This is a genomic window from Pseudoalteromonas citrea (assembly GCF_000238375.3).
In the GTDB taxonomy this organism is placed as follows: domain Bacteria; phylum Pseudomonadota; class Gammaproteobacteria; order Enterobacterales; family Alteromonadaceae; genus Pseudoalteromonas; species Pseudoalteromonas citrea.
Window position 1 is genome coordinate 288,357 of record NZ_AHBZ03000021.1, and the last position, 230,686, is coordinate 519,042.

The 230,686-nt window shown below is 42.1% G+C and carries 196 protein-coding genes, 1 tRNA gene and 3 rRNA genes (2 of these 200 only partly in view); 53 read left to right on the forward strand and 147 right to left on the reverse strand.

Translation table 11 applies throughout. The features are described 5' to 3' along the window. From PCIT_RS13110 to PCIT_RS13120, 3 genes are all read right to left on the reverse strand, one after another. A protein-coding gene (locus PCIT_RS13110) for a 7TM diverse intracellular signaling domain-containing protein (RefSeq protein ID WP_010364607.1) crosses the window boundary here: on the reverse strand, nucleotides 1–2,674 show its 5' portion. 8 nt of this gene lie to the left of the window's left edge; 2,674 of the gene's 2,682 nt are visible here — the first part of the coding sequence; it begins with the start codon at nucleotides 2,672–2,674; its stop codon lies beyond the left edge, outside the window. A gap of 90 nt (nucleotides 2,675–2,764) precedes the next feature. Beyond that, entirely contained in the window at nucleotides 2,765–5,005 is a 2,241-nt protein-coding gene (locus PCIT_RS13115) for a TonB-dependent receptor (RefSeq protein ID WP_040697191.1), read from the reverse strand. A 344-nt stretch (nucleotides 5,006–5,349) separates the two neighbouring features. After that, entirely contained in the window at nucleotides 5,350–6,261 is a 912-nt protein-coding gene (locus PCIT_RS13120) for a LysR family transcriptional regulator (RefSeq protein ID WP_010364603.1), read from the reverse strand. 154 nt (nucleotides 6,262–6,415) lie between these two features. Here PCIT_RS13120 and PCIT_RS13125 point away from each other — a divergent pair, with 154 nt between their 5' ends. Continuing rightward, entirely contained in the window at nucleotides 6,416–6,943 is a 528-nt protein-coding gene (locus PCIT_RS13125) for an NADPH-dependent FMN reductase (protein ID WP_010364601.1), read from the forward strand. Between the two features lie 391 nt (nucleotides 6,944–7,334). After that, nucleotides 7,335–9,317 carry a methyl-accepting chemotaxis protein gene (locus PCIT_RS13130; protein WP_010364599.1) on the forward strand — a complete coding sequence of 661 codons (1,983 nt, stop codon included), beginning with the start codon at nucleotides 7,335–7,337 and terminating at the stop codon, nucleotides 9,315–9,317. 79 nt (nucleotides 9,318–9,396) lie between these two features. On the opposite strand, the gene arsJ is transcribed toward PCIT_RS13130, so the two are convergent. The 3 genes from arsJ to PCIT_RS13145 are packed head-to-tail and all read right to left on the reverse strand — an operon-like array spanning nucleotide 9,397 to nucleotide 11,976. Then, nucleotides 9,397–10,593 (reverse strand): organoarsenical effux MFS transporter ArsJ, encoded by a 1,197-nt coding sequence (gene arsJ / locus PCIT_RS13135; RefSeq protein ID WP_010364598.1) that lies wholly within the window; start codon nucleotides 10,591–10,593, stop codon nucleotides 9,397–9,399. Between the two features lie 8 nt (nucleotides 10,594–10,601). Then, nucleotides 10,602–11,609 carry an ArsJ-associated glyceraldehyde-3-phosphate dehydrogenase gene (locus tag PCIT_RS13140; RefSeq protein WP_010364595.1) on the reverse strand — a complete coding sequence of 336 codons (1,008 nt, stop codon included), beginning with the start codon at nucleotides 11,607–11,609 and terminating at the stop codon, nucleotides 10,602–10,604. Then, nucleotides 11,599–11,976: a metalloregulator ArsR/SmtB family transcription factor gene (locus tag PCIT_RS13145; protein WP_010364593.1), complete on the reverse strand. Its 378-nt coding sequence runs from the start codon at nucleotides 11,974–11,976 to the stop codon at nucleotides 11,599–11,601. Before PCIT_RS13145 ends, PCIT_RS13140 begins: the two co-directional genes overlap by 11 nt. A 176-nt stretch (nucleotides 11,977–12,152) precedes the next feature. Here PCIT_RS13145 and PCIT_RS13150 point away from each other — a divergent pair, with 176 nt between their 5' ends. From PCIT_RS13150 to PCIT_RS13160, 3 genes are all read left to right on the forward strand, one after another. Continuing rightward, entirely contained in the window at nucleotides 12,153–12,335 is a 183-nt protein-coding gene (locus PCIT_RS13150) for a hypothetical protein (protein ID WP_010364591.1), read from the forward strand. 146 nt (nucleotides 12,336–12,481) lie between these two features. Beyond that, nucleotides 12,482–13,831 carry an N-succinylarginine dihydrolase gene (gene astB, locus PCIT_RS13155; RefSeq protein WP_010364588.1) on the forward strand — a complete coding sequence of 450 codons (1,350 nt, stop codon included), beginning with the start codon at nucleotides 12,482–12,484 and terminating at the stop codon, nucleotides 13,829–13,831. 222 nt (nucleotides 13,832–14,053) lie between these two features. After that, nucleotides 14,054–16,348 carry a hypothetical protein gene (locus PCIT_RS13160; protein WP_157592812.1) on the forward strand — a complete coding sequence of 765 codons (2,295 nt, stop codon included), beginning with the start codon at nucleotides 14,054–14,056 and terminating at the stop codon, nucleotides 16,346–16,348. A 167-nt stretch (nucleotides 16,349–16,515) separates the two neighbouring features. On the opposite strand, the gene PCIT_RS13165 is transcribed toward PCIT_RS13160, so the two are convergent. Together PCIT_RS13165 and PCIT_RS13170 are read right to left on the reverse strand one after the other, a co-directional pair. Continuing rightward, entirely contained in the window at nucleotides 16,516–17,040 is a 525-nt protein-coding gene (locus PCIT_RS13165; protein WP_010364584.1) for a cupin domain-containing protein, read from the reverse strand. 10 nt (nucleotides 17,041–17,050) lie between these two features. Beyond that, entirely contained in the window at nucleotides 17,051–17,554 is a 504-nt protein-coding gene (locus tag PCIT_RS13170) for a DUF2938 domain-containing protein (protein ID WP_010364583.1), read from the reverse strand. 127 nt (nucleotides 17,555–17,681) lie between these two features. Here PCIT_RS13170 and PCIT_RS13175 point away from each other — a divergent pair, with 127 nt between their 5' ends. Next, nucleotides 17,682–18,098 (forward strand): helix-turn-helix domain-containing protein, encoded by a 417-nt coding sequence (locus PCIT_RS13175; RefSeq protein ID WP_010364581.1) that lies wholly within the window; start codon nucleotides 17,682–17,684, stop codon nucleotides 18,096–18,098. 253 nt (nucleotides 18,099–18,351) lie between these two features. Here PCIT_RS13175 and PCIT_RS13180 read toward each other — a convergent pair whose 3' ends face one another. The 3 genes from PCIT_RS13180 to PCIT_RS13190 form a co-directional block, all read right to left on the reverse strand. Beyond that, nucleotides 18,352–18,870, reverse strand: a complete 519-nt coding sequence (locus PCIT_RS13180) for a hypothetical protein (RefSeq protein ID WP_010364579.1) — start codon at nucleotides 18,868–18,870, stop codon at nucleotides 18,352–18,354. A gap of 91 nt (nucleotides 18,871–18,961) precedes the next feature. Further along, nucleotides 18,962–19,624 (reverse strand): DUF2987 domain-containing protein, encoded by a 663-nt coding sequence (locus PCIT_RS13185; protein WP_010364577.1) that lies wholly within the window; start codon nucleotides 19,622–19,624, stop codon nucleotides 18,962–18,964. Continuing rightward, nucleotides 19,614–20,435, reverse strand: coding sequence for a glucosaminidase domain-containing protein (locus PCIT_RS13190; RefSeq protein ID WP_010364575.1), 822 nt, complete (start codon nucleotides 20,433–20,435; stop codon nucleotides 19,614–19,616). The genes PCIT_RS13185 and PCIT_RS13190 overlap by 11 nt, the downstream gene beginning before the upstream one ends. 226 nt (nucleotides 20,436–20,661) lie before the next feature. Here PCIT_RS13190 and PCIT_RS13195 point away from each other — a divergent pair, with 226 nt between their 5' ends. After that, a complete protein-coding gene (locus PCIT_RS13195; protein WP_010364572.1) occupies nucleotides 20,662–21,951 on the forward strand; it encodes an anti-phage deoxyguanosine triphosphatase in 1,290 nt (429 codons plus the stop codon). Between the two features lie 73 nt (nucleotides 21,952–22,024). On the opposite strand, the gene PCIT_RS13200 is transcribed toward PCIT_RS13195, so the two are convergent. After that, nucleotides 22,025–22,459, reverse strand: a complete 435-nt coding sequence (locus PCIT_RS13200; protein WP_040697198.1) for a hypothetical protein — start codon at nucleotides 22,457–22,459, stop codon at nucleotides 22,025–22,027. A 262-nt stretch (nucleotides 22,460–22,721) separates the two neighbouring features. Between PCIT_RS13200 and xthA the strand changes: the two genes are divergently transcribed. Genes xthA through rlmA form a run of 3 tightly spaced genes read left to right on the forward strand, consistent with a single transcriptional unit; the run spans nucleotide 22,722 to nucleotide 24,970 of the window. Beyond that, nucleotides 22,722–23,531 (forward strand): exodeoxyribonuclease III, encoded by an 810-nt coding sequence (xthA, locus tag PCIT_RS13205; RefSeq protein ID WP_010364569.1) that lies wholly within the window; start codon nucleotides 22,722–22,724, stop codon nucleotides 23,529–23,531. A gap of 6 nt (nucleotides 23,532–23,537) precedes the next feature. Beyond that, complete coding sequence (locus PCIT_RS13210; protein WP_010364567.1) at nucleotides 23,538–24,164, forward strand: hypothetical protein; 627 nt, start codon at nucleotides 23,538–23,540, stop codon at nucleotides 24,162–24,164. Next, a complete protein-coding gene (gene rlmA, locus PCIT_RS13215; RefSeq protein ID WP_010364565.1) occupies nucleotides 24,161–24,970 on the forward strand; it encodes a 23S rRNA (guanine(745)-N(1))-methyltransferase in 810 nt (269 codons plus the stop codon). Before PCIT_RS13210 ends, rlmA begins: the two co-directional genes overlap by 4 nt. Nucleotides 24,971–25,029: 59 nt before the next feature. On the opposite strand, the gene yfbV is transcribed toward rlmA, so the two are convergent. After that, the gene (yfbV, locus tag PCIT_RS13220) at nucleotides 25,030–25,476 is read right to left on the reverse strand and encodes a terminus macrodomain insulation protein YfbV (protein WP_010364563.1); all 447 of its coding nucleotides are present in this window, start codon (nucleotides 25,474–25,476) and stop codon (nucleotides 25,030–25,032) included. 154 nt (nucleotides 25,477–25,630) lie between these two features. Here yfbV and PCIT_RS13225 point away from each other — a divergent pair, with 154 nt between their 5' ends. The 7 genes from PCIT_RS13225 (at nucleotide 25,631) to PCIT_RS13255 (ending at nucleotide 32,165) form a co-directional block, all read left to right on the forward strand. Next, nucleotides 25,631–26,827 (forward strand): acetate kinase, encoded by a 1,197-nt coding sequence (locus PCIT_RS13225; RefSeq protein WP_010364561.1) that lies wholly within the window; start codon nucleotides 25,631–25,633, stop codon nucleotides 26,825–26,827. Nucleotide 26,828: 1 nt separating this feature from the next. After that, nucleotides 26,829–28,991 carry a phosphate acetyltransferase gene (gene pta / locus PCIT_RS13230; RefSeq protein ID WP_010364559.1) on the forward strand — a complete coding sequence of 721 codons (2,163 nt, stop codon included), beginning with the start codon at nucleotides 26,829–26,831 and terminating at the stop codon, nucleotides 28,989–28,991. Nucleotides 28,992–29,078: 87 nt separating this feature from the next. Next, complete coding sequence (locus PCIT_RS13235) at nucleotides 29,079–29,459, forward strand: ACT domain-containing protein (protein ID WP_010364557.1); 381 nt, start codon at nucleotides 29,079–29,081, stop codon at nucleotides 29,457–29,459. 2 nt (nucleotides 29,460–29,461) lie between these two features. Then, nucleotides 29,462–29,965 carry a PTS glucose transporter subunit IIA gene (locus PCIT_RS13240; RefSeq protein WP_010364555.1) on the forward strand — a complete coding sequence of 168 codons (504 nt, stop codon included), beginning with the start codon at nucleotides 29,462–29,464 and terminating at the stop codon, nucleotides 29,963–29,965. A 21-nt stretch (nucleotides 29,966–29,986) separates the two neighbouring features. After that, complete coding sequence (locus PCIT_RS13245) at nucleotides 29,987–30,334, forward strand: ArsC family reductase (RefSeq protein ID WP_010364553.1); 348 nt, start codon at nucleotides 29,987–29,989, stop codon at nucleotides 30,332–30,334. Continuing rightward, nucleotides 30,331–31,473 (forward strand): succinyl-diaminopimelate desuccinylase, encoded by a 1,143-nt coding sequence (gene dapE, locus PCIT_RS13250; RefSeq protein ID WP_010364551.1) that lies wholly within the window; start codon nucleotides 30,331–30,333, stop codon nucleotides 31,471–31,473. The genes PCIT_RS13245 and dapE overlap by 4 nt, the downstream gene beginning before the upstream one ends. After that, entirely contained in the window at nucleotides 31,473–32,165 is a 693-nt protein-coding gene (locus tag PCIT_RS13255) for a M15 family metallopeptidase (protein WP_010364549.1), read from the forward strand. Before dapE ends, PCIT_RS13255 begins: the two co-directional genes overlap by 1 nt. Nucleotides 32,166–32,174: 9 nt before the next feature. On the opposite strand, the gene PCIT_RS13260 is transcribed toward PCIT_RS13255, so the two are convergent. From PCIT_RS13260 to PCIT_RS13270, 3 genes are all read right to left on the reverse strand, one after another. Then, on the reverse strand, nucleotides 32,175–33,020 hold the full coding sequence (locus PCIT_RS13260; protein WP_010364548.1) for a DMT family transporter: 846 nt from the start codon (nucleotides 33,018–33,020) through the stop codon (nucleotides 32,175–32,177). 242 nt (nucleotides 33,021–33,262) lie between these two features. Beyond that, nucleotides 33,263–34,480, reverse strand: a complete 1,218-nt coding sequence (locus PCIT_RS13265; RefSeq protein ID WP_010364545.1) for a pyridoxal phosphate-dependent aminotransferase — start codon at nucleotides 34,478–34,480, stop codon at nucleotides 33,263–33,265. A gap of 94 nt (nucleotides 34,481–34,574) precedes the next feature. After that, nucleotides 34,575–34,925 (reverse strand): Hpt domain-containing protein, encoded by a 351-nt coding sequence (locus PCIT_RS13270; RefSeq protein WP_010364544.1) that lies wholly within the window; start codon nucleotides 34,923–34,925, stop codon nucleotides 34,575–34,577. 113 nt (nucleotides 34,926–35,038) lie between these two features. Here PCIT_RS13270 and PCIT_RS13275 point away from each other — a divergent pair, with 113 nt between their 5' ends. Both PCIT_RS13275 and PCIT_RS13280 read left to right on the forward strand, forming a co-directional pair. Beyond that, nucleotides 35,039–35,635 carry a tRNA-uridine aminocarboxypropyltransferase gene (locus PCIT_RS13275; RefSeq protein WP_010364542.1) on the forward strand — a complete coding sequence of 199 codons (597 nt, stop codon included), beginning with the start codon at nucleotides 35,039–35,041 and terminating at the stop codon, nucleotides 35,633–35,635. Next, nucleotides 35,632–36,423, forward strand: coding sequence for a CLCA_X family protein (locus PCIT_RS13280; protein ID WP_010364540.1), 792 nt, complete (start codon nucleotides 35,632–35,634; stop codon nucleotides 36,421–36,423). The genes PCIT_RS13275 and PCIT_RS13280 overlap by 4 nt, the downstream gene beginning before the upstream one ends. Here PCIT_RS13280 and PCIT_RS13285 read toward each other — a convergent pair. The 3 genes from PCIT_RS13285 to PCIT_RS13295 form a co-directional block, all read right to left on the reverse strand. Next, a complete protein-coding gene (locus PCIT_RS13285; RefSeq protein WP_010364538.1) occupies nucleotides 36,383–38,860 on the reverse strand; it encodes a putative bifunctional diguanylate cyclase/phosphodiesterase in 2,478 nt (825 codons plus the stop codon). The two genes, PCIT_RS13280 and PCIT_RS13285, sit on opposite strands and share 41 nt — an antisense overlap. A gap of 269 nt (nucleotides 38,861–39,129) precedes the next feature. Continuing rightward, entirely contained in the window at nucleotides 39,130–39,717 is a 588-nt protein-coding gene (gene dcd, locus PCIT_RS13290) for a dCTP deaminase (protein WP_010364536.1), read from the reverse strand. A gap of 3 nt (nucleotides 39,718–39,720) precedes the next feature. After that, nucleotides 39,721–40,794 (reverse strand): Mrp/NBP35 family ATP-binding protein, encoded by a 1,074-nt coding sequence (locus tag PCIT_RS13295; RefSeq protein WP_010364534.1) that lies wholly within the window; start codon nucleotides 40,792–40,794, stop codon nucleotides 39,721–39,723. Between the two features lie 170 nt (nucleotides 40,795–40,964). Here PCIT_RS13295 and metG point away from each other — a divergent pair, with 170 nt between their 5' ends. After that, entirely contained in the window at nucleotides 40,965–42,992 is a 2,028-nt protein-coding gene (metG, locus tag PCIT_RS13300; RefSeq protein WP_010364532.1) for a methionine--tRNA ligase, read from the forward strand. 44 nt (nucleotides 42,993–43,036) lie between these two features. Here the strand turns inward: metG and PCIT_RS13305 are convergent, their stop codons facing one another. From PCIT_RS13305 to yceD, 15 genes are all read right to left on the reverse strand, one after another. After that, nucleotides 43,037–46,684, reverse strand: coding sequence for a sensor histidine kinase (locus PCIT_RS13305; protein ID WP_010364530.1), 3,648 nt, complete (start codon nucleotides 46,682–46,684; stop codon nucleotides 43,037–43,039). Between the two features lie 63 nt (nucleotides 46,685–46,747). Further along, nucleotides 46,748–48,583, reverse strand: coding sequence for a metallophosphoesterase family protein (locus PCIT_RS13310; protein ID WP_238348025.1), 1,836 nt, complete (start codon nucleotides 48,581–48,583; stop codon nucleotides 46,748–46,750). A gap of 19 nt (nucleotides 48,584–48,602) precedes the next feature. After that, entirely contained in the window at nucleotides 48,603–49,388 is a 786-nt protein-coding gene (locus tag PCIT_RS13315; RefSeq protein ID WP_010364525.1) for a TatD family hydrolase, read from the reverse strand. Nucleotides 49,389–49,396: 8 nt separating this feature from the next. After that, a complete protein-coding gene (locus PCIT_RS13320; RefSeq protein WP_010364524.1) occupies nucleotides 49,397–49,723 on the reverse strand; it encodes a PilZ domain-containing protein in 327 nt (108 codons plus the stop codon). A gap of 11 nt (nucleotides 49,724–49,734) precedes the next feature. Further along, nucleotides 49,735–50,634 (reverse strand): DNA polymerase III subunit delta', encoded by a 900-nt coding sequence (gene holB / locus PCIT_RS13325; protein ID WP_010364522.1) that lies wholly within the window; start codon nucleotides 50,632–50,634, stop codon nucleotides 49,735–49,737. Nucleotide 50,635: 1 nt separating this feature from the next. Further along, a complete protein-coding gene (gene tmk, locus PCIT_RS13330) occupies nucleotides 50,636–51,265 on the reverse strand; it encodes a dTMP kinase (RefSeq protein ID WP_010364521.1) in 630 nt (209 codons plus the stop codon). Further along, nucleotides 51,255–52,241, reverse strand: a complete 987-nt coding sequence (gene mltG, locus PCIT_RS13335; RefSeq protein ID WP_010364520.1) for an endolytic transglycosylase MltG — start codon at nucleotides 52,239–52,241, stop codon at nucleotides 51,255–51,257. Before mltG ends, tmk begins: the two co-directional genes overlap by 11 nt. Continuing rightward, on the reverse strand, nucleotides 52,241–53,026 hold the full coding sequence (gene pabC / locus PCIT_RS13340; RefSeq protein WP_010364519.1) for an aminodeoxychorismate lyase: 786 nt from the start codon (nucleotides 53,024–53,026) through the stop codon (nucleotides 52,241–52,243). Before pabC ends, mltG begins: the two co-directional genes overlap by 1 nt. A 61-nt stretch (nucleotides 53,027–53,087) precedes the next feature. After that, nucleotides 53,088–54,326 (reverse strand): beta-ketoacyl-ACP synthase II, encoded by a 1,239-nt coding sequence (fabF, locus tag PCIT_RS13345; RefSeq protein ID WP_010364518.1) that lies wholly within the window; start codon nucleotides 54,324–54,326, stop codon nucleotides 53,088–53,090. 85 nt (nucleotides 54,327–54,411) lie between these two features. After that, nucleotides 54,412–54,648 carry an acyl carrier protein gene (gene acpP, locus PCIT_RS13350; RefSeq protein WP_010364517.1) on the reverse strand — a complete coding sequence of 79 codons (237 nt, stop codon included), beginning with the start codon at nucleotides 54,646–54,648 and terminating at the stop codon, nucleotides 54,412–54,414. Nucleotides 54,649–54,866: 218 nt separating this feature from the next. After that, the gene (fabG, locus tag PCIT_RS13355) at nucleotides 54,867–55,613 is read right to left on the reverse strand and encodes a 3-oxoacyl-ACP reductase FabG (protein WP_010364516.1); all 747 of its coding nucleotides are present in this window, start codon (nucleotides 55,611–55,613) and stop codon (nucleotides 54,867–54,869) included. A gap of 13 nt (nucleotides 55,614–55,626) precedes the next feature. Beyond that, the gene (gene fabD, locus PCIT_RS13360; protein WP_010364515.1) at nucleotides 55,627–56,553 is read right to left on the reverse strand and encodes an ACP S-malonyltransferase; all 927 of its coding nucleotides are present in this window, start codon (nucleotides 56,551–56,553) and stop codon (nucleotides 55,627–55,629) included. Between the two features lie 55 nt (nucleotides 56,554–56,608). Continuing rightward, a complete protein-coding gene (gene plsX, locus PCIT_RS13365; RefSeq protein ID WP_010364514.1) occupies nucleotides 56,609–57,661 on the reverse strand; it encodes a phosphate acyltransferase PlsX in 1,053 nt (350 codons plus the stop codon). Nucleotides 57,662–57,672: 11 nt separating this feature from the next. Next, entirely contained in the window at nucleotides 57,673–57,843 is a 171-nt protein-coding gene (rpmF, locus tag PCIT_RS13370; protein ID WP_010364512.1) for a 50S ribosomal protein L32, read from the reverse strand. A 10-nt stretch (nucleotides 57,844–57,853) separates the two neighbouring features. Next, entirely contained in the window at nucleotides 57,854–58,378 is a 525-nt protein-coding gene (yceD, locus tag PCIT_RS13375) for a 23S rRNA accumulation protein YceD (RefSeq protein ID WP_010364510.1), read from the reverse strand. Nucleotides 58,379–58,497: 119 nt separating this feature from the next. Between yceD and PCIT_RS13380 the strand changes: the two genes are divergently transcribed. Continuing rightward, a complete protein-coding gene (locus tag PCIT_RS13380) occupies nucleotides 58,498–59,097 on the forward strand; it encodes a Maf family protein (protein WP_010364508.1) in 600 nt (199 codons plus the stop codon). On the opposite strand, the gene PCIT_RS13385 is transcribed toward PCIT_RS13380, so the two are convergent. Together PCIT_RS13385 and rluC are read right to left on the reverse strand one after the other, a co-directional pair. Further along, on the reverse strand, nucleotides 59,074–59,718 hold the full coding sequence (locus PCIT_RS13385) for an HAD-IA family hydrolase (RefSeq protein WP_010364506.1): 645 nt from the start codon (nucleotides 59,716–59,718) through the stop codon (nucleotides 59,074–59,076). The two genes, PCIT_RS13380 and PCIT_RS13385, sit on opposite strands and share 24 nt — an antisense overlap. 4 nt (nucleotides 59,719–59,722) lie before the next feature. Beyond that, on the reverse strand, nucleotides 59,723–60,673 hold the full coding sequence (rluC, locus tag PCIT_RS13390; protein WP_010364504.1) for a 23S rRNA pseudouridine(955/2504/2580) synthase RluC: 951 nt from the start codon (nucleotides 60,671–60,673) through the stop codon (nucleotides 59,723–59,725). Nucleotides 60,674–61,187: 514 nt separating this feature from the next. Here rluC and rne point away from each other — a divergent pair. Continuing rightward, nucleotides 61,188–64,412, forward strand: coding sequence for a ribonuclease E (rne, locus tag PCIT_RS13395; protein WP_021032276.1), 3,225 nt, complete (start codon nucleotides 61,188–61,190; stop codon nucleotides 64,410–64,412). Between the two features lie 414 nt (nucleotides 64,413–64,826). Here rne and PCIT_RS13400 read toward each other — a convergent pair whose 3' ends face one another. Continuing rightward, entirely contained in the window at nucleotides 64,827–66,191 is a 1,365-nt protein-coding gene (locus PCIT_RS13400) for a transglycosylase SLT domain-containing protein (RefSeq protein ID WP_010364500.1), read from the reverse strand. An 82-nt stretch (nucleotides 66,192–66,273) separates the two neighbouring features. Further along, nucleotides 66,274–66,852 (reverse strand): LPP20 family lipoprotein, encoded by a 579-nt coding sequence (locus PCIT_RS13405; RefSeq protein ID WP_010364498.1) that lies wholly within the window; start codon nucleotides 66,850–66,852, stop codon nucleotides 66,274–66,276. A gap of 184 nt (nucleotides 66,853–67,036) precedes the next feature. Between PCIT_RS13405 and PCIT_RS13410 the strand changes: the two genes are divergently transcribed. Genes PCIT_RS13410 through PCIT_RS13420 form a run of 3 tightly spaced genes read left to right on the forward strand, consistent with a single transcriptional unit; the run spans nucleotide 67,037 to nucleotide 70,348 of the window. Beyond that, nucleotides 67,037–68,749 carry a COG3014 family protein gene (locus tag PCIT_RS13410; protein ID WP_010364495.1) on the forward strand — a complete coding sequence of 571 codons (1,713 nt, stop codon included), beginning with the start codon at nucleotides 67,037–67,039 and terminating at the stop codon, nucleotides 68,747–68,749. A gap of 5 nt (nucleotides 68,750–68,754) precedes the next feature. Further along, a complete protein-coding gene (locus PCIT_RS13415; RefSeq protein WP_010364493.1) occupies nucleotides 68,755–69,369 on the forward strand; it encodes a penicillin-binding protein activator LpoB in 615 nt (204 codons plus the stop codon). Continuing rightward, nucleotides 69,359–70,348 (forward strand): LPP20 family lipoprotein, encoded by a 990-nt coding sequence (locus PCIT_RS13420; RefSeq protein ID WP_010364491.1) that lies wholly within the window; start codon nucleotides 69,359–69,361, stop codon nucleotides 70,346–70,348. The genes PCIT_RS13415 and PCIT_RS13420 overlap by 11 nt, the downstream gene beginning before the upstream one ends. 70 nt (nucleotides 70,349–70,418) lie before the next feature. On the opposite strand, the gene yejK is transcribed toward PCIT_RS13420, so the two are convergent. Beyond that, complete coding sequence (gene yejK, locus PCIT_RS13425) at nucleotides 70,419–71,432, reverse strand: nucleoid-associated protein YejK (protein ID WP_010364489.1); 1,014 nt, start codon at nucleotides 71,430–71,432, stop codon at nucleotides 70,419–70,421. 65 nt (nucleotides 71,433–71,497) lie between these two features. Here yejK and PCIT_RS13430 point away from each other — a divergent pair, with 65 nt between their 5' ends. From PCIT_RS13430 to PCIT_RS13450, 5 genes are all read left to right on the forward strand, one after another. After that, nucleotides 71,498–71,710, forward strand: coding sequence for a YejL family protein (locus PCIT_RS13430; RefSeq protein WP_010364487.1), 213 nt, complete (start codon nucleotides 71,498–71,500; stop codon nucleotides 71,708–71,710). A gap of 4 nt (nucleotides 71,711–71,714) precedes the next feature. Next, nucleotides 71,715–73,211: a DUF3413 domain-containing protein gene (locus PCIT_RS13435; RefSeq protein ID WP_010364485.1), complete on the forward strand. Its 1,497-nt coding sequence runs from the start codon at nucleotides 71,715–71,717 to the stop codon at nucleotides 73,209–73,211. A gap of 61 nt (nucleotides 73,212–73,272) precedes the next feature. Further along, nucleotides 73,273–73,746, forward strand: coding sequence for a DUF4124 domain-containing protein (locus PCIT_RS13440; protein WP_010364484.1), 474 nt, complete (start codon nucleotides 73,273–73,275; stop codon nucleotides 73,744–73,746). Nucleotides 73,747–73,820: 74 nt separating this feature from the next. Further along, nucleotides 73,821–75,569 carry a bifunctional isocitrate dehydrogenase kinase/phosphatase gene (aceK, locus tag PCIT_RS13445; RefSeq protein ID WP_010364483.1) on the forward strand — a complete coding sequence of 583 codons (1,749 nt, stop codon included), beginning with the start codon at nucleotides 73,821–73,823 and terminating at the stop codon, nucleotides 75,567–75,569. Then, complete coding sequence (locus tag PCIT_RS13450) at nucleotides 75,556–76,494, forward strand: LysR family transcriptional regulator (protein WP_010364482.1); 939 nt, start codon at nucleotides 75,556–75,558, stop codon at nucleotides 76,492–76,494. The genes aceK and PCIT_RS13450 overlap by 14 nt, the downstream gene beginning before the upstream one ends. Nucleotides 76,495–76,854: 360 nt before the next feature. Here the strand turns inward: PCIT_RS13450 and hrpB are convergent, their stop codons facing one another. Beyond that, nucleotides 76,855–79,281, reverse strand: coding sequence for an ATP-dependent helicase HrpB (gene hrpB, locus PCIT_RS13455; protein WP_010364481.1), 2,427 nt, complete (start codon nucleotides 79,279–79,281; stop codon nucleotides 76,855–76,857). A 327-nt stretch (nucleotides 79,282–79,608) separates the two neighbouring features. On the opposite strand from hrpB, the gene PCIT_RS13460 reads away from it, so the two are divergent. After that, entirely contained in the window at nucleotides 79,609–80,886 is a 1,278-nt protein-coding gene (locus PCIT_RS13460) for an ABC transporter permease (protein ID WP_162144410.1), read from the forward strand. Between the two features lie 10 nt (nucleotides 80,887–80,896). After that, nucleotides 80,897–82,102 (forward strand): ABC transporter permease, encoded by a 1,206-nt coding sequence (locus tag PCIT_RS13465; RefSeq protein ID WP_010364479.1) that lies wholly within the window; start codon nucleotides 80,897–80,899, stop codon nucleotides 82,100–82,102. 45 nt (nucleotides 82,103–82,147) lie between these two features. On the opposite strand, the gene PCIT_RS13470 is transcribed toward PCIT_RS13465, so the two are convergent. The 5 genes from PCIT_RS13470 to PCIT_RS13490 form a co-directional block, all read right to left on the reverse strand. Continuing rightward, entirely contained in the window at nucleotides 82,148–83,914 is a 1,767-nt protein-coding gene (locus PCIT_RS13470) for a sensor domain-containing diguanylate cyclase (protein ID WP_162144411.1), read from the reverse strand. Nucleotides 83,915–83,988: 74 nt separating this feature from the next. After that, nucleotides 83,989–84,870, reverse strand: a complete 882-nt coding sequence (locus PCIT_RS13475) for a hypothetical protein (RefSeq protein ID WP_010364477.1) — start codon at nucleotides 84,868–84,870, stop codon at nucleotides 83,989–83,991. 209 nt (nucleotides 84,871–85,079) lie between these two features. Further along, nucleotides 85,080–87,710, reverse strand: a complete 2,631-nt coding sequence (gene metH / locus PCIT_RS13480; protein WP_010364476.1) for a methionine synthase — start codon at nucleotides 87,708–87,710, stop codon at nucleotides 85,080–85,082. Nucleotides 87,711–87,720: 10 nt separating this feature from the next. Continuing rightward, nucleotides 87,721–88,791, reverse strand: a complete 1,071-nt coding sequence (locus tag PCIT_RS13485) for a homocysteine S-methyltransferase family protein (protein WP_010364475.1) — start codon at nucleotides 88,789–88,791, stop codon at nucleotides 87,721–87,723. Further along, entirely contained in the window at nucleotides 88,781–89,728 is a 948-nt protein-coding gene (locus PCIT_RS13490) for a homoserine O-succinyltransferase (protein ID WP_010364473.1), read from the reverse strand. Before PCIT_RS13490 ends, PCIT_RS13485 begins: the two co-directional genes overlap by 11 nt. A 148-nt stretch (nucleotides 89,729–89,876) precedes the next feature. Between PCIT_RS13490 and PCIT_RS13495 the strand changes: the two genes are divergently transcribed. Next, nucleotides 89,877–90,773 (forward strand): DMT family transporter, encoded by an 897-nt coding sequence (locus PCIT_RS13495; RefSeq protein ID WP_010364470.1) that lies wholly within the window; start codon nucleotides 89,877–89,879, stop codon nucleotides 90,771–90,773. Between the two features lie 352 nt (nucleotides 90,774–91,125). Here the strand turns inward: PCIT_RS13495 and PCIT_RS13500 are convergent, their stop codons facing one another. From PCIT_RS13500 to PCIT_RS13690, 38 genes are all read right to left on the reverse strand, one after another. Next, entirely contained in the window at nucleotides 91,126–92,136 is a 1,011-nt protein-coding gene (locus PCIT_RS13500; RefSeq protein ID WP_010364469.1) for a phage late control D family protein, read from the reverse strand. Nucleotides 92,137–92,144: 8 nt separating this feature from the next. Further along, a complete protein-coding gene (locus PCIT_RS13505; protein WP_010364467.1) occupies nucleotides 92,145–92,360 on the reverse strand; it encodes a tail protein X in 216 nt (71 codons plus the stop codon). A gap of 9 nt (nucleotides 92,361–92,369) precedes the next feature. After that, on the reverse strand, nucleotides 92,370–92,822 hold the full coding sequence (locus PCIT_RS13510; protein ID WP_010364465.1) for a phage tail protein: 453 nt from the start codon (nucleotides 92,820–92,822) through the stop codon (nucleotides 92,370–92,372). Further along, on the reverse strand, nucleotides 92,822–97,000 hold the full coding sequence (locus tag PCIT_RS13515) for a hypothetical protein (protein ID WP_010364463.1): 4,179 nt from the start codon (nucleotides 96,998–97,000) through the stop codon (nucleotides 92,822–92,824). Before PCIT_RS13515 ends, PCIT_RS13510 begins: the two co-directional genes overlap by 1 nt. A gap of 389 nt (nucleotides 97,001–97,389) precedes the next feature. Continuing rightward, nucleotides 97,390–97,647 carry a phage tail assembly protein gene (locus PCIT_RS13520; RefSeq protein WP_010364460.1) on the reverse strand — a complete coding sequence of 86 codons (258 nt, stop codon included), beginning with the start codon at nucleotides 97,645–97,647 and terminating at the stop codon, nucleotides 97,390–97,392. A 6-nt stretch (nucleotides 97,648–97,653) separates the two neighbouring features. Then, nucleotides 97,654–98,163: a phage major tail tube protein gene (locus tag PCIT_RS13525; RefSeq protein ID WP_010364458.1), complete on the reverse strand. Its 510-nt coding sequence runs from the start codon at nucleotides 98,161–98,163 to the stop codon at nucleotides 97,654–97,656. Beyond that, entirely contained in the window at nucleotides 98,163–99,497 is a 1,335-nt protein-coding gene (locus tag PCIT_RS13530) for a phage tail sheath subtilisin-like domain-containing protein (protein ID WP_010364457.1), read from the reverse strand. Before PCIT_RS13530 ends, PCIT_RS13525 begins: the two co-directional genes overlap by 1 nt. A gap of 113 nt (nucleotides 99,498–99,610) precedes the next feature. Continuing rightward, the gene (locus PCIT_RS13540; RefSeq protein ID WP_010364455.1) at nucleotides 99,611–99,946 is read right to left on the reverse strand and encodes a GPW/gp25 family protein; all 336 of its coding nucleotides are present in this window, start codon (nucleotides 99,944–99,946) and stop codon (nucleotides 99,611–99,613) included. Between the two features lie 31 nt (nucleotides 99,947–99,977). Continuing rightward, on the reverse strand, nucleotides 99,978–100,277 hold the full coding sequence (locus tag PCIT_RS13545) for a PAAR domain-containing protein (protein ID WP_010364453.1): 300 nt from the start codon (nucleotides 100,275–100,277) through the stop codon (nucleotides 99,978–99,980). Between the two features lie 2 nt (nucleotides 100,278–100,279). Further along, the gene (locus PCIT_RS13550) at nucleotides 100,280–100,984 is read right to left on the reverse strand and encodes a phage baseplate assembly protein V (RefSeq protein WP_010364451.1); all 705 of its coding nucleotides are present in this window, start codon (nucleotides 100,982–100,984) and stop codon (nucleotides 100,280–100,282) included. A 2-nt stretch (nucleotides 100,985–100,986) separates the two neighbouring features. Beyond that, nucleotides 100,987–101,589 (reverse strand): hypothetical protein, encoded by a 603-nt coding sequence (locus PCIT_RS13555; RefSeq protein WP_010364449.1) that lies wholly within the window; start codon nucleotides 101,587–101,589, stop codon nucleotides 100,987–100,989. A gap of 73 nt (nucleotides 101,590–101,662) precedes the next feature. After that, nucleotides 101,663–101,914, reverse strand: a complete 252-nt coding sequence (locus tag PCIT_RS13560) for a tail fiber assembly protein (RefSeq protein WP_010364447.1) — start codon at nucleotides 101,912–101,914, stop codon at nucleotides 101,663–101,665. Nucleotides 101,915–101,916: 2 nt separating this feature from the next. Beyond that, nucleotides 101,917–102,723: a hypothetical protein gene (locus PCIT_RS13565; protein ID WP_010364445.1), complete on the reverse strand. Its 807-nt coding sequence runs from the start codon at nucleotides 102,721–102,723 to the stop codon at nucleotides 101,917–101,919. A 22-nt stretch (nucleotides 102,724–102,745) separates the two neighbouring features. Beyond that, nucleotides 102,746–103,303, reverse strand: coding sequence for a phage tail-collar fiber domain-containing protein (locus tag PCIT_RS13570; RefSeq protein WP_010364443.1), 558 nt, complete (start codon nucleotides 103,301–103,303; stop codon nucleotides 102,746–102,748). Next, nucleotides 103,304–104,245, reverse strand: a complete 942-nt coding sequence (locus PCIT_RS13575; RefSeq protein WP_010364441.1) for a phage tail protein I — start codon at nucleotides 104,243–104,245, stop codon at nucleotides 103,304–103,306. After that, a complete protein-coding gene (locus tag PCIT_RS13580; protein ID WP_010364439.1) occupies nucleotides 104,242–105,159 on the reverse strand; it encodes a baseplate assembly protein in 918 nt (305 codons plus the stop codon). The genes PCIT_RS13575 and PCIT_RS13580 overlap by 4 nt, the downstream gene beginning before the upstream one ends. A gap of 4,384 nt (nucleotides 105,160–109,543) precedes the next feature. Then, nucleotides 109,544–109,972 carry a hypothetical protein gene (locus tag PCIT_RS13585; protein WP_010367965.1) on the reverse strand — a complete coding sequence of 143 codons (429 nt, stop codon included), beginning with the start codon at nucleotides 109,970–109,972 and terminating at the stop codon, nucleotides 109,544–109,546. 9 nt (nucleotides 109,973–109,981) lie between these two features. Then, entirely contained in the window at nucleotides 109,982–111,460 is a 1,479-nt protein-coding gene (locus tag PCIT_RS13590; protein ID WP_010367966.1) for a hypothetical protein, read from the reverse strand. Nucleotides 111,461–111,469: 9 nt separating this feature from the next. Continuing rightward, nucleotides 111,470–111,787, reverse strand: a complete 318-nt coding sequence (locus tag PCIT_RS13595; RefSeq protein WP_010367967.1) for a hypothetical protein — start codon at nucleotides 111,785–111,787, stop codon at nucleotides 111,470–111,472. Between the two features lie 9 nt (nucleotides 111,788–111,796). Then, nucleotides 111,797–113,002, reverse strand: a complete 1,206-nt coding sequence (locus tag PCIT_RS13600) for a hypothetical protein (protein ID WP_010367968.1) — start codon at nucleotides 113,000–113,002, stop codon at nucleotides 111,797–111,799. Beyond that, nucleotides 112,999–115,032, reverse strand: a complete 2,034-nt coding sequence (locus PCIT_RS13605) for a DUF4815 domain-containing protein (RefSeq protein WP_010367970.1) — start codon at nucleotides 115,030–115,032, stop codon at nucleotides 112,999–113,001. Before PCIT_RS13605 ends, PCIT_RS13600 begins: the two co-directional genes overlap by 4 nt. 9 nt (nucleotides 115,033–115,041) lie before the next feature. Next, entirely contained in the window at nucleotides 115,042–115,524 is a 483-nt protein-coding gene (locus PCIT_RS13610; protein WP_010367972.1) for a hypothetical protein, read from the reverse strand. Nucleotides 115,525–115,807: 283 nt separating this feature from the next. Then, the gene (locus PCIT_RS13615; protein WP_010367974.1) at nucleotides 115,808–116,800 is read right to left on the reverse strand and encodes a DUF4376 domain-containing protein; all 993 of its coding nucleotides are present in this window, start codon (nucleotides 116,798–116,800) and stop codon (nucleotides 115,808–115,810) included. Nucleotides 116,801–116,981: 181 nt separating this feature from the next. Then, nucleotides 116,982–120,419 carry a hypothetical protein gene (locus PCIT_RS13620; RefSeq protein ID WP_040698334.1) on the reverse strand — a complete coding sequence of 1,146 codons (3,438 nt, stop codon included), beginning with the start codon at nucleotides 120,417–120,419 and terminating at the stop codon, nucleotides 116,982–116,984. Between the two features lie 346 nt (nucleotides 120,420–120,765). Then, nucleotides 120,766–121,314 (reverse strand): phage tail-collar fiber domain-containing protein, encoded by a 549-nt coding sequence (locus PCIT_RS13625; RefSeq protein WP_010367977.1) that lies wholly within the window; start codon nucleotides 121,312–121,314, stop codon nucleotides 120,766–120,768. 613 nt (nucleotides 121,315–121,927) lie between these two features. Further along, nucleotides 121,928–122,812, reverse strand: coding sequence for a hypothetical protein (locus PCIT_RS13630; protein ID WP_010367979.1), 885 nt, complete (start codon nucleotides 122,810–122,812; stop codon nucleotides 121,928–121,930). Nucleotides 122,813–122,880: 68 nt separating this feature from the next. Continuing rightward, a complete protein-coding gene (locus PCIT_RS13635) occupies nucleotides 122,881–124,089 on the reverse strand; it encodes an IS256 family transposase (RefSeq protein ID WP_192992771.1) in 1,209 nt (402 codons plus the stop codon). A gap of 62 nt (nucleotides 124,090–124,151) precedes the next feature. Further along, nucleotides 124,152–126,572, reverse strand: coding sequence for a hypothetical protein (locus PCIT_RS13640; RefSeq protein ID WP_010367208.1), 2,421 nt, complete (start codon nucleotides 126,570–126,572; stop codon nucleotides 124,152–124,154). Nucleotides 126,573–127,048: 476 nt separating this feature from the next. Then, nucleotides 127,049–128,053: a phage tail protein gene (locus PCIT_RS13645; protein ID WP_010367209.1), complete on the reverse strand. Its 1,005-nt coding sequence runs from the start codon at nucleotides 128,051–128,053 to the stop codon at nucleotides 127,049–127,051. A gap of 7 nt (nucleotides 128,054–128,060) precedes the next feature. Further along, nucleotides 128,061–128,897, reverse strand: a complete 837-nt coding sequence (locus PCIT_RS13650; protein WP_010367210.1) for a baseplate assembly protein — start codon at nucleotides 128,895–128,897, stop codon at nucleotides 128,061–128,063. A gap of 240 nt (nucleotides 128,898–129,137) precedes the next feature. Further along, nucleotides 129,138–129,572, reverse strand: coding sequence for a hypothetical protein (locus PCIT_RS13655; RefSeq protein ID WP_157592823.1), 435 nt, complete (start codon nucleotides 129,570–129,572; stop codon nucleotides 129,138–129,140). A 5-nt stretch (nucleotides 129,573–129,577) separates the two neighbouring features. Further along, complete coding sequence (locus PCIT_RS13660) at nucleotides 129,578–129,949, reverse strand: hypothetical protein (RefSeq protein ID WP_010367212.1); 372 nt, start codon at nucleotides 129,947–129,949, stop codon at nucleotides 129,578–129,580. Continuing rightward, nucleotides 129,949–132,714 (reverse strand): phage tail protein, encoded by a 2,766-nt coding sequence (locus PCIT_RS13665; RefSeq protein ID WP_010367213.1) that lies wholly within the window; start codon nucleotides 132,712–132,714, stop codon nucleotides 129,949–129,951. Before PCIT_RS13665 ends, PCIT_RS13660 begins: the two co-directional genes overlap by 1 nt. A 12-nt stretch (nucleotides 132,715–132,726) precedes the next feature. Beyond that, nucleotides 132,727–133,299, reverse strand: a complete 573-nt coding sequence (locus PCIT_RS13670; RefSeq protein WP_010367214.1) for a phage tail protein I — start codon at nucleotides 133,297–133,299, stop codon at nucleotides 132,727–132,729. Next, nucleotides 133,296–134,201 (reverse strand): baseplate assembly protein, encoded by a 906-nt coding sequence (locus tag PCIT_RS13675; RefSeq protein WP_040697337.1) that lies wholly within the window; start codon nucleotides 134,199–134,201, stop codon nucleotides 133,296–133,298. Before PCIT_RS13675 ends, PCIT_RS13670 begins: the two co-directional genes overlap by 4 nt. Before the next feature lie 240 nt (nucleotides 134,202–134,441). Then, the gene (locus tag PCIT_RS13680; RefSeq protein ID WP_010367216.1) at nucleotides 134,442–135,218 is read right to left on the reverse strand and encodes a hypothetical protein; all 777 of its coding nucleotides are present in this window, start codon (nucleotides 135,216–135,218) and stop codon (nucleotides 134,442–134,444) included. A gap of 227 nt (nucleotides 135,219–135,445) precedes the next feature. Continuing rightward, on the reverse strand, nucleotides 135,446–147,067 hold the full coding sequence (locus PCIT_RS13685) for a non-ribosomal peptide synthetase (RefSeq protein WP_010367217.1): 11,622 nt from the start codon (nucleotides 147,065–147,067) through the stop codon (nucleotides 135,446–135,448). A 3-nt stretch (nucleotides 147,068–147,070) separates the two neighbouring features. Continuing rightward, a complete protein-coding gene (locus PCIT_RS13690) occupies nucleotides 147,071–163,981 on the reverse strand; it encodes a non-ribosomal peptide synthetase (protein ID WP_010367218.1) in 16,911 nt (5,636 codons plus the stop codon). A 569-nt stretch (nucleotides 163,982–164,550) separates the two neighbouring features. Here PCIT_RS13690 and PCIT_RS13695 point away from each other — a divergent pair. From PCIT_RS13695 to PCIT_RS13720, 6 genes are all read left to right on the forward strand, one after another. Next, complete coding sequence (locus PCIT_RS13695) at nucleotides 164,551–165,102, forward strand: YcjF family protein (protein WP_010367219.1); 552 nt, start codon at nucleotides 164,551–164,553, stop codon at nucleotides 165,100–165,102. A gap of 150 nt (nucleotides 165,103–165,252) precedes the next feature. Then, nucleotides 165,253–166,896 carry a cyclic peptide export ABC transporter gene (locus PCIT_RS13700; protein ID WP_010367221.1) on the forward strand — a complete coding sequence of 548 codons (1,644 nt, stop codon included), beginning with the start codon at nucleotides 165,253–165,255 and terminating at the stop codon, nucleotides 166,894–166,896. Continuing rightward, on the forward strand, nucleotides 166,889–167,977 hold the full coding sequence (locus PCIT_RS13705) for a prohibitin family protein (protein ID WP_010367224.1): 1,089 nt from the start codon (nucleotides 166,889–166,891) through the stop codon (nucleotides 167,975–167,977). Before PCIT_RS13700 ends, PCIT_RS13705 begins: the two co-directional genes overlap by 8 nt. A 39-nt stretch (nucleotides 167,978–168,016) precedes the next feature. Further along, complete coding sequence (locus tag PCIT_RS13710) at nucleotides 168,017–169,855, forward strand: type 1 periplasmic-binding domain-containing protein (protein ID WP_010367226.1); 1,839 nt, start codon at nucleotides 168,017–168,019, stop codon at nucleotides 169,853–169,855. Further along, entirely contained in the window at nucleotides 169,852–170,013 is a 162-nt protein-coding gene (locus PCIT_RS13715; RefSeq protein ID WP_010367227.1) for a hypothetical protein, read from the forward strand. Before PCIT_RS13710 ends, PCIT_RS13715 begins: the two co-directional genes overlap by 4 nt. 41 nt (nucleotides 170,014–170,054) lie before the next feature. After that, nucleotides 170,055–171,122: a DUF481 domain-containing protein gene (locus tag PCIT_RS13720; RefSeq protein ID WP_010367229.1), complete on the forward strand. Its 1,068-nt coding sequence runs from the start codon at nucleotides 170,055–170,057 to the stop codon at nucleotides 171,120–171,122. Nucleotides 171,123–171,224: 102 nt separating this feature from the next. Here PCIT_RS13720 and PCIT_RS13725 read toward each other — a convergent pair whose 3' ends face one another. Beyond that, the gene (locus tag PCIT_RS13725; RefSeq protein ID WP_010367230.1) at nucleotides 171,225–171,416 is read right to left on the reverse strand and encodes a hypothetical protein; all 192 of its coding nucleotides are present in this window, start codon (nucleotides 171,414–171,416) and stop codon (nucleotides 171,225–171,227) included. Nucleotides 171,417–171,674: 258 nt separating this feature from the next. Between PCIT_RS13725 and PCIT_RS13730 the strand changes: the two genes are divergently transcribed. Next, nucleotides 171,675–171,923, forward strand: coding sequence for a hypothetical protein (locus PCIT_RS13730; RefSeq protein WP_157592824.1), 249 nt, complete (start codon nucleotides 171,675–171,677; stop codon nucleotides 171,921–171,923). A 341-nt stretch (nucleotides 171,924–172,264) separates the two neighbouring features. Then, entirely contained in the window at nucleotides 172,265–173,473 is a 1,209-nt protein-coding gene (locus tag PCIT_RS13735) for an IS256 family transposase (RefSeq protein ID WP_192992781.1), read from the forward strand. A 286-nt stretch (nucleotides 173,474–173,759) separates the two neighbouring features. Here the strand turns inward: PCIT_RS13735 and PCIT_RS13740 are convergent, their stop codons facing one another. From PCIT_RS13740 to PCIT_RS13845, 22 genes are all read right to left on the reverse strand, one after another. Beyond that, nucleotides 173,760–174,098: a phage tail assembly chaperone gene (locus tag PCIT_RS13740; RefSeq protein WP_010367860.1), complete on the reverse strand. Its 339-nt coding sequence runs from the start codon at nucleotides 174,096–174,098 to the stop codon at nucleotides 173,760–173,762. 11 nt (nucleotides 174,099–174,109) lie between these two features. Then, nucleotides 174,110–175,063 carry a hypothetical protein gene (locus tag PCIT_RS13745; RefSeq protein ID WP_010367859.1) on the reverse strand — a complete coding sequence of 318 codons (954 nt, stop codon included), beginning with the start codon at nucleotides 175,061–175,063 and terminating at the stop codon, nucleotides 174,110–174,112. Between the two features lie 9 nt (nucleotides 175,064–175,072). Beyond that, nucleotides 175,073–178,483: a hypothetical protein gene (locus PCIT_RS13750; protein WP_010367858.1), complete on the reverse strand. Its 3,411-nt coding sequence runs from the start codon at nucleotides 178,481–178,483 to the stop codon at nucleotides 175,073–175,075. 132 nt (nucleotides 178,484–178,615) lie between these two features. Beyond that, on the reverse strand, nucleotides 178,616–178,930 hold the full coding sequence (locus PCIT_RS13755; RefSeq protein ID WP_010367857.1) for a hypothetical protein: 315 nt from the start codon (nucleotides 178,928–178,930) through the stop codon (nucleotides 178,616–178,618). Next, complete coding sequence (locus PCIT_RS13760; protein WP_010367856.1) at nucleotides 178,923–179,861, reverse strand: hypothetical protein; 939 nt, start codon at nucleotides 179,859–179,861, stop codon at nucleotides 178,923–178,925. Before PCIT_RS13760 ends, PCIT_RS13755 begins: the two co-directional genes overlap by 8 nt. 4 nt (nucleotides 179,862–179,865) lie before the next feature. After that, entirely contained in the window at nucleotides 179,866–180,402 is a 537-nt protein-coding gene (locus tag PCIT_RS13765; protein WP_010367855.1) for a phage tail-collar fiber domain-containing protein, read from the reverse strand. Then, entirely contained in the window at nucleotides 180,399–181,121 is a 723-nt protein-coding gene (locus PCIT_RS13770) for a phage tail protein I (protein WP_010367853.1), read from the reverse strand. The genes PCIT_RS13765 and PCIT_RS13770 overlap by 4 nt, the downstream gene beginning before the upstream one ends. 1 nt (nucleotide 181,122) lies before the next feature. Continuing rightward, nucleotides 181,123–182,085, reverse strand: a complete 963-nt coding sequence (locus PCIT_RS13775; RefSeq protein ID WP_010367851.1) for a baseplate assembly protein — start codon at nucleotides 182,083–182,085, stop codon at nucleotides 181,123–181,125. Nucleotides 182,086–182,167: 82 nt separating this feature from the next. After that, entirely contained in the window at nucleotides 182,168–182,626 is a 459-nt protein-coding gene (locus PCIT_RS13780) for a hypothetical protein (protein ID WP_010367850.1), read from the reverse strand. Nucleotides 182,627–182,638: 12 nt separating this feature from the next. Further along, on the reverse strand, nucleotides 182,639–183,406 hold the full coding sequence (locus PCIT_RS13785) for a hypothetical protein (protein ID WP_010367848.1): 768 nt from the start codon (nucleotides 183,404–183,406) through the stop codon (nucleotides 182,639–182,641). Nucleotides 183,407–183,540: 134 nt separating this feature from the next. Beyond that, the gene (locus PCIT_RS13790) at nucleotides 183,541–183,840 is read right to left on the reverse strand and encodes a hypothetical protein (protein ID WP_010367847.1); all 300 of its coding nucleotides are present in this window, start codon (nucleotides 183,838–183,840) and stop codon (nucleotides 183,541–183,543) included. Nucleotides 183,841–183,842: 2 nt separating this feature from the next. Then, entirely contained in the window at nucleotides 183,843–184,724 is an 882-nt protein-coding gene (locus PCIT_RS13795; RefSeq protein WP_010367844.1) for a hypothetical protein, read from the reverse strand. Between the two features lie 163 nt (nucleotides 184,725–184,887). Beyond that, entirely contained in the window at nucleotides 184,888–185,199 is a 312-nt protein-coding gene (locus PCIT_RS13800) for a hypothetical protein (protein WP_010367842.1), read from the reverse strand. Between the two features lie 110 nt (nucleotides 185,200–185,309). Then, entirely contained in the window at nucleotides 185,310–186,095 is a 786-nt protein-coding gene (locus PCIT_RS13805; RefSeq protein WP_010367840.1) for a hypothetical protein, read from the reverse strand. A gap of 12 nt (nucleotides 186,096–186,107) precedes the next feature. Beyond that, nucleotides 186,108–186,635 carry a phage tail-collar fiber domain-containing protein gene (locus PCIT_RS13810; protein WP_010367839.1) on the reverse strand — a complete coding sequence of 176 codons (528 nt, stop codon included), beginning with the start codon at nucleotides 186,633–186,635 and terminating at the stop codon, nucleotides 186,108–186,110. A gap of 220 nt (nucleotides 186,636–186,855) precedes the next feature. After that, complete coding sequence (locus PCIT_RS13815; RefSeq protein WP_010367838.1) at nucleotides 186,856–187,770, reverse strand: phage tail protein I; 915 nt, start codon at nucleotides 187,768–187,770, stop codon at nucleotides 186,856–186,858. A 9-nt stretch (nucleotides 187,771–187,779) separates the two neighbouring features. Continuing rightward, on the reverse strand, nucleotides 187,780–188,604 hold the full coding sequence (locus tag PCIT_RS13820) for a baseplate assembly protein (RefSeq protein WP_010367837.1): 825 nt from the start codon (nucleotides 188,602–188,604) through the stop codon (nucleotides 187,780–187,782). An 87-nt stretch (nucleotides 188,605–188,691) separates the two neighbouring features. Then, nucleotides 188,692–188,940 (reverse strand): hypothetical protein, encoded by a 249-nt coding sequence (locus tag PCIT_RS13825; protein ID WP_010367836.1) that lies wholly within the window; start codon nucleotides 188,938–188,940, stop codon nucleotides 188,692–188,694. Next, nucleotides 188,937–189,335, reverse strand: coding sequence for a 3TM-type holin (locus PCIT_RS13830; RefSeq protein ID WP_010367835.1), 399 nt, complete (start codon nucleotides 189,333–189,335; stop codon nucleotides 188,937–188,939). Before PCIT_RS13830 ends, PCIT_RS13825 begins: the two co-directional genes overlap by 4 nt. Beyond that, nucleotides 189,335–189,751 (reverse strand): glycoside hydrolase family protein, encoded by a 417-nt coding sequence (locus PCIT_RS13835; RefSeq protein WP_010367834.1) that lies wholly within the window; start codon nucleotides 189,749–189,751, stop codon nucleotides 189,335–189,337. The genes PCIT_RS13830 and PCIT_RS13835 overlap by 1 nt, the downstream gene beginning before the upstream one ends. Nucleotides 189,752–189,774: 23 nt before the next feature. Then, a complete protein-coding gene (locus PCIT_RS13840) occupies nucleotides 189,775–190,134 on the reverse strand; it encodes a hypothetical protein (protein ID WP_040697867.1) in 360 nt (119 codons plus the stop codon). Further along, on the reverse strand, nucleotides 190,109–190,381 hold the full coding sequence (locus PCIT_RS13845) for a helix-turn-helix domain-containing protein (RefSeq protein WP_010367832.1): 273 nt from the start codon (nucleotides 190,379–190,381) through the stop codon (nucleotides 190,109–190,111). The genes PCIT_RS13840 and PCIT_RS13845 overlap by 26 nt, the downstream gene beginning before the upstream one ends. Nucleotides 190,382–190,952: 571 nt before the next feature. On the opposite strand from PCIT_RS13845, the gene ettA reads away from it, so the two are divergent. Both ettA and PCIT_RS13855 read left to right on the forward strand, forming a co-directional pair. Continuing rightward, nucleotides 190,953–192,617, forward strand: a complete 1,665-nt coding sequence (ettA, locus tag PCIT_RS13850; RefSeq protein WP_010367831.1) for an energy-dependent translational throttle protein EttA — start codon at nucleotides 190,953–190,955, stop codon at nucleotides 192,615–192,617. Nucleotides 192,618–192,714: 97 nt separating this feature from the next. Beyond that, complete coding sequence (locus tag PCIT_RS13855) at nucleotides 192,715–193,077, forward strand: PilZ domain-containing protein (RefSeq protein WP_010367830.1); 363 nt, start codon at nucleotides 192,715–192,717, stop codon at nucleotides 193,075–193,077. A gap of 765 nt (nucleotides 193,078–193,842) precedes the next feature. On the opposite strand, the gene PCIT_RS13860 is transcribed toward PCIT_RS13855, so the two are convergent. Continuing rightward, nucleotides 193,843–194,391: a hypothetical protein gene (locus PCIT_RS13860; RefSeq protein WP_010367829.1), complete on the reverse strand. Its 549-nt coding sequence runs from the start codon at nucleotides 194,389–194,391 to the stop codon at nucleotides 193,843–193,845. Nucleotides 194,392–195,740: 1,349 nt separating this feature from the next. On the opposite strand from PCIT_RS13860, the gene PCIT_RS13865 reads away from it, so the two are divergent. Next, nucleotides 195,741–196,707 (forward strand): IS630 family transposase gene (locus PCIT_RS13865; RefSeq protein WP_192992809.1). Its coding sequence is split into 2 segments (ribosomal slippage): nucleotides 195,741–196,133 and nucleotides 196,135–196,707, totalling 966 coding nucleotides; the frame shifts between segments, so codons are not numbered across the junction. Between the two features lie 239 nt (nucleotides 196,708–196,946). Here the strand turns inward: PCIT_RS13865 and rrf are convergent. From rrf to PCIT_RS13880, 3 genes are all read right to left on the reverse strand, one after another. After that, nucleotides 196,947–197,061 (reverse strand): 5S ribosomal RNA (gene rrf / locus PCIT_RS13870). A gap of 137 nt (nucleotides 197,062–197,198) precedes the next feature. Continuing rightward, nucleotides 197,199–200,087: ribosomal RNA gene (locus PCIT_RS13875) — 23S ribosomal RNA — on the reverse strand. Between the two features lie 268 nt (nucleotides 200,088–200,355). After that, nucleotides 200,356–201,895, reverse strand: a 16S ribosomal RNA gene (locus PCIT_RS13880). Together the 16S, 23S and 5S rRNA genes form the textbook arrangement of a ribosomal RNA operon. A gap of 659 nt (nucleotides 201,896–202,554) precedes the next feature. On the opposite strand from PCIT_RS13880, the gene PCIT_RS13885 reads away from it, so the two are divergent. Together PCIT_RS13885 and PCIT_RS13890 are read left to right on the forward strand one after the other, a co-directional pair. Next, entirely contained in the window at nucleotides 202,555–203,973 is a 1,419-nt protein-coding gene (locus PCIT_RS13885) for an alanine/glycine:cation symporter family protein (protein ID WP_010365145.1), read from the forward strand. A gap of 119 nt (nucleotides 203,974–204,092) precedes the next feature. Further along, nucleotides 204,093–204,169 (forward strand) — tRNA-Pro (locus PCIT_RS13890). A 163-nt stretch (nucleotides 204,170–204,332) separates the two neighbouring features. On the opposite strand, the gene PCIT_RS23240 is transcribed toward PCIT_RS13890, so the two are convergent. The 26 genes from PCIT_RS23240 to PCIT_RS14015 form a co-directional block, all read right to left on the reverse strand. Continuing rightward, complete coding sequence (locus PCIT_RS23240) at nucleotides 204,333–204,467, reverse strand: hypothetical protein (protein WP_273542016.1); 135 nt, start codon at nucleotides 204,465–204,467, stop codon at nucleotides 204,333–204,335. A gap of 109 nt (nucleotides 204,468–204,576) precedes the next feature. After that, nucleotides 204,577–204,987: a hypothetical protein gene (locus PCIT_RS13895; RefSeq protein ID WP_010365143.1), complete on the reverse strand. Its 411-nt coding sequence runs from the start codon at nucleotides 204,985–204,987 to the stop codon at nucleotides 204,577–204,579. A 53-nt stretch (nucleotides 204,988–205,040) separates the two neighbouring features. Then, nucleotides 205,041–205,265, reverse strand: coding sequence for a hypothetical protein (locus tag PCIT_RS13900; protein WP_010365141.1), 225 nt, complete (start codon nucleotides 205,263–205,265; stop codon nucleotides 205,041–205,043). A gap of 10 nt (nucleotides 205,266–205,275) precedes the next feature. Further along, nucleotides 205,276–206,082 carry a hypothetical protein gene (locus tag PCIT_RS13905; RefSeq protein WP_010365138.1) on the reverse strand — a complete coding sequence of 269 codons (807 nt, stop codon included), beginning with the start codon at nucleotides 206,080–206,082 and terminating at the stop codon, nucleotides 205,276–205,278. Then, on the reverse strand, nucleotides 206,079–206,399 hold the full coding sequence (locus tag PCIT_RS13910) for a hypothetical protein (protein WP_010365137.1): 321 nt from the start codon (nucleotides 206,397–206,399) through the stop codon (nucleotides 206,079–206,081). Before PCIT_RS13910 ends, PCIT_RS13905 begins: the two co-directional genes overlap by 4 nt. After that, a complete protein-coding gene (locus PCIT_RS13915) occupies nucleotides 206,396–206,992 on the reverse strand; it encodes a hypothetical protein (RefSeq protein WP_010365136.1) in 597 nt (198 codons plus the stop codon). The genes PCIT_RS13910 and PCIT_RS13915 overlap by 4 nt, the downstream gene beginning before the upstream one ends. A gap of 2 nt (nucleotides 206,993–206,994) precedes the next feature. Further along, nucleotides 206,995–207,945 carry a hypothetical protein gene (locus tag PCIT_RS13920; RefSeq protein WP_010365135.1) on the reverse strand — a complete coding sequence of 317 codons (951 nt, stop codon included), beginning with the start codon at nucleotides 207,943–207,945 and terminating at the stop codon, nucleotides 206,995–206,997. After that, entirely contained in the window at nucleotides 207,935–208,309 is a 375-nt protein-coding gene (locus PCIT_RS13925) for a hypothetical protein (RefSeq protein WP_010365134.1), read from the reverse strand. The genes PCIT_RS13920 and PCIT_RS13925 overlap by 11 nt, the downstream gene beginning before the upstream one ends. Continuing rightward, nucleotides 208,296–208,490, reverse strand: coding sequence for a hypothetical protein (locus PCIT_RS13930; protein ID WP_010365133.1), 195 nt, complete (start codon nucleotides 208,488–208,490; stop codon nucleotides 208,296–208,298). Before PCIT_RS13930 ends, PCIT_RS13925 begins: the two co-directional genes overlap by 14 nt. Nucleotides 208,491–208,492: 2 nt before the next feature. Next, nucleotides 208,493–208,636 (reverse strand): hypothetical protein, encoded by a 144-nt coding sequence (locus PCIT_RS13935; RefSeq protein WP_157592784.1) that lies wholly within the window; start codon nucleotides 208,634–208,636, stop codon nucleotides 208,493–208,495. A 2-nt stretch (nucleotides 208,637–208,638) separates the two neighbouring features. After that, nucleotides 208,639–208,899 (reverse strand): hypothetical protein, encoded by a 261-nt coding sequence (locus PCIT_RS13940; protein WP_010365132.1) that lies wholly within the window; start codon nucleotides 208,897–208,899, stop codon nucleotides 208,639–208,641. A gap of 2 nt (nucleotides 208,900–208,901) precedes the next feature. Beyond that, nucleotides 208,902–209,732: a major capsid protein P2 gene (locus PCIT_RS13945; RefSeq protein ID WP_010365131.1), complete on the reverse strand. Its 831-nt coding sequence runs from the start codon at nucleotides 209,730–209,732 to the stop codon at nucleotides 208,902–208,904. A gap of 190 nt (nucleotides 209,733–209,922) precedes the next feature. Beyond that, complete coding sequence (locus tag PCIT_RS13950) at nucleotides 209,923–210,075, reverse strand: hypothetical protein (RefSeq protein WP_157592785.1); 153 nt, start codon at nucleotides 210,073–210,075, stop codon at nucleotides 209,923–209,925. A 140-nt stretch (nucleotides 210,076–210,215) separates the two neighbouring features. Continuing rightward, a complete protein-coding gene (locus PCIT_RS13955; RefSeq protein ID WP_010365130.1) occupies nucleotides 210,216–210,923 on the reverse strand; it encodes a hypothetical protein in 708 nt (235 codons plus the stop codon). Continuing rightward, the gene (locus PCIT_RS13960; protein ID WP_010365129.1) at nucleotides 210,920–211,465 is read right to left on the reverse strand and encodes a hypothetical protein; all 546 of its coding nucleotides are present in this window, start codon (nucleotides 211,463–211,465) and stop codon (nucleotides 210,920–210,922) included. Before PCIT_RS13960 ends, PCIT_RS13955 begins: the two co-directional genes overlap by 4 nt. 9 nt (nucleotides 211,466–211,474) lie before the next feature. Next, a complete protein-coding gene (locus tag PCIT_RS13965; RefSeq protein WP_010365128.1) occupies nucleotides 211,475–212,044 on the reverse strand; it encodes a hypothetical protein in 570 nt (189 codons plus the stop codon). Next, nucleotides 212,041–212,313, reverse strand: a complete 273-nt coding sequence (locus tag PCIT_RS13970; RefSeq protein WP_157592786.1) for a hypothetical protein — start codon at nucleotides 212,311–212,313, stop codon at nucleotides 212,041–212,043. Before PCIT_RS13970 ends, PCIT_RS13965 begins: the two co-directional genes overlap by 4 nt. Next, a complete protein-coding gene (locus PCIT_RS13975) occupies nucleotides 212,310–212,582 on the reverse strand; it encodes a hypothetical protein (RefSeq protein ID WP_010365126.1) in 273 nt (90 codons plus the stop codon). The genes PCIT_RS13970 and PCIT_RS13975 overlap by 4 nt, the downstream gene beginning before the upstream one ends. 155 nt (nucleotides 212,583–212,737) lie before the next feature. Further along, entirely contained in the window at nucleotides 212,738–212,926 is a 189-nt protein-coding gene (locus PCIT_RS13980; RefSeq protein WP_010365125.1) for a hypothetical protein, read from the reverse strand. A gap of 3 nt (nucleotides 212,927–212,929) precedes the next feature. Further along, complete coding sequence (locus PCIT_RS13985) at nucleotides 212,930–215,392, reverse strand: hypothetical protein (RefSeq protein WP_010365124.1); 2,463 nt, start codon at nucleotides 215,390–215,392, stop codon at nucleotides 212,930–212,932. Further along, a complete protein-coding gene (locus tag PCIT_RS13990; protein ID WP_010365123.1) occupies nucleotides 215,382–215,627 on the reverse strand; it encodes a hypothetical protein in 246 nt (81 codons plus the stop codon). The genes PCIT_RS13985 and PCIT_RS13990 overlap by 11 nt, the downstream gene beginning before the upstream one ends. Continuing rightward, nucleotides 215,624–215,821: a hypothetical protein gene (locus tag PCIT_RS13995; RefSeq protein ID WP_010365121.1), complete on the reverse strand. Its 198-nt coding sequence runs from the start codon at nucleotides 215,819–215,821 to the stop codon at nucleotides 215,624–215,626. The genes PCIT_RS13990 and PCIT_RS13995 overlap by 4 nt, the downstream gene beginning before the upstream one ends. Beyond that, on the reverse strand, nucleotides 215,818–216,078 hold the full coding sequence (locus PCIT_RS14000) for a hypothetical protein (RefSeq protein ID WP_010365119.1): 261 nt from the start codon (nucleotides 216,076–216,078) through the stop codon (nucleotides 215,818–215,820). The genes PCIT_RS13995 and PCIT_RS14000 overlap by 4 nt, the downstream gene beginning before the upstream one ends. A gap of 1 nt (nucleotide 216,079) precedes the next feature. Continuing rightward, nucleotides 216,080–216,325, reverse strand: a complete 246-nt coding sequence (locus PCIT_RS14005; protein ID WP_010365118.1) for a hypothetical protein — start codon at nucleotides 216,323–216,325, stop codon at nucleotides 216,080–216,082. Next, nucleotides 216,322–216,525 carry a hypothetical protein gene (locus tag PCIT_RS14010; protein WP_010365116.1) on the reverse strand — a complete coding sequence of 68 codons (204 nt, stop codon included), beginning with the start codon at nucleotides 216,523–216,525 and terminating at the stop codon, nucleotides 216,322–216,324. Before PCIT_RS14010 ends, PCIT_RS14005 begins: the two co-directional genes overlap by 4 nt. Further along, entirely contained in the window at nucleotides 216,522–216,893 is a 372-nt protein-coding gene (locus tag PCIT_RS14015; RefSeq protein WP_010365113.1) for a helix-turn-helix domain-containing protein, read from the reverse strand. Before PCIT_RS14015 ends, PCIT_RS14010 begins: the two co-directional genes overlap by 4 nt. 155 nt (nucleotides 216,894–217,048) lie before the next feature. Between PCIT_RS14015 and PCIT_RS14020 the strand changes: the two genes are divergently transcribed. Continuing rightward, nucleotides 217,049–217,486 carry a helix-turn-helix domain-containing protein gene (locus tag PCIT_RS14020; RefSeq protein ID WP_010365110.1) on the forward strand — a complete coding sequence of 146 codons (438 nt, stop codon included), beginning with the start codon at nucleotides 217,049–217,051 and terminating at the stop codon, nucleotides 217,484–217,486. A gap of 24 nt (nucleotides 217,487–217,510) precedes the next feature. On the opposite strand, the gene PCIT_RS14025 is transcribed toward PCIT_RS14020, so the two are convergent. From PCIT_RS14025 to PCIT_RS14035, 3 genes are read right to left on the reverse strand one after another with little or no spacing between them, the layout of a single operon-like run. Continuing rightward, complete coding sequence (locus PCIT_RS14025) at nucleotides 217,511–217,789, reverse strand: hypothetical protein (RefSeq protein ID WP_010365109.1); 279 nt, start codon at nucleotides 217,787–217,789, stop codon at nucleotides 217,511–217,513. Nucleotides 217,790–217,809: 20 nt separating this feature from the next. Beyond that, the gene (locus PCIT_RS14030; RefSeq protein ID WP_010365107.1) at nucleotides 217,810–218,313 is read right to left on the reverse strand and encodes a hypothetical protein; all 504 of its coding nucleotides are present in this window, start codon (nucleotides 218,311–218,313) and stop codon (nucleotides 217,810–217,812) included. 8 nt (nucleotides 218,314–218,321) lie between these two features. After that, entirely contained in the window at nucleotides 218,322–218,465 is a 144-nt protein-coding gene (locus PCIT_RS14035; RefSeq protein WP_192992807.1) for a hypothetical protein, read from the reverse strand. Between the two features lie 190 nt (nucleotides 218,466–218,655). On the opposite strand from PCIT_RS14035, the gene PCIT_RS14040 reads away from it, so the two are divergent. Both PCIT_RS14040 and PCIT_RS14045 read left to right on the forward strand, forming a co-directional pair. Then, nucleotides 218,656–218,889 carry a hypothetical protein gene (locus tag PCIT_RS14040; protein ID WP_010365106.1) on the forward strand — a complete coding sequence of 78 codons (234 nt, stop codon included), beginning with the start codon at nucleotides 218,656–218,658 and terminating at the stop codon, nucleotides 218,887–218,889. Between the two features lie 3 nt (nucleotides 218,890–218,892). Further along, nucleotides 218,893–220,110, forward strand: coding sequence for a tyrosine-type recombinase/integrase (locus tag PCIT_RS14045; protein WP_010365105.1), 1,218 nt, complete (start codon nucleotides 218,893–218,895; stop codon nucleotides 220,108–220,110). 79 nt (nucleotides 220,111–220,189) lie between these two features. Here PCIT_RS14045 and PCIT_RS14050 read toward each other — a convergent pair whose 3' ends face one another. The 3 genes from PCIT_RS14050 to PCIT_RS14060 all read right to left on the reverse strand — a co-directional run bounded on the left by PCIT_RS14050 (nucleotide 220,190) and on the right by PCIT_RS14060 (nucleotide 222,635). Then, a complete protein-coding gene (locus PCIT_RS14050; RefSeq protein ID WP_010365104.1) occupies nucleotides 220,190–220,795 on the reverse strand; it encodes a hypothetical protein in 606 nt (201 codons plus the stop codon). 440 nt (nucleotides 220,796–221,235) lie between these two features. Further along, a complete protein-coding gene (locus tag PCIT_RS14055) occupies nucleotides 221,236–222,342 on the reverse strand; it encodes a replication initiation protein (RefSeq protein ID WP_010365103.1) in 1,107 nt (368 codons plus the stop codon). 74 nt (nucleotides 222,343–222,416) lie between these two features. Continuing rightward, the gene (locus tag PCIT_RS14060; protein WP_010365101.1) at nucleotides 222,417–222,635 is read right to left on the reverse strand and encodes a helix-turn-helix domain-containing protein; all 219 of its coding nucleotides are present in this window, start codon (nucleotides 222,633–222,635) and stop codon (nucleotides 222,417–222,419) included. A 206-nt stretch (nucleotides 222,636–222,841) separates the two neighbouring features. On the opposite strand from PCIT_RS14060, the gene PCIT_RS14065 reads away from it, so the two are divergent. Then, complete coding sequence (locus PCIT_RS14065) at nucleotides 222,842–223,687, forward strand: TIGR02391 family protein (protein WP_010365099.1); 846 nt, start codon at nucleotides 222,842–222,844, stop codon at nucleotides 223,685–223,687. A gap of 99 nt (nucleotides 223,688–223,786) precedes the next feature. On the opposite strand, the gene PCIT_RS14070 is transcribed toward PCIT_RS14065, so the two are convergent. Further along, complete coding sequence (locus PCIT_RS14070; protein WP_010365097.1) at nucleotides 223,787–223,978, reverse strand: hypothetical protein; 192 nt, start codon at nucleotides 223,976–223,978, stop codon at nucleotides 223,787–223,789. A 95-nt stretch (nucleotides 223,979–224,073) separates the two neighbouring features. Between PCIT_RS14070 and PCIT_RS14075 the strand changes: the two genes are divergently transcribed. From PCIT_RS14075 to PCIT_RS14085, 3 genes are all read left to right on the forward strand, one after another. Further along, nucleotides 224,074–224,343: a helix-turn-helix domain-containing protein gene (locus tag PCIT_RS14075; protein ID WP_010365095.1), complete on the forward strand. Its 270-nt coding sequence runs from the start codon at nucleotides 224,074–224,076 to the stop codon at nucleotides 224,341–224,343. A gap of 851 nt (nucleotides 224,344–225,194) precedes the next feature. Then, nucleotides 225,195–225,416, forward strand: coding sequence for a hypothetical protein (locus tag PCIT_RS14080; protein WP_010365093.1), 222 nt, complete (start codon nucleotides 225,195–225,197; stop codon nucleotides 225,414–225,416). Then, nucleotides 225,409–226,290, forward strand: a complete 882-nt coding sequence (locus tag PCIT_RS14085; RefSeq protein WP_010365092.1) for a site-specific integrase — start codon at nucleotides 225,409–225,411, stop codon at nucleotides 226,288–226,290. Before PCIT_RS14080 ends, PCIT_RS14085 begins: the two co-directional genes overlap by 8 nt. 11 nt (nucleotides 226,291–226,301) lie before the next feature. On the opposite strand, the gene PCIT_RS14090 is transcribed toward PCIT_RS14085, so the two are convergent. The 4 genes from PCIT_RS14090 to PCIT_RS14105 all read right to left on the reverse strand — a co-directional run. Beyond that, the gene (locus PCIT_RS14090; RefSeq protein ID WP_010365090.1) at nucleotides 226,302–227,186 is read right to left on the reverse strand and encodes a DUF6602 domain-containing protein; all 885 of its coding nucleotides are present in this window, start codon (nucleotides 227,184–227,186) and stop codon (nucleotides 226,302–226,304) included. A gap of 1 nt (nucleotide 227,187) precedes the next feature. Beyond that, nucleotides 227,188–228,216 (reverse strand): reverse transcriptase domain-containing protein, encoded by a 1,029-nt coding sequence (locus tag PCIT_RS14095; RefSeq protein WP_010365087.1) that lies wholly within the window; start codon nucleotides 228,214–228,216, stop codon nucleotides 227,188–227,190. A gap of 131 nt (nucleotides 228,217–228,347) precedes the next feature. After that, complete coding sequence (locus tag PCIT_RS14100) at nucleotides 228,348–230,456, reverse strand: retron Eco8 family effector endonuclease (RefSeq protein WP_010365085.1); 2,109 nt, start codon at nucleotides 230,454–230,456, stop codon at nucleotides 228,348–228,350. Between the two features lie 71 nt (nucleotides 230,457–230,527). Continuing rightward, nucleotides 230,528–230,686 carry the final stretch of a tyrosine-type recombinase/integrase gene (locus PCIT_RS14105; RefSeq protein WP_238348029.1) on the reverse strand. The gene runs 1,089 nt beyond the window's last position, so only the last 159 of its 1,248 coding nucleotides appear in the window; its start codon lies beyond the right edge, outside the window; its stop codon occupies nucleotides 230,528–230,530.

Sequence of the window (230,686 nt, forward strand, 5' to 3'; positions counted from 1 at the left end):
CTTTATCGCATTCAGCTTGTGATATCGCCTGTTCCATCGCTGTAATTAAAGTTCGTATTTTGCGCTCGATATTATCTACCTCACCGGTTTTCAAGCTCGCGTCTATATCTGAAGAAATATGGTGGATTTGTTCACAGTCAAACATACCTGCCGTACCCTTTATTGCATGAATAGATTTAGATAATCCATCAAAATCTTGATATTTAATCTGATTTTGTAATTGTACCTTTTGTTCATATAAGCCACTGATATATTGTTGCTTTAAAGCCTCGAACTCTTCATCAGGTAAATCTAGCTCATCATCAACCGCTATATTTAAATAATGACTTACTTTTTGATTGAATTGAGCCCTATCAATTGGCTTTGACAGGTGATCCGTAAAACCTAGCTTCATATAACGCTCAATTTCATGACGCATTGTATTTGCTGTCAATGCGATCACCGGCGTACTGCACCCCGTTGCTTGAATAAAGTTCAGCGCTTGCTCACCATCCATTACTGGCATCTGAATGTCCATCAAAATTAAGTCATATTCATTGTCTAATACAGCCTGTACTGCCAACTGGCCATTTTCTACTGTAGTCACGTTTAGCCCCATTCGCTCAAGAATACGTTTAATCAAACGGCTATTGTCACTATGATCTTCCGCTAATAATACATCGCCATTAAGCTCATCTTGAGTATGAAGAGGTTGTTCTTGTCCTACTTGACTTTGATTGACTTGATCGAAATTAGTTAACCACTTGGTTTTCTCAGTTGTAAATAAACCCAGCTTCAAGGTGAATGCAGTACCTGCCCCCACTTCACTTTCAACAGAAATATCGCCATCTAGTTTACGTGCTAAGCTTTTTGAAATATTGAGTCCAAGACCAGTGCCACCATATTTTCTCGATGTAGATGAATCTGCTTGGTAAAAAGCGCTAAACAACTCTTTTTGTTCGTCTTTTGCCATTCCAATGCCGGTGTCTTTAACACAGATAAGTAATTTTTCGTCTATACACCTTACTTCAATTGAGATTTTACCTACTGTTGTAAACTTCATAGCATTAGATGTCAGATTAAGTAGTATTTGCCGAAGTCTAGTTGGGTCAATTACTACATAATCCGGCAATGGAAAATGATAGTTCAGCTCAAATTCAAGCCCTTTATCTCTAATTTGTTTACCAAGTAATGACTCAACATGCGCAATTGATTGAAATAAGTTAGCTTCTATTAACTCAATTTCTAAGCGGTTCGCCTCTATTTTTGACATGTCTAATATATCGTTAATAAGGCCCAGTACGTGACGTGAGTTTTGTAAAATAACGCTGATAGCATGGTTGCGTTCATGCGGTTTAATGTCACCTAGCATGATGCCGTCTGCATAGCCAATAATTGACGTCATAGGTGTTCTGATCTCATGACTCATATTGGCTAAAAAACGACTTTTTGCTTCACTTGCATCGCGCAACTCAGATGCTAACTGCTCTAGTTCATACGTGCGTTTGAGTACCTTTGATTCAAGGTTTTTATTAAGTTCAATGTTTTCTTCACTGGTTAGCCTAAATTTATCTGCTACCGCAAACGCCAACAACATTGCATCTAAAGCGATGCCGGTTAAACCAAGCAGGTATAAATTAAGTGTAGAGGGAGGTAGTATTCCTAAGTTGGTTAAATTACCAATCATGTTGGGGACCATCATGGCAACATACGCAAGCACAAAGTAGCGTGCTGGCACGAAGCCATCCAGCATGCACCTAACCCCAATGTACATACCCAGACACAATGCAGTCCCTGTCATGACCGTTGCCCACAAAAACCCAAAGCCTGGGAACAAAATACAAAAGGGTAAACCTGTTGCAGAAACAACGCCTACCCATATCGACACTGTTGCTAAATTAGGGTGGGTTTCTTTGAGTTTTAGGAGGCTATTATAGAAAAGGACATTAGCAATTGGTGCCAATGCAAAACCTAACCAATGTAAATGGGCTGAGTAAAACCCAAATAACTGATCAGAGATATGAAAAAAGTGGCTCCAAGCAAAAACCCATACGCCAGTAAAAATAGCGTAGTAAAGATGTGTAGTATCTTTAGAGCCAATGTATATTAATAGATTATATAACCCCAAAACCATGCCTACACCAAAACACAGCACCATAATAAGGTTTTCTCTAACCACCAAGTTTTTAAACTCAGTAACTGGTTTAATAACAAGCTTTGTCGGCGTATAAAAAAAATCGCTTTCAAACATCGTTATTAAGTAGTAACTTTCACCCGGTAATAGCCTAATCGTATTCCCATAGTGAAATGCAAATTCATTTGTGTTCTTTCCTCCAGTGTAATAGCGTTGAACTTCTCCACTGTGGTGATAAATCCTTGTTTCAATACTCGACATAACTGTATTGTATGGATAGAGCACCATTTCTTCTTGCTGTGTATTATTGGTTAGTTCAACGACTAACCAATAACGGCCTGAAAAAAGAGTGGTAGAAGGTAATATTTCAAGGCTATTGGACCAACCTTCTATTGAGTTAAACGAATCGGGAAATAATGTATTGTCTTTCGAAGCAAATAATGCAGCATGATCATGTAGATTAACATCATAGTTTTTTGTGTCATAAGAAAAAGGCTCACCAAAGCTCGGCAAGGTAAGAAATAAACTCATTATCACAATCAATCTAATCAATAAATGCATACAATGCCTTGAACGATTCAACTCTACAGGCAAGCACTAGGCCTTGTTTACTTGCCCATGACACCTTACCGTAAGTATTGGCTATTACTGTCAAAAGCGATAGGTAAAATCAAGACCAACTCGTCTACCCTCACCTTTAAAGTCTTCTAACATGCCAAGAAATTGGCTTAAATCAAACTTAAGATGGCTATATTCTCTATCAAATACATTTTTAGCCCAAATATTTGCTTGCCAATTTTGCGTACGATATTGAGTATTAAAGTGCCACAACGCATAACCGGTTTGCATCGCATATGGGTTTTGGTTTTGATCAAAGTAATACTCGGATTGATAGTCAACTCCGATTGTAGTCACAACATCGGCCTCGTCTAACATATATTCATAACTTAACTGCGCATTCGCATTAATTTCCGACGTAAAAGGTAAACGCTTATTTGAAAGAGTGATGCCCAATGGATCGGTATAATTCTCAAACTCAGCGTGAGGGATAAACCCAATTCCGATATTGAGCATAATCGCGGTGTTTATCTTATACTCTATATCTGCTTCAGCGCCATAAATTGTTGAAGAAGCAACGTTCTCTAGTAATTGAATTGGAGGTAACCCAGGCTCAGATGCGGGTTGATTCATAAACACTTGTTGGTCTTGGTAGTCATAATAAAATAACGCCCCGCTTAGCTTAACCCCCATTCCTGATAAAGTGAGTTTAGTTCCTACTTCATGTGCATTTAACGATTCTGGACCATAATCTGCATTCTTTGCCTGTTCAGGACTCGATAGATAGCCACCATTATATCCCCCGCTCTTATTTCCATTCGAAAAACTATAATAAACCATTCTATCTGCTGAAAAATCATAATTTATGGCAACTTTACCGGATAGCCCATTATCATCACTTTCACCAATGACATGGTAAAAGGGCATAAGTAAACCTTCAGGCTTGGTTTGATCTACCACACTGTTGATCATAGATACTGAATCGTATTCAACAGACTCGTCGCTATAGCGCACACCGGCTGTAATACGCGTTGACGGTAACCATTGCCATTCGTACTGTGTAAATAAAGCCGCCACTTTTGTTTTTATATCATTATCATAAAAAAACATAGCTGATGCAGCACCAAACGGTGTACCGCGTAAGTCTCGGCCTAAGTCATTATAATTGTCTTGATACAGACGCTCTTCGAATAAAAAAATACCCGCCGTGAGGTGATCTTTTCCTATTTTTTTATGGTACCTCAGTTCATTATTAAGCAATTCGGCTTTCAAACCTAAGCTGCCTTCGCATAACTTAGCTGGCGAACCATCACAATTAAACGCATGACTCCTATCTAAGCGGTTGAAGGCATTTAACCAGACTAACGTGCTGTTATCATCAATATCCCAATTAACTTCTGCAGTCCAACCCTTCCCGATACTGTGATGAGGAGAATCATTGTTAACGCTTACAGCCCAGAAATCACCGCTACCATCGTTAAATCCAAACTGATCCACACACCCGCCTTGTGAAGCAACCGCCGCTGAGCAAGTCACTAAATTAACAGGATCGCTATATATGCCAATATTGCCTACCGGTTGTACAATGCCATTCCAGTGGCTGTAATGCGCTTTAAAATAGAGACTTACGCTATCCCACTCACCCAAATAGCTTAATCGTGCATTATTCTGCTCTAACCCAGCTTCAGGTGACGGCTCAAATAAATTGTAACTAGTGTATTCATACTTTGTATGGCTAAAGGCAGCTCTGAACGCAGACTCAGGGCTTAGCTCATGATTATATGCGCCTTGCAGCTTTTGCCAATTATCTGTCCCAATACCTCCGGTGACATATCCATAGCTGCCCGCATCAGGTCTCGCTGAGCGGATCAATATTGCGCCACCAGTACTATTTCGACCAAATAATGTTCCCTGCGGACCCTTTAATACTTCAACTTGCTCAATATCAAACAAATCAACTAACTGGTTATTTGCAGACCCAACCGACGCTCCATCAAGGTACATCGCAACTGGAGACGTATTAGCGGTGTTGTAATCAATTAAACCAACACCTCGAATATTTACCGCTGGGGGGGTACCCTCTGCCGCATTTTGACTAATTTTCATATTCGCAACAAAATGACCAAGTTCAGTGGCATCTTTAATGCCTCTTTTTTCCAACTGAACACCGGTCACATGTGAAACTGCAATACTGACCTCATTAATAGACTGCGCACGTTTTTGTGCGTGAACTTCGATTATTTCAATAGGTTCTTGGCCTGCACGGCAGTCTTCGCTATAGATGCCAACCACAATAGACGATAGGATAAAATTTAAAGCGAGAGATTTTGTCATTTCCATACTCTTATATTGCAAATCATTAAGTTGCTGCACGAGAGTATAGTTCAAATGTAATACCATCCCAAAAATATCAATAGGTACAAAACACATTTATTACCAATAAAATAACTAAATCGAATAAAGAATAAGCACAGGGTTAATAATTTTCAAAATCGGAGGGACTTTATTGTTAATCAGCATATTTCCCTATGCTGAACACATTGTACGCGAAACTTTAAATAAACGATTTTGTATTGCCCTCATTAAATTTCCACAGCCGTCATTCTCACGAATGATGTATGCCATAGCACTAAAGAAGAATAAAATTTGAAGTAAGTAGCCTATTCACATATAGCTTCTCACTTAGCTTCAACTTTCATCAATTCATCACTTAGCATATCGATAAATCGGCGTACTTTAGGTGACAGATGTTTCCTACTAGGATAAATAACGTAAACATTAACAGTTGGTTGAGTGTATTCCGTAAACAGTACTTCAATTTCATCATTAGCTAGTAAATTATCCATATAAAATGCTGGTAATCGACACACACCTAAACCAGCTTTAACCAAAGCAAGTTCCATTTGACCGTTGTTGCATTTTATCCGCTGCTTTACATCTACTGTAAATGCCTTTTCACCCCTTTTTTCAAACTCCCAGCGACCCGGCATTTTTAAATTTGAATAACAAATTGCGTTGTGATTCACCAGCTCTCGAGGATGAAATGGTCTTCCATATTTTAAAATGTATTTTTTTGAAGCAACGATATAGGTCGGGCAAGCGTATACTCGCTTGCAAATTAAACTTGACTCATCAAGCATTGGAGCTGCTCGTACCGCTAAATCATACCCATCAGCAATCACATCAATACGCTTATCACTCAAGTCTAATTCTAGGCTGACATTCGGGTACTGTTCCAAATATCGTGCTATTACCGGCTTTAAATGATCATGACTAAAACCTATTGGGCAACTGATCTTTAATGCCCCTTTTGGGATCGAGTCATTATGAGCTACCAAATCAAATGCTGTTTGAGCATCCGAGACCAACTGCTCACACTGCTGAAAATACGCTTCCCCTTCTGGCGTCAAAGCAACTGACCGCGTAGTACGATTTAATAGCCTCACAGCTAAGCGCGATTCAAGCTTAATCACTTCTTTACTTACGTGTGAATTCGAGTGCCCTAATGCCTTGGCTGCTGCACCAAAGCCTCCACGCTTAACCACTTCAACAAAAATCAGGATCCCATCAAACAAATCATTATTAGCCATATGGAAATAGTTACTCCACTTTTAAAGTATTAACATCTTATAGGACTTAATATACACTTCTTTTCATCGAGTCAAGCGTAGTCACTATCATTTAAGTATTTCAAACCTAACAGCACGCTTACGCTCATTACCATCAATATTATTGGAGAACACCATGAAAGTATTAGCATTTGCAGCAAGCAGTAGCCGTCAGTCAATTAATAAGCAACTTGCAATGCATGTCGCGTCAAAACTAGAAAATGCTGAAGTAGAATTACTTGATCTCAATGACTATGAAATGCCCATTTATAGCTCAGACAGAGAAAATGAATCTGGGATCCCTGAACAAGCACAACGTTTTTTTGCAAAAATAACAGAAGCGGACGCCGTCGTTATTTCTTTTGCCGAACATAATGGAACATACACAGCCGCCTATAAAAATATTTTCGATTGGGCATCTCGAATTAACATGAAGGTCTACCAAGATAAGCCGGCTATTTTACTTGCAACATCACCGGGTCCGGGTGGGGCAAAGAGTGTGTTAAGTGCGGCTACAAGTTCGGCGCCTTATTTTGCTTTGGATGTAAAAGCTTCAATATCAGTACCAAGCTTTTATGACAATTTCGATATGCAAACTGAGCAAATCAGTCACCCTGAGATCATTGACCAAATCCATACTGCGACCAGCGGGTTTGCATCATAATCACTCAAGCATAATCGCCGTCTCACTATAACGACAATGATTGGGGATCATCTGACCCCCAATCAAAACATATGGCCTAATACAAATATAAAAGTGAATTAAACATCATTAAAACGTTAACAGCATCAGTGTTAGACAATACTTATCCCCTTTTTTGTTAAAACAATATCGCTCAATAAGCTGTTTCGTGAAATAGAATATTACATTTCATTATCAGCAAACAATGAAAACACACTACTTTAAATCATAAAAAACATCCATTATAATTAGTATTTTAGTCTTAATTAACCCTTTATCATTGACACTTGTTTACAAATATACGCCGATAATCATTCTCATTCGTTGACGTATCGTGTACATTGCGCCGCTGTTAATAATGAGTGGAGTATGTATGCTAATTAAAACCCGGTTACTATTATCTTTTATGTTAATTGGTCTGGTGCCAGCAGGAATAATCGCGCTATTTTCCTTACTCACGGCAAGCTCTGCGCTAGAAAAGCAAGCATATAACCAACTCACCTCGATTAAACAAATAAAACACACGCAATTGACGGATTACTTTAACGCACGTCAAGCAGATTTAGAGATATTAGTCTCCGAGTGGCAAGCTGCACATTCTAAAAAAGTAAATCAGTCTCTCAAGCAAACAGCGCAGCAACATCACAGTTTTTTTAAAACGTTTATAGAACAAAAAGGCTACTACGATTTATTTGTCATAAACCCTAATGGCTTTGTAGATTACACCGTGGCTAAAGAACCCGATTACCAGACAAGTTTAGTATCAGGTCCTTACCGAAATTCAGGTCTGGCAATACTTTACAACAGTGTACTTATTAAACGCAGTTTTGTACTGCAAGATTTTAGTCGCTATGCACCGAGTAATAATGAACCAGCCGCCTTTATTGGTTTACCTGTCATTGTAAATGGCGAAATTGAAACAATAATCGCGCTACAGCTGTCTATCGACGCAATCAATCGAATTATGCAAACACGTGATGGCATGGGTGAATCAGGTGAATCATACTTAGTGGGCGATGACTTATTAATGCGCTCAGACTCATATCTTGATCCAACAGGCCATTCTGTTATTGCAAGTTTTGCTGGCAACGTTGAACAAAACGGCGTAAATACTGTCGCAGTAAAAAAAGGGCTACAAGGTATTTCTGATACTGAAATTGTTATCGATTACAATGGAAATCCGGTACTCTCAGCATACCTCCCCTTCACTTTTTCAAATCTTAAATGGGTATTGCTCGCAGAAATTGATGAATCAGAAGCATTTGCACCAGTCTATAAAATGTATTGGGCAATTGGGTTAATTGTCATGGTCACTTTAATTGGCGTCGCGGCCATCACCATTATGATCGCAAAGTCAATCATACGCCCGCTTGGCGGAGAGCCGAGCACAATGCAATCAATAAGCGAACGCATAGCGCAAGGCGATCTTCGTCAAACCTTTGAACACGCGGACTCGCAGCAAGGTGTTTATGGCGCCATGGCGCGGATGAATCAATCATTAAATAGTATGATTGGCACTATTGTTGAGTCTACATCGCAATTAGCGAGTACCGCAGCGCAAACCAGTGCTGCCAGCAGTCAGTCTAATGCCAGTTTGCAAGAGCAACACGCAAACATCGAACAAGTTGCATTTGCAATGGAGCAAACCAATCAGTCTATCGAAGAAGTTGCCACCAATGCGCGTGTGGTGGCTGATTTAAGTCATAGTGCCGAGCAAACCTCCAGTTCCGCCAATGAAAACTTGCAAGCAACAGTTATTCAAATGCAAAAGCTAGGTGCAGCCATCGACAATGCAGAAGCGGTGATAAAACGTGTTGAAGGTAATGCACAAAATATTAGCCGCGTATTAGAGGTTATTCAAACAGTCACTGAACAAACCAACCTACTCGCTTTAAATGCAGCGATAGAAGCAGCACGTGCAGGAGAACATGGTCGAGGCTTTGCAGTTGTTGCTGATGAAGTTCGCCAGCTTGCTAAAAAGACCCAAGAGTCAACAGCTGATATTGAAGGAATGATCAATAATTTGCAGTCAGGTACACATCAAGCGGTTGAAGAAATGCACCTTTCTATCGAGGCAACCAAACTGACCATTAATGCTGCAAACGACAGTGCAACGTTGCTTGAAGATAGCGTACAACAAATCAATCAAATTGCACAAAGCGCTGAAATGATTGCCACAGCTGCTCATCAACAAACCATGACCACAGATGAGATTAAGCATAACGTTGAGTCAATTAAACAAGCAGCTGTTGATAATGCAGCTGGCGCAGATCAAGTCTCTTCTGCGAGCTATGAATTAGATAGATTAAGCAAGGATCTTAAAAACGTCACTGAAAGCTTTAAACTGGCTAATTAACTCAGCCCAAAATAAAACGCCAGTGCACTCACTGGCGTTTTTAAACCTAAGTTATATTAACGTGTTACAGTACATCACCTTATAGCTTTCTGGTGATCATCAAAGCGAAAGCCAGTAATAGGCTCGATACCACTAAGCAAGCTTCTAACCCATAACTTTGATAAATCAAGCCTGAAAAAACCGTGCCAAATAAACGACCCATTGCATTAGCCATATAGTAAAATCCAACATCCAACGACACGCCATCGCTATCTGCAAGTTTGACAATTAAATAGCTATGCAATGATGAATTAACCGCAAATAAAGCGCCAAACACCAAAAGTCCAATAACAACAGTAACGAGTGGAGCTATATCTAGTACTAAGCCCGCCGCTATCAATAAAGGCACCAAAGTTAATGGCGTAGCCCAAACCACAGCCGCTCGGTTACTTTGTGCAATGCTGCTCGCTTTACCTGTGATTTTAGGCGCATTCGCTTGAACTAAACCGTATAAAATGACCCAAGTTGCCATAAAGCCGCCTACCCAAGTATGATCCCAGCCAAATTGACTAGATAGGTAGACAGGTAATGCAACAACAAACCAGACGTCTCGAGAGGCAAACAAGCATAACCGCGCCGCAGAAAGTAAATTAATCGCCCGACTTTTAGAGAAAATCTCCGAGAATTTAGGTTTATTTTGCTTTTTACCTAGGTCTTGCTTTAACAAGCATAAGCTCACCAACCAGGTCAAACTCAACACCCCAGCCATTAGCCACAAGGCACCAGAAAAACCGAGCCATGTAAGCAACACTGCACCAAGAAAAAAGCCAACCCCTTTTAAGGCATTTTTTGAGCCAGTTAACAAAGCAACCCACTTATACAATGTGCTATCTGCATCTTTGGGGATCAATAATTTAATGGCACTTTTGGCACTCATTTTATTAAGATCTTTGGCTATTCCTGATAACGCTTGTGCCACCATAACATAAGCAACGGTTAGCCATTGAGGGTCAATGGCTAACATGGCAATAGCGCCGATTTGTAAGAATAACCCCACATTCATCGTTTTATTCAAACCCAAGCGTGCACCAAGCCAACCACCGAGCAAATTGGTAACAACACCAAACATTTCATAAAACAAAAATAGCATGGCAATGCTAAGCGGGCTGTATCCTAACTGATGAAAATATAACACCACCAGCATGCGCAGCGCGCCATCAGTCAACGTAAAAGTCCAATAGTTTGCCGTGATCACTAAGTATTGCTTTAGCGCTTGTGATAAATGTGGAACGGGCATAATATTCTCTAACTATTTTGTGCAATAACATAACGAACAAGGTCGGCCGTACGATTTGCATAACCCCATTCATTGTCATACCACAAGTACATTTTTACTTGGGTATCGTTAATAACCATTGTCGATAATGCATCAACAATACTGCTGCGCGGATCTGTTTTGTAATCAACCGATACTAACGGTCTCGTTTCATATCCTAACACCCCTTGCATATCACCATTTGCGGCTTCTTCCATCCAACGATTGATCTCTTCAGCTGTTGTCGCTCGACTGACTTCAAAAACACAGTCAGTAATAGAGGCATTTGCAAGAGGAACTCGTACCGCATGGCCATTAAGTTTACCTTTTAATTCAGGAAATATATGTGTGATTGCAGTCGCAGAACCTGTCGTTGTTGGGATTAGGCTTGCCCCACATGCTCTCGCTCGACGTAAATCTTTGTGCGGCGCATCTAAAATGGTTTGCGTATTGGTTATATCGTGAATGGTCGTCATTGATCCGTGTACGATACCAATCTTATCTTGTAACACTTTAACAACCGGTGCCAAACAATTGGTCGTACACGATGCTGCAGTCACTATTGGGTGTACTGATTTATCATATAAATCATGATTTACACCCATAACAACATTCAACACGCCCTCTTCTTTAACTGGCGCAGTCACTACCACATGTTTAACACCTTGTTGCAGATATCCTGATAGCTTTTCTGTGGTTTTAATTTTTCCAGATGCTTCGATAACTAAATCACAGTCAGACCAATTCGTCTCTTTAAGCAACGTGTTTTGTGTCACTGCAACCTGCTGCTCATTAATAATGATGTTTTCGCCTTGCGCTACCGCTTCATGCTCCCAACGCCCATGTACAGAGTCAAAATTCATCAAGTGTGCCAATGTATGTGCGTCACCAGCAGGATCATTAATGCGGATGATCGAAATATTGACACTGTTAAATAAAGCGCGCATTGTTAAACGCCCCATTCGGCCAAAACCATTAATACCAACTTTAATCGTCATTTTTTTCTCCTAAGTTCTCTGTATCACAGCATGATAAAACACGCTCAGGCCTAGAGCCCATTGCATTAAGTTTTGTCTGTGCCGCACTATAGTATGCTTCGTTATCTTTATGTGTCTGCGCCAATGTTATTAATGCCCATTGAGGCAACGCATCGTTTACTCTGTAATAAACCCACTGCTTATGTTTTCTATCTAATAACAGTTTTTCTTTACGTAATTGCGCAAGGTGACGAGACACTTTTGGTTGGCTTTCATTCAGCGCGACCATAAGCTCACATACGCATAACTCTTCTTCTTGCTGAATGAGTAATAACGCTTTTAAGCGTGTTTCATCCGCTAAGCATTTGAAGAATTTGACCGGATCCATACTGACTCGCTATCAATTGATTACATATGAAATATCATATATTCGAATTTCCATATGTACAAGTATAAATTTAGTCTGACACATTTTGTAATAAAAAATTCATTGATCATTACTTAAATCGGTATAGGTTAATAATTACCCAAGGAACCTTGGGCATTCAAAATTAAGGAATAGTTATGAAATTAACCTTGAATAAAAAACAAATAAAAACACTTATAAATGAAAAATCAGATTTAAATTTAGATGCCACACCGCAAGTAGCTGGTGGCCGACCTAAAAGTTGGTGGGGTGGCTGCGGCCCTTCTATGGATAGATTTTGCTATGAAGAGTCACTATCTCCTCGCTTTTGTGAAGGCTAACCTAGTAAATCAATAAAGCACTTTTAGGGTGCTTTTTTCTTGCCATCCATTAAAGAACGCATAATCGGCCTCTATTTATTAAATTTGATACTAATCTTTCACCTAAATCGGCATAATAGGACAAAATAGTTCAACAAGGATTTAACATGAGTGAGCAAAGTTCAAGCTTTGAAGTCAACTTTGATGGTTTAGTGGGCCCAACACATAACTACGCAGGTCTATCCTACGGTAACGTCGCATCTTTAAATAATGCTGATGCAATTTCTAACCCCAAAGAAGCTGCACTACAAGGCTTAGTCAAAATGAAAGCCATGCACGATATGGGGTTAAAGCAAGGTATATTCGCTCCTCATGCCCGTCCAGACGTTTCTGCATTGCGCCGACTGGGTTTTACAGGCAATGATGCACAGGTGATCAACAAAGCAGCAAAAGAGTCTCCTGTATTATTGAGAACTTGCTATTCAGCGTCAGCCATGTGGACCGCCAATGCTGCAACTGTATCTCCTTCTCAAGATACCACTGATGGGAAAGTACATTTCACCAGTGCAAACCTAAATAATAAGTTTCACCGTTCATTAGAGCCCAGTACAACCAGTAATTTGCTCAAAGCAATGTTTAATGATGATGAAGCCTTTGCACATCATACTCACCTACCCGACCAACCATTTTTTGGTGACGAAGGCGCAGCAAATCATACTCGCCTATGCGATGAACATGGTGCAAAAGGGTTAGAGGTGTTTGTGTATGGTGCAAGCAGTTTAAATCCACAGATAGTCGGACCAAGTAAATTTCCTGCTAGACAAACATTAGAAGCGAGTGAAGCCGTTGCTCGCTTACACCAAATCCCACAAGAACAACGTATTTTTATTCAACAAAACCCTGATGTTATTGATCAAGGCGTGTTCCATAATGATGTTATCGCTGTTGGCAACGCGAATGTTTTATTTTGCCACGAGCAAGCATTCTTAGATCAAGCACACGCATTAACTAAGATTCGTCAAGCTTACACTGGCGAAAAATTGCACATTGTAGAAGTGCCGACCCATGCGGTCAGTGTGCAAGATGCCGTAACTAGCTACCTGTTCAATAGCCAATTAGTTAGCCTTGCTGATGGCAGTATGATGCTGGTTGCGCCTGAAGAATGTGTTAAAAATCCAAAAGTCGCTGACTATATTGAGTTTATGCTGGGCGCTAATAACCCTATAAATTCAGTGAAATTCTTTGATTTACGTCAAAGCATGCAAAATGGCGGAGGCCCTGCTTGTTTACGTCTACGAGTTGCACTCACTCAGACAGAACTAAGTAAAGTCAATCAAGCGACATTAATGAGTGAAGAAAAATTTAACACGTTAAACCAATGGGTTGAAAAACATTATCGAGACAAATTGAGTGATCATGATTTGGCAGAACCACAATTACTCGTTGAAACTCGCACGGCGCTTGATGACCTTACTGGAATATTAAATCTAGGGAGTGTTTACGAATTTCAAAAGTAAACGCGTACTAAAAGACACCTTCTCTTTAAAGGCTACAAACTCTCTGTAGCCTTTAACAAGCCTGTACTGATGTGTTGCCACTCCTATTTATATTTGTATTCAAAAATATGACATGATAAGTTAAATTGCATACAATATACATAAATAGACATTCCTATGCTACGTACTTTTATTATACTCAGTACACTATTCTTATCAGCCTGTGCCCAAACAGGTATAACCGTGCCTACGAATAATCAGGCTAATTTACCAAACCCAGTTTCTTATCATGATCAACGCGTCGATATTCAAGTCAGTGGCAGAACCTCTAAACTGAACCACATAGACATTGCCTTCCTAGGGAAAACAATTCCCCGCACTTATAGTGACAATAAAATTCATAACAGTAGAGGCTATGACTGGTGGGTGAGTAAACATTTCGCTTTAAAAAGTGATTTACCTGAAGACAAAGTCCGCCTCTATTTAGAGTTACTAGAAATGTCTTATCCCCATTACGTTGAACTGTTTGGAATGGCTCCAAGCAATATAGAAAACCAACGAATTGCAGTCGTTTATGGAAGCTCTAGAGCAAGGGTACGTGAAGCAATGTTAGATGATGGCTTCTTACGAGGTGTGCACAAAACTGCAGGGGGAGAAACCATGTTTTATAACCGAGCAGGGTATAACTTTCCAAGCCACCGAGAGCATCATCAAAGATATATCGTAATACATGAAACCATGCACGCATTTCATATGGCACTCAATGGCCATTCTACGTGGGCACCTAACTGGATCACTGAAGGTCTTGCTGATTCAATTGCCAGTCATGTATATGACCCAGATACAAAAGAGCTCACCGTCATGGTTTTTGATAGAGCGCCAATGAATTACATCACAACGGGCTTAAAACAATTTAAAGCAGGCAATGCCCCTTCAATTGAGGCAATTAATAATGATCCGGCACTAAAACGAGGCCTCAACTTCTTCGTCATACACTTTTTAATGCAAGATCCAATAAGGCAACATTACTTCAAACGTTTTCTTACTAAGCTCATGCACAAAAACCCCCATTCAGACGATACACTACCTACTGCAAATCTATTATTGAAGGAAGTATTCCCCAACTGGGAAAAAGTTGAACGTCAATTTCAAGCGTTTGTAACAAACATTCGGCCTACATTTCAGATAAAAAGTGGCCCATGGGAGCAAAATGGCGGCGCGTATTGGTTACGAAGTGACGACAGCAAAGCATTACACGAGCTCACAATCTCCCCTCATAAACAGGCGCATCACGAAGTTTTAGACTTTCCTAGACCTCAAGCAAGCTCTCTCATAGATACAACGCTTTCAGAAAGCATTGCCTTTAAAATTGATTTTGAAAAGTCACACATTCATCGAGGTCAGATAGGTATTGGGCTACACGCTCTTCGCGTATTACACCAAGATGCACAGGAACAAGTGATCCCGTTAATGCTTACTGAAGGTCAACGACTTTCTCTTGGTTCAATCGCTTCGAGTGATCCTATTAAGTCACTTGCACTCACATCAGGTATAAGCGAAGAGCTTGAAGAAACAGGTCGTTTGGGTATGACCATTACTCAACAAGACGATAAGTTAATCGTTATTGCTGCAACTAAGAACCACAAACAAACGCTGAACTTTAATTTACCTCTGCATGTAGACCTAAACACGCTATCAATACTTGGCCAAGGCATGAACCACAAGCTAACACCTTATTTATCAAGCCATACTCACACCGTTGTGTACCAAGAGGATAACAATACTGACCCTTGGCTCTATGCTCAGCCAAAGCTCATTCTGCGCGCTTTTAATGCATGCGAAAACTATGCGACTATTCTACGTCACTGTCGTTCACAACTCGCTCAGTATATACAAAAACTCCCCGACCCAAGCCAACATTTATCAATTACACAAGCAATTCATGACTTGATTTCAAAGTGGCAACCACAAATACCAACGTATGCAGCCATGACGCTTAATGGGATAGATATCAATACTTATTTCGACGCCCAGCAACCTTACATGACCGTGAAGAACACAAGTAACGCTGATGTTAAGGTCATGATAAGTCCGCTCTCTTTGTCGAGCAAAAAGCACGCAGAAGTCAAAGCGAAAACGACTGCGCATATCAAGCTAGATCCTAAATTGGCGGCCATTAACTACACTCTATATCTAAATAATTTAGTTGCGGGTGGTCAAATTGACCTGCATGACAAATTATTTGATGGTGTGTATTTAAGTGTGTCAAAAAGCGATGGAAGATTGACACTTGAATTAAGTGGCCCTTATTCAGGACAAACGTCAGGGGAAATTTCTGCCACGTTTTTAAGCTACACGCATTCAGACGCAACTAAGACCATATGGCGTCAACCCGTTTCAATAGCTCCTTACGAGCATAAAGTTTGGCGCCCCACTGAACTAAATTTGCAGCACTATAAAATGGGCATACTTGAAATATCAGCGATCTTAGATGTAGATGGAGAACCTCTTAAGCTAACTAAACGAGTGAACTTATGAATCTAAAATCGTTTAAATAAATACGACCCCTAGTACTCTGTCTAGAATCCAGTAGCTGGCACATTCATGTGAGTAATATGTTTGTATGAATGTGCCGCCGTCTATATATAACTGTTCAAGTCGAAAAATTATTCAATTAAATCAATGTCAAAAAACATATTCTCAATTTAATCACTATCTTCAAGATCCAACTTAATATCAGGAAATGGAATAGTTAGATCCTCTATACCAAACTTTTTCGATAACTGTGAACAAGCTTTGTATTGCTTATTGGACGTGCTCGAGTACGGTACAATTAAATGCTCTGTCACACTTTTCCCGTCAAGCTTAATCATATTCTCAATACCTGGAGGGGTATAAAATATCATCATTTTCGCTATGTCGTCTGATTCATTACGAAACGCTCTTTTTACACCAGGAGGGCACATAATAAATGTGCCTACATTTGCAACAACTCGGCGTTCACCTTCATAAAAAATAACTTCCCCCTCTGTGATTAAAAATGATTCATCTTCATGATGGTGAATATGACTTCCTCCTCCTTCACCAGGGTTAACGAAGGCTTCCATAATACTAAAGCGGCCTGCAGTCTCTTCACCTGTCAGTATCATTCGATAGGTATTACCCATAGATGAAATTAGCACCCCCATGTCATCTGTACGCACGATCATTCGATCAAAGTTGGTATCCATATGCTTTCCTTTAAAATAAAAATGAATAAACTAAGCCGCCTAGATATAGCCCAACGCCAAAGATACAATGCGTCTGTATACTTCGTATTCGGGCAACATTAGGCAATGGGGCCTTTGCTGCTGCAATGCCTAACCCCATAGCCGGCTGCATAATTAAAAATGGTAGTAACACGGTCAATAAGCCAAATAATATGGATAAATAGATACTAGGTTCATAAAACCAAAGCTCATCAACAAGGCCGATGAATACAGCTGAAAATATGACGCCAATCAGGTAATGTAGAAGCCAACCCAACATTAACTCTCCTGTCATTTCTTGGCTCACATTAATATTTTTATGGAAGAACTCTCCTTTTATAGCGTGTAACCCCAGCCGCCCTACCAACGCATAATTTAAAGGACGTACACCAAAAACATGCTTTAAAAAAATAGCCCACAAATCCATGAAAGCCGTTGCGACCATACCAACAACGACACACGCAATCATATGCTCAAATACACTTTCAACGTTCAATTTTATCTCCTTGCGACTGTCCAATATTGCGATTACATCCCCCTTGAAAAGCGAGGGAATATATCTTGCCTAACCTGTTACTTGGCTCTATCATGGCACTTCAAGTTAACTTTAAGTCAATAGTTAAATGCATAAAACATTAGATATAAGTGAAGTAGTCAAACGCTCAGGGCTGCCAGCATCAACTTTGCGCTATTATGAAGATAAAGGGCTAATAAAGTCTGTGGGTCGTAATGGGCTTAGAAGGGTATTTAATGAAAAAGTGATCGATATTTTAGCGTCAATATCACTTGGTCAATTGGCAGGGTTAACGTTAGATGACATCGGAACCATGATCATTAATGGTGATCGAGTACAGATAGATCGAAATAAGTTAACGGCAAAGGCAAACGAAATCGAACAAACTATCGCACAGTTAAGTGCTGTATGTGAGGGCTTGCGCCATGCTGCCATTTGCCCAGAAGAAAACCACTTCGATTGCCCAAAATTTTTAAAACTGTTACATAGTGCCAGTCAGCATACTAAAAAAAGAAACAAGCTGTAGCTGTCACTTATAGTGTATTTATAAGGTGCAAGTCGCTCAAATCGAGAGAAATAGAAATTCAAGGTGTATAAAAAATGGAGCAAAACTAGGACCTGTAACAGATTATGTGTAACTTTATAGCACACGCTAAAAAAATCGCGGTAAATTGACCGAGGTTAATTTACCAAAATTATACTCTGTTGCGATAGCAAGCATTTATTATGTTTACTACCTATTATGAAGGCAGTAAACAACTTCATCTGTGCTAGCTTATTTACCATTTATACAAACGGCACTTTTGCTTCACTTTTACGCCATAGTTTGAAACGGTATATGGCCCAATTTGGGCGTCTCTGATAGTTTCGAAGGTAAAGTTATCCATTGACACATCTAATGTACCGTTTGAGTTTAGCTCATATGTGGTTTGGATTTTACTTGAACCAATCTCAAACATACTCACAAATTCATTATCAACTAAATATTGGTCAATAATAATGCCGTTATTCTCATCAATGGCGTAATGACCTTTTGATTCATCTATCGTCAATAAATTATAATTACGAATACTTTGTGACGGTGCGCTACCATAAGTCAGTACCCAAGACACTTCGCCGTTTTCTTGATTGGCAATTTCTAACGACATCGCAAAACTCAAGTAAGCACCGCGTTGCGGGGAGATCAGATCACATTCCCCCTTATATAGCCCAGCCCACCCATCAGGGGTTGTTGAAGAAGCATGAGCTACGCCAGAGCTAAGTGCAATGCTTGAAAGCAATATTGGGAATATTTTCATATATTGAGGTCCTTATCTAACTAATCGTAAATAACAAGGACCCAATATAGCAACAAGGATAAGTTATTCACAAGTGTTATTTTTGTGTAACTTACTTTTCAATCCAAGGCTTTACAGTCACAATTTCAGCCCTATCATTGCTCGATAACAATTTCATTGTGCTATCTTGCCACGCAGAATCAATTGCAAACTTACATACAGTATCCTCACATTTTATCTGTTTATTGCTAAACGAAACAGGCTGAGAAAACTCAATTAAAACACCTTTTTGTTCTGGTAATAAGAAGCTCATCAGCTTGCTCACAAAAAAGCCTGATAAATCTGATAACAGCTCATCAAATTCAGTGTGTAACTGAAACAGGGATGCAGAAGTTAAATGAGACGAGTCAAAATGTTCAGCTTCGATTTGAAACTTCAGTTGGCAACTATGCTGTGGGTTTTTAGGCTCTAACACGACCACTGCTTTATCTTTATCTAACTTTTTATCATACGGTAGAAGCAGTTGTGCCTGCTCAGTATATGCAAGAGGTGCTTCCATCTTCTCCGTCATGATTTTGCCAGATGCGATAGCGCACGGTGCTAGCGTCGCTGTATCGACAACATAAAAGTTCACTCGTGCAAACTCAAACTCTCCTTTTTCTATGACTTTTAATCGATCATAAAAACCATCGTAAGACACCACAAACTCTTTTCCGTGGGCAAGATTAATAAATCCAAATGCTAAGAGAAGCGCAGCCAACCAATTAATCTTCATCAAAATACGCCTTGTTATGTCTGATCATGTCATTTAGTTCATTTACGTATGCTTCACCACGCTCAGAATAAGAGATTAACCCTGCAGTTAGTTGCGTCGCGTCAATCGGCTGCTTATTTGCTCTTAGTTCAGCGCGCTTTGCTCTAAGCTCAGTGTAAGCGTCATGAGTATTAATATTTCTGAAATAAGACTTAACTGCCGCACGGACTGACTTAAACGCTGCAACTTCATGTTCAGCCTCATTATCTCGACGTTTAGGCACCATGCCACAGCCTTTTTTGTAACACCATTGGCCAAAAAAGTTCAATCCAATGCGCGCAAACCTTGAAGTACCCCATGCAGATTCATTCGCGGCTTGCATTAATGCCAACTCTTTCGGGATCACATCGACATGTGCCAATGCATTGGTTAAGCTCGCAACCGAATAACGTTCCCCTTTTATTCGATAATGGGTGTAAATCACATTTAACTTTTGCGTTTGCGCCGGTGTTAAAGCCTCACCAAACTGCAGCATCATCAGCGCAATTTCTATACTCGCACGTTGCTGCATAATGTCTTTGTTTTCAGCAATAATATGCGGTTTAATAAAATCGAAAAATTGTTGCTTCTTTTCCGCGGTGCTTTTTATATCTGAAAACCTCGGCAGAACCACAGTATGTAATGGCTTTTCTACTTTGACGGGAGGTTTTTCAATTACTACTGGGCGAATTTCTTGGGGCTCTATTATTGGCGCCGGCATAAACACAAACGGATAAGCTAATGCCCACAGTGCCACGACCCAAATCACTAATTTTACTAATTTGACTTGCATGTCTTTCCTCATCATTGAGCGTACCAGCCTCTGTCCATAATTTGGCTGTAAGTTACTGATATAACTTGTTACTATCAGTATTTTAGTACACTATTACATCGTTCTTTCATTTTAAATTAACGGCGTATTATACTTAAAGTAGCAATTAAACGCGAGTTTGTGCTCATTCAACTATGTATGAAAATGTACAACCTACGTTACTATGTAATTTGATCATGGAGTCATTATGCATTCTGCTTGGCAGCAAAGGTTATCTGAACAACAAAAGAATCGGCCCAACGACAACCGCTCTGCATGGCAAGTAGATCGCTCTCGTATTATTCATGCAGCAGCGTTTAGACGCCTGCAAGCTAAAACTCAAATAATGAGTATCGGTGTCAATGATTTTTACCGTACCCGGCTTACACATTCGCTTGAAGTCGCACAGATTGGTAGCGGAGTTTTACGACACCTTCGTATTCAAAACCCCGACTTTGCGCACTTCCCCTCCACCAGCTTAATCGAAACACTGTGTTTAGCCCATGACATTGGCCACCCGCCTTTTGGCCACGGCGGAGAAACCGCTCTTAATTATTTAATGCGAGAATATGGTGGGTTTGAAGGCAATGCGCAAACTCTCAGGATTGTTTCAAAACTAGAACCGTATAGTAAAGGCTTTGGAATGAATCTAACCCGACGCACATTACTAGGGTTTATAAAATACCCCGCCATTATCGATACTCTATGGTTTAACATTCCCAAACATGATGCGAGCCGGCCTTTTATAAAAGCCAAAGATTGGTTACCTGCAAAAGGCGTTTATCGCTGTGATTTAGATGTGTTTAATTGGGTGCTTTCGCCATTTTCTGAACCAGACAGGCATTTACTACAAAAAAACAAACCCTTTGATGGGCATAAACGAAAAACGCAATTTAAATCTCTAGACTGCGCGATTATGGAACTAGCAGATGACATTGCCTATGCGGTTCATGATTTAGAAGACGCCATAGCCACCGACACCTTAAGTCTTGCCGATTGGCAGAACTATGCATTACCACAATTAAAAGCCGTTCCTTCGAAATGGCTTACAAACAATTTAGAAAGCTTAACATTACGGTTGTTTTCTTTTGATGAATCACTCCGTAAAGATGCCATTGGCGAGCTTGTAAACCTATTTATCGTTAACAGTCATTTGGTTATACAAAATGCTGAATTTGAATCGCCACTTCTCAAATATTGCGTAGAAATTGACGCTGAATATGCGGCGATTTTACAAGTACTCAAAACCTTTGTGTTTGAACGTTTAATTCGAGAACCTAAAATGCAGCAAATTGAATTCAGTGGGCAAAACTTACTAATTGACTTATTTGAAGCGCTCGCAAGCGACCCTATGCGTTTACTTCCCTACACAACACAAGATCTCTATGTGCAAGCCAGCTCTAAAGCCGAACAAATGCGTGTATTAACGGATTATTTAGCGGGCATGACAGACGAGTATGCCAGAAGAACACATAAACGGTTATTTAGCAGTGAATAAATGACAAAAACGCCAAGCAGTCGCTTGGCGTTTTATACAATAACTTTTCCCCTCATCACATTAAGGAAAACAATTAAATGGCAGTATTTGCGAACTGTCTAACAAACTCTCTTACAGGCACATCATTACAGCGCAGGCTGCGTGCTTTATGACCATACTTTGAAATACTTGATAAACCATTTTTTGCCGCTTTTATGCATAATTCAGTCGCTGATGTTGACGTCTTAGCATACAGTGCAACTTGTTTGGTGCTGGTATTTGTGTCATTTGTAAGTTGCTTTGCAATATCACGAATATCTTCGCCATTACACAAGATGCTTTTTGAAAAGCGAGAAATATGAATACCATGTTGTGATGCAGCCACACGTGCAGCGCTCAACCCTTCTTGTGCAGCAACAACGCATACTTTTGATGCTGCAGATGCGTCACCTTGAGTATATTGTACCGGTGTCGCGTTAACTGACAATGTAGCAGAGAGTGCAACAACTAAAGAGATAGATTTAAACATAATATACTCACAAATAATAAATTTGCGCGCATTATATAGCCAACTGTAAGTTTGTAAATGCTTAAACAAGCTAAAATAGCGCATTTAATAGCCTATTTACATATTACTAAAGTGATCTCTGTGCAACAGTAACAAATGCATACATTTGCCTCATAAACGATCAAATATTAACCTTTATTTTTTATCTTTGCTGATATGTCATAAGCGCATTTCAATGGTAGAATATGAGCACCTTAGCGTATAACAATAAATGTTCCTAAATATGAAAGTCATTTCTTTTAATATCAATGGTTTGAGAGCAAGATTACATCAATTACAGGCAATTATAGATAAACACCAGCCTGATGTTATCGGATTACAAGAAATAAAAGTCCATGATGAAGCTTTCCCAATTGAAGATGTTGAAGCCATGGGCTACAACGTGTATTTTCACGGTCAAAAAGCCCACTACGGCGTAGCCCTCATGTCTAAAAAGCCGGCAAAGTCTATTCAAAAAGGCTTTGCAACAGACACTGAAGAATCACAAAAACGCATGATCAGCGGCACATTTGAAAACGCAGCGGGTGAAGATGTGGTAATAATGAATGGATACTTCCCACAGGGAGATAACATTAGCCACGAAACCAAGTTTCCTTATAAGCGTCAATTTTACGCTGACTTAATGACTCACCTGCAAGAACACTGCGACCCTAAACAGCATCTGATCGTTATGGGTGATATTAATATTTCTCCGACAGATCTAGACATTGGTATTGGTGAACCAAATAAAAAACGCTGGTTAAAAACAGGCAAGTGTTCTTTTCAGCCAGAAGAGCGACAATGGTTAGCCACTTTACTTGATTGGGGTCTAAAAGACACCTTCAGAACCCTCACGCCTGACGCAACCGACCTGTACTCGTGGTTTGACTACCGCTCGAAAGGTTTTGTCGATAATAGAGGCCTACGAATTGACGTTATTCTAGCCACAGAGTCTTTGCTGCCACACTGTACTATCAGTGCCATTGATTATGAATTACGTGGTATTGAAAAGCCATCAGATCATGCGCCTATCTGGGCTGATTTCAACGGCTAAACAAGTATGTTAGAAGCGTTTATCGCAGGCATGTTGCTACTGCTTACTTTCAATAAGGCAGAGTGTTACGCCCTATTAGCAAGCCCTGCTCGCCAAAGTGGGGTTTTTGCTTGCTCATTGATTTTAGCCCTGCTTTGGCAAATCAAAGCAGGAATATTACCCTATCTCAATATTCATATATTGGGGGTAACAGCCATCACATTGGTGATGGGTTGGCGATTAGCCAGTTTGAGTGCCTTGCTCACTGTAGGCCTGCTTGCATACTTTACTCCTCTTTCGACCAGCGAATTTGCTCCTTTTTTACTGTTCACAGCACTGTTTCCTATCTATTTAAGCTATGGGTTATTTGTACTGTGTTACAATTTCTTGCCTAGACACTTTTTTGTGTATATTTTTGTTTGCGCATTTCTATGTGCAGGTCTCGTGGGTGCAGCAAAAATTATGATCAACACTGGCTACTTCTGGTGGTCAGGCGTCTATCCATGGCAAACATTGTACGACAATTATTTGTTTTACTCTGTATTAATGTGGTTTCCAGAGGCTATGCTCAACGGTATGGCGATAACCTTACTTATTACATACCGCCCTGAGTGGGTAAAAACTTTTTATGATCGGGAATATTTAGATAAATGACCTTGATGTATCGCTGTCCATTATGTGACGAACCTTTGCTTCTTAATAACAAAAGCTTGCAGTGTAAGAATCGCCACCAGTTTGATTTTGCCAAAGAAGGTTATGTTAATTTATTACCTGTACAAAATAAAAATTCTAAACAACCCGGTGATAACTTAGAAATGGTGCAAGCACGTCGTGCTTTTTTTGCAACAGAGCACTACGAGTTTTTAAGACAAAAGATTACCGAGCGCATAACTGCAACTGAGCCATCATCCGTCATTGATTTAGGGTGTGGGGAAGGCTTTTATACCCAAGCTTTTGCTAAACAACTACCCGATGAGGCACAAGTTTATGGGGTCGATATTTCTAAGTCTGCGGTAAAATATGCCGCTAAACGCTATAAAAATGTCAATTTTAGCGTCGCGTCAATTAAACAAACTCCCTTTGAAAGTCATTCTGCAGATGTGTTGGTCAGTATTTTTGCCCCCGTATTTGCTGATGAGCTGCACAGGTTATGTCATGAACGTGGCACTGTGATCATTGTTAGCCCAGGGCCAAAACATTTGTTTGAACTCAAATCGCGTATTTACGATGACGTGAATTTACATGAACCTGTGCCCTGTCCAGAAGGGTTTGAACTCAAAAAGCAAACCCATCTTGAGCAATGTCAGTCTCTTCCAACCAGTGTGATTGAAAACCTGATCATGATGACACCGTTTGCGTGGAAGTTTAAAGCCTCTCATTATCGAGACTTAAACGAAGTACCCGAGCACAAAGTTACGCTGTCATTTTATATCAGTGAGTTTGTGCCAAAGAAAGTGTAACTAAACCCGACAATTAATACTAATAGGCTGTTAAAACAGCCTATTAGATCAATCTTCACCTAAAACTGCTCTTTGGTGAAAGCTTTGTCCATTTTATTAAACATGTCATTGAGCAATTTAGCCAATTGTCTATAGTTTGGCTTTCTAGATGCCAGCGGCGTATCATATCCATTAGCAACCATTTTATGGTACAGGTCGTTATACCACGAGCTCAATGACGGGTTTAACGATGTGTCAGCGCGCTTACCCAGCCATAACAGACCTTGCACTGGTAAAGATAAAAAGAATAAAGCAATTGCAATTGCTTGCGGTAAATATTCCATACCTAACTGACTAGTCTGAAAAAACACCGTAAAAATAGCCAGCATCGGCATAACTGTTAAGCCAAACTCTGTGGCTTTTATCACTCTAAACTCGGCAAACATCGGCGCGAGTTCTTTTCGCATAGGCCACTCTTTGGCGTATTGGCGTCCAAGCTGCACTTGTGAAATAAGACTTTTTTGCATCATAACTCCTAGGTGCTAACTTTTAGGTAAATAATCAGGTAAAATTACAGTCTTAATTGAGTCAATTATACCTTGGTCTAACGTGTAACTTTAGTGCAACTTCACTATAAGCTTAATACGCGTTTACTGTTCTTGTCAAAAACGGAAAGTCATTATGTCATCTTCGCATGTTTTGGTCCTAAACTGTGGTAGCTCTAGCCTTAAGTTTGCCATTATCGATATCAACTCTGGCGCTGAAACCCTGTCAGGTTTAGCCGAGCGCCTTGCAGAGCAAGCGCCACTTATAAAATACAAATACAATGGCACCAAACACAACATTGACTTAAGCGCCGGTGATGCCCATCAAGTCGCTATTGAAAAGCTCGTTGAGCTTGTTAAGCAACTAAAATTAGATACTGACCTTATTGCTGTTGGCCACCGCGTAGTACATGGCGGTGAGCACTTCACAAAATCGGTCCTTATCAAGGATAGCGTGATTGATGCTATCAAACAAACTAGTGCTCTGGCGCCACTTCATAACCCTGCTAACTTACTCGGCATTTCGGCGGCACAAAAAGCATTCACACATTTACCACAAGTTGCTGTATTCGATACCGCCTTCCACCAAACGATGGACAAGCAAGCGTTTTTATACGCTATTCCTCATGCATTATATACTGAACACGGCGTGAGACGTTACGGCTTTCATGGTACTAGCCACTATTATGTATCGACTCAAGCACACAAAATTTTAGCGCTACCTGAAAATAACTCTCGCATCATTAGTGCTCATTTAGGCAACGGCTGCTCAGTAACCGCCATCAAAAATGGTCAATCAGTCGATACAAGTATGGGCCTTACCCCACTTGAAGGGCTCGTCATGGGCACTCGCAGTGGTGATGTCGATCCGGGTTTATTTTCATTCTTAGTCAACCAGCTTAATTATTCAGCGCAAGAGGTTGATGAACTGCTTAATAAACAAAGTGGTTTGCTCGGAATAAGTGAATTGTCAAACGACTGCCGAACAATAGAAGAAGCTGCCGCTGATGGCCATGTGCAAGCGACGTTAGCGCTAGATATTTTCTGTTACCGACTAGCCAAACAAATCGCGGCATTTATTGTACCTCTTGGCGGTTTAGACGCGCTCATTTTCACGGGTGGAATAGGGGAAAATTCAGATGTGATCCGTGCAAAAGTCGTTTCTATGCTCGAATTTATAGGCCTGAGCATTGATAACGATAAAAACCTTGCGGCTCGATTTGGCAATCAAGGCATTATTACCAGCCAAAACACGCCATGCGCTATTGTGATCCCAACAAACGAAGAATGGGTAATTGCGTCTGACGCAGCCACCATCGCGCAGGAGCAATAGTATGGGCCGTCGTATTATGCTAATCCCTATCTCTACAGGCGTGGGACTAACCTCCATCTCTGTAGGTTTAGTTCGTGCATTGGAGCAAAAAGCCGTTAAAGTTAATTTCTTTAAGCCGATTGCACAACCACGCAAAGAAGATGAAGGCCCTGAAAAGTCCACCGTTATCGTACAACAGGGTTCGACCATACAGCCACCTACACCATTTGCTCTAAGCTACGCAGAGCAAATGATTGGAGATGGTAAAGGCGACGATTTACTGGAAGAAATAGTCGAACGTTTTGAAAGCGCAATAAATGACGATGAAGTTGCCATTATTGAGGGGATGGTGCCTACCCGCCTGCAACCCTATGCAGGGCGTGTAAACCGGGAAATTGCTCAAACGCTCGGCGCAGATATAGTGTTTGTCCTCACTCCAGGTAACGACAATAACAGTCAGTTAGAAGATAGATTAGAAATTGCTTCAGGGAACTACGGCGGAGTCGACCATAGTCGTGTATTAGGCTGTATTTTTAACAAAGTAAACGCCCCGCTTGATGAAGAGGGCCGTGCACGTGCTGATCTTGTTGATCAACATAAGCCTGAAGAACTTGAGAATGAAATTAACCGTTTAGCTTCATTACCTATTTTCCGTAAGCATCCATTCAAATTACTGGCGACGATCCCTTGGGATTTCGACTTGGTTGCACCACGTGTTGTTGATTTGTGTAATTACCTTAACGCTGAAGTGATGAACGAAGGCGATATGGCACATCGACGCCTACGTCGCGTGACCTTCTGCGCTAGAACAGTGTCAAACATTCTTAATCACTTTACCCCTGGTGCGCTGCTTGTTACACCTGGCGACCGTTCTGACATTTTAGTCGCTGCATGTTTATCAGCAATGAATGGCACAAAACTCGGCGCTATTTTACTCACTGGTGGCTTTAAACCAGAACCACGGATCATGAGTCTTTGCGAACAGGCAATGGAAACCGGTTTACCCATCCTTGCAACAGAAGCTGATACATGGCGTACTTCTTTGTTACTGCATAACTTCAATATGGAAGTGCCCAGTGATGATGAACAACGTATTGATAAAGTAAAGCAGCACAACGCGAATCATATAGATTCAGACTGGTTAGACAGCTTAGCGCAAGGCGTTGCAAAAACACGTAAGCTCTCTCCTCCAGCATTTAGATATCTATTGACTGATTTAGCACGCAAAGCAAATAAAACCATCGTATTACCTGAAGGTAACGAACCTAGAACCATCAAAGCAGCAGCCATATGTGGTGAACGTGGCATCGCAAAAACGGTTTTATTAGGTGAGCGTGAAGAAATAGAGCGTATTGCGTTACAACAAGGGGTTGAATTGAATGAGAATGTGACCATTCTAGAACCTCATCAAGAAATTGAAAATTATATTGCGCCAATGGTTGAACTTAGAAAAAACAAAGGTTTAACAGAAGTTGTTGCCGAAGAGCAATTGCAAGATAATGTGGTACTTGGCACCATGATGTTAGCGCAGTCTCAAGTAGATGGGTTGGTTTCTGGTGCGGTGAACACCACGGCAAATACCATACGCCCTCCCCTACAGCTGATAAAAACAGCACCAGGCTCATCACTTGTCAGTTCAGTATTTTTTATGCTGTTACCAGATCAAGTGCTGGTTTATGGGGATTGTGCCATTAATCCAGATCCAACAGCCGAGCAACTTGCAGACATTGCCATTCAATCAGCAGACTCAGCCGCAGCATTTGGTATTGAACCGCGTGTTGCGATGATTAGTTACAGCACTGGCACGTCAGGTCATGGTGCTGATGTTGAAAAAGTCCGTGAAGCCACAGAGCTTGCTCAGCAAAAGCGTCCTGATTTAGACATCGATGGCCCACTTCAATACGATGCAGCAATTATGGAAAATGTTGCGCAAAAGAAAGCACCAAACAGTAAAGTGGCAGGTAAAGCGACCGTGTTTGTGTTCCCTGACTTAAATACGGGTAATACAACGTATAAAGCCGTACAGCGAAGTGCCGATCTGATCAGTATTGGTCCTATGTTACAAGGTATGCGTAAACCTGTGAACGACTTAAGTCGCGGCGCCTTAGTAGATGATATTGTTTACACTATTGCGTTAACAGCCATTCAAGCACAACAAATTATAGACTCAGCACCTCAAGAGTAATTCAAAATCAGCCAAGCATGAAAAAGGTTTTAATTTTTTACGCTTGGCTATACTATTAACTTAATTAGTTTTTATAGAGCTTACGGGATGTCAAAGCAAACCTTACAATTGCTCAACCAAGACTTCACCATTCACAGCCTTGATTGTGATGACACCATTCCTGCAGCCGTCTTAAACGCTGAGATATTTTTTATTGCCAAAACTGATGAAGAACTCTCGATTGTCTGCCCAAGCCAAATAAAAATGAATAGCTTTGCTGCTGAAAAACACTGGCGCGCCTTAGAAGTTGTCGGTCCTTTAGGATTTTCTCTCACGGGGATCATGGCAGATATTTCTGGTGTACTTGCTAATGCCAATATTTCTATATTCGCTATGTCGACCTACGATACCGATTTTATCTTAGTCAAAGATCAACAAATAGATATCGCGATTCAAGCGCTCAAAAAAGATGGCTATATGGTACTTTAAAAATGCACTTTTCCCCTGTTATATCTTATGCACCGATTAACTCAATTGACCAGCCTCTACTGCATTTAGCTAGCCCATTTAGCGGTAAAGTCACTCCTCTAAGTAGCCACCCCGACCCTCTGTTTTCACAAGGAATGTTAGGCAGAGGAATTTGTGTGCAATTGAGCAGCTTTAAAATCGTTTCACCTGTCCATGGCACAATAGAACAAATCAAACAGCATGGCACCGAGTTCATTATCTCTGCGCAAAATGGTCTTAAAATACTGGTGAATATACGTATTCCTACTGAGTATTCTGCTACCCAATATCAAACCTTTAATGCCTTTGGTAAAACCACAGTACAACAAGGTGAGCTACTTGCTTATTTTGATATTCCCGCCTCAGTTACTCCGGCGATTGGCTCTGTGGTACTCATCAATGCAGAAAAATTGGGACCATGTTATTATCCGTTAAAACAAGTAAGTGCAGGACAAGATCCCCTCGTAACACTTACTAAATCTGAATAATTTTATGAATAAGGCCTGTTTATGACCATCATGTACGGTATTCCTAACTGTGACACAATAAAAAAAGCCAAAAAATACCTTAATGATAACAATGTAGAATTTACCTTCCACGACTATAGAAAAGACGGTATATCTGCAGATCTTATAGAGCAGTTTTTTGCTCAACTAGGCTGGGAAAATGTCCTAAACAAACGCGGAACGACATACCGAGCGCTTACTGATGAACAAAAAAGTACGCTAGATGAAAATTCCGCCAAGCAGCATTTACTCGATTCTCCTGCAATGATCAAGCGTCCAATTATCATACATAAAGAACACTATTATTTGGGATTCAAAGCTGCACAGTATGACGAGATTTTTGGCGCATGAGTGACAATACCTTAAGCCCTGTTATCGCGCTTGCTCAAGCGTTAATACAACGCCAATCTGTTACACCAGAAGATGCCGACTGTCAGTCAATGATGAATCAACGCCTGCAAAAACTGGGGTTTAACATTGAAGAACACTTTTTTGTTGATACGCTGAATACTTGGGCGCGTAAAGGCGATAGTCAGCCACACTTTTGTTTTGCAGGGCACACCGATGTAGTCCCTGTAGGTGATGAAGCAGCATGGCAATACCCTCCATTCTCAGGCACTATCGAAAAGGGTATGTTACATGGTAGAGGTGCTGCCGATATGAAAGGTTCACTCGCAGCCATGATTGTTGCGACAGAGCGCTTTGTCCAAAAACACCCTGATCATAAAGGGTCTATTTCATATTTGATCACCTCTGATGAAGAAGGTCCCTTTATCAACGGCACAACTAAAGTCGTTGATTTACTCGAAGCACGCGGTGAAAAAATTGATATGTGCTTGGTGGGTGAACCATCATCCCGAAATGTATTAGGAGACGTGGTTAAAAACGGTCGCAGAGGTTCTTTAACGGCACACTTAACGGTCAAAGGAAAACAAGGTCATGTTGCGTACCCCCATCTAGCCACAAACCCGATCCATAAAGTCGCGCCATTTATAAACGCTTTGACTGAAACCGTTTGGGACAATGGCAATGACTACTTTCCAGCGACCAGCTTACAGGTGTCAAATATTGCTGGCGGTACAGGTGCTGGCAACGTTATTCCCGGCGACGTATACGTACAGTTTAACTTTCGCTTCAGTACACAGGTCACGGCTGATGAGCTGAAAAGCCGAGTTCATAACTTATTAAGCGACTTTGCTCTAGAATACGATATTGAGTGGATAGTAAACGGCTTACCATTTTTAACAGAACCAGGGCCTCTGTTAAATGTTACCTTAGAGGCAATTGAAGAGGTAACAGGTATTCAAAGTACTCCTGAAACATCTGGAGGCACCTCTGATGGACGTTTTATAGCTCAAACGGGCTGTAAAGTTATAGAGCTTGGCCCACTTAATGCCACCATCCACCAAGTGAACGAATGTGTAAGCACCGACGATCTCGATAAGCTCGCATTAATTTATGAACGAATCTTGGAAAAACTACTGACCTAATGCCTCAGCAAACTTTTGATACGGATTTAGCCAATATCGCCTGTGGGTTAATACAAACCCACTTGTATGACTACCAAGGTACTTGGTTACATAAAGACATTGTTAGTGACTTTGATAAACTCAAAACTAACGCGATGAATGCAGGTTTTGAGTTATCTATTGCATCAGCCTACCGAGATTTTGAGCGTCAAATGCATATTTGGAACGGAAAATTTCAGGGGGAACGCACTGTATTAGACAAGCTAAATAAACCGATTGATTTATCACAGCTCAACGAACTTGATAAGTGTCATGCAATTATGCTGTTCTCAGCATTACCAGGCGGAAGCCGACACCACTTTGGCACAGATCTCGATGTATACGCAGGTAACTTTTTAAAACCGGGCCAGAAACTACAATTAGAGCCTTGGGAATATCAAACTGATGGTCCTTTTTATGAATTTAATAACTGGCTAGATGAAAACTTAGCATCATGTGGTTTTTATCGACCTTATGCACAATACAATGGTGGAGTGGCCGCCGAACCGTGGCATATTAGCCATATCAACACTGCAAAACACCTTAACGACGCGCAAAGCATCGACAATATAAGCAATGCCATACGTCAATTTGAGGTAGCAGGTAAAGACACAATCTTAGCAAACTTATCAGACTTGCATGCACGTTACATACGCAATATATCTTTACCTTAAATATGGCAATTAGGTCCGTTTTTGTTTTAAATACACACCTACCGACACTAAAATTACTGCCGCACACACAGCTTGAATTAGACTAATTGATTCACTTAGCCAAATAAAGCCGAGGAACAACGTAATAATTGGCACTGTCAGTTGTAATGTTGCTGCTGTATCGGCTTTTAGCCATATTAAGCTTTGATACCACATGACATAGCCTAAGCCAGACGTAATTGCACCACATATTATGGCTAAGCCAGCACCGTACCAGGTAAATACCATGGACGGTGTAAACAGCAGTATTATTGGCACAAACAAGCTACATTTGATAAAGCTACCTGCGGTACTTTGCGTAGCTCCTTGTCCTCGCTCACTGAGCGTTGCACCATGTAAACTATATGCCCCCCATCCTACGCCACTGATCATCATAGCCACGACAGCAGGCCAATTTATGTCTGATACAACGGGGTTTAATAAAACACTCAGACTTAGCAAAGCCACAACTAATGCCACCCACTGGACACCCGATAGTCGCTGGCCGAGAAGCAGTCCCCCAACCACCATTGTTAAGGTTACAGATGTAAACAATATTAAAGCGCCAAATCCTGCATCTAATGCTGTATACGCAAGACTAAAGCCAGCGAGGTACATGAGTAAAGTGATAGCACCATACCAACTGCCATAGCCTGACAGCTTTGTAACACTTTTTTCTGATACGACTAAGATAACAGCAAGCATAATAGCACCACTAGCCAACCTCAGTCCGGTATAGGTATATTCATCGAGTAATTGAGAGTTGATCACGTATCGCGTAAAGAGTGAGTTTAAGGCAAAACATACAAGTGCACATACCAATATCAAATATCGCATAACATGATGCCTATTAAAAAAGCGCTACGTTCATATCAATCGTGCTCCATATCAAGCCTGTTTTTTTACATAGAAATTAAAGGCTAATATATTGTTCACACCGTGATTAATAAAAAATTTACCACACTGGAAGGGCCCACTATGCAATGACTTACCTAAAAAGCATTATCTTCCAAGGTAAATCATTTGCAGCATCTCACATGGGGGTGTCATCAAAGGGCAATATCACCCAGAGGACCCGACTATGACTGTCGATAACCATCAAAGAAGTATTTAATTCTTTGCATTGCAGGTTCAAGTTCATCTTTATGAGGTAAGAAGACTAATCTAAAGTGATCTGGTTTCGGCCAATTAAAGGCTCGTCCCGGTACCAACATGATTTTTTCTTCGCGCAGTAAATCAAGCATCATTTGCTCATCATTGGTTACGTTAAACTTGGCTAAGTCTATTTTTGGAAAAGCATACAGCGCACCTTTAGGCTTTACACAGGTGATACCATCAATCGCATTAAGGCCCTCTGTTGCAATCTTACGTTGCTCATACAACCGACCACCAGGCAAAATCAAGTTATCAATAGATTGTATTCCACCAAGCGCTTGCTGAATCGCAAACTGAGCGGGCACGTTTGCACACAATCGCATGGAGGCGAGCATGTTAAAACCGGTAATAAGATCGCCCATGGCACTAATTTTACCACTTAAGATCATCCACCCCATACGTAACCCTGCCGCACGATATGACTTAGCTAACCCATTAAATGTGATCACAGGCAGGTCATCACACATCGCCGCAATTGACATATGCTCTATATCGTCATAAATGATCTTTTCATAAATCTCATCACTCAGTAATAACAGGTTATGTTCGCGCGCGATGTCAATCAGCCCTTGAAGCAAGGTTTTGTCGTAAACAGCCCCCGTTGGATTATTTGGATTGATCAAGACCAACGCCTTAGTGCGAGAGGTTACTTTAGCGCGAATGTCTTCCAAATCAGGAAACCAATCTTGCTCTTCATCACACAAGTAGTGCACAGGTGTCCCACCAGCCAATTTTACTGATGCTGTCCAAAGTGGGTAATCCGGTGCAGGAATTAACACTTCGTCACCGCTGTCAAGCAGTGCCTGTGTTGTCATTTGAATCAGCTCACTCACTCCGTTGCCAATGTAGATATTGTCAACATTAATACTCGGTAAGCTTTTTTGTTGGTAATGCTGGTAAATAGCAACTCGCGCTGAATACAACCCTTTAGAATCGCAATAACCCTGTGCTGCATGTAGGTTGCGAATAATATCGCGATGCATGTCTTCAGGCATATCAAAACCAAATACGGCTGGATTACCAATATTAAGTTTTAGGACTTTAAGTCCTTCGTCTTCCATTTTTTTTGCTTGATCAAGCACTGGCCCACGAATGTCGTAGTACACCCCGTTTAATTTATTGCTTTTTGTTAGTTTAGTCATTAATTTCTCCCTCATTCGGCTTTAGAATAGCCTAAAAAGCCTTCCAATAACCAGAGGGAGTTTACACTTTTTGCTCGGTTTATTTATGGCTTAGCTACAGAGAAGCTTTAGAAGAGAGCCATTGTAATAATTGTGTTTTTGAGCCTGCAACTTGTGCTGATAAGCGAGCAACATTCTCTTGTACCGACGGCGTATCTTCGTTGATTAAGCCTTGCTCAATTGCTCGAGCCGTATTACTCAAGCTCATTGCACCAAACTGTGCTGCATTTGACTTTAAGCTGTGCGCATGACGTATCGCGTCTTGGTTATTCGAGGTCAATGCCATTCTTAATTCATTTTCAAGTCGTTCAAACTCATCACAGCAAAAAGTCAGCGTGTCTTCAAACTGATCACCCAAAAGTGATTGCATACCTTCTAAGGCGTCTTCGTTAATAGTTACATTCATAACAATCCCTTCGTCTTGTTTAATACTTGTAATGCTAGTCAATTCAGTAACTATTAGCAAAACAATTCACGATATATGGTACTATTTGCCCAGGTTTTATCCACGAGTAGCTCATGAAACGTTTACAATGCTCACACTGTACATACCCACTCACAACGTGTGTGTGTAAATACTTACAAGAACCGATTAAAAATAGAACTAGAATCATCATTTTGCAACACCCTGATGAAACCGAGCTGGCAAAAAATACAGTGCGGTTATTGACTCTACAATTATCAAATATCGAAGTGTATGTGGGTGAGTCACAGCGGGACTTTATGCAGCTGCTATCACAACTTAATTTAGCAACCTGCGCATTATTGTATCCATCAGAGCATTCAGTTGCGGCAGAAACCTTGCCTAATTCACAATGCAACATAGAAACCTTACTGGTTATTGATGGTACATGGAAAAAAACCAATAAAATTTTAGCCCTAAACCCTTGGCTAAAAACACTCCTTGCAGTGAGCTTTAACGACATTCCCAAAAATAAGTATACTATTCGTAAAGCAGAGCAGGTCTATAGCTTGTCAACTCTTGAAGCCGTAGGGCTTTTCCTAACCCATCATGACAGTATAGACTCACAACCGTTACTATCATTACTAGACGGTATGATAGAAGAACAAACTAAGTTTATGCCTGCCCATGTTAAGGCTAGATACCCAGAATGAAAGTGACGCGTCTGAGTAAAGGGTTCCGTCGTAACGGTCCTGATTATCGATTTGGTGACCAAGTTGATTTCGATGAAGTGCGCGATACATTTGGTTTTTGTACTATTTCTATTGGCCAATGGGTCACTAAAAGTGAGCGCTATATCAGCGCCAATTTAATCTATGATGCACTAGCCGATTTGGCGCAAATACTTAACATTCCACCAGAAGCTATCGGTTTAAGAGGCACGCTTAACTTTTCTTTTGGTACAGGAGGTCAATTAGGTGTGCAAGCACATTACAATAGTGCATCTCGAACCTTAGCGCTGGCTAAAAACGCAGGTGCCGGAGCCATCGCGCACGAATGGTGGCATGCGTTTGATCACTATATTTGTAAGCACATGTTTACTACAACCTCTGCCCATGGATTTGCTTCGAGTTACTGGTTAAGCAACATACAGAAAAAAGCCCACCCATTAAACACCATTCTCAGTGACTTTTATCAAACCTGCTTATTAGACGTAACCGCGAACAACCCCAGTGTCTACTTTAATGAAGCAGTGCATTTAGATAAGCAATACAACCAACTGTATTTCAGTAAACCTGAAGAGCTGACAGCCCGAGCATTCGAAGCATGTATCGCATACCATGCGAGCATACAGAACGCATTTTTAGTCAGTGGCATAATCAATAGTGACTTAGAAAAGGCTGGCGGGTTTCCTTGCGCTTCACTTCGTGCCCAACTCTCACAGCATGTGTTTAATTACTTTAACGTACTAGGTGCTGCTTTACATCATCGGCGCGATTAGCCTTATTTAACCAAACTAAATATTCATCAAATGGTAATGGACGAGAAATAAAATAACCTTGCCCAAAGTCGCAGCCAAACCCTTGTAGTCGCGTATAACTAGCGAGGCTTTCAATTCCTTCAGCCACAACTTTTGACCCCAAGCTATGCGCCATATCGCAGGTGGCTTTACAAATAGTTTGGTTACTTCGAGAACTTTCTATATCCATGACAAATTGCTTATCAATCTTTAGCTCATCAAAGCCTAACTGACTTAAATATGCCAAAGACGAATAACCCGTACCAAAATCATCAATCGCGACCTTGATGCCAATACGCCTATAATCATCAACGATCCCTTTTAAATTCGCTTCTTTACCAATGGTCACAGACTCAGTGATCTCCAAGATGATTTGACGCGGATTTAAATCGAGTTCATTGATAAGTGTGATCAGTTGTACCGTTAGCTCTCGTTTAGCTAGGTCTTTTCCAGAGATATTGAGTGATAGAACATGGTTGGGGTACAGTTCAACGATTTGTTTTTGATAATGAAACCCTTGCTCAATAACCCACTCTGTCACTGAATATATCATTCCTGATGACTCTGCAATAGGTATAAACTCATCTGGTGGTACTTGCCCCAACTCTGGGTGTTCCCACCTTAGCAACCCCTCTGCTCCCTGCACCTTTCCAGTCGATAAGTTAACTTGGGGCTGCATATAAAGTGCAAACTCGCCTTTATCTAACGCTGTTTTTAATGCAGAGGTAACTTTAAGCCTGCGCTCAGACACTATAGAGTTAGCCACGTCGAAAAGCTGCCATCGCTCACTGCTGGAACACTTAGTAGCTAATGCCAACATAGCTCGCTGTATCAATTTCTCGGCACTTTTAGCATGAACAGGCGAATGCGCAACACCAATCTCTATTTTATCGACCAGTTGATGCCCTTTTAACTCTACTCCTTCTTCAAACACTGAAGAAAGTAAACAGACGTACTGCTCTACTTGCGACAACGACAATTTACCCACCAAAATCACCGCGAACACCGATTCATCTAACCGGTAAATATCAGTATGCTTGTCACTGTGCTTAGTGCTAATCGTAGAATTGCCATACGTATCAAGTTGTAAGTTAAGCTTTTCAAACAAGCTATTTAAATGCCTATCAGCATAATCCATTCCGTAATTAAGCCGAATACTATTGAGGACTAATGGTTTAAATAACAATAATGTGTGGTGCTGGTGATTTGATGCAAGCTTGCTTAATTTTTGATTAAGCGCCAAACGATTTGGCAAACCCGTATCTTTATCATGATTTGTGTAAAAAACAAATGCATCTCTTTGTTGCTTGTCTCTCAAGTAAATAACTAATCCAAGTAAGCTAACATGTGAGATCACGGCTACTTGACTCAGATTAACTAAAGCACTATTTACAAATACACCTAGTTGCATGCTTACCCATGTAAAGGCTAATACAAACATAGGTAACCAAGCTAACAGCAACACTCGAGCCTCTGTTACATGTTCTCTACCCAATTGTGTACACATAGCGATACCGAGCCCTACCGTCGTGAGCACGCTCAAGGCTTGAACTTGCACCGCAATTGGTGAACCAATACCAATAGACAATAGCCCCATAAAAATCAGTAAAGCAGCCAAAATAAAAGTTGGGTATGTTAGCTGCTTTGCATTTTTATTGATTTTAAAGAAGGTGAAGTGAAAGAGTAAGCAAGCTGCAAGTCCCATGACCACCAGCATACTACAATGATGAGTAAACCACTGGGCTACCTTTTGTGGTAAATAATAATAAATACTGCCATTGTTTGCACTGCACTGTAATGCTAATAACAGTAAATATCCACCCAAATATAGTAAATAATGGCGACTACTAAATACAGCCACCGAGGCAATAAAAAGTGCCACAAAGTACAATAAGCCGAGTTCTAACCCGTACCAGAAAAGCCTCGTTTGAGAGTGTTCCGAAAAATCATGAGCAGACTGTACTTGATAGTCAATCCGAGCATTAAAAGGCGCTTGAAACCGAATATAGATCTGTTGAGGAAACTCAGACGTCGTATATTTAATATGGGGATAAATACTTTGTAATCTCGGCAGTACTGCATTGTCTATCGGTAAATTAACCGCAACAATGACTTGACCTAATTCAACAACATACATATCAAGTGCTGTTTCAACAGGTTTATAAATGGTGAAATATTCTTCGCGGGTACTATTGGGAGCAGCGGGAATATCTACTCTTAGCCAAGTAGAAATAGCTTTCGCTGCGACAACTTTGTCTTGCTCAATTATCTCAAATTGACCATGACCATTTATAATTTCATTAATGGTCATTTCATTGCTTAGATCATTAAATACTTGTGCAGCCATTACATTGGCGCACATACCAGTCATGATAAGCAACGCACACAGCATCTTTAAAGCTTTGTCACATCCCCACATACTCTCTCCTTGATGTCGAGACAGTTCGTCTCGTTCAATCAATATTAAAGTATGTAAACTTTATTCAGTATTGCCAGTATTGAATAAAAATATTCATATATTAATATGACCTAGCTCAAGGTAATGAATTAAATCTGTGAAGACTTTACAAAAAGAGGGTATTACAGAACTTAAAAGTACTCAATACTTGGCTTTTTTCAGTGTCGATAAAAACTGTTGCTGGACGCTGAACACAGTTATTGATCCAATTAAAAAGCCAAGCATATCACTTATTGTTTATCGTCGCTGATCCGGCTCGCTACAGCACTATTTTGCCCTTTATATTTAGCATCTTTTCTTGCGTTATAAGGGGTTTGTGCCTCACTACTCATCGTTTCAAAACTTAAAGCACCTATCTTCATATTTGGTCTAAGTGCAAGGGGTAATTTACCAGAGTTATAAAACTCAAGTACAATATTTCCAGACCAGCCCGGATCAATACGGTGTGCTGTTACATGCACCATTAACCCTAACCTCGCCAGCGATGAACGCCCATCTAACCACCCAACAAGATCAGCAGGCAACGTCACAGACTCATAGGTTATCGCTAATGCAAGTTGTCCTGGGTGTAAAAAGAATGCTTCATTCTCGTCCAAGACAATTTCATCGCTCATAATCGATTCCATTGCGGCATTTAGCTGATCTTTTGGCCCGCTTAAATCAACGTATGGGGCTGCGTGATCTTGAAATACACGAAATTTATTTCCTAAGCGTAAATCCAACGTGATCCCAGAGATCATACCCTCTTCTGGTTTTGGCTCAATAATGATCCGTTGTTCTTCTATCGCTTGTTTTATATGGGTATCTGATAATCTCATTGATTAGTCATCCGTTATCACTATATCGACCGTTGAGGTTGATTGTGTTTGATAATGCAATATGCTGCCAACAAGCTGTGCACAAGCAACATAGTTAGCTACTTGCTCTGTTGACGCCGTTAAAATATTTTCGCCCTGCTCTGATGTCTCTCGAATATTAATATCTAAAGGCACTTCTGCTATCAAAGGAACACCATGGCGGCTAGCTAGATCAGCCCCTCCGTGCTGACCAAAAATATGGTTTTTCTCTCCACAATGACCACATAGAAAATGGCTCATATTCTCAATTAGCCCTAAAATAGGTAAGTTAACTTGATTGAACATCGCAATGCCTTTTTGTGCATCGGCTAACGCTAAGTCTTGTGGAGTAGTCACAATTAATGCGCCACTTGCGGGCACTTTTTGTGTCATAGTTAGTTGGATATCTCCGGTACCAGGAGGCATATCCACAATAAGATAATCAAGTTCCCCCCACTCGGTTTCATTCAACAACTGATTTAATGCTTGCGAAGCCATTGGACCTCGCCATACGGTTGCATTTTCAGCAGGCACTAAAAAGCCTATCGATTGAATGCTAACCGCATCTTTTATGATTGGGTTGAGCGTTTTATTATCTTTTGACGTTGGTTTTGCATCCTGCACGCCAAAAATAGTTGGAATAGACGGACCGTATATATCAGCATCAAGTACGCCTACTCGTCCGCCTTCTGCAGAGAGTGCCTGCGCTAAAAAGGCTGCGGTAGTCGACTTTCCAACTCCCCCTTTACCGGAAGCCACTAATAAAATATGTTTAACTTTTTTATATTTATGTACATCTGGCAGTTTTACATCAATCGTCAGTTTTACTGATTGGCCTAGCTCTTTAGTAAGATAGTCAGTTAAGCACGAATTTACACTTTTCACCGCAAAAGGGATCTGCAAAGCCAAGGAGATTACACCATTATCTTGTGTGTAATTCACAACCCATTCACGCTCTATCCCTAAAGGAAATACGCCGCTTTTATAAGCGTCTAATACTTCATAGAGCCGAGTTCTGTCTGAATTATTTTTTTTAAATAGCTTATTAATACCAAACATAGAAATAAAACGTACTCGAGTGATGAAAAAGACCTCGGAATTATGTAACATTCAACCCATTAACACCAGTCTATTGATGCTTTACACGAGCACAAAGTGGCAATTGTAAACTAAAACTTAGAGGGTTGGCTGTTTCTTAAACAGAACCGCTCAAAATTCACGGAACCGTTATGACTAAGAGAAAAATTCTCATCACTAGTGCTCTACCTTATGCCAATGGCCCGACTCATTTAGGGCACATGCTTGAATATATCCAGACAGATATTTGGTCACGCTTTCAAAAACTACGTGGTCATGAAACATATTATGTCTGTGCGGATGACGCACACGGCACACCGATTATGCTTAACGCACAAAAACAGGGTATTACACCTGAAGAAATGGTGAAAAACGTAAGCATCGAACGTCAACGTGATTTTGCAGATTTTAATATTGAGTTTGATAACTACCACAGTACACACAGTGAAGAAAACAAAGAACTGAGCGCACTAATATATAACCGTCTAAATGACAAAGGGCATATTAAAAAGCGCACCATCTCTCAGTTGTTCGACCCTGAAAAGAATATATTTTTACCAGACCGTTTTGTTACAGGTACATGCCCAACTTGTGATGCAGTTGACCAAAATGGAGATAGCTGTGATGTGTGTGGCGCAACCTATAGCCCAACTGAGCTTAAAGAGCCGCGCTCAGTAATGTCAGGCGCTACGCCAATTCTAAAAGATTCTGAACATTTCTTTTTTGACTTACCAGCATTCGAAGGCATGCTCAAAGAGTGGCTTCACTCTGGCAGTATTCAAACAGAAATGGCAAATAAGCTAGATGAATGGTTTGCTGATGGTCTTCAGCAATGGGATATTAGCCGAGACGCACCTTATTTTGGTTTTGAGATCCCCGGCGCACCAGGGAAATACTTTTATGTTTGGTTAGATGCACCAATTGGCTACATGGCTAGCTTCAAAAACCTATGCGATAAAAAAGGCTTAGACTTTGATGCTTTTTGGGGTGAGGGATCTGATGCGGAACTTTACCACTTCATCGGTAAAGATATTATTTATTTCCACAGCTTATTCTGGCCGGCTATGTTAGATGGCGCTGAGTTCCGTAAACCAACGAATGTGTTCGCGCACGGTTTCGTAACGGTCAACGGTGCTAAAATGTCAAAATCAAAGGGCACATTTATTAAAGCCCGTACCTATTTAGAACATTTAGATCCAGAATTCTTACGTTATTACTTTGCCGCTAAGCTTAATGGCGGGATCACTGATTTAGATTTAAATTTAGAGGACTTTGCACAACGTGTAAATTCAGATCTGGTCGGTAAAGTAGTTAACATCGCGTCACGCTGTGCGGGTTTTATTACCAAAAAATTTGATGGGAAAACAAGCGAGACCGTGCTTGAGCCTGAGCTAATTGCTGAATTCCAAGCTGCTTCAAGCGTGATAGCTGACTATTATGAGCAACGTGAATATAGTCGTGCCATTCGCGAGATCATGGCACTTGCTGACAAAGCAAACCAATTCATCGATGCACAAGCACCATGGGTGTTAATTAAGAATGAAGACACGCATGAGCAAGCACATCAAGTATGTTCATTGGGCTTAAACCTATTCAAGATACTGATGACGTATTTGAAACCTGTGTTACCGGCGATGGCAAGTAATGTTGAACAGTTTTTAAATACTGAGCTTACATGGCAGAGTGCCCAAACTGTACTAACAAGTCACTCAATCAATAAGTTCAAGGCCCTAATGCAGCGTGTTGATATGGATAAAGTAAATATCATGCTTGAAGAGTCAAAAGAAAGCTTAGCGGCTACAACTCAACCAAAAGTTGATCCTAATAGCCCGCTTGCAAAAGAGCCCATCGCAGACGAAATAGAGTTCAATGATTTCGCTAAAGTTGACCTACGTGTAGCAAAAATAGCCAAAGCGGAGCATGTAGAAGGGGCTGATAAGCTGCTTAAACTGACACTTGATTTAGGTGGTGAAACGCGCCAAGTATTTGCAGGTATTAAATCTGCTTATGCGCCTGAAGACATAGAGGGGAAACTTACTGTCATGGTTGCTAATCTTAAACCTCGTAAGATGCGCTTTGGTATGTCTGAAGGCATGGTATTAGCGGCTGGGCCTGGTGGCAAAGAAATCTATATTCTTAATCCAGACGATGGTTCAGAGCCAGGTATGCGTGTAATGTAAACGATATCACTAGAAGTGGCCTTGTAAGAGGCCATTTCTTGATATTACGACTCTGAACGTTTCTCACCTTCAATGGGGACTTTTAGTTTCACTGCAATGCCCTTACCTTGCTCAGAAAAGCACTTAATTTCTCCTTTTAACAACTGCGTCACCAAGTTATACACAATATGCATCCCTAAGCCACACCCACCTTGACTGCGTTTAGAAGTAACAAATGGATCAAACACCGTTTTCAACATTTCTTCACTCATACCAACGCCATCATCAGTATAATTGACATACCAGCTGACATCATCAACTGCAATGGTAACTAGAACCTCTCCTTTGCCTTGTTGCTCAAACCCATGTAATACAGAGTTATTTAATAAATTGGTGAGGATCTGATAAATCGCGCCGGGATAAGTGGTTAACAACACGGTATCGCTACCTGTTACATTAATCGTGATATTTTTGCCCTTAATGAGTGGGGCCAAAGAATGGAATACATCTTCAATATACGTTTTAAGGTTTATCTGTCGCGATGTTTCACTCGACTGGTCAACTGCCACTTGTTTAAAGTTACCAATTAAGTTTTGCGCCCTGTCTAAATTTCTCAGGATCAGCTGATACCCTTCAGTTTGCTCATCAATGGCTTTGGTTAAATCACTTTGCTTTAACGTTTTATCTGCCAGTTTTTTCTCCACCGCCTGTAAGCACTCTTGGTTATAAGTCATTGCCGTTAAAGCAACACCCAAAGGCGTGTTTATCTCATGGGCAACCCCTGCGACTAACCCCCCTAGTGATGCCATTTTTTCACTTTCAATAAGCTCTTGTTGAGTTTGCTTTAACGTCGCCATCGCACTTTCAAGTGTCTGATTTTTGGTATATAACTCGTTAGTGCGCATCTCAACTTTAATCTCTAACTGCTCATTAAGCATTTGTAGCGCATTTTCGTGCTCTTTAAGTTCCGCAATATCTTTCAAAGCCCCTGCTATTCTAATCGCTTTGCCACTGTCATCCCTATCAACTACCTTCCCTCTATCAAGCACCCAGGTCCAATTTCCACTTAAATCTTTTACACGAATCGCGATTTCATAGCTCTCAACATTGCCTCTGATACACGCTTCCACTTTATCTTCGAGTAAAATGTTATCTTTGGGATGTACAAATTGAATAAAGTCTTCCAACTCCATATGACTATCAGCCGCACCATAATCCACTCTGGGCGAAACACTATGTCGATAAATCGCTTTCTTATTTAAATGCCAATCCCATAACTCATCACCACTGGCCCAAAGCGATAGCTCTAAACGTTGTCGTAATTCACTCATTTTTAAGTTGTCAGCAACCACTTGACGATATCGCTTTTGTCTAATCCTTACCGTAATTAAAACTAATGCGAGTAGCGCCAATACATAGACTGATTTTGCATAGATATTCCACCACCACGGAGCATTAATGATAAGAGAAAAATGGTGTATGGGTGACTGCACGTTAAACCGGTTAATCGTGTAAGACTCTACAGTATAATTTCCTGGTGCCAAACGAAGTAGGTTAACTTGTCTAACCCCTTTCGCAAGCTTTAACCATTTGTCGCTGAGCCCTATCACACGGTAATAAAATTGTTGTTGCTCTGAACCATACTCTAAACTGGAATATTGCAGTGAAATAATATCTTGGTCGTAGCGTAGTTCTAAGCTCTGTGCCAACTCTGGTGCTGTTTTCAACAGCCCTTTCTCACTCGGCTCCAAACTTTTCCCTAACAGCTCAATATGGCTCACTAGTAGCGGACTTGCAGAGTTATCTACTCTGAGTTTTTGCGGGTAAAATTGGTTAAACCCCATAGCACCACCAATAAAAATACGTCCATCGGGTGCAAGCCAAGCTGCGTTATAGTTAAACTCATTCCCTTGCACGCCATCAACTGGTGAGAAATTGTGAATGCTCAAATTACTGGTGTTAATTTGGCTAAGTCCACCGCTACTGCCAACCCATAAGTGATTCAAGTTATCAAACACTAACCCCCATATTGCATTATTTGCCAATCCATCTTGTTGCGTAAACACTTGCTCAATTTCAAACTCTTTAGATATGAGTGAAAGGCCTGACTCACTCGCAACCCATACCCTGCCATATTGATCTTGTTCCAGCATAAACACTAAATCAGATACTAAGCCATCGCTAGTTGAGAGGTGCTCAAGCGTGTCTCCCATATCACGGTATAAACCATTACCTATCGACCCAAACCAAAGCTTACCGTCAACTACTGCCATGGAAGAAACGTGACTTGGAGAGTTTTGTTGCGGTGTATACATAGATTGCAGAGTTTTGCTTTGCTCATCGAAAAACATTACCCCCATTGTTCTTGAGCTAACGAGGACTTTTCCATTAAATACCATAACATCATTAAAGCTAAGCTCTGGCCCATTGCCGACATCAGGCTTAAGATGTATTAGCTCTTTGCTCACCAAGTTAAATGAAACGACACCATTACCGCGTGTTGCAGCCCATAGCCACTCCCCATTGAAGATAATTCGCGTTATAAAACTGCCATCGAGTACTTTAAGCTTTGAAAAATAATGTTTGGCGGGTTTAAACCCCGCACCATCGAAAATATGTGCGCCATTCGATGTTGCCAACCAAATACGGTCTTCTCGATCAATAGCGAAATTTCGTATATCCGCAGTTTCCATAGGTGAATGAGGGTAGTTGTATTCACTTACATGGCCAAATGACTCACTTAGCTGACTAAAAAAATGTAAACCTCGAGTCTCAGTGCCTATCCATAAATCTTGGTTTTTATCGCGCATTACCGTCAAAATGTTATTATCTTGAAGACCCGCTGTTTGCCTATCTCTTTTATACCAATGGTTAAGTAGCTTCCCCTGAAGATCTAGTAAATAGACTCCGTGATCACTTGCTACAAGAATTTCATTGCCATTAATCTCTAAACTATGCAGCGTAATATTTTGAACAGTATCGAAGTTCCGGGACCAGAGCATACGTTGATACAAAGTATCATAACTAATTAAACGATTAGATTTACTCACCAGCATGGCGCGCTGACCTTGGTACGTCATTTCTTTAAATTCACCAGCGAGTAACTGTACTGATGTTTGCGCTTGCTTGTGATACGCCATAAAACCCATATCACTTAAGTAAAAATAGTTATCTCCGCGCTGAACGACATTACGAATGTAATTACCTTCAATATTGAGGGTGTGTGGAACTAAAGATGACTTATCAATCTCATATGATGTGTTATCTTCCGTAGAAACAATAACATGCTCGCCTTTACAATCTATCCAACTCACTCGGTCAGACTCAATCACAGGCTGCTCTTTCGCTAAAAGCGACGTAAAACGCCCTTGAACGGTGTGGTAGACACTCAAACCAGTACTGGTGCCAACCCAAACTTTATCGTTGCTCACACACAATGCGGTGATAAAGCCACCCGCTAGGCTTTTTACATCCTGTTGTTGTGAAACAAATGTTTTGAATTCATGCCCGTCGAAACGATTTAATCCTGCCTGTGTACCAATCCAAATATAACCAAATTGATCTTGGGCTAAAGCGGTCACCGTTACCTGGCTAAGCCCTGCTCGATAATCATAATGTCTCATAACTTGGGCTGTATCTGTAAACTGAGGTACGCCCCATACTTGTTTACATAATAAGAATAATAGCCAACCAAGATACCAAGCAGTTTTCATATACGGCCAAAAAGCGAGATCAGATTTATAAAATATAGCAAACCCTATAAATTACAGGGTATTTTATTCCAAATCTAAGCAAAACTGATTGATTGAACCGTCTCCGTGCCATAATTCATACTTAGCTAACTTTCCTTGCTTTAAGCTAATAAGGCTTATAGCGCTATTAGACACTAAATAAGGTTGTTTTTTAGTCGCATGATACACAGGGTGCTTATTCACTTCCATTTGCCAACGTTTGGTAAAGAAGTTTAGTGGACTCCACGGACCATAAAAAATAGAGTCTAATTTATCTAAGCAAGCAATTAACTTTTTAGGAAACTCATTTTTAATCCCTGATGCAGTTAACTGCCAAATTCGATTATGATGTCGGCCAAACCGAGACTGTACTGAAAAACAAAACGAATAATGTACATCTCCTGACAAAATTATCGTTTCCTTTGGCGTGTCTGCACGCTTAAATATATCTAATAGCTTTTTGGCAGACCCCTCATGAGCCATCCAGTTTTCAACATCCACCATCAAAGGCTGACCACATATGTTAAAAGCAGCTTGGATAGCTTCAATTGATTTAACACCAAAGACAGGAGGGGGTGATACTAAGATAACGGCTTCGTGATTAATTAAGGTCTCTTGCAACTCCATTAGCATTTCCCAGTCCATCAAACCACTGGGCTCTGCAAAATTTTGTTCGTTTCTCCAACGGTGTGTGCGCGTATCTAATACGACCACTTTAGGAAATGTATCCAAACAAAAATGCCATCGCCCAAATCGTTGTAATTCTTTGTCTAAAGTCGAAAACTGCCACTGCCCTTCAACTAAGCTTGCTTTAAAAGGCGCTAACAACGTTTTAGAATCTACCATTGCATCATTGCCTAAGCCCTGAAATAACCAATAGCTTAGTAACCCATTATGTATAATTCGACTACTGGCTGCATTGCTAGCAATGGCTTGTTCCCACTGCGCAGTTAAATTCCAATCATCCGTTACATCATGATCATCGAACATCATTAATGTAGAAATGTTAGCAAATAAGCGCTGGGTGCTAGACAACCCAGTAATAAACTCCTGTAACACCAGCCATTCATCATAAAACTTTTGTCGCTTAGCTGGATATTGTTCTTTGTAACTAATTTTATCCGTGTCAATCAATGTCCACACCACAGGACTAAACGCCAACAAGTAATAGGCGATAAATTCTTCAAAATGCATTAGGTGGTTACACGCATGCATACTCGTAAAGTGTGGATCATCCGTTTTAGTCCAGTAACTCATAGAACGCTTGGAACAGGCTTGCCATGGTGTTTTTGGTAATATTTTTTCCCGATTAAACAGCTGCTTTGTAATATCTTCTAGGGGACCTAAGCCGTTGAGCGTTTCTTTATATAAACCGAGTCTTTCTATTAACTGATGAATAGCAAGTAGCATCGCACCAGCTACATCATCTGCGTATATCTGATCGCCCGACATCAGCAATAAACTTGGCCCGCTCTGACCTTGTTTCCGAAAACTCTCTAATTGTGTATCAGCCATTACCAAGCTGTCTTTGCTTGAATGATGTGGGTTTCGACAAGAGCCATGTAACACTTTAGTGAGCTGCTTAGGGATTATGAACTGTGGAGATGATAGGCCTTCATAACACAGTTCATCCAATGGTTGCGCTCTATCATCAAAATAGACTTCATAACCCAATGCTTTATCGGTGACAAAGTCACCTTGCTCTGGCGTAACGATTACGGTATGTAGGTAGCAGTACTTTCCCAACACAAGTGTTGTTTGTTCCGAATTAACGTCGTACCCAGATACTGAAAACGAGATCTGAGTAGCACTGCTTGTCGCCAGTTGGACGCATACTTGATGCTGCTCAGCTCGACGGATCATCGGGCTAAGTAGCATCATAGGCAAATTATTATTACAATCAGGCATTCACTTTTGGGGCTAAATTAAATAATTGATAAAAGTTATCCGTTGTCGCTTTCGCCAACTCGTTGAAGGTCAGCCCTTTTAAATCAGCAATATAATAACCAACATCTTGCACATAAGCAGGCTGGTTAGTTTTACCACGATAAGGAACAGGCGCTAAATAAGGAGAGTCGGTTTCAATTAATAACCGGTCTAACGGAAGTTGTTTCACCACGTCCTTTAATTCAACTGCATTTTTAAACGTGACAATCCCTGAAATTGAAATATAAAACCCCATATCAATGGCTTTTTTTGCCATAGCCCAGTCTTCGGTAAAACAATGTAATACACCACCGCACTGCTCAGCGTTATGAGCTTTCATTAACGCGATCGTGTCTTCACGTGCATCACGTGTATGAATGATAAGAGGTTTGTTTAGCTCGTTTGCTACTTCAATATGGCCAACAAAACTATCTTGTTGGACTTGGTGAGTATCTTTTGAATAATAATAATCAAGCCCAGTTTCCCCCACCGCAACGACACGTTCATGCCCAGCTAACTGACGTAGCAACGCTTTATCTAATTGATCTTTTTGATCTAATGGATGTACGCCACATGATGCGGAAATATCTTTATAGGGAAGAATGGTGTCGAGCATGCTAGGAAACTGTTCAAGCGTCACGCTCACACATAAAAAGTGCTCAACCTGCTTTGCTCTTGCAGCTTGTAAAATATCAGGTAAGTCCTGTCCTAGCTTGTCAAAATCAAGCCTGTCTAAATGGCAATGAGAATCTACAATCATAACTACTCTTACATGGTGTAGGTGGGTTTATCGGCGTTAAGCATGGTGCCTAATAATTTAATTATTTTGTCGTTAACACGGTCTTTATCTTCAATAAAACCAATGCCAACTCCGGGAGGGTTTGAGTTTTGTGCACCCTGAGGGGTGATCCATACGATCTTACCCAAGACTAAGTCATGTTCTAATGCATCAGGCAGCGTTACGCGCATGTTAGCTGGCTGCCCAAGTTCATAGCGTGTGTTGGTCTTTACAAACAAACCACCATGCTTTAGCGCAGGCATATAACAACGGTACAGTTCGTCTAAATCTTCAAAATCTACTAATAACTCTTGCACAATGTTACATCCTATTTTATTGCGTTTTGTAACGTATATATCAGCTTGGCTAGCCCTAATGATTGATTTAAGCCTAGGATCTGTTGTGTATCTAACATAAAACGATGCATCGCTTTTTGCGCATCATTATACGCACTAAAAGCCAAACCGTGTTGTAAACTAAATTTAAGCTGTTGATTGATAAATACGTAAAATACAGCGACCAATGAGGTATGCTCTGTCAAAATCTTTTGTACGTCGGCAAAATTATGACTTGCTTTTAAGTGACTTGCAAATAAGTAGAGCGTCTGGATTTTCTCTAACATCCCCTCTTGATGCCACTGCACTAACTTTAAGGGTTGCGAATAAAACTGTGCGGCCCAAGCAAACTCATGCAGCGGAATGTGTTGTTCTGCTAACCAAGCTTGTGAGCGTGATTCATCAATTACAGCAACGGTTTGTTGGCCACAACGACTCAGAACCGTCGCTGGTAACTGGCTTTTATCATTGCATGTTAATAAAATATATCGATTTAAATTCGGCTCTTCTAAGGTTTTTAACAGCGCATTAGCTGCAGAGTGCGTCATTTTCTCAGCATCTTTGATTATCACCACTTTATTGCCGCCTTGCAGGGCAGAGTGATGTACAAAATCGCTTAAACTGCGTATCGCATCAACGCCGATGCTATTTGCTTCAGCACTTATTAGCAGTCTATCAGGGTGTGTGCCAGCGGCCAGTAATCCACATGTTTTACAAGCATTACAAGGCTTAAAACCTTCAGGGCGCTCACATAGCAAAGTACTAGCAAGCTGATTAGCTAAATCAAATTTACCAACCCCAGATAAGCCAATAAATAATTGCGCATGATGAAAACGCTGCTGTTGAAAGCTATCATGCAGTTGCTGCCACAAATTCTGCTGCCAATTGTACATATTAGGCTTTCACACTAAGATAAAAACTATGTAACGCGGCGATAATATCCCGGTGAACATGCTCTATTGATTGCTCAGCATTAATGATAACGCATCGCTCATTGGCATTCGCCAACGTCAAATAACGCGTGCGCGTTCGCTCAAAAAAGTCCAGCGCCTCAAGTTCAATCCGGTCAAGCTCGCCACGGCCTTTCGCCCTAGCCAGTCCGACTTCAGGTCTAATATCTAAATATAGTGTCAAGTCAGGCTCTAACCCTTTTAAAACGATATCTGAGAGTGACGTTAATGTCTGCTGTGATAAACCTCGTCCCCCTCCTTGATAAGCTTGTGAAGACATATCATGGCGATCACCCAGTACCCACTTACCTTGACTAAGCGCTGGAGTAATAACATTATGTAATAACTGCATACGCGCTGCATACATCATCATCAGCTCTGTTTCAGGCGCTATATTTTCTTCGTGCTGTTGCTTAATAAGGTTACGTAACGCTTCTGCTAATGGGGTACCACCTGGTTCACGTGTCTGAACAAAATCAATGGCTTTATCAGCTAAAAACTGCTGACATGCCTGCATTGCGGTAGATTTACCTGCGCCTTCTAGGCCCTCTATTACGATGAATTTAGCTGTCATTACGTCTCTTTAAAATATATTTTTGTACAGCACGATTGTGTGCTGCTAAATCTTTTGAAAATTGATGCTGACCATTACCCTTTGCAACAAAATAAAAATAATCCGATGTTTCAGGGTTTAACGCTGCCCGAATAGCATCTTGTGAAGGCATGGCAATGGGAGTTGGTGGTAAGCCATTTATTCTATATGTATTATATGGGGTATATTGTCGCAAGTCTTGCCGTTTTATATCCCCATCAAATTGCTCTCCGAGCCCGTAAATAACCGTAGGATCTGTCTGCAATCGCATTTTAGCGTGCAATCTGTTTGTGAATACCGACGAGATCAAGCCTCGTTCCGGCCCATACCCTGTTTCTTTTTCAATAATTGACGCTAATATTAAAGCTTGATATGGCGTGTCTATCGGCAAGTTATTTGCTCGATTACTCCACTCTTTACCTAACACGTCATCCATTTTGCTTTTAGCTCTTTGCATAATTGACACCGCACTAGTACCAGCGGTGTAAGCATATGTCTCTGGTAATAAGTAGCCCTCAGCAGAGCTATCAAGTGCAAGTTGTCTAGGGAGTGATGTTAACTCAACATCATATCTAATATAACGACTATCTCTAAGCTTATTAAGTACAACGCGCAGTTGCTCACCTTCGATGATGGTAAAGAGAAACTGATGTTGCTGTCCTTTATTAATTTTATCAATTGCAGCGAGCACCGTTAAATCGCTAATATCGTAAACGCCCGCTTTTAATGTGACCCTCTCGGGGAAAAGTTTAGCGTAAAACTTATACGCTAAACAGGATTCTATATACCGTTTGTCTTGCCACGCCTGGCATAACTGGTTAAACCCAGTGCCTTGCTTAACATGATATAAGCTTTGTACATTGTTAAGTGGTAATGATTTCAACTTCTCGACTTGATGTGTAAAAAATACCGATACGATAACGATGAATGTAATTATTAACAGCAAAGCTTTTTTCACTACGGAACCTTGTTATTGAGTTTTCTAATGGCATGAAACGCTATACCTAAATCATATGCTTTTTCACCCAATTGCGAAACAGGCATGCACTCCATTAAGCTATTACATACCACAACAGCCTCCATCTCAAGTAGTTGCTCTAACTTTATTTGGCTAGGCTTGATTAAACGGTGCTTGGCCAGATGCTTTAGATATACCCCTTCAATACCGCATTTATCTAACTTTGGCGTATAAAACTCTCCCTCTTTATAGCCAATAATGTTGCCAACAGAAGTTTCTATAACATAGTTATCAATGTCCATAACGACTACATCATCATCACTAAATTGCATCGCGTCTTGTTTAATTAAAACTTGCTCTAATCTGTTTAATGTTTTTAAACCCGCCAACAATGGTTGATGCCCTAATTGAATGTTACTGATCCCCAAGCACAAGCCTGTTTGGGAAAGGTGCGTGTAATGTATTGGGAATTCGCTTACAGATACGGTCACCGTTGGTGTTACGTTTACTGGGGGGGTATAACCTCGCCCTCCTACACCGCGAGTAATAATAATCTTCAATACCGCTTGTTGATGTGTTTTTGCTACCTCAGTACAATGCTCGGTGAGTTCTTGCCAATTAAATGCTGGAAACCCTAACCTTTGTTGGCATTGCTGCAATCGCTGTACGTGTAATGACCACAATTCGAGTTGCCCCGCTTTGATTTGCACAGTCGTAAAAAAGCCGTCTCCATACTGCAGCCCCCGATCTTTGCAAGAGATTGTGTCTGTCATTATTATATTCATCTAACACCTACAAAAAAGCCCGGCATTGCCAGGCTTTTAATTATTCCTTACTGACTAAATATTATACCTTTTTAAACAGCAAAGAACCATTGGTCCCACCGAAACCAAAAGAGTTACATAAAGCATACTCTAATGTTGCATCTCGCGCGGTGTGAGCAATATAATCTAAATCACACCCTTCATCAGGGTTATCTAAGTTAATCGTTGGTGATACTTTTTGTTCTTGTAACGACAACGCAGTGATGATTGATTCTACAGAGCCAGCAGCACCTAATAGATGCCCCATCATAGATTTAGACGACCCAACCATTACTTTATCAGCAGCACTACCAAATACAGATTTAACAGCCTGTGTTTCAGCTTTATCGCCGGCATTAGTTGACGTGCCATGTGCGTTGATATAACCGATTTGCTCTGCATTTACGCCTGCATCTTTTAATGCATTAACCATTGCCAATGCAGCACCAGAACCATCTTCTGGTGGTGAAGTCATATGAAATGCATCACCACTCATGCCAAAACCGACTAGCTCTGAGTATATTTTAGCTCCACGTGCTTTAGCATGTTCATATTCTTCAAGCACCATCACACCTGCTCCATCAGACAGAACAAAACCATCACGGTCTTTGTCCCACGGACGAGATGCCGCTTGAGGGTCATCATTGCGCGTAGATAATGCTCTCGCCGCACTAAAGCCACCCATGCCAATAGGCGTTGATGCTTTTTCTGCACCACCGGCTACCATGGCATCCGCGTCGCCATATGCAATCATACGTGCCGCATGGCCGATATTGTGCAGGCCAGTTGTACATGCTGTAACGATAGAGATGTTAGGACCGCGAAGCCCATGCATAATAGATAGATGACCTGAGATCATGTTAATGATGGTCGACGGCACGTAAAATGGTGACAATTTACGTGGACCACTGTTTAATAGCTTAACATGATTCTCTTCTATCAGTGTCAGTCCACCGATCCCAGAACCCACTGCAACCCCAATACGTGCTGCATTTTCGTCTGTGATCTCTAGACCAGAATCTTTAAAAGCTTGAACACCCGCTGCGATACCATACTGGATAAATAAATCCATCTTCTTAGCATCTTTCTTTGGCATGAACTGCGTAACATCAAAGTCGTTCACCAATCCAGCGAATTTAGTTCCAAAGCTTGAAGTATCAAAATGAGTAATGTTTTCGATGCCACTACGGCCATCTAATAAACCCTGCCAAGTTGATGATACATCATTACCTAGCGGCGTAAGCATACCTAAGCCAGTTACTACGACTCGACGTTTAGCCACGGTGACCTCCAAAAAAGGGATTATTATATTGTATGAGGGGATATAAAGACTAAGGGCAGCGAATGCTGCCCCAGTGATTAGTTACTTACTCTGCGTGAGCTGTAACGTAATCGATCGCTGCTTGAACAGTTGTAATTTTTTCTGCTTCTTCATCAGGGATCTCAGTGTCGAACTCTTCTTCCAAAGCCATTACTAGTTCTACAGTGTCTAGAGAGTCAGCACCTAAGTCGTCTACAAAAGACGCTTCGTTTTTAACTTCTTCTTCTTTAACACCTAGTTGCTCAATAATGATTTTCGTTACGCGTTCTTGGATGTCGCTCATTCTTCTTTCCTTTATTTAAACGCATTTGCGTTATTTTCAGATTGCGGCGTAGTGTACGGCGCATAATACTGTGATTCAAGGATTTGCTCAGAATTTTTTATCTGGTCAAACCTGTTACTACATATTTTGTTCTTTTATCGCCTATTTTGACTGCGATTTCAAGACTGTTTGCAACACGATCACAAAAAATTAAACTTATTATTGCACTCAATAGTGCCTTAAACCATGTACATTGCACCATTTACATGCAATGTTTCACCAGAAACATATGCTGCAGCATCAGATGCTAAATAACACACAGCAGCAGCAATTTCTTGCGGTTGACCTAAACGACCTGCTGGCACATTAGCAAGTGTTGCCGCTTTTTGTTCATCAGTTAGTTCGTCTGTCATATCTGTTTGAATGAAACCTGGTGCGACAACGTTCACAGTGATGCCTCGAGATGCGACCTCACGAGCTAAAGATTTAGTGAAGCCAATTACGCCCGCTTTTGCTGCAGCATAGTTTGCCTGGCCCGCATTGCCCATCGTACCCACAACAGAACCTATATTGATGATACGGCCACATTTATTCTTCATCATTGGACGCAGTACCGCTTTCGATAAACGGTAGACTGAGCTCAAGTTCGTGTCAATAATATCGTTCCATTCATTATCTTTCATGCGCATTAAAAGATTATCGCGAGTGATCCCAGCATTATTAACGAGTACATCAATATCACCCAAATCTGCTTTAATTGCAGCAAGCGTGCCAGCAATTGAGTCTGCATCTGTTACATTTAGTGCATACCCTTTACCTTGCTCTCCAAGGTAAGTACTGATTTTGTCAGCACCGGATTCACTTGTTGCAGTTCCAGCAACAATTGCACCTTGTGCCACTAATTCAGTTGCTACTGCTTTACCAATGCCACGGCTTGCACCAGTGACTAGTACGACTTTACCTTCTAATGAAAATAGATTGCTCATGTTCTTTCTCTAATTATTTTGCAGATTCGATAGTAGCGGTGTCATTCACTGCACTACATACCACTGATTTATCAATACGTTTAGCTAACCCTGTCAATACTTTACCAGGGCCAAATTCATACGCTTGGGTCACACCCAACGCCGCTAGTTTCTGGAACGTTTCAGTCCAACGCACAGGGCTATATAGTTGACGAACTAACGCGTCTTTAATTTCTTTTTCTGTGCCAGAAACTGCCACATCAACGTTATTAATGACGTCAACCTTAGCATCATTAAATGCTAACAGCTCTAAATCTGCCGTTAATTTGTCTGCTGCTGGCTTCATTAAAGCACAGTGTGAAGGTACACTCACAGATAAAGGCAATGCGCGTTTTGCGCCAGCTTCTTTACACGCGTCTGATGCACGTGCTACAGCTTCTTTATGACCTGCAATCACCACTTGGCCAGGTGAATTATAATTCACTGGTGATACAACCTGCTCTTGTGCATTTTGAGCACATACATCAGCAATTGTTGCATCGTCTAAACCAATTATTGCCGCCATTGAACCTGTTCCTGCTGGTACAGCTTCTTGCATGTATAAACCACGCTTTTCAACTAACTTGACAGCTTCGCTCAGTGTCAGCACATCCGCACAAACTAATGCTGAATACTCACCTAAACTATGGCCTGCCATAACAATCTCACAGTCAGCGTTATTCGCGCGCCACTGACGATAAATAGCAACACTCGCAGTAAGAAGTGCCGGTTGTGTACGGTGTGTTTGATTTAAATCTGATTCTGGCCCATTTAAAACCAACTCAGCTAGGTCATAACCCAGAGCTGCAGAAGCCTCTGAGAAAGTCGCTTTAACTGTGTCTGATGTAGCAAGGAGTTCTTCAAGCATACCGACCGCTTGAGAGCCTTGGCCTGGAAATAAAAGTGCGATTTTTTCTGACATATTGTGCTCTTAAAATATATAGTTGTGCCATTTTCGCTCAACACAACTATATACTTTAGTTTTCGAGCGAAGATGACGAATGTTCTGGTTTTGCTGTGATCTGTGCAAAAGTAGCTTGAATTTTTTCCGGAATACAGCGTTCTACTTCTCGTGAAGCTTCTTCAATTGCAGCAAGAAATGCTTTATTTGAGGCATTTCCATGACTTTTAACAACAATACCCCGCAATCCTACCAGACTTGCGCCGTTATACTGGTCGGGGTTCACACGTTTATACAGCTTTTTTATTATAGGTCGAAGCGCTAGTGCTAATAAACGATAAAATACATGCTTTTTCAATGCTTTTGTAAACTTATACATGATAAGTTTCGCGATTCCTTCACACGTTTTCAATGCCACATTACCCACAAACCCCTCACAAACTATAACATCGGCCTTGCCTGAAAACATATCACTGCCTTCACAGTACCCTTGATAATTTATCTGAGGTGTTGCTTTCATCATTTGTGCAGCTTGTTTGATTGTATCGTGGCCTTTAATTTCTTCTGAACCGATATTTAGTAAGCAGACTTTTGGCTTATCGATATTTTGCGCTTGGCCGGCGACAATTGACCCCATGACACCAAATTGAAATAACGTATCAGCATCACAGTGCACATTCGCACCTAAATCTAGTAAGTAGACAGGTTGCTTCTTTTCTGTTGGTACTGCGGAAATCAAAGCCGGACGTTTAATCCCCGGTAGCATCTTAAGTACATAGTGTGCCATAAAAAACAATGCACCAGTGTTACCAGCACTAACACATGCTTGTGCCTCACCTGATTTTACAAGTTCTAAAGCAACCCGCATTGAAGATGACTTTTTATTTCTTAATGCTGACGCAGGCTCACAGCTATTAGTTACAACTTCAGAGCAGTGCTTAATGATCAATCTGGGATGATTTAACGAATCAAGATCTGATAGGCGTTCACGAATGAGTTGTTCGCTGCCACATAGGAGTAGAGTTAAATTTGCGTGTTTATTTACCGCAGACACTGCAGCAGGAATAGATGAACGGGGGCCGTAATCGCCCCCCATCATATCTAACGCTATGGTTAGATGAGTCAGCATCAAGCAATCTCTTATTTAGAAATTACTTGAACGCCTTTGTAGTAACCATCTGCAGTCACATGGTGACGACGATGAGTCTCGCCTGAAACCTGATCTACAGTTAAAGCTGGTCCACTGATCGCATCGTGTGAACGACGCATACCACGTCTTGCGCGAGACTTTTTGCTTTTTTGTACTGCCATGAGCCTTCTCCTAAGAATCTTTCTTAAGTTGTTTTAAAATGTCAAATGGATTTGGTTTACTCTCTTCTGCATCTACTTCTCCGAAGCTGGCTGGCTTCTCAGAATAAGAACAGTTAACTTCGTTATGAGTAGGAACTATTGGAATCGCTAAAATCAATTCATCTTCGATTAATTCTCGAAGATTAATTTCACCATCTTCATCCAATTCTACTATATCGTAGTTATCAGGAAGTTCGTCTGACTCAGCATCCGCCTTTACAGGAGAATACATAAAGTCTTGGACCAAATCCAACCCTAGTTCATCATTACAACGCTGACAAACAACAGTAAGATGTGCTTGGATAGAACCATGCACAACTGTTAGCCCTTGCTCATCATTCTTGCAATGAATTTGTACCGCTATTTCACCGCTTTGATCACGCACAACTTGCTCTAAACGAGAAAGTTCTTCGAGTTGAACAACACCATCATAACTTAGTTGGCGCTGAGCTGCTCTGCTTGGATCAAGAGTGACGGGAATTTTCACCTTTTGCATAGGGGCTGCATCATATAGATTGTTAGTATGTTAGTCAAAATAAATATCAAACTTTCCTTTGTTTTTCGCTTGATTGCGCCCTATCCTAGCTTCAAGTTTACAATGACCTAAGAGTATTTATGAAAATCCCTCTTATTCTAGCCTCTAGTTCTGAATTTAGGCAGTCTATTTTAAAAAAAATAAACCTTCCTTTTTCCTCTTTCAGTCCCGAAATTGATGAAACAGCCCTGATTAATGAAACGCCTGAACAATTGGTACTGCGTTTAGCAGAGCAAAAAGCACGTACTGCTACAAAACACTATACGCAAGGCCTCGTTATTGGTTCAGATCAGGTTGCTGTCCATCAAAACCAAATTTTAGGTAAACCCCACACCAAATCAAATGCGATCGCGCAATTACAACAGTTTAGTGGGCAAAAAGTGACATTTCTTACGGGGCTGTGCCTTTATAACATTGAACAAAATAAATGCGTTTCTATTGTAGAGCCGTTCCATGTTTACTTTCGCACTCTGAATGACAGTCAAATAAGTGCCTATTGTGATGCCGAACAACCCTATCAATGCGCGGGAAGCTTTAAAAGTGAAGGACTTGGGATCTGCTTATTTGATAAGTTGGAAGGTGATGACCCCAATAGCTTGATTGGATTACCCTTAATCAAGCTAACGCAGATGCTCTTAGAACAAGGAGTCGACGTGTTAACGGAAAATAGCGCTCTGTAATTGCGCATAGTTATCACAGACTGTTAACGCATTTGTTGCTGATAACGCTACTGTATCAGCAGCACCCCAACTCATCGCAACAGCGTCAATATTTGCACCATTCGCCATTTGCATATCCAATAAAGAATCGCCAACCATCAATGCCGAACTTGCAGCGACCCCAAGTTCATTGATAATTTGCTCAAGCATATCAGGAGCCGGTTTTGAGCTTGCTTCATCAGCGGTTCTACTGGTAACAAAGTAATCACTCAACCCTGATTCGTTTAGTACCCTGTTTAGACCTTTGCGACTTTTACCTGTCGCAACGGCTAATAACAACCCCTGATCGCGCAACGCCATAAGTAGCTCAGCAGTTCCCTCAAACATCACAGGCTCAAAGCTATCACTTTCGCGATAACTGACTTGGTAGGCATCGACCAACTGCCTCCATAAGGCTTTATGTTCTGGAAACAAGGTCGCAATCGCGACCTCCAGAGACAAACCAATAACCGCGGTTGCATCACGCTCTTTTGGCTCAGGTACATCAGCTCGTCGTGCTGCCATTTTTAGGCTATTGACAATTTTTGGTATCGAGTCCATTAATGTCCCGTCCCAGTCAAAAATTATCAGCTGATATTTCATAACCTTAACCTCGTAATACCTTCAAGCAATTCTTTAATGTTTTATCCAGCGGCGCTTCTACACGTAGAGTCGTTTCTGTTTTCGGGTGAAAAAAGCGAATATCATGTGCATGCAAAAATAAACGATTTAAACCCAATTTACGCATTTTACCGTCAAATACCTGATCGCCATACTTATCATCGCACGCAATAGGGTGACCTTTGCATTGTGTATGAACACGTATTTGATGCGTACGCCCCGTTACCGGAGACGCCTGTACTAGCGTGCAGTCATCAAAACGCTGCAACACTTTAAAGCGAGTGTGGGATGCTTTACCTTCTTCATGATCAACTCGAACAACACGCTCACCTGACTGCAACGTGTTTTTTCGTAGTGGTTCAGTGACATTTTTTGTTTTGGATTGCCACTCTCCGGTTACTAACGCCCAGTAATTTTTCTCCATCGTTTTTTCACGCAACTGCTCGTGTAAACTTTTTAGGACCGAGCGTCGCTTTGAAATCAGTAAACAACCCGATGTATCTCGGTCTAAACGGTGCACCAATTCCAAGCTTTTTTCATCCGGGCGAAGTGCGCGCATTGCCTCAATTAACCCGTAGCTTAAACCACTCCCACCATGCACCGCCATTCCAGAAGGTTTATTTATAACAATTAGATACTTATCTTCGTAAATAATGGCATCTTCAAGCCCTGCAACCTTATCTAGATTTTTTGGTACAAACTCTTCCCTTTCTGCCACTTTTACTGGCGGAATACGTACTAAATCATCAACTTGGAGTCGATACACTGGTTTAACGCGTTTTTTGTTAACTCGCACTTCTCCTTTGCGCAAAATTTTATAGATGGCACTTTTTGGTACCCCCTTTAAATGCGTCAACAAGAAGTTATCTATTCGTTGACCATCTTGGTCTTCGTTGATAGTTACAAAGCTAACTTTTAGAGCCGGTTTTTCTGACATTGCCTAATCACTGATTTGAGTAATAATTTAGTTGCTATCACGAGTATATTAATGGGATAATCGGCCCGCAAATTTTTGCGAATTTGCTTTTTATCGCAAAAATCGACCGTGATGCACATCTTGGGTGCCAGATCATACAGATTGAAGCTTGGATCTCCAACGCTTTTTAGCCCCAATTAAAACACGTGCGTTTAGCCCACTGCGTTGCGCGTAATAGAACTCAGTGTGAATGCTAAGCATGGTAAGAAATAAAAAAGCAAAAAATAGAAGATATACGTCAGATTGTTTAGTAACGAGCCCTTTAGCCCGTGCATACACCGAACGCAAATAGCGATGCTCGCAGGTGCCAGTAATATAATGGTGAAAAAAGCCAATAATGAGGCACTGTGAAGCCGGTACTACTGATTGTTCCCATTTCCCCAGTCGGGAGACTGTATTAAATACCTTGGAACGCTGAATGTAGGCTCGTGATATCAATCAGACTTAACTAAAAATTGAAATGTAGAGTAACAATATGAAACGTATGCTAATCAATGCTACGCAGCAAGAAGAAATGCGCGTCGCACTGGTTGACGGCCAACGCCTTTACGATCTAGATATCGAAAGCCCTGGTCACGAACAGAAAAAAGCGAATATATACAAGGGTAAAATTACCCGTATCGAACCATCTCTTGAAGCAGCCTTTGTTGATTATGGTGCTGAACGTCACGGTTTCCTTCCTTTAAAAGAAATAGCAAAAACCTACTTTCCTTCTGGATATACTTTCAATGGTCGCCCAAATATCAAAGATGTGATCAAAGAAGGGCAAGAAGTTATCGTCCAAGTTGATAAAGAAGAGCGAGGCCAAAAAGGTGCTGCGCTAACAACATTTATCAGCGTCGCTGGCAGCTACTTAGTACTTATGCCAAATAATCCTCGTGCTGGCGGTATTTCTCGTCGTATCGAAGGTGATGAGCGCATTGAGTTAAAAGAAGCGTTGAGTCGTCTAGATTTGCCAAAAGGGATGGGCCTAATAGTTCGTACCGCAGGTGTTGGTAAATCTTTTGAAGAACTAGAATACGACTTGAAAGCACTTTTGGTACACTGGCAAGCAATTCAAGAAGCAGCCGATAGCGGTAAAGCACCCTTTCTGATCCATCAAGAAAGTAATGTGATATTCCGTGCTATTCGCGACTACTTACGTCGTGACATCGGTGAAATATTAATTGATAAAGCGCGCGTTTTCGAAGAAGCAAAAGCACACATAGAACGCTTCCGCCCAGATTTTATGAGCCGAGTAAAGCTATATCAGAATGATGTACCTTTGTTTACGCACTACCAAATTGAAAGCCAAATAGAGTCTGCGTTTCAGCGTGAAGTTCGTTTGCCTTCTGGTGGTTCAATTGTTATTGATCCTACTGAAGCACTCACCTCAATTGATATCAACTCTTCAAAAGCAACCAAAGGTGGCGACATTGAAGAAACAGCGCTTAATACTAACTTAGAAGCCGCTGATGAAATTGCTCGCCAATTGCGTTTACGTGATTTAGGCGGCCTAATAGTAATTGACTTCATTGACATGACTCCACCTCGTCACCAACGTGAAGTTGAAAACCGCTTAAAAGATGCCGTACGACCTGACCGTGCTCGCGTTCAAATTGGCAAGATTTCTCGCTTTGGTTTACTTGAAATGTCTCGTCAACGCTTACGCCCAAGCCTTGGTGAAGCAAGTCAGCATTCTTGCCCTCGTTGTAATGGCCAAGGTACTATTCGTTCAAACGAATCTATTGCTCTATCGATTTTACGTTTAATCGAAGAAGAAGCGATTAAAGAGAATACCGCGCAAGTCAATGCACAGGTCCCTGTTCGAGTTGGTGCTTACTTACTTAATGAAAAACGCAAGTCTGTTCACCGTATCGAGAAACGTCACAATTGTGATGTGGTGATCATTCCTAATCAGCACTTAGAAACTCCACATTACGAAGTTGTTCGTTTACGTAAAGATGAAACATCTGAAGCGGCAAGCTACGAACAAATGAGTGTGCCAGAGCCAGAAACAATTGAAGTTGCTCGCACAGTCACAGCAGTAAAAGAAGAGCCAGTACTTAAAGGCGTTGTAATGCCGTCAGCTCCTGCACCTCAACCAGTTGCAGAAACAACAGAAAAGCCAGTAAGTACACCTGAAAAATCAGAGCCTAGCTTACTGACGCGCATTGGCAATTGGTTAAAAGGCTTATTCGATACCGAAGAAGCTAAACCAGAACCAGCGCCAGAACCAGAAGCAAAGCCGACAGACAGAAAGCCACGTCGTAACAATGATAACCGCCGACGCAATCAACGTCGTCGCAATTCAGGCAAAAAACGCGACGAGCAGAGTGAAGTAGTAAATACTGAGCAAAGCCAAGCACCTGTAGCAAGTAACGACAACAGTGAAAAGCCTGAAGGTCGTAACAAACGTCGTCGTCAGAACACTCGTAAACGCAGTGAACATCAGAAGTCGAGCAACGACGTTGAGTCTACGGTAAAAGAGACGACTGAAGTCAAAGATACTAACGCCAAACCGCGTCGTCAGCGTAGAAATATGCGTAAGAAAGTGCGTGTTGTTGACGAGTCAGCCGAGCAAAAAGTTGATTCAAAGACAACAGAAGTACCAGAGCAGGTTCAACACTCTGAAAAGCCAGTTGAAAAACCAGCTAAGCGACAAGCACGTAAAGAAACTCAAGAGCAAGCAACTACGCTGAGCCAAAATAAAGTTGAGTCTAGCCAGCCTGAGTCTAAAGCGCCTGAGATTGAGAAAGCGTCAGCACAAACTGTAGAAGTCACTGAAGCCGTCACAAATACAGCGCAAGAAGATGCAGATAAAGATGCGCCGAGAACTCGTTCAAGGCGTTCACCTCGTCACTTGAGAGCTGCAGGCCAACGCCGTCGCAAGCCTGAAGTAAGCGAGACAGCGGAAGAGCCTGCATTTGTTCCTGTAGCAGATCAAGCTGCTGCTGAGTATGAAGCTCAGTTAAAAGCAACCGAAGAGACTTCTCCTGCGCCGGTAGCTGAAGAAACGCCAGTAGTTGAAACGCCAGTAGTTGAAACGCCAGTAGTTGAAACGCCAGTAGTTGAAACGCCAGTGGCTGAAACACCAGTGGCTGAAACACCAGTTGTTGAAACACCTGTTATTGAAACGCCTGTGGTTGAAACGCCAGTGGCTGAAGCTCCAGTTGTGGAAACTCCAGTTGTTGAAGCTCCAGTTGTTGAAGCTCCAGTTGTTGAAACACCAGTCGTGGAAACACCAGTTGTTGAAACACCAGTTGTTGAAACACCAGTTGTTGAAACACCAGTTGTTGAAGCTCCAGTTGTTGAAACACCAGTTGTTGAAGCTCCAGTTGTTGAAACACCAGTTGTTGAAACACCAGTTGTTGAAGCTCCAGTTGTTGAAACACCAGTTGTTGAAGCTCCAGTTGTTGAAACACCAGTTGTTGAAGCTCCAGTTGTTGAAGCTCCAGTTGTTGAAGCTCCAGTTGTGGAAACACACGTAACTACAACTAACGAGCAAACAGCTCTGACATCACGCATACGCTACAACAAAACTGCTTTTGCCCCAATGAAAAAGGCAAGCAGTATTGAAGATGGGACATTAGCAATAACGCCATCAGCCATGCCACATGAAGCTCGAGAGTTAGTAACAAACTCAGGCCTAGCTGCAGGCTCGAAAGCCCCAATAGGCAGAGCGAGTGCTGAAATGGCCTCACCACCACAAGTCGACTAGAATATATCGACTTGACTTAAAAAGGCCGCAAATGCGGCCTTTTTTGATACAACTATACAATTGCCCCTTTAAAACATCCCCAAATAATTAGCGATAAGTCGTTACGCTGTATAACAAGGCAAACATATTTCTGCTTTACTTGTTACAGACCCCTCTTCAAAGCCCATGCAATTTTACACAGACAGGACATTAAGCACTTTTCGATCTGGATAACCCAGTTCCAAACTCACCAGTAACGATTCGGTTTAGCACCCTGCACTATGTTTTAAAACAAGTACTATATACAGCGTAGGCATATCTTAAGTGGAATCACCCTCACCTAAAAAGGCCTTTTTACATAATGCAGTTTTGATTTGACATAAAAAAGCCAACTATGAAACATAGTTGGCAAAGGTTTGTAATACTTAAATTAATTCACTGTATGTACAAGGTTTCTTTTGATAATACTTTATCTAAATAGCGCTTTGTCTCATCATAAGGTAAGTCGCTTTGTAGCGTTTTAAGCACAAGTTGTGGCGACATAGAATTGATGATCTTACTCGCTTGTTTAATATTGCGTGAACCATTGCTATTAAATACCCGAGCGACATTGCCTGCTCCAGTATTATACGCCGCGATTGTACAATATTTTCGACTGAGCGGATCTTCTATGTGACGTAAATAGCGATCGTTTAGTAAATGTAAATAAGCGGTCCCCGCCTCGATATTATTATCTGTGACATATAAATATGGCCCAGACATAGGCTCATCTATATCATATAGAAATCTATTTACATCAACCCCCGCACTTGTAGGCACGACTTGCATCAAACCGTATGCTGGAATATGCGATTTAGCGAGTGGATTAAAATGGCTTTCAGTATGCATAACCGCGAGTACTAAGCTATTGTCTATTGCGAATCTCTCACTTTGTGCCTGAATCTGCTTTATATAACCGCTGGCGCGTTTTTGCGCTAACGTATTTTTAGGTAATTTAATCGTAAACTCTGTAATTGCGGTATCACCACTCATTTTGGGTAGAGATTTAATACTTTCTTTAAGCTTTTTTATTCGCTTAACCTGCAATGCCTCAATCGCTTGCTTTTTAGCCTTTAGTTGCTCAGCCGCTTCGTTCCCTTTAGAGTCATCCAATGCATTCGGTCCAGAAACTGTATCGTCTGTATCTGCTAACACTGCATCAAATTGTTTTTCAACTAATTGCTGCTGTTGCAATGTTTGCGTTTTAATTTGCGCCTTTGCAGCCACCAGCGCGGTTGCTCGTTTTGCATTATCAACAATATAAGATGACCCTTTCTCTATTGCATTTTGTTGGTGTTTGACTGATTGGTGCTGAAAAAACTCAGTTAATAAGGCGCTATTTTCTTGTAAGAACGTTTTAAATATTTGCTGTGCTTGCCCCTTAGACACATCACGCTTCATATTATGTTTAACACTAACAACTAACTGATCTTGTTCAAAGTCAACAAGGAGCCTCGCGTCACTATTTTTTAAATAATGCACATATTGACTCCGTGATGACATTTGCGCATCACCCCATTCTAATATCAAATCATCTCTGTATGCGTCAAATTCTGCAAAGTGTGTTTCGATATATTTATCATATTGCTGAAAATGCCGTGCTTTGAATTGCTCAAACTCATCCTTGTCTTGTACTGTTTGCTGACTGGCTTTCCAACTAGCCATAGCTTGCCCTAACTCAGCATCGAGTTGTTCTTGACTTGCGTACAGAGAAATAGGCAATAGATGAGCTGAGACAACAAACGCGATTAGTTTTTTCACTATGTCGTCCTCGGTGATCGCTTTTTGTAAAACTAGATATAGAATATCGCGCAACGCTCGGCATTACGCGAAACTCCAAATGCTAGTTCGTTAGTTTAGCAATTTCTTTATCTAGGTCTTGTTCGGCTTTAAAGGCCTTAAATTCCTGATATAAGAATTGTTCATCCTTCGCATTAATTTTTGGCTTCGTTTCTTTGATCAAATCTTTAAACAAAGTTTTCGTTAACTCTGGAGACAACGTCGTCAATGCACAAAAATAATCCTTGCCTCCAATTTCTACAACATCTGCTTTAACAATGCGAGAGCCATTCAATGTTTGCTTAGTCAACTGCTTTGATACTGAGCTAAACGTGGTACCGACACTTGATTCATCATTTACATCAGTTCTATTTGCAAATGTTTTATCTAAGCCTTCAATACGAGTTTCAATCTGCTGTGCAAGCGCTAAACGCGCATTTGCAACGGCCATTTTTTGATCAATCGAAATATTACCTGAATACTTAATGCAATCAGCTGCTGCAATACCATTTTCTACAACAGGATTAAGCACCCATTCTGGAATGTTTACACTCGAGCCAGATGCTGAATCGTCTTTGGTCGCGCTACACGCAGACAATGTCCCTGCAATAATCAATGTCGTTAAGATTGGTTTCAATTTCATTTTGGTTCCTTTAAGCCTTGAGCGGTTTATGTTTAATCTAGCAAATCTAATCTGTATTAACAGTAATAAAGTGTACGAACGTTTTTTAACAAAAATTTTCTTTTAATATCAATTCTTTTTATCTACTTTGTAGAAGTTATTGTAATATATCCTCAATTTGAAATTGAGTGCAAAGGACGCATCTTTGAATTCTATCACTATACACGTTTTAAAACTCTTACTACTGCTTATCACTTTAACATGTTTAAGTGCTTGCAACGTAACGCATTTTGAAAAAAATAACGCACTGAGCTTGGCTCAAAAAGGAGAGTTGTTATCTGCACGCACAGCAATCAAGCGCCATTATAGTAGCCAAGGTAAGAATCGCTTACTTTATCATTTGGAACTTGCTACCTACTTTCAATTAGAAAAAAACTATGAGCAAAGTAACAAGCACCTAACGCAAGCAAAAGATTTATTAGAGTCATTTTATACGGTAAGTTTATCTGAAACCGCCCTTTCACAATTCAGTGGCCCGACTTATACAACATTTCACGGACAAAAGTATTACCAACCGTTATTACATGTAATGAAAGCGCTTAATTACAATGCTCTCGCAATTGCTCAACCAGAAAACAAAACCGCATTACAAGATTCTGCACTAGTCGAAATGCGACAACTGAATAATTATCTAGAAGTGTTAACCGATGAAACTGGGGGCTACAACCCCTCTGTAAATGATGAGCTCACGAATCAAATTTACGCCATTTTAAAACCGATTTTCGCGCCTAAAGCATTACTCTCCAATATTGACTATAAAGATGATGCATTTGCCCATTACCTCAGTGGCGTTATCAATGAACAAAATGGTGAACTAGACAGTGCTAGGCTGCAATATCAAAGAGCTGCATCAGCATATGAAAATGGGTTTGCTAAACAATATCAACTGCCCTCACGCACTACGAAACAAGCTTATAATAACCTAGCACGTGTGATGACAAAAAGCGGTGGCTATGAAACAGAATTAGCGCGCCTAGAAGGTAAGGTTGATCCACAGCAGCAAAGTCCATTGAGCCAGTTGACCGTGATACAAAATATAGGCGTGGCACCACAACGCAAACAATTTAATCTAGTTTTAACTGCAGATCATGATTCAAAAGCACTCGTTATGACACCCATTCCATTTGGCTCACACGCGGAACGCCGAGCACAGATCCAGTGGTTTCAGATGTTATTTGCTGACACCAGTGTTTTCGATATGATACAGAACTATACGATGGGTGATGCATCAGATGTTGCGCTTGGTTTTGTTACCAAACGCTTGCCTCTTGGTGGTCTATGGGACAACGCTATAAAAGTAGGCCTTATTGATGCATTACAATATGGCGCTCGGATCTCAGTCACATACTTAGTTCCACCAAAAGAAAGAATAAAAAGTACTGAGATTTGGATCAATGGTCAAAAACACTCTCAACTAACACCTTTTCACTCCATTGAACTACTTACTGTACAAAACGCGCTAAAAAATGCGAACAGTGAAATTCAACTTGCTTTAACCAGAGAAATCGTCAAAGCAATCAGCGCTCAAAAGCTGTTGCAAAAAACAGGCTTACAACAACATGAAGTATTCGGTAGCCTCGCCAAATTTGCAACCTCAGCTGTTAATGCAGTCACTGCTGCTGCAGACACTAGACAGTGGCAGTCACTGCCTGCCGAGATCAGATTAGCTCAAATCCCTCTGCCAACAGGTGAACATAATATCATCATCAAAACACAGCTTAATTCGGGACGTGTTATTAATCAGACAGAAAAGGTAAATGTAAGTGGTCAAATGTCTCTTTGGCATACAAGAACATTTATTGACACACCGCAAAAATCAAAGCCTTCGACGTCATCATCAATTTTTAATTTGGACTAAATAGTATGAAAAAGCCTTCTAATCTAATCAAACTAACGCCTATTCTTATTGCATGCTCATTGGCATTAACCGGTTGTCAAACTACCGAAGTTCGCCGTGTTGATGCGAACCAAGAAGTGGCACTATCCGATAAATGGAACGGGAAAGACTCACAACTTGTTTCTGAAGCTATGATCAATGACATGCTGAGCTTTCCATGGGTACGAGACCATCTCGCTAAAGAAGGAACCCGCCCAGCGATTATCATTCAGTCAGTTCGTAATAAGTCCCATCAACATATCGCGGTAGACACCTTTTTAAATGACTTAAAGCGCTCAATATTACGCTCAGGCCAAGCCGACTTCGTTGCCAGTGCTGACCTACGTGGTGAAATCAGAAATGAACGAAAAGACCAAGAACTCAATTCAAGTTTAGAAACGCAAAATGAGATGGGCCAAGAACAAGGTGCAGATTATGCATTGTCGGGCACAATCAATTCATTTTTAGACGAGCAAGGCGGCAGTCGTGTAACTTTTTACCAAGTAGATTTGCGCTTAATCGATATGACAACTAACCGCGAGGTGTGGAATGGACAGAAGAAAATTCAGAAAGTACAAGAGCGTTCACGCTATGGCTTCTAAAACAAGCATTGCGTTATGCATCAGCCTTGCACTTTTAAGTGGCTGTCAAAGTACTGATACAAACTCTACTGCTACTGCAACAGCACAACCTCAGTGGATCACTCAGACACCGACATCTGACTATATGATATACGGTGTTGGCTCTGCCAAAAGCAGTGGCGATTTGCGTCAAACACAATTAGCAGCACAAGAAAGTGCTCGCTTGGAATTAGCCAAGCAACTCAACGTTTCAATTACGGGTTCTACAACCGTAAAACAATCTGCCAGTGCTAAATCTATGCAATTTCATGTTGATGAACTCATTAGCTCCACAGTGCCCACGATACAATTGCAAGGCGTGAAAATAGAGCAAGAGTTTCAAAGCGGCGAAGTAGCCTACGCGCTAGCTGCATTTAATAGAACTGAAGCCGTTATGCAAACTGAGTTAAGCATCAGTTCATTGGATACCGAAATTAGTCAGTTAGAGTTACAAGGAGCGAGTAAATCGGAGCTGTTGAATAAAGCCATTGAGGTAAAAACATTGGCAGCGAAGCGCGATAAATTGAATGCATATTTACTAATGCTGCAAAGTGCTCAAGTCGCGGCCCCTAAGGCGATAAATAAGCAATTTGAAACCAGTGAACTAATTTTAAACAGCTTGAGTTTTAATGTCATATCCGATCACCTAAAGCATGCTAAAGTGCACGATTTACTGTCTAGCGCCCTCACTAATAATGGAATAACCATTAAATCAACCGATGCCGATTTTGATTTGAGTTTCAGAGTCGAATGGCAAGAAATATACAAAGCAGGCACTTATTATTCCATTGCTGAAAGTTATATGGTCGTCAGTGAGAACGGTGAAGAAAAAGCACATTTTAACAGTAAAGTGAAAGCGGCTTCATCATACAAAGAGACTGCAAAAAGCAATGCTATGAGCAAGCTGGCTGATAGGCTATCCAACCAGCTCGCAAAATTTGTTGTATCAGGGCATTCATAATATTAATAAGCTACGAAGGTCATGATCTGTGTTGATTAAGACCTTCATACTCTATGATTGATAAGCTAAGTTATTCACCATCTTCATAATAGCGCTGCAGCTGATCTTTTAAATTAGGGGGGATCCCTTTAATGGTTAAAGTGTCTGTTGCAGCATTATACGTAACGCGCTCGCCTAAGTGTTTACGCTCAAACCCAATGCTAACGCCACCACCTAACCCAGAAAACTTCACCATACTGGTTACTGTTTTCTTATCTACCGGAAATGATTCCTCTAGGGCGTAATCCTGATCTTTATAGAAATCATCAAACTGCGTATCACCTGACTTAGATAATGTGTCCGACAACGTTTCAATATTGGCATCTTCACCCGATGCAATACAGTCGTTACAATAATCAAAAACTTCTTTTCTAAGGGTATCTTTTTCTTGTTTATCGAATTGCTGCTCGCTCAAGTAGTCTTCCACAGCCTCTAGCATCACTTGAGATTGCTGTTTTGGATCTATCCCTTCTTCGCACCCTAAAAAATCTAAAAAGAAATCGGCCACTTTACGACCTGCACGACCCTTAATAAATGAAATATAGCGCGCATCATCAGGTTGAGTATCCCACGCCGATAAATCAATCTTAGCAGCTAACTGCATACGAGATATATCCAGATGCCTTGATGAAGATAAATCAAGCTCCGACGTTATGGAATAATGATCTTTAATATTTATCAATGCGATTAATATATAATCAGTTGCGACATATTGATAATGGCAAAAAACCAAATAGCCGGTTTCATTGAATGCGTATTTATTTAACTCTTCTTTCAGTACTTCTGTGGCTTGCTCAGTCATATGCCAAAAACCCAGCTCATCATTGCGATAACTTTGCATCGCTGCTGATACCTGACTGTTTTTATCACCACTAAATGCGCAGTACCCTTTTCCTGGCTTTCCGTTATAAGCGTGATGTAGCTGTTCGATAAATACATTTACACGATCATTAACCTGCATCTCATCATTGCGTAAATGGATTTGTGTATCTTCATCTTGCTTGTCTACATAATGTACAACAAGCTTATTCACCTCAATGCTCATCTTTGTTTTTCACGCCTCTAGTGTTAAAATAAATAAATTATAACTCTTTAATATTGAACTTACTGATGCCTATCCAATCAAAATACTCCAACAAGCAAGTTGAAGACATTGTTGATCAACTACTAAATGTCTTAACACAACAAAATGCAACTGTTGATTTAAGTCTTATGTGTTTAGGAAATTCTATCACGCATATTATAAAAGAACATGTGCCTGAAGGAAAAAGACCAGCGGTCGCTGCCAACTTTGCAAAAGCACTAGAGCAATCGGTAAAATAACTGAATGAATTTATCCCCTCACAGCCCTTTTTCATCAAAAGCTAGCCAGTTACTCAGTTGGGGTCACTGGTTTACTTTTGCAAACATTGGGCTGGTATTATTGATCAGCAGCAGTTACTTGTTCGCCGACAAAAGCCCAACCTCATTACTGGGTTGGTTTTATATGGTGATAACCTGGATCAGTCATACCAGTTTTATTACGTTTAGCGCATTTGTACTGACTATTTTCCCGTTAAGTATGGTCTTCCCTTATCCTCGACATATTCGAGGTATGGCAGCCATCATTGCCACCGTTGGTATTTGCGTATTAAGCTTAGATGCTTTTGTTTATTTTCAGTTAGGATATCACTTAAACTTTTCATCTTTGTCTGACATTATTACTGTGTTGGGGAAAACAATTGTCAGTTCTCCGATAATAACCGCCATAATCAGTATCGGGTTTATGGTGTTCATTTTTGCACTAGAGCTTATTGCAGGCAATCATGCTTGGCGGCACTTAGACAAGCTAAAATGTTTCAAATTTCCTCGCTATGCAACTGGGCTACTGGTTTCATGTTTTGCAATGAGCCACAGTATTCATATTTGGGCTGATGCAAATGCATATTTTGATATCACCAAACAAGATAACGTGTTGCCACTGTCATACCCAACCACAGCGAAAAAACTACTCGCTCGTCATGACTTATTGGACATAGAACATTACCAGCAAGCGACTGAGATTCATTTTGATAATAGCCAAAACCAGTATCAGATACCGCACACACTCCCCAGTTGTAAGTCATCGAATGAGCCTGTTACTGTTATTTATTTTGAGAATCAATCAGACTTAAAAAGCTTTACGCACAATAAGCCTGAATTAGTATCTGTGCCACAGTTAATTCAGCCTTCAGATCATCAAGATGCGCTTTTTAACCTTGCTTTTGGATTACCGGCTTATTATCAAACCGCTAATAATTCACACCCTTCATGGGACCCAGATAGCCATATTTTGACATTGCAGCACTCAGACATAGTTGATAGTAAGAGTGATAAAAATACATCACAAGCGCTTATTTCCATCATTAATGGGTCACAAAACGCCATTGATTATAATAAGCAAGGTTACTATTTTGCATTCTCATTGGCTGACCTGCAAAGTGATGTTGTGTTCAGTGGCACGTATTATACAAATGTCCCTTCTTTACAAAAGGTCATGGGCTTTAAACAGTTACAAGATATAACTTATACACTGCTCAGCACACATTTTACATGCGCGAAGCTTGCTGAGGCGACCATGATCGCACGTAACTTAACGCATAGTAGAAGTGAGGGCGTAAACTTTACTCAAGGTGTACTCGTCGCGCTCAAAAAAGATCGCATTACGCTGGTAAAAAGAGATGGCAGTTATGAACATATCTCTGGTGCCGAAGGGTTTGCTATCGAACAAAAGCTAGATGTTCCCTTTTTAATTCAAAGTATCAAAACGCTTAAAAAGTTCTCTGTCGATACCTCGACCAAATAACACTTGCCAATAAGCTCTAATCGGCTATCTTAATATTAAGGAGATAGCCGAAGGACGCACCATGATTAAGATAATTATTGCATTTTCATTGTTATTTAGCACTTTACTCGATGCCAAATCAGTCGTTAACTACTATAAGTGCGTAAACGAAAAAGGGTCAACTTACAGTCAATTCCCCTGTGGTCAAAACGCAACGCAACATACTCTTTCACATTCAGATCCAGATGTGGCTATTCCTTCAGAACAACATTATAAAACCCTCAATCAGCTTGAGAAAAAACAATTAGTACGTAACCTCAAAAAATCTTTGCGTGCCAAACGACATGAAGTCGCAATTTTAAATAGGGATAGAGATCGTGCCACACGTGATCAACAAGAACGGATCCGACATGTGATGGATGATAAAAAGCGCAAAGAAACCGTTAAAGACATCAAAAAGCAGCTTAAATCCATTAATAAAAAACACAAAAAAGAAGTTAAAGTAGTCGCAAAGCAAATAGCTAGGATAGAAAAAAAGCTAAAACGCTATGAATAACCAGTAAAGACCTTTGACAACAAACCTGTAAATCATGTTAATCTAATAACAAGTCAGACCACTTGGTTAGTTTTATGGGCGCATTTGCAATATCTAAGCTGATATTGGCAGGCTTTACAAAGCACTATCGACTATTTCAATCTATTACTGCAGATGCCCCAGAAGCATTTGCCCAACAAGATTGGGAAAAAGTGCAGCTGATAAGTTCAATGCGAATTGACCATTATGACTTGCGTGTTGAAGAAACCATCTCTCAGTTGAAAGACAATTTGTCATGTTCGAACCTTAATGAAAACCTATGGTTGGATATCAAACGGCAATATCTAGACTTATTAACTTTTCATCCACAAGCCGAACTTGCAGAAACTTTTTACAATTCAGTTTTTTGTAGGCTGTTTCATCGCAGATACTTTAACAATGCTTTTATTTTTGTCCAAACAACACTCAAAAATGCCCCTGCTCTGCCTGTTGAAGCTGAATATCGCAGTTACTTCCCTGTTGTAGAGGGGCTCATCCCCACCATTGGCGATATTGTCGAGCATATTGATTTTAAATGCCCATTTCGAGATCTCGAGCAAGACATCAAAAACTTAGTCAAAGCATTTATTAAGCAGGCGCCCGATACACACCATCATGGCCATAAGATGCGATTTGATATGCTTGAATCACCATTTTACCGTAATAAAGCAGCCTATATTGTGGGACGAGTTGTTTCCACCAGCGGTGTACAACCGTTTATTATCGCAGTACTGCATCATGATAAAGGGGGCTTATACATAGATGCGTTGCTCACAAGTTCGTCGCAAATGCGTGTTATTTTTGGTTTCGCACGTGCTTATTTCTTAGTAGAAACACATGCACCTTCTGCCATGATGCGTTTTTTAAATCAATTAATGCCCAGCAAAACGCCTGCAGAACTATACAACGCGATAGGCTTTCACAAACAAGGAAAAACAGAGTTTTATCGTGAGTTTCTAGAGCACCTTGATACCACTCAAGATAAATTCACGATTGCACCCGGTACACTCGGCATGGTGATGATGGTGTTCACTTTGCCCAACTTCCCCTACGTATTCAAAGTCATCAAAGATGTATTCTCAGAGAGTAAACCCTTTGGTAGAGAGACCGTATTAAAGCGCTATCAGCTCGTTAAAAACCACGATCGTGTAGGTCGTATGGCTGATACCATTGAGTATTCTAATGTTGTTATTCCTAAAGGACGCATTGAACCAGCACTTTTAGCTACTTTAATGCGCACCATTGCAGGTAGTATGCTGATTGAAGATGACGTTGTCATCATTAAACACTTATATATTGAACGGCGTATGACACCACTCAATTTATATTTAGAAAATGCGACTGACTCTCAAATCGAACACGCCATAACAGATTACGGTTACGCATTAAAAGAGATGTTACATGCAAATATTTTTCCCGGTGACATGCTATTAAAAAACTTTGGTGTTACCAAACACCTGCGCATCGTTTTTTATGATTATGATGAAGTACAATATCTCACCGATATGAACTTTCGACGCATGAAGAAGCCGTCTCTTGAGGATCTCTATTCTGGCGCAGATCAACAATCTATTGCGCCACAAGATGTATTTCCTGAACAACTATATACATTTGTACTCACAAACCCTAAACTCAAAGCAGTTTTTAAGAATTCACACCAGGACCTACTGAGTGTCGATTATTGGCTACAAGCGCAAAAGGACGTGGTCAATAAAGTGGTTAAACACATTTATCCTTACCCGCAACAACAGCGTTTCAAATATTTAGATAAAATAATAATAAAGGAAAGCCGTGAACATCAGTAAAATAGACCTCAACTTATTGGTATATTTAGATACTCTGCTACGAGAGTGCAATGTTACCCGAGCTGCGAACCAACTTAGCATTACGCAACCGGCAATGAGTAATGGTTTAAAACGTCTGCGTAATTTATTTAACGATCCTATTTTGGTACGTACCAGTGAAGGGATGGTGCCTACTGAAAGAGCGTTAGAGCTACAACCCGTTGTCCGCGGGATCTTAATGACCTTAGAAGAAACTCTTGCACCTAATCGAGAATTTGAAGCAAGCCAAAGTAAACGCGTATTTCGCATCATGGCCAGTGACTATGCAGCAAGTACTTTAGCGCCCAAATTATTGAGTAAGTTACACGCAGAGGCGCCAGAAACAACATTAGATATTTTAACGCCAAGTGATGTCACCTTTCATGATGTAGAAAATGGCAAAGTCGATATGGCGATCAACCGCTTTGAAAACTTACCCCAATCATTCCATCATAAACGCATTTGGAAAGACAGTTTTTGTTGCTTGGTAAAATCAGACAACCCTATCATCGAACAATTTAGCCTAGATGCATATCTCAAAGCACGCCATATATGGGTGAGTAAAACAGGCTTTGGTGTTGGTGTTGGCATGGACCCTGAGGACGTACAAAAACTTGGTTGGGTAGATGAAGCACTCGCGCATTTCGGTAAACACAGAAATATCGCAACATTTACGCGCAATTACCACGTGGCAATTCACTTAGCAAAAGAGCAAAACTTAGTTGCGACTCTTCCTTCTAAAGCAGCAAACATTTATCAAGATGATCCGGGCTTAAGTATTTTAGAGCCCCCCTTCCCAATCCCGCCATTTGAGTTAGATATGATCTGGAGCCCACTACTGCACAGAGATGCAAGTCATATTTGGTTGAGACAAAAAATTGCCGAGGTCGCTGACGAGCTCAAATAGTAATGCGGCACAATGACTAAAGTATTGCATAACGTAATAAATAACACTGTGTCTGTGCCGTATTAACTACACCAAATTTATTAAAAGCTGTGTAATCATAATATTAAAAGTTATAGCCAACGTCACACTTTGTTACAATGAGTCAGATATTCATCACCAAATATTTGTCTCATCCTTTGCTGTAAAAGTGCGTACTTTAAAGTAAGGTAAAGCCAATACTAAATCTTGGTCAGAAAATGCCATAATTGATGTTGCAAACTGCTTAAATTGCACTGTCTGTGCTGCTTACTACCGAACTCCCTTGCACATTGCGCTAATAAAAAATCTCTTCTTTTTACCTATGCTACCAGCACAGCCCAGTTACATTCGACTTTTAACTTTATTGGTCGCTTGTGAAGTGGCAGGATCGTCCGGCCAAAAATGCTTTGGATATCGACCTTTCATTTCCTTTTGCACGTCTTTGTAACTGTTTTTCCAAAAATGTGCCAAATCTTGCGTTAACTGTAATGGCCTTCGCGCCGGTGACAATAGCTCCATCAATAACGGCAACTGCCCTCGACATAATTTAGGTGTTTCAGTTAACCCATATACCTCTTGCATGCGAACCGACACTTTAGCTGGCCCTTCAAGTTGATATATGATTTTTACATTAGAGCCACTCGGAACCTGAATCCTGCTTGGTAGTATTTGTTCTAATAGCTGTTGTTGTTGCCAATCTAAGCAGCTAATTAAAGCTGATTTTAAGTCTAGTTTTTTCAACTGTGTCAGCTGTTTAACATCATGTAAAAAGGGAGCAAGCCATTTATTTATCTCTTTAAATAAGGCCAGCTCTTCTAAATTATTAAACTCAGACGGATAGAAACGTGACGCTAATGACAAGCGATTAAGGAAAGGTTTTACATCGTCATATTGTTGAAATAGCGCAAAACCATGTTTTTGAATTAGCGCTAACCAAGCTTGGGTTCTCGTTGCTATATCAATCTCTTTCGAGCTTGGTACCGCATCAATGATCAAATCACCAATCACTCGGCGATCTTCATGTAAAAAGCGTCCTTTTTTTTCATCAAACTCACAAATACTATAGTGAGAAAACAAATAAGGTAATACATCATTCAATTGCTTGATTGATAAATCAGTCGCACTAAATATACGCTGGCCTTTATGCCCACCAAGCGCTGCAATCGCAATATAATCGTCACTCAACCAATGACTTTCGTGATTATTTACGCCCGCACCATTGGCTAATACAAACCCTTGCCCTCGCCTTTTTGCTAACCTATCTGGAAATGCCAGCGCGACTATAATACTGAGATATTCTGTAGCGAGAGAGGTAGGCTTAGTTACTTTTAAACGCTTAAACCATTGATTTAATTGTTGAGTGAATACTGGGTGTGGTCGCTCAAACTGGCTTAATAGAGCAACCCTTAATTCTGGGCTACTGCTCACCCTGCTTTCTAATAATGCAACAAAATAGCAGGCTAACGCCATTATGCCACTATATTCAGCTTCCAAAGCTTGTACTTTGATCAGCATGTGCGCCAAACGAGGTTCAGTACCAAAACTATGCACCTTGCTCCCAAGCGGAGTTAGCTTGCCACTTTTATCTATCACCTCAAGCATTTCTAGTAACTTAGAGGCTTGCAATATTTGAATATCAGTTGGCTGATCTAATAATGGTAGGTCTGAGATATCACTTCCCCAAACTTTTGCTTCTAATAGCAAGCTCGCAATATCTGAACTGAGTATCTCTGGTACATCATGGCTATCCCGTCGTTCAAATTGTTCATGTGATCCAAGTCTATATACAACACCGGGCTCTACTCTCCCTGCCCGCCCAGCCCGCTGAATCGCAGATGACCTAGAAATTGACACTGTAGCAAGCTCTGTCACACCGGTTTTAAGGTTAAATTGTGCAGCCCGACGTTTTCCGCTATCTACAACAATCCTTATCCCTTCAATTGTTAAAGATGTCTCAGCCACATTCGTGGTTAATACCACCTTTCTAAGCCCTTCTTTTGCAGGTGAAATAGCTGCTTGTTGAGTGTTCTTATCTTGGTCACCAAATAGCGTTACTATTTCAGTATCGGACAATTTATAATCCAACAACATTTGCGCTACTCGCTGAATCTCGCGCTGACCAGGTAAGAAAACCAAGGCACTACCTTGTTGTTCTTTAAGTGCTTTAACCACTATACCAGCAATTGCATCTAACCATTTTGATTCATCCTGCAAAGGCTCGTACACCGTTTCAATAGGAAAACTACGCCCCTCACAACTGACAATCGGCCCCGCTAAAAACTGCTGGTATCGTTGGGTATCGAGTGTGGCTGACATCACCAATATTTTCAGGTCTTCTCTGAGTGCCATTTGTGTTTCGAGTGCTAAGGCCAGTGCAGTATCAGCTGCCAAAGAGCGTTCATGAAATTCATCAAAAATAATTAAATCAACATCTGTGAGCTCCGGATCGGTCTGTATTAACCTCGTCAAGATCCCCTCTGTGACTATTTCTAACCTCGTGTTGTTAGAAACTTTTACATCGTTCCTAATACGAAGCCCAATACTTTGACCAACGCGCTCCTGTTGCTGTTTAGCTAAAAATTGCGCAATATTTCTTGCGGCAAGGCGCCGAGGTTCAAGCATTATAATTCGCTTAAAATGCCCGTCTCTTACTAACTGCAAAGGCAGCCAGGTTGACTTGCCAGCACCGGGAGGCGCTTGTAGAAGCACTTTATTTTGAGATGTTAATTCAGCAATAAGCGAAGGATAAATTGATTCTATTGGTAACAAAGCAAACCCTAGCAGGATAATATTTACCTATATTAACATGTTAGAAGTCGGTATTTGCACCTTTTTAGCATCACAATGAATCATGGAGCAAATCAGCCTTAAGTTACATTGAAGTAAACAAAAGGTTGCAAGAAAGGTCAAAAAAGAGTATTTATTAATGGGTTAAGCGATTAGCTCAAGTAATGAAATAAATAATATATTACATCTGTATTATTTATTTAGCAGTATTATTCACCTAAATAAAGGCGAGCGCGGTAGGTTATGTTTCAATATTATTTAAAGTTGGCCTGGATCAGTATTAAAAAAACACCTGTATTAAGCCTACTCATGATATTGATAATCGCATTAGGTATTGCCGCTTCTATGGTCACTTACACCATAAGCTATATGATGAATCAACATCCAATGCCCACTAAGCAAGATACACTGCAGCTTATCCACCTAAGTAGCTGGTCTGCCGAGCGTCCTTATCGAGAGCTAGATGGTAAAGAAGATGCACCATCAATGATGACTTACCAGGATGCTGAAAACCTTTTTTCAGCGCATAAAGCCAGTTCATTGATAAAACATCAATCTGTCATTGGTACTTACCGAGATCAAATCAGAGCGGCACATCAGCCGATCACAGACGCCAGACTGCGATCTATGTTGACCATAAACCATGACTTTTTCCCAATGTTTGATGTTCCTTTCCTGTTTGGCTCTGCTTGGTCTAAACGTGCTGATGAAAAAGGAGAACTCGTTGCCGTGATCAGTAGTGAACTCAATCAACAGCTATTTAATGGTGAAAACTCCGTTGGTAAGCAGATCATAATGGGAAACTTTATATTGACGATTTCTGGCGTCACCGATAACTGGCTCCCTACTCCGAAGTTTTATTATGTAAGAACAGAAGGCTTTGTAAATCCAAGAGATATAATGATCCCATTCCAGAGTCAAATTCAAAATGGGTTATTTGCTAAATCCGATACTCGATACTATTGCGTCAACTATCCAACTGATGAATCCTTTTCTACCTTGTTAGCTTCAAGCTGCGTGTGGCTGCATTTTTGGGTTGAGCTAAATTCTGGTGCTGATTTACCGCAATATAATAATTTTCTAAACAACTATGACGCGCAGCAAAAACAAGCTGGTCGCTTTCAGAGAGCGCTTGCAAGTTACACGCTCAATATAAAAAACTATTTAACGAGAGAGAAAATGATCCCGGAGGACACAAAGTTAGCTGTGTGGCTGGCATTTTCGTTCTTAATAGTGTGTCTATTAAACTGTATGAGCCTGATGTTAAATAAGTTCTACAATAAGCGAGGTGAAGTCGGATTACGCCGAGCTGTAGGCGCTAGCCAACAAAATATTGCTTTCCAATTTGGCAGTGAAACATTATTAATTAGTGTCATTGGCGGGTGCTTTGGCTTGCTACTCACCAAACTAGGCTTGTTAGCTGCACAAAAAATCTTAACTTTTCTACCTAAACAAATTATGGAAATGAACCTAACACTTGCAATTATGACTTTAATCTTGTCGGTTGTATCGTGCTGTGTATTTAGCTTATGGCCTATTTATAAAGCCATTAAAGTACAGCCTTCTAGCCAGTTAAAAAGTTTGTGAGATTAAGTTTATGAAAACATTTGGTCTAATACTAAAATCACTGATTAAAAGAAGAACAACCTCTTTACTGCTTATAATACAAATAGCAATAACCCTTACAATCTTAATTAATGCGGCTTTTATACTAATACAAAAACAAGTAAAAATTGATAAACCAAGTGGTGTAGATATACAGAACATTTTTAGTTTCACTATGAACATTCAAGGACCAGATAATGAGGTGCTCAATCGAATAGAGCAAAATGTACAAGCAATTCGTGACTTAGACACTGTATATAATGCATCACAATCTAATGCCGTTCCTTATTCCGAAATTGGCGCCCATGTATCTTATGGTTTGGTAGAAGGGAGTGATAATAGTATGGGGAGCGCAGGATATTACCTCAGTAGTTATCATGGCTTAGATACACTCGGCATAGCACTTATTGCTGGAGAGTGGTTCCAGCCCAGTGATATTACCATTTATGATGACAACGACTCTGCTGGTGTTAAAGTGGTGATCTCTAAAGCTCTAGCGATTGCGCTATTTCCAGATAACTGGCGCCAAGCACTGGGTGAGACCCTCTATATCGATGGTTCCGCAGATACTATCGTAGGTATTGCAGATATAATCCCTGGTACATGGCCTTCATGGCGAAACTTTGATAAGCATATTATGGCTGCGAGCACATTAAAAAGTGCAGAACCACATATCATTGTCCGAGCACATGACGGCGCACGTGATGAAGCAATGGCAGAGGTAAAAAAATTGCTATTGCAAACACCAAACCGCTGGATAGATAAATTCAAAACACTACAAGAACAACGCACTCAGAGCCATATCAATGATATCGCAATAGTGCATATATTACTTTTTGTTGTGTTACTACTCATCGTCGTCACTGCATTGGGTATATTCGCACAAGTGCGTTTTAGTATTGTCACTCGACGTAAGCAAATAGGCACACAACGCGCATTAGGTGCCAGTAAATCTCAAATACTGCAACATTACATGATTGAAACATTCATTCTTGCGACATTAGGAGCACTACTCGGAGCTTTACTCACAATAGTGACAAACGTTTATCTAATTGAGCAATTTAAGTTAATCGTAGTACCAATGAGTTATATACTGCTTGGCGCATGTAGCATGATATTACTGAGTCAAATCGCAACATTACACCCAATTTTACAAGCAAGTCGCGTATCACCTGCGATTGTCACCCGAGGCGGTTAATCGTTAAAACATAAATCAGTCTTCACGTTAGACTACATTACTCGTTCAAGCGGGTATTTCAGCACCGACATAACTGCTACTAACAACAATGTTCCCCTGACGTACTTGTTCTTTATAATGTTTTAATGTGTACTCCACATCAAATGCACTAGGTTGGCGCACTGATTCGAGCCCAATCCAGGTATTGCGATGTACTTCTTTTGCTAAATATAAACCACTATCGGCAAGTTCTAATACTTGCTCCCAGGAGACTTGCTCTTGTAGACCTGGTGTCAAAGGGTAAGGTGCAAAGCCTATCGAGCAGGTGCACTGTACTGTTTGGCCATTGGCCATAAATGGAAAACGTTCAACTTGCTGACGGATCCGCTCCACAGCCTCCTGCGCATCACGTCTCGACATATCAGGCATTACCAACAAAAACTCTTCACCGCCCCACCTCACTAATAAATCACTATTTCGTGTGCACTGCTTGAGAATGTCAGCAAAGCTCTGTAACACGAGATCTCCTGCAGCATGGCCATAGGTGTCGTTAATTTTTTTGAAGTGGTCAATATCAACAATGCAAAAGATCATGTCGTGCTTTTCTGGCAGGGCATTGATTTGACTATCTATGGTGCTAAAAAAGTAATGGCGATTACTCAACCCCGTTAAACTGTCAGTAAAGCTCAGCGTTTGCAGTCGCTTATTTCTTTCTTTTAGCTCAGCGGTGCGTTCAGCCACTTGCATCTCTAACTTTGACGTATACCGGCGGTTTTGCCAACGCCAATAAATAAACAGTACCGTAGCTAAACATAACAAACCGATCAGCAGCCAACGTTGCTGCGTGAGTTTCGTATTTTCTAACGTTTGCTCATGTTGCACTATCTGCTGAGCTTGAATGGCGTTGTCTTTTTCTAACAAGCTCACCTGCTGCTGCTGGTGCGCTAGCGCATATTGGGCCTCCAGTTGCAAAACTTTGTTATTGCGTTTTTGCTGGTCAAGCGCTCTTTCTGTTAACGAGTACCGTTTCAAATATAAATGCGCTTGCTGATAATCACTAAGCTGGGCATAAGCGCTGGCCAATAGCCGTTGTAAAGATGCTTGCTCTTCTAAATAACGTGTATGAAAAGTTTGCTCAAGCCCCTTCATTGCTAATTCAATCGCCTCAGAAAACTCACCGGCTTGTAAGGCACTTTCCGCCAAAGTAAGTTGATAATCGAGCTTACTCTTATCATCTGCAGATGACATATACGTTATTGAAAATTCGTTAAGTAAGGTGCGACTGACCAAATAATTACCAAGCCGTAAAGCAACTTGCGCCTCAATTAACAACAGTCGAGCAGATAAAGGGCTATTATTTTTTGCAAGCTTTTGACCCTGCTCTAGTTCATATAAAGCCTGTCTGAAGCTGCCTTTCTCAAGATAGATCTTGGCCCGCCAAAGCTTCACATGTACCAAAAGCTCATCGCCTTCATTAAGCGCCTGTGCGATTTGCGTAGCTTGGTTTACGTATCTTTGTGCATGGTCATATCGTTCTAAATCAAGTTCTAAGTCAATAATTGCCAATAATGTTTCCACCATAATACTGGGCTTACCAACTTGCTCAGCAAGTTCTAACGCTTGATAATGCATCGACAAGCTATGTTTATAGTCTCCAAAATGCTGTCTAATACTGGCTTCGATTAAGATTGTTTGAATTTCAATGGTGCGTTGTGCATAGTGCTTAGCTTGATTGCGGATCACCCTAAGTTGAGGTAACACACTGAGTTCATGCTCGCTTTCCATACGGTACTTGAGTTGCTCAAATGCCGTATTAATTGTTTGCTTTTGCACTAGGGAATCTTCATCGCCATAGAGCTCATACGAAAATAAAATCAGACAATAATACCACCCACTTTTTAACCAGCTCATGGTAGAGCTCGCATCAGCATTGATTCATTAACCATGTGCCAATCTTTAACTCGCCCACTAATGAACCCCGATTCAATCAGCGCTTTTTTCAGTATCCCTCGTTGTTTTAAAATAGCCAAACCTGTATTCAGTGCATTAAACACTTGCTCACCATCGGGGTGGCGTTTGCTAACAACAAAATGTCGTGAATCGGGTAACAATAATTTTAATTCATTGATGGGCACATACTCTCGCCCCTCAAAGTTCAATACTAAAGATTCACTCACACTAAAGTTAATCAGCATTGCATCAACCACATTGGTTTCAACCATCTCTAGCATAGTTTCCCAAGGGCCAATAAAGCTCACCACATTAATATCGGTATTATTCAGTGCTCGCCAGTCTACTTTCCACCGAGGGTTTGCAACAACCGTCAATTGATTCAGGCGTTCAGCGGGCATATCATGTAAAGCGACATTACGCTTGGTAACATAAAACCCCGCTTCATATTCTCCATACTCAACCAAAGCCTCCGTAATATAGAGCGATCCTTTATAATCAAGTAGGTCTTCATGCCATGTTGAGCGTGCCAATACCAAGCTGTCTCCAGCAATTAGATCTGAGAATTCTACGATATTGACTGAAGGTTTGGGATTAAATATAACGGGCCGATGTTCACCGCCTAAAAAGAGTGCTTGCTGCAAAAGCACCATTTCAATGATCTCGATATGAGACCCTTTGGTTGAAGGATGAAAGTCATCAATGTCTAAAACTGACCGTCCCGCTAAAAACTCTTTGTATCGTTGGCTAAAGTTTTCACTGCTAATAATATCAATCACGAGCGGTGGCTTGGCATAAGCAAAGCTAGATACAAATAAAAAAAACCAACACCATTTCATTCACAATTCCAACAATCAAAGAGAATAAAAAATTTAATTCGGTTTAATTATACAAGAATAAAAATTAATTGGTTAACTTAGGCAGGAATATTATTGTGATTGACACAAGATAGAGAACTTTAGAGGGGAAAATTGGTAAGTTAATAATTTTTACTCAAAAGGGCGATTAAGAATTACAGGTTTCTTAAACGCCCTTAGCCAAACATTAACTACGCAGGTTCATAGCCTAAATTTGGTGATAACCAGCGCTCAGCTTCTTCAAGTGTCATGTTGGTACGTGTTGCATAGTCTTCAACTTGGTCTTTTTGAATACTCGCAACGGCATAATATTTACAGTCAGGGTGAGAAAAGTACCAACCCGACACCGCAGCGCCTGGCCACATCGCATAAGAAGAGGTTAACTGCATACCAATACGCTGCTCAGTATCAAGTAACTGCCAAATCTTTTTCTTCTCAGTGTGCTCAGGGCAAGCTGGGTAGCCTGGTGCTGGACGTATGCCTTGGTAATTTTCACGAATAAGTTCTTCATTACTCAAGCTCTCGTCAGGCACATAACCCCAAAACTCTTTTCGTACTTGCTCGTGTAAATACTCTGCAAATGCTTCCGCCAAACGATCCGCTACGGCCTTAACCATTATTTTATTGTAGTCGTCTTGCTTGGCATCAAATGCATCAGCCAAGTCGTCTTCTTCAAGACCCCCCGTCACCGCAAAGCCACCGTAATAATCTGCAATACCCTTCGGCGCAATGTAATCTGCCAAGCAGTAATTAGGAAAGTCCGTTTTTTCTGTTTGCTGACGTAAATGACATGATGTCGTTAATACCTCTGAGCGTGTTTCATCAGTATAAATCTCAATGTCATCACCTACTCGGTTTGCCGGAAACAAGCCTATGACCCCAAGCGGCTTGAGTGCACCACTTTTTTCATACTCATCAAGCATCTCATTGGCATCTTTGAACAGGCTTTTTGCTTCCTCACCGACGATTTCATCGTCTAAAATACGCGGGTATTTACCTGCTAATGACCACGTCATAAAATACGGAGTCCAATCAATATATTTACGTAATGTCTTAATGCTCACATCGCGAAACTCGGTTACCCCTAACTTTTTCGGTACCGGTGGCGTATAGTTTTTCCAATCAATTTGAATGGCATTATCGCGTGCGCGTTGCAGTGTTACCGGTTTTGAACGTGGCTTTTTACGTGCCTGCTGCTCTCGTACTTTGACATACTCAGCCGCTGTTTTAGATAAAAACTCGCTCTTTTGCGTTTTACTTAATAAATTCGATACTACACCTACTGCACGACTGGCATTATTCACATACACCACGCCTTTATCGTACTGAGGTTCAATTTTAACCGCAGTATGCGCTTTTGATGTGGTTGCGCCACCAATGAGTAATGGCAGTTCAAAGTTTCGACGCTTCATTTCTTTGGCAACATGCACCATTTCATCAAGCGATGGCGTAATTAACCCAGAAAGCCCGATCACATCGGCGTTTTCATCTATGGCCGTTTGCAAAATCTTCTCTGCAGGCACCATCACGCCTAAGTCGACCACTTCGTAGTTATTACACTGTAACACCACGCCAACAATGTTCTTACCAATATCATGTACATCCCCTTTTACGGTCGCCATGATGATTTTACCGTTGGTTGCGCCTTCTTCTTTCTCTGCATCAATGAAAGGGTCTAGGTAGGCAACAGCACGTTTCATTACCCGTGCAGATTTAACCACCTGAGGTAAAAACATTTTACCTGCACCAAACAGATCCCCAACCACATTCATGCCATCCATTAATGGCCCTTCAATGACTTGTATGGGCTTATCCATACTGGCACGACACTCTTCAGTGTCTTCATCAATATAATTGGTAATACCTTTAACCAAAGCATGTTCAAGGCGCTTTTCAACTGGCCAAGTACGCCATTCTAGATCTTCCACCTTTTCAGCTTGTGCCATACCTGAATATTTCGGCGCAAGCTCCACCAGCCGCTCACCAGCGCCAGGGTCAGTATTGAGTACCACATCTTCAACGGCTTTTCGCAGTTCTTGTGGAATATCATCATAAACCGCAAGTTGCCCTGCGTTTACAATCCCCATATCCATACCGGCTTTGATCGCATGGTATAAAAACACCGAGTGAATTGCTTCACGAACCGGGTTATTCCCACGAAACGAAAACGAGACGTTCGATACCCCACCCGACACTTTACAATGCGGTAACCCTTGTTTTATCCGGCGTGTGCCTTCAATAAATTCAACCGCATAATTGTCATGCTCTTCAATACCGGTTGCCACAGCAAAAATATTCGGGTCAAAAATAATGTCTTCAGGCGGAAAACCTAACTGGTCAACCAAAATACGGTATGAGCGCTGACAAATTTCAAACTTACGATCTTCTGTTTCCGCTTGGCCTGTTTCATCAAACGCCATTACAACGGCTGCAGCACCAAAACGTTTAATTATTTTTGCTTGACGAATAAAAGGCTCTTCCCCTTCTTTTAAAGAGATAGAGTTAACAATGGCCTTACCTTGAATACACTTTAAACCCGCTTCAATGACTTCCCACTTAGAGGAGTCGACCATAATTGGCACACGAGAAATATCAGGCTCTGAGGCGATCAAGTTTAAAAACTTCACCATCGCCGCTTTTGAGTCCAACATGGCTTCATCCATGTTGATATCAATCACTTGGGCGCCACTTTCTACTTGTTCACGTGCGACGCTTAGTGCGGTTTCATAATCTTCTTCTAATATTAGGCGTTTAAAACGCGCAGATCCTGTGACATTTGTACGCTCACCAACGTTGGTAAATACTGCTGTTGCTTGACTCATTGACGACTTCCTAATTCAAATTACAGGCTTCAAGACCAGCCAAACGCATACGGACGTCTAGTTCAGGTAATGCACGAGGTTTTACACCTGTAAGGCCATCAGCAAAGGCTTTAATATGCGCAGGCGTTGTACCACAACAGCCTCCAACAATATTAATGTAGCCCTCTTTACCCCAATCTATAATTTCTTTCGCCATTTCATCCGCTTCTAGGTCATATTCACCAAATTCATTGGGTAAACCGGCGTTAGGGTGAACCGACGTAAATGTTTCACATACGCGCGATAACTCCACCACATACTGACGTAACAGATCAGGTCCTAATGCACAGTTTAGCCCTATTGAAATAGGCTTTATATGACGAATAGAGTTATAAAAAGCTTCGGTTGTTTGGCCTGATAACGTGCGCCCAGATGCATCGGTAATGGTACCTGAAATCATCACCGGCAAGGTAACACCTGCTTGCTCAAACGCTTCTTCAACAGCAAACGAGGCTGCTTTGGCATTTAAGGTATCAAAAATGGTTTCGATTAAAATGAGATCCGCGCCTCCCTCCATTAAAGCAAGCGTTGACTCAACATACGCCTCGACTAATTTATCAAAGGTGATATTGCGATAACCTGGGTCATTTACATCAGGAGAAATCGAACAGGTTTTAGATGTTGGCCCTAACACACCCGCTACATAGCGAGGTTTATCTGGGTTTTGTGCGGTAAATTCGTCACACACCGCTCTTGCCAATTTCGCCGATTCAATATTGATTTCACGGCTAAGGCTAGCCATTTCGTAATCGTCCATTGAGATGGTTGTGGCATTAAAGGTATTTGTTTCAATAATGTCTGCACCAGATGCTAAAAACTGACTGTGAATATCTCTGATCACCTCTGGTTTAGTCAAACTCAATAAATCGTTATTGCCTTTGATCAACACATGCCAATCTTTAAAGCGCTCACCACGATAGTCTTCTTCTTCAAATTTATATTGCTGGATCATGGTGCCCATTGCACCATCTAGGATCAGAATACGGTTTTTCATCGCTTCGGTTAAAGCTGCGCTTTTATTCGACGGTAAATTATTCGGCATAGCTGTTAGTCCTTACATCTTGGCTAACGAGGTTAATATCATATGGCGTGGTTTGGTAAACATAGTAGTTTAGCCAGTTCGAGAATAACAAAAAGGCATGGCTTTGCCACGTTTTAGATGGGCGCTTGTCAGCATTATCATCAGGAAAGTACCCCTCAGGCATAGCCGCATCAGCGCTTTTGCTCAGATCTCTGGTATATTCTTTTTGCAATGTGTCTGCGTCATATTCAGGATGACCCGTTAAATACACTTGGCTCCCTGATTGGTTCTTTATTAAATATGCCCCAACCCTTTCAGAGCCTGCAAGGGTAATTAAGTCATCGGTTTCATCAATTTTATCTGCGTCAATATGACCATAACGAGAATGCGGCACCACAAACTCGTCGTCAAAGCCTCGCGTCAACGCACCATGTTCAAAATAACAACGGTGTTTAAACACACCGCAAAGCTTATTCTCTTTAAGCGCTCGTTTTAATCCATGGTGATGAAATAACCCTGCATGGGCCGCCCAGCAAGAAAACAACGTTGAAGTCGCATGGTTCTCAGCCCAATCAAAAAAGGTTTGTAGCTCACTCCAGTACGTTACATCTTCATATTCTAAATGTGCCAACGGTGCGCCCGTCACAATAAGCGCATCATAGTTGTTGTCTTTTACATCCGAAAAATAACGATAAAACATATCTAAATGATGCTCTGAATTTTCAGAACTACGGTGAGTATCTAACCGCAACAGATCAACGTTCACCTGCAAAGGAGAATTAGCCAGTAAACGAATAAACTGAACTTCCGTTTCTACTTTATTAGGCATCAAGTTTAAAATGGCCAAACGCATCGGGCGGATCTCTTGCGATTTTGCGCGACTTTTTGGCATTACAAACACATTTTCTTGACGTAACTGCAAAATAGCGGGTAATTCGTCTTTGACTGTGATCGGCACACGGTTCTCCTGAGTTTAAAATACTCTGTTATTATGAACGCAACGACAGAAATTTCAACCTCTAGATGTACAGACGTCTAAACAATGGTGGGGGTTTATGGTTATCCATATTAAAAGAAGAATAACAAATATAAATTAAAGGGAAGGTATGCTGAATATTGGGCTAGGTGAAGTGGCAGCCATCAGTGCTGCATTGGTGTGGGCGTGCTCTACGGTTATTTATAAGCGTTTTAGTCATACACTGTCACCCTTTGAGCTAAACGTGAGTAAAGGCGTTATGGCATCTGCCATGATGTGTGTTGCTTTATTTCTACTCCAAGACAGCGCACTGCCCAGTCACGCTAATGCATGGCTATGGTTAATCGCAAGTGGCATTGTTGGCATCGCCATTGGAGACAGCGCCTATTTTGCTGCATTAAGAAACATAGGCCCCGCCAGAACCTTAGTCATTGAATCGCTGGCCCCGGCCATCGCGGGGATACTCAATATTATCATTTTGGGCACATACTTAAATACCGTCGCTTGGTTTGGCATCGCCATCACTACTCTAGGAGTTATTTTAGCTATCAAGCCACACTGTGCTTTACCCAAGCTTGACAAACAACAATACAAATTCGGCGTCGCATTTGCCTTAATTGCAGCCAGTTGCCAAGCCGCGGGGATGGTAATGTCAAAAGCAGGTATGGGAGATGAAGCAACCAGTAGCCTATGGGCCGCAATGATCCGCTTACTGTCTGGCACGTTCGCAGTGGCTATATTAGTTGCTTTTTTAAAGCAGCACAGCCTAAGCAAAGCTATCAAGCTTAAAGGGATCAGCAATAAAAAATGGTTATTTATCGCGGTATTCTTTGGCACCTTTATTGGCCTTTGGCTGCAGCTAGGCGCAGTAAAATATACCGATCCTGCTATTGCACAAACTATTTTAGCAACCGCGCCATTAATGGTAATGACACTCGCGCTCATTAAAAAAGAGGCGATCACGCGCAACATGATATTAGGGGGGGTGTTGGCCTTATTTGGGGTGGGTGTGTTACTAAGTGCATAATTCAGCGCATCATAAAAATCGCTAAAATAACTCGAATTAGAAATGACAATAAATTGTGTAGATGAAGAGATAAAAAGAGGAAGGAGGCCAGAGCCCGTTTTTGCAAACGAGGATAGCCTATATGGAGAAAGGAGTGTCTAGGTAGGATGTATAGAAGAAGGGTATGCGCGCGACAAACATTTGCTGTAGCGCGCTAAAATTCAATATATTCAGAATGTAAAAAGTAGAGCGTAAAAGGCTTAAAGTGATATTAAGCCTTTAAAAAATCATGAAAAATATAGCTTTGCGCGGATATGAAGCTAAACGTAGATTGTTATATTTTTTTATCGGATAAGAAAATAATTGAAATAGCTCACGAGGCCAATTGCTCACATAATAGGAAAGATGTGAAACCTTCGCTATTAATACAATGATCAACCTCACTTACAAACCACTTACCATCAACCTTCGTTTGCGTGTTGACTATTTTAACCACGGTCCCTGCAGAAATACTTGGGTCGCCAATGATTTTAGCCCGAATTGATTTAGCAGCACGATTTAATCTGCGCTGCTTTGCTTTCGCCGCTTGGGTTGCATATGCTTCATTTGCATAAACATACGCAAGTACCGTAGAGGGCTTGCCGCCACCGATTTTTACCTGCTTACGTTTTGCCTCATTCATATCATAAAAATAGGCCTTAACTTCACCAACTTCACGATATGCATTTTGCAAAAACTGCCAAGACAGTAATTGCCGAACATCAAGTTTAATTTCTGGCAATGCCTTTCCTGAAAGAGATTTACCCGTCCCACGAGCCATAAAAATCAACTTATCATAAGTGACTTTAAAAATAGCATCGTACTGTTCGGCCAGTTTACTCAGCAATTGCATGTCACTTTCATTTTGTTCAATATGTGGTAACTCTACACTGGTAAATTCAGGGCCTACCTTTGGATCTAAACCATGATTTGAGGCTATTTCAGACACTAAATCCCCTAATTTTTGGGGCGTTTTTGGATCTTTGGGCCAAGACTTTTGCTGAGGTGCTTTTAATGCAGTATGCCAAAGCACTTTATTTCCAAATAGCTCCAACGAACGCACTGGGCCAGTAACACTGTATTCACCAACTTCGAATAGGCCAAGTGGGGATAACTTACCATTTTTATCTGAGCTTTCTGATTTATAACCTAACGCGACCTCAATTGTATCGGTCGCTTTAGGTTCCTGTATAGGTGCACTATCAAGGTTATCAAAACGCACATAACACGTATCACTTTGTAACCCAGTCTTCAGGCTTACTTTGATTTCAACTAACCGCTCTTTTAAAATATCTGCGATTTCTTTACCGTTTGTTTTAATCGAATACTGAGGTTGTATATCCATAATCTAATTCAATCCCAGATGTTAATAACATTGCTAGAAACTGGCTTTTCAATTACCTCGGGTAAAAAAATAGCAACACCTTGAGCGTAAATAGCTCCCTTTTCGGCAAGGCCATGATTTGATTCTAAAACAAGCTCAACCATACCTATACTGCGGCCATAATGACGCCAACATATGTTGTCTAAACAATCGCCATAACGAGTAATATAAGTAACCCCTTTCATTTACTCACCTCACTTTTCTTGTCGCCAATTTCGGCGGCTCAACACCATTGAAAACTTAATTTCTCGTGGAATTCCATCATTCAAGAACAGCATTCGCTCTTCATCAATAGACTCTATTACCCAGTTACCTAGCACTCGTCCAACACTCAAATTAGATTTACCACTTTCTTGAACATAAGTGAGCTTAAGAGGTTTACCTTTGCTTGCCTCTTTACGCATATTACTTACCTGCCTAAGGCCATCTTCGACAATTTGAGGATAAATTGTGCCATCTAGGGTCAGTGTCTGCTCTCCAGACCCTTTAAATTGTTTTATAGGGTTTTCATCGCCGCTAGTTTGGCTATCTTGTTCAATCCACCGGTACTTCGAACTAAACTTCAACGTTTCAAATGCGGCACCGCCAACTGAGAACTTATACGTCCCCAGCTGCATCATGTGCGATTTCTTGCTTGCTTTAGGCATTAAGCTACCTCATCTATGTATCTAGTTCGTAAATCTCTCATGGCACTTTGCTCTTTTTGCTCAAGGACATCTTTAATTTGCTTTGCGATATCAACGGCTGACATATTAGGAGCCGCATTTACAGTAATGTTTGCATTAACGGTGACACTATTATTCTCCAAAGATCCTGTACCTTTTTGCCTATTATTAGTCAGAGCACTTGCTTCACTGGTAACTAAATCAGCAGCTTTAACATTAAGGGGCCCCATTTCCGCACTTTTTTGTACGTTGTCGCCAAGGAAGAACGTATCAGTTAGCCAACCGGTGGCTAAATTACTATATTTTGTGGTAAATTCGCCTACCCCCTCACCTAATGCAGGATATTTTTCAGCAAGGAAACCCGACGCTTGACCACCATACTTAGTCGCCATTTTCCCGGCTCCGAGACCAATCAAAGGAGCGATAGGTTTAAGCAGCGGTGCAAAGCGTGATATGACACTCGTTACCCCAGCCCCAACACCTGCCCCAATAACAGTCCCACCTATTTTTTCAGCTTTTTCAGGAGTCGTTAGGGAGTCATCTGTTGCTGCTTTATACACAGTATGGGCATTAAGAGCATGCCCAACAAAACCCCCAGCAGTTGCCATTGTTTTGAAAGGCCCATTTACAATACCAGCTGATTCTTCAAGAATTTTTGCACTACCTGTATATGCATTAAACTCATTAATAACATGGTCTTTTACAAAATTAAGCCCCATATCGGCATAACTTGTATTTTGAGATTTTTCAGCACTCTCTGGTTTACGCTCACTTCCTTGGTCATCATGCTTTAAATCACTAGATGAAAAGCGAACATCTGCCATCGGTGGGAAGACTGATGTTGAATGTTTGGCGTATTCACCTGCCAGGTTTAAACCGTCGACGGCTCCCGAATAACGTAAGTGTGTGGTATGTGAGTCGGAAAAGCCGTCTATCGCTGGCTTATCGCTCTTACTGAATGCAGGCACTTCTTTTTTATCAGTAAATAAGCTTGAGATACCTCCGACCAACCCGCCAAACACCGGTCCAAAACCTGGTAGAACTGACCCAACACTAGCACCCGACAACACATCAGATAGCAATGAACTCTGTTCTTTGCTATCTGCTTTGCCGTTTTCTAGTGAAGTTGAGGGTTTAACTGTGGCTGCTTGAACCTGTTCTGGCTGAGGTTGTTTGAACTCAAGTACATTGCTAGTGACATTTTCAGCTGTCTTATTACTACTTTCGTCTTCGTCTAACGTACCGCCAAACCAGCCACCTAACATACCGCCTAATGATTCACCACCAAAGGCACCTAACGCACCGCCAACAATGCCACCAATCGCAGTACCAAACACGGGGATCACTGAACCAATTGCGGCACCCGCTGCGGCACCAGCTAAAGCACCACCGGCACTGCCTGCAGCCTGTCCAACTTGCTCTGATTTTTCCTGTTTTGTTAGGCTATCATCAGATAAGGTTGACGCCACATCCATAACACCCATCGCTGCCGTCACCGGTGCAGCCAAACGGCCAAATAGTTTACCTAGCGGGCTTCTGGTGATCCCCTTAATGAGCCCTTTTCCTTTAAACAACCCTTTTTTCGGTTTACTGAAAATCGGGTCATTGGCCGCCATCGGTTTACCCAATTTTGTATTCGACGCCTTAGTATTCGCTGCTTTTGCTTGGGTCTGTGATGGTGGTTTCTTCGCCTGCTGATTTTTATCAGCGTCTGACAAACCACCATCAATAACAGAAAATTTTGGCTTATTTGCCGGCTTTGTTTTTACCTTGGCTGGCCCCTTTGTTTTAGAAGGCTTGTCTTTTGCCCATGGCTTTTTATTGCTTTTGGGTGACTTTTTCTCATCAGAGAGATCATCTTCTCGTTGAGCGTCTCGCCCTTTGCCTTTACTACCACGACCTTTTTTATTGCGTCGGTTGCCTTTTTTACCACCTTTATTTTTGCGTTTTTTAGGCTTTTTCTTTTTTTCCTTCTCTTCTTCGTCAGGGGCTTCAAAGTCAGTCTCAGCTTCCCCGCCCGAGAACATATCGGCAATCCCCCCTAAACCAAACCCGTCAAGTAAGTCAGGTAATGCACCCGTTATTGATGATAAGTCGCCTTTTAAAATCCCTTTAAAATCTAACTTCGCCAACGTCGCTGCGTGATCTTGCATAAACGAAGCGGCACCTTCAAAACCAAAGGCATTGAGTAAATCAGGTCCAGCACTGAGTAACGAGTCTAAGTCTCCACCCATTATGCCTTTTACATCAAGCTGTTTTAACGCAGGTAAGGCCGACTCCATCATGCCCGCAGCGCCCTCTAACCCTAACGAGTTTAATAAGCCTGGGCCTGCGTCTAATAATGTTGAAATATCGCCACTGGCGATCCCTTTCATATCAAGTTGTTTCAGTGCTGGCAGTGCTTGGCCAAATTTGTCTGCTGCATCACCTAAACCGAACGCGCGTAATGCATCGGGTCCGGCGTCCATCAATGAGCTTAAATCGCCTTGCATTAAGCCATTCATGTCCAGTTTTGACATAGCGGGCATGGCATGTTCAAGCACATCTGCCGCTCCACCAAAATCAAAATTGCGTAGTAATTCTGGCCCAGCTTTTTCAAGCGACGATAAGTCACCGCTCATAATACCCTGTGGATCTAGCTGCTTAAGCGCGGGTAATGCCGTTTGCATTGCATCTGCGGCACCACCAAAATTAGCCGAGCGCAAAATATCAGGAGCCGTATCGAGTAAACTGCTTAAATCACCTTGTGCAACACCAGCTAAATCTAACTGCTCTAGCGCAGGTATTCTTTGTGTAATTGACTGGTGTATACCATCTAAATCAAGGGTTTTTATCAATTCAGGAGCGGCATCTTTTAAAGAACTTAAATCTCCATTCATAAGCCCTTTCATGTCTAACTGCTGCAATGCAGGCATAACTGTTTGCATTGCATCAGCTGCACCGCCAAAGTCGGCCGTTCGCAAAATATCGGGGGCCGTCTTTAATAAACTGCTTAAATCCCCTTCTACAACGCCCGCCAAGTCAAGCTGAGAGAGCGCCGGAATATTTTGCGCAATCGACTGATTAAGCGCGTCAATATCCACTGCTTTTATGAGCTCTGGGGCTGCGTCTTTTAACGAGCTTAAATCGCCTTGCATAATGGCACCGGCATCAATGCTGTGCAATGCAGGTAACATGTTCTCGATTGTTTGTGTCGCTTGCGGCATGTTTAACGCATCAAGTGCAGCGGGAGCTGCATCTGCCAAAGAGCTTAAATCGCCCTGCAATACTGCGCCAGCATCTAACTTATCGAGCACTGGCAGTGCCTTACCCACCATATTGGCCGCTTGGCCGAATCCCATATTCTCTAGCACTTGTGGTGCTGTGGCAGTTAAGCTCGACAGGTCGCCATCCATCATACTTGGGATATCGAGCTGGTTAAAAGTCGCCAACCCCGTTTTAAGTGACTCCGCCGCTTCAGGCATATTCAACGCATCTAGAACTTGCGGTGCAGTCGACGCTAATAAGTCGAGTTGCTGAGATAATGCTTGCTCACCCCCACTGGCTGAAAATGCGGCACTATGCTGGGCAATCACATCAGTTAAACCCGCAATATCTACCGAGTTAGAAAGCTCTGGCAGTGCTTGCTGTAACCCAGATAAATCTTGTTTTACCACATGTTGAAAGTCGCTAAAGTCTAACCCTTTAACATGGTGACTCAACCCGGCTATCGCCTGTGATAAATCAGCTCCTTGGCTCATCTGTGCTGACAAATCAGTTACCGCCGCTGATGTTGCCACTTGTGCTTTTGCTTGTGCTGCGTTTTTCTGACTTTCTAATGCCTGTATTGCATCATTATTTCCACTATTCGGTGTCGCTGCTTTACTTAAACTAAGCAGTTGCTGCTTAAGTACATTGCCATTATCGGCCATGACCTGATTAAGGTTAAACTTGGCCAATTGCGTTAAAATAGGCGCAATTGAGTTAGGTTTAAGTATGGCACCTGAGGCTTTCATGCTTTGTACAGCTTGCCCGAGCTCTTTTGCCGAATCGGCTTGATTTTGCTGAACCTTAGGTAGTTTATTTTTAACTTTATTGGCTGTATTCGCCTTTTTTTTACTGACTGCGGGAGATTTTTTTTTCGCACCGCGTTTTTGATCGGATGATCCGTGACGTTTCATAGCTATACCTGGGAGATGCAAAGAAGTGAGCTGAATACTTGCCTGCCAGTAAACCTGCCTGCTTCAATAGCAAGACGCGTACATAACTGAAATAACAAGCGTGAAATAATGGGCCGAGGGCCGGTAGAATTGAAAAAGATATGCGAAATAACAATGCGTTAAGTATTTAACTCGTTAAGCTGTTAAGATGAGCGATTGCGATTTTGCTTAGCCTTTTATTAGAAAAGGTATTGAATTTAGCAGTAAAAAGGCAGGTCAATGACCTGCCTCCGTTTCATTTTTATAGTCAACGGCCGCTTCAAACCAGTCACAAAGTTCTGGTTCAGTTAAGCCGTTTAATTCTTGTAAGCCCCACCCGGTATATTTTGCGAGGGCTATAACCATGGCTTTTAAGCGCTTGGGCGGGATACGAGAAAAGCCTGTAGCTTTTCTCTTAGTTTGACAAAGTCACTCCAGTCTAATTCTTCAATTACATCTGGAGACACTTCACACAAGTGTGAGAAGTAACGAATTTCGCTTTCTGATTCACTCAAATCCGTTTTGTCTACCATTAATCTATCACGTACCTTTGGTCGTCTCATTTTAAGCTCTGCATACTCATGCGCGTCGACCGTGACTGGGAAAGTCAGTTTAATGATATCTGTCATAACTTATTAAGCTCCAATTGCTGCGCGTAGTGCGGCCATATGATCTTTGCCGTTTATGATTCTAGCGTCATTGTATAAATCAATGTCATAAATCACATCAGCGCCAATTTCTAATTTGTATTTTTGAACCGTATACTGCATGGTTAGATTAGCTTCTTCGCCATCTTTCCAATTACCCATATCTACTTCTTTGAAGAAGCCTGTAAGAGTAACTTTAACAGGTACAGGTGCTTCACCTTGTGCTTGAATAGCGCCTCGAGCTACGATAGGCGTTGGGTCTCCGCCCCACTCACCTAATAGTTTCATCACTGAAGCGTTATACTCTAGTAATGTAAAAGAACCCTCAAGTTTTTCTAATTGGCCCACATCGAGTTCAATTGGCGCTTGAAAGCCTGATGTCACTTCACGTGTTTTAACGACTACTTTTGGTAATGTAATTTCATCTGCGACACCAAGGTAGCCTTTACCATCAACAAATAATTTGAATTTTTTTAGAATTTTAGGAGATGTTGACATTATACGATTTCCTCTAGGTAGTTGTTAGTAAGGATGCTTTTGAATGTAATGTGTTCAGCTGGTGTTGGTGGCGTGAAATCAAAGCTGAAATACACTTTACCGGCTTGAATATTGATTGGTGTGTTTAGCTCTTCATCAGCCCAAATTTCACCACCCAAGATTGCACCTTGTGCTTTAAGGCTATCAAGGTAACCTTGTACACTTTGTACAACATCATCGATGTATGTTTTAGTGATGTTACGGTCAACTGCCCACATGTGAGCACGTAGTAGTGAATCGTTGATCATGTCAGCTGTACGAACAACTGATAAGAACGCCCATTTAGGGTCGTCAGAACACGTACGGTTACCCCATAACTTAAAGCCGTTTTGACGAATGATTGTTGCTACTTCGTTTTCGTTCAGTAAGTTAGCACGAGCATTTGCATCACCTAGTTGGAAATCGATTGGGCGAGCTGTTGCCACAATACCATTCATATTGGTGTTACTTGGGCTCCACCAGAAACCACGGTCGTTATCTGATTTTGCAATCATACCTGCAACACGCGCACTGGCTGGCTCTACAACTGATTTACCATCACGGAACACTTTAACTGCTGGGTCAACCACAAATACTCGGCGTGAACCAAAGTCTTTACGGTATGCTTTTGCTGCGTCGTCATCAGAATTTGGCCCATCAGCAATGATAACGGCACGTAAACGCTCAGCAATACTAACTAAACCGGTAACAACTGGGTTTTTCTCACCATTTTTACGCTGATGCGTATAACCTGGTGCAACCAAAATGCGCGGTGCAACACCCACAACTGATTCAGCACCAAGGAATGCCTGCATACCTTCGAATGAACCGTCAGACGCAACGCCACCAATGATGTTTTGAGTAACAGCCGTTTCCTCACCATCAGCAACACGCACAACAATAATTACTGCGCCCGCTTGGTCGAAAATACCGTCAACACCCGGTACTAGCGTACCTTTAAGGTCATACTCGACATCATCAACTGCTTTTTCAACTTTATCTGTTAATGCTTTCAGTTCATTAGCCGTCGGCTCAACATCGCCATTAGCAGCTTTAAAATCAGTCACTGCCTTAGCAAGTGCCGCAGCGCGTAAAGTCTGTAAACGCGCTTTAAAATCCGCATTTTCAGGGTTAACTAACTTTGCTGCTTCAGCGCGCTTACCAGCAATCAATACTGGCGTATTTAAAGGAAACGCGTCTTCATCTGCAAAAGGCGCTGTACCTATCAAGCCAATTACTGAGCTTTTTACTGTTTTAATTGGACGAGTGCCTGATTGCGCCTCGATTACCTCTACACCATGTAGAAATTTTGACATATGAATCTCCTTTAAGGGTATGTCAGTTAGAAACAAAAAAGCCACGCTGAGCGTGGCTTTTTAAAGTTAAAAGTTAGGATTTACTTACCAAAATAGGGTCATAAGATCCTGATTTAAATTTGAATACCTTCGATGAGCACTGGCTCACCATTAATTAAATATAAGCCGCTAATATCAATTGAAAGCTTGCCGCTTCCTTCTGGATGAACGGCGACTTCTTCGAGCTCGAAGCGAGGCTCCCACTGCTCTAACGCATTAGAGATAGCAAGCGTAATATCACCTACTAAACTGTTCGAAAATGGGCTATCTAATAAATCAAATAAGCCACAGCCATAATCTCTGCGCATAACACGACTACCAAGAGGGGTCGTTACTATATCTGTAATACTTTGTTTTAAATGTTCAACCCCAGATAGGGGCTGACCTGTTTTGGCATTCATGCCTATCATATTCATCACCTATCATTTAGCTGCTAAATGCTTAGCCACCGACAGAAAAGCTGCCCTCTCCTTGAGCCAACATACCTAGGCATGATGTTAAGTCCCCGACTCTTGCGACTGCTTTACCTGCAATGGTAAAACTACCCGCGCCCATCGCTATTTTCATCCCTGCATGCTTTACTTTGGGATCCATAATCAATGAATGACTACTAATAGGATCTCCTTTTCTTAATGCAGGCTTACCTGCAACAGTGAAACTGCTCTGTGTCGCACTGGCCTTTCCAGGTAAAAAACCAACATGTACATTGGTCATTGCACCGTCTAGTGAAATTGCAGGCATAACTACTCCTGAGCACTAATTTTAGAGCCATTTAATTTTAAAACTGCCGCCGCCTTTACAGCTATCCCTCCTGATTTCGATTCTATTTTCACCTCGGATCCAGAAAGTGACAGCTTATCTTTAGCAGCAACATCTATTTGTTTATCAGCCGTAATTTTTGCATTACCTTTAACTGCAATCGTCGCATCTTTGTCAACATTAACCGTTGCACTGGTTTTTGTGTGAATAGTGATATCTTGCTCAGTAGTAATATTCAATGTTCCGGCTGAAACAACATCTACGGTTGCGCCTTCACCTTTTATATCAATAAAATAACGATGCTTTTCTCGATCGTATTCGACCATGGAACCATCTTTATATTTAGTACGCTGCACGTGTTGACGACTCTCTTTTGCAACGTCATTGGCCACTTTTTCAAGGTTCTGTCCTTTTTGATATAAACTCCCTAACACCACCCCTTGAGCTAAGTCACCGCATGGGGCCAATACCACCACTTGCTCGCCCACTTCAGGGGCTTGCCAAGTTAAGTCGTTAAACGCTTGCGCTGTAAGCCAAGGCAACCAAGAGGTTAACCAATCACCAATGGTGACTCTAACTAGCGCTTTTTCGTAATCCACCTCATTCACAGTACCTAACGAAATTAACTTAGCGAGCCGATGCTGCATGTCGGCTTGGGCTAAATTGGTTTGTAATGGGTTGGCTATCATAATTAAGCACTCCCACTGCCTGATGGCGTCTCAACCGCTGCTGGGGTTTTTGCAATAAGCCAATGTTCACCCCCTTCAGGTCCTAAATATACTTCGCTGATAGGCGGTAAATCACACACTTCCACAATCTCAACTTGGTAATAAAACTGCCAAGTTAACGTCGCTTTACCAATCACACTGCTCGGCTGTTTAGTAAACGCAAAGTCGATATTGTACGGAATAAAAAACTGCCAAGGAGTGGCCATATCGTCCGCCTGCATCAGCGCTTCACATCGCTCAATCACCCCATCTAAACGCGTCAGTAGTGCATCACTGCCGGCCTGCTCTACTTCTAAGTCCAGTTGCAATGTTAATACCCGCCTATCGAGCGGGTTAGGACTCAAATTCTTATTTGAAGTTGGCCCATAAGTGACGCCAGCATCGGCGCCTTTTGCTTGCAACTCACTGGCTTGACGCTCAGCTAAGACTTGCACACATACTTGCGCGACTTGCGTTAAATCTGGATACGGCATGCTCGGCTTTAACAGCCCTACCTGAGCGATACCGTCAAGTCCAGACGTTAGGCACTCAAGTACCTTTCGTACTAGGGTACTACGTTGATTCATAGTGATTCTCTGATTAAAAGCTCAGCCAGTATGGCTGGAAATTTAGGGCGGACGATACGACCGAAGGGGTTACTTACATTACTGGTTTTACTGGCCAAACAACCTCATCGGGGTTTGTATATGTTTGAGGAATATCACGTAATGCTTGACGGTAGCTTTTAAATTCCTCAGTTAAAACCTCACCCGTTTCTTGGCTTTTAGTAACATACCAATCTGTCGCTTTTAAATTGGCATCTCGTATAGCCTTAACCGTTGACCACTTGCCAAACTCTAAGATATCTTCAAGAGGCTTTTGCGATTCTAATGAACTTAAATCTTTTTCCATGATTATTGCTCCCATGTCGGTTTTTCTTGCGTTATATAATTTACAGCGGGCTGACCTAAGTGCGACGTGTATTTTGTATCAACTGAAATAGCGCGAGTTGAGCCACAATGCGGACGTGTATCTATTTTTAACGATACTCTCGCAAAGCCTTGGTTGTATCCTTGTCCAATCGAGCGATATGAAACAGGTAAAATCGTCCCTTCCATAGCATTCGTTAGCGGTATTTCTTTTTCTAGATTATTTGGCTCTGAAATAAATACGCTTAAGCTGCTGTCATTCGCTATTTTCTTAACTTCTAGCTGACAGGCAACGGAGTCTTGGTAAGAAGTCCCTGTAAATATTAAGTGATCTGTATATCCCTCTGTTGCAAACATACCTCGGTGACACATCATAAATTCAATTTTGAAGTAGTCTCCATAATCACCATATGTAAGGTGGTTCGTTCCTGACTTAAACTCCAACATGTTAATGTAATATGGAGGTTGAGGGTTTGCACAATATGGGTAATCTGCGTCAGAACCATCAGCTTCGCGAGTGTACCCTCCTGCACTAAGTATTCGCTCAAATGAAAAGTGTTTTTCATTACCTACTTTCGTTACATTAAGGCCATTAATTGTTTCTACAATTGAATTTTTCCAATTATTAAACTCTGTTTCTGCACTTGCGATTTTTTGATCAACCTCTGCTGATTTTGCAGCAACAGTAGCATCAATATTGCCAATTTTATCTTGTACGGTTTGCGTTAGGTTGTCGGCGGCGACCACCACGTCCGTGAGCCTTTGGCTCATCGGTTTTTCTTGATTTGACATAGTATTTCCTTAACTTTAAAGACTAAGCTTGTTCAAGTGCGACTAAACGCAGCTCTTGTTCAATTTGCCGTTGCATGGTGTTGAGTTGAACCAAGGTCATATCGGCCAATTCTCTATCTACAATCAGGTTCAGATTATCAACGCCGACTTTTACCTCAACACTCTCTGATGGTAGCTGCGCCAACGATAAGGTTAGCCACTGGAGTACTTTTACATCGGGTGTACGGTACCCTAACGTGGTGTTTGGTTTTGAGTACACTCCCAATAAAATCAGCTCAGGCTCACCTTCACCGCTATAGTTTGGTGATTCAATGAATACTCCAATCTCGCGAATCGCATATTCAATCGGCGCATCAAACTTACCTGCTATTTTTAAGCTGCTGCCTTCGCCATCAGAATAATCAGTGTCGGCAATGGCGACCCGTTCTTTTTCGCCTTTAAGCGCTGTTTGAGTTTTATCTGGTGTGTAGTCACTGTCACCAAATGCCATATGGCTGATTTTGCCTTTAAAGCCGCGCTGTGTGGCGGTCATTAACGCGTCTAAACCAGCTTGAGTAAATTGCAAGGTTAATGCAGACATTTACGTCGCTCCTTGTAGAGTAAAATAAGTAAGTTGAAGTTGAGATAATGCAGCTGACACCACAGTAGTAGCAGTACCTGACTCAGGCCATACACCTTTCCAGCTCGCTTGCGCCTCCATTGCTGCAATATTCACTTGGCCATAACCATATAAGTTTAAACCTGCGGCCATTGCATTTGGCACTACCCCCGTCATATCAAGGCTATGTTCTAACGCGCCAATCCCTTTTTGACCTGCTAGTACAGCGCCAAGCGTTGCCTCAGTGTCATCCGGTGTCACACCGTTAAAGTCGCCTTGTTGTTGCAAAGCCCCAATACCAGGTTGAGCATTAAGCGACGCGGCTAAATCAATATACCCTGCATCTGGCCTTACTCCGTTGAAGACGCCTTCCTTGGAGAGTAATCCCGTCCCTGCGCTGGCATGTATTCCCATACCAAATTGTTCTTTTAACGAAATACCCAACTGCACTTCAACATGAATAGAAGCGCGTTTAACGGTATCAATAATGCGTTTTACTTGCGCAAGCATCGCTTTGGTCAGGAGCCCTTCCTCGTTACTATCGAGGTTTTCGTTCACCATCGCGTTTACCACGATGGTGCCGGGCTGCGCATCGATTTGATGCCACCATTCATGAATGTCGGTTTCAATATTTAAGCTGTCTAACGCTTTTTTTAAGGCAAACGGTGTGGCTTTAAACTGATGGACGACGAACGCATCATCAATCATTTGCCGTTTGGTGTGTTCAGACCACGCATCATTCCAATCATCTACCGACAACGCCCAAGCAAGCCAAGGTAATAGCTCTGCGGGGCAGTCCTGTGGATGCCAAATGTGTTTTAATAACTGTGATTTATCAGGGTATGTTAATAACTCAGCAAGTGAGCGCATCAACAGTGACGCATTGTGTGGCAGCAAGTCGGGTAACGCTTTCAAGTCACTCATTCATCACCTCGGCGCACCGATGCATTAATCACCATACCTGTGCAATGTGCGACTGAATCAGCAGATACCTGTATGTCGTTACTTGGGCTTACTACTTGGCCTTTTTCAACACCCGGTTGATTAATGGCACTAAATAGCCCCATTTGGCTAATGTCTCGCCCTAGTAATGTTTGCTGTGCACTATATTCGTCAAGCGCGGCTTTAACCGTCGCTTCAACACTTGATGCCGAAGGCCCGGGTGCAATTACCAAGTTAACCTCAATATGATACGGCACAACATTTGGGGTAAAAATCGACACTTTATCGCCCAATGGCCTCACTTTTGACGCCTCTTCACTTGGCCCACTGCCATCGGGCAATAAACCAAAATGATTGCGTAACTTTTCAACTAATTCTGTAGAGGGTAAGCCGTGCCCTTCATGGCTCAATACGGTGAGCTCCACAACGCAAGGTTGCGGACTATGTACATACACATCTTTTACCCGCGGGTCTGCCGATAATGCATGAAACTGATATGCTTGCTTACTTCCTGCGGTGTTTAATCCTTCAAATACCATTTGAATACGACGCCTAAAACGCGTATCGCTTTCTTTTTCATGAATATTTGAGCTCGCCGCTTGGCGAGATAAATTATATCGCGCCGCAATAGCGTCTAAATCATTACCTGTCGCCGACGCCAACATATTACCTTTTATGGCATCATTCACTTTGCCGTCAAATAACAAAGCTTGATACGCCATCATTTCTAGCATGATGGCCAATGGCTCTGATTCTAAAGTTAGCGCATCAGAAAATTCAGGGTGTTTTGCTAATAGCTTTTCTTTTAGCGCTTTAAGCTTTTGTTCATAGTCCAACACCGTGATGCTATCAGGCAATGGTACTTTTGACATATCGAGTAGATTAAACATATTCATCTTAAGCACCTTTTATTTGCATCCATAAAAAAGCCTACACAGTGTGTAGGCTCAATTGGTGGAGTTGGAATCTATGTAAAACGAGTTATTATTTATTCATTAATAACAACGCTGTATATCTTTTCTTTGATTAACCAGCTTAGGTATATATTACCGGTTTTTACCGTTTGAAACAGGTCAATGCTGACCCTTTAAAAACATTCAGAATGATTCGCCGTAGCAAACCATTTTGGATGTTTTTTATTGATGTAAGAGAGAAATACAAACGCTGAACTTCACACCCTAGTCTTCCTGACGAAGGTCAGGATCCATCTTTGTATTAAAGCCCATGTGTAACTTAACACCAGCGCTCAAAACACATGGGCCCTGAAACCAGTTCAGGGAGACGGTATTTGTAACCACATGAATTCTTCTTAAATAGTGATGACCACTACATTGTAATACCTAGCACAATACTCTGGTCTTCCTGACGAAAGTCAGGATCCAATTTGGTATTAACGCCCGAGTGTAACTCAACACCAGCGCTCAAAAACACATGGACCCTGAAGCAAGTTCAGGGAGACGGTGGTTTAAATTATCTAAGTACTTACTCAAATGATGACTTATTTATAAGACTTCGCACCACACCCTGGTCTTCCTGATGAAGGTCAGGATCCATCTTTGCATTAACGCCCGTGTGTAACTTAACACCAGCGCTCAAAACACATGGGCCCTGAAACCAGTTCAGGGAGACGGTATTTGTAACCACATGAATTCTTCTTAAATAGTGATGACCACTACATTGTAATACCTAGCACAATACTCTGGTCTTCCTGACGAAAGTCAGGATCCAATTTGGTATTAACGCCCGAGTGTAACTCAACACCAGCGCTCAAAAACACATGGACCCTGAATCAAGTTCAGGGAGACGGTGGTTTAAATTATCTAAGTACTTACTCAAATGATGACTTATTTATAAGACTTCGCACCACACCCTGGTCTTCCTGATGAAGGTCAGGATCCATCTTTGCATTAACGCCCGTGTGTAACTTAACACCACAGCTCAAAACTCATGGACCCTGAAACCAGTTCAGGGAGACGGTATTTGTAACCACATGAATTCATTAAAAACATTCAGAATAATTCGCCGTAGCAAACCATTTTGAATGTTTTTTTATTGCCCAATTTAAGAGCTAGTTCAACGCTAAACCACACTCTTTCGTCTTCCTGACGAAGGTCAGGATCCATCTTTGCATTAACGCCCGTGTGTAACTTAACACCACAGCTCAAAACTCATGGACCCTGAAACCAGTTCAGGGAGACGGTATTTGTAACCACATGAATTCTTCTTAAATAGTGATGACCACTACATTGTAATACCTAGCACAATACTCTGGTCTTCCTGACGAAAGTCAGGATCCAATTTGGTATTAACGCCCGAGTGTAACTCAACACCAGCGCTCAAAAACACATGGACCCTGAAGCAAGTTCAGGGAGACGGTGGTTTAAATTACTTAAGTACTTACTCAAATAATGACTTATTATAATACCTCGCACCACACCCTTGTCTTCCTGACGAAGGTCAGGATCCATGTTTGTATTAACGCCCGTGTGTAACTTAACACCACAGCTCAAAACTCATGGACCCTGAAACCAGTTCAGGGAGACGGTATTTGTAACCACATGAATTCTTCTTAAATAGTGATGACCACTACATTGTAATACCTAGCACAATACTCTGGTCTTCCTGACGAAAGTCAGGATCCAATTTGGTATTAACGCCCGAGTGTAACTCAACACCAGCGCTCAAAAACACATGGACCCTGAAGCAAGTTCAGGGAGACGGTGGTTTAAATTATCTAAGTACTTACTCAAATGATGACTTATTTATAAGACTTCGCACCACACCCTGGTCTTCCTGATGAAGGTCAGGATCCATCTTTGCATTAACGCCCGTGTGTAACTTAACACCAGCGCTCAAAACACATGGGCAGCTTTAAATAGTACAAGTTGGGATTGTGTCAGCAAATATTCAAATCAGCTCACTATGCTAGCTGCAAACCCTTTTGAGCTTGTTGTCTAGCATAGGTGTATATTAGCGAATTTTACGGTTTGAAACAGGTCAATGCTGACCCTTTTAAAACATTCAGAATAATTCGCCGTAGCAAACCATTTTGAATGTTTTTTTATTGCCCAATTTAAGAGCTAGTTCAACGCTAAACCACACTCTTTCGTCTTCCTGACGAAGGTCAGGATCCATCTTTGCATTAACGCCCGTGTGTAACTTAACACCAGCGCTCAAAAACTCATGGACCCTGAATCAAGTTCAGGGAGACGGTGGTTTAAATTATCTAAGTACTTACTCAAATGATGACTTATTTATAAGACTTCGCACCACACCCTGGTCTTCCTGATGAAGGTCAGGATCCATCTTTGCATTAACGCCCGTGTGTAACTTAACACCAGCGCTCAAAAACTCATGGACCCTGAATCAAGTTCAGGGAGACGGTGGTTTAAATTAACATGAATTCTTCTTAAATAGTGATGACCACTACATTGTAATACCTAGCACAATACTCTGGTCTTCCTGACGAAAGTCAGGATCCAATTTGGTATTAACGCCCGAGTGTAACTCAACACCAGCGCTCAAAAACACATGGACCCTGAAGCAAGTTCAGGGAGACGGTGGTTTAAATTATCTAAGTACTTACTCAAATGATGACTTATTTATAAGACTTCGCACCACACCCTGGTCTTCCTGATGAAGGTCAGGATCCATCTTTGCATTAACGCCCGTGTGTAACTTAACACCACAGCTCAAAACTCATGGACCCTGAAACCAGTTCAGGGAGACGGTATTTGTAACCACATGAATTCTTCTTAAATAGTGATGACCACTACATTGTAATACCTAGCACAATACTCTGGTCTTCCTGACGAAGGTCAGGATCCATCTTTGTATTAACGCCCGTGTGTAACTTAAAACCAACGCTCAAAAACACATGGACCCTGAATCAAGTTCAGGGAGACGGTGGTTTATGCCTTCAATGACGAAACTTACCCCAAAACAAAAAGCCGATTTAGTACGACTTAAAAGTCAACTAAACCGGCTTTATCTGGACAAGTTAGATGTGTTAGCAAACCTTCAAATCAGCTCACTGTGCTAGTTGCAAACCCGTTTAAGCTTGTTGTCTAGCATAGGTGTATATTAGCGAATTTTACGGTTTGAAACAGGTCAATGCTGACCCTTTTAAAACATTCAGAATAATTCGCCGTAGCAAACCATTTTGAATGTTTTTTTATTGCCCAATTTAAGAGCTAGTTCAACGCTAAACCACACTCTTTCGTCTTCCTGACGAAGGTCAGGATCCATCTTTGTATTAACGCCCGTGTGTAACTTAAAACCAACGCTCAAAAACATATGGACCCTGAATCAAGTTCAGGGAGACGGTGGTTTAAATTACTTAAGTACTTACTCAAATAATGACTTATTATAATACCTCGCACCACACTCTTTCGTCTTCCTGACGAAGGTCAGGATCCATCTTTGCATTAACGCCCGTGTGTAACTTAACACCACAGCTCAAAACTCATGGGCCCTGAAACCAGTTCAGGGAGACGGTATTTGTAACCACATGAATTCTTCTTAAATAGTGATGACCACTACATTGTAATACCTAGCACAATACTCTGGTCTTCCTGACGAAAGTCAGGATCCAATTTGGTATTAACGCCCGAGTGTAACTCAACACCAGCGCTCAAAAACACATGGACCCTGAAGCAAGTTCAGGGAGACGGTGGTTTAAATTATCTAAGTACTTACTCAAATGATGACTTATTTATAAGACTTCGCACCACACCCTGGTCTTCCTGATGAAGGTCAGGATCCATCTTTGCATTAAGTTTTACGGTTTGAAACAGGTCAATGCTGACCCATTAAAAACATTCAGAATAATTCGCCGTAGCAAACCATTTTGAATGTTTTTTATTGATGTAAGAGAGAAATACAAACGCTGAACTTCACACCCTAGTCTTCCTGACGAAGGTCAGGATCCATCTTTGTATTAACGCCCGTGTGTAACTTAACACCAGCGCTCAAAAACTCATGGACCCTGAATCAAGTTCAGGGAGACGAAGGTTTTATACTTTAGGCTTTAGACTTTAGGTTTTGCGTTATACGCACTCTTACAAAAAATGCTTTTCGGAGCCCTTATCACCCAAAAGCAAAAAGCCGATTTAGTGCGACTTTAAAAGTCAACTAAACCGGCTTTATCTGGACAAGTTAGATGTGTTAGCAAACCTTCAAATCAGCTCACTATGCTAGCTGCAAACCCTTTTGAGCTTGTTGTCTAGCATAGGCGTATATTAGCGAATTTTACGGTTTGAAACAGGTCAATGCTGACCGTTAACCCATATACTCTTCTGGGATAAAGTTAAATAAGTTTAATTCATTGATGTCAGTTATGTCTGCTACATCTAATTCAGCTAAATTGCTAGCCTGACGCAAGTTTTCACGTGCAGTCAATTCAAATTGTAAATGCTCAGTCGCACTTGTCACTAATGAATCATCCAAAGTCAATTTAGCAATTTCAAGACGCTCTTGCGCTCGCTGAACTCGCCAATACTCACTGGTTAAACGACTCGCAACGGTCCTTTTAATTTGAGAAATAATATCTGCTCTTATTAAAGCCAACTCATCGATGGACTCAGGCGTATAATGCGCAATAAACTCAGCAACACTCTCGCTGCTCCACTTTTCACCAGTTCTTGGATGTATTAACCAAAAATGTCCGTCAATACACATCCCTTTACTTTCACTATAAACACAATTCATAACTTACTCCTAAAATGCTCGACACGTTCGGCCTATACCATATTGGCTATTTATAAGGTATTCGTTTAACAAACCAACATTTGAATAAGGGTTAATACAGTTAATCGCCATCGCAAGTAACCCACCACTTGTATTGTTACTGTCTGGTTTTGACTTATATTGATACATACCTAATAATTCACCCAACATACTTTGTAGAGCAACGGTTACCTCACCTTGGCCTGCTAAATGAGTTGAACTTCTCGCTGATGAGTTACTCATAAAATAATAATTAAGCGGTTCAAGTTTATTCTCTTCGGTAAACCTATAATGCGCGCTATATCGATCATGCCCCATTTTTACAACGTTATTTTCAATACCGAAATAGCCATAATAACTCAGATCCTCGTTTGCCATAGCCATTTCATATGAATCTGCTAATGCGCCAATATGCCTCGCATTACCGAAAGGGTGATTAAGAACATGAGCAATAAAATTAACACAGGTAAAGTCTCCCGCATCAACGTATTGCTGGTATTCAGCTTCGGAGGTAATGGTTCTGTTTGTCACGACATTTTTATCACGGTATTTTTCAACAATGACTGAGTTAGCATCATCAACCATCACCAAACAATGCTTAATATTGTCATACAAAACGCCCGTATGTGAATGAGTATGGTCTGTGGTAGTTTTAACTCCCCATTTATCTCTGGCGTTTAGGTTTTTTTTAGGTCGAGTAAACGAATTAAACGTAACTTCTTTACAAAAAATCCCTTTATAATGGGTAACCTCAGCGCTTTGCTGACTTTGCGAATTAAATACAATTTCATATTTAATATTGTTATGATCTGTACTTAATCCAAGTGGAAGTATTGCGCTTGAACCTTTTGAATAGATTTTATCGGTGGGATTTTGCACAAACGTATTCTCATAAACACCTGGGTTATGATGCACTGTTTTGCTCCTTCCGTCCTTGCTCAACGTAAGGTATTCAAGTTTATTTTTTTTATGGGTTGAACCAGCAACGACACATGGCCGCACCGCATTAGTTTCACCTGAGCTATCGTATATAGCAAAAATAGCGGTTGTTCGAGCAGAGCTAGAAGTCCCCTGACTTTCAACTCTCGTCAACCCGAATAAAGGTTTTGCCTCGCTCGCAGCCCTATGGACTTGCTGTGTTATTATCGTATTGATTTTTGATTCCATCGAATCAATATGGCTTAATTGTGAGGAATGGGATTTTAAAAGTTCATTACTCCCTTTTAACAGCGCATCTGAATTTTTCATCGCATTGGTGCCATCTGTCAATGCTTGCTGAAGCTCACCGGTCGCAACATCTAAATGGGATTCTGCAACTGCGAGGAGCGCTTGCTCTAACCTTGCATTGTTGCTGAGTTTAGAAATTGCATTGGTGATCAATGTTTGGTCTTCAGGCGACAGCGCTTTTGCGTCTACTCCTTCAACCAGTTTATCAACCATGGCCTGTACGGCATTTTGTATTGTTGCCATAATATCCTCTTATAGTGGAAAAATTGATTCGCCCAACAACTGGTTGAGCTTGTGTTTACGTGCTTGTTTTGTGGATGCTTCAACCTGGGTTTCGTGCTTGTCTTCAAGGGTGGTTAGCTTAGCGTCGAGGGTTTCATCGTTTTCCTCTAGTGCTTTTTTAAGCATTTCTCTGGCTTCGTTGGCGCTTTTATCGGCTTGCAGTAGTGCATATACATTGCTATCAACGGCTTTTAGCGCTTCGGCGAGTCTTAACACATCTTGGTCAAGTTGATTGGTTGGGTGTGGCAGTGGGTATTGTTGATGTGGGGTTTTATTGTCTACAGTCATAGACCCTCCTTAGGTTGAAAACGCCCTCAAATTACGCACTCTTGGCCTGCTTGACGCGGTGCCAGTGAGTACCAGTTTTACACGTATACTGTCTTGTTCGATATTCGTTAACCGGCAATCTATTTGCTGCCAACTGTCAGCCAACTCTTGCACTGCATCCACCTCTAACTTAGCCCAGCTCAAGCCACTCTCTGTTTGCTTTTCAACAAACACGTTCACGGTGGCATTGGTGGGTAAATTCGCTTCAAAGCTCACAGTAAACTGCCCGCCTCGACGGCAATTAATCGCACGGGAAATATAATCGGCTGAGGGAGTAACAACGCCTTTGGCGCATTGGCTATCGGCAAACAGTATGGGGCTCAATGTTTGGCTACCGCTCAAATGGGCTTTAACGCTTAATTGCCCCGTAAAGGCCGCGGGTAATTGTGCTGGCTGCCATTCTTGCAAGGTTTGTGTGCTAAACGCGCTGTCATTACTGCTAATGGTAAATTCAACATCGGTGTTGGCACTAGGCCGCTGCACAACAGCCAACGCCATTACATCGGTAATTTGCTCAGCGCTCACGCTCCCCAAATCTAGTGTTTGCGTTGTGTCAGTAAACTTGGCGGCTTTCAACCTAAAGGTTAAATCGCGCGTTTGATGCGGCGTCCAAGTACTGGCGTTACTCGACGACAGTAATACTCCCACCTGATAAGGCTGACTGGTCACCCAGCCTGTTTGCGCGTCGAATTGGCCCAGCTCTGAGATGGCCACTTCGTGCTCAGCCCCATCGGTTAATACCACAATGGCGTATTCTTGACCGGCTAATAAGTACACTGGCGTAAAACTAAAGCGTGTAAATTGCTCACCTAGGTGGATGTCAGCACTATCTACGCTGGTTTGCGCAAGTACGTTTTGCGTTGGCACACCTTGCACTACCTCGCGAATTTGTACTTGTACCGCTTCTGGGCCTTTGGCTTTAAACCATAAGTCCACCGCCGCAATAAAGCGGTTTTGCTCAAGGGTAAAAGTTTGTGCGAGTGGGTCGTAGCGCTGAGTAATTAAGGTATTTACTTGGCGCATGGTTTCAACACGAATGGTGCCACTGCCGGTATAAACCGCGCTGCCGTTTGATTTACCCGCGCCTGTAAACTCTACCCGCTTTCTGCCTGCCGGAATGTTACTTGGAATGGTAAAACGCCCTGTAACTTCTCCTTGCTGATTGGCTTTTATCATGATGTTGCCTCCGCAGTCACCGTAATGCCATCAAATGTGACTGACTCTAATTGTTCATTTGGGCCAAAGCCTTTGAGGGTAAATGCCACCGAGCGAGGGCGTAAAAACTCAACTTGCTGAACTTGCGTGCCCACCCGCTCAACGGTCACACGGCTGGTAATACGTTGAATTCGCCCGCCGCCTTGGGTAAACCGCCGCGTAATTGGGCTCGACCACACTTGTTGTGTTTGAGTCCAATGATCAACACTTGGGGTAAGGGTTACCCTAGCTGGTACTGGTTCAAACGCTTGATACGGGTTCACTTTCATACTACCCGTTTGGCTGGTTTGTACTAAGATGTCTTCAAGTTCAAAAGGTAATAACTTAGCCTCACTGGTTTGATTAAGTGCATCAACTTCCACATCAATAGGCAACAGCAGCTCACCATCAATGATCGCTGCGCTTTGTACACGCCCGGCATCTCGTAAATCATCGTCTAAAAACGGGTCTACAAACACCCCATATTTACTGGTTGCGTCTTGAATGTTGGTGTCGTTGCGTAAACGCTCAATTGCCAGCAAATGGTATAAATCGCTGATCTGTGATTGCATATAATGCATATCGGCCATGTTTACCGCTTGAATCGCGGCAAGCTCAATGCGCGGTAGGGTATTTCCCCATCTTTGGTGTACAAATGCCAAAGGCAAATGCTGCTCTGGCACTTGTGGTTTAACTGGGTTGCGTATGGCTGAAGCACCTTGAATACATGTCACTTCACCGCGTGCGTTGATCACAATTAAGTCTATACGAGGCATGAAATAGGTATAATCTACCCGTATTTCTGTTTCGGGGATCACTTGGCCGCCATCAGGTAACTGTTGCGTTACCGTGTAGTGCGTCTCGCTGTTTACCAATGCCGAATGAGGTATATCAACATTGTACTCGTATTCTACAAAATACGTGCTGCCAACAACGGGCTCTTCGCCCCCTAATTGCCATGAAATATCATTGCCCGTAAAGGTAAAGCTAATGCCTTGACTATATACTGTGTCACCTTGAGTGACCGACACTATGCGTTTTACACTTAGATCGGGTAATAGGTCTTTACCACCTTGCTCACTTCCCCGCGTCATCTGTACGGTTTTTTGCGCAGTAACAACAACCTGTTCAACGCGCTTTACAGGGAAAAAGTCGAACGGAATGTCCATGTTGCCTTGTTCATTGGGCACAAAGTTGGTCGGCTCATTCGATATTTCACGCTCTTGTGGCACAATATCAAACGCAGCCGACACTGCCGTATCAAACGCTACTTCATAGCCATTAATGTGCGCTTTACCCTCTTGCACACTAAAATACTGCTTGGTAACCTCATCAACAGAGTGTGTTTTTAAGTAGCGCAGTGCCAACCCTTCAATCACATAACTGCCGCCGTTCGACTCTCGATCGTACCGGGCCAATGCCAAGGTCACTGGGTCTTGCTTAGACGTACCACTATTTTGTAATACATGGCCATCGTCGATGTGATAGACCGTATAAAACTCACTTTGCTCGGCGTCGTTAAGTTCACTGGGCGTGTCACTTTTACCCCAATGCCCCGTCACTTTTAATCGCGCTGCACCCGGTTCATTAAAGTTTTGGGCAATAACGGGCGAGTCTTTGCCTGCTGGGTCTAGCATGTCTGGGTCGGTGAGTTCAGTAACCACCGTGCGCGTTAACCACACCCCCACGCTCTCTTTTCCGCTGAGCGATATAGGCAACTGCGCTGCTGCAATAGTCTGTACCTCACCATTTAAATAAACTTGTGCATCGCCTAACTGCACCCTTTTTTTGCTGGCATCTACCGCTATGGCACCACCCGATACCACACTGCCATTTTTTAGCAGTACATCACCCAACCCTTTTACTTGCTGGCTAACCTGTAACTGTAAGTCGTTTAGCTCACGGCTTTGTAGCCCTTTTCCGGCCCTAAACAACAATTGCTGATACTGCTTATCTTTGTCATAGCTTTGGTAATATTCGTCACCTAAGGCATTGTTTATATACTCTGTCATAGTCGAACCTTAAAAGCTGAGTACAAATTCAAAGGTTTCTCGTACCCCTTGGTCGCGATACATCGCTGGGCGATGCTCAAGTAACATCAGTACACCTGGATCAGCAATGCCGCTGGGGGCATGATAAAACCGACCCGCTGGCTCACTGCTATGCGGTTGCGTACCTACCATTAACCCAAGTTCACGAATGGTTTGTTCAAGGCCGTCGGTAAAATCATAATTAAACTCACAATAAATGTGCGGTGTGGCTTGCGTACTGGCTTTGAATGTTCCTTCAGGCACTTGTATTTCACCGTTGGTGTCGGGCTCGCAGTATAAAACCCGGCGCGCTTTACGATACCCCAAGGCCTGCGTTAACTGGGTGCTGCCGCTTTGTTCGGTCACAGGGGTTGTGTCCCATTGTGGCTGACCACTGCCCCATGCTAAATATATACTTTGTGCTTTAACGGCTTTAGCCAATTCAATTCGGCCCACTCGCGTTAATATGGCCACTATGACCTCCTATTATTTTCATCAATTTGTATTGGGGCTGACAGGGGTTTTACTCATTTATAACAATGCGTAAAACAACTTGGCCACCTCCAAAAACCCAAAAAGCCCCGCCAGAGGCGAGGCTTTTAACTGTGTTAGTCACATCATGTAGTTGCTTTATTACCTACAACACTCGTCGCTAACATACTTCTATCTAAAGCACTGATACCTAAAGTACTGATATATAAAGTACTGATACTTAAAGTACGGATGTCCAAAATGCAGGTAACTAACACACAGCAAACTAGAGCGCAGGCACCCACAGCGCCGACTGCTGCTCTCCCGCTTGTTTACAAGCCTCGAACAACTGCTTTTTATTTACTTGCACCACCTCATTATTGGCCAACACCCACATGGTGGTTTGCGTCTCATTCATCAGCAATAATGCACGTGCCATGCGCTGTTGGCTTAGCTCGTCGGCATCAAATTCCATGCCTTCTACAATAACTGTTTGTTGCGCCACTTTACGTGCTCGACTGGCTTTAAACCGTGTGCGCTGTACTTGTGCAATATATTCTGCACTGTGTGCCTCAGTTGCAGGGTAAATACGTAAAATATGTGCCGCATCGTCATACTCTTTACGTTGTGCTTGTGTTTGTGTTGTGAGTTCTAAATCAACCTCAACATACTCAGTGCGGTAACAACTGCGGCGCAGTGCCATGTCTATTTTTGGCTGCTGTGGTAGCTCAGGCACGTCGACCAAAGCAGTTTCTGCCCCCTCATTTACAGCCGAGTTTTCCGCCGAGCTTTCAGCCATATTCTCAGCCGCAGTTACCGTCGCATTATGTGCAAGTGCGTCATCGCGCTTGGCTTGCGCTATAACAACTTCCAGCTCCCATTGCTGGTATGCTTCGACATGCTTGGCTTGTTCAAATGCAATCGCTTGCGCTAGTGCTGCGTCAATCTCTGATTGCGAATGGCGCAATGCCATTTTAGTCAGCACATCTTCATAACTGATTGGTGTGATCTGTGCTTCACCCGAAGTCAATTCGCTTGCATCGCCTTCTTGCTCAGAGGTTTGTTGCGCCGCATCTTGTATTTCAGGCATTTCTACAGTGTGTGCTGGGGTGCCCGTCGCGGCTGATCCTGTACTGTTTAATTCCGTATTTTCTAATTCCGTACTTTCTGATTGTGAGTTTTCTGATTGTGCATTTTCTGGTTGTGTATCTTGCGTTTGTTCAGGCATCAAAGCGCCCGTATCGGCTGCATTCGCCGAATTTTGATCATTCTGTTCCATGATTTTCCTTATGGCACCAACGCCCATAACTGTGCGTCAGTGGCCCTATTAAAAAGAGATAACTGCAAAGTGAGTGACTTAACAGGTGATAAATTACTGAGTCATACCTAAAAAGGTCATAACTAAAAAGGTAAGAGATTTAAAAGTTGATAAGTAAAAAAGTGATAACTCTAAAAATGCATTACCCGTGGTGCGCAATGCCAATCGGTATTTGCGTATGATGGCAAAATACCTTCACCGTATTGCCGTTCAGGTCGGTTTTAACATCTTCACCATTGACGATAGGAATCACTTGGTCGTCGCCCCAACGGCTCTCGAATGCCCGTAGCAAACCGTTTACATTGCCGTGGTCAATTACCTGACCAGTAGAATTAATGGTGTAGCCGTCAAAGTCGTGTTTGCGCCACGTGGTACCTACATGATTTTCTATTGCAATGATTGGCCTATTAATTAAGGCATTATCAAACCCTTTGAACAGATACACCTTGCCTTTTGTAATCGAGCCTGTAGGAGAACCTGCATTAATTACAGTCATATTAGCTGTTGTACGAGCTGTATATTTCAATTCAGCACCGTGGAGCTGAAAATACAGTAGCCCGTCTTTCTCTGTGACGGTTGAGAGTGCTTTAACTGCTGGTGAACTATCGTTTGGTGTATCTAAACTCAAAGGAGTATGAAGTGGTTCGTCTCCAATAGCTGACGTCCAACCTAAAGTCCCAGCAGGAGCATAGTTAGTATGTTTTGTTACAGGCACATACTCCTGTAAATAAGCCCCCCCTTCGCGTTTACCAATATTACCAGTTAAAGATGCCTGTAGCCTGTTACCATAATCAACAAGTCTGGATTGGGTAGCATACACATTACCCACATCACCCACTACAACAGAGCTGTTTGAAGGTTCTGTGAAATTTGAAGGGGATATATATTCATATAAAGTAACCTGTGTTGCTGGCATATTAGTGAAAACAGTACTATTGGCTGTAGGGTTACTTAGTAATATATTGGAGGATGTCCAAGAAGTGCCATTATTAGTAGTATAAGACCTCTGTATATCAGAGCCTGACCCACTATATTTCTTATTTAAAGGGAATTCATCTATGATGCCGTTAGGTATTTTAGGGATCCACTGCCCAACAATCCCATCAGGGAACGTAGCGGCAATCCGTTCAGGGTCTCCGATTATATCTACCCAAGGGAGTGAGTCGAATTCAGCCGTTTCATTTTCGGTTGGCATTAAAATCTCTGCGCTGATTGTCTGCGCTGCACCTGTGCTAAACCAGTTATTGTTACCTGTATTGGGATTAATACAACCAATATGATTTTTACTATTCATAATTTGAAATTTATTTAAATATAGCCATTCATTTAACTGTACTCCTCCGGCATAGCTCGCCAAGTCTGTATCTCCTGCGTCAGTAAATTTGATCGCAATTGAGGCCCCTTCAAAAATAGCTCCGTTTTCTAATGCTGAAATATACTTTCTGGCATTGTAGTAAGTACCTTCTCCAATCAAAGTAGACAAAGAGTTTATTGAGTGTATATAAATCGCAAAGCCTGAACTTAAACATTTCCCTTGGTTAAATACAGTAAAAGGAACCTTACCCTTACCTCGCATCTCACCAGTAACAGCCTTACGTATACTTTCTTCCCTTAACTGAATCATATCAAGCTTATTGGCATTGAGGCGTAAGTCTTCTACCTGCCCTGCGTAGATTGCGTCGTAAAATTTATACTGATCAGATCGGCCAGTAATACCTGAACCATTAACATGAGCCTGTTTTAATTTACCAGAAAAATCCCTATTGGAATCTCCGTATGCCACTCCGCGGGTAAAAGGGTATACTCCAGTAGCAACATTAAAGCAGTCTGATGTTCTATTGGGTTCATTCAACTTCTCATCATACCAATGAACAGCAGCATCACCACCACTGGATATAAATGTACTACAACCCATCGGATTATAACTAGGATGATAAGCACCTTGGTTCATGCGTTGCACTAGTGCGATAGGCACTCCCATAACTCTAGAGTTTATACTGTAATCAGAGGTCTCAGCCTCGACTATTCCCTTATCACTCTTCCTATCAAAACTACCAGCATGGTCTTTAGATAAAAAGACTTTAGTTGATATTGATGTAGCATTTCCTTGCACAAAAGTTATTCTTTTTGATGAAGAAGAACCATATCGTGACCATTCAGTCACATTACTATATCGACCTGTTGGATATAGATTTATCCAATCATCCCCAAGCCCTTCAACAACCCGTATTCTATAACGCACTTGAATGTAGGCTTTGGCCTCTGGGTCATAATAAATATTGTGCGCTGGGTTCGCCAATAACTTAGCGCGATTTGCTTCTGACAAACTAGACCATTTGGCACCATAGCCAGTGGTATCGGCATCCCACTCGCCAAATGCACTGTACCCTTGTGCCACCAAGTTATTTAACAATACGATACCATCGTAAGAGTTAGCACCGTATTGCACATTACCTAGGGGGTAGACCACATCTTTATCAGCAATTTTTTCATGCCACGACTCAAGAAATACCAGATCTTTACGGGAAGTAATGACTTGTTCTGTTGCTGGAATGACTGATACTGAACTTAGAGAAAATATTTGGTTTGCTGTATTGGCTTGAACAAGTACATATGCTGTTGACTTGTCTGGTGTAAATTCAACTTCAAACGTTCCTGTCTCACCTGCATTTACATTAATTCTTCCCCATGCACCAGTGAAACTTGGCGATCCAGTTGCACATATTGATATACTACTAGAACTGACATTATTAACCGATACAACTAACTTATGTGTAATTCCATTATCTATTGTTATTGGTCCTTGGGTGACTTTTGTATATCGAGCACCAGTACCATCGGCATTTAAACTACCATCTGTGATATTATACCCTGTTGGGACGGTCCAATCACCGTTATCGCCTTTTCTAAAATCCCCATTCTTAACTAATCCCTCAAAAGCCTCCGCAGCACTTGCATGTTCAGTTACAATACCGGTCGCTGAATCGTAGGTTTTAGTCCCGTCAGGGGCAGCGGGAAACTTAATCCGGTTCATTAAGTCCAAATTACTTGAGTTAATTAGGCTTAATTTATGCGTTACACCATCAATCACACTTTCTGGATAATCGGTGTTTGACACTCCTTGAGGGCTTGTGCCTTGTGAACCCATTAGCAACTCGTTAGCATACCCCGTAGACAACGCTGATTGATACAAGCCATTATTGATCCATTTTGGGCTCCAACGACCTTCGGGTTGATAACACTTCCCCCACTCCACAAAGCCACTGCCTGCATACTGCTTTTTTCTTATGTCTCGCAAGGCATCAAACTGTGCTTTGGTCATCACATGGGGGTTGGGGTTAATTTTTTCAGCGTCGGCGATAATGGTAGCCAGTGTATCTACCTGATGGGTGTTGCCTGCTAAGTCTTTAAATGCCACTTTACCGGTTTTGGTGCGCCAGTCGTCCATCACGCTGTGGTTTTGCGACACCACTTCAATGGTGTCTATGCCGTCTTTTACGCCCTCTATTAATTGGTTTGCTAAGTCGGCGTGTTTTGCTGCTTCTAGTGCAACATTTGAGAGTGTTTTTTCTAAGGTCATACAAGTTCCTCGATTAAATTCCTTTTAATTCTGCGAGCTTAATGACAATGCAATGCTGCTAAAAATCGTGAATTAAAAGGTACCTATTTGCCTAAGTAAATGCCTAAGTAAATACCTAAATAAATGGCTACATACTTGGCTATATACTTGGCTACATACTTGGCTAATAGATATGACTCATCGCTATGGCACTGTCTGTTTAACGGTGCTTTTTTCTGCCCGCTTTAAGTTACATAAATACGATGCGTGCCACAGCGGTGTTTTTGATCACTCAATTTGCATTAAATATGAGTGGATGTGCGTTATTACTAAAAGTGCGCTGTTTAAATAAGCGCGCGGTATACCCTTAAAAACCCGCTTTGCGTAAGCGGTCTTCAATCAGCATATTGCTATGTGCTTGCTGTATGAGGTTTTTACCTTGTAATAACTGTGCATGAGTCAAATTTGCGAGTTCTTCTGCCATAAAAATATTGGCGTTGTTTACCCCTACTTCAAAATGAATATTTTGTGTGGGCAGCGCCGAAACATCGAGGGTAAACATTTCTACCCACGCCGCATTGGCGGCTTTATGATTAAGTTGTTGATTTGGAATACTGTACACCGCCACTAAGGTCTGTTCAGACCAAATGCCGATTTCTTTTACATCGTACGTTAGCTCGCCATCAAATAAAGCGCTAAAACGCAATTGATTATTGTTGAGCTCTTCAGCACCACCAATGGGCACGATTTGTTGTTGTTGACGTAATGACGTTTGGGTATCACTGGGCGTATACGCTTCACTGCCCGCCGACACATGGGTGATTGGTAAGTCCAACCCCTGCTGTGACGCCGATAAAAGTTTAGCTAGCCCTTGTTTAGTCCAAACTACCGCCGAATAAGTTGTCGATGTAGTCATGGCTTTCTCCATAAAAAAGGGGTGAATACACTGTATTTTATCGCGCCAACCACACAGCACTTTGCCAAGCGCAACCGCGTGCTAAGTGATATAGGTTGTTAGGGTGATTAAATACAGAATAAAGTAAGTTGATTGCTTGCAAGCGCATAGCTAACTTTGCGTTAGCCCTCAGCAAACTGGTATTCTAATAAATACAGTCACAACTAAGCCTGTGCTCACAATACCGCTACTATACCCCCATCTTTAGCAGAATAACGGGCAACTTTGCCCTCGCCATTTTACGTCTCACATGTGAGAAATTTCAATAATACACATTGACTCTCAAACACTTAGAAAAACCCGCTGTACAACCCAATAAATCACTTCGTATCAGTAACCCGGTACTGGTTTACAGTTACTGATTTAAAGCTGCTTGGTAAACACCGCTTATTAAAAGTCACTTAAAGCGTGATACAGGGGCTTTTTATGTCAGTTTTTTTATATAACGTCCTTTATGCCACTAGCTCTTGCGTGAGCAGCCTTTATGAAGCCAGCCCTTTTATAAGTTGCCCTAGGCTGAGGGGCTATACCCTCAGCCTAGTACGTATAAGCTTGCTTGTTTTAAACGAGCAGCTTAGTTACTGGCAATACCCAGTGGTATTTGGGTATGATGACAAAACACCTTGACCGTATTGCCGTTAAGGTCGGTTTTAACATCTTCTCCGTTAACGATAGGAATGACTTGATCGTCGCCCCAATGGCTCTCGAACGCACGTAGCGTAGAATACGCCGTACCAGTGTTAGTAACAATTTTACCTAAATCATTTAAGGTAAAACCATTATAAGAATTAGCGTTCCAAGTGGTTCCTGCGTTATTTACTAATGCGATCATCGGCCTATTTATTAATGAGTTATCAAATCCCTGAAACAAGTAAACATGACCTTTTGTAATTGGACCTGTAGGAGAACCTGCATTAATTACAGTCATATCAGCTATTGTGCGAGGTGTATATTTCAATTCAGCACCGTGCAGCTGCAAATACAGTAGCCCGTCTTTTTCAGTGACGGTTGAGAGTGCTTTAACTGCCGGAGAGCTATCGTTTGGTGTATCTAAACTCAAAGGAGTATGAAGTGGTTCGTCACCAGTAGCAGACGTCCAACCTAAAGTCCCAGTAGGAGCATAGTTAGTATGTTTTGTTACAGGTACATATTCCTGTAAATAAGCCCCGCCTTGGCGTTTACCAATATTACCAGTTAAAGCTGCCTGTAACCTGTTACCATAATCAATAAGTCTGGATTGGGTCGCATACACATTACCCACACCACCCACTACAACAGAGCTGTTTGAAGGTTCTGTGAAGTTTGAGAGGGTTTCGTAGGTAACTAGTCCTACATGCCCATCGCCCCAAGTATCCTGTATATTATTAGTGATTGAATCTACAGAGGAGGTGACTTGTTGCCATGTAATACCGTCATCCGTAGTTCGCGTAGCATTCCCGATAGTACTAATACCTTTCATAGAGGCAGGGAATATTTGACTGGTGGAAGCCGTTGACCCTGTAAATAATTCTGTGTAACTGCTCTTAGTTACAAGTATTCAGTTAGTCGGTCTTCAAACATAATCATAAAACGGTTTAGAGCTTGCTTCCAGTTATGAATAGGCATTGTCCACCTCTTGGAAGCATCCATTATCGCTAAGTACACCACCTTGCTAGCGGATTCATCTGTCGGGAACAGTTTACGTTTCTTGGTCGCTTTTCTGATCACACTGTTCAGAGATTCAATAGCATTTGTCGTGTAGATAGCTTTACGAATATCTTGAGGGTAGCTAAATAGAGTATTGAGATTATCCCAATGAGCCGTCCAGGAGCGGCTGATTTGAGGGTACTTTTCATCCCATTTATCACCAAAGTGCTCTAACGCCAACAGGGCTTCATCTTCCGTTGTTGCTTGATAGATTTCTTTTAAGTCAGCGGTAATTGCCTTGTAGTCTTTCCATGGGACGTATTTCATTGAGTTTCGCACCATGTGTACGATACAGAGCTGAATTTGAGTTTTTGGATAAACAGCGTTGATGGCATCAGGAAAGCCCTTCAGGCCATCTACACACGCGATGAGGATATCATTCACGCCTCGATTTTGAAGTTCGGTGAGCACGCTAAGCCAGAACTTCGCTCCTTCGGTTTCGGACATCCACATCCCAAGAAGTTCTTTCTGACCTTCCATATTTACGCCAAGTGCGAGATAAATGGCTTTGTTGATAACCTGTTTATTCTGGCGTACTTTCACGACGATGCAATCGAGATAAACGATGGGATAGACCGTATCAAGCGGGCGAGATTGCCACTCAACCACTTGTTCTAAAACAGCATCTGTAACTTTAGATATTAGACTGGCGGAGATATCCGCATCGTACATTTCTTTGAATGTTGCGACGATTTCACGGGTGGTCATTCCTTTGGCATATAGGCTTAAGATCTTGTCGTCCATCGATTGAAATCGGGTTTGATGTTTACGAACAAGCTTGGGTTCAAAGGACGCGTCACGGTCACGAGGGACTTCTAACTGGATCTCACCATCGTCTGTAATTAGGCGTTTAGATGAGTAGCCATTTCGACTGTTACTATCGTTAGTTGGTGAGTTTTTTTCGTAACCGAGGTGCTCATTAAGTTCAGCATTTAAGGCTGTCTCAACCGTCACCTTGGTTAACATTTTCCTAAAGTCATCAAGATCAGAAGGAGTCTTAATCGACTTAGCTGCTTCGCGAGCGAAGGCTTCTAGAGCTTTCTTATCCATATTGCTTATCCTCAGCCATTACTGGCTTAATTATAAGCAGATACACAATTTAAATTACAGGCTCAAGCCGTTGGAACTACAGGAACCCACTGCCCAATAACCCCATCAGGGAATGTGGCTGCAATTCTTTCAGGGTCTCCGATTATATCTACCCAAGGGAGTGAGTCGAATTCGGATGTAGTTTCATTTACTTTCCAATATTCAGAAGCCAATTGGACACCCGCAGTAACACCCAGATCATCTACAGGTTTTACGTTACTAACACCCTCAGTTGTAGCGCGGATAAATGAACCTGCTTCCTCATATATTGTTGCTGCAATCCAAACACTAGAACCTTTCGGTTTAATCCAGAATATATCACCAATACCCATACCATATGTATTTGTTATATTAGGTCCATACACTACAAAGTGATACGCATCTGCATAGTAAAGACTTTTATTTATGAACGTATTTCCGTTGTCGTGCATTGCCTTACCCCAGAAAGGAACCTTACCCTTACCTCGCATCTCACCAGCGACAGCCTTTCGCATACTCTCTTCACGTAACTGATTCACATCAAGCTTATTGGCATTGAGACGTAAGTCTTCTACCTGACCTGCGTAGATGGCATCGTAGAACTCATATTGATCTGCGCGGCCTGTGCGAGTAGAACCACCACCGATATTACCCGCCCCTTGGCTGAATGTGAAGCAATCTAACGTGCTAGTAGGTAAAAAGACACTAGGGTGGTACCATTTATTAGCAATAGCCATATCTCCACTTAGCATCAAGCTACAACCCATCGGATTATAAGTCGGATGGTAAGCACCTTGGTTCATACGCTGTACGAGGGCGACGGGGATAGCAAAACATTTACCTTCACAACCTGCATTAGAAGTATTCCCTTCATAAGGACCTGCGGGGGCTGTAGCTCTAAACCTACCAAGTTGACTTTCTGCTGCATTCCACTGGTCATGATACCTTCCCGCATTATTATTAGAAAATCTACCATAATCCATAGATGTACTTCTATTACCTCTAACTGCAACCTGAGCGCTATTAGGATCGCCATACCTCATTGCACCTCCGCCAGAGTCTTTATAAGGTGTAATTGTGGCCCAATCATCCCCAAGTCCCTCAACAACCCTAATACGATACCTAACCTGAATTAACTCATCAGCTTCTGAATCGTAATAGATATTGTTTTCAGGGTTATCTATCATCTCTTTTTTACGAGCTTCAGACATCTCTGACCATCTACGACCATACCCTTGCGTGATGGTATCCCACTCACCAAATGCGCAATAGCCTTGTGCAATACCATAATCAGTAAGTTTATTCAGCGCCATACCCTTGCCAAATGACGTCGCACCATATTGCACATTACCCAGTGGTACGAATAAATCTTTATCAGAGATTTTCTCATGCCAAGTTTCAAGGAATACTAAGTCTTTACGTGAGGTGATAACTTGTTCTGTGGCAACATGGTATGAAATATCTCTTACAGAGAACGAATCTGTGCCTCTTGCCTGTAAAGCTTGCCCTGTGCCAGTAGGTAATCTAGTTACAGAGTAATTAGTCCACTGATCTGTGATGACGACCTCGGTTGGACCAGCGTTACCTAGGTGAACCCATATGGATTCGCCGCCGACCGCACCTTTAGCCGAGAAGGAAAATGTATATTGTGTTGATGCATCATGAGGTTTACTTTGAGCTATACTAGTATTAGGGCCAGAGCCAGTGACAGAGGCTTCACCTGTTGTGATAGTCCAACCAGTATCTTTAGACCAAGAGCCGTCATCACCATTTCTGAAATCGCCGTTATCTATCACCCCTTCAAAAGCCTGTGCAGCACTTGCATGCTCCGTTATAACACCTGTCGCTGAATCGTAGGTTTTAGTGCCGTCTGGGGCTGGGGGGAATTGTATTTGTATATTATTAGCAGCTTCAGTCGCGTTGAGAGCGGTGCCTTTAATAAGATGTGATACACCATCAATGACAGCGATAGGGAATCCAGAATGTGATGATCCTGCATCAGACACATTATTACGACGACCCCAGCGCATTTCTTTAAAATACGGCCAAAGACCTTCATTCACTGTGCCGTCTGCTCCACTACCTGCCCAATGCTTCCCCCACTCAATAAACCCACTGCCTGCATACTGCTGCTTACGCAGCTCGCGCAACGCGTCAAATTGGGCTTTACTCATCACATGAGGGTTGGGGTTGATTTTTTCACTGTCTAAAATCAGTTTTGATAGCGTATTAACCTGTTTATTTTGGCCTTGTAGGTTTTTAAACGTCACGGTGCCGTGTTTGGTTTGCCAATCGTTCATGGCTTGGTAGTTACTGTCTACAAAATTATGGGTGTTTTGAATGTCGCCTTTTACTGCGTCAATTTCGGCTAAGCTACTGGTTACACTTTTTGCTAAGCTTTGGCTTGTATCTGCTAGCTCTGCTACGTCTACTTGTAGCTGTGTTAATCCGGCTTCAATGGTCATTGGTGGGTCCTTAAAGAAGGTAAATCTGATCCGCTGTGGGAAGGTAAAGTAAGAAATGTCGTCGTAGGCGAGGTTTTATACCTCGCATAAATTTGGCTTTATGCCTCGTATTATTAAATGCGCTGCGCCATCCGCTGCGGTGTTAGATGCCAACAAGCGCGACGTAAAGTCGCGCCTACGTTTAACTACATAACCGCTATTTTTATGGCAACACCGCCGCCCGTAGGCGAGGTTTTATACCTCGCATTATTTAGGTTTTATACCTCTCGTTATTTGAGCGCTGCGCCATCTGATACGGTTGTTAAACACCAATAAGCGCGACATAAAGTCGCGCCTACGTTTAATCACATAACCGCTGTTTTTACGGCAACACCGCCGCCGGTAGGCGAGGTTTTATACCTCGCATTATTTAACCGTGGTGCCATCCGATGCAGTGTTAAATACCAACAAGCGCGACGTAAATTCGCGCCTACGGTTTATGAGGTAGGTACTTTTGAGGTCATGTTTAGGCTACCAAAATTCATACGGCCTGTATTTGCGCCTGCAAAATACAAGGGGCGTACTTTTCGTATTTGGCTGTGGGCAATCACCGCTTTGCAAAGCTGGCCTTGGTTGCCATTCACTTGGCCCAGTGAATCACCAAACCAACCGCCTTGCCACGTGCCAACCCAATGGCGCTGAGCTAGCACCTTTTGTTGGCTATAAGTTCGGTAACGCACAATGTGGTTAGGCAAGCGAGACGGTACGCGGCCACTTAAATAATATCGCCATGGTTGTACGGTATCTAATTGCTCGCTGGTTTTTACCCGTGTGCGCTGATGGCCAAAGTGTAATTGCTGCGCTGAAGCATCAATTAACTGGCGGTTATAGCTGGCAAAACTGGCTTTGCAAAGCACTTTGCCATGCTCTTTAACCAGCACCCCAGAGTGGTCTGACAGTATATGCCCAAAACCCGCTCTTTGCCCTGATAGCGTTTGATTGCGTACATCATACCCATTGTATAAACGCGTCAGTTTAGCGCTCACCGGGGCGGAAAGTTGCGCCAATTTGGTCACATTACTGGTGCGGCCTTTTGGTAGCTCCCCTAAGTCGAGCTGGTAGGTGTAATGATGCCGACCAGAGTCGGTGTTTTCAATCGTTACATTGGGTAAGTCAAGCCAGCCCAGTGCCATTTCTAAACTTTTAGGGGTACCGCGAATGCGCTGCCATGCCAACCCATCTTTTAACGTTTGTCGTAAATTGGGGCTATAGGGTAATAGTGCCTCTAGGCCATATTCCCACACCAGCCACATTAATAACGCGTCGTTTGGGTCAGCTTTTAAGCTGTTTAATTGCGCAATGGCATTATCATACGGCGCATGTTGCTGGCTGAGTAACGCTTGTTGCTGTAATTGACTATGGTTGGGGGGTAAAAGCTGTTGCTTGGGTCGTTCGTCGTCGGTGGGTGGTGCGGCTGTTGGCATCATGGGCGTCACTTGCATAAGTCCCTCACTGGCATAGCTTTAATGTGATCGCCCCCATGGCCGCACATTGCGTTTTATCTATATTTTGGCGCTTGTCAGGCTTATGTAACACCACATCGCGTACCCCTTTTTTGTGGAGCTGTGCACTTAACCAACTGGGGGTTAGGTCCCAGCCGAGGCGCGCCTCTTGCTCCCACGCCAGTGTTAACGCTGCTTGCAACTCCTTAAACACCCGCTCTGAGGTATTTTCTTGCAGGAATACATCCGCCTCCACCTCGATGTATTTTAGGTCGGCTTTATTCACCTCTACGGTGTCGGTGAGCATTTTAACGTCACTGGCGGTTACTGCCTGTGTCACCTTGCCCACTACTTCGTCTACATCGTGATCTTTTTCACCCAACACGGTAACGGTAACCACGCCGTCTTTTAGGCTTTGTACCGACACGTCTAATATTTCAGTCGGTGCCGCATTGAGGGCATGTTTGCGATAATGCACGCCACTGCCGGCGGTACTCGAGGCTATGGTGTTATCTCGAATACGCAAGCGGTAATCTTCGTCAGACTCTTTATCTAAGCGCGACACGCCATAGAACGCGCCCAAGTGCAGTAAGTCATTATTTTTTGCTTTGGCTAATAAATTAGACGCCGCCGCTTCATTTATACGCTGGCGCAACAGCGCTTCACGGTAACTCTCTACCTGTAGCCATACATTAATTGGGTCGCTTTCAAGCTCCAATGCTTGTGCATATTCAGGGGCATATTCAATAAAGCGCGCTTTACGCTCAGTTAATATGTCTTGATACGACAACGATTCAATAATGTTGGGTTCAGGCAGGGTTTGTAAATCAATATGTGTGGTCATGCCACCCCCTGTAAAACGGTAGTCTGTGCGTGATTAAACGCTGCTTTTTTAAAGTTTAAAGTTGAAATAAAAAGTTAAGCTCTGCACTTAAAAATGAAGTTTAAAAGTGGAGTTAAAAAATAAAGTTAAAAGTACCCGCTAATTTATAAAGTTCAGCTTTGAAGCCCAGTTACAAAGCTTAGTTACAAAGTTCAGCTATAAAGCTCAGTGATCACGCTAAACATGGTTTAAATACACGCATTACACAGCATTATTTGCAGGGTCTACGTAAGCGTCAAACTCCAGTGTGTCAAACGCCAATCTAAACGGCGCGCCAATGCGTTCAAGCCCTGCGTTTAAACGCTCGGCAGTAATGATGTAATTACCCGATTGTTCAAACTTACCCTGCATTGTCACTACGCCGTCTTTGATATTTGCCACAAAGCGAATGTCATCAACAGGTTGTGTTGCGTTAATGACTCGTTCAACCATGACCATTAAACCGCCATCGGGCAAACCTTCGGCATTGGCAGTAATGGTGAATGACTCATCTTTGGGTAACCACCAAATATTGCCGATAAGCTGGGCGTTGGGGCTGGCGACTGTGGTGTTTTTTAGGTCAATGTTTGGGAGTTGAACTTGCGCTTGTTTTAGCTTTTTACCGACCACTATCCCGTTAAATATGATGTTTTCCATTTCCATTACTTGGCTCTCTCTGCAAAAAAGTAACTTAAACTAATGTTAAGTGGGTCGTTAGATGCGTAAGCTTCAACTTTAAAATTCTTTTCACAAACCTGCGGCTCAAATATGGCACCTTCATGTCTTTGAGAAGATATGATTTTTTGTTTGGTTTGGTACTCCGAAACAACGCCATCAATAGTGACTCTAAGGTGTTGTGACCCCGAAAAAGGCTGATATAAACTAAAGCTTAAACTGTACACAATACAAGGTGTATCGAGTTCAAATATTGTTTCATAAGCCGCCATATTTCGCTCAGTTCTTATGAACTCCCCTTGTCCTAAACCGCTTGGTATCCACCTTTTATCACTCACTAACTCACTAACACTTTTCATTATTGCATCTCCCAATTTTTTGCTGAATTTAATATAAAGGTAAGCGTGCAATGTCTATCAAATAGCACGCTGGTATCTGTGAGCATGGTTGTGCCGCGCATCATGGCGATATGCTCTGTACTTCCACTTTGTGAATCGTGGGTTTTAATAGTCGGCGTTACTGCCATGGCTTTTGATGTAACAACCGTGGTGCCTTCGCTTAGATTTGTCACATCTGGCAATGTAAACGTGGCTGTGGCGGTTAAATGGTTTTTACTGTTTGCAGTGAGTGTGCCGCTGGCTTTAACGGTGCGCTTTTCTCCGTAGCTTGAAATGTTGCCTTCATGCAATACGCGTTTGTTGTAGTTTGAACCCGCGTATATTTCGCCGTTTACTAATAGCTTTCGATTAAAATAATGACTCAGCGTATCTGTATAATAATGACAGTTATCTGAGTTCTGCGGCCCAATTTGAACATACCCGTGGTTTGTTTTTATCTTAAGTGAATTATTACTCCCTTTTGATAAAACCGTATTGCCATCACCAATTAACAATGCGCTGCGAAACCACACCCATGTGCTTTGATATTGCATTTTCATGGCCCATTTATCAGCAATATTGTCTGAGCCTAAGTTGCCCATGCCAATGAAGCTGAGACCATCCCCTGTATAGCTTAGGTGTAATGATGCCGCATCATGACGCCCACTTTCACCCAGTGAAATACCTGCGGCCTGCTCATTGTTATTATTGCCTGTGTTCGCGCTATCGAGCGTTAACCATGGGTTGTTTTTAGTGACTGTAATATCACCATTTGTATTTATCGAATCTGCAAATTGCCACTTACCGTTTGCTGTAACATTTTGCCAATCTGAGCCGTGGTTGATTATAAGTTCACCAAGCCCCCCGACTAGTGCCCGCTTATTGCGAATATTTAAATCTTGACCGCCGTTTGTGTCAATCAATGAACTTTCAAATCGGGCGAGCTTGTCACTCTTTGCTTGGTATTTATCACTGAGCTTTGTGCCAGCTTCATATACATCTCCGGTGGTATGAACTCGCCCATGTGATGCATCCAAAAATATTCTTGCATCGCCATCGGCCGCAACATACATGCCCCATGAACCTTCAAAAGGCACAAAGTTAGCGGTGGCATGAGTATACCCAATGCCATACATATTATTTAGTTCAGTTTCACTTGGATTGTGGCCACTACCAATGGTGTAGATGGGGTTGGTTTTGCTCGCATTGTCACCCACATTATTATGCGAACCAACGAGATATCCGCTATTGTGAGAATTGCGCTCAATGTTGCCAGTAAAGCGCCATGTGCCATTTGCATTAACACGTGACCAATCACTACCATAGTTAATTACTAGTTCCTGCTCGGACCCCACTAATGCACGCTTTCCGCGTATCCTGAAGTCTTGACCAACTGCATCAAACAATGAACTTTCAAGTCGTGCGAGCTTGTCGCTTTTCCCGTGGTATTTGTCTTTTAAGCTCGTACCAGCTTCAATAAAATTAGGCGATTTAACTGCGCCACGAAACTCCCAGTCGTTGCTGCCGTAATGGTTTCTAGCTGTCCATTGGTAATTATTACTACTATTACGAAACAAAGTAATATAGTCAGCACCCGCGCCCGTGGTGGCGGGGGTATTATCGCCATTGTATTCAATGCCGCCACCATGATTTAACGATTGCCCCACATAAACACGGCCTGTGGTTTGTGCATCACTCGTTCCTGAGCATACATTTAGCACTGCCATGCCTGCGTTATCGGCATTAATATTCACCGAGGTACTGGTGCCATTGTCAAAGGTGGCATTTTTAAACGATGGTGATGTGTTTACTTGAGCAAGCCCGTTTCTCGCTTCGCTAATTACCTGTGCCTTGGTTTTGCCTTCTAATTTAGCTGTATCGACTGCTTTGGTGGTTTTACCAAGGTACTTATCTTTTAAGCTGGTGCCACCTTCAATAAAATTAGGCGATTTAACTGCGCCACGAAACTCCCAATCGTTGTTGTGAACATAGTTTCTAGCCGTCCAATTTAAACCGCTACCGTCGCTTCTAAATAAACTGATATAGTCAGCACCTGCCCCCGTTGTTACAGGATTATTGTCACCGTTGTATTCAATGCCGCCACCATGATGCAATGATTGCCCCACATAAACACGGCCAGTGGTTTGGTCATTACCTACTCCATCCAACGAGCACACATTTAACGTCGCCAAGCCCGCGTTATCAGCGACTATATTTACGGTAGTACTGGTGCCGTTATCAAAGGTCCAGTTTTTGCAGACTTGAGTCAATACGCTGAGTTCGCTGTGATCAACCTGATCGCTCACCCACTCTTTGGTGGCATAAATCACAGACGGATCGATTTTCTCGCTGATAACTTGGGCATTAACAACATCAATCACGGCTTTTATGCCCAGCTCCGCGGCGGCGTTATCGGCCGCTGCCGGTTTGTAGGTTTCTGGGTAATTAATAATGGCAAATGCTTGGCCGTCGTCGGTATAAAAAGCCGCTTCACGAACGTAAAAGCCGCCTTCTGTGGCCGGTACAACGCCCACCACTTCTATGAGCGCATTATTGTTGGTTAACTGCTTTAAAGAGCTGGTATGACTGCGGTACTTGAGATTAGACAAGTCGTCAGAAGTATGCATTATTTGCCCGTCGCCGACGGCAAATTCACTGATTTTTACAGTGTGTTTATTGGCAATGGCCGCCAATACTTTCTCACGGCCAGCGCGCGTGAGTATGGTCCAATATTGAGAATTTGACATAAGATGTATTCTTTAATGAGTATAAGGATAAATGGTGGTCATTGAGGAGCTACAATGAATGCTGTTAAGTTCAACCACGGGTTTGGCTTGCAAGTTCATATGCAAGTTATAGTCAACCGATTTACGCTTAGCGCGGTCAATAAGCTTGCGGGTTTCTTTAATGAGCGGTAAGTCTATGCCTCGGTGCGACACATACACATCAACCCGAAAAGTGCCCGGTTCTGACATGGGCTCGTGTTCAAACCATTCGCTGATCTGCGCGCCCATATCAAAGTGTGCCAAGGCATTGGTAATGGCAAAACGGGTCCCTAAATATTGATGCTGCTGATAGCTGTCGGCTACCAATTGGCGCTTAATGGCTTCAGGCCAGCTTTCGTCCCATTCTTTTATACCTTGGCTCCACGCTAGCCAAGGTAATAGCGCTAACGGGCAATGCGCTGGCTGCCAAAGGGTTGCGACTACATCAGCACCTTGTTCGAGGGTGGTTAGCTCTTGGCCAATTAGGGTTTGTAACTGAGTTTGCAGTGCGCTGCCTTGGTGTAGCGGTTGAAATGGGGTGTCACTGTCATCTATCGCATCGCTCATATCAGCACCTCAAACTCAAGCCCCGCTAAGGCGTTATCACACAGTGCGACTTCATCGCTTGCGACTAAAATATTTTGCGCGGGGCTAGTAAGCTCTAATTCTTCGACTCCTGCTTGGTGCAATACCGCAAACAGCGCCGAGCGCTTAATATGTTTACCCAGCCCAGCGCGTTCTTTTAAATAAACGGCGACTTTGTCACGCACTTGCTGCTCTACGTGGGCATGACCCGGCCCCAGCTCTAACTTAACTTTGCCGTGTAAATTAAAGGTGCGAGTTTTGGCGGGCAATAATTGTACTCGGTCACCAATTGGTCGTATTTTTTGTGCGCTTAACACCTCTGACACTGAGTTTTGATCGCCCGCTTTTAGGCCAAAGGTGGTTTCTAATTTGCTCATTAACTCAGTAGATGGCAGCCCGTTAGGGTTTTCATTACTTAAAATGGTGATCACAATATGTGACGGGCTAGGGCTGGTAACAAATACATCTTTTACTCGTGGGTCGGCGCTCAAGGTGTGGTATTCGTAGCTTTCTTGCGTACCTGCGGTGTTTAAGCTGTGAAATGCTTTTTGAATGCGTTGGCGCATGCGCTCGTCGGCCTCGCCAGCTAAACGCGTGACACTGTAGCGTGCGCCAATGTGTTCTAAATCGGCCCCAGTGGCACTGGCTAACAAGCTTGATTTAGCGGCATCGTTAACCCGCGCGCGCAATAATGTGCTTTGATACGCATAGGCGTTTAGCAGCTGGGTGAGCGGATCTGATTCAAGGGCTAATGCATTGGCAAGCTCAGGGTTATTGTTGAGTAATGTTGTTTTTAAGGTCGTGAGGAGATGTTCAGCGTCAAGCTGTTCAAGCACATCAGGCGCTGGCAACTTAGATAAGTCGAGTAATTGAGATGTTGGCATAAGAAACGTCTTTGAAAATGAAAAAGAAGATGGGTGTTCGGCGTAATATAGGCGCGGCATAATACATGCGCGGTATAAAGCCGCGCCCACGGGGGTTATTTACACCTTGCTGGTAGGCGAGATTTTATATCTCGCTTTTAAAATCGTTTTGGAAATATATGCGCGGCGTAATACATGCGCTGCATAAAGCAATACATGCGCGGCATAAAGCCGCGCCTACGGGATATTTGAAAACCGCGCCTACGTTATCGCGTCGTAAAAATAGAGGGCAACACTGTTTGGCTGCAAAATGTCTGCGTTGCTAATGCTGCTTTGTGCTGTATCAAGCGCCATTGCAGACGTTGCGGTATGCCATTGTTCGCGATGCTTATAAGCACAAAATTCAGGGCCTTTGTCGCGGGCTTTTTGGGTCAAATTAAACCGCTGCCCCGAGCCATCAGGCACATAATTTGCGTTTATTTGCCCCATCACACCTTTGGGAAAGGTCGCTACAATATCGTCAATATGGCCGATAATGTCGACATACGGCATCACATCAAATTCATCGCTTTCAAAGGCGGTGGTCATAATAATTTGCGCTTCGATATGCTGTGCGTTGCCCGTACTAAACCATTGCGTGGTGTTATTGTTGGGGTTTATCAATGCAATACGCTCCCCGCCACTTACTGCACACTGGTTCACTTTTATCCAAGTATTTAACGCATGACCCCCAGCAAAAGTGGTTATGTTTACCTCAGATTGACCCGTTGGCACCCTCACATCTAAAAACTTGATCCATACCGTTTCGCTGTGCTGCGCTGTTACGCTTTGTTCTGTGGGGGCAAAATACTGCGCTCGGTTATACAGGGGCTTATTTTGCGTCAATGGATTGTTGGTAGCGGGTACCGCCATGCTATCAATTACAATTTCACTGGTTGACGCAAAGCATTTACCCGTATTGATTAATGTAAACGCAATGGTCATTAACGTCTGCGATGTAGCATAAGCCACAGCAGATCGTGGGGAGGTGTTATCCATAATGGTTCCTAAAAAAGGTGAACTGCGCTGAGGGACTGGGTATGTATAAATGAAAAAGAGGTCACTGAGGGGTTAACGCTCAATTATAGACTTATGATAGCAACTATGACGGCAGATAAACGGTCAAACCTGCCCTACCGAGTTAAAAACCCATCGCCGTATCATAAAACGCAGTCATAACAGGGTTATGCATACGCTTTATGGTAACGTGCTTGATGCTCAAACAGCTAGGTAGCCGGCGTTGATTCCGCTGCGGTATGCAACTTCATGGTTGCAGCAATTTTGCTAACCACCTCCGCATTTGAAAATACCTCGTAATGGCTGCACGGTATCGGCTCAATGATCAGGGTATCGCTTAGCGCATAGTCTGATAAATGATTGTCATTGGTTGCAAGGTAATATTGTTCAACCGCAGTAAAAAGTGCGCCATGATCGTGCCCTGAGCTATGCTGTGCTTTGTACAAATGGGTATTAGCGGGCAACACCAACTTGGGGGAGTTGGGCGTATAACGGTAGTTAATATCGTCTTGCAATTGCTGATGGCTTAGCAATGACTGCAATTTAGCTGAGTGCGCGATGGCTGCTTGATAATTTAGGTAACAATCCACTAATACCAATTGCTCAACCTGCTCTCCAATCACTGCCAACTGCTTGATGATTTCAAGGGCAAGCACTCCACCAAAACTCCACCCCATCACTCGATAGGGCCCCTGTGGTTGCAGTGTTTTCATCATAGCAATGTGACTTATTGCTAACTGCTGAAAGTCAATATTATGCAGCTCTCGCGAAGTGGTATTTAAATAGTTATTAAATAGCACTAAGTGTGTATTCGACAAGCGAGGGACTAAGTGTTTTTGGTAACTTTCACTGCCCCCTTGTGCGGGTGGCAAAATAAACCACGGATCACTCGCTTCTGGGTTGTACACTTCAAATGGCACATAGTCTTTGCTATCAATGGGTGAATGCATTGGCAGTGCGTCAGATGTGTTAACCTGCTGAACTAGCTGCGCTAGACATTGGCATATTCCATCCGCCAATGTTTGGCCAACATGTGGGTCTAATTTTGATTCAATACTGAACTGTAATTTACCTTGCACTATGGCACCATTAAACGCTAATTCGTGGGGTGATTGATTGCTGCTATGGCTGTTTTCGCCACTAAACTGCGACACAATTTGCCATGGTAAATCCGCTTGTTTACTTAACTGACCTAAATAATTAAAGCTCACTTGTGGTAAACGGTGGGTGTTATTAAGTGTTGACTCAAGCAATGCATAGCCAACCCCATTATTGGGAATACGCCCTAGCAACTCTTTGTTAAATAAGCAGGTGCGTGCTATATCAATTTCATTATGCTGAGCATACACCTGTAATAACACCGGATAGTAACTGGTAAACCACCCTACAGTGCGGCTTACGTCAAGTTCATCAAAAATGGCTTCTCTGCCGTGCCCTTCTAAGCAAATGCCTTGCATTACGTGGCCAGAGTGTTGATACAGTGCAATCGCAAAGCTGCTCAATAATAATTCATGGACCTGACCCAAACCGGCGTTATTTGCTACCTTTAACAAGGCGGTTGTGGCCTCAACTGATAACTCCCCCGTGCCAACCGTGCTCTGGCCGGTTTTAGCGGCCTGTTTTATGTTAGGTAAACAGTTTAACACTTGCTGCCAATAACGTATTTCTTGCGGGTAACAGGTGCTGTAATCCTCACATTTATTAACCCATTGTCGGTAACTTGACGTTTTTTCAGGGAGTGGATCATTTTGAAAGCACGCCTGAAAATCATCACTTATTATGCGCCAAGACACCGCGTCTATCAGTAAATGATGGCAAGCAACATAAAGTAAACTAAAGCCATCATCAATGCCCGTAATATAGCCAAAGCGCACCAATGGCCCGTGTATAATATCAAATTCAGCTTGCCACTCAGTGAGTTTACGGTGTAATACTTCGTCGCTCATGTGCCGAGCATCTAATAGATTAACTCGGTTTTCTGCTGAGCTGTTATATACCTGCACTATCGCGCCTGAGTCTATTTTTTCAAACCTTACCCGCAATATGTCATGCTGGCGAACCACATCATCTATACATGCTTGAATATGCGCAATTTCTGCGCCTGGCACACGCAGCAAGAATGATTGGTTCCAATGATTTGGGGCTTTTATATAGCCCATTTCGCATTGGTTAAAGAACCAATTTTGAATGGCTGATAAGGCAAACGTTCCCGTTAAGTTGCCTTGTTCAGCGTGTATTTCTTCGCGCTTTCCTTGCTGTTCTAACAAGGCGCTTTGCGTCGCAATCGTGCGGTGGGTAAAAATGTCTTTTACCGATAACTGATACCCCAAACGCTTAAGCCTTGCACTTAATTGAATACTTAAAATGGAGTCTCCTCCCACCATAAAAAAGTCATCTAAAATACTCAACGAGGTGCTCGACAATAGGCTCACCCATGCTGCCATTACGCTCTGCTGCATGGGGGTGGTCGCTGGCACAATTTGACTGATGGATAACTGTGGCTCAGGGAGTTTTGCCACGTCGAGTTTGCCGTTTAAGGTTAATGGCATCGCTGCCATATGTACCAAGACCGACGGGTGCATATACACAGGCAATAATTGCTTTAAGTGTGCAAAGGCATTTGCCTCGTTGATTGGCATGGGGGCAACATAATAGCTTACCAACAGTTCCGTCTCATTATGGTGATGCACACAAGTGTAGGTATTGACCACAGCGTCGAGTGTACACAGCGCTTTGTTTATTTCTGCCAGCTCAATACGCTGGCCTCGCAGCTTTACTTGCCCATCTCGTCGGCCAAAAAACTCGATGTTGCCGGCACTATTGATGCGCCCTAAGTCTCCCGTTCTATATACTCTGGCGAACGCGCTAGCATGGCCTTGTTGCTCATAAAATGAAAACAACGGGTTGCCAATAAAACTCATATTTGTTTGCTGTGGTAAATTTAAATAGCCGCGGGACAAAGCCGGCCCTGATATCACTATTTCACCCACACACCCCGTTGGTAACGGCTTAAGCTCATCATCTAATATATACACATGATTGCTCAACAGTGGCTTGCCAATCGAGGCTTGCTCGCCACTTTTAATGGCTTTATATGTTGAAGTAATAGCACACTCTGTGACGCCATATTCAACAAAAATGTTGGCGTAAGAAAATGCGTTAAGTGCTGCATCTGATGCTTTGTCTGCACCATAAATTACACATTTTAAATTCGGAAAATACTGAGGGTCTAGACTGTCTAGCACCGACGCTGCCACTATTAAGTGAGTGACTTGCTGTAATTGCTCTGAGGTAAAATCAACGCCTTCGGTTAACAATAACGCCCCGCCCTGACACAGCGCGCCGTAAATTATGGCAATCGACGCATCAAATGCTGGCGAGATCCCCATGTAAAATACCGAATCATCTGTTAGCTGATAATTTTTAGCTTGTTCGGCTAACGTATAATTAATTTGGCTATGTTCAATCATCACGCCCTTGGGCTGCCCAGTCGTGCCTGAAGTATAAATGACATAAGCCAAGTCACTGGGTGACAAGTTAAGGTTAAGCTCATGTGCCGGTAATTGACTGTACTCACACTCATCAACACTTATTACCGCTGCTACGGCGGTATCGGTAAGCGTATCGCGATGCTGGCGTTGCGTCAGCAATAAACAACTTTGGGTGTCTGATAAAATATACGAAACTCTGTCTGGCGGGTTTCTTACGTCAATGGGCACAAACGCTGCGCCGGCTTTTAAGATGGCCAATTGCGATAACAAAAGGTCATGACAGCCTTCCATCAGCACAGCGACCAGCGGCGTACCCTGAGTGTCTTTATTTAATTGCGCCTGTTGCCAGCTATGATGGGCTCGAATGTAGCGCGCTAATTTATTGGCCTGCTCATTAAGTTGCGCATAGCTTAGAGTGTGATCTGGCGTGATTAGCGCGTTTGCGTGAGGGGTTTTCGATGCACAATGACTAAATTGTTGCTCTAAGCGCTGATCAGGGCTGTAAGCAAGCGCGGGTAAACCATCCACCAATGTGCGAATTGCCGCAGGCGCTAACACCGTATAGTCTTTTATCGCTTGTTCAGTACTGTGCAAAACCTGCTCTAGAATATACACGTAATGATCAAGCATTTGGCTGATCCTAGCGTGATCAAATAGCGCCGTTGCATAGTTCATTGTGCACACGAGTTTACCTTGGTGGTTAGCCACCACCACCGATAAATCATACTTAGCAAAGGGTTGGTCAAGTTTTGCTTGCTCGTGTCTGTACCAGTGCGCATCAACAGCCGACTCCCCAAAATTTTGCTGGGCAAACATTAATTGAAAAATAGGATGCCGACTGCCATCTTGCGGTAAATTTAATCGTTCAACCACCGCTTCAAAGGGCACGTCTTGGTGGTCTTGCGCAGCATTGCTGACCTGCGCAACCGTGCCTAAGAGTTCATCAAAGCGTGCTTGCTTATTAATAGGCACACGTAACGTTAAGGTATTAACGAAAAACCCCACCAGCTGATCAATGCCATTAATGTGCCTATTTGCTACAGGCGTACCTAGTACAATATCTGCTTGTCCTGTATATTTATGAAGCAGTAAATAGTAAGCGCTCAGCATCAAGGTATTGAGTGATACACCTTTTTCTTTAGCCATATCAATCAAGCTTTTACTCATTGAAATATCTAATACTCGACTGACATGAGCGCCCGAAAAATTCAACTGAGTCGGCCGGGGCTTATCAGCAAATAGCTGTAATGTGGGCAGCCCAGTCAATTGTGTTTGCCAATAACTCAATTGACGCTCTGATTCTCCTTCAGCTAAATAGGCTCTTTGCCATACGGCAAAGTCTTTATATTGAATTGGCAGCGCGGGCACTGATAGCCGCTCATCCAATGTAAAGTGGCAATAGTGTTGGTTTAACTCGTGCATAAACAATTCAATACTCCAGCCATCAAACGCAATATGGTGGATATTAATGAGTAAATACGTCGACGTTTTGCCTTCAACAATATAAGCCTGAAGGGGAATTTGTCGTGTTAGGTCAAATTCTGCTTGCCATAAGGTTGCCAACTGAGCTTCACTCGGCTCCCCTTCTACTAGCACCCGTTTTAGCATGAACACGGTTTCAGGCTGCACATCTTGATAAAACCCGCTGCTGTCTTCTTTAATGCAGGTTCTTAACACTTGATGCCGAATCAAAATGGCGCGGATCGCCAATTCAATACACGCATCATCCGCCCCATCAGTGAGTTTTAACAAAATTGGGATTTGGTACGCGGCAGAATGGCTATCAAATTGTTCTATAAACCACAGCCGTTGCTGGGCAAAAGACAGCGGGTAACGGCGCGTATTGGCGGGTAGGATTTTAACAGCTTGGCGACCTAATCCATGTTCAATCAAGGAGCGGATATGGTTATGCTCAAATAAATCATGTATCGACACCTCAATATCAAGCTGCTGTCTTACTTTATTGATGACATGAATGGCTAAGATCGAGTTACCCCCTAGCATGAAAAAGTCATCGGTTACACCGACTTGCTCCACGGTTAATACGTCTTGCCAAATCGCGCAGAGTTGTTTCTCCAAATCAGAAACCGGTGCAACATATTCATAAACGGTAAATTCAGGAATAGGCAGTACTTTTCGATCTAATTTACCATTGGCAGAGAGGGTGAATTGCGCTATTTGTACAAAGGCCGCTGGGATCATATGATCGGGCAATTTACTGCGTAAGTGCTGGCGTAATTGATCTATATTCACGGTGTCAGGGGCAACAAAATACGCCGTTAAGTAATCTTGCTGATTCACTTTACAGATCATGACAACCACCTGTGAAATTGTTGCAAACTCACTGATGAGTGCTTCAATTTCAGCAGTTTCTACGCGGTGGCCATTTATTTTTACTTGAAAGTCAGAGCGGCCTAAAAATTGAATATTGCCGTCATCGTGCATAAACGCTAAATCGCCTGTTTTGTATAAGCGATTAAACCCTCTGTCTCTGTCTGCCTTGCTCGCAAACGGGTTATGTATAAATCGTTGGTCTGTTAATTCTGAGCGATTTAAATACCCTCGGGCAAGCCCTGCTCCACCAATGAATAATTCTCCAACGACGCCTTTGGGTACTGGTTGCAGATTTTCATCTAATAAATAGCACTTTTCGTTCGCAAGTGGTCGGCCAATCACGGCGGCGTTACTGCTGTTTGTGCAATCATACGCGCAGCTCCAGATCACCGTTTCAGTCGGACCATAGACATTAATAACGCGGCCAAACGTGGCTTGTAGCTTTGACAGTAAATCCATGTCGAGTGCTTCACCGCCTACCAAGCAGGTAATATGAGGAAATGTCAGCCCTGTTAGCATGGGTAATAACGTTCTAAACACTGACGGTGTTTGCTGGATCATGGTTAACGTGGTGTCAGTTTTTAAACGATTAACCGTCAAATCTAACTGGCAGAGTGTGACTGTGCCGCCCCGTAACAATGGCATACCGTACTCTAAGCCAAAAATATCAAAGGTGAAGGTCGTTAAAGACAGGATATTCGGGCATGCGTTCTGCACTTCAAAGTGCGTTAAAAAATCAACAAAAGCGCCATGCTCAATCATGACCCCTTTTGGTTGACCCGTGGTACCTGATGTATAAATAACATACGCCAAATCTGAAGGAGCTACATGATAATCACAATAGGGAGCAAAGCTCTCAGCGAGTGGCTCTTGATTCACCGCAACATACCGTAACGGCAATGCACGTTCGTCATCTTCGACATCATTGTTGTGTGCATCAACACAGATCACGCGTGCTTGCGTGTCTTGGGCAATAAACGCTTGTCGCGCTTGAGGGTAATCAACCCCTACCGGCACATAGGCAGCACCGGCTTTTAATATGCCGAGAATGGCTACGAGCAAGTCTAAACTGCGCGTCATTCTCACCAAAATCAGTTCACCGCGTTCGACCTGATGTACCTGACGCAAAGTGTGCGCAAAATACGATGCCGACTCAGCCAATTGTTGGTAAGTCAATGATTGGCCATTATATGTTGCTGCAATGCTATATGGTTTGGCTGCTGCGATTGCGTCAAACTCATGGACAAACGTGCTGGGCTTTGAGGCGCTGTCGGTTTTGTTCAAATCATAAATAAGCTGGTGCTGTTGATGGGTGCTAAGCAACGTAAAATCAGCCAACCGCTGCTGCGGGTAAGCCGTCATGCTCGATAGTAGTTCTTGGTAATGCGATAAAAATTGTTCAATACTGGCCTTACTAAACAAGGCCGTGGCCCAGTTCATAGCCAATGTCAGTTGCTGCGCGTTGCGACTGACATATAACGACATATCTTGTTTTGCAACATGGTAGTACGGTGATAAATCAACTTGCTCAAGGCCAATCTGCGCATGTGCAGTCTCTTGCTCAGAAAACTCATCAATCGAAAACATCACCTGATAAATCGGGTGCCGTGAACTGTCTCTTGGGACAGACAAATCATCTACAATTTGTTCAAATGGCACATCTTGATTGTGTTGTGCTTGCTCTACCGTATGTGTCACTTGGGCCAAAAGGTCAAACAAAGATGCTGTGCCATTAACCTGGGTTCGCAGCGGCACGGTATTCACAAACAAACCAATCAGCTGCATCACATCAGGGTGATGCCGGTTCGCCATTGGCGTGCCAACAACAATATCACTTTGCCCTGAGTACTTACTCAGTAACACATTGAATACCGTCAACATCACACTAAATAAGCTACATCCCTGCTGCTGCGCGAAATGCGTTAATTGATCCGATAAATCAGGGTCTAGTGTAGTAACAATATTATCACCCTGATATTGAAATTTAGCTGGCCTGCTGCCTTTGGTGGGCAGTCTCAACGTTTCATAGCCGGCGAGTTTTTCTGACCAATAGTCTCTCTGTCGTTGAAATTCATCGGATCCTAAAAACTGTCGCTGCCACTGCGCAAAGTCACCATATTGAATGGGTAACGCCTCTAGCGTCAGTGGTTTTTGCTGTTTCGCTTGCTCATAATAAGCTAACAATTCTTGATAAAAGATCCCGGTACTCCACCCATCAAATGCAATATGGTGAAAGTTAATTAACAGGTAGGTGGTTTTCTCTGAGTTACCCGCCACTGAGTAACATATCGCTCGTATCGGTAAGTCACGTGCTAAATCAAAAATGTGATTAATATCTTGATGCACCCTGCTTTCAAAACCATCTTTACTCAGCCTCACATGTTCAAGCTCAAAGTGTGCTTCAGGTAACACCACTTGAACCTGTTCGTCATCTGCGCTTTTAACAATGCTGCGCAGTATTTGATGACGATTAACAATGGCCTTGAGCGCCACTTCTAAACTCGGCACATGACATTCTGTAAGCTTCAGTAATAGCGGTATATTAAACGCATGAGTGCCCTGTTCGTATTCGTGAACAAACCACAATCGCTGCTGAGAAAATGATAAATTAGCATGGGGTTGCTGGCGCACAGCAATACGACGTCGCGCCCCCGTGCCGCACTGTGCTAACACCGCTGAGATGGTTTTAGCTTTAAACAACAGTGCCAAGGAGATCTGTCGCTCTAATTTTTGAGACATACTTTGGCAAAGCGAAATCGCCAAAATTGAATTGCCGCCTAATTTAAAAAAGTCATCGTGCACCCCGACTCGCTCTAATTTAAGCGCTGCGGCCCAAATTTGTGCAACAAGAATTTCTTGCTCTGACTGAGGTGCTTGATAGTTATCAGATGCAAATGTTGGTGGTTTAAGCGCTTTTCGATCTAATTTTCCGTTAGCAGATAACGGGAATTGCGCTAAGTGTACAAACACTTTTGGCACCATGTAATCGGGTAAGTTTTGTTCCAGCGTACGTTCTAGTTGCCCATCGCTGATTGGCTCTTTTGCCACATAATAGCCCACCAGCACCTGATCATTACCACGCTCAACTACGTTTACCAGGGCCTGTAAAACTTGCGGGTGTTGGCAAAGCTGTACTTCAATTTCTGTTAACTCTATACGCAAGCCGTGCAATTTAATTTGAAAGTCACTGCGCCCTAAATACAGGAGTTCACCCTCGCGATTAAACTTAACCTTATCGCCGGTTTTATACATGCGATTGGCACCCATAATATCACAGCTTGGGTCAAAAAAAGGATTGGCTAAAAACCGAGCTTGCGTCAACTCATCACGATTTAAATACCCTTTTGCCACGCCTGTACCTGCAATATACAGTTCTCCTTCAGTGCCAATTGGCACCTGACGCTGCTGATCATCAAGTGCATACACTAAGGTGTTTTGAATAGGCTTACCAATGGGTACGCTCTGTTTTACTGCAGCGCATGGGTAATACGTTGAGTCGATGGCTGTTTCAGTTGGGCCATATAAATTATGTAATTGGCAACCTCCCAACTGATGGTGGTTTAAGGCATTAAACAATTCAACTTGCGGCAGCGCCAAGGCTTCGCCCGAAGTAAATATGTAACGTAAGCTTTTAGGTATGCTTAACCCACGCTGTTGTATATCTTGTAAAAACAAATTAAACATAGAAGGCACAAAATGCACCACAGAAACACCTTCTTGTTCAATCAATTGATATAAACGCTGCGGGTCTTTATGCACGTTTGGGGGAGCCATCACTACACTTGCCCCATAACAATGCGCCCAAATAAGCTCCCATACCGATACATCAAAATTATAAGGCGTTTTTTGCAACACAATATCACTGGGTGTGAGCGGATACGTGCTTTGCATCCAATCAATGCGATTAAGTAACGACAGATGAGAGAGCATCACGCCCTTAGGCTGACCCGTTGTGCCCGATGTATAGATTAAGTACGCCAAATCTTGTAAGGCGTTATCGCAAGCTACGGGCGCTTTAAGCTGATCTAAAATATACAGGCTATTTATCGCCACCACGTTGTTAGGGTCTAACTCGGGTAATTCATCTAACAGTGCCAGCTTTTCATACTGTAAGCTCAAAATCATCTGTGCTTGCGTATCTGCTAAGATGAACGCTTTTCGCGCTTTAGGAAGCGCAGGGTCAATAGGCACGTACGCAGCACCAACTTTATGAATCGCTAATATAGCGGGGATCATTTCTAATGAGCGTTCCATCACCAGTGCAAACACGCTCTTTCTTGGCTCATCAACATGATGTGTTATCCAATGCGCAAGCTGGTTCGTATATTCATCCAACGCCTGATAGCTCATCTGCTGTTGTTTATATTTAAGCGCACAGTGCGCGGGGGATGCCGCCGCTGCTTCGGTAAATAATGCGGTTACTGTGTGCTCCGGCAATGCTTTATAGGTGTCACAGCCATGCTGGTGTAAAAATGCCCGCTCTTCTTCGAGTACCACATCAACCTGTGACACAGTGTGCGACATATCATTAATGTAATGAGCTAAAACGCGCTGATACCGCGCAACAATACGCTGCACCGTCTCATCATCAAACAGGGCGCTCGCGTAATTAAAATAACCACTTAACACACCATTAGAGTCAGTTAAGTACAGAGAAAGGTCGTATTTTGCGACCTGATATTGTTCAGCTAGTGGATAAGGTACAAATTGTGTTGTGTCTGCTTCATCGGCTTTATCAAAACAAAACAATACTTGAAACAGCGGGTGCATATTGAGCGTGCGATCTAAGTCCAGCGCATCAACCACCACATCAAAAGGCAATTCTTGATGTTTTAGCGCATCAATCACATGTGCATGGGTTTGTTTTACTAACTCGCTGCAGCTAATGCTAGGGTCTACATCATGGCGAGTAGCTTGGGTATTTGTAAAAAAGCCAACCAGCGACTCGGTGCCTTCAATCTCACGATTGGCAACCACTGATCCGGTTACTATATCCGTTTGATTCGCCAGCTTACTCAACAGCATAACAAAGCTTGATAACAATAAACTGTAAAGGCTTGCGCCATGCGCTTGTGCCAGTTTGCTCAGCGCTGCACTGTCGGCGAGCGATAGCTCGAACGGTATATTCTTTCCAGCATAACTGGCTTTTTCAGGTCGCGGCTTATCAAGCGGTAGGTTAAGCGTTTCTGCGCCCGCTAGGTGTGAACGCCAAAAGGTAATTTGCTTTTGCCACTGGGCACTGTCTTTTTGATGGTTCTGCCAATAAGCGTAATCTGCATACTCAAAGCGTAGAGTGGGTAAATCAATTGACTGGCCTTGTAACTGCGCTTCATACACCTGTTTAAGCTCTGCGAGAAATACGCCAGCACTCCAGCCATCAAAGGCAATATGATGAATATTGATCAGGACCACATTTTGTTCAGAGGCAACCGCGTCGCTAATATGATAATGACTTATTCTCACCGGTGGCTCATCGGTTAAGTTAAAAATATGCTGAATATCGTCACCAAGTAATGCCGTCACTGATTGTGTGTTAGTTTCATGGTGTATTAGCGACACTGAAGCACACCTAAGCACCTGCTGCTGAGCATTGCTATTATGCTGCACAAAGACACTGTTGAGCACCGAGTGACGAGTAACTAAGTAGGTTATTGCCCGTTCAAAACACGCCGCATCAAAGTGTGGCACATACAAACACAACGGAATGGTATAGGCGTTACTGCCCTGCTCTAACTGCTCAATAAACCACAGCCGCTGCTGGGCATAAGACATGGGCTTGATTGTATCGCCACACCGATATATCTGGGGTAAAGCTCTGGGCTCTTGTTCAATGCCTGCTTGTAGCAAAATATCAATTAGCGCTTGTTTATTGGCTTTTATTAAATCAAACCAATAGGTTTTATCTTCTAATGGCTGACGTAGTTTAAACTTTAACTTATCGCCCGATTCAACCCAAAGCAGCATCTGTAAATCATTTACTTTATACAATAACTCCAATGCATTCATCGCTTAGAACTCCCCTGTTTCTTCTTCAACTTGGCTTGATGCCGTTAGGTATTCATCTAACTTAATCACGCTTTGGTGCTCAAATAAGTCAGCTACTCTGACATTAATAGCAAAATGCTCTGTCAGCTTTTGACACAAGGTGATCGCTAAAATCGAATTCCCTCCTAAGCTAAAGAAGTCATCATCAATCCCTACTTTTTGTATGCTTAATGCTTCTGCAAATAAGGCGCATATGGCACGCTGAGACTCGGTGCTTGGCGCTGTAAAACTCCTTTGTGGCACATCAGGGTCTGGCAAGGAGTGGCGGTCAATTTTCCCGCTGCTGGTATAACTAAACTGTGCTACTTGTACAAATACACTGGGGATCATATAGCTGGGGACGACTTGACTTAAGTGCCTTACAAGATCGGCTGGAGCCAACTCAACATCGCCACTAACGTAGCCAACTAGGTTATCTGCGCCAGCGGTTTTGAGCACTTTTACCACACATTGATTAACGTGCTCATGCTGAGCCAAACGGTGTTCGATTTCTTCAAGCTCTACCCTGTAGCCTCTGATCTTGACTTGAAAGTCAGCTCGACCCACATAGTCAAACTGACCTTTTGCAGATAACCGTACCCGATCCCCTGTTTTATACAGGGTGTTATAACTTGTTTGCAGATCAGCGTCGTTTTTAAATGGGTTGTCGATAAAGTGCAGTGACGTCAGAGCTGGTTGATTTAAATACCCTCTTGCTACCCCTGGGCCTGCAATATAAAGCTCACCAACCACACCTCGCTCTACCGGCTGTAAATGAGGGTCTAACACAAACATCTGCATATTTTGGATCGGCATACCAATGGAAATATCGGTTAAGTCGGTAATTTCAGCTTGAGCGCAACATACGGTGCCTTCAGTTGGGCCATACTGATTGATTAATCGACATGAATTTGGCAAAGCGGTTAAGCCATCAAGGGCTTCGCCCCCGGTATGGATCACTTCTAGCGCGTCAAACTCATTACCTTTTAAGAGTTTTACCAAAGCGGTACTCAAAAAAGCACAGGATATTTTGGCGTGTTCAATATACTCAACCAGCCCGACAAGGTCGCGCTGTAGCGAGGGGTCTATCAGGTGCAGTTCAGCGCCTGCCATCAGTGCTGGGAAGATCTCAAATACCGATGCATCAAACACCAAATTCGAAAATTGAAGCACTTTACTGTGCTGGGTGAGCCCGAGGGTATTTATTTGTGAGTCAATGAGGTTAATCACACCACCGTGCTCAATCATCACGCCTTTTGGCTGACCCGTGGTGCCCGAGGTGTAAATAACATAGGCCAGTCGTGCGGCTGACAGAGGCAGCGCCACATTGTGTGTTGGCATCGTCGTAATATCCGCATTACCCACCGTTATAACCTGAGTCATGGGCTCTGAACGCAGGCTTAGGGTCGCTACTTGTTGCTCAAAATAAGCCTGATATGACGACTGCGTTAACACCGCTAACGCGGCGGTATCTTGCAATATATATTGGCTACGCTCAGCCGCCCCTTGTGGGTCAATTGGCACATACGCAGCGCCCGCCTTAATCACCGCCAGTATACTCATTATCATCTCAACCGAGCGGTCCATTGCAATGGCAATCAAGGTATCAGGTTGTACGTTGAGTTGGTTCAATAAGTAATGGGCAAGTTGATTCGACGCCTCATTAAGCGCTTGGTAACTGACCGTTTGCTTGCCATATGTCACCGCAGGCTGTGCGGCAAATACGTCAGCGCGTTGATAGAATACCTGCTCAATGCCTTTTGGCTCAAAAGCCGCATACGTTTGATTCACCTTAGCGATTGCATCGTAGCGCTGCGCAGGGGTCAATGCATTTAGCTGGCCGTGATGGCGGGTAAGGTTTCTGGGTATGGCGTGGAGAAGCTGTTCAAATTGCGTTAGCAAATGCTTGGCACGACTTTGCGACAGCAACGCTGCATCGTAACTTAACCCAAGAGTGAGGGTATTTTGCTGCTCTTGAATGATCACCGCCATAGGGTAATCCAGCTTTTCAAAAGCCGCTCGATAACTAAAGTTGAGCTTATCGGCTTCGTCGCTTTGCGGCTCTGGGTAGTTTTCATGAATTAAAACGCTTTGAAATAAACGTTCACCGCCTTGTTGTAGCTCAACCAATGGCTGATGGGAGTGGGTATTTAACAGCGACATACTCTTGCTGATATCACGCAGCTGTTGTAACACCGTATTATCGTTATCCCACTGCACGCATAAGGGTAATGTGTTGATATACAAGCCCACACTATTTTCGATACCGTCAACATCAATCCCTCTGCCCGATATGGTGGTGCCTACCATGGTTTGATTACTTGCGCTGTGTGTACGGATAAGTTTATGCCACGCTAGCTGCAATATACTGTGCATGGTGACATTACTGCTACGCGCAAGTTGTTGTAAGTGCGCTGCATCAAAAGAGATAAAAGTTTGTTCAGCCTTGTCTACCTGTTTATGCGTTACCAAGTCAGATGATGAACTGAGCATAGAGGAAATATCGTTACAGGTATCAAAGCCTAACTTTTCTCTGAGCCAAAACTGCTTACACGCCTCACGTTGGCTTACGTAAAAGTGTTGCGCATTGAGATAACCGTGATCAACACGTTTTTCTGGGGTCTTACCCTGACACAGTTGCAAATATACTTGGTGAACACGTGCCATTAAGACCGCATTACTCCAGCCATCTGACACGCCATGATGCTCGCTTCTTAACAAGGTAAAACGTGATTCCCCGCGCTTAATAAGTTGAATTCGTAATAAGCCCGCACACCTTAAGTCAAACGGTTGCTTTCTGTCTTCACGCTGTAAAAGCGTAATGGCTGCATCAACATTATTATGCGTACTCCAATCATGAAAGGTAAAATTAACGTCAACCTGCTGATGAATAAGCTGTACCGGCGCATGCTGCCAATCAAAACTCATGCGCAGTGCTGGGAATTCATCAACCACCCACTGCCAAGCTTGTTGATAAAACATGACAGCCAATGGTTCATCATAATCAATTATAAATTGCACATGGTACGCATCATTATCGGGGAAGCTTACATGCTGATAGATCATGCCCTGTTGCAACGAGGTTGCGCCAAACACCTCTGATATACCTTGCACCGCGGTTATTTTATCAAACTCAGTAATGGGCATATCCACCCCAATATCACTTGGAGAACGCGTTTGGCTGATCTGCGCAGCACAATGCTGCACAACATCATGTAATGATTGCTCAAATGCCTCGCATAACTCTTGATGTGCTTGAGCCTCTAACTTTGAGGCAAGTGAGAACATGAGCGCGCCACCTTCAACTGCACCATTAACATTTATGAGCAAGCCATCGTCATTTTCTGGGCTTACTTGTGTTGATAAGTCATCAAGTGACACTTGCCAATCTAGAGACTGGGTCGCGGAGCTTATTACGCCCAAATAATTAAAGGCGATAGGCGGTAATTGCAGCGATGAGTCGGTTGCTTGGCATGCGCCAAAACCCACGCCTTTATTTTCAATTTTACGTAAGTACTCTTTCACTGCGCGAATAGTTAGCGATAGCGAGCTCTCAACGGGCAATGCAACAGGATAATGCGTGGTGAACCACCCAATGGTGCGCGATGTATCGAGTATGACATCATGCTCTTCTAGTAAGTGATCTAGTTGCTCTCGACCATGCCCTTCTAATGTAATTAGCTGACAATCGCAGTCGTTTACGCTCTGTAGTGCATAGGCAAATGCACACAGTAATAAGTCATTAATTTGCGTACCATAGGCCGCATTGGACTTAACTAAAAGCTGCTCTGTTTCTGCCACTGACAAACGTATTTCTGACTCAAAACTGTGTGACGTACTGCTCTGCGACACCCACTTTTTCAGCGAATCACCTTGACCCACAACCTGCTGCCAGAATGCGCCTTCATTAGGGTACATTCGATCATATTGATGTATTACCTCAACCCATTGACGGTAGCTGGTGGTTTTGTCCGTTAGGCTGCGTTTAAAATACAGTGCGTGCAAATCCTCACTGAAAATTTGCCAAGACACTGTATCCATCGCTAAGTGATGACAACTCACAAAAATAGCATCGCTCTCTGGTGTATAGCCTCTGATATAAGCCACCGATAATATGTTCCCTGAGCACAAGTCTTTGTCTTGTTGCACCTCATTGAGCATCTCTGTCACTTCAGCATCTGAGGCGTGTGCCATATCAATAATACGTAATGATATCGGACGTACTGGTTCATAACTTTGCTGCTGCACTGCTCGTTCAAACTGACTGATGTCAAAACTGGCTCGCAACATATCATGATGTGCAACTAAGCCATTCAGCGCTTGTTGCAGCCGCACTATGTCTATCGGATCAACTTGAATGATAAAGCTTTGGTTCCAATATTCAGGCTGCGTAATGAGACCTCGCTGTACGTCTGCGAAAAAGCGTTTTTGTACAGGTAAGAGTGAAAACTGCCCAGCTAATTCCCCTTGCTGACTGAGTACCGCTGAGTGTGAATGCTCAGCTAAGGCATACTTTGCTTGCGCCAAAATAGTACTGTGCGTGAAGATATCTTTCACTGCGAAATTAAACCCGGCTTTGCGTAATCTCGATACCAAGGTAATAGATGAAATTGAGTCTCCCCCTATTTGGAAGAAGTTATCGAGTACACTCACCCGCTCAACGTTCAATAGCGCTTGCCAAATATCACTGATCTGTTGCTCTGTGTCATTGCTCGGCGCCTGAAATTGCGCATGCGCTAAGTCTTGGGTGGGCAACGCGTCATAATCCACTTTGCCATTGGCGGTTAACGGCAACTCTGATAACGCAATAAACTGGCTTGGGATCATGTAATGCGGCAAGCTGTCACCCACTAAATCAATAAACTGCTCATGGCTTACTTCATGTGCACTGACATAAAATGCAGCCAGCCATTGACGTTGCTCTTGCTGTTTTAAGGCCACGGCCACTTGAGTAACACAGTCAAGCGACAGTAATTGCTGCTCTATTTCATGAAGCTCGATACGATAGCCTCTGAGCTTAATTTGCGCATCACTACGACCCAAATAATGTAATTGCGCTGCGCTGTCTACTTTGACTAAATCTCCCGTACAGTACAGTTGGTCATAGGCCCCGCCGAGCTCACCCTGTGCAACAAACGGGTTAGTAATAAACGCCGCCTGAGTTTGCTCCGGTAAATTCAAATACCCTGCTGCGACGCCTGGGCCGCAGACATATAAATAGCCGCTTGCACCTTGAACAACCGGCTCTAATGCGTTGTCTAACACGTATATTCGCGTATTTGGATACGGTACGCCAATTCCCTCGTCTTTTGCCGGATAACGCTGAGATAAACAACAGCCAACGGTTGCTTCAGTTGGCCCATATTCATCAAGTATGACCTGACAATAGTCACTTAACGCCGTCACTTGTTGCGACAGTAGCTTCTCACCTCCCAACATCAAGGTATCAACGCTTACAGCCGCTTCAGAGGAGAACACCAGCTCCGCTAAACTTGGGACCATTTTTACAAATTCGATATCGTGACGCGTTAAATACTGGCGATATTCGTCTACGTACTTAATCGGCTGCGGGAATATATGTACGTGTGCCGCACGTAATAATGCGGCCAATGTCGTTGTGATACTCAGATCAAAGCCAATATTCGAGGAGAAATCGACCTTTATGCCCGGCACCATGCGCTGAGCAATATTGTCGATATAATGCCCCGCATTGGCCTGCGTTACCATAACGCCCTTAGGCTGACCTGTGGTGCCTGAGGTATAAATTACATATGCTAAATCATCAGCTTGGGCCACTGGCAGGGATTTTTCTGAACAACTCACCCCACATAAACCGGTTTTTGTTTCAGTAACGGCTATCGCGACATCTGCTGCCAACTCAGGCAACTGAGTTAATAAATGAGACTGAGTTAATACCAATTTAGCTGCACTATCTGACACGATGTGTGCAATGCGTGCTGAGGGAGCATCGGCATCAACGGGCACATACGCAGCGCCCGATTTCACTATGGCAATTAATGACACCAGCATGGTGATAGAGCGGTCCATTAATAACACCACTCGCTGCTGCACTGACTGCAATTCGGTCGCTTCAAGCTTAGTCAAAATCTGACGAGCCATATGTGTTGAGGCGTCGTCGAGCTGTTGATAAGTCAACTGCTCGTCATTACAGCATAACGCAATCTCATTACCATATTGTGCTATTAGGCTATCAAAGCGTTCAGCCAAGGGGGTATGTGCTCGAGGTATATGTTGCCCATTTGATGCGTTGAGTAATGCCTGCCGCTGAGCGGGTGTAAACATTGTTAACGCATTAATTGGGCTATTTGGTGCATCACAAATGGCGTCTAACAAGTTCAAGTAATGGTGTGCCAAGTTTTCAATACGCGCATCACTAAACAACGCCGTATTAAAGTTCAATAGAAGCTTTAATTCATTCTCGCCATGTCGTGCCACACTGTCATTCACAAACACGGTTAAATCGTGTTTCGCCACTTGGTAAATGTCATCAACATCTATCGGAGTAAAGAACGCGCTCTTATGTGCATCTTCGCCAAAGTTTTGTACAGAAAACATCACCTGAAAAATCGGGTGTCTGGCTGAATCTCTCTCTAACGATAAATGTTCAACTATCGACTCAAAGGGCACGTCTTGATGTGCTTGTGCCTTGATCACCGTGGTATGTACTTGTGCTAAGAAATCGTCAAATGCCACAGTCGGGTCTAGGTGATTGCGAATAGGCTGAGCATTAACAAAAAAGCCGATAAGATTTTGTGTGTCGTAGCTGGTTCGATTAGCGGCGGGCGAGCCGAGGGTTATATCGGTTTGTCCCGAGTACCTGTGTAAAAGAACATTAAATACACTTAATAGTAAAGTATACAAAGTCACGCTGTGCGCTCGCGCCAATGCTTTAAGCTTTTTCGTGGTCGCGGCTTTGACAACCTGATTCAGGTTTTTGCCTACATAACTCAACTGCTCTGGGCGCGCGCGATCAAGCGGTAGATTTAGAGTTTCAAAGCCTTGTAGCTGTGTTTGCCAATAACTTAATTGGCGCGCTAACTCACCTTGTTGCAAATAGGTGTGTTGCCAATATGCATAATCTTGATATTGAATCGGTAAATTCGCCAGCGCTTCAGATTGCTCGTCCTCTGGGGCCAGCAATAGCTCTAGCTCTTTTAATAAAATATCGACACTCCAGCCATCAAATGCAATATGGTGGATATTTATCAATGCCGCTACTTCACTGCAGCCTTGATAGATGCTCAAACGCACTGGCAGCTCTTTGGTCAGGTCGAACACATACTGCATGTCGTGTGATATGTGCGAACGCCAATCTTGTTGAGCAACCTTCGTGATCACTGGAGTAAATTCATCTGCCGATCTGATGTTTAGTAACACCTTTTCGGGGTTACTTTGGTCATCAAAACACGTTCTCAGCACCTGATGGCGCTCAACGATACACTTAACTGCTTGCGTAAAACTGGTTGTATTCACTTTTAAAGTTAATGCAATTGGTACTGTGTATGCCGCTGAGCCTTGTTCATATTGTTCAATAAACCACAGTCTTTGCTGTGCAAAAGACAGCGGCAGATTTTCTATGTTCGCGGGTTCAATTTTGTTCTTTTGTAGGTATAAGCCATCGTCGATTAAGGCACTAATGGTGGGACACTTAAACAAAATAGCCACATTCACTTCGTAATCGAGCGCTTGAGACATTCGATGACACAGCGTGATGGCAAGTATTGAATTACCGCCCATGCTAAAGAAGTCATCATTGACGCCCACACGCGCAATACTGAGGGTGGTTTGCCAAATTTGACACAAGGTTTGCGCCAGCTCTGTTTGTGGCGCTTGGTAATCAACCGAGCACAGTTCAGGCGTTGGCAGGGCTTTTTTATCTATTTTGCCGTGTGTTGTCAGTGGGATTTGTTCAAGTTGTACAAAGTGCTGAGGCAGCAGATGTTCAGGCAATTGTGTTTTTAAAGACTCAACTAACTGACCAATATTAATTTCAACAACCGGCTCTCGCACATAATGAGATAACGGCGTATGTGTCAACGCGGTGTGTTCATGGTGGTTAATCGATACAAAGTCACACGCTGCGCTTGCTGCGTTTTTAATTAAACTCACCGACATTAAATGCGCTGACACATCGCTGGGTATAAAGCGTACCTCACACTGTAAAGAAGTAGCTAATTCTGTCCAGCCTTGCCAGCTCAGGGGGTTGGAGTACTTACAGGGTAAATTATAATAATCGACGTAAGCGTGGTACACACGTGCGTTAGGCACTCCTTCAATAAGTACATGATCATGTAATGCAACCAGTTCAGCGATATTCAGTCCGTCACTATACTCAGTCACCTGCGGCGTAACAGCACGTATTACCTCTTTTTGTGAGAGTGTCAGTAATACATCATAACGATAGTCTGTCATTTCACTGCTGTGTGTACCTGATTTATACAATGCTTGCGCACCGCTGCACTGGGAAAGGTGGTTATGTAACTGCGCAAAAAACAGCGGACTGATCAGGAGCTCTTTGTCTAATACCCGCGCTTGTGCCGCGAGCTGCTTAAGTTGATCATGTGCTACATCAGACGCACGTGACTTTTGGACGTCATAATGAAAAGAGTCAAGCAACCGAGCATCTCGTACATCACCAATGAAAATAACCCCACCTTGCGGCATTAGCTGACTGGCTTGTGTTATCACATCCATCAAATAATCAAACGACGGAAAGTATTGCGCAACCGAGTTAATAATAACGGTATCAGGGGTGTAGTTTTGTGCCGATACTGCATCATAAATGGTGGCGGCATCGCACACTGCAAACTGGGATTTATGCTCAAAGCCCAGTTGTTTTGCACCAAAGGTAAGTTTTTCAATCGCCGCTTTGGAAAAGTCCGTTGCAAAATAATGGGTGCAATGCTCAACCAAAGGGTAAAAAATAAGCCCCGAGCCGCTGCCGATTTCGAGTACCTTACCCAATGGCAAGGTTTGTAAACGCGCGATGGTCGCATCGCGCCATTCATGCATTTTAGCCACTTCAATTGGCATGCCAGTGTATGTGCTATTCCACCCTTCAAAATCAGCTTGGTCAACGCTTAAATCTTTTTCTAAGCGGCTATATTCTGCATCATAAACCTGTTGCCAACTATCCACCGTCACTTCTTGCCCTAAAGCCGATTGCGCACTGGCAGTAAAATACGCGGTAAGCACTTTTTGCTGATTCAGTTCCAGCAGCTGTACGGTACTTTGAGCCACCCCTTGGCACTGCGAAAGAACTTGCTCGATTTCTGATAATTCAACACGGAAGCCTCTGATCTTAACTTGAAAGTCACTACGCCCGAGATACTCAAGATCATTGTTCATATCGTATCTGGCCAAATCTCCGGTGTCATACAGTGTTGGGAAGCCATCCTCGATAAAATGATTTTTAATAAACTTTTGTTCTGTCAGCTCTGGCCGCTTAAAGTACCCCTCCGCAATACCTGCGCCACTTACAAACAACCGGCCGACAACCCCTTTTGGTACTGGGTTCATGTGCTGATCGAGAATATACAAACACGTGTTCAATAGTGGCTTGCCGATATTGGTATTTAAGTCGCCACGTTGATAAGGATGGTATGAACAACAAACCGTTGTTTCAGTCGGGCCATAAGCATTAATAACTTGGCAAATTTCAGAGAAGCGCTGCAACGTTTTTTCTGGGGTTGTTTCCCCTGCCACCACCAATGTGCGTAACGAGTGACATGCTTGTTCATCTAGGGTTTCAACCAGTACTGGAGGTATTGTCGCGATACTCACTTGCTCAGATTCAAGCAGCTTCGTTAATGCATTGCCATCTTTACGGACCGCTTTATCGCACACCACCAGCGTCGCACCACTGCACAGTGTGCTGTATATTTCCCACGTCGCCGCATCAAAACTAATAGATGCAAACTGCAAGACATTATCGTGGTGAGTTAAATCAAATATCTGCCTTTGACTGTGAATAAGGTTCACTACCCCTGCATGGCTTATCATGACGCCTTTGGGTTGGCCTGTGGTCCCTGATGTATAAATAATATTCACTAACGAGTCTTGCACCAAGTGTGCAGGCTTGTCTAACTTTGCATATGTGCTTGCTTTTACCTCTTTGCAGGTGATGTCTACTAATCTGACACTACTTTGTTTAAGGAACGACAATACATCAACCACGTGATGGCAACACAGCACCGCCGATGCACCACAGTCTTGTAAAATATAACGGATCCGCTCTGCGGGATAAGCCGGATCAACAGGCACATAAACCACACCCAGTTTTATCGAGGCCAACATCGCCACTATCATGTCACTGCTTCGCTCAAACGAAATAGCAACCCTATCGCCCATACGCAAACCCACATGCTGAGCTAAGTAACCTGCCAGTTGATCAACTCGTTTATCTAACGCTTCGTAGGTCAGTTGCTCTGCTTGAAAACACAGTGCCACCTCTTTGCTATATTGGGCTACCGTACGTTGCCACAGTTCTAACAAGGTGTCTTTTTTATTACAATTTATTGCTGTATTTACATTTTGTCTCAGGGCGATATGTTCATCGCGGCGCATACCTGCCAACAGAGGCTGTGAGGATAAAATACAACGCAAATAATGTTGATAATACTGCGCTAAGTAATCCAGTAACGGTTGCTCAATGAAGGTACTGTGCGCTTGAAATTGTATGTCAAAGGTATCTCCTTCTCGGTTCACCACCAGTGCAATGGGAATATTGGTCATGGCAACCGCATCTACCGCTTGGGCTGAACTGGTTTCAAGCGCGGTATGCTTTTGATAAAAATGAATGTAATTAAATGCAGCTTGATAGATATCGTCGTCAGGCTCATATCCTAAATCCGCTTTAATTTGGCCATACGGGTAGTTCTTGTACGCCATCAACTTAAGCTTCTCTTGATAGACCGTTTTAACTAAGTCTGTATTTATGTGTTTGAAGCGCATCGGCATGGTATTTAAATGCAGACCAAACTGCTCATCGCCACCCGACTCTTCTAAGCGGTTATTGACCACCACGCCCAGAGTGACATCATCACCCCCACTAAATACCCATAATAAATGTACAAACGCAGCCATAAATACCGAATCAATTGATACCTCGTGCTGCACTGCACTTTCCAATACGGCTTTATGCATATGCGTCTCTAACTTGCAGTCAGATTCAATCATCACCGGCTCATACTTTGCCACGGATTTACTGCGCATTTTTTGAACCTGCTCGGGCATATGCTCTAAATAATTCTGCCAAAATTGACGCTGGCGTGGATCATTTATTACCGCAGCTTCTTGTCTCACATATTGACCAAAATTAACCGCAACGGGGCGGCTTTCAATGTAAGAGACGACCTCGCAAGGGCTACGTTCATCAGTGTAAGCGCTAATAAACTCTGCAATTAACGAAGCCACACTCCAGCCATCCTCTATGGCATGGTGCGAGGTAAATATCAGCTTAAATTGTGTCGCTGATGGCACAATGGCGAGCCTAAATAACCCCGCCTTATCAAGTTGTATTGGGTGACTACTTTCCTGCTGCCATGCTTGCTCATAGTCACTGTATTGCACAATATGCTGCGACACCGCTATGCTTGGCTCAATGAGCGTCAGGTAGCCCATATCATCAAACTGCTGATATGCGGCGCGCAATAGTTCATGCTTATTGGTCAGCGCTTGCCATATCAGAGTAAATCTCTCACTCTCAAACGGTTGATTAACTTCACTCACATCCAAGTTATGATAAATACGACCGTCGCGTTTACACTCAACAAACATGCCTTGCTGTAAATGGGTCGCCGGATACACGTCTTCGTAATGAACAAACTGCGATTTAAGCTGTGCACTGACTAGACTAAATGGCACATAGGCAGGTTCGCTGCTTTGTGGCCTAGTGCTGTGTAACTGCACTTCTTTGGTAATACTGGGCAAAAGCTTTCGAATGGTTTTATGTTGAAAAATATCTCGTACAGACACATTAAATCCGAGCAGCTTTAATTGTGCGACCACCCGAATCGCATTAATTGAATCGCCACCGATGCGGAAAAAATCATCATCAATCCCCACTTGTTCAAGCGACATCACATCCGCCCAGATAACAGAGCATGCGCGCTCGTTTTCATTCGTTGGGGGGTTATAGTCAGCTTGAGTAAAGTTGGGTTCTGGCAACTGGCGCACATCGACCTTGCCGTTAATGGTCAAGGGCATGGAAGGCATATAAACAAAATGCTGTGGCACCATATGTGCTGGCAAACGGCTGCTGAGCTGCTGAGTAAAATCATCGTGCGTAATATCATTGTCAGCGACGTAATACGCCACCAAGTAATAACCAGAGTCTCGCTTTTTAGCTAACACCGTACTTTGTGAAACGCCTGTGATTTGCGACACACAGTGCTCAATTTCACCTAGCTCAATGCGGTACCCTCTAATTTTAACTTGAAAGTCATTGCGACCAATATATTCAATGCCCCCACCATCGAGCTCTCTGACTAAATCACCGGTTTTATAGAGTATTGTTTGCCCAGCATTTTGATTATGCGGGTTAGCCACAAACCTTGATTCGGTTAACGACGCTTTATTCAAATATCCGCGAGCCACCCCGCCGCCACTTACATAAAGCTGTGCAACCACCCCTTGCGGTACGGGGTTTAAATTATCATCTAATATGTACGCACTCAGATCGTTTAATGGCAAACCGATATTCGAGCGCGCGTTAATATCGGCCTCTGAAATGGCTTTAAATGTAACATGCACACAGGTTTCGGTAATGCCATACATATTCACTAATGTCGGTTTATTATAACCATATTGACTAAACCAAGGTTGAAGCTGAATTAAGTTCAGTGCTTCTCCGCCGAAAATGACATACTTTAGGTGAGTGAGAGTGTCTTGCTGATTGGCTTCTTGAATAAAGTTATAAAATGCGGAGGGCGTTTGATTTAAAACCGTTATTTTGTGCGCTTTAACCAACTGAAAAAATTGTGAGGTATCTTGTGTTTGTGCCTTATTTGGAATAAATAAACTGCCACCATGGAGTAAGCTTCCCCAAATTTCCCACACACTAAAATCAAACACATAAGAGTGGAATAAACACCATACATCCTCGGTGGTAAAATCAAAATGCGGGTGTGCACTGCTTAACAAACGACTCACATTATTATGGGTGATCTGCACGCCTTTTGGCTGCCCAGTACTGCCCGATGTGTAAATCACATAGGCCAGTTGCTCTGGTACTATCGAGATATTAGGTCGTTCGTCGCTGTAATGCTGTGCAGGTAAGGTGTCTAAGCAAATACAGGTTAAATCAGCTAACTCAGATACATGATCAGCATATGCGCTGTTCGTGATAATAATATGGCTGACCGTATCTTCTGCAATGTACCTAATACGAGAAGCAGGATAAGTCGGGTCGATTGGCACATAAGCGCCCCCTGCTTTTAATACCGCCAGAATCGAAACAATGGTGTCAAATGATGGCTCAAGCAGCAGTAATACCAAGGACTCTGCTTGCACTTGGCTGTTTTCAACGAGGTACTGCGCTAGTTGGTTCGACGCTTTGTCTATATCAGCATAGGTCGCTTCTTCCCCAGCATACATAAGCGCACACTTAGTGGGAAATAGCTCAGCCATTTTTACAAACTGTGAAACTAAATCGTCTGCTGGGTGCGCCTGTACAGTAGCCGCATAGCGAGTAAGCGCGCGCTGTTGCTGCTGCTGTGGCATCAAGCTAATGTCTCCCACCGGCCGTGAAAAGTCTTGCGTAAATGACGTTAAGACATGTTCTACTGCCGTGACCAACTGCTGAATTTGCGCGTCACTGTATATGGCTGTACGATATTCCACCCTGAGGTTTAAAGTATCTTGAAAATCGAACTCAAAATACAAAGGGTATTTAACGTCAGAGGGTAAGGTATCGTTTTGGGTAATAAGCCATGGCACCGAGTGGCGCTTTTTCGGCTCTAAAGTCATATAAACTGAGGGTAACTTTTCTTCTACGTTGCCAGTTTCTCTCATTTTTTTAAGTAATGCTTCATACGCCAGCGGCTGGGTTAATTGCTCAGTTACTTGGCTGAAGCACTGTGCAATAAAGTCACCCGTCGATATATTCGACTCAAGTTCGCAACAATACAGTTCATTTGCCAAAAAGTTACCATATACATTATCTGCATCAGGGCCTCTCAGGCTGCGAACGCCGCCAATTGACACTGAATTTTGATTCGAAAACCGCATCGTGACCAATTGAATGCACGCCAGTAACAGCGAGAAAATACTCACACCTCGCGCCTGCGCACAAGTACTCAGCTGATCTGATAATGCCTTGGAGAATGTCTTAGTGTGATATGTGCCGCGCAAGTCATCACTGGGAGAGTTATTGAACAAGACCGCGGTATTCAAAGCGCTAAGTAATTTCTCATCGGCCTCTTTATATTGCGTTTGCGTCATGACGTTTGGCACATGGGGCAAAGAGTCCTGAGGCGCTTTCAATAACGCAGCCATTTGAGGCACAAACAGGTTGTACATTGCTTCGCCATCGGTCAATAAATGATGGTGGATAAAGCTCAGCTTAAGCACCTGCCCTTGGCTGCTAAATGCGATGAACCGATAAAGAGGCCCTTGGTACAAATCAAAAGGCATATCAATGTAACGTGCTAACGACTGCGCGACTAAGCTTTCAGATGGGTGCGATTCAGGTGATACATCAACGACCGTAAGTAACTCTGCCACTGCACTTAGCTTCTCTGAAATTCGATAGCCTAAATTGTCTTCATTCACCTGCATACGTAAAACATCATGATGGTTAATGAAGGTTATTAGCGCCTGATTAAGTTGTTCGAGCGTAATGGCTTGCTGCTCATCGATTGAAAAATCGATCGATACATTTTCATTATACAAAATGGCTGACGTAGAAAGCTGATGATTTAGTATCAACCGCTGCATCGGGTTAAACTGGCCATCATTGACTGCCACCGTTAATGTATTGGCAGCAGTGCACGCCTCATTTTCAAGCGTCTGTGCCAGTGAATGAAAAGTGTTGCTTTGCAGTACATGTACTGGGGAGCAATTGATCCCTTGCTCATGCAACTTAGCCCCAATGTGCATGGCTAAAATTGAATCGCCGCCCAATTGATAGAAGCTATCGTCACCTGAAACGTTTGGCGTATTTAACACACGCTTTGCGGTTTTTAACACCCATTGAAGCATTTCACTTTGTTCGATATTGCTATGCTCAGTTGTTGTAACTTGCTTGATCTGCGCCAACAAAGCCTGGGTATCTATTTTTCCGCTCACAGACACCGGCATTTCTTTAACATGCACATACTGTTTTGGGCACATATACTCAGGTAAATAAGTGCTCAGATAATTCTGCAACGACTCAACGGGTGTGATTGGATGTTGTGAGGTATAAAAAGCCACCAACTGGTTCCGAGCAGGGTCAATCATCACTTTGCTTTGTATTATTTGTGTATGAAGCTGCAGTTGGTGTTCAATTTCGCCCGGTTCAATCCGAAAGCCATTCACTTTAATTTGCTGATCACATCGCCCTAAATAAACGAGCCCACCACCTGCTTGTTGTTTAACTAAGTCACCCGTTTTATATAGGCGTTTATAGTCATCATAAGGGTCGTCTTCTTGCGACCAAAATGGGTTATCGATAAAGCTATGCGCTGTTTGTGACGCCAGATTTAAATACCCTCTGGCAACGCCGCGACCTGATAAATACAATTCTCCTTCTTCGCCAGCTGACACTTGCTCGCCTGCTTGGTTAACAATATAGCCGCGCATATTATCAATAGGCTGCCCAATATGATGAATGCTTTGTGCATCAACCTGCTGGCCAGTGGCGTAGATTGCACACTCCGTTGGGCCATAAAAGTTATATAAATTAAACGCTTTCGCGAAATATTCACCGCATTCTTTTTGGCAAGGTTCTCCCGCAAAAATAAAGGCGTTCACACTCTCATAGCCAAGGCGAGGTAACGTGGCCAATACTGATGGTGGTAAATACACCACATTTAAACAATGCTGGGTGATATAACCAGATAACGCGACACTGTCTGTGCGAATGTCATCGCTTAACAGGTGTAATTCATGGCCAAATATTAACGGACAAAAACATTCGGAGACACTCACATCAAATACAAAATGGGTAAACGCCGAAGTTTTCAAAGGTGTGTGAGATCCATCTTTTGCGCTATAAGTGGGTGATAGTGATTGTAAAGTATTCACTACACACTGGTGCTCTAACATTACGCCTTTGGGTGTACCTGTGGAACCCGATGTATAGATGATATAGGCCAAATGTTCGGTTTTAACGTCTCGATTCGGATTACCGGTTCCATAACTATCAAAATTACTCGCATAATCGAGTGGGTCAAATGTATGCCACTCTTTTGTTTGTAACGTAGCAAATTTCTGCGCCAGTTCCGTCGTGGTAATGACTAACGAAGGGGCAACATCATTGAGAATGAAGCGAACCCGTTCAAGCGGGAAATCAGGGGCGATCGGCACATAGCATACCCCTGCTTTTAAAGCGCCAAGCATACAGATCAACGCAAATTCAGAACGTGGTAACAGCAACACAACCTGCTGCTGGGCACGATTATGGGTTTTGGCTGATAATTGACTTTGCTCGTGAATAAAATGGCTAATTTGATTAGCACGCTGGTTTAGTTGTGTATATGAGAGCACCACATTATTAAACACAAGTGCATTGTCTTCGGGAGTTTTATCTACTTGTTGTTCAAACAGCTGATGTACGCAAGAGGTGGTTTTTGGCGTAACCTTCCCTTGCAAATAAGTGAGTTTTTTAGAATTATCGCGTTTTTTTTGGGTGCTCACCTGAGCGTTAACCGTTCCATCATTTGAAGAATTCATTCTTATACGCCGCATGTTAACTTGTTACATAACAATAAAAATAAGCCTATACCATTGAATTATAATAAGTAATATAGACTCGCCTACTGACAAGTAAGAGCTTTAACAGCGTGCTCAAACACTTTTTTATTCCACTTTAAACTATATTTTGTAATTACATATAGCAATTACAAAACATTACAGCAATCAAATTATTTTACACATCATTAACTTGAACTATTCATATTAATATCATATAAAATCAATGTGCATTGCATAAAATACCGCCAATCTAACTAACAGCTAGGCTAAAACTAGCTAATTCCGTTGTGTTGACATATTTTTTAGAAGCAACGATTGCATAGCATTACAACAAAATCTGACACTGTAATGACGTGTAATGGACTTTTTTTTAACCATGTCCGACAGTGGACACACTTATTGACTAGGATTGGCGAAACATGTAAGCCAGAGTGGTTTTGGGTTACTGACTGCATTAATGCCAGAAGTTCTTACCAATATTCAGCCAAATACGGCTTCATATTTGGAAATTTACTTGGTTTATACCAAGTAAAAACAGGAGGTTACTAATGGTACAAGATAAAAATCAAAACTCAGAAAAGGAGAATGCAGTGGAACAACAAAACCAAACGGCTGACGCCGAATTATCATTCGAGGGTAAAACCGAAGAAGCTGATAAAATCATTAAAAACTCTGTGTATGGTGCAGCAGGTGTCGGACTAGTGCCGATCCCTTGGGTTGACTTCGTTGGTCTAACCGCGATTCAAATCAAAATGCTTCATTCACTTTCAAAAGTATACGGAGTTGAATTTTCAGAGTCTCGTGGTAAAGCCGTGATCACGTCACTGGTCAGTGGCTATTTGCCCATTGCACTAGTGCAGCCTATCGCCAGCTTTATCAAATCAATTCCACTGGTTGGTCAATTAACCGGGGCAGTCACTATGTCTATCCTTGGTGGTGCAACAACCTACGCAATTGGTCGGGTATTCAACCTGCACTTTGCGGCAGGCGGCACCTTTTGGGACTTAGACGCAAATAAAATGCGTGCTTACTTCGAAGAGCAATTCGAAGAAGGTAAAAAAGTCACATCTCAAGCGCGCAAAAAAGCCACAGCAGCTTAAATAGCACGCTTTGCGGCAATAATTAATCACAGCGACACACTTATTCTTTGGAAGGATAAGCGTGTCGCGTGGTTAATTGTATTTGTTTAGCATACATACCCCGACGAGCTCCACACCGGGTCCTCAAAAAAATAATAACTAGGATCACCTATGAAAGTGAAGTTAATATCATTTGTCTTTAGTGAAACTGGGTTCAGACGTAACAGGATCATTTTAACAATGATGTTGGCAGGTATAACCAACGGTATGGTTATGCTTATCATTAATGACGTTTCGAAAGACTTTAATGAAATTAATTTAAGGAATATCTTACTCTTTGCGTTATGCATTGGCGCATTTGTGTTTTGCCGGAAATACTCTGAGTACCATGCCCAATCAGGCGTACAGCAAGCCATTTCAAACAAACATTTAACCCTGATAGATAAACTCAGAAAGTCCGAGCTGGTGCACTACGAAAAAATTGGCAAAATGAGTATTATCACCAATGTTACTGATAATTCACAAATTATATATGAGTCCACCCGTTTAATGGTGCACTCCATGACAGCCTCCATCATGCTGTTATTTTCGTTTGGTTACATTGCTTATTTATCACTGGCAGCTTTTGCAATGTGTGTGGTTATTCTCGGCATTGGCATTGTTATTTATAAACACGGCCAAAAAGACATCATTCGCCTTTATCACGAATTTCAAGAAAAAGACCAACTCTTTTTCGAATCACTTAATCATTTTCTCGACGGCTTTAAAGAGATCAAAATTAACCTAAAAAGAAGTGATGATATTTATCAAAATGAGTTTTCGAGAAATATAGATGACTCTTTAGATTTAAAGTTCCAATCTGAAAAGAAAGTGGTCTCTAATATGGTTTTTGGCCAAACCATGTTTTTCCTACTGATGGCAGGCATCGTATTTTTACTGCCACAAATTGATGAAGTTGAGTCAGAAACCATGATGTCGATCACGGCCATTGTATTGTTTATTTCTGGCGCAATTGGTCTGCTCATTGAGTCGATTCCGATGATCATAAAAGCAGATATGGCTCTGGATAATTTGGTCCACCTAGAAGCGAAACTCGACGAATCAAAAGAACCTGAGCAACATGCCTGCTCTGATCTGTATAAAGACTTTAAAGAACTCAGTTTAGACGAGTTACATTATGACTATGTTAATGCGCAAGGACAGGCCATGTTTGGCATTGGGCCCATGCATTTTGCCCTAAAACGCGGAGAAATCACCTTTATTGTTGGCGGTAACGGCAGTGGTAAAACAACCTTATTGAAAAATTTAACGGGGCTATATAGTCCAAAATCAGGCCATATTAAAGTCGACAACAAAATGGTGGAAGTGTCGAACTACAATGATTTCCGCAGTTTATTCTCTATCGTACTGACTGACTTTCATTTATTTGACAAGCTTTACGGCCTAGACCATTTAGACGACAACAAAGTCAATGAGCTACTCAAAAAGCTACAAGTTGATCATAAAACCCGCTTTGAAAATGGCCGCTTTACCAACCTTGACCTATCAACTGGACAACGTAAGCGAATTGCATTGATTGTTGCACTACTTGAAGACAAACCGGTGGTGGTGTTTGATGAAGTTGCAGCCGATCAAGACCCTGAATTTAGAGATTTTTATTATCATGATATTTTACCTGAATTGAAAAAAGCCAACAAAATGGTGCTCGTAGTAAGCCACGACGACCGATATTTTGACGTCGCCGACACCTTGATCAAACTGGAATATGGAAAAGTGGTGAAATTAGAAGTCAATGGAGGTAAGCAGCATGACTAATCCAATTACCCGTATCACCGCAACTATTCGACGTTATATTGATGAGCATTTACCAACCATTCTTGTCACAATTTTAGTATTGGCATTTTTGCTGCTTTACTTCTGGTCTAGAATATTCATCACCATAAAAGCCGGTGAAGGCGGCGTGCTGTATAAACGCTTTGATGGCGGTACGGTGGTAGAAACCCTCTACGGAGAAGGCTTTCATATTGTGTTACCCTGGAACATCATGGCGGTGTATAACTTACGAGTACAAACGCAAAAACATACCTTGAATGTGTTAACCGAAGACGGCCTGAACGTAAAAATAAACATGGCCATTCGATATCACCCCGACAGAGAAATGGTGGGGGTATTACATAAGTATGTTGGTGAAGATTACTTTAATACCATTGTTTTACCTGAAATCGAGTCAACGGTACGTTCATATGTCGTAAAAGATAACTTAACAAATATTTATGCCACGCTCGCCAAAAAAACCACCTTCCAAGATGCGGTAAATGAAGCAATTGGCCGGGTTGCTAGAAAGTTTATTACCGTCGATGAAGTAATGGTCATTGATATTGACCTGCCCGACAAAATTGAAAATGTGATCCAAGATAAGCTTAGGCAGCAGCAACTCTCTCTCGCGTATGGCTATCGAATTCAAAGAGAAGAACAAGAAGCAGAACGAAAAAGAGTCGAAGCGGAAGGGATCCGCCGTTATAACGCCATTATTGACCAAAGTATTTCGGGCAATATATTGAAATGGCAAGGTATTCAGGCAACAGCACAAATTGCAACATCAGCAAACTCAAAAGTGATTATGATCGGGCCTGATAAAAATTCGTTGCCAGTAATTCTCAATGCGGAGCCAAGCCCTGCGGTTCAGCCTCCCCCTTTGGAAACACAAAAACGAACAGAGAAATCCACGCAACGAATGCAGACTAAACAAGCCACTCCCCCACTGCTTGCACAACATACGTTGCTTGGAGTCGACCAAAATAAAACGCCGAAACAGGATGTTAAAAGTAAAGGCAACCCGACGGTTAAAAAGCCTGCATCGCCTGCTAAAAGTGAGCGTGTAAATGACAACAACTAGAAAAGGACATCATAAGTGTAAACACAAGGAGCAGGTTTAATGCGCCGCTTTATCGTATATCTTAGTATTGTTTACGTCGCTTATTTGATGGTAAGGGGGATCACCTCAGGGCCCACAAGCACGCACCAAGAACAGCGTGCAATTAACACGCTAAACAGTAAGCACTTAGAAGTCGCCATTGTATGGCCCGAAGCAGAACATGATAATGATTCATTACAAGAGTATGTGCACGCATTTCAAGTACAGCTTGATTTACTACAAAGTGCCCATAACACGCGATGTATGGAGGCACCTGAAGACAAACAGGCTAACCTTCATTGTGAAATGAAGCCCATTAGGCTGCAACCTGCCTACGAAGAAGACAGCAGTTCAAAGCAAGCCAGTATTTCACAAGCGCAAGCCATTGTACAAAACCCCAACCTTATTGCTGTCGCAGGGTATGTCAATTCCAGAGCAGCCATTCCCGCTGCGGTAGTTTACGAAAATAAAGGGGTTGTCATGCTCTCCTCTGGCGCGACCGATGCCAGGTTAACCCAGTATGACTTTGAATATATTTTCAGGCACATATCAAGTGACTTGACTCACGCTAGCGACATTGCCGACTTTATTTACCAACAAGGCTATATTGATGTATTTGTCGTCAATGAACGCGACTCTGACTTATATGAAAATGACTTTACTAATTATTTTGTGGAAGCGGCCGTACACAAAGGCCTCAAAGTTGCGGATCCCATTCTGTATGAATATGAAAACCAAGATCACCTTAACACCATTGCCGTTTTAAAAAGAAAAACAAACAAGGTTTACTCTAAATCTGAACAACTCGCGCTGTCGACTGCGCGTTCAGAGCTTTTTGCACAGCTTATTGAGCTGCGCAAGTTATTCCCAGAAAACACTTCTGATATCGGCAATAAAAAAAGCGATATCATTTCGCTGCTAGTAGAGACCGATTCAAATACAGAGACGTATCGCCAATATTTTGAGGGGTTAAGTGATAAACGACTATTGGCCTTTTTAGAACGAGACTTTTCTTATAAAGCCAGTGACAAGCAGCTCAAAATTACGCAAGAAAAATATCGCCGACAGTTCAGACTATTAGATGATGATGAGCTACACCAAAAGCAGCAAAGCTTACACAACCAACTCGCGGTGAGTTTAGCAGACTCAGATAATGTGCTGCTTCATTATGTTCAAGAAAGTAAAAATAGCAGTAAATTAGAAGCCGTTCTGAATGAAACATTAAAACAACACTTTGAGGCCTTGCGCATTTCACAAAAAAGGCTCGATAAAGTGTTTGCCGAACAAGCTAGTATCATTTTTCTCGCAGGCTCTAAAGACAATGCCAAAACTCTGATGCGCCTCGCGCGTGAAGTAGATATGCACGAACCTTTTATTGGCGGTGGTGCGTTTTTAAATCTGCAAGTAGATTGTAATGACAGCACATGTATTGATGACATAGCCCCTTACTATGCCCTTTCAGTTGATGGCCTCCCTCCACTGGCCACTGAATCTTGCCATGCGCCCTCAGATATAAAGCACCATCACGTCAATAAACGAGAGCATCGAACTCAGCAAGAAATTGCCGAAGCGCAATATCAGCTATTTGCGTGTCGCTTTTATAACGATAACAATAAAACCCAAGGTTTTTGGGCAACACAAGGCTATTTCGCCGCATCGATTATTTGGGCTGCAGCGCTCGAATCACGTGGTACTACGCCAGAAAAAATAGCCAGTCGACTCAACTATGCCAGTGATGAATTAGACGAAAAATATGGGCTTACTTTTACACCTACCCCCATTACGCCCGGAAATAGTGACCTTTTTATTAGCCCGCTCAAGTTCACCCTTGTGCCTAAAACCACAGGAAATTTAAAATGATGATACTCATTTATTTATTACTTTGTTTATTTATTGCCTTTATTGGCAGCAATAAAAAGCTTGGCTTTTGGGGTTACTTTTTCAGCTCCATATTACTTACACCGCTTGTTGGGCTGTTATTAGTCGTGGTATCTGAGAAAAAGCAGCAAACCGTGTAATTGACAAAAACCATCCTCACAACCTAAACAAGGATTGTGCTATGCGTATACCTTATATTTTACTCGTTGTAAGCTCGATGCAAATAACCACCAGCTATGCCAGTGACGTTGATTTGCAATTTATAAAATCTGTCGATGCAAACCTGTACAAACAAATACAGCAAATAGCGCGCTGTAAGGCGCTTAATAAGTCTGCCGAGCAATGCAGTAAAGAAGTAAGTGAGAATATCACTACCACCAACCAAGTAGCGGCGACAGCAAAACCGGCGGCACAAGCCGCGCCTAGCGCACCGAGTAAATGGTGGCAAGCAAGCGCATATGCACAGGGGAAACCCCAACCTGAATGGCTGCACGCGGCTGATGTCTCGGTATCGTTGAGTAAACTCAGTGGTAATATTGATGGCGACCAAAACAGTATTTCGCTTAACTATTTCTCTCGCTACGATGCGTGGACTAACAGCTTATCGCTGGCCTATTCCAAAGACAAAGTCACCCAATCTAACGAGTTGGTATCAGATAGAAGCTATAAACTGTTCAATTATGGCGGGAAGTACGACTTCAACCGCACTTGGTTTGGGCAGTTAGGCTGGATAAAAGAGCAAGATGACTCACTCTCACTGGATGATAAAACCGTGGCCTATTTGGGTGGCGGTGCTTATTTAACCTATTCAGATAACCATAAATTACACTTAGTTATGGCACTGGGTAATCAAAACGACCAAGTGTCGGATGCAAACCGCACGCTTACTGGGTTAAATGAATTTGATTACGACGTCGCCTATGCCTATCAAGAATATAACTGGCAAATTGCCGACAACCTGATGTTCAACCAATCATTGAGCATTATTTATGGCTTAGATGATTTGGCTGAATTTGCCGATGCTTCAACCTCAGTGTGTAAAGAAACACTCACCTCAACAGCCACCTATTGTATTGTGGATCATAATAAGTCGAGCCAATATCAATTAACTTTAGGGTTAGAATATAGGCTGTCAAAAATGGTCTCTTTGTCCTATTCGTTTAATTTTGATCACGACACACAACCGTTCTTAGATGATGATGCCAGTAACTCATCACAAAGCTTAGCCGTCACCGCACGGTTTCAATAAGCGTTAGAGGCATAGCGAAAATACCGCATATAAAAAGGCTGCATGTAATATGGCAGCCTTATTTATATCGGTGTGTTTTATTCGTACTTTTTTGGAAATGGCTTAGCTTTGAGGCGTATAGCAACTTCCCGTGTAAAGCAGTATAAATGGTAACTTGAACAACTCAGGCTCAGCACCTCGCATTGATAAAGCAATGAGTTCTAACTTGTCCGCCTCTAAGGGCACGGCTGCTACAGTGCCTTTTACTAGGGTAACTATTTCTAACGTAACTGAATCTCGTGCAATATCTTGCACTCGATGCTTTTGTACTAAAGGGTATGTAACGTGAGGGTATTTAAACTGAGGTTATGTTCATACCTAGTATGCGTGACAGATACACCTTTCGGCGGGTGAAAATACCTAGCATCATCACACTGAATGACGGAATAAGCGCAGTGGTTAGCAAACGTATTTGCGATGGAATGGGTAAAATTAAACAAAAAAGCACTGACAAACGCCATTAAAAGTAATGGTCCAACAGTAAAAAAATCGTGATATGCATTGATTCTGCTAGTGAAAGCTTTGTTTGAAAAAAATTTGTTTGAGAAGACAGTGTTTGAAAAGGCTTTGTTTGCGAAAACGCTGTTTAAAAATATTTTGTGTAAAAGCGGGGAAATAGGCGAGGTTTTTCGAGGCATTATTTTAAATAATATGATTTTGAAGGGCGTGTTGTTAAAGAAAGTGACTAAGGAAAGCTTTAAAGGATGGGCTTTAAAAAAGAAGAAAATCAGAAAATTAGTGAGCTGGCTAACCGATGGCTAAAAAACAGCCAGCAGCTAATTAAACAACATAAAAATAAGCACCGCGCCTCTTTAATGCTTGGCAAAGGGTGCTTAATGGCTAAAAAGGTTTCGATGTTTTAGATGTAAGATCTAACCTGAGCAAATACATATCAGATAAGCACTTTGTCTTCCTGAATTCATTTCAGGATCCACGTGGCGGTGAGTGGTTAAAACCATAGTATATTGTGTGGCAGGGCCTCAGTAGCAAAGCCAATATTGTTCGAGGAACTTGTAACACAGTGTATGACCTACCTGATGAGCCTGTAATTTAAATTGTGTATCTGCTTATAATTAAGCCAGTAATGGCTGAGGATAAGCAATATGGATAAGAAAGCTCTAGAAGCCTTCGCTCGCGAAGCAGCTAAGTCGATTAAGACTCCTTCTGATCTTGATGACTTTAGGAAAATGTTAACCAAGGTGACGGTTGAGACAGCCTTAAATGCTGAACTTAATGAGCACCTCGGTTACGAAAAAAACTCACCAACTAACGATAGTAACAGTCGAAATGGCTACTCATCTAAACGCCTAATTACAGACGATGGTGAGATCCAGTTAGAAGTCCCTCGTGACCGTGACGCGTCCTTTGAACCCAAGCTTGTTCGTAAACATCAAACCCGATTTCAATCGATGGACGACAAGATCTTAAGCCTATATGCCAAAGGAATGACCACCCGTGAAATCGTCGCAACATTCAAAAAAATGTACGATGCGGATATCTCCGCCAGTCTAATATCTAAAGTTACAGATGCTGTTTTAGAACAAGTGGTTGAGTGGCAATCTCGCCCGCTTGATACGGTCTATCCCATCGTTTATCTCGATTGCATCGTCGTGAAAGTACGCCAGAATAAACAGGTTATCAACAAAGCCATTTATCTCGCACTTGGCGTAAATATGGAAGGTCAGAAAGAACTTCTTGGGATGTGGATGTCCGAAACCGAAGGAGCGAAGTTCTGGCTTAGCGTGCTCACCGAACTTCAAAATCGAGGCGTGAATGATATCCTCATCGCGTGTGTAGATGGCCTGAAGGGCTTTCCTGATGCCATCAACGCTGTTTATCCAAAAACTCAAATTCAGCTCTGTATCGTACACATGGTGCGAAACTCAATGAAATACGTCCCATGGAAAGACTACAAGGCAATTACCGCTGACTTAAAAGAAATCTATCAAGCAACAACGGAAGATGAAGCCCTGTTGGCGTTAGAGCACTTTGGTGATAAATGGGATGAAAAGTACCCTCAAATCAGCCGCTCCTGGACGGCTCATTGGGATAATCTCAATACTCTATTTAGCTACCCTCAAGATATTCGTAAAGCTATCTACACGACAAATGCTATTGAATCTCTGAACAGTGTGATCAGAAAAGCGACCAAGAAACGTAAACTGTTCCCGACAGATGAATCCGCTAGCAAGGTGGTGTACTTAGCGATAATGGATGCTTCCAAGAGGTGGACAATGCCTATTCATAACTGGAAGCAAGCTCTAAACCGTTTTATGATTATGTTTGAAGACCGACTAACTGAATACTTGTAACTAAGAGCAGTTACACAGAATTATTTACAGGGTCTACCTGATTTGTAGTAGGCCATACACGATTGTCTTGATTATTTAGCTGTTTATTTAGCTATTTATTTAGTTACTTAGCCCTCACTCATCCACAGCCACCCCTTCAAAACCTTAAGTAAAAGCATAATTTCACTCAATATAGTAAGGCGGGTAGACACTTAACTCAGTCGTATATTTAACTCGCAAAAAGAGAGTATGCACATTAAACAACGACTAAAATTAACGTTCAGGCATATTAGTTGTGTTAGTTTTATTAATTCGCAGGCTTAACAGGGAACGGGTTGAAGGCCTCATTAAAGTCAAAGCTCTGTGCCGTCACATCACGTAAAGCCTGGCGGTACCGTCTTAACGCTTGTGTGTCTTTACCTGCATCTTCAGCTTTATTAATTGATATGTCAGCATCGATTAGTAAAGCAGCCCTTACTTCTCTCACTTCATCTATATTAGCAAAGGCAGGCACAATACCGCTTGAACCTACTTTACGCAGATCAAGCCTGAACTGACAAAGTGTATTTAAACGTTGCTGCTCTCTTTGTTGCTCAAGTTCAAAGTGAACAACATATTCATTATTTTCATCGATGAATACATCCATATTGCTACTCCTTAAAAGCTACTGCGACGATTATTAAAATTTGAAATTAGATTATTCATTGGTAATTCAGGATCTGAACTAGGGTATTGACCGTGTACAAAATACTTTCGAATCGAGCCTATATTTTCGGAAGTGTCTCTAGTATAAATACCACTTATGGCACACTTTGCAGGCTGATTTGAAGTTGAAAACACGGCTTTATCGTATGGTCCGTCTGTAATCAATCTATTTAAATTACAACGAGTCATATACGAACTAAAATCACCACAAGAACGGCCAGAAGCAAGTTTTACAAGTGGCGTCCCCAAGTCCCAATAACAACTTACACTGGAAATATTAATACTTGAGGTAAAGTCCATGCGTAAGATTAACCCCGTCCAAATAGAGGGCCTCCATTCATTTGGTAACACCGGCGTAAAAAGATAAACTTTGTCAAAATTAATTGTTAGTGGCGATGTAGGTACGGGCCTAATACCAGAGACTGCCAACTTATTACTTACAAATGATTCGTTCTGGTCAATTAGTACTTGATTTTCAATCGTTGCATAATTTTCCTTGAATACACTGGCATCATCGGTAGGGAAGTTAGGTTTCTTTGCTATACTGTCTAACCGCGTATAAAAGCCAAGATACCTGCACCCAATGTAATGTACTTTGGTGATTGTATAGGTTTGCCCTGCTTCAAAATAAAGTCGGCAACCTTTATTTTTTTTACACATATTCAAAGCTTTGTCTATGGTTTTTAGAGGCCTATCGACACTGAGTCCATCGTTAACATCATCCCCTTTTATACCATCAATGAATAATCGAACATCATTATTAACTACAGTATTTACCGCTTGTTGCATATGTGCTTTTGACTCGGCCCGCTCTCCTTGCCATTTATCAAGCTCTGTTTCTATTGTATTCGTTAGCGCTGTGTTGGTCTGAACTACCTGAGCGAGTAACTCGGTATTAGTTGCCATATCTGCTCCTTAAAGCATTTCATCAATGTCGTTGATTGTCAGCGTACCGCTGACAGCTTGTTTTAAAAGTGTTTTTAAATTGTCGCGTAACCAGTGTTGCTGGTTTGCGTCGTGACTATGTTCAAAATAGAGGGGGTAGACAGGAAAGCGCTGTCGGTGACCATCGTAGTCATGTACTCGAATACCATTGCCGTACAGTAACCTCGGCGTACCATCTTTGCCTTTAACCCAAGCCGTATTAGCGGTGTCTGCGGGGTCGTTGCCTGTCACTTGCTCGGTGAGTAAAGCCTTAGGAGTACCGAAGTAAAAATGTCGGTCATCAATGCCAGAAAATGCCGTTTCTGCATTTTTTCCTCCCTCATTATCTTCTTCGGTTCTTAATTGGGCGTTGGGCACATACGCGCATTCGTATGGGTTCCAGTGCTCTCTGGGCGTGCGTAAGATAAGCTCTAGTGGGATCATCCAACTAAACCCCCCTACTACTTTCGCATGGGTGGTTTTAGCGCAAAACAGCGTTGGATCGTTAAACCCTCTATTTGCCGTCACTCTCCCAGATGCATCATTACGGCTAAACCGATAACGTCGGTTATAATATGCGGCGTTAAGCTCTCCTCCCTGCCAATCTTGCAGGATGTCGTTTAATCCATATTGGTCATAAGTTTCCTGTAAAGATGCGCCTACCCCTTCAAGGCCTGGTAATTGTTCACACAGTTGAGCAAGGTCGACACACTCAAAGCGGGCCATCCGGCTACGCATTAACCTTTGGTTATTGCCAACACGTGCCCTGCTGCGCAAGTCTTTGACCAATTTGAATCGATTGGTGTGATCGATGATCCCTTTTAGCGCCTTATCTTCATCATAGGGGAGCTGACTACTATCACCATAAATTACCGATACTGGATGTTGGTGGGAGGTATCTAAATCTTCACCTACAAGTTGACCATTCTTCCAAGTAATACGAATGTCATGACGATGATTAAAATCAGTTGAAGTCTGTACTGTCAGCGCAGGCACCTCACCTGTTTTCAGTTGTTCAATTTGTTCCTGACTCAATGGTTCAGCGATATGGTGATAATGACTTCCGGTATTACCAACAATAACCTTGGCATTACTTAGGCCCAACCTTTTAGCCAGTGTGGCTACTGGCATACTGCTGATCCTAAACTGCAATAAACCATGTTGTGGCACCCCTTGATCGTCAACATAGCTGATCCGCATTGGGTGATAGGGTAAATTTTCTGAGCGGTTTTTATGGCCGGAATAATTTAAATAACGCCCTTTATCAAAAATCTCTTTGAGTTTTTTACCATCATTAGAATGACGAAAGCTGTCTGTTGGATCATTCAAATCGTCTTGAAATGTTTCTATCCAACATTCTAAGTAACTGAGTTCCCAAATACAGTCCTCGGGGGATTGCTGTTTAACATCACGCATATAGCCTGCTTGCGTGTTTTGAAAGTTAATGCGACCATCGGCTTCGCACCCTGTTGGTAACGCGTTAACGTAGCTTGGAATTTGCGCTGCAATTGAATGGCTTCTGGCTAAATATTGCCCTGGAACTGAATGCATTAAACGGTAGTCATTGTGGCGCGTACGAAAGTAATAACCATTAATACACGCCGCCACTTCTGCCATACCGGGCATGGCTTTATAATTGGGGTGGTTATGTATATTGAGAGTTGCATAACTTGCATCCACAACACGATGGCCAACACTGAATCCTTTATCGGCTTGATATTGGCGAGTACCCACGACGCCACTTCCGCCATTCATTCTGAGAAATTCAGCCATTCCCTCTTGGTAACTGGCCGTACTCAACCAGCCGCGTTCAACCATATTAAATACAGGCAACTCATGGGTTCCCCCTGAGGCATGCGTACCTTGAAAGTAGTCTTTATTAATATCAGTGACGGGGGTATTCGCCACTTTTTCAAGCTCAACCTGAGTGACTTGTAACTTATCTCTTAGGTCGTCAACTTGCGCGCTCAGTGATTCGATCAACTGATCTTTTTGGTAGCGATTTAAATTGTTGCTCAAAATACCTAATGCAAGACGACTCATCCCTTGCTCTAAATTGACCCAGTGCTCGTCAATTTGCGCATCGTTTAGCGCCACAGGAACTTTGCCCACCTCAGGAATTGTGGCGGCGGTAAAATCAGTAGTTACTTTACTCGCTAAATTTGCAGCTTGTTCTGCTTTGTTTGCTTGTTCGTGCGCAAGCACACTGGCTTGTGACGCTAAACCAGCTTGATAAGTCGCTGATTTTTCGAAACCATCTGCATTACTGGCAGCCGTTTGGGCTTGTTGCGATGCTCTATGTACCTGCGTACTAATTTGCCCTGCTTGATCTTTAAATAATTCAGTTTGCTGCTTTAGTTGATTGGCCTGCTCTGCCGCTTTTTCGCTATTAACGGCTTGCATTGAAGCTGCTGCCGCTTGCGCATCTACCGCTTTTTTCGCTATATTTACCTGTAAGGTATCAGCACTAAAAGCCTCTTTTAATTGTTCGACTTCGTTATATTGCACAGTCACTTTGTCAGCAAGAGCTTGCGTAAACGCCTGTGCTGTTTGTGCTTTTGCGCTGTCACTTTCTACGCTTTTAGCAACGTCAATTGAGTGGGCCAGCTGAGTGTCTACGCGTTGTTTTGCATCTGTCACCTCAGTGGTCATTAACGCACTGATTGACGCTTGTGCATCTGCAGCTTTACGAGCAATATCGGCATGTAGTGTATCGTCAGCAACTTGCGCACTCAGTGTATGTACTTGATGTGCTTGTGCGTCAATTTTACCCGCCGCGGCTTTGAATTCATTATGCTTATCGACCACATCATTATGTTTTTGATGGATATCTTGGTGCATAAAATCCATACGTTCAGCTTGGCTATCAAACTCATCAAGTTTGGGTGAAACTTGTGCCAAACTAGCTGTATTACGCTGTATATCTTGTTCGAATTGCGTTAGATACTCGCTTGTTTTATGGGCTGTTTGTGCCAGTGTTTTAATACCGGCAGGTGTTGGTATTTGCGCAATTTCGCCATTAAAACTGGTGATATCGTGACTGGCTTTATCGCTGGTGAACCACCCTGTCAGCTCATTTTCACGTTGATGCCATTTTCGCTGTAATAGGGCCAGTTGTGAAGACAACTTTGCCGTTAGCCCTTCTCCAAAATCTTGAATGATCCCGTATGCAATTTGGCTACTATTTTGTTGTGGATTAAATGGGCTCGCATCAAGATGGGACAGACGCAATGAATTATTATCAATAACATCAACAACCAATAAAATTGTATCTTTGTCGTTGGTGCGAAAATAAAATAAATCGCCTAATTTAATGTTTGCAGTATCAACAAAGCGAGTCGATGTCCCACGAACAATATCTTCACCCTTAGTAATACTGATTTTTCCGACTGTGTAAGTCATGTAAAACCTCTGTATGATTTACTCACACGCACGCGTTACCTATTCACATGTAATCATGTGAATTTCTAGAACATAAGCTGAGTGGCTTTGAAAGGTGTGTACGCGTGCTTAATTGAGTAAGCGAATGATTCGTTATTGAAGTGGAAGGTGAAGTGGAAAACGCTGCTTTATTTCGGTCACTTTATCTTTCCATTGCTGCTTTTTAAGGACAGATTCATCAAATAAGAACTCCATATATAACGGATCAGATTCTTCTTTGTATGCGGCTTTACGTTGGAGTTTTACCTGATTGTTTTGATACTGTTCAATGGCTTCAGCGACCGTATTACCTTCAATACCTTGATGAACCCCATATCCTATTATTTTACCTTCAACGATGGGTTGTTGCGTTTGTGGATCAAGTAAACTGTTGATGTCGTAATATTCATATTGGCCGATTTTAAGCATGGCTACCTCCAAATGTTTCACCTGTCATTGGCTTTTTGTTATCTTCTGGGTGATCTAACGCAAATAATTGTGGTGACGCGATAAAACATTCTAAGTCTGTATCGTTATCTCCGCTGGCAAAATTTTGCATTTTTAGTGAGTTACCGCAATATCGTGGGTGCTCAAGAATAAACTCAACCAATTGATAAGGGTGCGCCGAATGAGTCGGCTCGCATTGCTGCGCAGTCAGTATGATATCGCCATTTGTGTTACGGTTATACCCGACATGGTCGCCAAAAGTAAGCATGCCTTTTTTAACATATACCCATGCCCTAAATAAAAAGCGCCCACCAGCAAATGCACTATTTTTACCCACATTTAAACCAATATAAGCGCTATCAGGGCTAGTTAAACTTTTTCTAGGAATACTCACTTTACTTATATACCCTTGCTGTTTAAGCCCGCTCCACTCTCGCGCAGAAAGCCCACCAGAGACCATGATTTGCTTTTCATGTAAATGTGCAAAAATGGGTTTGTCTGGGGTTGCTAACCAAGGATCATCAGTATAATTTTCTGGCTGAGCGAGTTGTGCCTCTTTAACACTTAAATGCGAGTAACGTGTGCCAAATGCGTAATAGTTTTGACTTACTACTTCTAGTTGCGCATCTCCACTGGGTAAAAATGGTGGTGTAGTTGCAATGCGGCGTTCATGCCCGTCGATGGTCTCTAACGTGGTATTAAAAAACCAGGGATCCATCAAAAGATTCCCCCCAACAATACGGTGCTTTAGTAAGTCTTGTGCAAATACGGTCATTGACTGCTCTGCGTTAGTGACCTTTTGATTTATAAATGCAAGTTTATCGGTAACCGCTTGAGTCAGTTCATTATTTGAATGAACTAATTGGGCATTGGTTTGCTGTAAATTAACCAAATGCTCTTCAAAAGTTGGCATTAAATTATACTCCTAATGATAAAAGTCTGTCGTTAAATTGAATTTGTCGATAATTTGAGGCGATCTGTGCCTGTGCAATTTGCGCATTGGATAACGTCATCGCCATGAACTCTTCACCTAGAAATAGGTTTAAGTCACCGCTGCTGTGGATCTCTATATTGTTTATCGGCACTGCACTGAGCACTAAATCAAACCCTTGAACAATATGAGCCATCGGTGTTTGGTAGAATAGAACATTGGTTGGATCTGACCATACGGCAAACAAAGTACCATCTGATAAGTAAAATCCGACTTCTTTAACTGCATATTCACTGTCACTGGTAAATTTTCCTGTGAGGTGCAATTGCCCATTACCGAGGTTTTTACCACCGGTAACCACCGTTCTATTTACTTCTGATTTAAGGGTGACTTGATTACGTGTTGGCTCATACCCTTGCGTGCCAACTGCAATATGAGAAATATGAATATTAACGTCACTGGTTTTCGCAGCAACTGCGGCATTAAGTCCTGCCTGCGTTATTGTGGGGGTGTAATTGTTCATCTACATACCATGGTTGATTGATTAAAAAGAATAATTGATTGCGCAGTGACTGTATGTAACTTGCCATTCAAAAGGTGGTTTGGACTCGCATCAGCTATATTTCTTTGCACTCCTACCGAGCTTGTTGTCGAGCAAACATGCAGTGTATTGGCAGTAAAATCAAAGTGAGGCTGCTGATATAAATCAACCCGTTGCAAAAGCGTACTACTTGAACATGCCCCCACATAGACTGGACTACGTTGCGTATTGGTAATTTCAATCTGAATTTTTGTTCGTAATGGCTTGGTGGTAATAATAGCGCGCCATAACTGGTGCTGTAGTTGTGGTGTTAATAACACAGTGTGATCTGTATTACGGTTTTTGCCATTATCAGCAATGATTTTAGCACTGTGCGAGATCCCCTGACTTTGCCAGTCTTCTTCAACTTGTGCTGTAATGCTAAGTACTGCGATGGCAGATTTAATTGAACCAACTGTACCTTTAATTCGATGCATTGGCACACTGTCAGCTATCACATGACGCTTTACTTGCTCTGACCAATTGCTGTTCCAACTATCCACACTTAACCCATGAGCGAGCCAAGGTAAAAAAGGTTCAGGACACTGCCATGGATCCCAGAGGTGCTGATTTAGAATTGGTGTTCTTTCAATCTCAGCAGCACTTTCAGAAATCGCATGCTCAAGCTTTGAACTCGATAAGGGGAGTAACGTGTCAGCCATGTTAATTCTCCACCGCGATATTTAACTCAGTACAAAATGGGGCTTCCTGAGATGCCACTTGAATATCATGTGCTGGACTAATTAGGTTAACTCGCTTAACACCTGCTTGATGCAAGGCCGCATATAGGCTCGATAGAGAAATATCATGACCTAACTTATATTGTGATGCCAACCACTCTGCGCAGTGCCGCTCTACTTGTGCTAGGATTTCTTGTTCATTAGGCCCTTGGTAAAGCTCGAGTTTAGCCTCAATCTTAAATCTATTGATGACTGCTGTTCTAACATGCACTCTGTCTGTGAGAGGCCTAATCTCTTCACCATTAAGGTGAGTGTAAACAGCATCAATGATCTCTTGACTAGCATGGCCATCACCTTGATCACTTAACACGGTGATCACCACATCCCCTGGTTGGGCATTATCCAATCCAGCCGTATGCGTCGAACGCAATAAAATCGCATCTGGTGGGACAAACTTTGATAATTCGCTTGGAATAGAGTGACCTTCAAACTCAGGAGCATCAACAAATACATCTTTAACATGCGATGATGCTTTTAACGTATGAAATACATAAGCACCCGCAGGACCTGCCGTACTAAATCCTTCTAATGCTAACCCTATACGTGAGCGGTAGCGCTCATTGCTTTCATCGATACCATCTTGACTTAACTCTCGACTAACACCAAAACGCATACCTAAATAGTCTAGCTCTTTATCTGTTGCCTTCGCCAAAAGTACATGCTCAGCCCCTTCATTGATACGTTGGCGTAACAGCAATTCTCTATAAGCAAATGTTTCTAATAATTTAATGATGGGCTCACTGGGGAGATCAGCTTCAAAATCTGGATAACGGGCGACAAACTCTTCGACTATATTATTTTTTAAAATATCGAAGCTGAGTGGCTCGATGAGTTCTGGTGTAGGTAACTGATTGAAATCGATAGCACTAAAGTTTGTTAAGCTCATAAAAAACCACGGTGAATTGAGTCTATATAAAGTATCCTCCCTCACTTATGAGGGAGGATATCGAGTAGCAGTCAGGATTGCTTTACTTACTAAGCACTTGGTTGACCGCAGTAGCGCGCGCTGATATTTCATTCATTACGCTTTGCTGGCCTTTACTTTGATACGGGAACGTTAACGACCCTGCTGCCACATCTGCCTCAATATGGCCAATTGCTGATTGCAATGACGTAGCTGATGCGCGTACTTCTGCCAATGTGGTGGCTTTGTTAAGCTTATTAATAAAACCACTGAGTTCGTTGAGGAGTAAGTGCGTGGTGTCTGAGGTTGTACCAAGCAATGAGTCAGTATCAGCCACTTGCGTGGTGATATTTGCACGAGCCATCGCTTTGTCTTGTGCTTGTTGTTCAAGTTCAGTTAGCACCACCGAAAAAGTCGCGCTTGCACCATATTGTTCATGTACCAGCTGCGCAGTCGCGTCAAGTGGTGTGTTACAGTCGTAGAAATGGTCAACGACCTGACCGTTTACTGTTAATGTAGCCATTATATTCTCTCCTTAGTTATACGCGGGTTGATCAGCATCACCGAGGTACGCAAACTGACCCCATTGCTTTTTAGTTAGATCTACATCACCTGTTACCACTGCTGGTAATGCAACTTGAATGATGCCTGTTTCCGTTTCAGGTTTTCCTGCACCATTTACATATGGGTGGCAATGGGTGTAGTGGTTACGCCCACCATGAGCCATTGACCCTCCACAGATCTTTGCAGGTTGATTAGCCTCAAGGCCTTGACACCAAAACCCATTTGGAACAACACCTTTAATGTGCTTTACGACTGCTCCAACTGTCATTGTTGTTGGCCTACGTAAATATTGGAACATCAAATATGCTGCTGTTCCAATATTGTCACCTCGTCTATTGGGGTAATATTCCAGCTCCCAAATTTTAAAACTGCCTGCGAAATACTTAGTATCAGAGCTAATCGCTTGTAAAAATTCCCGGGCTAATGCTGAGCGTTGATCAACTTCTACGCCCGTCGTTACTGTTTCAACCACTTTGGCACTTTTTACAAAGCCACCACTCCAATTAAGTGGGAATGTGCTATCCGCATTTGGAATTAGTGCTTGGTTTTTTGTAACTCTAAAGTGTGATTGTTTGTCTCGGGCTGAGTCTATGTAGTTATTGACTTGACTTATATAGCCATCAACAGTGCTTTTGGCTGACAGCACTTTGCTGTCTATATCTTGAATTTTATTATCGACAATGGTGGTGAGGTCATTTGAGGCCTCTATGAGTTTGGCAATATCTTGTTCTAACGCCATGTGTATTTTCTCCATACATTTTAAAAAAAACGCATACAAAAAAGCCCGCAAAAGCGGGCTACGTATGCAATAAAAAGTTAATTGTGCTTGATCCGTTAAAGTCGCTTATAAAACGGGTTGGTTTTATAAGTCAGTTATTTCGGAAATTGTGTTTTAACCGCTTCGCGCTGTGTTAACCAAGCCGTTTTTGCTGTGGTTGCTTGTGCCGACGAGTCGCCAAATTCAGCGACGGCAGCCATGTAGTCAAAGAACAAATAATCGCTTTGTGCGCTGTAGCTTTTTCTTCGTAGCGTTTGTACTTCATCGGTATTAAAAATCACTTCAAAATCATCGGCGGCAACACCGGCTTCTTCAGCAATGTGCGCGCCATGGGCTAAGTCTTTAATACCACCAGCAAAATTAGTTTGCGTAGAGATTTGTTTTAATATCGCCATGGTTATGCTCCTTCAGCAACAGTTGGACCAACGTGTGAATACGGGTGGCCAACACTGTCAGCCCAGATCATGTTATCGCCATGATCACCCATCCCCACATAAGGCAATGCAATCGCCACTTTCATTTTGCCAAGGCCTGAAAATATCGGTTGATGGCATCCACCCCAACCAGCTCTTGTTGCGTGCTTATATTGCCAGCCTTTGTTCAGATCAGAACTGTCGACTCTAATTGACGCAGAGCGATTTGAAGAAGGGTAAAACTTCATATTGCCGCTAACTTCAAGTACATTAACCCAACAACTAGCTTGGGTTAAAAACTCACCACGTCCCCATCCAGTAAAAGTGGGGCAACCTTGGTTAATAACGAATAAAAGACCATTATTTGCATCGGTTTCTCTGCCTTTGGTGATTTCTACATCAAATACCACCACTTTGAAATCAGTACCATCGTATGTATTTGATTCAGAGCGATACCCGCCTAAAGCACGGGTTTTAAATTCGTCATTCGGCACCAATCCATGCTGGGCCAACATGCTTGTGTTGAGTTTAGTTACAGTACTTACCCCTTCTGTGCCTTGATAATAAAAGCAACTCCATGGGGCGGCATGTGATTGTAATACGTCAACTACCGTACCTTCTGGTTGGCCTGCGTTGATGTGTGCAAAATGCTTGGTGTCTGACAACATGTTTGGCCCAAGCGGCAGTGCTTTTTGAAAGCTGGCAATTTTTGCGTCTACAGCTTGCTCTTTGGCTGTGAGTTTGGTGTCAATCTCTTGCTTTTTTTGGTTTAAATGCGCAGTAATGTCTTGGACTTTACCGTCAACGGTGTCTGTGAGTTGGTTGGCTGATTTTATGAGATCAGCAATGTCTTGTTCTAATGCCATATTATTTTCTCCATAATAATAATGAGCCAACCTGTATTCACTTATTGTTAAATAAACAATGTTTGTAATACGACTACGTATGGCTCGAGTAAATGAGCATAAAAAAACCCACCAAAAGGTGGGCTTAGTTAGTACTCTGTAAAACGATAAAGTTATTTACCATTTAAGGTTTTGGATAATGCGCCTTAATAGATTTACGTGCCCCAAGCCACGCTGCTTTCGCAGTTTCGGCCTGCGTACTTTGCTCACCAAACTCAGCTTGGGCTGCTAGGTAATCAAACGCTAAACCATCTGATTGCGATTGATAGGCAAAGCTGCGTGCATGTTGGCACTGCGCTTCTAATTGCGCGTGTTTTGCTTGGGCAATTAGCCCGGCAACATCAGCTTGTGCCACACCTAAGTCAAGCAAGATTTTTTCTTCAGCAGGGACATTCACCATGTCGTTGCCTGCTACGTTGAGTTTTTCTAAAATCATCGTGTTTCCTTTGATTTTTATGTTGTACGTTTTTGGCTACTAGGTGATTATTTACCCAGTAGCCATTTTTAATAGCACGTATTTCACTGTGCAGTGTTTAAATATGACCCCTACGCTGAAGCCGGTGCCGGCGGCGTATAAGGGTGATTCACATAAGGAATGGTATTGGCGATAGGTGCTTTGCGCTCAGTAAATGGAATGGGCTCTACAAACCAACGAACTGTCCAATTACCTTGAGAGCTTTCATATGTATTGCGTCGTTCCATATCGCTACCATCATGGAAAGCCACATCCCCTTTCCAATTTTTGGCGATGCGATAAGTTAAGCCACCTCCGCGCAAGTACAAGCCACTATATGTACAATGCCAAGGGCCTAAAGTTCCATCTTCGCCCCCTCCATAAAAGTCTTTACTCAAGTCGATTTTTTCGGCTTTACAGTTCAGGCGAAAATCAACATGACTTACCGTGTTGTTATACCTTTCATAAAAGCGCTTAATATTCATAAAATTCGAATCACCATTCCATGCATATGCATTACCCTCAAGCTGCAATAAAAGACCAGCCTGGTGACCTGATGAAGGGTTTAGAGGTCTAGTATTGCTATTCCATGAGTAATGTCGACTCACTGTTAACTTACTCACACCCTCTTCATTGCCAGGGAAACGCCACCACACTGGATATAAATAATCTTTAGAGCCGCCAATCGTGATGGTTTGCTCATAGCGTGTTTCGGGCGTTGCATCTTGAATAAATTGGTCAACTTGCGCTTCTTTGGCTGCTACGCGGCTATCAAGCTGTGCCATTTTTGCATCGATGGTTTTTGCTTTATTGTCAATTACTGAGGTGAGTTGATTGGTTGATTCAACTAAGTTTGCGATATCTTGTTCTAATGCCATTGTCTGCTCCTGTTATTTCAAAACGCCTGCGTCCATCAATTCAAACTTTTGTTTGATATGACGGTACATGTTGCCAATTTGTGCTGCACCTAACTTGGCCAGCTCCGGTGCAATTAAAATATTTAAATTAACACCTTGGTCAATCACCGTGATTGAATCTGCTGGCACGCCCGTTAGTACAAGGTCAAACGCTAACAGCAAGTCCACTTCTGATGACTTATAGGCAATGGGTTTATCGGGGTCTGAATAAACAGCAAACAAAGTGCCGTCTTCTAAATAAAAGCCAACTTCGTTGACCCAAAAGTTATGATTGGTGTCATCAATCACACTCATATGAATTTGTGCATTGCCTTTGTCTTCGCCACTGGCCACAGAAATACGATGTACCTCTGCTCCTAATGCCGAGCGGCTTTGATGAGGCGTATAATTACCGGTACCTAGCCCTATTTTGTTAATTTTGGCTTGAAAGCCATTCTTTTCAGAATTAAAAACTGCCTCTAAACCCGCAGTTGTTATTGTTGGCCGTAAGATTGTGCTCACTGCACATACTCCTTAGGTTGATTTGATATCAATCAGCCTTGTATAAGCGATGCCAGCTTTAGCCTGTAGTGCACTTGCTATCATCTCTTATCAAAGACTGCGTGATATAAGAAACAATAGAGTGTTATGTGGGGTTACTTAGTGTTTGATTACCTGTATGGTGCCAGTTTGCTGCATTACTTCATGTAACGTCACTTAACTAAGTAAACGCACATCTTCTCTATTGAGATGAATGAAGGTAAAAGCGACCCACGCTGAAGCGTCGGTTGCTAAAATGAAATGCAGCGGCTAAAGAGGACTGTAAGTAATAGTAGCCTGCTGGTAGTTTTTGGTCGTTACTCATATAAAACCGGCCCACACTGTGGCGCTGGTTATGCAAGTGCAGCCCTGCGCCCAGTGCGGCGGATAATTCACCCGACACGGCCTGGGTTTTGCCATAATTACGCTTAAGCCCATAGCGATGTTTATTCACAACAGTGAGGCCCGCGGTCATTTCTGTGGGGGCGGCTTTTACCGGTACCGTGTCATAGTTTATACGACCAACTTGTAAGCCACTCGATGTGGTTGCAACGGTCACCCCTAAATCCAGTTTAGCGCCCACTAAAAAATCAAAATGGGCTCTTTGCGGTTTGGTATGATTGGTTACGCGGTAAATCGCATCGTAAAGCGTTTGGCTTAATACCACTTGCGCACTGGTATAGGGAGTTTCATTGGCCCAAGCAATAAACGTAAATGTGTTAGGTTTACCCGAGTGATGCGGTGCCAAAGACACATCATCAACGTCTTCAAACCATTCAAAAAAATCAACTTTTACGCCCAATGACGCAAGCGCCCTTTTTACCGAGCCAACGGTGCCTTTATGCTTATGTATGGTGACTGACTCTTGGATCAAAGCCCGCTTGCTTTCTGTTGACCATTGTTCGTCCCATTCATCAACAGATAAACTCCACGCTAGCCAAGGTAATAGCTTGTCAGGGCAAGTCTTTGGATCCCAATGTTTTGCCACGTAATCTGGAATGGGTTTACTTGGCACAAAGCTCGACGCTCGCTCAATGGATTGCTCGAGCTCACTGCCATTCATGGGTAATAAAGACTGAAACTTAACGCTTTCGTCGCTGTTATTGTCATCGTTCATCACATCACCTTACATAAAAGTAATCGTTGGCAAGCTTGCAATCGCAGCTTGGTTCACTTCACAGCTGATGTCGTCTTGTGGAGACAATAACTTCACCTTTCTCACGCCAGCTTGATGAAAGGCGTCGATCAGCCCTGAGTGCGGTACTTCTTGCCCTAACTTATAGTGCTGTGAAATAAACTCATTCAGTGCTGCGTTGATTTTTTCACTTACTGCGCTTCGGTCAGCCCCATCATGAAAGTGGATCTGCGCGTGTATGTCATAGGCTTTAGGTTGAACCATATGCACTTTAACAAGGTCCGTTAATGGCCTTACGTCGTCATCATTTAGATGTGTATTCACCGCATCGCGCAGCTCGCCCGCATCCACATTTTGCTCAGGTAATATATATACATCGACAATACCCGGCGCACTTGAGGTAACGTGCACATCTTTGACATTGGCTGATGCTGCCAATGCTTGATATTCATACGCCCCCATTGTGCCTGCCATACTGTGGCTTTCTAAAGATAAGGGGATCCGTGCTCGGTAACGCTCGTCACTTTCTTCATGCCCCCGCTCCACACCAAATAACACCCCTAAATGATTTAGGTCTTCGCCTGTTGCATAAGCAACCATGACTGAGCGAGCGGCATCATTAATGCGCTGTCGCAGTAATAACTCACGAGTGGCAGCAATATCTAACAACTTAATTGCAGGGTCTGATGCGAGTACCGTATAGTTGGGAAAGGACTCGGTTAGTGCATTTTCCATTTGTTGATAAATGTCGTCGTATTTTAGCGGTTCTATCACATCTGGCACCGCCAATCGTGATAATTCAATTGCATTGTTCAAGGTGCTGCTCCTCATGACACATATGGCTGTGCACCATCGTGTTTATTTGGCTGAAGTTGGGTGCGTTTCGGGACTCCGAAACGGCGTTTAGTTTGCTCTGGCTTTACTACTCAATAAGGTATCGAGCTTTTTATCTATCGAATCAAGGCGTTTTTCAATGCGCTTTTGATCTTCGTTTCTGATCTGTTTTAAATGTGACAGCTCTTGTGTATTGGTGGTGATCCGTTTATCTAAATCACTCAAATACAAAATCCCTGAAACAAGCAATGTCACTGTGGTAATAATATGGGCTAAATTGAGTTCCTTTTTCATTTGCCACTGCTCCGGTTGACTCACTTAGCGACTCCGTTAATCTTTTCAATTGTTCTTAGTCCTGCTAGCCCTAACATACCAAGTGTTAGCTCTAACATGACTTCTAGCGGTAATTCTGGTGCGCCTATTTCTGGCCACAGCCATTGTAATATTGGGTTGACCACAAATGAGAATAAAAAGCCAAACCCGCAAACCCATAGTAAAAACGGCCTTGCACCAGCCACAAATACACTGCGATGCGATGCACTGAGCTCGCTAATTTTTGCTTGTATTTGTGCTGATTGTTCAACCAAGCGAGCTTTAAGAATATGCTGTTTTAACACTTCTTCTTCACTGGTAAACAGCTCATCTAAAATGGTCCCAACCGTTTGGATCGGATCTTTTATTGCTGGATTAAATAAGCTTGATAATATTCCCATTATTGCCACTCCCCACTGAGCATTTGTTTGGCTAGCTCATTGGCACGCCCTGGTACCTGATTAGCCCAACGACTGTGAAGCATCTCAAGCGCCGCTTGCTCATAATTGCCCTGCTCTAAATTGGCAATCATTTTTTTAAAACCCATTAGGCCAGTTACACCTAAATTGAACGCCATATTCACTAATACCGCTTGGCGTGGCTCATTACACCGGCTTACATCTATACGTCGTTTAATGCCCGCTTTGGCTTCTTTAATATCGCGTGCTAATAATTGCTCAGCTTCCTCTTCGTCAATGCCGTTATCTTCTAAATTTCGACCGTAACCGATCGTCAATTTTCCCCCTGTGCAGTAATAAGGATACTGTTTATATCCTTCATGCTTTTTGATTTGTTCAACTGTGATCATCAGTGACATAGCGTGACCTCTTATTAATTAACTCAATGTGACAACTCAAGCATTAAACTGCGCTCGGCTTTTACTAACCAAAACTCCGCTGAACGCTTAGAGTCAAAGCCAAGCAACTTGGATGTTTCAGTCATAGTGCCAGCCATGACGTAACGCGCTCGAATCGCTTTGATGCATTCAGGTCTTAATTGAGAAATAATAGAGGTGATCAGCTCAATATCATCAGGTACACTCATTGCTTCGCTTGACGAAAACCCACCGGTTGGTTGCCCTGTTCTATCTGAGATTGATTGAGATTTAAATCCTCTGCCCATTTCTCGTTTAACCCAAAAATTCCCCCACTTTTTAAGCGCAGCTCGTACTTGCTTAATCGTTATGTTCGTTGTCATCATTGATCTTCCCGATTACTTCTAAAATATTTAACAGATATACGTCTTCTACTAAGCTGATCACATCATTCCATTTAGGATCAAACTCTCGGTTTTCCCACCTTCTTAGCGTTCGCTCTTCAATGCCATACGTTGCAGCAGACTCAGCTTGGGTATATCCCCTCAGACGTCTGGCATAGCGTAATATCACACCTCCCTTGGGCGTTCGCTTAACAGATAGACGTTCTTTATTTAAGGCTGATTGATTCATTACGATCCTTTTAATTTCACATCAAGTAAGTAGGTAGCCAATGCCACGAATTACAGACGTGGCCGTAACTTACTTATTTTTATATATTTATGTGGAAAGGAAGAGTGGCGCTTCACTTACTGGCTTCGTCAGATCCTTTGACTCCGCGTAACTGGCTTAGGCGCTACTATTATTGTAATTCATGCATGCTATTGAATAGATGAGTGGCTGAATGTTACTAAAGATGGGTAAACCCGAACCTGCTCGAACTGAGTCGTAACTTCAAATAAACACCTAACAACCAGTACTGTTTACAAAACCTGACAACATGTTTTTTTAAGATACGCTAATCTTACCGATATCTTGGCTCTAAAACAGGTCATATATGACCTAATATTAATTACTTAAGAAAAAACAACAGGATAATTTAGGCGATAGGGTAACAGCTCATTAATAAAACAATATATACACTTTTGTTAAATAGTTGAGTTTTTAGAATACGCTAATATAAAAGTATAAGATCAAGGTAAAGGATTGCTCCTCAGCGATCCTTTCTCTAAAATAAGCAGACTAAAACAAAGTTTGGATTCTCATGGCTCAATATATTTATACAATGTCGCGGGTGAGCAAAGTAGTGCCGCCGAAGCGTACAATTTTAAAAGACATCTCTTTATGCTTTTTCCCTGGTGCTAAAATTGGCGTACTGGGCTTAAATGGTGCAGGTAAGTCTACGCTCTTACGTATTATGGCTGGCCTAGACACAAGCTTTGAAGGCGAGGCTCGCCCACAACCAGGTACAAAAATTGGTTACTTACCACAAGAGCCACAACTAGATGAAAGTAAAACAGTGCGTGAAACAGTTGAAGAAGCGGTAAGCGAAGTTAAAGGCGCATTAACGCGGCTTGATGAAGTTTACGCAGAATACGCAGTGGATGGCGCTGACTTTGATGCTCTGGCTAAAGAACAAGGTCAACTTGAAGCAATTATCCAAGCGCACGACGGACATAATATTGACAATGTTTTAGAGCGCGCAGCTGACGCACTTCGTTTGCCTGAGTGGGATGCTAAAATAGAACACTTATCTGGTGGTGAGCGTCGTCGAGTCGCTATTTGCCGCTTATTGTTAGAAAAGCCAGACATGCTGCTACTTGATGAACCAACTAACCACCTTGATGCAGAATCAGTTGCATGGTTAGAGCGTTTCCTACATGACTATGAAGGTACCGTTGTTGCTATTACCCACGACCGCTATTTCTTAGATAACGTAGCTGGTTGGATCTTAGAGCTAGACCGTGGCCATGGTATTCCATGGGAAGGTAATTACTCTTCTTGGTTAGAACAAAAAGACGCACGTTTAAAACAAGAAGAAAAATCAGAGCAAGCACGCCAAAAATCAATCGAGAAAGAGCTTGAGTGGGTTCGTTCAAACCCGAAAGGTCGTCAAGCTAAGTCAAAAGCTCGTATGGCTCAGTTCACTGAAATGCAGCAGTCTGATTACCAAAAACGTAATGAAACCAATGAGCTATTTATTCCACCTGGTCCACGCCTTGGAGATAAGGTTATAGAAGTTAGCAACCTTACAAAGAGCTTTGGTGATCGCGTACTCATTGATGACTTAAGCTTCAATGTTCCAAAAGGTGCGATCGTTGGGATCATCGGTGCCAACGGCGCAGGTAAATCAACGCTATTTAGAATGCTAAGTGGTGAAGAACAGCCTTCTGCCGGTAACATTGATATTGGTGATACCGTGGAGCTGGCCACTGTTGAGCAGTTCCGTGATGATATGGAAGGGAATAACACCGTATTCCAAGAAATATCAGATGGTCAAGATATCTTAAAAATCGGTAACTTTGAGTTCCCAAGCCGAGCTTATGTTGGCCGCTTTAACTTTAAAGGTAATGACCAACAAAAGTTTGTAAAAGAACTTTCGGGTGGTGAGCGCAACCGTTTACACCTAGCTAAGCTATTAAAGGCGGGTGCGAACGTTATTTTACTCGATGAGCCAACAAATGACTTGGACGTTGAAACTCTGCGAGCACTCGAAAATGCAATTCTAGAGTTCCCTGGCTGTGTTATGTGTATATCGCACGACCGTTGGTTCTTAGACCGTATTGCTACGCATATTTTAGATTATCGTGATGAAGGTCAAGTTAACTTCTTTGATGGTAACTATACTGAATATGAAGAGTGGCTTAAGAAAACGTATGGTGCAGCTGCTGCTGAGCCAAAACGAATTAAATACAAAAAGATAGGCTAATTTAGCTCTGTATCAAGCCCCAAACATTTGGGGCTTTTCACTGGTATTGAACTAGTTTAGCAACTATGATTATTAAAACAGTTTAAGAGAGCGACCAATGGAAGAGCGTAGACGATTTACAAGAGTATTGTTTTCAAATCAGGCAACCTTAATGACTGCCAGTGGTGACTATACGTGCAAAGTCCTAGACCTCTCTTTAAATGGTGCCTTGATCACCCTTCCTGTGGGCTATATCCCATTAAAAAACGAACCTGCTAGTCTAAAATTTAACTTACCAGATAGCGAAATTGCAATTTCAATGGAAGTAGAAATTGGCCATATTGAAGAAGCACATCTCGGCCTCCATTGCTGCCAAATTGATATTGAAAGTGTGACTCATTTAAAACGGCTCATAGAGTTAAACGTCGGAAATGATGACATATTACATCGGGAACTAGAGCAGCTTATTTGGGAAAAGTAACCGTTCTCGGCAGCTTAAATCTATAACATACACCTCGGTATTGTAGTGCAGTGTAGGATAACTAGGAGTTAAAGGTACTTGTTAAGTTACTCATTAGTGCTGCTTGAACGTACACCAAATCAGCCAAAATAAGATTAATATTTTCCAATATCAATATTGCCAAGTACACCAGGCCTTACATCTTATAAATCCAAATTCACATGATATAGACCACTCATAGTCAACCAATTAGAACCGAGCAGTCGTCCAGTGGTAATACTTATTGTCGTCGAAGAAAAATAAGTCTTTGTTGTGAGTCGCAACCCGTTAGTCGAAGCACGAAGCTATCAGAGTGAAGCTTCCACACTCAAGAGTTTTAACTATCAATAAATAGGGTAAGACTCTAGAAAATTATCACAAGATAAAATCTTAATAGCTAGGAAAAGTATACTCGACTTCCCAGCGATGCATATTGCAGTTTTTAGATTCAGACTAGAGTAAAGTAAAAAGTGTTCTCAATAAAGTGCAGACTTCGGTGTAATTATCAGCTGTAGGCTAGTCATCAATGTATTTAGCGCTATAAGATTAAATTATGAGGCGGGAAGTAATATAAACCTTTCATTCTAAGTCTGGGAAGTTGAGTCATCAAAAAGAGCGAAAATTGCATCGAGAGAAGCTCATATATTAGCCCAATAAATGTAGCGGTTAAAATGAAAAACGCCCGATAACGTATATCAAGCGCTCTCACTGGTAATGACCATTTAACTTATATTTTCAAGCCGCCTACTAAGCGTACTTGCTGTTCGGTAAATAACGCAATGCCAAGTGAAATGGATAGTATAAAAATACACCTGCTTTTACTAAATTTAATGACGCAAGGCCGTACCTATATATACCCTCTAAGTAATTAGCTTCTATAATTACTCTGTCAACATATCTCAGTAGCTGCAAACACAGTACAACACCAGACAAATAGCATATACATTTCGTAATATTGGCAAACTCACACCGTTTGATGTTGTGCCATTTAATCACCAAAACAATTAATAAAAGCTCATGCAGGCTAAAGTAAAAATAATATAACTGCCTTTTTCCAACAATGCCTAAATCCGCTAAAAGAATAGTATCGCCGACAAACCTTCCAATAACATGAAATAGAGCCCCCAGACAGACTAACACAAATAATGAATGATCAGTCTGCTCACGTGCACATAAACTCGGCTTACAAAAAAGCATCGCTTTTAGTGAGTGTTTGGAAAGTAAAAGTAGCGTACAAAGTGCTAACACCTTGCTGACTGCCACCATCCAATCCACTGATAACAAAACTGACATCATTTAAATTCTATCCATTGACTTTTATTAACGACTTTACTGTAAGTAATAATGTCGTTCTTGCTGACATTTTTGGTGGTTCAACACCACCTCCATTTGATCCGTAAACGCTTCTAACATCCTGTTCTTTTAATACCTTGTTTTTAAGTGTATCGCGACACATTTAAGTTACTCCATTAAATAATGAAAACAATGCTCACACGTTAAGTTCAAAGAACTTACACCGCTTAGATATTAAGTCACATAAATAAAGATACAAAATGCGCTTCACAAAGTGTTCCTCTAAAAGGCTATTTGTACATTTAAAGCAATCTATATGAACCAATAAACATTTTTACTTTCTTTACCAAACAATAACAACAAAACTTACATTTAACAAATAAAACCTCAAAGTAACCAAAAAAGAAATATTGAGATATTAGATACAATCTCAGTACCTAGTGAAATGGCTGCGATACAGTTTTTTAGGTTTAAATCGTACTAAACATAAAGTAACTGACAAAAAAACAATAAACAACTGATATATATGGTTTTGTATATTTGAATTATAGTACTAACGTAATGTCAGCGGTACTTCATACCTAAACTGTCACCACCTAAATTGTTAACTTTGAGTTTAAAAAGTTAAAAATACAACTTTAATTTTCTCCAATTTAATGACTCTGATAGGATATTCATTCCAAGTTGTTACAAAAACCACAGGATAATTTCATAAATGCCTAGATAACCTAAATAAACGTCACCTAAGTATCTAACAATTTGTCGTTATACGACTACCACAACATATCGTTGATTATTTCCTATAGGAATTCATAATACATATTTCGATAGGCCCCTATCTAACATTTCGCTGCGCTGCCCTTTATGCCTCTTGCGTAATAGTATTCGGCTTAACCTGATATAACACGTTAATGTTAAAGGGAGCTTTGTTATTTTAACTCTCTAATTATTGAATATACCTGTTTTGACTCCTTACCCGCGTCAGTAAGACAACGGTGAGACTCATCTCTATGAACGAGTTTCATATAAGCAGGTAAACCTTAAGATAAAAACTCCGTGACCCTAAACTCGTTTCAGGGTCTATGTTCTTTATCATGCCAATTAGATAAGCAATGCTATAAAAGCCATGGAGCCTAATAATAACAAAAATGGCAAGCATGACAGATCTGGATCCTGACCTGCGTCAGGAAGACTACGAGGTGAATTCGTCTCTCTCTGGGTCTTTATACCAATCTGCTTAAGTAAGTGATCTAATATATGTACACGGATTAAAGCATGCTCACTTATATAGATTTAAATACATCTAGAAAGCTTTAGCACTATCTCGAAGAGAATCAAATGCCAGAAAGCGTATTCGATTACTCGCAGTATCCTTATTTTTAGAAGGTGAAAACCGAACCAATATTGCCAAACGTTTAAATACTGCGAGAAGCAGTGTTAATAAGTGGGTATCAAACTACTTAAGTAAAGGCTTAGGAGGACTTGATAGTAAGCCGATAAAAGGACGCCCTGCTAAATTAACACCAAGCCAACTCGAACTCCTTTCAGCTCATATAATTCAGTCAGCCAATTCTTCAGATGGAGGGCGGCTTACAGGCGAAGACATTGGGAACTATATATTTATCCAATTTTCAGTTCGTTACCACTCAGACCATATATACAAACTCCTCAAGAAGCTTGGGTTTAGCTGGATAACGAGCCATTCAAGACACCCCAAACAATCACGAGAATGCCAGGAAACTTTTAAAAAACTTCCTATTGGAAACGATCCTTCACACACCAGGACACCTCCCTCTTGAGCGAATTGATGTTTGGTTTCAAGACGAAGCTCGTTTCGGTCAACAAAACCAAACAACACGTTTATGGGCTGCGACAGGCTCAAGACCTCGTGCAGTAAAGCAGCAACAATTTGAGTATGGTTATCTATTTGGTGCTGCCTGCCCTGAAAATGGCAAGACAGAAGCATTAATAACACCTTGCGTAAATAAAGAAGCGATGACACTACATATGGAACAAATATCGAAAGCTACCGAACTCGGAAGGCATGCAGTTGTTATTATGGATGGTGCTGGTTGGCATACATTTAATACAGTTCAGCCTTTTAATAATGTCACGCTAATCAAATTACCACCATATTCACCTGAATTAAATCCAATAGAACAAGTTTGGAGTTGGCTCCGTCAGCACTGTTTATCCAATCGTACATTTAAGGGTTATGAAGATATTGTTGAGCAAGTTTCAAAAGCATGGAACAAATTCATTTCAGTTCCTGAGAGAGTTAGAAAGATGTGCTCAAGAGATTGGGTTAAATTGACTTAATCTTTATGCAGATTGGTATGAGATATCCCCCTCTCGATACAGATATCGTCTAATTAAGCTTAACACCTCTAAGTTAAAACTCCGTCTCCCTGAACTGGTTTCAGGGTCCATAGGGTTTTTCTACGCTTTCTCTAACCCTTTTCCCTAAGCAGCTTTCCCCAACTTTCCCCAACTCCTTTTCCTAAACCCCAAATGCAAAAAACCCGTCGCATCTCTGCAACGGGTTTCTCTAATTTAATGCCTGGCAATGTTCTACTTTCACATGGCAACTGCCACACTATCATCGACGCTGTTTCGTTTCACTTCTGAGTTCGGCATGGGGTCAGGTGGGTCCAAAACGCTATTGTCACCAAGCAAATCTGGTGTGTTAACTCGCTACCGCAAGCCAACTAAATCTGGAATTCTGATAAATATTAATCAATCTGACTAATTCTTGTAAAACGCTACTTTAGTAACACTAACTTCTGTCGCTTAAACCACTTTGGCGTTGTATGGTTAAGCCTCACGGGTAATTAGTACTGGTTAGCTTAACATATCACTATGCTTCCACACCCAGCCTATCAACGTTGTAGTCTCCAACGGCCCTTCAGAGAGCTTATAGCTCTAGTGAGAACTCATCTCGAGGCCTGCTTCGCGCTTAGATGCTTTCAGCGCTTATCAGTTCCGAACGTAGCTACCGGGCAATGCCATTGGCATGACAACCCGAACACCAGCGGTTCGTTCACTCCGGTCCTCTCGTACTAGGAGCAACCCCTCTCAATTCTCAAACGCCCACGGCAGATAGGGACCGAACTGTCTCACGACGTTCTAAACCCAGCTCGCGTACCACTTTAAATGGCGAACAGCCATACCCTTGGGACCGACTTCAGCCCCAGGATGTGATGAGCCGACATCGAGGTGCCAAACACCGCCGTCGATATGAACTCTTGGGCGGTATCAGCCTGTTATCCCCGGAGTACCTTTTATCCGTTGAGCGATGGCCCTTCCATTCAGAACCACCGGATCACTATGACCTACTTTCGTACCTGCTCGACGTGTCTGTCTCGCAGTTAAGCTGGCTTCTACCATTACACTAACCGTACGATGTCCGACCGTACTTAGCCAACCTTCGTGCTCCTCCGTTACTCTTTGGGAGGAGACCGCCCCAGTCAAACTACCCACCAGGCACTGTCCGCAACCCCGATAAGGGGCCTACGTTAGAACATCAAAACTACAAGGGTGGTATTTCAAGGTTGACTCCACACAATCTAGCGACTGTGCTTCAAAGTCTCCCACCTATCCTACACATGTAGGTTCAATGTTCAGTGCCAAGCTGTAGTAAAGGTTCACGGGGTCTTTCCGTCTAGCCGCGGGTACACAGCATCTTCACTGCGATTTCAATTTCACTGAGTCTCGGGTGGAGACAGCGTGGCCATGGTTACACCATTCGTGCAGGTCGGAACTTACCCGACAAGGAATTTCGCTACCTTAGGACCGTTATAGTTACGGCCGCCGTTTACCGGGGCTTCGATCAAGAGCTTCGACCTAAGTCTAACCCCATCAATTAACCTTCCGGCACCGGGCAGGTGTCACACCGTATACGTCATCTTACGATTTTGCACAGTGCTGTGTTTTTAATAAACAGTCCCAGCCACCTGGTCACTGCGGCTCTCAATCGCTTAAGGAGTAAATCCCATCACAATCAAGAGCGTACCTTCTCCCGAAGTTACGGTACAATTTTGCCTAGTTCCTTCACCCGAGTTCTCTCAAGCGCCTTAGTATTCTCTACCTGACCACCTGTGTCGGTTTGGGGTACGATTCGAAATAATCTGAAGCTTAGAGGCTTTTCCTGGAAGTAAGGCATCAGCAACTTCACTACCGTAGTAGCTCGTCTCGTGTCTCAGCCTAACAACGACCCGGATTTACCTAAGTCATTAGCCTACTCACTTTCACATGGACAACCAACGCCATGCTTGCTTAGCCTGCTCCGTCCCCCCATCGCAATTATTCCAAGTACGGGAATATTAACCCGTTTCCCATCGACTACGCTCTTCAGCCTCGCCTTAGGGGTCGACTTACCCTACCCTGATTAACATGGGATAGGAACCCTTGGTCTTCCGGCGTGCGGGTTTTTCACCCGCATTATCGTTACTCATGTCAGCATTCGCACTTCTGATACGTCCAGCATACCTCCCGGTACACCTTCAACCGCTTACAGAACGCTCCCCTACCACTCAATCTAATGATTGAATCCGCAGCTTCGGTGATATGTTTAGCCCCGTTACATCTTCCGCGCAGGCCGACTCGACTAGTGAGCTATTACGCTTTCTTTAAAGGGTGGCTGCTTCTAAGCCAACCTCCTAGCTGTTTTAGCCTTCCCACATCGTTTCCCACTTAACATATACTTTGGGACCTTAGCTGGCGGTCTGGGTTGTTTCCCTCTTCACGATGGACGTTAGCACCCACCGTGTGTCTCCCGGATAGTACTTTACGGTATTCGGAGTTTGCAAAGGGTTGGTAAGTCGGGATGACCCCCTAGCCTTAACAGTGCTCTACCCCCGTAAGTATTCGTCCGAGGCTCTACCTAAATAGATTTCGGGGAGAACCAGCTATCTCCCGGTTTGATTAGCCTTTCACTCCTAGCCACAGGTCATCCCCTAACTTTTCAACGTTAGTGGGTTCGGTCCTCCAGTTGATGTTACTCAACCTTCAACCTGCCCATGGCTAGATCACCGGGTTTCGGGTCTATACCCTGCAACTAAGCGCCCAGTTAAGACTCGCTTTCGCTACGGCTACCCTAATCGGTTAACCTCGCTACAGAATATAAGTCGCTGACCCATTATACAAAAGGTACGCAGTCACATAACTAGTATGCTCCTACTGCTTGTACGTATACGGTTTCAGGTTCTATTTCACTCCCCTCACAGGGGTTCTTTTCGCCTTTCCCTCACGGTACTGGTTCACTATCGGTCAGTTGGGAGTATTTAGCCTTAGATGATGGTCCACCTATATTCAGTCAAAGTTTCACGTGCTCCGACCTACTCGATTTCACTGCTTATAAATTTTTGTGTACGGGACTATCACCCTGTATCGTGGCACTTTCCAGAGCCTTCCACTAATTACAAAACAGCTTAAGGGCTGTTCCGATTTCGCTCGCCGCTACTTTCGGAATCTCGGTTGATTTCTTTTCCTACGGGTACTTAGATGTTTCAGTTCTCCGCGTTCGCCTCATATGGCTATGTATTCACCATATGATACCTGCAAAGCAGGTGGGTTTCCCCATTCGGAAATCCTAGTCTCAAGCGCCTCTTACTGGCTCAACTAGGCTTATCGCAAGTTAGTACGTCCTTCATCGCCTCCAACTGCCAAGGCATCCACCGTATACGCTTAGTCACTTAACCATACAACCCAAAATGGTTTGTATCGTCAAAGACAGTTTAAACTTCGCCAGAAGTTAATATTGAATACTAAAGTAGATGCTAATTAATCAATGATTAATTGGCATTGTTTTACTTTTGAAAACTCTTTATAGATACGAATATCTATAAGAATTTATTTATCAGCTTTTCCAAATTTTTAAAGAGCAATATTAATTAGTTAATCCCTTAGGATAAAACTAACTAACAATCATCTGTGTGGACACTACGAACAAATAAGTTCTAAATCGTATAAGGAGGTGATCCAGCCCCAGGTTCCCCTAGGGCTACCTTGTTACGACTTCACCCCAGTCATGAATCACTCCGTGGTAAGCGCCCTCCCTAAGGTTAAGCTACCTACTTCTGGAGCAACCCACTCCCATGGTGTGACGGGCGGTGTGTACAAGGCCCGGGAACGTATTCACCGCGGCATTCTGATCCGCGATTACTAGCGATTCCGACTTCATGGAGTCGAGTTGCAGACTCCAATCCGGACTACGACGCACTTTAAGTGATTCGCTAACCTTCGCAGGCTCGCAGCACTCTGTATGCGCCATTGTAGCACGTGTGTAGCCCTACACGTAAGGGCCATGATGACTTGACGTCGTCCCCACCTTCCTCCGGTTTATCACCGGCAGTCTCCTTAGAGTTCCCACCATTATGTGCTGGCAACTAAGGATAGGGGTTGCGCTCGTTGCGGGACTTAACCCAACATCTCACAACACGAGCTGACGACAGCCATGCAGCACCTGTATCAGAGTTCCCGAAGGCACCAAACTATCTCTAGTAAGTTCTCTGTATGTCAAGTGTAGGTAAGGTTCTTCGCGTTGCATCGAATTAAACCACATGCTCCACCGCTTGTGCGGGCCCCCGTCAATTCATTTGAGTTTTAACCTTGCGGCCGTACTCCCCAGGCGGTCTACTTAATGCGTTAGCTTTGAAAAAGTTGTCCGAAGACCCCAGCTTCTAGTAGACATCGTTTACGGCGTGGACTACCGGGGTATCTAATCCCGTTTGCTCCCCACGCTTTCGTACATGAGCGTCAGTGTTGACCCAGGTGGCTGCCTTCGCCATCGGTATTCCTTCAGATCTCTACGCATTTCACCGCTACACCTGAAATTCTACCACCCTCTATCACACTCTAGTCTGCCAGTTCGAAATGCAGTTCCCAGGTTGAGCCCGGGGCTTTCACATCTCGCTTAACAAACCGCCTGCGTACGCTTTACGCCCAGTAATTCCGATTAACGCTCGCACCCTCCGTATTACCGCGGCTGCTGGCACGGAGTTAGCCGGTGCTTCTTCTGTCAGTAACGTCACAGCTAGCAGCTATTAACTACTAACCTTTCCTCCTGACTGAAAGTGCTTTACAACCCGAAGGCCTTCTTCACACACGCGGCATGGCTGCATCAGGCTTGCGCCCATTGTGCAATATTCCCCACTGCTGCCTCCCGTAGGAGTCTGGACCGTGTCTCAGTTCCAGTGTGGCTGATCATCCTCTCAAACCAGCTAGGGATCGTTGCCTTGGTAAGCCATTACCTTACCAACTAGCTAATCCCACTTGGGCTAATCTCTTGGCGTGAGGCCCGAAGGTCCCCCACTTTGGTCCGTAGACGTTATGCGGTATTAGCAGTCGTTTCCAACTGTTGTCCCCCACCAAAAGGCATATTCCCAAGCATTACTCACCCGTCCGCCGCTCGTCAGCAGATAGCAAGCTATCTCTGTTACCGCTCGACTTGCATGTGTTAGGCCTGCCGCCAGCGTTCAATCTGAGCCATGATCAAACTCTTCAATTAAAAGTTTTGTTGAAACCGAAGTTTCGTGCTCATTGAATTCTGATTTTGTTCTTGTTGCCAAGAACGAATTGACTGTGCACTATTATTTTTACTTTTAAAAAAGTAAATTAAAACCAGCTCAAGGCTGAATCTATTAATAGCTTATGGTCACTCAGTTCAATTGAGACTCTAAATTTTTTGCGTTGCTTCAATCTAAGAAAGAAGATTCGCTGTTAGAACTCAATCTGTACGAGTGCCCACACAGATGATTGCTTCATATTTTTAAAGAACATTGCGAAGATTAAGCGCTTTGCTTTATCTCGCTAGGGCTGCGCATGTTACGCTTTCCTATTTTTTTGTCAACACTTAAAGTTAAAAGTTTTTAAATTTAAGTTTTACTTGACGTTGACTCGTTTCAATTTGCTTTTCAGCGTATTGCTCCGTGTCAGTGGGGTCGCATTATAGGGAGATCCTTTTTTTGATCAAGCCTTTTTTAATGAAAATTGTCATTAATTTTCAACTTTAGAAACATACAGATATACACACCAAAAACTCACAAGTTACCCACAAAAACTTGTGCATAACTTGAGGTTTGACCTCGCTTGATACGACTTTAATTAAAGAATGTGCTAGATTACGCCCCCTGATTTATTCGTTCATATAAAAGTAGGCTTTGTTTTATGGCTGATGTATTAAACTTTGTTAGTGGGTTACTTTGGGGTCATGTACTTATATACCTATTAATAGCAGCAGGTTTGTTCTTTACCTTTCGTTTGGGTTTTATCCAGTTTCGTCAATTTCCTTATATGGTTAAAGTCATGGCGAATAGCCGTACGGGAGCTGGTGAAGGAATTTCCTCTTTTCAGGCGTTTTGTACCTCATTAGCCGCTCGCGTTGGTACAGGTAATATGGCGGGTGTCGCTGTAGCGCTCTATCTAGGTGGCGCGGGTGCCATTTTCTGGATGTGGTTAATAGCATTAATCGGTATGGCCACCAGCTTTGCAGAAAGTACCCTAGCGCAACTATATAAAACAAAAGACAGTGACGGTAACTTTCGAGGTGGCCCTGCTTATTATATGGAGTATGGCTTAGGCAAACGATGGATGGGTATTCTTTTCTCTCTATGCTTAATCTTAGCTTTTGGTTTAGTCTTTAATGCCGTACAAGCAAATTCAATTGCCGCCGCATTCGAAGTCGCATTTGACGTTCCTAAGCATATAGTTGGTGTATTGTTAGTTATTGGCTCTGCCTTTATCATTTTCGGTGGCTTAAAAACTATCTCGCGTTTCGCCGAACTTGTTGTGCCATTGATGGCGTTGGCTTACTTACTTGTTGCACTGTATGTTTGCTTTATTAACTATGACTTATTACCTGCTGTATTTAAGCAGATCATATATAGTGCACTTGGGTTTGAACAAGCGGGTGCCGGAGCCATTGGTTATGCAGTAATGCAAGCGATGATCCAAGGTATCAAACGTGGACTCTTTTCAAATGAAGCGGGTATGGGTAGTGCCGCCAATGCAGCCGCAACCGCCTCACCAAACCCAAACCACCCTGCCTCTCAAGGTTATGTACAAATGCTTGGTGTGTTTGTTGATACCATTATTATCTGTTCAGCTACCGCAGCCCTTATTTTACTATCAAACCAGTTAGTTCCAGATTCTGGAGTAACTGGAATTGCTTTGACTCAAGCAGCCTTGGTGCAACATGTGGGTGAATGGGGCGCAATTTTTATCGCTATCGCGATTTTGTTCTTTGCGTTTACTTCAATTGTTGCTAACTATTCTTACGCTGAAACCAACTTAATGTTTTTAAACACCAAATATAAGCATAGTATGTTGATTTTCAGAGCCTGTGTTTTAGGTATGGTAATGTTTGGTGCAGTAGGTGAACTTGGCTTAATTTGGACAATGGCCGACATTTCAATGGGTATGATGGCTATCGTGAACGTTGCAGCGTTATTTATGCTCTCTGGATTTGTGATTTGGTTATATAAAGACTATTGCAGCCAATTAAAAGCCGGAGTAACCCCTACTTTTAATCCCGATAATCATCCAGAAATGAAGAAAACTTTACCTCAGGGTATTTGGAAAAAGTAAAAATAACATGAGTAATTGCCTGCTTCGTGGGCAATTACTTCTTTTACGCTCAATTAATGTTCAAACAAACCAGTTACTTATTGCCTTTTAAATTTTTATAAGTATAGTTAAACGCAAGTCGGTATGTGGCGCAGCTTGGTAGCGCACTGTCATGGGGTGTCAGGGGTCGCAGGTTCAAATCCTGCCATACCGACCAATCTTTCTTTATCCCAATCAACAAGTTACATCAAAATAAAATAAATTCTAAAAATATAGCGCCACAATAACGCCATAACAACGCCACAATATACAGTATTTTTCGGGTTTCTCTGGATCTAAAAAAAGCCGCATATAGCGACTTTATTTACTTGGTTTTTTCTTTAGAAAAAGAATACTGAGACAGCTTTTAGCAATGCTGCCACTTCAGGATTCGTTACAGCTAATGCGCCGCCGATTGCACTCAATACTGCTGTACACGTTTTGGTCTGTACTGCTTCTTTTACTTTCTTTGTCATGACTTTCCTTAGTTGTCGTCTAAAATTCCCTTGGTGTGTTTCTTCACTTGATACACAACGAACGCGCCGATTACAGCGCCGCAAATTGTTGTCACTAGCCAACCTGCATTCATGCTAATGCGACTCCTCGCTCTGCTTGCTCAATACTGAATGCGCCCTTTGCACCTTCCATGTTTGCCATGTGCAGCATCAGTTCAGGGTAACGCTCATCTGGTACTGTATCGCTCCAAAAATTAAAAGCGTTTGGCTCTATATTCATTTTTTGACGAATGTACGCAATGTAATTTTCGGTATGGTTCTCTGAATCTGGTGCCCAGCGACTAATAATGTCGCTGATTGAATCTAATCCGTAATTATTGCGGTACGTCATTAATGTTTTGTATGCAGCACGAAAACCCATTTCCACAGATTCGAACTTCACAAAGCCCTTGTTGTGACCTGTTTTGCCTTCCCATTGCGTGCCGTTCTCACGAATGTTGAGCGGGTTGTTATTTCGCACATTTAAGTTTTGTCGAGTCATATAAAAAATCCCTATTGCTAAACTCGCGATTCCTATCGCTAGGTACTTGGTCATTAAATTGGTTTTGGATAACGCTGTTTGATTGATTGTCGCTTTGATATGACAGCATCAACTTTTGCTTTCGCTTCTGCACTCAAGCTATTAGATAGTTCAGGTAACACACTATCGAGCAATACGTTTAACAACTCTGATTCGTGATATTGATATTCACGAACACGCTCTGATATAACTTTAATTTCTTCTTCTGGCACTAGACCGTTTTGCGTTGCTATAAACATTGGACCTTCCTTAGTAGTCAATTTTGTGATTTGAATATAAAACGCCATGGTTAACATCGGGATAATTACCCACAACAATTGTCGGTAGCGCCAAATAAAGCACATCGCCGTTTTGTACGTCGCTATGAAATTTAATATCAACATGTACATAATTGAGTGCGTTACTTTTAAACACTTGGCGTTTTCGACTCCAACTATTGTCCTGCGGTGTACCGAGCCACTTTAAGTAACCTACTTTGTCACTTACAAGCTTGTAATACGCCATAAACGATGATGGGGACTTCATATGCTGTGCTGGTATATGAAAGTTATAACTTTCATTTTTAATCACATCGGCATCTAGAACCTCAACTTTCAAAACATTAAAATGTGATGAAAAATACTTGGGATTCGCTCCAATGATGTAATTGAGCAATTCAATAACAACTGGGTCACGCGCTTCAGGCGTACTACCTGAACGCACATTTACGACACTTGTTTTGAGCGCCGCGGGGGATTTAATCCCCATACCCACAGGCATTGTATGTGTTACTCCACTCGATGTTGTGAATGTCGTCGTATTCAAAAAGTCATGATTTTTATTAATGGCTGTGAATGGCATTTGACCGACAACATCACCGACGCGGCTTTTTAAATCATTTACCGTTGCTGTTGTATCTGCAATCAATGCTGATTGAGTAGCATCGTGTTCACTTTTAAAAACCGCTTGCTTATCATCATGCTCTTTTTGCATTTTGCTGATAGCACCGCCGCGTATGTCATCTAGCAATTCATTACCCACACTGACTAAATCAGCGATGTTTTGTAAATCACTCATATATCGTCCTTAATTTGTTCATTAATCTGATCAAGTCGTGCTTTTGATAGCTCGACTAATGTTTCTGTTGCTGCGTTCATATCAGCGCCTAGCGTCATGTTCTGCGCTGAGGTTTGGCTAACAATGTTTGTCAATACATTGTTATCTCTGAACGTTTGCAATTCACGTTTTAATAGCCCAGTTACTGCTGTTGATAGCGCAGTTTGACTGTGCGCTATGCCATGCATTAACGTCACCGCATCGTGTTGATTTGGGTCTAACTGCAAGAGTATCTGTGCAAGTACATCTGTGTTCTGTGGCTCAACTAAATAACTCATTGCAGCACCTCAAGCAGTGATAGCTTTGCTTGTTCAACACTTGTGTTATAGGCATAAATTTCTGCACCATTGGTAAGAGATAACGTGCCCCCTTTAACAACTGGCAAGCCATTTGTTGAACTACATGCAGCGCTACCAATGCGCACTGTTTCATTGCCTACACTGATATTTTTAATCAATAATTCGTGTCGCAGATTGTTTGCTGCAATCAACTTCACTTTGCTCAATGGTTCGATGATCACATCATCTAAAGAGTTGGCCTGAGTTGCCGCTATTGAAGTAGCGAATACATCAACGGGCTGTTCTACTCGTTCAACGGTTAACGCATTGGTAATTTTTACGTTATTAGATGCCGTAGACGTAATACGTAAATTAGCCACTTCATACTCAACATGTAGTGGTTCATCACGCCCATTCACAAAAAACACGGTAGATATATCGTTCAAATCGTATTGACGACCTACCGCGCCCACCACATCGGTAAACTCTTCAGCAGTAATACCAAAACTTTCAGACGCATTGATAATGCTTAACCAACGCCCAGATGTTGAGATTCTTCGTTCTGTATTTGCAGGTATTGTAATTTTTGCCATGGTTACTTTTTCCCTGCAATGAGTGCTACAGCTACAACCGCAACAGTGAGCCCTAGGGCGATTGAAATGTACTTGATCATGCTACTCGCAGAATCAGCAACTAAGTCTTGGCCCTGTAATGATGTTGATTTAGCAAGGGCTGCAACACGGTCTAATGCAAGCGAATTGGCTTTCATATTCTCATTTTGAGACTTGGCTAAAAACTCACTAACACTTGATTGAGACCCAGCCAAATGCTCTAAACTTGATGAATGTGCATCTATTAAGTTTTCAGAAACATCAGCAAACATATTCTGGTTACCAGTTAACACACCATTTGTTAACTCACTAATCGTCTGCAAACCATCTGTTGTTACGTTCGATAAGTGATCAATACTTAATTCAGCAACATTACCAAGCGCCCCACCGTATTGCGCTGCAAGTTCAGCGTTTAGCCCTGCCATTTGCTGAATTGCATGCTCAGCAACACCACTATTTGCTTCAATCGCGATATCTGCGGTATCAAATGCCCGGCCAATGGCCCCACCATCTAAAATATTTATGGTGCCACTGTTACCCGCATACTCACCTTCATTATGTACTGAGTTATCAGTATTAAATGAATCTGAATACTCTTGGCTTTGGTCATACTCATTGGTAACTGAATTATCAATATCTTGCTGAATTTCATTTGTTACTGAGTTGTCAGTATTGAACGAATCATTCCAATCTTGCTCAACCGAGTTATCAGTATTAAACGAGTCAGACCACTCCCGCGAGTTATCTATGTCTTGCTCGACAGAGTTATCTATGTCGTATTCATAATCATTGCTAACAGAGTTGTCTATGTCGTAGTCATAATCAGTACTACTTGCATCAACGTTACTAGCGCCAGCAAATTTCCCATCATTCACAATGTGCGTTGAATTTTGACGTGTGGTCGTACTTTGACTACTTTTGGATTTACCGCCCATTTAGCACCAACCTGTATACGTATTCGTCATATAAAATCCCTCTTCGTTTCTCAACCAGCTGCGCTGGTAAGTTGGCAAATCCATGCCTGATATACTCGGGGTTACGTGTATGCCAGCGTATCGAACTGCACTTTAACTGCCGTGCATAATTAATTAACGACTCAATAGCATTCAAAAGATTGCGCCCCGCGACTGCGACTATCACTAACTCATGCGCTTCCTTGCGCGTAACAATGAAGAGTTCTCCAACTCTATGTAGCTGTGATATTCCCTGTCTTATCTCGCGTTTAATTGTCCCTTTCCCTCTAAAAAGCGCGGGGCGCAGAACACGTAGAACTGGTTCAGTTAGCTCAACGCTTTGCACTTAACACCAAAAAAGCAGCTAAACCTAAACCAACATACAAAACCCACTGTGGTATACCTTTGTTGTAGTTCATGCTGCCAAAGCGCGTGTGATTGTTGTAAACCGAATCACCATTGCCCGACTTTGCATGACCGCCGTTAATCGGCATCGTCCCTGTGTTTGTAAATGACTGTGGCAACATAGCTATTTACCCATCATCAAATACGCAAAATATGCCGCACCCGCTAATGCTGCCAATTTTACAACCGAGCGCATAAAGCCACCCATTGAACTACCAACAAACAAACCCGTTGCGCCAGCTACTACTGGCCAAATAATAAATGGCATCGCTACTTCCTTAGTAATATCACAAGCAATACGGCAACCCCGATCCCCGCAATAATCATCGTATTTTGGTTCAACGGTGGTTGCACAACTGGCCGTGCAACCACCGTTGAACCATCTACTTGACGCCCTTTAATCGGCTCTTGCGCTTTTACCACTTCGGGTTGCTTTGCTTTTTCCTTTTCAATTTCAACGTACGCATTGGTAATTGTTGAGCCAATTTCGCCGAGCTTTTCAAGTCCACCGTTAAATAAGTCGGCCCACATAATTAATCCCCCGCGACTGGAATGCGTTTAACCTGGTCATAACCTTCTATGTAGGTTTTAATTGCGCCATTGCTATCAACTTGCAGTTCAAACCCCAGCCCCAATGTTGGTACTGAGCCATCGCTGCCAAAGCCAAATAACGTAAAATCTAACAAACAATAGCCGTCTTGAAGCTCAACATTGGCTACACGCTGTAATGCGTAATCTAAATCAGCACGTGTAATGGTTTCGATTGTTTGCGAACCACGCTTAACTTTAATTTGCGCAATTTTCACTTCTGATTCATCAAACAAAATACGTTGCACAAAACGGTTTGCACCGGTGTTTGGCATTTGCCAAGTATGATCACCCGCGGCACCCGAAATTTGCGTTAAATCGTACATAGTCGGTTTAAAAATACGGCCATAGTTATCTGTATCAGTGACATATGCTTTGGCTTTCAAAGTTGGGCGCTCAGGGTCGTTAGTACCCCGTGAACCAAACTCAATTTTTAGCGTTACATCGTCATTCAGTACTGTAACTAACTGAGTCTGATAAATACCCGCAGGCGTGCGGTAATCAAATTTAGAAAGGTCAACAACAAAGCGGCCTGTTTGCTTATAGCGCTTATAGAACGAGTCCATTAAGTCTAAAATCTCGTTAGTACGAGTTACTACAGGCACACCACCAATATCTATGGTGATTTTTTTAATTGTTTTTACGTTTTTCAGGTTCGTTTCAAGTTCAATACTGTGATATGTCACACCCGCCTGAAGCTTAATATTCCATTCTTCGTTGTAATCCGTTCCTGTCGGAGACGGTAACTGTGTTCTTGAAGGTCTTGATATATTCATAGTCGATTACCCGATCACGTCTTCAACTGCGTCAATATTGTTTGATGCATAAACTACTACCGCAGCAATAAACGTTGCGATACCTGCTGTAATTAAATGTGTTTTCATTGATTTACTCATCCGTTTTAACTTCCTTGTTTAGTACTTGCTTCGTGAAACATTGCCCCAAATACGCGGGGTACGATTACGCTTACGCCGCTGGGCTTTGCGCTGTTTTTTGGCTTGCAGCCGTGGCGTTAATATTCTTGCTCTTCCGAACATGTGCTCGTCCTTTTGCTAGTTTGCATATCACAAACGCAGCCACTGCGGAGATTCCTGTAACTGATAAATATAATTTGTTCATTGTTTGGCTCCCGTTGCTGCTGCGTTTGTGTTTTTTCACATTAGGCAATCGTTTCGGTTAACGTCAACGGGGTAGAAATGGAGTTAACCTATTAGGTTAAATTAGGTGTGTTTTTTTTAAAAAAAGATAAAAAAACCGCTTTACGCGGCTTTTTTCTTTGGAAATTTCAGCTTTCCTTTGGTCACATTGTTAAATCCTCGGCCATTTTTAAAGTAATATTCAAGCGGTTCTAGGTCCGTAATTTGCTTTTCGGTCACGCCTATTTCTCGTGCAACCCTAGATACATCTCCGATTGCTTCTTGTATACCAACCCACTTGTATGGGGACATTGATATAACAGTGTTCGGAATTGGCTGTAAACGCTGGCTAACGCTATGCGTAACAAAGCCAAACTTACGACCACCTTCAAGTAATTCACCGTAGATAGAGTCTTCATCACCTGACGTGACTGTAACTCGATTTATCTCTTCCAAATACAAGTGCAACAGCTTTTTATGATGACCATCGCCCATCGCCCAGCAAGCCCTCAGGAATGCCAGAAACACACGGCGGCGCTGGGCTGTGCCGCTGGGCAAGGTTTTAGGTGTAAACGCTATTTTAAAGCCCCGATTAGTCTGACGCCCCGCTTTTGCAGCATTAAAAAACGCGGTCAGACTACTGTATGTACGTACTTCACGATTCAAAAACCGCTGCCCTTTGTACTGTCCGTATGGGTCCCACATGAGCACTTGATCAGTTTCTTTAACTCGACCCATTTGACGCACTGCGGTTGACTTCCCCGCTCCTGTTGTACCCGCATACAAACAGTGCTGTGCGTCTAACGCGTCATTAGGTCTAATCGGTGTCATGCAGCCTCCTCCTTAACCGCATCGTCTGTGGTTTCAGTCAGTTGTTCTGGTTTATCATTTGCAGCTTTCTCAGCTTTGATACTGCGAACTTGACTAAACGACTCACGCACAAGCGTAGCTGTGAACAGCGCAGCGACTAGTTCGTTTTGGTACTGACCGAACGTACCCATTGCAGCAGGTCCGTACTTGACTATCAAAGGGCCGTATTTTTCGATGGCTTCTTTTTTCATTTCAGGTGGTAATGTGAACTCAGTCCCAACCATCGTACGGATAATCGACTCGTACGACTCAATAGCCATGAACGCCACACCGCCAGCCATATCTGGTGACATAGCATCGGTATTAGAATCGCTGGGAACCATGTTTTCAGCGGTTCCTATCGGTTGTTCGGTTGGTTCATGCTTGGGGATAAAGTCGTTGTCTTCATCTTCTTTTTTCAACGTTGCAGCAAGCGCTGTTGCTTCGCCCTCTCGACCCTGCAAAAAATCGTTTTCTGGTTGTTCTTGCTGCTCTGTCGCTTGGTTTTCAATGTTATCTGTCATGTTATTTCCTTATTTTGCTAATGCTAGTAAACCGCCAACAATGGCACCGACCACAGCAAACCCAGCTAATTTCTTTGGGTTAATGGGGTCATTGGCGGCGGGTGTGTTTGGTTCTGTAACGTGTTGCGGCTTGGGTTCCTGTTGTAGTTGCTCAACAACATCAGAAACCGCGTCTTTATTGGTTTCTATCGGTTGCTCGGTCGGTGTGTTACCGTTAATAATCTCGATAGCCTTTGGGTCACCGTCTGCTATTGCTTGAGCAGCTATCTCCATTCCAGACTCAAACGCCTCAACAGCCTCCTTATCTGTCAGTTCATGCTGTTCAGCCTCACCAACCTCAAACGCTTCAAGCGCCTCAATGTTGGGTTGCATGTTTTCCCGTATTTTGTCTTGATAAGGTTTACCTGCACATTGGTCAGTACCGCAATTATCGCACTGCAAATAGCGTAAGTGCGCTTTTCGACCTTTGGGTGCATGAACAGTTGCGATATGGCCGCAGTGGTGCCGATATACTCCTAAAACAGGGTTTTTACTTGTTCTGAGCGGTATCGTACCGCCGTTACCTTGAACGGTTTTCATTGCGCTTGCTCCTGCATTCTCTGCTCTAAACTCGTGACTTTTTGAATTAACCCATCCATCACTTCAAAACTTAAACTGATCGCTTGGTCGGCTAAATCAACCTTTTTCGCCATATCCCACGCGGTCAGACCATCCGCCTGTTTTTTTAATAATTTACACTCATGAAGTTTGATAGAAATATCATTAGTCAATGAACACCCCCCGCAAGTTTTTGGGGCTGTTAATTCAACCTCTTCAAAATCTCTATGTGTTTTTGAACCTATCATCATTCACCTCTTAAATTGCCTATTAATTTTTCATCATGTTTGGTTGTTTTTACTCTGAATACTTCGCATTTAATCGCGTATGTATCATCATCTGAGAACTGCTCGACACGCCCGTTTTTCTCGCATTCTTCTAGCAATTTTCTATATGCGCTATCACTTGCCGCGCCATAGAGAACCGCTAATAAACAGAACATACCAAAAAGCATCATCAAGCCTTGTTTGATGGTTTGATTTATATTCTGTTGTTTTTCTAGCTCGTAAACTTCCGCCATACCTAAATTATCCTTTTATAACTTTTTTTAATTTTTAAAATTTTTTTGGAACTCAAAAAGTGTTAAGCCAAATATATTAAATTCTGTTATTTCAACGCAGTACTCTTCTTCACTCGTGAGGCCTTTCCACTCTTTTCTAACTTCTATGCTTATCATCAAATCGCCTTTTTCATTTTTCCAGTAGTTAAAGAGCGAGCCATAAATGGTATGTAGTCGGGGTTCTCACACAAGAACTCGCACATCTGCTTTACTTCAATTTCAGCTTGCTCTGGTACCCAAACAGTAATCTTTTTTTGCCCCTTTTCTTTGCGTTGTTTTTCATACTTTTGATTACGACTTGTCATGAGTTAATAACCCCCTGTCACCAGTGACGTGTTGTAATATTCATCATCATCGGGGGTTACTAGCTCGAACCTTGAGTACCAAGCCATAACACTCTCGATTGACTCATCAACAACTCGCTGAGTATTAACTAACATCTTGGTTACAGCGTTTTCTTCTGCACGTTGTTGTTTGATATGCTCGCGTGAGCATTCGCGGCTAAATACGGTTTTCAGCTTCCAGCCACGGACACCAACCGCAAAATCTAAGAACTTTTTAAACTCGACTGCGTTGGCAAATTTAGCAACGCCACCACGAGCAAAGTTCCCGTGTAATTCTCCACTTAATGTTTTTAATTTATTAGTTAATCGCGTTTGCTTTTGCTCTAGCTGCTTAATGAACTCTGCGCGTTTTTCGGTAGGTGTTTTCTTATTAATATTTTTTAACTTTGCAACGTCAGCAACAAGCTTCTTCGATTTATTCTCTGCAATGTTTCGGCGCTTGCGCCTTAGTTCTAGCCCTTCTTTATATTCTTGTATAAGGCCAAACATATGCTGTGACTCATGTGTTGCACAGTTCTCCCATTTCTCAGCACGAGCATAACGAGAAATATTGTATCTATTACCGCGAATCTCTCCTTGTGACCCTTCTGATCCTTTTGTCATATAGCCAACAGCTTTAAGCAAATAATTTGATGCAGCAGCAGGAGAATGAATTCGCTCTAGTTTAAAAAAGCCATTCCCCCATTTTTCTTCAATTATTTTTGCCCATTCATGAAAAAACATAGGCTCAACGTCCCAACGCATAAGCATATGCGCGTGATAATTTTGATGCCCGACTGATTTTATTTTTGTTGGCCCATCACTGCCCCAATCATACTCACGCTCTCCATGCTCAGTACGCGGGGCCTCACCTATCCACATGTAATCAAATACAGGTTTACGATTTTCATCTTGAATGCACTCAACATAACCCCATGCATATTCTCGACAATCAGTATGTTCAATGCACTCAACAACCCCCCAGTCATACAAACGCTGTGTATTATGAGTAACATTTTCTTTTCTAAACCCTTCTGCACCGTTTGAACGGACAACACCCCATGGGTATTTTTTAGCTTTACGCTCTAGAGAACTACAAGAAGTAACGCGGCCAGCCGCACCAAATGAACTAACTTTTCCCCATGGATACAGCACATCGTTTTGACCAATGCTATCAACTCGACCCCAAGGGTAATAGCGTGAGTGTGTGGGCTGAGAACTAACTTTCCCCCATGGATATAGACGATCATTTTTACCAATACATTCTATTCTGTAAGGCTTTCCATTCGTTGCATAATATGTGCGCCCCTCAGGTGTAACACCTAGTTCATGTGTGTACGACAAAATACCCGTAGCTGTCCAACCACGCTTATGCATTTTCCCGATCAAATCTAAGAAAGGACTAAGTTCTTGGCCGATTGTTGTGCGAGTGAATTCAACTTTTGTAAATGCCAACTCAGTTTCAATCTCATCATGTAATAACTCTCCCTCAGCTGTGTAAACAGCATCAAGAACAACGCTCGATTTTTTATATACACGCTCTTTTTTATACTTTCCATTATCTCGACATACCAACGTGAATGTTGATGACGTCTTTATTTCTTCGAAAATCACGACCCCATCACTATCTAAAACAGCGGGGATATGCGTCACAGATTCTTTATAAACTCTGACTTTTCTATAATGATTATTATCTAGTCTGTATCTTGCTTGCGCGTTCATTGTCGGCGTACAAAATGTCGTATACCCACCCTTTACAGCTTGCATGTACAGACCGGAATCAATAATTTTACCGCGAGCGCTGCTTGTTAGTTCATTTGTCACCCTATCGCCTGTCGTTGAGTCAGGCGCATCACTGGCCTTTGTCACCTGCGTACACACAACTCGATATTCACTTGACCAGTTTCGACTTTGAAAATGAACTCGATTTTTCTGGTTGTTTGCAGTAACTATTTTTGGCTTTTTATTTGCTGGCCTTTGTTTATCATGAGCGCAATTCAGCGAATAAACAGGAGAAACAAAGTGATTTTTCTCTACTTCTGCAACAAACTTAGGTCGTACCTCGCCTGTCTCTAAATCAATAAATTCATTTTCACTAATACCGTAAAGCTCAGCGCGCCTTGAGGGACTTTGACGCTTAAGCGTACCAGCATATAGCTCTCGTAACTTCCACGCTCTCAGGGTATCTAGAGTTAGCTTGGTTTTAGGTATAGACTTAAGAATTTCCTTTGTCTGAGATTCGCGCCTTATGACAAGCCTAGCTTTTTCCGCTCCCTTCGGGGCGGCGGCTGCGCCGTCTGATTTGCGTTTATACTGAGACTCGATATGTTCAAGCCATGTGATCGACTCTTCCGCATTTGTCTGCGGAATTTCATCACGAAAAAAAGCGCCGTCTTGGGCGCTTTGTATTGCGGTTAAAATATCCGCTTCGGATATGTTAATTTTCATCAACACACCTCGAAAGCAGTTCACTCAATTCATTTGCGTCTGATAAACAACCCAAATCGCTAAACAAATTAATGTCGCTAACTATCGCTTTATATTCTGAGTTATTATGAAACTTAACACCTTTATTTGCCATGTCTCTCAGCACGCACTTATACCAAAATATACGGCGTTCAATAAGTTCAATTAATGGAACCGCTGGTGATAAGCAAAAAGCTAGACCAATATGGTTAATCATTCGCTCAGCCCCCCATAACAATTATTAACAGGTGCCGCCATCCAGTTGATAAGCAAACCCGAGTCACGGCGCGCTTGCTCGTGTTGCTGTGTGATAATTTCGGCTTCTGCAAAGTCAGCCTGATTCGGCGTGTCGCGATTGTGATAAAACGCGTTCATTTGTGCTGTGTCATTTACAAATTCTGCTCTGTTCATTTCTCCACCTTAAAGCTACTAGACAAATACAAAACACCGTAGCCCCTCCCGCCCGTTACTATTTGAAACCCCCACTCGCCAACTGGCTTTGCCCCTCGCTTTAATACGAAGCCCTTCTTTTTTGCTTCTGTTTTTGTCATACATTCAACAGGGAGTTTTTGACGCTGAGAGTCATCTATATGAAATTTCTTGCCATCAATTAAACATTGGCAAACGTAAATTTTTAGCTCTAGTTCTGCTTTTAATTTCTGGTTCATATCACGCCCCATTATTAATTAACTGCTCGTGTGCTTTGTCATGCAATTCACACGCTAAAACATCAAGATAATGAGCGATTTTGTGCAACCCTTCCTCATGCAGCATGTCAACAAAATCCAATGTCCGTTTAGCAAAAAGTAAGTCACCTTCCGGATCGGAAAGATGTGTCTTTTTGATTATCGTTTTGATCACTAGCGCTCTTCTAATTGCAGCATTTAACCACAAAAAATAAAGATTCGACTTCATATCACGCCCCTTCTTGCCAGAATGCTCGCGCTTTGAAGCGCTGATAAATCGGTGTATTCACTGATTTGTTTTGTGCGAACTGGGCGCTTAGGCTTTTTCGGGAAAAACTTTTCTTGCAGCGCTTTGATTTTTGCGTGCTGACTTTCCCAGTGCTTTGGATCAGTTATAGGGGTTTTGGTTTGAACGATATATTGACTCATAAATCACCCACCATACCTCGATCAACACCCAGCTCTTCACTTATTGCTGTAATAAAATCAAGCTTTTCTTTCTCTGATGCATCATTACTGATTGCTAGCAAGGGCCTTCCTGTTTTTTGCCCTTTTAGCATCGAAAAAGCATAAGAACCGGATTGATTTTTATAGCTTTCAAATTGAGCGTTCAAATCGCTAATGCAAACGTCTCCATTTGTGAACTTTTCTATCTCTCCGGCAGCGCAATCAGGTACTTTACGGTAGCCATAAATATAAGCTGTAACCGCTGCACTTGAGCGCCTCAAATAAGCAGCTAACTGGGCCTTTACAAATTCGCTATCATCCTGCTTTTTTATCCATGTTAATAACCTCATACACACCTTGTAATTTAATTTGTAAGATACAATGATGTAAATGTAATATATTACAAATATATTAGCAAGCGCATTTTTAGTTTTAAAACTAGATTTGATTGCTTGTGTATACAGTTGTAATATCTAACTACTAGGTATTAGAAAGGTAATCGTGAATGGGACCACCAAATTGGCTAAACAAGGTTAAGCACTTAATGCGCGAACAGGGCGTTAAGCAAATTGATCTTATGAGTGTTTTTGGCGTCAAAAGCCAAGGCGGGGTTAGTCACTATTTCAGCGGTCGCAAACAAGCTTCGCCTGAACAACTCCAGTCGCTTGCAAGCCTCTTTTCCGTTGACGTATCACTTTTGACAACTGAAACTAAAAGCCAGTCAAGCGCATACGCGATAGATGCAGCGGCACTCACAGAGACATTTCAAACACTAGCACGCATTGATGACTTTTCTGATGATGAAATATTTGCGTTTTTCAAGGTGTATGAAAAAATGGGTGGCGCAAGAATAGCAGAGGCTTACGACGTTATCACAAAGCTAAACAAGCAAAGAGAAGAAGAACTCGAAAACAAACTATTTAAACTAAAAAAGGCCCAATAAAGGGCCTTTTTTATAATGGTTCCATTACTTTTTAGTTGATTTTTCTTGCTTTAACTGCTCCATCACTTCATCTCTACGTCTCAACATAATTACTTGAGAAGCGAGACTATCAGAGTTTACCGCATCAACATGAAGACCTATCGCCTTAGCTTTTGCATATGTGTCTAAGCACACAATATTAGTAAACTCTATCCCTTCGTTTGATTCAGTATACAACCCCTTGGCTGCAACCACCTCTCTAACGACTAAATAACTTGCAATTAAAACAATCCAAAACATGGCTAAGCTTGTAAAGAAATCCATCTATAACACCATTCAAAGCTTTAACTAGTAAAGCGCTTATCTTTATTAGCAACGATAATACATGTCACACACACAAAAACCAACAAAAAATTAACACCAACAATTACAAATGTATACACGCTTGATGTGTAATCTGTGCTGAACATTGATTTTTCAGTGAATCGAATTAAGTGTACAAAAGCCTGTATTGCATATAAATAAATCGAGAACACAGCCACTTTGCTCAATTTTACTTTTACTTTCAAATGCAGCCACCTAGTTAGTGACATTGCTAAAATGTAAATCGAAACAAAAGAAAGATGCCATACGGCCTTTGACATTGCACCTTCACCACTTGATGCAATTGCGTATAGATATGGCGTCAATACGTTCATTAACAACGCAAAAACAACCAAGCAACTTAGCAATATGCTGTAACTATCGAGTCTCTTAAACAGAAATAGATACATAAGCCATAACAGCACATATGCTAATACAACATGCTCTCCTAAAGACAGTAATAATTGCTCAAATGAATTAAACAAATAACCTCCTACGGCTGCGCTTTGCCCCTTGGCTCATAGCTTGCACTCCTAGCCTGACGCATTACAGGATCCAAACCGCTCCCTCCTGTTCCACCCGTAACTTTTCGCAACTCAGTCTTTGATAAACAATGTAATTTTTTACGATTACTCATAGCAAAATCTCCTTAATGCTCAAATTAACTTATATTAAAAATTACAGCTTTGCAAAATAATATTACAAATAACTTGACTGAAATAACAAATATTACGTAATATTTTACACACAAAACCGATTGCAACCCAATAGTAGCAAATCTAACCCTCGTTAAATAGAGATGTTGAAATTACATTTAAGGAAGTTAAATGAACAAAGTAAAAGCGACAGAACATGTATACACAGCCAGAGAATATGCCGAACAAGTTTGTTATGGCAAAGTAACATATTTTACCGTTCGAAACTGGGTAAAAAAGTGGCTCACAGAGGGCGGTTTACCCTCTGATCACCGCCTTATAACACTGCCCAATGGTCGTGTCCTCATCGTAGTAAATGATGCTAACGATAGAGATTTACTAAATCACTTAGTAGCAAATAGGTAGAAAATGACACCTCGTAGAAGAGTTGAAGGCCGTGATGAATGGCCCGAAGGACTGTATAAAAGGAAAATGCGTGGCGTTGACCGATATTTTTTTAAAACTGAAACGGGTAAAGAAATCTTTTTCCCGGCTAATACTCCTTTTATCGAAGCATATCAGGCCGCACAGGCCTACAACGAACAATATCGCAACCCATTAACCATGCTTGCTGTCAAAATGGATAAGTACAATCGTCCACTTAATGAATGGAGCAAAATAATATTACGCAGAATTAAAAATGAGGAGGAACTGGGCGAGAATGCATTAAGTACATTTGAAAAAGATACTGACAGGCTGAATGCTCTTTTTGGCCATGTTTTAAGTAAAGAGATCACTCCAGAGCATACAACCGAGTATCTAAATCATTACTGCGCTGGTAAATCAAAGAATGTTTATAACCGAAAGTTGAGCTTTTTGAATAAGTTCTTTAGTTACATGATGGATGAGCAAGCAATTACTACTCACCCCAGCATTGGTAAAAAATGGCGTAAAATAAAGCGCGTTGAAAAACAAAAAGCCCAAGCAGACTTAGACAAAGAAGGTTATATCGCAATATATGACGCTGCACCAACGTGGCTAAAGGTTGCTATGTCGATCTGTTTGCAATCAACACATGCAGTAAAAGAATTGCACAGGCTTAAGCATAAAATTGCTAAACCAAAAGCTGGAGAATGTGGCTGTGTCTGGTTTAAAGAGCCAAAAGAAACATGGTGTGATTTAACCAGTAAAAACGTGGTTATTTATGGCAATATGTATATTCACAGACATAAATCTCAGCATAAAAAATCTAGTTTCGTGTGTATTCCAATTACTGAGGCTTTAAAGTCTGCCATTGACCTATCTAAAACAGACGGGCTAATTTGCCCTTACATAGTCAGACGCAAACCCACACGTAACAATAAAATCTCAAAACACTGTGATCACCGTTTTCAGATCACCAGCAACAATATTAGCCGTGGTTTTTCAAAAGTACGTGATGAATTAGAGTTGTATTCGCATTTACCCAAAGAAAAGCGCCCTACCTTTCATGAAATACGAAGACTATCGGCTCGAATACTGCTTAATGCGGGGTCTAGCCCTTCTCAACGTATGGCCCATTCAGACGAAGCCACAACCAAAATATATACCGATACCAATGATATTGAGTGGACAGAAGTAGCGCCATTGAGTGTCAGGTTTGATTAGTATTATTTAATCAAATCTGACCATTGTCTCCTATTAAGGGTTTACTTTTGCAATGTTCGACTTAGCTGTTGATAACCTTTTAACTATTATTCGCTATAGGATCTTCGACAATCTTCGTTGAAAGTTGTGCAAAAACTTGCTCAAGGACCTCAATCAAATGGATAATTAAATTAATGCTAAGTTCCCAAGTCAAAAAATCCACTGCCTTACCATAAAGAAGATTGTAAGTATTTCCATTAAAATAAAAAACACTATCTTCTTTACTTACATTCGGAAAGTAGAAGCCATTGTTATGAATGCAATTTCTAAGTTCTTTCGCAAGAAGAAACCCCTTGTTAGATTCTGGCGTTACACATTTTTCCAAATATTTATGAATTTTACTATTTTGTTCATTTTTCGGTAGTGTACGAATTATTATTTTGATAGCACTTTCAAACGTTGAGAATAGTGTGATAAAGAAATCATACCTAACTCGTCGCTCTGCATTATCACGATCCAAATCCGAGATATCATTCCGATTCAAAATTTCAGGTGAACTAAGCAATACATATACTCTAACTTGCGCTAGCATTATTCCAAATGTAGTACTTCTCACATCTGAAGGATGAGCCCCATTGGCTAGCTCATTGCAACGTATCAGTTTTTCCTGAATTTTTCTAAATGATGCGCTTAATATTTCAGTCATATTTAACCTTGTTATAATCAGATACAAGACAGCGCACAACGTTTCTCGCTGCCGAACACAACTCTTAAAAACGCCCTATTATACAGTATTTCAACAAATACTCCTTTTTTTAACATCATGATTTTTTTATACAAAACTTTGCTTCTGATGTAAGTTTCAACTCTATGAAACATAGCTCTAGTTGGTTTTAACCATTTGAATATATTGAATTTAAACGAGGAAGAGACTGCAAAATGGGGTGTCAGGGGTCGCAGGTTCAAATCCTGCCATACCGACCAATCTTTTCTCCTCCAATTCAATTAGTTAACTCTAACAGCATTCTAAAATGTAGCGTTCCAACTGAGTTAATCTTATTTTGGTGTAGCATATATGTAGCCTATTCTACTTCTACATTTTAAAGCTACATACATACTACGTTTATTCCCCTAAGTTTATATCCCTTAACACTTAATACCCTGAAGGGAAGCATACTTAACATCTTTAATTAAGTGATTATACTTCGCTACTGTTTGTCGAGTGAGTCCCGTTTCGTTTGCAATGTTCTTCTGAGTAAGCTTTTGACCCTCAGTGCTTAACTTGCAGAGAGCTTGTTTGATCAACGCCTCAGATGTTTCACGTCTTTTCTGATGGGTATACCGCGCCCCTTCACGCTGAGCGAGTGCAGTGGATTGAATGGGTATTTGATATAGCCATGTTCCTGCTACCCCTCGATTATGGTTAGGAAAGTATTTTTGCCAAGTCCAAGACGCTACGCTTTGAGTGATCGACTGCAATTCTTTGTACTTCAGAGGAGATTCTTTTGCTAAGCCAAAACCATCAAAGTTATTCAAACTTTCAGCAACCCCAAACAAATGTTTTTGCCAGTCTTCAAATCGCCAATTTTCTCTGGCGTAGTTAACTCTTTTATAAGCAGTGAAGCGTAGTTGGTGAAACAAATAACAATTACGGGAATTTGCAACTGCCCCCCAGTCAAACCCATGACCATACTCCCTTGTAGGCTTATGTAGGAAGTCATTTAATTCGTTGAGGCTGTATTCATGCGCATGTAAGAAAGTCGTTTTCCAGTGAGGATGAAGCGGGTTTTTGCATAAAGGTCCTGTATAGCCCTCATCTGCTCCAAGTTTGATTCGCATAGCTTGGTTTACATACTTCAGAAACGCGATAGGTTTGCGCCTGCCTTTAAGGCCGGTTGTAACGCCCTGAATAGCATAAAGCAGATGCGCACCTCCTTGATCCCCTACCCTGCCAAATTTACATATAGATGGGCCGCTAATAATAATGTTCGGTGGGGGTAGTAATTTGTCTTCCCAAGAAAATGCTGATTCATCATCTATATCAAAAATCAGCCAATATTGAATAGCTTTTGGGTTCACTTGAACATGAAGATATTCAACTAAAGCTATTTCACCATAACGGTAACGGCCCATTGTTATATCGTCATTAGTGCAGAGTGTTCTTGGTGGTGTGGTTCTATACAACCTTTGAATTAGCTGTTCTCGTGCGCACAAAGGCATAACAGGAACTAGCTGTTCTGCATTATTTGTCATAAAATATCCGTGTTGGAGTATATTCAACACGGCAGGCGGATAGTTTGGTCGCTTACGCCTGCCGTATTCGCAAGCTAAGCAACTTCGCCGTACTTTCTTAGCCAGGCCTCTAAAGTAGACTCTTCAAAAAGCAGCTTTCCACCTATTTTTATTGCTTCTGGCGCAACTTTTTTAGCAAGATCAGAATCACCTTGCTTAAGTGCAGCTTTGCGTCTATTTCGGATATTGTACAAATGCTGCGGTGTACAGTTTAAAAACCTTGCAGCTTCTTTTGTGGTAATAAATGCGGACATGAACCCTCCTAAAAACCAAACCTGTTAAATACGTATCAACTGTGCTTTTTACAAAAAGCCCTAAGTTTCCTCACTACGTGTAACAGGCAGCCAATTAGAAGCGCCTTTTTTGATACTAGTCTGAACCAGTACATCTAGGCTAAGATACGATTAGTTAAAAGTAAAGCGTTTATTAACTGCTTAGTTATAAATAGGAATAAAGGAATATGAAAACACATTTGGCAGGCATCGATTACCGAGGGCTCGCAGGTATTTCACAAAACTGTATTGATGCTGTAGTTGAGATGATTCATTTCGGCCGAAAAATCAATACAGTCAAAATATTAACCTGCGGCAGTGATCATAGCTGTCGTCATGCATTATTACTGAACGTCGATGTTGACGTAGATATTGCGATAAAATCAGGATTTACTTCTGGCTACTCGGGTGAGGGGCCACGATCTTTTGCCTATATTTTATCATTACTCAGAAATTTCGCTGATGACATTGATGAATATAGAGTTTCCAGAGACTTTATAAGGCGAATAAATAGCTCTGCTCTAACACTACAAGATTTGGAGTGGCTTGTAGCTCAAGAACCAATTAGACCTCAGCAGTGGTACGAATATATCTATGACCACCGCCATAACAACTCTTCTTGGATAGATGATTTTCCAGCAGAAATCCCACTTTCTCTAATAGATAAGCGGTTACTTGAAGTTGCGATATCATTCAAGGAAAACCCTGATAACGCACTAATGACAGGGTACAGGCTGCTAGAGCGTTTGGTTAAAGAGAAATCAGGGCTAACTAAAGAAACAGGTGCAAAGCTCTTCTCAAAAGCATTTACTGGTGAGAATGCACCGTTATATTGGGATGATTTAGATGGCAGTGAGAGTACTGGCCGTGCAAATATGTACTCAAGCATATTTATGGCCTTTCGTAATCGCCGCGCCCATCAACAGCTAGAAAGTAACATTCATGATGATATAAGAGAGTTTTTGTTGTTGAATCAACTCTTTGTCTTAGAACAATCAACCAAAGTCAGAGAAGTTGAATATCAAAGCATCTAAGAAAAGCCCTCTAATTAAAGCGATACGCAGCTGTAAGCTGCGTATCGCATGCAACTCTGTAAAAACCCAACTCCACATTGACACTAATAACCTCGCAAATCAATAATAAAACTCCCCCCTATCATCGGCTTCTCGTGCTTCTTGCTCAGTATACTCGTCACCACAAAAGTTTACGTTACCCATTCCATCACTGTGCTCATCAATAAACTTGTCTTGGTCTGATTTTTTATCGTCATCGATCATGACTTCAAGCGCAATTAACGCGGTTGCTTTCAATGCTTTTAAAAACATGGTTTAACCTCTCACATTAAAACTAAGGATTCCTGAGTATCAGAACACCATTAAAGCTAAGAGACTCTTAGTTTTCAAGCATTAATTAATTCCCGATGAAAACAAATGACGAGTCGCCCTTTCCAAAACGCTTAAAAGAAGCACGAAAGAGGAAAGGTTTATCTCAAAAACAGTTAGGTATTTTTGCAGGAATGGACGAGTTCTCAGCGTCTGCAAGAATGAACCAGTATGAAAAAGGGGTTCATTCGCCTGATTTTAAAACAGTCAAAGCACTCGCTAAAGTTTTAGATGTGCCAACTGCCTTTTTGTTTTGTGAAGAGGATGAACTTGCGATACAAATAACCCAGTACCGTGCTAATTTATAGCCTACTAAAATTGATGCTGTCATCTGATGAGTGATAGCCGGTTTTATTCAGACTTATGAAGGTAAATTAGTCAGATATAAAGGTGTGTTTAAAGCAGGCAAAGCCAACGGTAAATTAACAAGTCCAACTGGGAGTTTTACAGCTCACGAAGCTATTACAATTCTGTCGAAATATGGTGTTCCAACCATAAAGGACAAGTAAAGACATACACGATTTGCTTTTGTCGTGAGGTTACGTCTTCCTATTCACACGACGAAACCAAACCGTAAAAAATACAACCAAACCTAAAACAAGTAAGTTACTGGCTATCAACGGTCCCATTTTTATAGCTCCAAAAAAATCACAGTTTTAAACCTAATCGAGTTTTTGTACACCTGCAAATTTGCTAAAAACCAAGCCTTTTTAACCGAGGCATCATGAGCAATTTCCTCCTCTTTTAAAAGGGGCTACGCCCCCCGCTATGTCGAAGCGATAAATCGCTCTCGTCATAGCTGGGGGCTTGGTTTTGCTGAGCTTATACGCAGATTTTTATTTGCAGATTGAAAGCAGCCTTATTTAAGGCTAACCTGAACTTAATTTAGCCCTTTGGGCATTAAAGAAAAACGGCGCTACTCAGCTGCCGACAACACATAGTGAGGACCCTCACGGTTTTTATATTTATGTCATGCCGCGCCACATTTATGGCGCTTTTCAAATTCGGCGCTTAGTTGCTGCCGCTTCCACGTATCTGAGGTTTTTATTTTAGGCGAGATCAGTCCGAGCCTTGCGCTTTTGCGCTTAACTGGGGCGAATAGGCTTTAGTGCCGCTGAGCAACTGTGTTGCCAGTTAATCTTACAACCAAGGAACACGCATGACTTTTAACCCAAATAATGAAGTCGCTTTATTAAAAGCGCAAACCAAACTACGTGCCCGTAAACGTCATAAACCATCAAAACTTGATAAGTACCACACTCAACTTTGTAAGCTATATGACGCGGGTGCAACTAAAGCTGAGTTACAACGCTGGCTTACCATGAGAGGTATCGTTGTACAATGGACGACTGTTAAGCGGTGGCTCGATAAAAATGCCTAAATTTGCCAAAGCCAGCACACAAGCCAAAAACGTTATCAAAGGGCTGACTAAAACAAAGCGTATAAAGTCTCTAGGTACTGCCAGAAACTATATGCAGGCACTTAAAACAGTAGCAAGCTGGTCAAAGGATATCGGTATAAATGGCATTCAATCTATGACGATTGAAGAAGCTCGAACTTATCTTGATTACCGGGCTGAAATAGTTGGCCAAAAAGCCTTAGATATGGAACGCCAAGCAATACAGGCCATGATGCAGTTAAATGGCAAATTACAACCAAAACAGCCTCTTTACCGAGTAAAATCGTGTTTAAATGAAATAAAGAGATCTCGTGCTTACACTAGAGAACAAGCTAAAGCTATTTCACATAGGCAAACAGAAAGAAATCAACTCGCAACACAAATCGCTTATGCGGCCGGCCTTCGAGCTCATGAGCTACTAACACTTGCCAAAGCTAATGAACGAAGTCCAGATATACGAACTACTCTAGGCTCTAAATGGCAAGGCCGAGATGGTGAACTTTACACTGTAGTTGGTAAAGGAGGCTTGATTCGTCATGTGCTTATTCCCAATACCCTTTCCTCTCAGCTCGAGCAAAAACGTTTAGCTCAACCAATCACTGTAATTGACAGAGAAATTAACTATTCTCAGCGTTACAATATAGCTGGGGGTAAAAAATGGTCAGACTCATTTTCCAAAGCCTCTAACCGCACTTTGCTGTTTTCTACAGGCGCACACGGTTTAAGGCATAGCTATGCCCAAGAGCGAATAGTTGAGCTTCATGCGTTAGGCTTTAAATATAAAACGGCCTTAGCGACCGTTTCACAGGAGATGGGGCATTTTAGGGCCGATATAACTGAGGTATATCTTAACTAAGCCAAGTACGCTCACCTCTCAGCACCACATATGATACTTCCTAACGACTTTTCAATATTTTTAGCAGGAAAAGAAGTAAACCCGGGCCTTGTGATGTTTCTGCGAGTTTCGTCATAGTAGACAGATAATATTCCGTTCAAAAGATATTGCAGTCCGAGATGTAGCTCTCCCTCGGTATGATTATAGCCAATGAATTCTGCGGCAAGATCTCCATTTTTTTGCTTAGGTTTTTTCTTATGGATACTCCAGTCAGAAAGCGAGCCGATATAGTTTAATAGGTGATCATATTTGGGACGTTCGCCCTCAGAATACACTTTCTTCATACCCTTGAAAATCCATTCAAGGGTTTCTGGATTTACCTTTTGAATATTCGATTTCATAGAAACAAGTGCAAGGAAAGGTCCTCGAACAATAGAGTTAGAGTTCGTACTATTTCCCTTTAAAGATCTACACAATTTTGCAGATTGGTACAAGGCTTTACACTCTTTAGCGATATCACTATCGTTTAAATGTTTTTTAACTGAGATAATACCAATCACTCCTTCGGGAGGCACTATAACGCTATTACCGAACCTTTGAAAAACGGGGAAATTTAAAGAATCATAAATAATAATATCCAACTGAGATGAGTGTTCATCTTGGTCACCCTTACGTTCCTTCCCGCTTCCTGTTTTAACCGATGGGCGCAAAATAAATCCAGTCAAGAGCTCAATACCATTAGGAAGAAATTTATTTAAATATTCTGACAAAAGGTCTTCAACAAACCGCCCATCTTCACCTTTATGAGCAGCCCCCTGCTGCCCATCTGCAGGTATAAGAGTTTCAAACTGTTTGTAAGTTAATAAAAGAGTTTCTACTTCTTTAGACCAGTAACTACGCAATCGTTCACCATCCATATTACCCCCTATCATAACTTAAAATTATTGAATTAAGATCTTCTATCAAAATACATATATGCCTTCTATGTGCACTATCGACACAAGAGTAGAGATTGTCATAATTCAATAGGCTTATTAAATATGATCGATAACCTCTTAATTTATTAATAACTTGATCTCTACAGAACTTATCAATAAAACTTTTTTCATCAGAATACTTTAGATTCAAATTTTTTAGATTGTCTTGGAATAGTTTTTTTGCGATCATTTTATCTGAAAGCTTTCGAATTTTTTTAAAATGAATCAGCTTCTTTAAAGTTTTGAGCCTTAGATTTGAAAAACTAAGCTTTTTATTGTTTTCTTCCCCTGAAATTACATACCCATTTAGTGAGATCGCACCTGAAGTGGTTATTCTTTTGCCATTATTTAAACGCATATCTAGCTTACTAATAATGTAAGAGATTTGAGATTCGAACCAGTTAGAGTGAATTATCGAATTACTCGCACTCGAAAACAAAAAATCATCAGAATACCTAGAATATATAATTTTCTTTTCATGGCAGAGCTTTTCTATAGCAATATCTAAGGGTCTAAAAACAAGATTAGCAATCGCGGGAGATGCGGGGAAACCAATTGGTAATACCCTCTGTTTATCAACTTCAACGGTAAGAAAAAAGGAAATCGCTTTTGCTAGCACCTTGACCTCATAAGCGTTCTTCCCCCTAAGGTGTGAAATTAAAAAGATTTCAATTTGTTCTCTTTTTATTGAATTAAAGAACGCTTTTACATCTAACCTGAGAAAGTGCTCCCCATCTAAGTGAGGCCTGAAAAAATCAAAGTAGGAATGTTTTTTTCGATATGCCTTGGCAACAGAGCTTAAAGGTAATTTTGAAAAGAGCACATTTAAATTTTCGCTTGAAGTTTTATATTCTGGGCTTCTTGGAATATAGAACCCATTTTTAAAAGCAAAATCACTGCTAATTTTTTTAATATCTTCAATTGACTTGACTTCAAGCGCTTTAAATATTTCTTTTTGGGATAATTTCATAAGTAGGCTACGTTACGGTACAAATTACAAAGTTCCACTTTAGTGGGATTTTAGAATCGAACTACTAGGCGCATGGAGCTAGTAAATAAGGGCTTGAAAGGTAACAACCTTTTAAAGCGAACTTTCCCCTTCTAACTACCGTAACGTAGTTGAGAAATAGTATCATAAAGCTCCTCGAAGTAAACTTTAAATAACTTATCAAATTCCAATCCTCTTTCTTTAGAAGCATGTTCGAGTTCTAATATGGCATAATTTAAAAAGTCAGAAACCCAACCATCTGTCTTATTAATACCGTCGGAGCTGCTAAGTTTATCTTCTAACCATAACATAGCCCTCTTAGCTTCAATATCAACGAGAGTAGTTGATATATCATTCCTCTTAAATTTTTTCTTTTTCAACAAAGAGTCAGATTTACCTAAGAAAGCAATTCTTAAGTATTGAGTAAGTGTACTTTTATTCAGAAAAGAAGGTTTTTGTATCTTCATGCATATTTCATCGACGTCAACACAACGTTTATTTCGTAACCACTCTAAAAATAAATCTATTGACTTCCTATTTATCAATGTACCTTCAATTGTCGTACTCAACACAATTGTATTTTTGGCTCTAAGAATTTTATTTATACCATTAAACAAATTAGGTAAGAAAGTGGCATTTTCACAAGTTAATTTGAGCGGACATATAGGTATAGGAGTTTTATCTAAGTTAATTATTTCATTTGCCAAACGATAAATTTCAGCTTCTAAACTAAATTCATTAGAGCTTTTGAAAGAGTAAGCCATATGTGCGTGCTCTTTTATTTTCTTTATTGATTGAGGCCTCAAGTCTAACGAGCTTCCATAACGATCAAACTTTAAGATATTTTCACCTAAATTTTTATCATAATAAATCTTCACCCCCTTATCTGCGTCAAAAAGAAACTTGTATGGAATTTTTGTATTTATAAAATCAGGCGTTATTTTCTTACTTACTTTTTCATCACTAGCTTTGTACACATCCACGCCTAAAAGCCATGGAAACTTTCTAATCAAGTTATTATTTTCAAAAACTTCCTTTTCAGTCTGACCTTCAACAAATAATATAAATGAGCTAAAAAATAATCTTGCTTCATTATCTCCAAAGTTACAAAGAAAGTTCGAGTCATTAAATTTAGACTTTGCATAAGACACACTCGTCGTGAAATCTGCACCTTTGTAAAAATGAAATACCTTATGCTCGTTATTAAAGCTTTTGATCACTTGTTTTACAATATTTTGAGAATGGGTCGATAATATTAGCTTTGGTCTAGGAGTTTTCAGCCTTTTACCTTCTTTATTTGTATAAAGCAGTTCAAGGCTGTATTGCAATTCATGGATTAGCTTTTCACTCATTTTTGGATGCAATCCTATCTCAGGTTCATCTACAAAAATAATAGGGGTTTGATATGTCCTTTTTGATAAAGATGAAATAAGATTCAAAACAGTTAAAATATAATTGTATGAATTTGTTCCATCGGAGGTTCGTCTCAGGTCGAATCCATCAAACTCAAATTTATCGCCTTTCAAACCAGCTTTTAGATAAGCTATTATCTTATCTCTGTATTTATAAGGTTTAGTGCTGCTTAACCTGTTAATTTCATCTATTCTATTTCTATAAATTTCGAGTTCACTTTCTTCTAAAAAGCTCTCAAACTGACTTTGAAAGTCAACAGCATTAAAAGGGCGTAGTTTACCTAAAAATTGCCACAAGTGATTCCAATCATGAAGTTCCAAGTGTCTAGAATCAATTTCGAATAATGGGAATATATCTAAAATCACTTCTCGGAGTGTACTAGTTCCATCTTCGAAGTTATAGGTGCCATCATTTCGAATATTTAAAGTTAAAGTTAGTTCATCATACTCCTTTGGCCTTTCTCCCGAGTTATAAAAACCGAACCAAATTCCTTTTTTCCTTGGGAACAATGCTGATCTAACCTTTGAAAAATAGTGGTTGCTATTCGCTTTATGGGAGTGAACTAGCTTATTTATATGAAATGTATCAAATGTAATCGAAATCTGACCAAATGAGTCATAGTTGCTATTCAATTCCAAGGGAATACATCTAACACTTTCTAGAGCTTTATAGAAAAAACTGATGGCTTTTAACAAATTTGATTTACCAGCATTATTTATACCGAGTAAACATGTAACTTGTTCAAGCCCAGAAATATCAACTTCTTTAAAAGATAAAATATTTCTTATTTGAATACGCTTTATTCCCATTTTAAGCCTAAATAAGAGGTGTCATTAATTAGAAGACTAACATTACCACTTTCGCTCAATAAAACAATCAATTACGACATATTTGCAATCCTGTTCCCCCACTTTTCCAAAGCTTTTCGACGTTTTCCCATATATTCCTGCATATTATAAACTCCCTGCACCCCTTGTAATTGATGATTAAGTATTTTTTCAATTACTATAGGGTCTGTCCCGATATCATCACCACCCAA

Excerpts from the sequence above, each read along its gene's own strand:
- fabG (WP_010364516.1), bottom strand. The coding sequence starts at position 55,613 with ATGAGCAATCTATTTTCATTAGAAGGTAAAGTCGTACTAGTCACTGGT.
- PCIT_RS13545 (WP_010364453.1), bottom strand. The coding sequence starts at position 100,277 with ATGCCTGCAATTTCACTAGACGGTGCAATGACCAATGTACATGTTGGT.
- PCIT_RS13965 (WP_010365128.1), bottom strand. The coding sequence starts at position 212,044 with ATGAAAACCGTTCAAGGTAACGGCGGTACGATACCGCTCAGAACAAGT.
- yceD (WP_010364510.1), bottom strand. The coding sequence starts at position 58,378 with ATGCAAAAGGTGAAAATTCCCGTCACTCTTGATCCAAGCAGAGCAGCT.
- PCIT_RS13130 (WP_010364599.1), top strand. The coding sequence starts at position 7,335 with ATGCTAATTAAAACCCGGTTACTATTATCTTTTATGTTAATTGGTCTG.
- PCIT_RS13265 (WP_010364545.1), bottom strand. The coding sequence starts at position 34,480 with ATGACTAAACTAACAAAAAGCAATAAATTAAACGGGGTGTACTACGAC.
- PCIT_RS13660 (WP_010367212.1), bottom strand. The coding sequence starts at position 129,949 with ATGAAAAGTGTTAGTGAGTTAGTGAGTGATAAAAGGTGGATACCAAGC.
- PCIT_RS13900 (WP_010365141.1), bottom strand. The coding sequence starts at position 205,265 with ATGTTTATAGCAACGCAAAACGGTCTAGTGCCAGAAGAAGAAATTAAA.
- PCIT_RS13950 (WP_157592785.1), bottom strand. The coding sequence starts at position 210,075 with ATGAACAAATTATATTTATCAGTTACAGGAATCTCCGCAGTGGCTGCG.
- PCIT_RS13125 (WP_010364601.1), top strand. The coding sequence starts at position 6,416 with ATGAAAGTATTAGCATTTGCAGCAAGCAGTAGCCGTCAGTCAATTAAT.
- ettA (WP_010367831.1), top strand. The coding sequence starts at position 190,953 with ATGGCTCAATATATTTATACAATGTCGCGGGTGAGCAAAGTAGTGCCG.
- PCIT_RS13845 (WP_010367832.1), bottom strand. The coding sequence starts at position 190,381 with ATGAATCAATCAGCCTTAAATAAAGAACGTCTATCTGTTAAGCGAACG.
- PCIT_RS13570 (WP_010364443.1), bottom strand. The coding sequence starts at position 103,303 with ATGTCTGCATTAACCTTGCAATTTACTCAAGCTGGTTTAGACGCGTTA.
- PCIT_RS13145 (WP_010364593.1), bottom strand. The coding sequence starts at position 11,976 with ATGGATCCGGTCAAATTCTTCAAATGCTTAGCGGATGAAACACGCTTA.
- PCIT_RS13980 (WP_010365125.1), bottom strand. The coding sequence starts at position 212,926 with ATGACAAGTCGTAATCAAAAGTATGAAAAACAACGCAAAGAAAAGGGG.
- PCIT_RS13180 (WP_010364579.1), bottom strand. The coding sequence starts at position 18,870 with ATGAAAATATTCCCAATATTGCTTTCAAGCATTGCACTTAGCTCTGGC.
- PCIT_RS13885 (WP_010365145.1), top strand. The coding sequence starts at position 202,555 with ATGGCTGATGTATTAAACTTTGTTAGTGGGTTACTTTGGGGTCATGTA.
- PCIT_RS13935 (WP_157592784.1), bottom strand. The coding sequence starts at position 208,636 with ATGCCATTTATTATTTGGCCAGTAGTAGCTGGCGCAACGGGTTTGTTT.
- xthA (WP_010364569.1), top strand. The coding sequence starts at position 22,722 with ATGAAAGTCATTTCTTTTAATATCAATGGTTTGAGAGCAAGATTACAT.
- PCIT_RS13765 (WP_010367855.1), bottom strand. The coding sequence starts at position 180,402 with ATGAACAATTACACCCCCACAATAACGCAGGCAGGACTTAATGCCGCA.
- dapE (WP_010364551.1), top strand. The coding sequence starts at position 30,331 with ATGAGTGACAATACCTTAAGCCCTGTTATCGCGCTTGCTCAAGCGTTA.
- PCIT_RS13635 (WP_192992771.1), bottom strand. The coding sequence starts at position 124,089 with ATGGATAAGAAAGCTCTAGAAGCCTTCGCTCGCGAAGCAGCTAAGTCG.
- PCIT_RS13175 (WP_010364581.1), top strand. The coding sequence starts at position 17,682 with ATGCATAAAACATTAGATATAAGTGAAGTAGTCAAACGCTCAGGGCTG.
- rluC (WP_010364504.1), bottom strand. The coding sequence starts at position 60,673 with ATGTCAGAAAAACCGGCTCTAAAAGTTAGCTTTGTAACTATCAACGAA.
- PCIT_RS13920 (WP_010365135.1), bottom strand. The coding sequence starts at position 207,945 with ATGGGCGGTAAATCCAAAAGTAGTCAAAGTACGACCACACGTCAAAAT.
- PCIT_RS13295 (WP_010364534.1), bottom strand. The coding sequence starts at position 40,794 with ATGTTTGGTATTAATAAGCTATTTAAAAAAAATAATTCAGACAGAACT.
- PCIT_RS13670 (WP_010367214.1), bottom strand. The coding sequence starts at position 133,299 with ATGAGCGATGCGATAGATGACAGTGACACCCCATTTCAACCGCTACAC.
- PCIT_RS13720 (WP_010367229.1), top strand. The coding sequence starts at position 170,055 with ATGCGTATACCTTATATTTTACTCGTTGTAAGCTCGATGCAAATAACC.
- PCIT_RS14090 (WP_010365090.1), bottom strand. The coding sequence starts at position 227,186 with ATGGATGGTGAACGATTGCGTAGTTACTGGTCTAAAGAAGTAGAAACT.
- PCIT_RS13800 (WP_010367842.1), bottom strand. The coding sequence starts at position 185,199 with ATGATTTTAGAAAAACTCAACGTAGCAGGCAACGACATGGTGAATGTC.
- PCIT_RS14005 (WP_010365118.1), bottom strand. The coding sequence starts at position 216,325 with ATGAAGTCGAATCTTTATTTTTTGTGGTTAAATGCTGCAATTAGAAGA.
- PCIT_RS13830 (WP_010367835.1), bottom strand. The coding sequence starts at position 189,335 with ATGGGAATATTATCAAGCTTATTTAATCCAGCAATAAAAGATCCGATC.
- PCIT_RS13640 (WP_010367208.1), bottom strand. The coding sequence starts at position 126,572 with ATGACCATTGAAGCCGGATTAACACAGCTACAAGTAGACGTAGCAGAG.
- PCIT_RS13840 (WP_040697867.1), bottom strand. The coding sequence starts at position 190,134 with ATGATGACAACGAACATAACGATTAAGCAAGTACGAGCTGCGCTTAAA.
- PCIT_RS13805 (WP_010367840.1), bottom strand. The coding sequence starts at position 186,095 with ATGGCATTAGAACAAGATATCGCAAACTTAGTTGAATCAACCAATCAA.
- PCIT_RS13560 (WP_010364447.1), bottom strand. The coding sequence starts at position 101,914 with ATGGAAAAAGATTTAAGTTCATTAGAATCGCAAAAGCCTCTTGAAGAT.
- PCIT_RS13690 (WP_010367218.1), bottom strand. The coding sequence starts at position 163,981 with ATGAATTCTTCAAATGATGGAACGGTTAACGCTCAGGTGAGCACCCAA.
- PCIT_RS13475 (WP_010364477.1), bottom strand. The coding sequence starts at position 84,870 with ATGAAATGGTGTTGGTTTTTTTTATTTGTATCTAGCTTTGCTTATGCC.
- PCIT_RS13185 (WP_010364577.1), bottom strand. The coding sequence starts at position 19,624 with ATGAAGATTAATTGGTTGGCTGCGCTTCTCTTAGCATTTGGATTTATT.
- PCIT_RS14015 (WP_010365113.1), bottom strand. The coding sequence starts at position 216,893 with ATGAGGTTATTAACATGGATAAAAAAGCAGGATGATAGCGAATTTGTA.
- PCIT_RS13895 (WP_010365143.1), bottom strand. The coding sequence starts at position 204,987 with ATGACTCGACAAAACTTAAATGTGCGAAATAACAACCCGCTCAACATT.
- PCIT_RS13465 (WP_010364479.1), top strand. The coding sequence starts at position 80,897 with ATGAAAACATTTGGTCTAATACTAAAATCACTGATTAAAAGAAGAACA.
- metH (WP_010364476.1), bottom strand. The coding sequence starts at position 87,710 with ATGAGTCAAGCAACAGCAGTATTTACCAACGTTGGTGAGCGTACAAAT.
- PCIT_RS14025 (WP_010365109.1), bottom strand. The coding sequence starts at position 217,789 with ATGGATTTCTTTACAAGCTTAGCCATGTTTTGGATTGTTTTAATTGCA.
- PCIT_RS13775 (WP_010367851.1), bottom strand. The coding sequence starts at position 182,085 with ATGAGCTTAACAAACTTTAGTGCTATCGATTTCAATCAGTTACCTACA.
- PCIT_RS13860 (WP_010367829.1), bottom strand. The coding sequence starts at position 194,391 with ATGATGTCAGTTTTGTTATCAGTGGATTGGATGGTGGCAGTCAGCAAG.
- PCIT_RS14075 (WP_010365095.1), top strand. The coding sequence starts at position 224,074 with ATGAAAACAAATGACGAGTCGCCCTTTCCAAAACGCTTAAAAGAAGCA.
- PCIT_RS13435 (WP_010364485.1), top strand. The coding sequence starts at position 71,715 with ATGAATTTATCCCCTCACAGCCCTTTTTCATCAAAAGCTAGCCAGTTA.
- PCIT_RS13530 (WP_010364457.1), bottom strand. The coding sequence starts at position 99,497 with ATGTCAAAATTTCTACATGGTGTAGAGGTAATCGAGGCGCAATCAGGC.
- PCIT_RS13495 (WP_010364470.1), top strand. The coding sequence starts at position 89,877 with ATGCTGAATATTGGGCTAGGTGAAGTGGCAGCCATCAGTGCTGCATTG.
- PCIT_RS13975 (WP_010365126.1), bottom strand. The coding sequence starts at position 212,582 with ATGGCGGAAGTTTACGAGCTAGAAAAACAACAGAATATAAATCAAACC.
- PCIT_RS13710 (WP_010367226.1), top strand. The coding sequence starts at position 168,017 with ATGCGCCGCTTTATCGTATATCTTAGTATTGTTTACGTCGCTTATTTG.
- PCIT_RS13195 (WP_010364572.1), top strand. The coding sequence starts at position 20,662 with ATGCATTCTGCTTGGCAGCAAAGGTTATCTGAACAACAAAAGAATCGG.
- PCIT_RS13225 (WP_010364561.1), top strand. The coding sequence starts at position 25,631 with ATGTCATCTTCGCATGTTTTGGTCCTAAACTGTGGTAGCTCTAGCCTT.
- PCIT_RS14095 (WP_010365087.1), bottom strand. The coding sequence starts at position 228,216 with ATGAAATTATCCCAAAAAGAAATATTTAAAGCGCTTGAAGTCAAGTCA.
- PCIT_RS13665 (WP_010367213.1), bottom strand. The coding sequence starts at position 132,714 with ATGTCAAATTCTCAATATTGGACCATACTCACGCGCGCTGGCCGTGAG.
- PCIT_RS14050 (WP_010365104.1), bottom strand. The coding sequence starts at position 220,795 with ATGACTGAAATATTAAGCGCATCATTTAGAAAAATTCAGGAAAAACTG.
- PCIT_RS13945 (WP_010365131.1), bottom strand. The coding sequence starts at position 209,732 with ATGAATATATCAAGACCTTCAAGAACACAGTTACCGTCTCCGACAGGA.
- fabD (WP_010364515.1), bottom strand. The coding sequence starts at position 56,553 with ATGTCAGAAAAAATCGCACTTTTATTTCCAGGCCAAGGCTCTCAAGCG.
- PCIT_RS14060 (WP_010365101.1), bottom strand. The coding sequence starts at position 222,635 with ATGTCCGCATTTATTACCACAAAAGAAGCTGCAAGGTTTTTAAACTGT.
- PCIT_RS13735 (WP_192992781.1), top strand. The coding sequence starts at position 172,265 with ATGGATAAGAAAGCTCTAGAAGCCTTCGCTCGCGAAGCAGCTAAGTCG.
- PCIT_RS13565 (WP_010364445.1), bottom strand. The coding sequence starts at position 102,723 with ATGTCAAATCAAGAAAAACCGATGAGCCAAAGGCTCACGGACGTGGTG.
- PCIT_RS13990 (WP_010365123.1), bottom strand. The coding sequence starts at position 215,627 with ATGATTAACCATATTGGTCTAGCTTTTTGCTTATCACCAGCGGTTCCA.
- PCIT_RS13575 (WP_010364441.1), bottom strand. The coding sequence starts at position 104,245 with ATGAGTGACTTGAAAGCGTTACCCGACTTGCTGCCACACAATGCGTCA.
- PCIT_RS13255 (WP_010364549.1), top strand. The coding sequence starts at position 31,473 with ATGCCTCAGCAAACTTTTGATACGGATTTAGCCAATATCGCCTGTGGG.
- rne (WP_021032276.1), top strand. The coding sequence starts at position 61,188 with ATGAAACGTATGCTAATCAATGCTACGCAGCAAGAAGAAATGCGCGTC.
- PCIT_RS13985 (WP_010365124.1), bottom strand. The coding sequence starts at position 215,392 with ATGAAAATTAACATATCCGAAGCGGATATTTTAACCGCAATACAAAGC.
- PCIT_RS13745 (WP_010367859.1), bottom strand. The coding sequence starts at position 175,063 with ATGGCAACTAATACCGAGTTACTCGCTCAGGTAGTTCAGACCAACACA.
- PCIT_RS13960 (WP_010365129.1), bottom strand. The coding sequence starts at position 211,465 with ATGACAGATAACATTGAAAACCAAGCGACAGAGCAGCAAGAACAACCA.
- PCIT_RS13940 (WP_010365132.1), bottom strand. The coding sequence starts at position 208,899 with ATGTGGGCCGACTTATTTAACGGTGGACTTGAAAAGCTCGGCGAAATT.
- rlmA (WP_010364565.1), top strand. The coding sequence starts at position 24,161 with ATGACCTTGATGTATCGCTGTCCATTATGTGACGAACCTTTGCTTCTT.
- PCIT_RS13795 (WP_010367844.1), bottom strand. The coding sequence starts at position 184,724 with ATGGCATTAGAACAAGACATTGCTGATCTCATAAAATCAGCCAACCAA.
- PCIT_RS13595 (WP_010367967.1), bottom strand. The coding sequence starts at position 111,787 with ATGACTGTAGACAATAAAACCCCACATCAACAATACCCACTGCCACAC.
- PCIT_RS13285 (WP_010364538.1), bottom strand. The coding sequence starts at position 38,860 with ATGTGGGGATGTGACAAAGCTTTAAAGATGCTGTGTGCGTTGCTTATC.
- PCIT_RS13740 (WP_010367860.1), bottom strand. The coding sequence starts at position 174,098 with ATGGATGTATTCATCGATGAAAATAATGAATATGTTGTTCACTTTGAA.
- PCIT_RS13615 (WP_010367974.1), bottom strand. The coding sequence starts at position 116,800 with ATGGAACAGAATGATCAAAATTCGGCGAATGCAGCCGATACGGGCGCT.
- PCIT_RS13515 (WP_010364463.1), bottom strand. The coding sequence starts at position 97,000 with ATGAAACGTCACGGATCATCCGATCAAAAACGCGGTGCGAAAAAAAAA.
- PCIT_RS13750 (WP_010367858.1), bottom strand. The coding sequence starts at position 178,483 with ATGACTTACACAGTCGGAAAAATCAGTATTACTAAGGGTGAAGATATT.
- yfbV (WP_010364563.1), bottom strand. The coding sequence starts at position 25,476 with ATGCAAAAAAGTCTTATTTCACAAGTGCAGCTTGGACGCCAATACGCC.
- acpP (WP_010364517.1), bottom strand. The coding sequence starts at position 54,648 with ATGAGCGACATCCAAGAACGCGTAACGAAAATCATTATTGAGCAACTA.
- yejK (WP_010364489.1), bottom strand. The coding sequence starts at position 71,432 with ATGAGCATTGAGGTGAATAAGCTTGTTGTACATTATGTAGACAAGCAA.
- PCIT_RS13785 (WP_010367848.1), bottom strand. The coding sequence starts at position 183,406 with ATGGCGTTAGAACAAGATATTGCCAAACTCATAGAGGCCTCAAATGAC.
- PCIT_RS13260 (WP_010364548.1), bottom strand. The coding sequence starts at position 33,020 with ATGCGATATTTGATATTGGTATGTGCACTTGTATGTTTTGCCTTAAAC.
- PCIT_RS13505 (WP_010364467.1), bottom strand. The coding sequence starts at position 92,360 with ATGAAAGGGGTTACTTATATTACTCGTTATGGCGATTGTTTAGACAAC.
- PCIT_RS13600 (WP_010367968.1), bottom strand. The coding sequence starts at position 113,002 with ATGATAAAAGCCAATCAGCAAGGAGAAGTTACAGGGCGTTTTACCATT.
- PCIT_RS14065 (WP_010365099.1), top strand. The coding sequence starts at position 222,842 with ATGAAAACACATTTGGCAGGCATCGATTACCGAGGGCTCGCAGGTATT.
- PCIT_RS13790 (WP_010367847.1), bottom strand. The coding sequence starts at position 183,840 with ATGGCGATATTAAAACAAATCTCTACGCAAACTAATTTTGCTGGTGGT.
- pta (WP_010364559.1), top strand. The coding sequence starts at position 26,829 with ATGGGCCGTCGTATTATGCTAATCCCTATCTCTACAGGCGTGGGACTA.
- PCIT_RS13605 (WP_010367970.1), bottom strand. The coding sequence starts at position 115,032 with ATGACAGAGTATATAAACAATGCCTTAGGTGACGAATATTACCAAAGC.
- PCIT_RS13855 (WP_010367830.1), top strand. The coding sequence starts at position 192,715 with ATGGAAGAGCGTAGACGATTTACAAGAGTATTGTTTTCAAATCAGGCA.
- PCIT_RS14100 (WP_010365085.1), bottom strand. The coding sequence starts at position 230,456 with ATGGGAATAAAGCGTATTCAAATAAGAAATATTTTATCTTTTAAAGAA.
- PCIT_RS13555 (WP_010364449.1), bottom strand. The coding sequence starts at position 101,589 with ATGAATCAACGTAGTACCCTAGTACGAAAGGTACTTGAGTGCCTAACG.
- PCIT_RS13240 (WP_010364555.1), top strand. The coding sequence starts at position 29,462 with ATGCACTTTTCCCCTGTTATATCTTATGCACCGATTAACTCAATTGAC.
- PCIT_RS13760 (WP_010367856.1), bottom strand. The coding sequence starts at position 179,861 with ATGCCAACTTTTGAAGAGCATTTGGTTAATTTACAGCAAACCAATGCC.
- PCIT_RS13520 (WP_010364460.1), bottom strand. The coding sequence starts at position 97,647 with ATGACAGATATCATTAAACTGACTTTCCCAGTCACGGTCGACGCGCAT.
- PCIT_RS13310 (WP_238348025.1), bottom strand. The coding sequence starts at position 48,583 with ATGATGCTACTTAGCCCGATGATCCGTCGAGCTGAGCAGCATCAAGTA.
- PCIT_RS13815 (WP_010367838.1), bottom strand. The coding sequence starts at position 187,770 with ATGAACGATGACAATAACAGCGACGAAAGCGTTAAGTTTCAGTCTTTA.
- PCIT_RS13655 (WP_157592823.1), bottom strand. The coding sequence starts at position 129,572 with ATGGAAAACATCATATTTAACGGGATAGTGGTCGGTAAAAAGCTAAAA.
- PCIT_RS13460 (WP_162144410.1), top strand. The coding sequence starts at position 79,609 with ATGATATTGATAATCGCATTAGGTATTGCCGCTTCTATGGTCACTTAC.
- PCIT_RS13540 (WP_010364455.1), bottom strand. The coding sequence starts at position 99,946 with ATGATAGGCATGAATGCCAAAACAGGTCAGCCCCTATCTGGGGTTGAA.
- PCIT_RS13915 (WP_010365136.1), bottom strand. The coding sequence starts at position 206,992 with ATGGCAAAAATTACAATACCTGCAAATACAGAACGAAGAATCTCAACA.
- PCIT_RS14055 (WP_010365103.1), bottom strand. The coding sequence starts at position 222,342 with ATGACAAATAATGCAGAACAGCTAGTTCCTGTTATGCCTTTGTGCGCA.
- PCIT_RS13405 (WP_010364498.1), bottom strand. The coding sequence starts at position 66,852 with ATGAAATTGAAACCAATCTTAACGACATTGATTATTGCAGGGACATTG.
- PCIT_RS13955 (WP_010365130.1), bottom strand. The coding sequence starts at position 210,923 with ATGACACCGATTAGACCTAATGACGCGTTAGACGCACAGCACTGTTTG.
- PCIT_RS13695 (WP_010367219.1), top strand. The coding sequence starts at position 164,551 with ATGGTACAAGATAAAAATCAAAACTCAGAAAAGGAGAATGCAGTGGAA.
- PCIT_RS14085 (WP_010365092.1), top strand. The coding sequence starts at position 225,409 with ATGCCTAAATTTGCCAAAGCCAGCACACAAGCCAAAAACGTTATCAAA.
- PCIT_RS13630 (WP_010367979.1), bottom strand. The coding sequence starts at position 122,812 with ATGAAAGGTATTAGTACTATCGGGAATGCTACGCGAACTACGGATGAC.
- PCIT_RS13525 (WP_010364458.1), bottom strand. The coding sequence starts at position 98,163 with ATGTCAACATCTCCTAAAATTCTAAAAAAATTCAAATTATTTGTTGAT.
- PCIT_RS13165 (WP_010364584.1), bottom strand. The coding sequence starts at position 17,040 with ATGGATACCAACTTTGATCGAATGATCGTGCGTACAGATGACATGGGG.
- PCIT_RS13275 (WP_010364542.1), top strand. The coding sequence starts at position 35,039 with ATGAAACGTTTACAATGCTCACACTGTACATACCCACTCACAACGTGT.
- arsJ (WP_010364598.1), bottom strand. The coding sequence starts at position 10,593 with ATGCCCGTTCCACATTTATCACAAGCGCTAAAGCAATACTTAGTGATC.
- PCIT_RS13510 (WP_010364465.1), bottom strand. The coding sequence starts at position 92,822 with ATGCCTAAAGCAAGCAAGAAATCGCACATGATGCAGCTGGGGACGTAT.
- PCIT_RS13440 (WP_010364484.1), top strand. The coding sequence starts at position 73,273 with ATGATTAAGATAATTATTGCATTTTCATTGTTATTTAGCACTTTACTC.
- PCIT_RS13385 (WP_010364506.1), bottom strand. The coding sequence starts at position 59,718 with ATGAAATATCAGCTGATAATTTTTGACTGGGACGGGACATTAATGGAC.
- PCIT_RS13420 (WP_010364491.1), top strand. The coding sequence starts at position 69,359 with ATGGCTTCTAAAACAAGCATTGCGTTATGCATCAGCCTTGCACTTTTA.
- PCIT_RS13835 (WP_010367834.1), bottom strand. The coding sequence starts at position 189,751 with ATGTCACTGATGATCACAGTTGAACAAATCAAAAAGCATGAAGGATAT.
- PCIT_RS13115 (WP_040697191.1), bottom strand. The coding sequence starts at position 5,005 with ATGACAAAATCTCTCGCTTTAAATTTTATCCTATCGTCTATTGTGGTT.
- PCIT_RS13675 (WP_040697337.1), bottom strand. The coding sequence starts at position 134,201 with ATGCCAACATCTCAATTACTCGACTTATCTAAGTTGCCAGCGCCTGAT.
- PCIT_RS13245 (WP_010364553.1), top strand. The coding sequence starts at position 29,987 with ATGACCATCATGTACGGTATTCCTAACTGTGACACAATAAAAAAAGCC.
- PCIT_RS13905 (WP_010365138.1), bottom strand. The coding sequence starts at position 206,082 with ATGAGTGATTTACAAAACATCGCTGATTTAGTCAGTGTGGGTAATGAA.
- pabC (WP_010364519.1), bottom strand. The coding sequence starts at position 53,026 with ATGAATATAATAATGACAGACACAATCTCTTGCAAAGATCGGGGGCTG.
- PCIT_RS13755 (WP_010367857.1), bottom strand. The coding sequence starts at position 178,930 with ATGCTTAAAATCGGCCAATATGAATATTACGACATCAACAGTTTACTT.
- PCIT_RS14045 (WP_010365105.1), top strand. The coding sequence starts at position 218,893 with ATGACACCTCGTAGAAGAGTTGAAGGCCGTGATGAATGGCCCGAAGGA.
- PCIT_RS13645 (WP_010367209.1), bottom strand. The coding sequence starts at position 128,053 with ATGCAAGTGACGCCCATGATGCCAACAGCCGCACCACCCACCGACGAC.
- PCIT_RS13625 (WP_010367977.1), bottom strand. The coding sequence starts at position 121,314 with ATGACTACATCGACAACTTATTCGGCGGTAGTTTGGACTAAACAAGGG.
- PCIT_RS14000 (WP_010365119.1), bottom strand. The coding sequence starts at position 216,078 with ATGAACCAGAAATTAAAAGCAGAACTAGAGCTAAAAATTTACGTTTGC.
- PCIT_RS13715 (WP_010367227.1), top strand. The coding sequence starts at position 169,852 with ATGATGATACTCATTTATTTATTACTTTGTTTATTTATTGCCTTTATT.
- PCIT_RS13770 (WP_010367853.1), bottom strand. The coding sequence starts at position 181,121 with ATGGCTGACACGTTACTCCCCTTATCGAGTTCAAAGCTTGAGCATGCG.
- PCIT_RS13235 (WP_010364557.1), top strand. The coding sequence starts at position 29,079 with ATGTCAAAGCAAACCTTACAATTGCTCAACCAAGACTTCACCATTCAC.
- tmk (WP_010364521.1), bottom strand. The coding sequence starts at position 51,265 with ATGACAGCTAAATTCATCGTAATAGAGGGCCTAGAAGGCGCAGGTAAA.
- PCIT_RS13120 (WP_010364603.1), bottom strand. The coding sequence starts at position 6,261 with ATGGCTAATAATGATTTGTTTGATGGGATCCTGATTTTTGTTGAAGTG.
- PCIT_RS13200 (WP_040697198.1), bottom strand. The coding sequence starts at position 22,459 with ATGTTTAAATCTATCTCTTTAGTTGTTGCACTCTCTGCTACATTGTCA.
- PCIT_RS13780 (WP_010367850.1), bottom strand. The coding sequence starts at position 182,626 with ATGGCTACATTAACAGTAAACGGTCAGGTCGTTGACCATTTCTACGAC.
- PCIT_RS13380 (WP_010364508.1), top strand. The coding sequence starts at position 58,498 with ATGAAAATCCCTCTTATTCTAGCCTCTAGTTCTGAATTTAGGCAGTCT.
- PCIT_RS13910 (WP_010365137.1), bottom strand. The coding sequence starts at position 206,399 with ATGAGTTATTTAGTTGAGCCACAGAACACAGATGTACTTGCACAGATA.
- PCIT_RS14035 (WP_192992807.1), bottom strand. The coding sequence starts at position 218,465 with ATGAGTAATCGTAAAAAATTACATTGTTTATCAAAGACTGAGTTGCGA.
- PCIT_RS13970 (WP_157592786.1), bottom strand. The coding sequence starts at position 212,313 with ATGATGATAGGTTCAAAAACACATAGAGATTTTGAAGAGGTTGAATTA.
- PCIT_RS13150 (WP_010364591.1), top strand. The coding sequence starts at position 12,153 with ATGAAATTAACCTTGAATAAAAAACAAATAAAAACACTTATAAATGAA.
- PCIT_RS13190 (WP_010364575.1), bottom strand. The coding sequence starts at position 20,435 with ATGCAAGTCAAATTAGTAAAATTAGTGATTTGGGTCGTGGCACTGTGG.
- PCIT_RS13580 (WP_010364439.1), bottom strand. The coding sequence starts at position 105,159 with ATGAATATGTTTAATCTACTCGATATGTCAAAAGTACCATTGCCTGAT.
- PCIT_RS13315 (WP_010364525.1), bottom strand. The coding sequence starts at position 49,388 with ATGATTGTAGATTCTCATTGCCATTTAGACAGGCTTGATTTTGACAAG.
- PCIT_RS13930 (WP_010365133.1), bottom strand. The coding sequence starts at position 208,490 with ATGTTGCCACAGTCATTTACAAACACAGGGACGATGCCGATTAACGGC.
- PCIT_RS13685 (WP_010367217.1), bottom strand. The coding sequence starts at position 147,067 with ATGAATGCATTGGAGTTATTGTATAAAGTAAATGATTTACAGATGCTG.
- PCIT_RS13485 (WP_010364475.1), bottom strand. The coding sequence starts at position 88,791 with ATGCCGAATAATTTACCGTCGAATAAAAGCGCAGCTTTAACCGAAGCG.
- PCIT_RS13430 (WP_010364487.1), top strand. The coding sequence starts at position 71,498 with ATGCCTATCCAATCAAAATACTCCAACAAGCAAGTTGAAGACATTGTT.
- PCIT_RS14070 (WP_010365097.1), bottom strand. The coding sequence starts at position 223,978 with ATGTTTTTAAAAGCATTGAAAGCAACCGCGTTAATTGCGCTTGAAGTC.
- PCIT_RS14080 (WP_010365093.1), top strand. The coding sequence starts at position 225,195 with ATGACTTTTAACCCAAATAATGAAGTCGCTTTATTAAAAGCGCAAACC.
- PCIT_RS13995 (WP_010365121.1), bottom strand. The coding sequence starts at position 215,821 with ATGAACAGAGCAGAATTTGTAAATGACACAGCACAAATGAACGCGTTT.
- PCIT_RS13500 (WP_010364469.1), bottom strand. The coding sequence starts at position 92,136 with ATGGATATACAACCTCAGTATTCGATTAAAACAAACGGTAAAGAAATC.
- PCIT_RS14020 (WP_010365110.1), top strand. The coding sequence starts at position 217,049 with ATGGGACCACCAAATTGGCTAAACAAGGTTAAGCACTTAATGCGCGAA.
- PCIT_RS13140 (WP_010364595.1), bottom strand. The coding sequence starts at position 11,609 with ATGACGATTAAAGTTGGTATTAATGGTTTTGGCCGAATGGGGCGTTTA.
- PCIT_RS13650 (WP_010367210.1), bottom strand. The coding sequence starts at position 128,897 with ATGACCACACATATTGATTTACAAACCCTGCCTGAACCCAACATTATT.
- PCIT_RS13700 (WP_010367221.1), top strand. The coding sequence starts at position 165,253 with ATGAAAGTGAAGTTAATATCATTTGTCTTTAGTGAAACTGGGTTCAGA.
- holB (WP_010364522.1), bottom strand. The coding sequence starts at position 50,634 with ATGTACAATTGGCAGCAGAATTTGTGGCAGCAACTGCATGATAGCTTT.
- astB (WP_010364588.1), top strand. The coding sequence starts at position 12,482 with ATGAGTGAGCAAAGTTCAAGCTTTGAAGTCAACTTTGATGGTTTAGTG.
- aceK (WP_010364483.1), top strand. The coding sequence starts at position 73,821 with ATGGGCGCATTTGCAATATCTAAGCTGATATTGGCAGGCTTTACAAAG.
- PCIT_RS14010 (WP_010365116.1), bottom strand. The coding sequence starts at position 216,525 with ATGAGTCAATATATCGTTCAAACCAAAACCCCTATAACTGATCCAAAG.
- plsX (WP_010364514.1), bottom strand. The coding sequence starts at position 57,661 with ATGCTGACTCATCTAACCATAGCGTTAGATATGATGGGGGGCGATTAC.
- PCIT_RS13415 (WP_010364493.1), top strand. The coding sequence starts at position 68,755 with ATGAAAAAGCCTTCTAATCTAATCAAACTAACGCCTATTCTTATTGCA.
- PCIT_RS13305 (WP_010364530.1), bottom strand. The coding sequence starts at position 46,684 with ATGAAAACTGCTTGGTATCTTGGTTGGCTATTATTCTTATTATGTAAA.
- PCIT_RS13550 (WP_010364451.1), bottom strand. The coding sequence starts at position 100,984 with ATGATAGCCAACCCATTACAAACCAATTTAGCCCAAGCCGACATGCAG.
- PCIT_RS14040 (WP_010365106.1), top strand. The coding sequence starts at position 218,656 with ATGAACAAAGTAAAAGCGACAGAACATGTATACACAGCCAGAGAATAT.
- PCIT_RS13280 (WP_010364540.1), top strand. The coding sequence starts at position 35,632 with ATGAAAGTGACGCGTCTGAGTAAAGGGTTCCGTCGTAACGGTCCTGAT.
- PCIT_RS13620 (WP_040698334.1), bottom strand. The coding sequence starts at position 120,419 with ATGACCTTAGAAAAAACACTCTCAAATGTTGCACTAGAAGCAGCAAAA.
- PCIT_RS13705 (WP_010367224.1), top strand. The coding sequence starts at position 166,889 with ATGACTAATCCAATTACCCGTATCACCGCAACTATTCGACGTTATATT.
- PCIT_RS13210 (WP_010364567.1), top strand. The coding sequence starts at position 23,538 with ATGTTAGAAGCGTTTATCGCAGGCATGTTGCTACTGCTTACTTTCAAT.
- dcd (WP_010364536.1), bottom strand. The coding sequence starts at position 39,717 with ATGAGATTATCAGATACCCATATAAAACAAGCGATAGAAGAACAACGG.
- PCIT_RS13590 (WP_010367966.1), bottom strand. The coding sequence starts at position 111,460 with ATGGCAACAATACAAAATGCCGTACAGGCCATGGTTGATAAACTGGTT.
- rpmF (WP_010364512.1), bottom strand. The coding sequence starts at position 57,843 with ATGGCAGTACAAAAAAGCAAAAAGTCTCGCGCAAGACGTGGTATGCGT.
- PCIT_RS13680 (WP_010367216.1), bottom strand. The coding sequence starts at position 135,218 with ATGGATAACACCTCCCCACGATCTGCTGTGGCTTATGCTACATCGCAG.
- metG (WP_010364532.1), top strand. The coding sequence starts at position 40,965 with ATGACTAAGAGAAAAATTCTCATCACTAGTGCTCTACCTTATGCCAAT.
- PCIT_RS23240 (WP_273542016.1), bottom strand. The coding sequence starts at position 204,467 with ATGACAAAGAAAGTAAAAGAAGCAGTACAGACCAAAACGTGTACAGCA.
- PCIT_RS13270 (WP_010364544.1), bottom strand. The coding sequence starts at position 34,925 with ATGAATGTAACTATTAACGAAGACGCCTTAGAAGGTATGCAATCACTT.
- PCIT_RS13585 (WP_010367965.1), bottom strand. The coding sequence starts at position 109,972 with ATGAATTGTGTTTATAGTGAAAGTAAAGGGATGTGTATTGACGGACAT.